The 230,686-nt window shown below is 56.6% G+C and carries 200 protein-coding genes, 7 tRNA genes and 1 pseudogene (2 of these 208 running past the window's edge); 48 read left to right on the plus strand and 160 right to left on the minus strand.

What is annotated here, in order from left to right; translation table 11 throughout:
- From ACMG4M_RS10920 to topA, 17 genes are all read right to left on the minus strand, one after another.
- Positions 1-1,069 carry the 5' portion of an alpha/beta hydrolase gene (locus ACMG4M_RS10920; protein ID WP_414429977.1) on the minus strand. 623 nt of this gene lie to the left of the window's left edge, so 1,069 of the gene's 1,692 nt are visible here — the first part of the coding sequence; it begins with the start codon at positions 1,067-1,069; the stop codon falls past the left edge of the window.
- A gap of 79 nt (positions 1,070-1,148) precedes the next feature.
- Positions 1,149-2,867: a potassium channel family protein gene (locus tag ACMG4M_RS10925; RefSeq protein ID WP_035247198.1), complete on the minus strand. Its 1,719-nt coding sequence runs from the start codon at positions 2,865-2,867 to the stop codon at positions 1,149-1,151.
- Positions 2,868-2,872: 5 nt separating this feature from the next.
- Positions 2,873-3,256, minus strand: coding sequence for a DUF6394 family protein (locus tag ACMG4M_RS10930; RefSeq protein WP_035247195.1), 384 nt, complete (start codon positions 3,254-3,256; stop codon positions 2,873-2,875).
- Between the two features lie 166 nt (positions 3,257-3,422).
- Entirely contained in the window at positions 3,423-4,613 is a 1,191-nt protein-coding gene (locus tag ACMG4M_RS10935; protein ID WP_414429978.1) for an NAD(P)/FAD-dependent oxidoreductase, read from the minus strand.
- Between the two features lie 123 nt (positions 4,614-4,736).
- Positions 4,737-5,000, minus strand: coding sequence for a hypothetical protein (locus ACMG4M_RS10940; RefSeq protein WP_414429979.1), 264 nt, complete (start codon positions 4,998-5,000; stop codon positions 4,737-4,739).
- A gap of 153 nt (positions 5,001-5,153) precedes the next feature.
- Positions 5,154-6,122 (minus strand): cysteine synthase A, encoded by a 969-nt coding sequence (gene cysK, locus ACMG4M_RS10945; protein WP_414429980.1) that lies wholly within the window; start codon positions 6,120-6,122, stop codon positions 5,154-5,156.
- 32 nt (positions 6,123-6,154) lie between these two features.
- Positions 6,155-7,180: a CNNM domain-containing protein gene (locus ACMG4M_RS10950; RefSeq protein ID WP_035247182.1), complete on the minus strand. Its 1,026-nt coding sequence runs from the start codon at positions 7,178-7,180 to the stop codon at positions 6,155-6,157.
- Between the two features lie 48 nt (positions 7,181-7,228).
- Complete coding sequence (locus tag ACMG4M_RS10955; protein ID WP_084573446.1) at positions 7,229-7,969, minus strand: S-methyl-5'-thioinosine phosphorylase; 741 nt, start codon at positions 7,967-7,969, stop codon at positions 7,229-7,231.
- Between the two features lie 2 nt (positions 7,970-7,971).
- Complete coding sequence (locus ACMG4M_RS10960; RefSeq protein WP_272963271.1) at positions 7,972-8,538, minus strand: hypoxanthine-guanine phosphoribosyltransferase; 567 nt, start codon at positions 8,536-8,538, stop codon at positions 7,972-7,974.
- Entirely contained in the window at positions 8,525-9,682 is a 1,158-nt protein-coding gene (locus ACMG4M_RS10965; protein ID WP_414429981.1) for a mechanosensitive ion channel family protein, read from the minus strand. The genes ACMG4M_RS10960 and ACMG4M_RS10965 overlap by 14 nt, the downstream gene beginning before the upstream one ends.
- An 8-nt stretch (positions 9,683-9,690) precedes the next feature.
- Entirely contained in the window at positions 9,691-10,704 is a 1,014-nt protein-coding gene (nagZ, locus tag ACMG4M_RS10970; protein ID WP_414429982.1) for a beta-N-acetylhexosaminidase, read from the minus strand.
- A gap of 11 nt (positions 10,705-10,715) precedes the next feature.
- Positions 10,716-11,186 carry a L,D-transpeptidase gene (locus ACMG4M_RS10975; protein WP_272975334.1) on the minus strand — a complete coding sequence of 157 codons (471 nt, stop codon included), beginning with the start codon at positions 11,184-11,186 and terminating at the stop codon, positions 10,716-10,718.
- A 127-nt stretch (positions 11,187-11,313) separates the two neighbouring features.
- A complete protein-coding gene (locus tag ACMG4M_RS10980) occupies positions 11,314-11,949 on the minus strand; it encodes a TetR/AcrR family transcriptional regulator (protein ID WP_035247170.1) in 636 nt (211 codons plus the stop codon).
- A 366-nt stretch (positions 11,950-12,315) separates the two neighbouring features.
- Positions 12,316-13,599, minus strand: a complete 1,284-nt coding sequence (locus tag ACMG4M_RS10985) for a hypothetical protein (RefSeq protein WP_414429983.1) — start codon at positions 13,597-13,599, stop codon at positions 12,316-12,318.
- Positions 13,600-13,601: 2 nt separating this feature from the next.
- Positions 13,602-14,390 carry an outer membrane lipoprotein-sorting protein gene (locus tag ACMG4M_RS10990; protein WP_272975332.1) on the minus strand — a complete coding sequence of 263 codons (789 nt, stop codon included), beginning with the start codon at positions 14,388-14,390 and terminating at the stop codon, positions 13,602-13,604.
- A 274-nt stretch (positions 14,391-14,664) separates the two neighbouring features.
- The gene (locus ACMG4M_RS10995) at positions 14,665-15,195 is read right to left on the minus strand and encodes a hypothetical protein (protein ID WP_035247165.1); all 531 of its coding nucleotides are present in this window, start codon (positions 15,193-15,195) and stop codon (positions 14,665-14,667) included.
- A 129-nt stretch (positions 15,196-15,324) separates the two neighbouring features.
- Complete coding sequence (gene topA, locus ACMG4M_RS11000; RefSeq protein ID WP_414429984.1) at positions 15,325-18,075, minus strand: type I DNA topoisomerase; 2,751 nt, start codon at positions 18,073-18,075, stop codon at positions 15,325-15,327.
- Between the two features lie 271 nt (positions 18,076-18,346).
- Here topA and ACMG4M_RS11005 point away from each other — a divergent pair, with 271 nt between their 5' ends.
- Entirely contained in the window at positions 18,347-18,793 is a 447-nt protein-coding gene (locus tag ACMG4M_RS11005) for a universal stress protein (RefSeq protein ID WP_035247160.1), read from the plus strand.
- 137 nt (positions 18,794-18,930) lie between these two features.
- On the opposite strand, the gene ACMG4M_RS11010 is transcribed toward ACMG4M_RS11005, so the two are convergent.
- Positions 18,931-19,581: a Crp/Fnr family transcriptional regulator gene (locus ACMG4M_RS11010; protein ID WP_272963481.1), complete on the minus strand. Its 651-nt coding sequence runs from the start codon at positions 19,579-19,581 to the stop codon at positions 18,931-18,933.
- 318 nt (positions 19,582-19,899) lie between these two features.
- On the opposite strand from ACMG4M_RS11010, the gene lexA reads away from it, so the two are divergent.
- Genes lexA through ACMG4M_RS11025 form a run of 3 tightly spaced genes read left to right on the plus strand, consistent with a single transcriptional unit; the run spans position 19,900 to position 21,731 of the window.
- Complete coding sequence (gene lexA / locus ACMG4M_RS11015) at positions 19,900-20,514, plus strand: transcriptional repressor LexA (RefSeq protein WP_035247154.1); 615 nt, start codon at positions 19,900-19,902, stop codon at positions 20,512-20,514.
- A gap of 31 nt (positions 20,515-20,545) precedes the next feature.
- Positions 20,546-20,962: a DUF1499 domain-containing protein gene (locus ACMG4M_RS11020; RefSeq protein WP_052042703.1), complete on the plus strand. Its 417-nt coding sequence runs from the start codon at positions 20,546-20,548 to the stop codon at positions 20,960-20,962.
- Positions 20,910-21,731 (plus strand): TatD family hydrolase, encoded by an 822-nt coding sequence (locus ACMG4M_RS11025; RefSeq protein WP_052042700.1) that lies wholly within the window; start codon positions 20,910-20,912, stop codon positions 21,729-21,731. Before ACMG4M_RS11020 ends, ACMG4M_RS11025 begins: the two co-directional genes overlap by 53 nt.
- 105 nt (positions 21,732-21,836) lie before the next feature.
- Here the strand turns inward: ACMG4M_RS11025 and ACMG4M_RS11030 are convergent, their stop codons facing one another.
- Genes ACMG4M_RS11030 through rlmKL form a run of 3 tightly spaced genes read right to left on the minus strand, consistent with a single transcriptional unit; the run spans position 21,837 to position 24,522 of the window.
- The gene (locus ACMG4M_RS11030; RefSeq protein ID WP_414429985.1) at positions 21,837-22,142 is read right to left on the minus strand and encodes a DUF6482 family protein; all 306 of its coding nucleotides are present in this window, start codon (positions 22,140-22,142) and stop codon (positions 21,837-21,839) included.
- Between the two features lie 44 nt (positions 22,143-22,186).
- Complete coding sequence (locus ACMG4M_RS11035; protein ID WP_035247149.1) at positions 22,187-22,411, minus strand: glutaredoxin family protein; 225 nt, start codon at positions 22,409-22,411, stop codon at positions 22,187-22,189.
- Complete coding sequence (gene rlmKL / locus ACMG4M_RS11040; RefSeq protein WP_035247147.1) at positions 22,411-24,522, minus strand: bifunctional 23S rRNA (guanine(2069)-N(7))-methyltransferase RlmK/23S rRNA (guanine(2445)-N(2))-methyltransferase RlmL; 2,112 nt, start codon at positions 24,520-24,522, stop codon at positions 22,411-22,413. Before rlmKL ends, ACMG4M_RS11035 begins: the two co-directional genes overlap by 1 nt.
- Positions 24,523-24,774: 252 nt before the next feature.
- On the opposite strand from rlmKL, the gene rmf reads away from it, so the two are divergent.
- The gene (rmf, locus tag ACMG4M_RS11045) at positions 24,775-24,981 is read left to right on the plus strand and encodes a ribosome modulation factor (protein ID WP_035247144.1); all 207 of its coding nucleotides are present in this window, start codon (positions 24,775-24,777) and stop codon (positions 24,979-24,981) included.
- 229 nt (positions 24,982-25,210) lie between these two features.
- On the opposite strand, the gene ACMG4M_RS11050 is transcribed toward rmf, so the two are convergent.
- The 15 genes from ACMG4M_RS11050 to ACMG4M_RS11120 all read right to left on the minus strand — a co-directional run bounded on the left by ACMG4M_RS11050 (position 25,211) and on the right by ACMG4M_RS11120 (position 45,155).
- Positions 25,211-26,221, minus strand: a complete 1,011-nt coding sequence (locus ACMG4M_RS11050) for a quinone-dependent dihydroorotate dehydrogenase (protein ID WP_272963484.1) — start codon at positions 26,219-26,221, stop codon at positions 25,211-25,213.
- A gap of 252 nt (positions 26,222-26,473) precedes the next feature.
- Positions 26,474-28,855, minus strand: coding sequence for an efflux RND transporter permease subunit (locus ACMG4M_RS11055; protein ID WP_052042698.1), 2,382 nt, complete (start codon positions 28,853-28,855; stop codon positions 26,474-26,476).
- 10 nt (positions 28,856-28,865) lie between these two features.
- Complete coding sequence (locus ACMG4M_RS11060; protein WP_035247140.1) at positions 28,866-29,957, minus strand: WD40/YVTN/BNR-like repeat-containing protein; 1,092 nt, start codon at positions 29,955-29,957, stop codon at positions 28,866-28,868.
- A 138-nt stretch (positions 29,958-30,095) separates the two neighbouring features.
- Complete coding sequence (locus ACMG4M_RS11065) at positions 30,096-31,502, minus strand: DUF1329 domain-containing protein (RefSeq protein WP_035247139.1); 1,407 nt, start codon at positions 31,500-31,502, stop codon at positions 30,096-30,098.
- A gap of 45 nt (positions 31,503-31,547) precedes the next feature.
- On the minus strand, positions 31,548-33,518 hold the full coding sequence (locus tag ACMG4M_RS11070; protein ID WP_414429986.1) for a DUF1302 domain-containing protein: 1,971 nt from the start codon (positions 33,516-33,518) through the stop codon (positions 31,548-31,550).
- Positions 33,519-33,834: 316 nt separating this feature from the next.
- The gene (pepN, locus tag ACMG4M_RS11075; protein ID WP_414429987.1) at positions 33,835-36,450 is read right to left on the minus strand and encodes an aminopeptidase N; all 2,616 of its coding nucleotides are present in this window, start codon (positions 36,448-36,450) and stop codon (positions 33,835-33,837) included.
- Between the two features lie 107 nt (positions 36,451-36,557).
- On the minus strand, positions 36,558-38,987 hold the full coding sequence (locus ACMG4M_RS11080) for a hypothetical protein (RefSeq protein WP_414429988.1): 2,430 nt from the start codon (positions 38,985-38,987) through the stop codon (positions 36,558-36,560).
- Between the two features lie 255 nt (positions 38,988-39,242).
- Positions 39,243-39,479: a YeaC family protein gene (locus ACMG4M_RS11085; protein WP_414431131.1), complete on the minus strand. Its 237-nt coding sequence runs from the start codon at positions 39,477-39,479 to the stop codon at positions 39,243-39,245.
- A gap of 179 nt (positions 39,480-39,658) precedes the next feature.
- Positions 39,659-40,561: an NAD(+) kinase gene (locus tag ACMG4M_RS11090; protein ID WP_035247441.1), complete on the minus strand. Its 903-nt coding sequence runs from the start codon at positions 40,559-40,561 to the stop codon at positions 39,659-39,661.
- Positions 40,562-40,665: 104 nt separating this feature from the next.
- On the minus strand, positions 40,666-41,739 hold the full coding sequence (locus ACMG4M_RS11095; RefSeq protein WP_414429989.1) for a cyclic nucleotide-binding domain-containing protein: 1,074 nt from the start codon (positions 41,737-41,739) through the stop codon (positions 40,666-40,668).
- A gap of 110 nt (positions 41,740-41,849) precedes the next feature.
- Positions 41,850-43,226, minus strand: a complete 1,377-nt coding sequence (locus ACMG4M_RS11100; RefSeq protein ID WP_414429990.1) for a hypothetical protein — start codon at positions 43,224-43,226, stop codon at positions 41,850-41,852.
- A gap of 643 nt (positions 43,227-43,869) precedes the next feature.
- A tRNA-Asp gene (locus tag ACMG4M_RS11105) sits at positions 43,870-43,946 on the minus strand.
- 34 nt (positions 43,947-43,980) lie between these two features.
- Positions 43,981-44,056 (minus strand) — tRNA-Val (locus tag ACMG4M_RS11110).
- Positions 44,057-44,373: 317 nt separating this feature from the next.
- Complete coding sequence (locus tag ACMG4M_RS11115) at positions 44,374-44,568, minus strand: hypothetical protein (RefSeq protein ID WP_035247126.1); 195 nt, start codon at positions 44,566-44,568, stop codon at positions 44,374-44,376.
- Positions 44,565-45,155 (minus strand): TetR/AcrR family transcriptional regulator, encoded by a 591-nt coding sequence (locus tag ACMG4M_RS11120; RefSeq protein ID WP_035247123.1) that lies wholly within the window; start codon positions 45,153-45,155, stop codon positions 44,565-44,567. The genes ACMG4M_RS11115 and ACMG4M_RS11120 overlap by 4 nt, the downstream gene beginning before the upstream one ends.
- A 344-nt stretch (positions 45,156-45,499) precedes the next feature.
- Between ACMG4M_RS11120 and ACMG4M_RS11125 the strand changes: the two genes are divergently transcribed.
- From ACMG4M_RS11125 to ACMG4M_RS11155, 7 genes are all read left to right on the plus strand, one after another.
- Positions 45,500-47,290: an acyclic terpene utilization AtuA family protein gene (locus tag ACMG4M_RS11125; RefSeq protein WP_414429991.1), complete on the plus strand. Its 1,791-nt coding sequence runs from the start codon at positions 45,500-45,502 to the stop codon at positions 47,288-47,290.
- A gap of 62 nt (positions 47,291-47,352) precedes the next feature.
- Positions 47,353-48,222 (plus strand): SDR family oxidoreductase, encoded by an 870-nt coding sequence (locus tag ACMG4M_RS11130; protein ID WP_272963498.1) that lies wholly within the window; start codon positions 47,353-47,355, stop codon positions 48,220-48,222.
- On the plus strand, positions 48,222-49,832 hold the full coding sequence (locus ACMG4M_RS11135) for an acyl-CoA carboxylase subunit beta (protein WP_035247115.1): 1,611 nt from the start codon (positions 48,222-48,224) through the stop codon (positions 49,830-49,832). The genes ACMG4M_RS11130 and ACMG4M_RS11135 overlap by 1 nt, the downstream gene beginning before the upstream one ends.
- A 180-nt stretch (positions 49,833-50,012) precedes the next feature.
- A complete protein-coding gene (locus tag ACMG4M_RS11140; RefSeq protein WP_035247112.1) occupies positions 50,013-51,170 on the plus strand; it encodes an acyl-CoA dehydrogenase family protein in 1,158 nt (385 codons plus the stop codon).
- A gap of 220 nt (positions 51,171-51,390) precedes the next feature.
- Positions 51,391-52,197, plus strand: a complete 807-nt coding sequence (locus tag ACMG4M_RS11145; protein ID WP_198030653.1) for an enoyl-CoA hydratase/isomerase family protein — start codon at positions 51,391-51,393, stop codon at positions 52,195-52,197.
- Between the two features lie 133 nt (positions 52,198-52,330).
- Entirely contained in the window at positions 52,331-54,286 is a 1,956-nt protein-coding gene (locus ACMG4M_RS11150; RefSeq protein WP_414429992.1) for an acetyl/propionyl/methylcrotonyl-CoA carboxylase subunit alpha, read from the plus strand.
- 296 nt (positions 54,287-54,582) lie between these two features.
- The gene (locus ACMG4M_RS11155) at positions 54,583-56,412 is read left to right on the plus strand and encodes a long-chain-acyl-CoA synthetase (RefSeq protein ID WP_414429993.1); all 1,830 of its coding nucleotides are present in this window, start codon (positions 54,583-54,585) and stop codon (positions 56,410-56,412) included.
- A 1,098-nt stretch (positions 56,413-57,510) separates the two neighbouring features.
- Here ACMG4M_RS11155 and ACMG4M_RS11160 read toward each other — a convergent pair.
- From ACMG4M_RS11160 to ACMG4M_RS11170, 3 genes are all read right to left on the minus strand, one after another.
- Positions 57,511-57,975 carry a phasin family protein gene (locus ACMG4M_RS11160; protein WP_035247100.1) on the minus strand — a complete coding sequence of 155 codons (465 nt, stop codon included), beginning with the start codon at positions 57,973-57,975 and terminating at the stop codon, positions 57,511-57,513.
- 165 nt (positions 57,976-58,140) lie between these two features.
- A complete protein-coding gene (locus ACMG4M_RS11165) occupies positions 58,141-58,458 on the minus strand; it encodes a hypothetical protein (protein WP_035247097.1) in 318 nt (105 codons plus the stop codon).
- Positions 58,458-59,678, minus strand: a complete 1,221-nt coding sequence (locus ACMG4M_RS11170) for a DUF445 domain-containing protein (protein WP_035247094.1) — start codon at positions 59,676-59,678, stop codon at positions 58,458-58,460. The genes ACMG4M_RS11165 and ACMG4M_RS11170 overlap by 1 nt, the downstream gene beginning before the upstream one ends.
- Before the next feature lie 264 nt (positions 59,679-59,942).
- Between ACMG4M_RS11170 and ACMG4M_RS11175 the strand changes: the two genes are divergently transcribed.
- Positions 59,943-60,698: a hypothetical protein gene (locus ACMG4M_RS11175; protein ID WP_272975756.1), complete on the plus strand. Its 756-nt coding sequence runs from the start codon at positions 59,943-59,945 to the stop codon at positions 60,696-60,698.
- Between the two features lie 307 nt (positions 60,699-61,005).
- On the opposite strand, the gene ACMG4M_RS11180 is transcribed toward ACMG4M_RS11175, so the two are convergent.
- Positions 61,006-61,329, minus strand: a complete 324-nt coding sequence (locus ACMG4M_RS11180; RefSeq protein WP_035247090.1) for a hypothetical protein — start codon at positions 61,327-61,329, stop codon at positions 61,006-61,008.
- 216 nt (positions 61,330-61,545) lie between these two features.
- Between ACMG4M_RS11180 and ACMG4M_RS11185 the strand changes: the two genes are divergently transcribed.
- Positions 61,546-62,238, plus strand: a complete 693-nt coding sequence (locus ACMG4M_RS11185) for a diguanylate cyclase (RefSeq protein ID WP_272962902.1) — start codon at positions 61,546-61,548, stop codon at positions 62,236-62,238.
- A gap of 101 nt (positions 62,239-62,339) precedes the next feature.
- Here the strand turns inward: ACMG4M_RS11185 and cmoB are convergent, their stop codons facing one another.
- From cmoB to ACMG4M_RS11200, 3 genes are all read right to left on the minus strand, one after another.
- Positions 62,340-63,308, minus strand: a complete 969-nt coding sequence (cmoB, locus tag ACMG4M_RS11190) for a tRNA 5-methoxyuridine(34)/uridine 5-oxyacetic acid(34) synthase CmoB (protein ID WP_035247085.1) — start codon at positions 63,306-63,308, stop codon at positions 62,340-62,342.
- Positions 63,308-64,039, minus strand: coding sequence for a carboxy-S-adenosyl-L-methionine synthase CmoA (cmoA, locus tag ACMG4M_RS11195; RefSeq protein WP_035247082.1), 732 nt, complete (start codon positions 64,037-64,039; stop codon positions 63,308-63,310). Before cmoA ends, cmoB begins: the two co-directional genes overlap by 1 nt.
- 139 nt (positions 64,040-64,178) lie before the next feature.
- Positions 64,179-64,625 carry a hypothetical protein gene (locus tag ACMG4M_RS11200; protein ID WP_035247079.1) on the minus strand — a complete coding sequence of 149 codons (447 nt, stop codon included), beginning with the start codon at positions 64,623-64,625 and terminating at the stop codon, positions 64,179-64,181.
- Positions 64,626-64,859: 234 nt separating this feature from the next.
- Here ACMG4M_RS11200 and ACMG4M_RS11205 point away from each other — a divergent pair, with 234 nt between their 5' ends.
- A complete protein-coding gene (locus ACMG4M_RS11205) occupies positions 64,860-65,153 on the plus strand; it encodes a hypothetical protein (RefSeq protein ID WP_035247076.1) in 294 nt (97 codons plus the stop codon).
- Here ACMG4M_RS11205 and ACMG4M_RS11210 read toward each other — a convergent pair.
- A complete protein-coding gene (locus tag ACMG4M_RS11210; RefSeq protein WP_272975750.1) occupies positions 65,143-67,701 on the minus strand; it encodes an ATP-binding protein in 2,559 nt (852 codons plus the stop codon). The two genes, ACMG4M_RS11205 and ACMG4M_RS11210, sit on opposite strands and share 11 nt — an antisense overlap.
- Before the next feature lie 108 nt (positions 67,702-67,809).
- Here ACMG4M_RS11210 and ACMG4M_RS11215 point away from each other — a divergent pair, with 108 nt between their 5' ends.
- The 4 genes from ACMG4M_RS11215 (at position 67,810) to ACMG4M_RS11230 (ending at position 71,411) form a co-directional block, all read left to right on the plus strand.
- Positions 67,810-68,463: a hypothetical protein gene (locus ACMG4M_RS11215; protein ID WP_414429994.1), complete on the plus strand. Its 654-nt coding sequence runs from the start codon at positions 67,810-67,812 to the stop codon at positions 68,461-68,463.
- A gap of 341 nt (positions 68,464-68,804) precedes the next feature.
- On the plus strand, positions 68,805-70,667 hold the full coding sequence (gene mnmC, locus ACMG4M_RS11220; protein WP_414429995.1) for a bifunctional tRNA (5-methylaminomethyl-2-thiouridine)(34)-methyltransferase MnmD/FAD-dependent 5-carboxymethylaminomethyl-2-thiouridine(34) oxidoreductase MnmC: 1,863 nt from the start codon (positions 68,805-68,807) through the stop codon (positions 70,665-70,667).
- Entirely contained in the window at positions 70,664-71,056 is a 393-nt protein-coding gene (locus ACMG4M_RS11225) for an MAPEG family protein (RefSeq protein ID WP_414429997.1), read from the plus strand. The genes mnmC and ACMG4M_RS11225 overlap by 4 nt, the downstream gene beginning before the upstream one ends.
- A gap of 118 nt (positions 71,057-71,174) precedes the next feature.
- Positions 71,175-71,411: a YheU family protein gene (locus ACMG4M_RS11230; RefSeq protein ID WP_035247064.1), complete on the plus strand. Its 237-nt coding sequence runs from the start codon at positions 71,175-71,177 to the stop codon at positions 71,409-71,411.
- A gap of 154 nt (positions 71,412-71,565) precedes the next feature.
- Here ACMG4M_RS11230 and ACMG4M_RS11235 read toward each other — a convergent pair whose 3' ends face one another.
- The 5 genes and pseudogenes from ACMG4M_RS11235 to smc all read right to left on the minus strand — a co-directional run bounded on the left by ACMG4M_RS11235 (position 71,566) and on the right by smc (position 79,921).
- Positions 71,566-71,994, minus strand: coding sequence for a hypothetical protein (locus tag ACMG4M_RS11235; RefSeq protein ID WP_035247061.1), 429 nt, complete (start codon positions 71,992-71,994; stop codon positions 71,566-71,568).
- A gap of 260 nt (positions 71,995-72,254) precedes the next feature.
- A complete protein-coding gene (locus ACMG4M_RS11240) occupies positions 72,255-72,836 on the minus strand; it encodes a membrane protein (protein WP_035247058.1) in 582 nt (193 codons plus the stop codon).
- On the minus strand, positions 72,833-75,169 hold the full coding sequence (gene ligA / locus ACMG4M_RS11245) for an NAD-dependent DNA ligase LigA (protein WP_339841895.1): 2,337 nt from the start codon (positions 75,167-75,169) through the stop codon (positions 72,833-72,835). The genes ACMG4M_RS11240 and ligA overlap by 4 nt, the downstream gene beginning before the upstream one ends.
- 273 nt (positions 75,170-75,442) lie before the next feature.
- Positions 75,443-76,366, minus strand: coding sequence for a cell division protein ZipA (gene zipA, locus ACMG4M_RS11250; protein ID WP_035247055.1), 924 nt, complete (start codon positions 76,364-76,366; stop codon positions 75,443-75,445).
- Positions 76,367-76,424: 58 nt separating this feature from the next.
- Positions 76,425-79,921, minus strand: a pseudogene (smc, locus tag ACMG4M_RS11255) (chromosome segregation protein SMC).
- Between the two features lie 491 nt (positions 79,922-80,412).
- Here smc and cysZ point away from each other — a divergent pair.
- Positions 80,413-81,198 (plus strand): sulfate transporter CysZ, encoded by a 786-nt coding sequence (gene cysZ, locus ACMG4M_RS11260; RefSeq protein ID WP_414429998.1) that lies wholly within the window; start codon positions 80,413-80,415, stop codon positions 81,196-81,198.
- A gap of 236 nt (positions 81,199-81,434) precedes the next feature.
- Here the strand turns inward: cysZ and uvrB are convergent, their stop codons facing one another.
- Positions 81,435-83,453, minus strand: coding sequence for an excinuclease ABC subunit UvrB (gene uvrB, locus ACMG4M_RS11265; protein WP_272975383.1), 2,019 nt, complete (start codon positions 83,451-83,453; stop codon positions 81,435-81,437).
- A 552-nt stretch (positions 83,454-84,005) separates the two neighbouring features.
- Between uvrB and ACMG4M_RS11270 the strand changes: the two genes are divergently transcribed.
- From ACMG4M_RS11270 to ACMG4M_RS11280, 3 genes are all read left to right on the plus strand, one after another.
- A complete protein-coding gene (locus ACMG4M_RS11270; protein ID WP_035247044.1) occupies positions 84,006-85,196 on the plus strand; it encodes a pyridoxal phosphate-dependent aminotransferase in 1,191 nt (396 codons plus the stop codon).
- A gap of 68 nt (positions 85,197-85,264) precedes the next feature.
- A tRNA-Asn gene (locus ACMG4M_RS11275) sits at positions 85,265-85,340 on the plus strand.
- Between the two features lie 460 nt (positions 85,341-85,800).
- Positions 85,801-86,679, plus strand: coding sequence for a glycosyltransferase family 2 protein (locus ACMG4M_RS11280; RefSeq protein WP_035247040.1), 879 nt, complete (start codon positions 85,801-85,803; stop codon positions 86,677-86,679).
- Positions 86,680-86,726: 47 nt separating this feature from the next.
- Here ACMG4M_RS11280 and ACMG4M_RS11285 read toward each other — a convergent pair whose 3' ends face one another.
- From ACMG4M_RS11285 to cysM, 66 genes are all read right to left on the minus strand, one after another.
- Positions 86,727-87,542: a sulfotransferase family protein gene (locus ACMG4M_RS11285; RefSeq protein WP_156964874.1), complete on the minus strand. Its 816-nt coding sequence runs from the start codon at positions 87,540-87,542 to the stop codon at positions 86,727-86,729.
- 108 nt (positions 87,543-87,650) lie between these two features.
- Positions 87,651-88,664 carry a UDP-glucose 4-epimerase GalE gene (gene galE, locus ACMG4M_RS11290; RefSeq protein ID WP_035247035.1) on the minus strand — a complete coding sequence of 338 codons (1,014 nt, stop codon included), beginning with the start codon at positions 88,662-88,664 and terminating at the stop codon, positions 87,651-87,653.
- Positions 88,665-88,837: 173 nt separating this feature from the next.
- Entirely contained in the window at positions 88,838-90,682 is a 1,845-nt protein-coding gene (locus tag ACMG4M_RS11295; protein WP_232222047.1) for a polysaccharide biosynthesis protein, read from the minus strand.
- 217 nt (positions 90,683-90,899) lie between these two features.
- Positions 90,900-91,457, minus strand: a complete 558-nt coding sequence (locus ACMG4M_RS11300; protein WP_332248863.1) for a sugar transferase — start codon at positions 91,455-91,457, stop codon at positions 90,900-90,902.
- Between the two features lies 1 nt (position 91,458).
- Positions 91,459-92,406: a UDP-glucose 4-epimerase family protein gene (locus ACMG4M_RS11305; RefSeq protein WP_414429999.1), complete on the minus strand. Its 948-nt coding sequence runs from the start codon at positions 92,404-92,406 to the stop codon at positions 91,459-91,461.
- Positions 92,403-93,578 carry a glycosyltransferase gene (locus tag ACMG4M_RS11310; RefSeq protein ID WP_035247028.1) on the minus strand — a complete coding sequence of 392 codons (1,176 nt, stop codon included), beginning with the start codon at positions 93,576-93,578 and terminating at the stop codon, positions 92,403-92,405. Before ACMG4M_RS11310 ends, ACMG4M_RS11305 begins: the two co-directional genes overlap by 4 nt.
- A 9-nt stretch (positions 93,579-93,587) precedes the next feature.
- A complete protein-coding gene (wecB, locus tag ACMG4M_RS11315; protein ID WP_198030646.1) occupies positions 93,588-94,733 on the minus strand; it encodes a non-hydrolyzing UDP-N-acetylglucosamine 2-epimerase in 1,146 nt (381 codons plus the stop codon).
- A 3-nt stretch (positions 94,734-94,736) separates the two neighbouring features.
- A complete protein-coding gene (locus ACMG4M_RS11320; protein WP_414430000.1) occupies positions 94,737-95,858 on the minus strand; it encodes an NAD-dependent epimerase/dehydratase family protein in 1,122 nt (373 codons plus the stop codon).
- Positions 95,859-95,934: 76 nt separating this feature from the next.
- Positions 95,935-97,107 carry a glycosyltransferase family 4 protein gene (locus ACMG4M_RS11325; protein ID WP_156964873.1) on the minus strand — a complete coding sequence of 391 codons (1,173 nt, stop codon included), beginning with the start codon at positions 97,105-97,107 and terminating at the stop codon, positions 95,935-95,937.
- Between the two features lie 13 nt (positions 97,108-97,120).
- Positions 97,121-98,134 (minus strand): SDR family NAD(P)-dependent oxidoreductase, encoded by a 1,014-nt coding sequence (locus tag ACMG4M_RS11330; RefSeq protein ID WP_035247016.1) that lies wholly within the window; start codon positions 98,132-98,134, stop codon positions 97,121-97,123.
- Positions 98,135-98,208: 74 nt separating this feature from the next.
- Positions 98,209-99,585 carry a phosphomannomutase/phosphoglucomutase gene (locus ACMG4M_RS11335; protein WP_414430001.1) on the minus strand — a complete coding sequence of 459 codons (1,377 nt, stop codon included), beginning with the start codon at positions 99,583-99,585 and terminating at the stop codon, positions 98,209-98,211.
- Positions 99,586-100,031: 446 nt separating this feature from the next.
- On the minus strand, positions 100,032-100,481 hold the full coding sequence (locus tag ACMG4M_RS11340; RefSeq protein ID WP_414430002.1) for an REP-associated tyrosine transposase: 450 nt from the start codon (positions 100,479-100,481) through the stop codon (positions 100,032-100,034).
- 331 nt (positions 100,482-100,812) lie between these two features.
- Positions 100,813-101,355: a dTDP-4-dehydrorhamnose 3,5-epimerase gene (rfbC, locus tag ACMG4M_RS11345; RefSeq protein WP_414430003.1), complete on the minus strand. Its 543-nt coding sequence runs from the start codon at positions 101,353-101,355 to the stop codon at positions 100,813-100,815.
- Positions 101,356-101,458: 103 nt separating this feature from the next.
- Positions 101,459-103,099, minus strand: coding sequence for a glucose-6-phosphate isomerase (gene pgi / locus ACMG4M_RS11350; RefSeq protein WP_414430004.1), 1,641 nt, complete (start codon positions 103,097-103,099; stop codon positions 101,459-101,461).
- A gap of 2 nt (positions 103,100-103,101) precedes the next feature.
- A complete protein-coding gene (locus ACMG4M_RS11355) occupies positions 103,102-104,379 on the minus strand; it encodes a UDP-glucose dehydrogenase family protein (protein WP_414430005.1) in 1,278 nt (425 codons plus the stop codon).
- A 118-nt stretch (positions 104,380-104,497) separates the two neighbouring features.
- Positions 104,498-104,791, minus strand: coding sequence for a four helix bundle protein (locus ACMG4M_RS11360; protein ID WP_414430006.1), 294 nt, complete (start codon positions 104,789-104,791; stop codon positions 104,498-104,500).
- Positions 104,792-104,961: 170 nt separating this feature from the next.
- On the minus strand, positions 104,962-105,840 hold the full coding sequence (gene galU, locus ACMG4M_RS11365; protein WP_414431132.1) for a UTP--glucose-1-phosphate uridylyltransferase GalU: 879 nt from the start codon (positions 105,838-105,840) through the stop codon (positions 104,962-104,964).
- On the minus strand, positions 105,833-106,171 hold the full coding sequence (locus ACMG4M_RS11370; RefSeq protein WP_414431133.1) for a VanZ family protein: 339 nt from the start codon (positions 106,169-106,171) through the stop codon (positions 105,833-105,835). Before ACMG4M_RS11370 ends, galU begins: the two co-directional genes overlap by 8 nt.
- Positions 106,172-106,219: 48 nt before the next feature.
- Entirely contained in the window at positions 106,220-107,386 is a 1,167-nt protein-coding gene (locus ACMG4M_RS11375) for a nucleotide sugar dehydrogenase (RefSeq protein ID WP_035247001.1), read from the minus strand.
- 263 nt (positions 107,387-107,649) lie between these two features.
- Entirely contained in the window at positions 107,650-108,267 is a 618-nt protein-coding gene (gene cysC, locus ACMG4M_RS11380) for an adenylyl-sulfate kinase (RefSeq protein WP_035246997.1), read from the minus strand.
- Positions 108,268-108,317: 50 nt separating this feature from the next.
- Positions 108,318-108,674: a four helix bundle protein gene (locus tag ACMG4M_RS11385; protein WP_035246994.1), complete on the minus strand. Its 357-nt coding sequence runs from the start codon at positions 108,672-108,674 to the stop codon at positions 108,318-108,320.
- Between the two features lie 134 nt (positions 108,675-108,808).
- Entirely contained in the window at positions 108,809-110,581 is a 1,773-nt protein-coding gene (locus ACMG4M_RS11390) for an SLC13 family permease (RefSeq protein WP_414430007.1), read from the minus strand.
- A gap of 275 nt (positions 110,582-110,856) precedes the next feature.
- Positions 110,857-111,843: a glycosyltransferase family 2 protein gene (locus tag ACMG4M_RS11395; RefSeq protein WP_414430008.1), complete on the minus strand. Its 987-nt coding sequence runs from the start codon at positions 111,841-111,843 to the stop codon at positions 110,857-110,859.
- Between the two features lie 150 nt (positions 111,844-111,993).
- Positions 111,994-113,436: a lipopolysaccharide biosynthesis protein gene (locus ACMG4M_RS11400; RefSeq protein WP_414430009.1), complete on the minus strand. Its 1,443-nt coding sequence runs from the start codon at positions 113,434-113,436 to the stop codon at positions 111,994-111,996.
- 12 nt (positions 113,437-113,448) lie between these two features.
- Positions 113,449-114,291 carry a sulfotransferase domain-containing protein gene (locus ACMG4M_RS11405; protein WP_232222054.1) on the minus strand — a complete coding sequence of 281 codons (843 nt, stop codon included), beginning with the start codon at positions 114,289-114,291 and terminating at the stop codon, positions 113,449-113,451.
- 36 nt (positions 114,292-114,327) lie between these two features.
- Positions 114,328-115,053, minus strand: a complete 726-nt coding sequence (locus ACMG4M_RS11410; protein WP_414430010.1) for a sulfotransferase — start codon at positions 115,051-115,053, stop codon at positions 114,328-114,330.
- Positions 115,037-115,984, minus strand: a complete 948-nt coding sequence (locus tag ACMG4M_RS11415) for a hypothetical protein (RefSeq protein WP_414430011.1) — start codon at positions 115,982-115,984, stop codon at positions 115,037-115,039. Before ACMG4M_RS11415 ends, ACMG4M_RS11410 begins: the two co-directional genes overlap by 17 nt.
- The gene (locus tag ACMG4M_RS11420; protein WP_414430012.1) at positions 115,981-116,937 is read right to left on the minus strand and encodes an NAD-dependent epimerase/dehydratase family protein; all 957 of its coding nucleotides are present in this window, start codon (positions 116,935-116,937) and stop codon (positions 115,981-115,983) included. The genes ACMG4M_RS11415 and ACMG4M_RS11420 overlap by 4 nt, the downstream gene beginning before the upstream one ends.
- A 29-nt stretch (positions 116,938-116,966) precedes the next feature.
- Positions 116,967-117,656 carry a WbqC family protein gene (locus ACMG4M_RS11425; RefSeq protein ID WP_035246978.1) on the minus strand — a complete coding sequence of 230 codons (690 nt, stop codon included), beginning with the start codon at positions 117,654-117,656 and terminating at the stop codon, positions 116,967-116,969.
- Positions 117,656-118,753, minus strand: coding sequence for a DegT/DnrJ/EryC1/StrS family aminotransferase (locus ACMG4M_RS11430; protein WP_414430013.1), 1,098 nt, complete (start codon positions 118,751-118,753; stop codon positions 117,656-117,658). The genes ACMG4M_RS11425 and ACMG4M_RS11430 overlap by 1 nt, the downstream gene beginning before the upstream one ends.
- Positions 118,750-119,622 carry a glucose-1-phosphate thymidylyltransferase RfbA gene (gene rfbA / locus ACMG4M_RS11435; RefSeq protein WP_035246972.1) on the minus strand — a complete coding sequence of 291 codons (873 nt, stop codon included), beginning with the start codon at positions 119,620-119,622 and terminating at the stop codon, positions 118,750-118,752. Before rfbA ends, ACMG4M_RS11430 begins: the two co-directional genes overlap by 4 nt.
- Entirely contained in the window at positions 119,619-120,689 is a 1,071-nt protein-coding gene (rfbB, locus tag ACMG4M_RS11440) for a dTDP-glucose 4,6-dehydratase (protein ID WP_414430014.1), read from the minus strand. Before rfbB ends, rfbA begins: the two co-directional genes overlap by 4 nt.
- Positions 120,690-121,016: 327 nt before the next feature.
- Complete coding sequence (locus ACMG4M_RS11445) at positions 121,017-122,450, minus strand: MBL fold metallo-hydrolase RNA specificity domain-containing protein (RefSeq protein WP_414430015.1); 1,434 nt, start codon at positions 122,448-122,450, stop codon at positions 121,017-121,019.
- Between the two features lie 450 nt (positions 122,451-122,900).
- Positions 122,901-124,250 (minus strand): oligosaccharide flippase family protein, encoded by a 1,350-nt coding sequence (locus ACMG4M_RS11450; RefSeq protein ID WP_414430016.1) that lies wholly within the window; start codon positions 124,248-124,250, stop codon positions 122,901-122,903.
- A gap of 213 nt (positions 124,251-124,463) precedes the next feature.
- A complete protein-coding gene (gene wecA / locus ACMG4M_RS11455) occupies positions 124,464-125,543 on the minus strand; it encodes a UDP-N-acetylglucosamine--undecaprenyl-phosphate N-acetylglucosaminephosphotransferase (RefSeq protein WP_414430017.1) in 1,080 nt (359 codons plus the stop codon).
- A gap of 954 nt (positions 125,544-126,497) precedes the next feature.
- Entirely contained in the window at positions 126,498-128,474 is a 1,977-nt protein-coding gene (locus tag ACMG4M_RS11460) for an acyltransferase family protein (RefSeq protein WP_414430018.1), read from the minus strand.
- A 12-nt stretch (positions 128,475-128,486) separates the two neighbouring features.
- Positions 128,487-129,593, minus strand: a complete 1,107-nt coding sequence (locus tag ACMG4M_RS11465) for a glycosyltransferase family 4 protein (protein WP_414430019.1) — start codon at positions 129,591-129,593, stop codon at positions 128,487-128,489.
- A gap of 1 nt (position 129,594) precedes the next feature.
- On the minus strand, positions 129,595-130,434 hold the full coding sequence (locus ACMG4M_RS11470; RefSeq protein WP_414430020.1) for a carbohydrate deacetylase: 840 nt from the start codon (positions 130,432-130,434) through the stop codon (positions 129,595-129,597).
- On the minus strand, positions 130,431-131,615 hold the full coding sequence (locus tag ACMG4M_RS11475; protein ID WP_414430021.1) for a hypothetical protein: 1,185 nt from the start codon (positions 131,613-131,615) through the stop codon (positions 130,431-130,433). Before ACMG4M_RS11475 ends, ACMG4M_RS11470 begins: the two co-directional genes overlap by 4 nt.
- Positions 131,612-132,664 (minus strand): EpsG family protein, encoded by a 1,053-nt coding sequence (locus ACMG4M_RS11480; RefSeq protein ID WP_414430022.1) that lies wholly within the window; start codon positions 132,662-132,664, stop codon positions 131,612-131,614. Before ACMG4M_RS11480 ends, ACMG4M_RS11475 begins: the two co-directional genes overlap by 4 nt.
- A 36-nt stretch (positions 132,665-132,700) precedes the next feature.
- Positions 132,701-133,414 carry a sulfotransferase family protein gene (locus ACMG4M_RS11485; protein ID WP_414430023.1) on the minus strand — a complete coding sequence of 238 codons (714 nt, stop codon included), beginning with the start codon at positions 133,412-133,414 and terminating at the stop codon, positions 132,701-132,703.
- On the minus strand, positions 133,411-134,127 hold the full coding sequence (locus ACMG4M_RS11490; protein WP_414430024.1) for a hypothetical protein: 717 nt from the start codon (positions 134,125-134,127) through the stop codon (positions 133,411-133,413). Before ACMG4M_RS11490 ends, ACMG4M_RS11485 begins: the two co-directional genes overlap by 4 nt.
- Before the next feature lie 43 nt (positions 134,128-134,170).
- Positions 134,171-134,839: a haloacid dehalogenase-like hydrolase gene (locus ACMG4M_RS11495; RefSeq protein WP_414430025.1), complete on the minus strand. Its 669-nt coding sequence runs from the start codon at positions 134,837-134,839 to the stop codon at positions 134,171-134,173.
- Positions 134,840-134,843: 4 nt separating this feature from the next.
- A complete protein-coding gene (locus ACMG4M_RS11500) occupies positions 134,844-136,064 on the minus strand; it encodes a glycosyltransferase family 4 protein (protein WP_414430026.1) in 1,221 nt (406 codons plus the stop codon).
- A complete protein-coding gene (locus ACMG4M_RS11505; RefSeq protein WP_414430027.1) occupies positions 136,061-137,206 on the minus strand; it encodes a glycosyltransferase in 1,146 nt (381 codons plus the stop codon). Before ACMG4M_RS11505 ends, ACMG4M_RS11500 begins: the two co-directional genes overlap by 4 nt.
- A 36-nt stretch (positions 137,207-137,242) precedes the next feature.
- Positions 137,243-138,316, minus strand: coding sequence for a glycosyltransferase family 4 protein (locus tag ACMG4M_RS11510; RefSeq protein ID WP_414430028.1), 1,074 nt, complete (start codon positions 138,314-138,316; stop codon positions 137,243-137,245).
- A complete protein-coding gene (locus tag ACMG4M_RS11515) occupies positions 138,316-139,194 on the minus strand; it encodes a polysaccharide pyruvyl transferase family protein (protein ID WP_414430029.1) in 879 nt (292 codons plus the stop codon). The genes ACMG4M_RS11510 and ACMG4M_RS11515 overlap by 1 nt, the downstream gene beginning before the upstream one ends.
- Before the next feature lie 3 nt (positions 139,195-139,197).
- The gene (locus ACMG4M_RS11520; RefSeq protein WP_414430031.1) at positions 139,198-140,193 is read right to left on the minus strand and encodes a hypothetical protein; all 996 of its coding nucleotides are present in this window, start codon (positions 140,191-140,193) and stop codon (positions 139,198-139,200) included.
- Positions 140,194-140,209: 16 nt separating this feature from the next.
- A complete protein-coding gene (locus tag ACMG4M_RS11525; RefSeq protein WP_414430032.1) occupies positions 140,210-141,487 on the minus strand; it encodes a flippase in 1,278 nt (425 codons plus the stop codon).
- Between the two features lie 66 nt (positions 141,488-141,553).
- The gene (locus ACMG4M_RS11530; protein WP_414430033.1) at positions 141,554-143,416 is read right to left on the minus strand and encodes an acyltransferase family protein; all 1,863 of its coding nucleotides are present in this window, start codon (positions 143,414-143,416) and stop codon (positions 141,554-141,556) included.
- 73 nt (positions 143,417-143,489) lie between these two features.
- On the minus strand, positions 143,490-144,515 hold the full coding sequence (locus ACMG4M_RS11535) for an NAD-dependent epimerase/dehydratase family protein (RefSeq protein ID WP_414430034.1): 1,026 nt from the start codon (positions 144,513-144,515) through the stop codon (positions 143,490-143,492).
- A gap of 293 nt (positions 144,516-144,808) precedes the next feature.
- A complete protein-coding gene (tviB, locus tag ACMG4M_RS11540; RefSeq protein WP_414430035.1) occupies positions 144,809-146,083 on the minus strand; it encodes a Vi polysaccharide biosynthesis UDP-N-acetylglucosamine C-6 dehydrogenase TviB in 1,275 nt (424 codons plus the stop codon).
- Between the two features lie 150 nt (positions 146,084-146,233).
- Positions 146,234-148,402: a polysaccharide biosynthesis tyrosine autokinase gene (locus ACMG4M_RS11545; protein WP_414430036.1), complete on the minus strand. Its 2,169-nt coding sequence runs from the start codon at positions 148,400-148,402 to the stop codon at positions 146,234-146,236.
- Between the two features lie 112 nt (positions 148,403-148,514).
- Positions 148,515-148,943, minus strand: a complete 429-nt coding sequence (locus ACMG4M_RS11550; RefSeq protein WP_414430037.1) for a low molecular weight protein-tyrosine-phosphatase — start codon at positions 148,941-148,943, stop codon at positions 148,515-148,517.
- 5 nt (positions 148,944-148,948) lie between these two features.
- The gene (locus ACMG4M_RS11555; RefSeq protein WP_414430038.1) at positions 148,949-150,088 is read right to left on the minus strand and encodes a polysaccharide export protein; all 1,140 of its coding nucleotides are present in this window, start codon (positions 150,086-150,088) and stop codon (positions 148,949-148,951) included.
- Between the two features lie 11 nt (positions 150,089-150,099).
- Complete coding sequence (locus tag ACMG4M_RS11560) at positions 150,100-151,620, minus strand: capsule assembly Wzi family protein (RefSeq protein WP_414430040.1); 1,521 nt, start codon at positions 151,618-151,620, stop codon at positions 150,100-150,102.
- A 518-nt stretch (positions 151,621-152,138) separates the two neighbouring features.
- Entirely contained in the window at positions 152,139-152,774 is a 636-nt protein-coding gene (locus ACMG4M_RS11565) for an SDR family oxidoreductase (RefSeq protein WP_414430041.1), read from the minus strand.
- 253 nt (positions 152,775-153,027) lie between these two features.
- Complete coding sequence (locus tag ACMG4M_RS11570; RefSeq protein ID WP_272997015.1) at positions 153,028-153,552, minus strand: lipocalin family protein; 525 nt, start codon at positions 153,550-153,552, stop codon at positions 153,028-153,030.
- 335 nt (positions 153,553-153,887) lie between these two features.
- Complete coding sequence (locus ACMG4M_RS11575) at positions 153,888-156,137, minus strand: molybdopterin-dependent oxidoreductase (protein WP_414430042.1); 2,250 nt, start codon at positions 156,135-156,137, stop codon at positions 153,888-153,890.
- Between the two features lie 278 nt (positions 156,138-156,415).
- Complete coding sequence (locus ACMG4M_RS11580) at positions 156,416-156,874, minus strand: REP-associated tyrosine transposase (RefSeq protein WP_414430043.1); 459 nt, start codon at positions 156,872-156,874, stop codon at positions 156,416-156,418.
- Between the two features lie 266 nt (positions 156,875-157,140).
- Positions 157,141-158,160 carry a porin gene (locus tag ACMG4M_RS11585; RefSeq protein ID WP_272997020.1) on the minus strand — a complete coding sequence of 340 codons (1,020 nt, stop codon included), beginning with the start codon at positions 158,158-158,160 and terminating at the stop codon, positions 157,141-157,143.
- A 280-nt stretch (positions 158,161-158,440) separates the two neighbouring features.
- Complete coding sequence (gene mazG, locus ACMG4M_RS11590; protein WP_414430044.1) at positions 158,441-159,223, minus strand: nucleoside triphosphate pyrophosphohydrolase; 783 nt, start codon at positions 159,221-159,223, stop codon at positions 158,441-158,443.
- A gap of 152 nt (positions 159,224-159,375) precedes the next feature.
- Entirely contained in the window at positions 159,376-161,613 is a 2,238-nt protein-coding gene (gene relA, locus ACMG4M_RS11595; RefSeq protein ID WP_414430045.1) for a GTP diphosphokinase, read from the minus strand.
- A gap of 93 nt (positions 161,614-161,706) precedes the next feature.
- Positions 161,707-163,047: a 23S rRNA (uracil(1939)-C(5))-methyltransferase RlmD gene (gene rlmD / locus ACMG4M_RS11600; protein ID WP_414430047.1), complete on the minus strand. Its 1,341-nt coding sequence runs from the start codon at positions 163,045-163,047 to the stop codon at positions 161,707-161,709.
- A gap of 111 nt (positions 163,048-163,158) precedes the next feature.
- Positions 163,159-163,929 (minus strand): 3'-5' exonuclease, encoded by a 771-nt coding sequence (locus ACMG4M_RS11605; protein ID WP_035246819.1) that lies wholly within the window; start codon positions 163,927-163,929, stop codon positions 163,159-163,161.
- Positions 163,930-163,979: 50 nt separating this feature from the next.
- On the minus strand, positions 163,980-164,876 hold the full coding sequence (cysM, locus tag ACMG4M_RS11610; protein ID WP_414430048.1) for a cysteine synthase CysM: 897 nt from the start codon (positions 164,874-164,876) through the stop codon (positions 163,980-163,982).
- A gap of 297 nt (positions 164,877-165,173) precedes the next feature.
- Between cysM and ACMG4M_RS11615 the strand changes: the two genes are divergently transcribed.
- On the plus strand, positions 165,174-167,882 hold the full coding sequence (locus ACMG4M_RS11615) for an ATP-binding protein (protein WP_414430049.1): 2,709 nt from the start codon (positions 165,174-165,176) through the stop codon (positions 167,880-167,882).
- Between the two features lie 468 nt (positions 167,883-168,350).
- On the opposite strand, the gene ACMG4M_RS11620 is transcribed toward ACMG4M_RS11615, so the two are convergent.
- A complete protein-coding gene (locus ACMG4M_RS11620; protein WP_414430050.1) occupies positions 168,351-169,895 on the minus strand; it encodes an adenylate/guanylate cyclase domain-containing protein in 1,545 nt (514 codons plus the stop codon).
- A gap of 298 nt (positions 169,896-170,193) precedes the next feature.
- On the opposite strand from ACMG4M_RS11620, the gene ACMG4M_RS11625 reads away from it, so the two are divergent.
- The 4 genes from ACMG4M_RS11625 (at position 170,194) to ACMG4M_RS11640 (ending at position 173,137) form a co-directional block, all read left to right on the plus strand.
- Entirely contained in the window at positions 170,194-170,751 is a 558-nt protein-coding gene (locus tag ACMG4M_RS11625; protein ID WP_035246814.1) for a nitroreductase, read from the plus strand.
- A complete protein-coding gene (locus tag ACMG4M_RS11630; RefSeq protein ID WP_414430051.1) occupies positions 170,748-171,191 on the plus strand; it encodes a YiiD C-terminal domain-containing protein in 444 nt (147 codons plus the stop codon). The genes ACMG4M_RS11625 and ACMG4M_RS11630 overlap by 4 nt, the downstream gene beginning before the upstream one ends.
- 128 nt (positions 171,192-171,319) lie before the next feature.
- Positions 171,320-171,407 (plus strand) — tRNA-Ser (locus ACMG4M_RS11635).
- 248 nt (positions 171,408-171,655) lie between these two features.
- Complete coding sequence (locus ACMG4M_RS11640) at positions 171,656-173,137, plus strand: AbgT family transporter (RefSeq protein WP_414430052.1); 1,482 nt, start codon at positions 171,656-171,658, stop codon at positions 173,135-173,137.
- Between the two features lie 156 nt (positions 173,138-173,293).
- On the opposite strand, the gene ACMG4M_RS11645 is transcribed toward ACMG4M_RS11640, so the two are convergent.
- The 7 genes from ACMG4M_RS11645 to ACMG4M_RS11675 all read right to left on the minus strand — a co-directional run bounded on the left by ACMG4M_RS11645 (position 173,294) and on the right by ACMG4M_RS11675 (position 177,405).
- Complete coding sequence (locus ACMG4M_RS11645; protein ID WP_414430053.1) at positions 173,294-173,662, minus strand: DUF4870 domain-containing protein; 369 nt, start codon at positions 173,660-173,662, stop codon at positions 173,294-173,296.
- 39 nt (positions 173,663-173,701) lie between these two features.
- On the minus strand, positions 173,702-174,541 hold the full coding sequence (gene queF, locus ACMG4M_RS11650) for an NADPH-dependent 7-cyano-7-deazaguanine reductase QueF (protein WP_272961904.1): 840 nt from the start codon (positions 174,539-174,541) through the stop codon (positions 173,702-173,704).
- 55 nt (positions 174,542-174,596) lie between these two features.
- The gene (locus ACMG4M_RS11655; RefSeq protein WP_035246803.1) at positions 174,597-175,370 is read right to left on the minus strand and encodes an ABC transporter permease; all 774 of its coding nucleotides are present in this window, start codon (positions 175,368-175,370) and stop codon (positions 174,597-174,599) included.
- Entirely contained in the window at positions 175,367-176,299 is a 933-nt protein-coding gene (locus tag ACMG4M_RS11660; RefSeq protein ID WP_035246801.1) for an ABC transporter ATP-binding protein, read from the minus strand. Before ACMG4M_RS11660 ends, ACMG4M_RS11655 begins: the two co-directional genes overlap by 4 nt.
- A gap of 44 nt (positions 176,300-176,343) precedes the next feature.
- Positions 176,344-177,015: a histidine phosphatase family protein gene (locus ACMG4M_RS11665; protein ID WP_272961906.1), complete on the minus strand. Its 672-nt coding sequence runs from the start codon at positions 177,013-177,015 to the stop codon at positions 176,344-176,346.
- Between the two features lie 204 nt (positions 177,016-177,219).
- A tRNA-Gly gene (locus tag ACMG4M_RS11670) sits at positions 177,220-177,295 on the minus strand.
- 34 nt (positions 177,296-177,329) lie between these two features.
- Positions 177,330-177,405: transfer RNA gene (locus ACMG4M_RS11675), tRNA-Glu, on the minus strand.
- 177 nt (positions 177,406-177,582) lie between these two features.
- On the opposite strand from ACMG4M_RS11675, the gene ACMG4M_RS11680 reads away from it, so the two are divergent.
- The gene (locus ACMG4M_RS11680; RefSeq protein WP_414430054.1) at positions 177,583-178,236 is read left to right on the plus strand and encodes a glutathione S-transferase family protein; all 654 of its coding nucleotides are present in this window, start codon (positions 177,583-177,585) and stop codon (positions 178,234-178,236) included.
- Between the two features lie 152 nt (positions 178,237-178,388).
- Here ACMG4M_RS11680 and ACMG4M_RS11685 read toward each other — a convergent pair whose 3' ends face one another.
- The 8 genes from ACMG4M_RS11685 to ccmA form a co-directional block, all read right to left on the minus strand.
- Positions 178,389-178,895: a GDYXXLXY domain-containing protein gene (locus ACMG4M_RS11685; protein WP_414430055.1), complete on the minus strand. Its 507-nt coding sequence runs from the start codon at positions 178,893-178,895 to the stop codon at positions 178,389-178,391.
- On the minus strand, positions 178,892-180,208 hold the full coding sequence (locus tag ACMG4M_RS11690) for a DUF2157 domain-containing protein (RefSeq protein WP_035246793.1): 1,317 nt from the start codon (positions 180,206-180,208) through the stop codon (positions 178,892-178,894). Before ACMG4M_RS11690 ends, ACMG4M_RS11685 begins: the two co-directional genes overlap by 4 nt.
- Before the next feature lie 237 nt (positions 180,209-180,445).
- Positions 180,446-181,933, minus strand: coding sequence for a RimK family protein (locus ACMG4M_RS11695; protein ID WP_035246790.1), 1,488 nt, complete (start codon positions 181,931-181,933; stop codon positions 180,446-180,448).
- Positions 181,934-182,165: 232 nt separating this feature from the next.
- Positions 182,166-182,624 carry a cytochrome c maturation protein CcmE gene (gene ccmE / locus ACMG4M_RS11700; RefSeq protein ID WP_035246787.1) on the minus strand — a complete coding sequence of 153 codons (459 nt, stop codon included), beginning with the start codon at positions 182,622-182,624 and terminating at the stop codon, positions 182,166-182,168.
- On the minus strand, positions 182,621-182,809 hold the full coding sequence (ccmD, locus tag ACMG4M_RS11705; protein WP_035246784.1) for a heme exporter protein CcmD: 189 nt from the start codon (positions 182,807-182,809) through the stop codon (positions 182,621-182,623). The genes ccmE and ccmD overlap by 4 nt, the downstream gene beginning before the upstream one ends.
- Positions 182,809-183,567 carry a heme ABC transporter permease CcmC gene (ccmC, locus tag ACMG4M_RS11710; protein ID WP_414430056.1) on the minus strand — a complete coding sequence of 253 codons (759 nt, stop codon included), beginning with the start codon at positions 183,565-183,567 and terminating at the stop codon, positions 182,809-182,811. The genes ccmD and ccmC overlap by 1 nt, the downstream gene beginning before the upstream one ends.
- Entirely contained in the window at positions 183,568-184,236 is a 669-nt protein-coding gene (ccmB, locus tag ACMG4M_RS11715) for a heme exporter protein CcmB (protein ID WP_035246779.1), read from the minus strand.
- Positions 184,233-184,883 carry a cytochrome c biogenesis heme-transporting ATPase CcmA gene (ccmA, locus tag ACMG4M_RS11720; protein WP_414430057.1) on the minus strand — a complete coding sequence of 217 codons (651 nt, stop codon included), beginning with the start codon at positions 184,881-184,883 and terminating at the stop codon, positions 184,233-184,235. Before ccmA ends, ccmB begins: the two co-directional genes overlap by 4 nt.
- Before the next feature lie 268 nt (positions 184,884-185,151).
- Between ccmA and ACMG4M_RS11725 the strand changes: the two genes are divergently transcribed.
- From ACMG4M_RS11725 to ACMG4M_RS11760, 8 genes are all read left to right on the plus strand, one after another.
- Positions 185,152-185,703 carry a lipocalin family protein gene (locus ACMG4M_RS11725; RefSeq protein ID WP_414430058.1) on the plus strand — a complete coding sequence of 184 codons (552 nt, stop codon included), beginning with the start codon at positions 185,152-185,154 and terminating at the stop codon, positions 185,701-185,703.
- Positions 185,704-185,706: 3 nt separating this feature from the next.
- The gene (locus tag ACMG4M_RS11730; RefSeq protein WP_414430059.1) at positions 185,707-186,120 is read left to right on the plus strand and encodes a DUF4279 domain-containing protein; all 414 of its coding nucleotides are present in this window, start codon (positions 185,707-185,709) and stop codon (positions 186,118-186,120) included.
- Entirely contained in the window at positions 186,104-186,577 is a 474-nt protein-coding gene (locus ACMG4M_RS11735) for a CYTH domain-containing protein (RefSeq protein WP_414430060.1), read from the plus strand. The genes ACMG4M_RS11730 and ACMG4M_RS11735 overlap by 17 nt, the downstream gene beginning before the upstream one ends.
- Positions 186,570-186,740, plus strand: coding sequence for a hypothetical protein (locus ACMG4M_RS11740; RefSeq protein WP_286826743.1), 171 nt, complete (start codon positions 186,570-186,572; stop codon positions 186,738-186,740). Before ACMG4M_RS11735 ends, ACMG4M_RS11740 begins: the two co-directional genes overlap by 8 nt.
- Before the next feature lie 75 nt (positions 186,741-186,815).
- On the plus strand, positions 186,816-187,661 hold the full coding sequence (locus tag ACMG4M_RS11745) for a CHAD domain-containing protein (RefSeq protein ID WP_414430061.1): 846 nt from the start codon (positions 186,816-186,818) through the stop codon (positions 187,659-187,661).
- Positions 187,662-187,776: 115 nt separating this feature from the next.
- A complete protein-coding gene (locus ACMG4M_RS11750) occupies positions 187,777-188,094 on the plus strand; it encodes a DMT family transporter (RefSeq protein ID WP_414430062.1) in 318 nt (105 codons plus the stop codon).
- A gap of 95 nt (positions 188,095-188,189) precedes the next feature.
- Positions 188,190-188,654: a DUF1456 family protein gene (locus ACMG4M_RS11755; protein WP_035246765.1), complete on the plus strand. Its 465-nt coding sequence runs from the start codon at positions 188,190-188,192 to the stop codon at positions 188,652-188,654.
- A 71-nt stretch (positions 188,655-188,725) separates the two neighbouring features.
- Complete coding sequence (locus ACMG4M_RS11760; protein ID WP_414430063.1) at positions 188,726-189,112, plus strand: DUF6713 family protein; 387 nt, start codon at positions 188,726-188,728, stop codon at positions 189,110-189,112.
- Between the two features lie 241 nt (positions 189,113-189,353).
- Here the strand turns inward: ACMG4M_RS11760 and ACMG4M_RS11765 are convergent, their stop codons facing one another.
- On the minus strand, positions 189,354-190,277 hold the full coding sequence (locus tag ACMG4M_RS11765; protein WP_414430064.1) for a LysR substrate-binding domain-containing protein: 924 nt from the start codon (positions 190,275-190,277) through the stop codon (positions 189,354-189,356).
- A gap of 135 nt (positions 190,278-190,412) precedes the next feature.
- Here ACMG4M_RS11765 and metE point away from each other — a divergent pair, with 135 nt between their 5' ends.
- Complete coding sequence (metE, locus tag ACMG4M_RS11770; RefSeq protein WP_414430065.1) at positions 190,413-192,704, plus strand: 5-methyltetrahydropteroyltriglutamate--homocysteine S-methyltransferase; 2,292 nt, start codon at positions 190,413-190,415, stop codon at positions 192,702-192,704.
- Between the two features lie 278 nt (positions 192,705-192,982).
- Here metE and ACMG4M_RS11775 read toward each other — a convergent pair whose 3' ends face one another.
- From ACMG4M_RS11775 to ACMG4M_RS11800, 6 genes are all read right to left on the minus strand, one after another.
- Positions 192,983-194,158: a CmpA/NrtA family ABC transporter substrate-binding protein gene (locus tag ACMG4M_RS11775; protein ID WP_414430066.1), complete on the minus strand. Its 1,176-nt coding sequence runs from the start codon at positions 194,156-194,158 to the stop codon at positions 192,983-192,985.
- A gap of 279 nt (positions 194,159-194,437) precedes the next feature.
- Positions 194,438-195,025, minus strand: coding sequence for an ANTAR domain-containing response regulator (locus tag ACMG4M_RS11780; protein ID WP_035246751.1), 588 nt, complete (start codon positions 195,023-195,025; stop codon positions 194,438-194,440).
- Positions 195,026-195,197: 172 nt separating this feature from the next.
- The gene (locus ACMG4M_RS11785) at positions 195,198-196,376 is read right to left on the minus strand and encodes an alginate export family protein (RefSeq protein ID WP_414430067.1); all 1,179 of its coding nucleotides are present in this window, start codon (positions 196,374-196,376) and stop codon (positions 195,198-195,200) included.
- Positions 196,377-196,503: 127 nt separating this feature from the next.
- Complete coding sequence (locus ACMG4M_RS11790; RefSeq protein ID WP_414430068.1) at positions 196,504-197,343, minus strand: ABC transporter ATP-binding protein; 840 nt, start codon at positions 197,341-197,343, stop codon at positions 196,504-196,506.
- A 20-nt stretch (positions 197,344-197,363) separates the two neighbouring features.
- Positions 197,364-198,365: an ABC transporter permease gene (locus ACMG4M_RS11795; RefSeq protein ID WP_414430069.1), complete on the minus strand. Its 1,002-nt coding sequence runs from the start codon at positions 198,363-198,365 to the stop codon at positions 197,364-197,366.
- A gap of 28 nt (positions 198,366-198,393) precedes the next feature.
- Positions 198,394-199,767 (minus strand): CmpA/NrtA family ABC transporter substrate-binding protein, encoded by a 1,374-nt coding sequence (locus tag ACMG4M_RS11800; RefSeq protein WP_414430070.1) that lies wholly within the window; start codon positions 199,765-199,767, stop codon positions 198,394-198,396.
- Positions 199,768-200,387: 620 nt separating this feature from the next.
- On the opposite strand from ACMG4M_RS11800, the gene ACMG4M_RS11805 reads away from it, so the two are divergent.
- On the plus strand, positions 200,388-201,539 hold the full coding sequence (locus tag ACMG4M_RS11805) for a YbfB/YjiJ family MFS transporter (protein ID WP_414430071.1): 1,152 nt from the start codon (positions 200,388-200,390) through the stop codon (positions 201,537-201,539).
- Here the strand turns inward: ACMG4M_RS11805 and ACMG4M_RS11810 are convergent.
- The 15 genes from ACMG4M_RS11810 to ACMG4M_RS11880 all read right to left on the minus strand — a co-directional run bounded on the left by ACMG4M_RS11810 (position 201,536) and on the right by ACMG4M_RS11880 (position 216,077).
- Entirely contained in the window at positions 201,536-201,934 is a 399-nt protein-coding gene (locus ACMG4M_RS11810; protein WP_414430072.1) for a hypothetical protein, read from the minus strand. The genes ACMG4M_RS11805 and ACMG4M_RS11810 overlap by 4 nt on opposite strands.
- Before the next feature lie 124 nt (positions 201,935-202,058).
- A complete protein-coding gene (locus ACMG4M_RS11815) occupies positions 202,059-202,337 on the minus strand; it encodes a hypothetical protein (protein WP_414430073.1) in 279 nt (92 codons plus the stop codon).
- 497 nt (positions 202,338-202,834) lie between these two features.
- Positions 202,835-203,833 (minus strand): DUF5924 family protein, encoded by a 999-nt coding sequence (locus ACMG4M_RS11820; protein WP_414430074.1) that lies wholly within the window; start codon positions 203,831-203,833, stop codon positions 202,835-202,837.
- A 273-nt stretch (positions 203,834-204,106) separates the two neighbouring features.
- Positions 204,107-205,405, minus strand: a complete 1,299-nt coding sequence (locus ACMG4M_RS11825; RefSeq protein ID WP_414430075.1) for a sodium ion-translocating decarboxylase subunit beta — start codon at positions 205,403-205,405, stop codon at positions 204,107-204,109.
- Entirely contained in the window at positions 205,398-207,194 is a 1,797-nt protein-coding gene (gene oadA, locus ACMG4M_RS11830) for a sodium-extruding oxaloacetate decarboxylase subunit alpha (RefSeq protein WP_297766617.1), read from the minus strand. The genes ACMG4M_RS11825 and oadA overlap by 8 nt, the downstream gene beginning before the upstream one ends.
- A gap of 13 nt (positions 207,195-207,207) precedes the next feature.
- Positions 207,208-207,450 carry an OadG family protein gene (locus tag ACMG4M_RS11835; protein WP_052042634.1) on the minus strand — a complete coding sequence of 81 codons (243 nt, stop codon included), beginning with the start codon at positions 207,448-207,450 and terminating at the stop codon, positions 207,208-207,210.
- Positions 207,451-207,767: 317 nt separating this feature from the next.
- Positions 207,768-207,844: transfer RNA gene (locus ACMG4M_RS11840), tRNA-Arg, on the minus strand.
- A 90-nt stretch (positions 207,845-207,934) separates the two neighbouring features.
- Positions 207,935-208,414 carry a bacterioferritin gene (bfr, locus tag ACMG4M_RS11845; RefSeq protein ID WP_297766611.1) on the minus strand — a complete coding sequence of 160 codons (480 nt, stop codon included), beginning with the start codon at positions 208,412-208,414 and terminating at the stop codon, positions 207,935-207,937.
- Between the two features lie 137 nt (positions 208,415-208,551).
- Positions 208,552-208,785 (minus strand): bacterioferritin-associated ferredoxin, encoded by a 234-nt coding sequence (locus ACMG4M_RS11850; RefSeq protein WP_297766609.1) that lies wholly within the window; start codon positions 208,783-208,785, stop codon positions 208,552-208,554.
- Positions 208,786-209,235: 450 nt separating this feature from the next.
- Positions 209,236-210,000, minus strand: coding sequence for a hypothetical protein (locus ACMG4M_RS11855; protein WP_035246720.1), 765 nt, complete (start codon positions 209,998-210,000; stop codon positions 209,236-209,238).
- Between the two features lie 1,156 nt (positions 210,001-211,156).
- Entirely contained in the window at positions 211,157-211,813 is a 657-nt protein-coding gene (gene adk / locus ACMG4M_RS11860; protein ID WP_035246717.1) for an adenylate kinase, read from the minus strand.
- 293 nt (positions 211,814-212,106) lie between these two features.
- The gene (locus tag ACMG4M_RS11865) at positions 212,107-213,132 is read right to left on the minus strand and encodes a tetratricopeptide repeat protein (protein ID WP_414430076.1); all 1,026 of its coding nucleotides are present in this window, start codon (positions 213,130-213,132) and stop codon (positions 212,107-212,109) included.
- The gene (locus ACMG4M_RS11870) at positions 213,132-213,578 is read right to left on the minus strand and encodes a cytochrome c-type biogenesis protein (protein ID WP_414430077.1); all 447 of its coding nucleotides are present in this window, start codon (positions 213,576-213,578) and stop codon (positions 213,132-213,134) included. The genes ACMG4M_RS11865 and ACMG4M_RS11870 overlap by 1 nt, the downstream gene beginning before the upstream one ends.
- Positions 213,575-214,117: a DsbE family thiol:disulfide interchange protein gene (locus ACMG4M_RS11875; protein ID WP_035246712.1), complete on the minus strand. Its 543-nt coding sequence runs from the start codon at positions 214,115-214,117 to the stop codon at positions 213,575-213,577. Before ACMG4M_RS11875 ends, ACMG4M_RS11870 begins: the two co-directional genes overlap by 4 nt.
- Positions 214,107-216,077, minus strand: a complete 1,971-nt coding sequence (locus ACMG4M_RS11880; RefSeq protein WP_035246709.1) for a heme lyase CcmF/NrfE family subunit — start codon at positions 216,075-216,077, stop codon at positions 214,107-214,109. Before ACMG4M_RS11880 ends, ACMG4M_RS11875 begins: the two co-directional genes overlap by 11 nt.
- Positions 216,078-216,466: 389 nt before the next feature.
- On the opposite strand from ACMG4M_RS11880, the gene fabA reads away from it, so the two are divergent.
- Positions 216,467-216,994, plus strand: a complete 528-nt coding sequence (fabA, locus tag ACMG4M_RS11885; RefSeq protein WP_035246707.1) for a 3-hydroxyacyl-[acyl-carrier-protein] dehydratase FabA — start codon at positions 216,467-216,469, stop codon at positions 216,992-216,994.
- A gap of 9 nt (positions 216,995-217,003) precedes the next feature.
- Positions 217,004-218,218 (plus strand): beta-ketoacyl-ACP synthase I, encoded by a 1,215-nt coding sequence (fabB, locus tag ACMG4M_RS11890; protein WP_272961457.1) that lies wholly within the window; start codon positions 217,004-217,006, stop codon positions 218,216-218,218.
- 300 nt (positions 218,219-218,518) lie between these two features.
- Here the strand turns inward: fabB and ACMG4M_RS11895 are convergent, their stop codons facing one another.
- The gene (locus tag ACMG4M_RS11895) at positions 218,519-220,306 is read right to left on the minus strand and encodes an acyl-CoA dehydrogenase (protein ID WP_414430078.1); all 1,788 of its coding nucleotides are present in this window, start codon (positions 220,304-220,306) and stop codon (positions 218,519-218,521) included.
- A gap of 108 nt (positions 220,307-220,414) precedes the next feature.
- Between ACMG4M_RS11895 and ACMG4M_RS11900 the strand changes: the two genes are divergently transcribed.
- The 3 genes from ACMG4M_RS11900 to ACMG4M_RS11910 all read left to right on the plus strand — a co-directional run bounded on the left by ACMG4M_RS11900 (position 220,415) and on the right by ACMG4M_RS11910 (position 223,151).
- Entirely contained in the window at positions 220,415-221,425 is a 1,011-nt protein-coding gene (locus tag ACMG4M_RS11900) for a GlxA family transcriptional regulator (RefSeq protein WP_414430079.1), read from the plus strand.
- Between the two features lie 93 nt (positions 221,426-221,518).
- Positions 221,519-222,217 (plus strand): response regulator transcription factor, encoded by a 699-nt coding sequence (locus ACMG4M_RS11905; RefSeq protein ID WP_414430080.1) that lies wholly within the window; start codon positions 221,519-221,521, stop codon positions 222,215-222,217.
- Positions 222,218-222,311: 94 nt separating this feature from the next.
- On the plus strand, positions 222,312-223,151 hold the full coding sequence (locus tag ACMG4M_RS11910) for a GAF domain-containing protein (protein ID WP_414430081.1): 840 nt from the start codon (positions 222,312-222,314) through the stop codon (positions 223,149-223,151).
- A gap of 3 nt (positions 223,152-223,154) precedes the next feature.
- Here the strand turns inward: ACMG4M_RS11910 and ACMG4M_RS11915 are convergent, their stop codons facing one another.
- From ACMG4M_RS11915 to ACMG4M_RS11930, 4 genes are read right to left on the minus strand one after another with little or no spacing between them, the layout of a single operon-like run.
- Entirely contained in the window at positions 223,155-224,417 is a 1,263-nt protein-coding gene (locus ACMG4M_RS11915) for a sensor histidine kinase (protein ID WP_272974455.1), read from the minus strand.
- An 18-nt stretch (positions 224,418-224,435) separates the two neighbouring features.
- Complete coding sequence (locus tag ACMG4M_RS11920) at positions 224,436-225,458, minus strand: SAM-dependent methyltransferase (RefSeq protein ID WP_272974456.1); 1,023 nt, start codon at positions 225,456-225,458, stop codon at positions 224,436-224,438.
- Entirely contained in the window at positions 225,455-226,228 is a 774-nt protein-coding gene (locus tag ACMG4M_RS11925) for a DUF1295 domain-containing protein (RefSeq protein WP_297766566.1), read from the minus strand. Before ACMG4M_RS11925 ends, ACMG4M_RS11920 begins: the two co-directional genes overlap by 4 nt.
- On the minus strand, positions 226,221-226,760 hold the full coding sequence (locus tag ACMG4M_RS11930) for a DUF2878 domain-containing protein (RefSeq protein ID WP_414430082.1): 540 nt from the start codon (positions 226,758-226,760) through the stop codon (positions 226,221-226,223). Before ACMG4M_RS11930 ends, ACMG4M_RS11925 begins: the two co-directional genes overlap by 8 nt.
- Before the next feature lie 83 nt (positions 226,761-226,843).
- On the opposite strand from ACMG4M_RS11930, the gene ACMG4M_RS11935 reads away from it, so the two are divergent.
- From ACMG4M_RS11935 to ACMG4M_RS11950, 4 genes are all read left to right on the plus strand, one after another.
- Positions 226,844-227,407: a nuclear transport factor 2 family protein gene (locus ACMG4M_RS11935; protein WP_414430083.1), complete on the plus strand. Its 564-nt coding sequence runs from the start codon at positions 226,844-226,846 to the stop codon at positions 227,405-227,407.
- Positions 227,389-227,901, plus strand: a complete 513-nt coding sequence (locus ACMG4M_RS11940; protein ID WP_414430084.1) for a chalcone isomerase family protein — start codon at positions 227,389-227,391, stop codon at positions 227,899-227,901. The genes ACMG4M_RS11935 and ACMG4M_RS11940 overlap by 19 nt, the downstream gene beginning before the upstream one ends.
- A 319-nt stretch (positions 227,902-228,220) precedes the next feature.
- On the plus strand, positions 228,221-228,778 hold the full coding sequence (locus tag ACMG4M_RS11945; protein WP_414430085.1) for a GGDEF domain-containing protein: 558 nt from the start codon (positions 228,221-228,223) through the stop codon (positions 228,776-228,778).
- A 192-nt stretch (positions 228,779-228,970) separates the two neighbouring features.
- Entirely contained in the window at positions 228,971-230,128 is a 1,158-nt protein-coding gene (locus tag ACMG4M_RS11950; RefSeq protein WP_277672760.1) for an OmpA family protein, read from the plus strand.
- Between the two features lie 166 nt (positions 230,129-230,294).
- Here ACMG4M_RS11950 and tadA read toward each other — a convergent pair whose 3' ends face one another.
- On the minus strand, positions 230,295-230,686 hold the 3' portion of the coding sequence (gene tadA, locus ACMG4M_RS11955; protein WP_414430086.1) for a tRNA adenosine(34) deaminase TadA. The gene runs 61 nt beyond the window's last position; the window shows 392 of its 453 coding nt (coding positions 62-453); the start codon falls outside the window, past its right edge; the stop codon is at positions 230,295-230,297.

Here is a 230,686-nt window from a genome sequence, read left to right on the forward strand (position 1 = left end):
GAATATCCGGGCCAAAATCCCGGAATTCCATACCCGCCTTGTAGGTGGAAATGCCGTAGCCGGGCCGCACGATCATGATCATGCGTAGCCCTTTTTCACGATACCAGCCATCAAAGTAGCCATGATCCGGCATGGCCGCACCCAGGTTGTCCAGGGTGAGTACCGGACGACCATTGGGGTCGCCATATTCGTACCAGCTAAGCACTCGACGATCTGGCAGACTCAGGGTGTATTCCTGTTCCTGCTGTATTTGTGGCAGTTTCGCAGCTTGCACCAGAGCATGGCCCATGGCGTGACTGACCAGCTGTACCTGGCTGTTGGCATTGAGTTTTGCCATGGTGGATTTAAGCTGGGTACGGGCGGTGTGAATGCTGACGTTCAGCAGTTTGGCGCTCTGGCTCAGGTTGCCGATTTTGCACAGCAGGTGCAGCAGCCGGGATTCCGCCTGGGAGATATTAAACAGGGAGCGAAGCATCTCCGGGGATGGCGTCACCACGCTATGGCCCGCCAGCACCCAGACGATAGTTCGCAGCTGGGAAATTGTCCCCGGCGCATCGGATTTCTGCAACGGCAGACATAACAGGGACACCCCGTCCTGGGGAGAACTGATCAAACGGGTTTCACGGCCCTCAGCCATCCGGTTGATGCGGTCCAGGGCCTGTTTCAATTCCCGATCGGCAAACAGCAGGCTGCCGTCTTCATGCAACTGCACCGGGCCATCCGCCAGCACCTGCCTGGCCACTGGATTGCATTCCAGTACCTGCATGCCATCATCCAGCATCAGCATGGGCCAGGGCATCTGGTTGTACATGGCATTGAGCACCTGGGTACGATCTTCCAGGGCATGCATGTAGGCACTGCTACGCACCGCCCGTTCCAGGTGGTCAATCAGTTGATCCACTTCGCTGGAAGTCTGTCGCGTTGCCAGAGAGCTGCCGGGATCGGCGGATGGCGGCCGGCTATCCGTCCAGCCGGCAATGGTATCCAGCAACTCGACCCAGTCGCCGGGGGACAGCGCTGTTTCGTAGATTTTACCGATCAGCGCATCGTTATTGTTGTCGTCTTCCACTCAGTCTCGCCCATAGTCTGCAGCAACGATCATAGGAAGTGCCGGGAACCACGGCAAGCAGGCAAGCAACTACCGGCGACTATTCCCGCACGTCCACCGGTGCTGCCCGGCGTTTGGCCAGCCAGCGCCAAACCAGGCCATCCGGTCGCTGATGGCCCGTCTGCACGTAACGCAAGGCGTTGAGGTGGCGCAGGCTCCATTGCATCAGATTATTGGCCTTGTCCGTGCCGCAAAACAGCAAGCGGTCACCAGGCTCCAGCTTTTCCGTTTCATCGGGCAGAAGAGTATTGCGGCCATTGCGGCGCAGCATCAGGGGAATGGCATCCAGACAAGTGAGCCGATGACGGGGACTACGACACAGATTGCCCAGGGTAACCGGCTCCCCAAGACGCAGAGCCAGGGTCACTGCGGGGGTCTCTTCATCGCCTATCTGCACGTGCCAGCTTTCCGGGGTGATCGTGGTCGTGATCCCGGCCATACGCTCCAGCAGTTGCTCATTCCACTCATTACCCTGTTTCTCTGCCTCCTGGAGAAACTCTTTCAACAGAGGCGCATTGAGCACAGACAGGAAACGACTGGCCACCAGAAAGCTGGTTTGCACGGGCAATTCAGGATTAACGGCCTGAAACAACAGGCGGTTATGCAGGCGGTTCTGCAAGGCCACCATGTAAATACTGCTGTTCAATTCGCGCGCCGTCATCATGACTGACAGGTTATCGGCATCATCCGGTGTCGCCACCACCAGGGCCACGGCCTTGTCGATACCCGCTTCACGCAGAGTCACTGCTTCCGTGCCCTTCCCTTCCACGCTGCCAGCAGGCACATCCGGCTGATTCGGGTGTGGCGTCACCACCACCAGATCAATACCCGCCTCCTTGCTGAGCGCCTCGTACACAGCGCGGCCAAAGGGGCCGAAACCACACAGTATCCAGCGACCCTGGGGAGGCATTGGCCGCTCCGGCAAGCCGGCACCGGGCAAGGAGGTGAGCCAATCATATACCCGGTGGGTATCCGGCTGGCGGATGCCCAACAACAGACGACGGGCAAAATCCTGATAGGGATTGACCACCAGATCAGTGCCGAAGGACAACATATTGTTGGCGTTTTCTTCGCTACCGGCGCGACAGAACACCTGGCTGTGTTTGTTCAGCAATTTCACCGTAGTGGCGATTTTCAAATTGGTGTGATTGTTGTCGGTCACCGCCAGTACGCCACGGCACAGCGGGTGCTTGAGGCCGGCCTTGACCAGGTTCCCGGGGATTTCCGCATCCACCGTAAAACCCGGCACATACAGCCCCTGATCCTTGATGCGCAGAGAATCAATGGCTTCCGGGTCCTTGTCCACGATGACCACCCGCATGCCTCGACTGAGCAAAGACCGGGTCAGTAGTTTGCCGGTATCACCGTAGCCGCAGATAACGTAGAAAGGTTCACGAAAGCGGCGCAGGCTGCGCTGCAATTGCACTCGGCTCAGTTCCTGCCGGAAATTCTTGTCCTGCAGCAGGGAAATAATGATGCCCACGGAATACAGCCAGGAGAACACGGTCAGATAAATACTGACCATGGTCCACATGCGCTGGCCACCGGAAAAATCGTAGGGCACCTCACCGAAGCCAATGGTGCTACCGGTGTAGCTGACCACGTAGAAGGCTTCGAAGAAACTCATCCGCCAGGGGTTACCCTGATCATCCACGCCGGGAATCAGAGTGAAACCCACGGTGGCGATGCTGTACGCCACAATCAGCACCACCAGTGGCACACGCATGCGCCGCAGGATCATGGGAACGACAGAGGGCATGGCAATTATCGCTGCAGGGTGATGGTTTCCACCGTCAACAGCACGGCGGATACCAGGTTGGCCAACAGGGCGCCACCTGACAGGGACACAATGGACGCCATTACCGCCGGCGTCAGCCCGACTTCAAGCACATGCACCGCGACCGCCCAGACAATGGCGGCCACGATTAACTGAAGATCTGCCACCAGGGAGGAAGCCAACAACACAGCGCCAATCTGCGTGCGTTCACCGAACTTGAGCACGGTGGCTATCAGGCTGACCACCAGGGCCGCAAACAACTCATAAACGTCATGGTGCTGCGGGTTATCAATCTCCCCGTAGAAGAACCCGAAGTTAAGCGTCAGCGCAAGCAGAATGAAAAAACCAAAAACCACCTTCTCGAGGTTCATCGTGCATCCTTGTTTTGCCCGAGGTGTTGGGGATCATTGTGTCAGGGAATGGACTGGTGGGCTACAGGCTTGCCCCAGGATGACTTACCTACAGAGCCGACCGCGAAATACGGTTTATCCGAAGCCTCCGGCGGTGAGGCCATGCCTCTCAGCGGGCTGGCAAACTCTACAACGCCAAGCCCGTGCACCAGCCGCTGGCCCAGGCCCACTGGAAGTTAAAGCCACCGAGCTGACCGGTGACATCGAGGACCTCACCAATGAAGTGCAGCCCCGGTACGGCATTCACTTCAAAGGTCTTGGAAGAGATGGCGTCGGTATCGACGCCGCCCAGGGTAACTTCTGCGGTGCGATAGCCTTCCGTGCCCGAGGGTTTGAATTGCCAGCCCTTGAGGGTAGCTGCCAAGCCACTGAGGCGTTCGTTGCTGAACTGCTGCAGGTTGCCCTGCCAGCCGAACCGCTCCACCAAAGCCCCGGCCAGACGTTGGGAGAAATACTGGCGCAGCCATCGCTCCATGCCACGGTTGGGGTGTTGGTTGCGCTCGGCGACCAGATCGGCGAAAGGGTCGGCAACAGCGGGTAACCAGTCCACAGTCACCGGCTGGCCCGGCGCCCAGAAGCTGGAGACCTGCAACATGGCCGGGCCGGAGAGGCCCCGATGGGTGATCAGCATGGGCTCGGCAAAGTGGGCGCCACCGGCCTCGGCCACCACCTCAGTACTGATACCGGACAAGGCAGACAGCCAGGCCTTGTCATCCGGCTGCAGCGTAAAAGGCACCAGTCCGGCACGGGTGAGCAGCACACTGAGCCCGAATTGCTCGGCAAGCTGATAACCGAAGCCAGTGGCCCCCATAGTGGGAATCGACAGGCCGCCGCAGGCCACCACTAGCTTGGCACAGCGAATGACGCCTGCCGAAGTGGAGAGCACAAAGCCCTGCCCTGCCCGCTCCACCCGGCGAACCTCGGTCTTCAGGGAAATTTCCGCCCCGGCCCAGTCACATTCGGTGAGCAGAATGCCAAGTATTTCCTTGGAGGATTCCGCACAGAACAGTTGCCCAGGCGCTTTTTCCACATGTTCGATGCCGTGGCGCTCCACCAACTCCACAAAGTGCCACGGGCTGTAACGCTTGAGGGCAGATTTACAGAAATGCGGGTTGGCGGAAACGAAATGTTCCGGGGTGGTGTTCAGGTTGGTGAAGTTGCAGCGGCCGCCGCCGGACATGAGGATCTTCTTGCCCGCCTTGTTGGCGTGGTCCAGCACCAGCACGCGATGGCCCTGATAGGCAGCCGTGGCAGCACACATCAGTCCAGCCGCGCCGGCGCCGATAACGACGATATCCACTTCTGTACTGACTGCCATGGGGCCCTCCGGTTACCGGCCGCAAGGATAGCGGGGATCAGAGGCTGAGGCCATCGCAGTTGGACGGTGAATGTCGCCGACGGCTAATTCGCCCAAAGGGCGTGGGGAATTCTGGTTTGGGTATTAGCGGATGACGGAGACTTCCGCAGTGGTGGTGAAATTTTCACTGCTGGAGGATACCGGCTGGGCGCCGTTGGCAACCTGTATCTCAGTGCGATAGCGGCCACTGGCCATCTGTTGATCGGCGGGTACCAGCCGGGCGGCTGGCTGTTGCTGGCCCAGTGGCGGGCGGTTTTCCACCTCACCGCTACGGCTCACATCACTACTATCTCCATAGCAACCGGTTAGTGAAACCAGACCGGCCAGCAACAACATTGGTGCTTTCATGCTTCCCCCAGACCGCCTTGCAAGCGGTTTTCTTAACTCAATAATTTGCATTTATACGGCACAGGGCCTGCGCTGTACAGCGCCGGCGGGCAAAGCACGCTAACGTTGCGGCTGGCAACCCTCGCAGAGTGAAGACCCCCAGCTAGTCGGGCCCTACTGATTCAGCTCCTGATCACTGAACGTATCCGCGAACAACGGGGAGGTAAGGTAGCGCTCGCCTGAGTCTGGCAGCACCACCACAATGGTCTTGCCCTCGTATTCCGGCAGCTGGCTGATACGGTCCGCCACGCACATGGCTGCGCCGCAGGAAATACCGGCGAGGATGCCCTCTTCCTGCATCAGTTTGTGGGCCCACTCCATGGCGTCCTCGTTGCTCACTTGCTCACAACGATCCACCACCGACAGATCCAGGTTCTTCGGCACAAAGCCGGCACCAATGCCCTGAATCTTGTGGGGGCCGTGGGTAGGTTCTTCGCCTTTCAGGGCTGCGCTGATCATGGTGGAGGAATCCGGCTCCACGGCAATGGAGGTAATGGCCTTGCCTTTCTGATTCTTGATGTAGCGCGATACCCCGGTGATCGTGCCACCGGTACCCACGCCACTGACCAGCACGTCGATATCGCCGCCGGTGGCGTCCCAGATTTCCGGGCCGGTGGTTTTCTCGTGGATATCCGGGTTGGCCGGGTTGTTGAACTGCTGCAGCATCAGGAACGTATCCGGATTGTCGTTAACCAGTTCCTCGGCTTTGGCGATAGCACCGGGCATGCCTTTGGCGCCGGGTGTCAGCACCAGCTTGGCGCCCAGGGCTTTGAGGATTTTCCGGCGCTCCAGGCTCATGGTATCGGGCATGGTCAGAGTCAGGTCATACCCCCGCGCCGCCGCCACGTAGGCCAGGGCGATACCGGTGTTGCCGCTGGTGGGTTCCACCAGGGTCATGCCGGGTTTCAATGTGCCGCTCTTTTCCGCGTCCCAGATCATGGAGCTGCCAATACGACATTTCACGCTACCCGCCGGGTTGCGTGATTCCAGCTTGGCGAGAATTTTTCCCTGGCTAATGCGGTTGATTTGCACCAGCGGGGTCTTGCCAATGGTTTCGCTGTTGTCCTTGTAGATCTCGGTCATGGTTGCTTCTCCTCAATCTGGCTTGTTACTTCCTATTGTGGCTTTTCCTGCTTTTTCAACCGCCGGCTCCAGCGCTGGCGGGCATAGAGTCGCAGGTCTGCCACGTGATCGGTTTCGTCCATGATCTCACGGCCGAGAATACTTTCCAGAATATCTTCCAACGTGATCAGCCCTACCCAGGTGCCGTGCTCGTCATAGACCACCGCCATGTGCTGGCGCTGGGCCAACATGGCGTGAAACAGCTTGTCGATCCCCATCCCGGTATGGACCAGAGGCACTTCGTGGGCCAGTACGCTCATGGTCTGCTCCGGGTTGCAGCCCAGCAGGTCGGATTTGTGGATATAGCCTTTGCCCTCGCCCTTCTCCGTCATCACCGGGAAGCGGGAAAAAGGCTGGTCTTTCTCTTTTTCCAGAAATTCGGCCACGGTCATCTCCGGGGTCACCGTGCGACAAACCGTGCGCGGGGTCATGATGGTGCCGACCTTGATGTCGTGCAGGCGCAGGACGTTCTGGATCACCTGGAATTCGTTGTCGTCCAGAGCATCCTGATCCTTGCCCATGTCAGCCAGGGCGCGGATTTCCGCCCGCACGTCCACATCGTGCTCGCCACCACCAATGCGGCTGGTAATCAGCTTGGACAGCCACACAAAGGGCATCAGAGCGATCATGATGAACTGCAGAACCGGCGGCAGCATGGGCGCCAGAGCGCGCCAGTATTTCGCCCCAATGGTCTTGGGGATAATTTCCGACAACACCAGAATGGCCAGGGTCATCACCGCGGAGGCCGCGCCGAGCCAGGCTTCGCCAAACACCACCGCCACCTGGGCGCCGACCCCGGTAGCCCCTACGGTATGGGCGACCGTATTGAGGGTGAGAATGGCGGACAGGGGTTTGTCGATATCGTCCTTGTAGGAACGGAGCGTCTCATAGAGCTTGGGCCGTGTTTCCCGCAGGCCGGCGATGAAACTCGGCGTAATCGACAGTAATGCCGCTTCCAGAATCGAGCAAAGAAAGGAAAAGCCGATGGAGACGGCGGCGAAGATGATCAGCAGGGTCACTGTGCGAAGCTCCTTCCAAAAGCCGCTGCTCGGCAGCGGCCGTGATAATCAGGCGGTGTAGCCACCGGCAAAATCCGTCAACACCCGGCACACATTGGCCATGCCATCGTGAATGACAGCTTCGATTTCCGCCATGGTGATCTCATGGCTGGATTTGCCCGCTGCCGGATTCACCACCAGCGACAGCATGGCATAGGGCAATGCCAACTCCCGGGCCAGCACCGCTTCGGGCATGCCGGTCATACCGACGATGTCGCAACCGTCACGCTCCAGGCGAATGATTTCTGCGGCGGTTTCCAGCCGTGGTCCCTGAGTAGCCGCATAGCAGCCGCCGTCGTTCCATTTCAGCTCCGACGCAGCCAGTTTTTCCTTCAGGCCATTGCGCAAAGCGCTATCGAACGGCCAGCTGAAGTCCACGTGCACCAGCGGCTCCGCCGGGTCGTCGAACAGGGTCATCTCTCGGCCCCAGGTGTAGTCGATAATCTGGTCGGGCAACACCAGGGCGCCGGTGGGGGCCTGGGCAGTGATGCCGCCTACCGCGTTCACCGCCACAATGGCGGTGGCACCCGCCTCTTTCAGGGCCGTCATATTGGCCCGATAGTTCACCTGATGAGGCAGCAGTACATGGGGGTCGCCATGGCGGGCCAGGAACAGCACGTTCTGGCCATCCAGCTCCCCTTCCACTACCGCAGCGGACGGATCGCCAAAGCGGGTGGAAATCGCCTGTCTGCGGATGATGCGCAGATTATCCATGCGCGTAAGACCGGTGCCGCCAATAAACGCCAACATACTCAGTGTTCCTTTACCGCGTAGATCCCCGGCGCATTACGCCAGAAACCCTTGTAGTCCATACCCATGCCGAAAAGATAATAATCCGCCGCGTCCAGGGCCGTGAAGTCGGCTTTCAGGCCCGGCTTTGCCTTGCGGTCATGCTGCTTGTCCACCAGCACACAGGTCTTCACCGAGGCAGCACCCTGAGCCTTGCAGGCGTCGATGATGGACAGCAAGGTGGTACCCACATCAAGAATGTCATCCACAATCAGCACATCCCGCCCGGCCAGGCTGGCATTGGGGGTGACAATCCACTCCACATCGCCGCCACTGGTTTCCCCCAGATAACGACTGGCGTGCAGGTAATCCATCTCCAGCGGAATATCCAGGCGCTTGACCAACTCGGCAGCGAAGATCATCCCCCCGTTCATGATGGTCAGCATCACCGGCACCTTGCCCGAGTAAGCTTCGGTGACCGCGAAGGCCAGCTTGGCGATGGCTTCCTGAACCTGATCGGCAGAATGCAGCTCGATGGCCTCGCGGCGTACCCGCATCAGTTCCTGTTGCAGCTCCTCAGCGATGGACATGCTGTGCGTCCTCAGTGTTGTCGTTTTCCAGACCCGTGGCGGGATGATCGTCGTTGTGGCTGACAAGATGCAGGGTGCGAGTGGGGAAGGCAAACTCCGCCCCGTGCTCGTTGACGATGGCCATGATCTTCATCAGCACATCCTGCTTGATCTCATGGTAACGCACCCACTGGGTGGTCTTGGTGAAGGTGTAGATAAAGAACTCCAGGTGCGACGCGCCATAGCTGTCGAAGTTGACGATCAGGGTACGGCTGTCGGTTTCCAGCTCTTCGTGGTCGATCAGCATCTGTTTCACTTCCGCCACAATGCCCGGCATTTTCTGCCAGTCGTCATAGCGGATACCGATCTTCTCGTTGATACGACGATTAAACATGCGTGACGGGTTTTCCAGCACCACCGTGGTGAACATGGCATTGGGGATATACAACGGACGCTGGTCAAAGGTGCGGATACAGGTCAGCCGCCAGCCGATATGCTCCACGGTACCTTCGATAGAACGGTCCGGTGACCGCACCCAGTCCCCGATCCGAAACGGCTTGTCCAGGTAGACCATCATGCCGCCGAAGAAGTTGGCGAGCAGATCCTTGGCGGCAAAGGCCACCGCCATGCCACCGATACCGCCGAAAGCCAGCACCCCCGACACGCTGTAGCCCATGGTCTGCAGGATGATCAGCAAGGAAGTGATGATCACCGACACCCGCAGCAATTTAGCTACCGCCGCGGCGGTGGACTTGTCCATGGGTTTACGCATGCGCGAGGCGTCGATCAGATTTTTCTCCGTGTAGGAGATAAACCGGTTAAGGAACATGGCAATGATGATGATGAAGGCGATCTGACGGACTTTGGGAGCCAGGTCGAACAGTTCATTGGCTTGCTCGGTCACTGTCTGCAGCAGCTCCACGGAGATCGACAAACCAATGACCCAGAACACCAGCCGCAGCGGAATCCGCGCTGCTTCCAGCAGAGCATCGTCCCACAGGGTTTCCGTCTTGTTGATCAACCGGTCAAGCACATCGATGACGCGCATCAGGATGAAGTTCACCGACACCGTACACAGTACGATGATGAACAATTGAGTCAGCCAGATATCCGTGGGGGTCTCCACGTTCGGCCATTGCAGCAGTTGGTTCCAGTCCCAGTTCATGTGAGTCCTTAGCGAGGTTCAGTCAATGCCGCCGCCAGCTCCGTGGCAGCGTGTCGTTTGGTGGTTTCCATGGGGCGACGCGAACGGGCGCGCAGGCCGCTGGCCGGCACCTGGCCGCCGAAGGGAGTGCCGGCAAGCAAATCCAGCACCTGTTCGGCCCCTGTGCGGTTGTTGCAGGCCAGCACCATATCGCAACCGGCTTCCAGCGCCGCCCGGGCCCGCTCCGCATAGCCGCCCACGCCGTGGGCACCGGCCATGGACAGATCATCGGAGAAGATCACGCCGCGAAAACCCATTTGCTCGCGCAAGCGGGTCTGCAGCCAGTAGCGGGAAAAACCGGCGGTCTGGTTTTCTACCGCGCTGTAGATCACGTGGGCAGGCATGATGCCGTCCAGCTTTTGTGCCAGCGCCACAAAAGGTCGCAAGTCAGCAGCTTCGATTTCGGCCAGCGGGCGTGGGTCCACCGGCAACTCCAGATGGGAATCCGCTACCACGTGGCCGTGGCCGGGGAAGTGCTTGCCAGTGGCTGCCATGCCGGCGGCACTCATGCCGTCGATAAAGGCACCGGCCAGGGCGATCATGGCATCCGCATCGCCATGGAAGCTGCGGTCTCCGATTACCGTGCTGGTGCCGTAGTCCAGGTCCAGCACCGGCGCAAAGCTGAGATCAATATCCAGCTCGGTCAGCTCAGAGGCCATCAGCTCACCGACCAGGGAGGCTTCCGCCATCGCTAACTGCGGGGTCTGGTCGTAACGACGCCCCAGGGCGGCCATGGGCGGCAGGCGCACGAACCCGTCACGGAAACGCTGTACGCGCCCCCCTTCCTGGTCTACGGCGATCAGTATCTCTGGCCGTACCGCGCGAATCTGGCGAACCAGCTCAGCAAGCTGCTGCCGGTCCTGGTAGTTACGGGTAAAGAGAATCAGCCCACCGGTACCCGGGTGGCTGAGCAAGTCTTTCTCCACATCGCTGACCTGGAGACCTTCCAGATCGAGCATCAGCAGGGGGGAAACGGATGGCATGGCAATCCTGGTTATTCGGTAATGGTGACAGCGGCGCCCACAGGCACTTGATCGAAGACGCGAATCATATCCGCATTGCGCATGCGTATGCAGCCATGGGAGGCAGGCGTCCCCATGGGCTCACTGTCGGGTGTGCCGTGAATATAAATAAAGCGTCGAAAACTATCCACGTCACCGCCCAGATTGTGGCCGGGTTCCATGCCCCCCAGCCAGAGGATGCGGGTGAGTACCCAATCCCGTTGCGGATGCTCACGGACCCTGGCCGCATCGCAGATCTCTCCAGAGAATTTGCGCCCGCTGAACACCGCACCTTCCGGTAGACCGTCGCCGAAACGGGCCCTTACCAGATGCTGACCCAGCGGCGTGGCTTCGCTGCCCATGGCCTGCCCTGCCCCGTTGCGGGCGGTGGACACGGGAAAACGCTCGGTGCGCTCACCGCGCAGTTCCAGCCATTGTTCAGAGAGGTTGATGATCAGTTCCATACCATCCTTTTGTAGGCGCTATGCTTGAAGGGCGAAAAACCGTTTGGCCGCAGGGATCAGCCAGCTAGAACATTACCTTCGCTACGCTCAGTTCGCCATGCAAGCATAGCTCCTACAGAAAAGCGGGTTATTCCGGTACATCGGCCTGGATGCCTCCGACCAGAAACGGCAGCAGCCGCCGGGTGATATCCGCGGTGCTCACATCCAGGTTGAAATCGGCCTTGCTGATAGCCTGCAGGGACTGCATGCCGGACAGGGTAAAGATCACGGCGCCCAGACTGAATTGAACGCGCCAGAACAATTCCATGGGCGGTACGCTCGGCACCGCTCGCTGCAAGTGCTCCTGCAGGCGTTTAAAGACGGCGCCGTAGTGTGTGTGCAGATAGTCACGCAAGTGCCCCTGAGGCTGACTGTAGGCCTGCCCGGAGAGACGAAAGAAGATGGCGGCGCGCTGCGGGTCTTCCGGGTGGGTGCCCAGGGCCAGACGAAACACGATGCCGAGCACGTTTTCCGGCGTGTCCGGGGTGCCGGTCGCTTCCATTTCATCCAGCTTGGCACCGAGTGCCGCACTGAACGGCGTCAGGAAGCGCTCGAATACCGCCTGTATCAGTGCTTCCTTGGAACCAAAATGGTAGTTCACCGCGGCCAGGTTCACTCCGGCCTTGCTGGTAATAGCACGCAGGCTGGTCTCCGCAAAGCCCTTCTGGGCAAACAATACCTCTGCGGTATCCAGAATCCGGTCTACCGTGCCCGCCTGTGCCATGCGCCCTGCCCTGTGTTCAAAACATACGTTTCAAACATACGTTTGGGTGTGAAGGCGGTCAAGGGGTGGTTTCGGAGACGCCGCCGTAGACGGAAAAGCGATTTCACCACAGAGGGCACAGAGTTCACTGAGAAAAAGACAGCGCTATGCCCAGCCTCAGCGCTGATGAGATAGGCATCGTTGAAAAAGCGCGGTACCCACCAGACCCGTAAAGCGAGATCGCCCGAGCCGCCAGGATTTCACACAGTGGCACAAAACCCACCGAGCAATCCTGTTTTCACTCAGTGACCTCTGTGCCCTCTGTGGTGAAACTGCTTTTGACCAAGCCCAGCAAATCGTGCCGCCAGCGACGCGAATACCGGGAACTCAGAAGTAATACACCACTTCCGCCTGGATGAAGTCCGAGCGGCTGACCGGGCTCAGGCCCGGATTTTCCGCCCTGCCCTGCAGGGCTGACAGGTACAGTTCCGAGGCGGAGAGAGGTTTCGCAGTATCAGTATAAAAGCGGGCCTCCAGGCTGGCCTTGAGGTTATTGCCGAAGCGGCGGCTGGATTCCAGGTTGATGGCCTTCTCGTCATTCTCCAGATCGTAGATCACACCGGCGAGAATCTCCGTAGACGCCACATCGTTGAAGGTGAATCGGGTCGCCAACAGGACATCATCCTGGAAAGGCGACGCCAGTAACTCATCCCGATCTTCCCACAGGTATTCGAGCAGCCAGCCCAAGTCCGCGGCACTGTCGAGGACGCCCACATGGGTATATTCGAAGCCGCCATCCAGCGCGGTAAAGCGATCCCCCTGCCCGGAGCGGGTAATGGCTTCCAGCTTCCACAGCCAGCCGTTGTTCAGGTATTGCAGCTCCAGGCCGGTCTGGTCAATCACGTTATACAGCGGTACCAGCTCCGGATCGCTGCCGGCGGGCAAGCTGCCGGTGAGCAGCAGGCTTTGCAACTGCTGGGGGCTGAGCGCTTCCGGAAGCAGTAATGGCTCGCGGCTGGTGCCGGAGAAATGGGAGAGGGCCAGCTCCAAGCCATTATTGAAATACTGCTGGTAGCGGAATGCCACATCCACGCGCTTGTCTTCGGCACCGGATTCGTAACGAGCATGGTCGGACACCGGCAACGGTGTACGCGGTCTGCCCTCTTCCCCGGCGTAGGTACGCTCACGAAAGCCCGGCAGCACGAACAGGTCGACGATACCCCAGTCACGTACCGTGGACAGGTTCAGCATGGGCTGGCCGAGCTTTTCCTCGCCATCCACTTGGTCCACCAGGTCGGTCTGGTTGATGATATCCACCAGGTGACGCCCTTCCGTGACGCCCCAGAACACCTTGCGAATCCCTACCCGGGATTCCCAGCCGCTACCCACGTGAATCCAGGACAGCTCGCGGATATCTGCATGGGTGCGCTCGCTATCGTTTTCGTCAACCCGCGCATAGGGAATAAAGATGAACTGGTCGTCCCGGTTGTTCCACTCGTGGAAGACCTCGCCTTTCAGATACAGGGAACTATTGGTTGAATAGTCCGCCGCCTCGTAAGGAGAAGCCTGGGTGAAATAACGTCCTTCCAGGCCGGTTTCGCCACGAAACTCCCAGCCAGCGGCCAGGCTAGGCAGCACCAGCAATGCCACCAGGGTTTGTCGCAACAGCACGATCAACGGGCCCGTTTCAGGCTGTTCTGGTTGAAGTCCGCTTCGCTCAGACCGGTGTCGTAGCGGTAGTTGCTCCAGAACAAGTCGGTGGCCTTGCCGGTCTGGTGATTGACCATGGCCATCTTGCCGGGCTGCCAGAACTTGTCCTGGTACCGGGCGAAGTCACTCATGGTGAGCGTTTTCAGGTGGCTTTCCTTGCGGTCGTAGTACTCCACTTTCCAGGTCCGATACTCCTTCTGGTCGATCCAGGCGATCTGCTTGGTATAGCCGGAATTCTCATCGGTGGGATACCGCTCCATGACAAAGCAGGTCAGCTCGCCGCAGGGCTCGTCGCGCAGGTATTTGTAGGTGTACTTCTCCACTTCCTGGCCACGCATGTCCTCAAAGCTGAATTCGCTGCCCATGAAAGGGCCGGACTTGTTGCGCGAGGCGATGGTCTTCACCCGGCGCAGGGCAGGAAGATACAGCCACTGATCATCATCACCGGTCTTGTAACTGTAGGTGAGCAAGGCGGTGCCACGCACATCGCGAGGGGTATCGAAGATGGTCAGGCTCTTGTCACCCTCCTCGCCCGTCCCTTCCAGGGTACTGACCCGCAGCTCCCGCTCCGAGGTATCGCCGCGCTGGGTGATCAGCACCATGCGCATGTCCGCCTGAAAGTCACCAAACCCTTCCCCGCGACGATCCGCTTCACGGGCAATTTCCAGGCCTTTCTCTTCCGGCGTCTGGGCGTGGAGAACAGGAACGGCACAGGCCAGAGCCAGGCCGGCCAGCAGCAGGCGAACTTTCATGGTGAACCTCGGTTTGGTTGTTGTGTTGATCACACCGCTATGGGTAACAGTGTGTTTACCATGATAGGGAGGATAACGGAAAGGGGGATGCTGAAGGGGCCAAAATTAGTTGGCAGTTGATAGTGGACAGTTGATAGCTCGCGTTCAGAGTAATGCTTTAATTTCCAGCGCATGAGGCCGCGCCTAGGGTATGGGCGCGGGCTCATGCGTTAAAGGCGCAGACCGCATTCAATCGCGTAGCTATCAACTGTCCACTATCAACTGACAACTGCCTTCACCACTCTTCCAGATACCCCACACAATGCTCCACCAGCTCGCTGACCCGCTGGATGGCGTTGCTCAGGCGCTCCATGTCGCCTTCTGCCAGGGGGGCATAGCGGTCTTCCGCCATCAGGTTGAGGGCGTTGGCGTCGCTGGGTGGGGTTGGGCGGCGGGCCAGGCCGGCAGCGCCCATGGCGTTCTGCATCTCACCGTCCAGCCAGGCGATCAGGTCTGCGCGGTCGGCCAGTGCCTGGCCGAGGATGGCCATTTCCGGTGCTTCCACTTCAGAGTCACGAAACGCCTGAACCAGGGCGGCCAGGCTGAACAAATGGTCGGCACCAGCTACCTGATAAGTGCTGGCAGACTGGCGAGCCAGACCGACCAGCGCCGAATAAAGATGAAATACCACGGCACCGCGCAGGGCCAGGCGTACCGCAGGCACCGCACCCGCCTGTTCACGGGTGAGCTGGCGCAGCAGGGCCTGAGCAAAGTAGATCCGCTCACGCAGACCACTGACGGCATTTTCTCGGACCATTCGGGACATGAGAAGACTCGCAGATACTATGGGTATAACGGATTAACCTGACCGTAGGAGCTATGCTCGCATGGCGAAAAAACATGGCCGTCGCGAGCCGGTTCGCCATGCAAGCATAGCTACTACAAATAACGGCGGTCAGGATTTCTTGGTGGCGGCCTTTTTCTTTGCCGGGGCCTTCTTTTTAGCTGCCGCTTTCTTCTTCGCGGCGGCTTTTTTCTTCGCCGGGGCCTTTTTGGTCTGTTCCTCGACCCATTTGCCGTCCCGATAGAAGGCCATCCAGCCAGTGGCTTTGCCGTCGATCTCGCTCATCACGTACTGCTCTTTGGCCTTGCGGCTGTAGCGCAGCACCCCGGAATTGCCGTCCGGGTCTTTCGCTGGCGCCTCGGCCAGGTACTTGTGCTTGGGATCGAGCTGCTCGGCAACACTCTGGATTTCCAGAATCAGCGGTGGCCGGGTTTCCCGGTTTTTCGGGAACTTGCTCGCCGCCATGAACAGGCCGGAAGCACCGTCGCGCAGCAGATAGTGGTCGTCATCGTATTTTTCGCACTTGAGGTGCGGCATGGGAATCGGGTCCGCCCGCGGCGGTGCCGGCTCGCCACTCTTGAGCAGTTTGCGCGTATTTCCGCACTCTTCGTTGGTGCACTTGAAGAACTTACCAAAACGGCCGGTGCGCAACTGCATCTCGTGACTACACTTTTCACACTCCAGCACCGGGCCATCGTAGCCCTTGATGCGGAACTCGCCCTTCTCGATCACGTAGCCGTCACAGTCCGGGTTATTACCGCAGATGTGCAGCTTGCGCTTTTCGTCGATCAGGTAGTTTTCCATGGCCGTGCCGCACTTCTGGCAACGCTTCTTGTTGCGCAGTTCCTTGGCTTCCGCTTCCTCGTCATCGGCATTGACCGACTCGGCTTCTTCGCCCGGCAGCAGATTCAGGGTGGCGGTGCAACGCTCCTTCGGCGGCAAGCTGTAGCCCGAGCAGCCCAGGAAGACCCCGGTGGAACCGGTGCGGATCTGCATGGGACGGCCGCACTTGGGGCAATCAATGTCAGTGTCGGTGGGCAGGTTGGCACGCATACCGCCGATGGCCTGCTTGCCACTACCCTCGCCCTGGGCGGCTTCCAGTTTGCCCACGAAATCACGATAGAAATCGTCGAGCACATCCTGCCAGTTGCGGCGGCCCTCGGCGATTTCATCCAGGGTTTCTTCCATCCGGGCGGTAAAGCTGTAATCCATCAGATTGGGGAAGCTTTCCGTCAACCGGTCAGTGACGATATCGCCCATCTTTTCCGCATAGAAACGGCGGTTATCCTGGCGCACATAACCACGATCCTGGATGGTGGAGATGATCGCTGCATAGGTTGATGGGCGCCCGATGCCGCGTTTCTCGAGCTCTTTCACCAGGCTGGCCTCAGTGAAGCGTGCCGGCGGTTTGGTGAAATGCTGATCGATGTCCACCTGATTGATGGTCAGTTTGTCGCCTTCTTTCACATCCGGCAGCAGGGTATCTTCCTGGCCCTTGCGCGAGGCCGGCGGCTGGATACGGGTCCAACCGTCGAATTTCATGATGCGACCCTTGGCCTTCAACTCGTAGTCATTGCCGGTGGCGGTGAGCGTGGAGCTCAGGTATTCCGCCGGCGGCATCTGACAGGCAATGAACTGACGGCGAATCAGCTCGTACAGACGCTGGGCATCACGCTCCATATCCTTGAGAGAATCGGAAGTGCGGCGCACATCAGAGGGGCGGATCGCTTCGTGAGCTTCCTGAGCGCCTTCCTTGCTGCTGTAGGACAGCGGCTTCTCGGGCAGGTATTTGTCACCCAGCTTCTCGCCAATCCATTCCCGGCAGGCGGCTACCGCATCACTGCTCAGGTTGGTGGAATCGGTACGCATATAGGTGATATGGCCGGCCTCATAAAGGCGCTGGGCCATCATCATGGTCTTCTTCACCCCGAAACCGAGGCGGGTGCTGGCTGCCTGCTGCAGGGTGGAGGTAATAAAGGGTGCAGAAGGCTTCGACCGGGTGGGTCGCTGCTCGCGCTGGCTGATGGTGAGGGTGCCGGCCTGCTGCAACGCCTGGCGGTGCTGCTCCGCGTCGTCACCATTGTCCGGGCGAAAGTTCACGCCCTTGTGTTTGGCCACTTCCAGACGCAGGGCTTCACCCTGCTCGCTGTGGGTATCGCTGTGCATTTCCCAGAATTCTTCCGGGATGAAGGCACGGATTTCCCGCTCACGCTCCACCACCAGTTCCACGGCGACGGACTGCACCCGGCCGGCGGACAGGCCACGGGCAATCTTTTCCCACAGTAACGGCGAGATCATGAAGCCCACCACCCGGTCCAGGAAGCGGCGAGCCTGCTGGGCTTCCACCCGGCTCAGGTCCAGCTTGCCGGGCTGCTCGAAGGCGGCCTGGATGGCTTTCTTGGTGATTTCGTTGAAGACGACCCGGTCAAAGCGGGTATCGTCACCACCGATCACTTCCCGCAGGTGCCAGGCAATCGCCTCCCCTTCGCGGTCCAAATCCGTTGCGAGATAGATGCGGTCGGCTTTCGCGGCAAGACGTTTGAGTTCATCAATCACCTTTTCCTTGCCGGGAAGAATCTCGTAATGGGCCTTCCAGCCATGTTCCGGGTCCACGCCCATACGGTTGATCAACTGGGCCTTGGCCTTCTTCTTTTTATAGGCTTCGCGCTCCTCCTTGGGCAGGGAGCGGGTGTAGGCCGCTTCCTTGGCGCGTTCCTGAGGGGTGCTCTTCTTGGAGCCACCACTGACCGGCAGATCGCGTACGTGGCCGACGCTGGACTTCACTACGAAGTCGTCGCCCAGGTAGCGGTTGATGGTCTTGGCCTTGGCAGGCGACTCCACAATAACAAGAGTTTTTCCCATTCTCAGGTTCTCAATGGCGGCGGTTTGTTGAACAGAGCGCACCGACTACAGTGCCCCGATATGGCGGTCACACAGGCGGCGCCAGTCTTCTTCGGGCGCTATTTAGACAGCGCCGGTATGGCCGGGTCAAGCTCTGCTGTCACCGACCGTCCTTTTTTAGTAGTAGACCAGAGAGAGGGTCTTGGGCAACCCTCCCAGTGAGAAACAGGTTCTGGCAAGCCGCCCAAAGAGCGTTATACTGCGGAAAAGACACCATTTCAGGGAGAGAACCGTGACAAGCCCCTATCGCCGAATTCTGGTCGCCATTGATTGCAGTGACGAGTCTGCCCAGGTGCTATCCCGGGCGGCCGGGGTGCTCTCCGGCAACGACGGAGAGTTGCATCTGATCCATGTGATCGAGCCACTGGCACTGGCCTATGGCGCCGATGTGCCCATGGATGTGACCGACCTGCAAAGCGGGCTAATGACACAGGCCCGGGAAACCGCCGACACCTATGCCGGCCGCTACCAGATACCCGCCGATAATGTCCATGTGGAGCTGGGTTCCATCGAGAAGACCATCCTCGATCAGGCCGACAAACTGGACGCCGACCTGATCGTGGTAGGCAGCCACACCCGCAGCGGCCTGGCCCTGCTACTGGGCTCAACTGCCCGCGGCCTGGTACCGGGGGCGCATTGTGATGTGCTGGCGGTTAAGGTCGATCAGAAAGGCAGTTAATAGCTAATAGCTAATAGCGCGCGTGCCGGCGCATCCCTGACTGAAACGTAAGAGGCCGCGTCCATCCCCTGGACGCGGCCTCTTACGTTCACAAAACAGAAAACCTGTTCCGCGAAACTGTTAACTATTCACTGCCTTCAAGTGAGCTGCAACGCCCCTGTCCCTTCCGGCCCTTCCTCGTTCCAGCGACATAGCAGCTCCGCCAGTCCCTGGGCCTGAACCTTGAGGGCGGCCAGTTCTTCCCGGGTGCCTTTTTCTCCATGAAACACCGGTAGCTTGCGCATGGACTGGACCAGCTCATGGTCCGGCGACTGCATACGTTTGACTTCCAGGGTCCAGCGGATGTGGTGAACGATCATGTGGAAGAACGCCAGCCGGGTACTCAATGAATAAGGGCTGTCATCCTCGTTGAATTCATTGAAATCCAGGCTCACCAATACCGCTTCGCGGGCCGTCTCTGACACCTTGATCGTGGCGCTGCGGGGAGTACCGAGCAACATGGAAAGAGTGCCAAAAACCTCCCCCGGCGATACGTAATAAAGCGGCGCGTCTCCAGTCGTATCAGATAGCACCTCAAGCTGCCCTCGCAGCAGGAAATACAGGGTGGAATCCACATCCCCGGCACGAATCACAGTGTCACCGGAACCGGCTACCCAAAGGCGGGTATTCTGCTCAAGCTGGGCAAATTCGCTTTGATCATCACGGGCAATTTCATTGAAAAACGGGACACCGGATAACAGCTGCCGGATCCGTTGTTGGCCGAAGTCATTATTATTGGCCTGCTCCATCTACTATCCCCAGGTCTGATGGAATTATTATCGAAGCTTCCGCCTGCCGGGCGAATCAACACAAAGACCCGCAACCATTCAGATGCTCCCTGCAATATGCTAGTGCCACCGCTACCACAGGGCAACGATATCCTCCCGAAACTGGTAAAATTCAGCCCGCCACAACTGTTCAAATAGCACTGTTCATATTATCAGTACCTATGCTAGCATCGGTTTTGTAGCACTGTTTGTCAGCCTTGGCTGACAGCCTGGTTAGCCAGAAGCGTCGATGACGCCCGGGTATGGAACCGAAATCCTGCGGGAAACATGGAGAAGGTTATGAGCAGCAAACTCACCGATCGCCAGCAACAGGTGCTGGACTGTATCCGCGAATGCATCGCCGATACCGGTATGGCACCCACTCGCGCGGAAATTGCCGACATCATGGGCTTTCAGTCCAAGAATGCCGCCTCTGACCATTTGCGAGCCCTGGAAAGAAAGGGCTTTATCAAACTCCACAGTGACCGCTCCCGTGGCATTCAATTGCTCGACAACGCCTACTGGTCGGAAGAAGAACTGCCGATAGTCGGCAAAGTGGCCGCCGGGGTTCCCATCGAGGCCATCGAAAATGTGGAACGTACCGTGCCGGTGCCCCAGGGGCTGTTCAAGCAACGCCCCACTTACCTCTTGAAGGTACAGGGCGACAGTATGATCGAGGCAGGCATCTTCGATGGCGACCTGATCGCCGTACGCAAATCCAACGTGGCCCGTTCCGGTGAGATCGTGGTTGCCCGCATTGACGAAGAAGTCACGGTAAAGACCCTAAAGTTAAACAAGTCCAGCGCCACCCTGTTACCGGCTAACGAGGCTTATGAGCCGATCAAGGTGCCGGCTGATCAACTGATCATCGAGGGTATTTTCGTGGGGTTGATCCGTGATCCGAATTCTTTCTAGTGCCATTCTGCTATTTATGAGTGTTGCCGCCATGTCCGATACGCATCTGCTCGCCCCCTGCCCGGATTCGCCCAACTGCGTCTCCAGCCTGGCCAAAGACGAAGATCGCCGGGTGGCGCCTCTGCAGGTAGCAGAAACTCGCCAGGCCAGCATGACTCGCCTACAGGCCCTGCTGCGGCAACTTGACCGCGTCGAGTTCGATGTGGTCGGCCAGTCCCGTATCCAGGCCCGCTTCTCCAGCCGACTGCTGCGTTTCGTGGATGATGTGACATTCTATATTCGTGAAGACGGCGTGGTAGAGGTACGCTCCGCATCACGGGTCGGCTACTGGGATTTAGGTGCCAACCGTCGTCGGGTAGAATCCCTGCGCGAACAACTGGCGGAGCAGGCCCCTGATGCAAGAACCTCACACTACTCACTTCAAGACCGACATTCCCCATTGGGCTGATATCGGCGTTAATCTGACCGACAAGCAGTTCCGCGATGATCAGGATGAGGTACTTGAGCGGGCCCGTTCTGCCGGGGTGAACTGGCAACTTCTCACCGGCACTAATGTGGACGAATCCCGCCAGGCCATGGAGCTGGCCAGCCAGCACGATGATCTGTTTTCCACCGCTGGCCTTCACCCTCATAGCGCCCGCTTCTATTCCCCGGCCCTGGAAAAGGAGATGCGGGAACTGTTAAGCCACCACAGCGTAAAAGCCGCCGGCGAAATGGGCCTGGATTTCAATCGTGACTTTTCCCCACGCCCGGATCAGGAACGTGCCTTCGAGGCCCAGCTGGCCCTGGCAGTGGAATACCAGCTTCCGGTGTTTCTCCACGAACGCGATGCCCACGAACGCTTCGCGCCCATTTTGAAAGCCTACCGGGATCACCTTGTCGGTGCGGTCGTGCACTGCTTTACCGGATCACGCCAGGCGCTTTTTGATTATCTGGATCTGGATTGCCACATTGGCATCACCGGCTGGGTGTGCGATGAGCGCCGCGGCAAGCCGCTGGCGGAATTGGTACACAACATCCCCGATAACCGGCTGCTGCTGGAAACCGACGCGCCCTATCTGCTACCCCGGGATCTGCCGGAAGCGCCCCCGAAAAAGCGGCGCAACGAGCCTTCATTGTTACCCTGGATAGGTAAGCGGGTGGCGAGTTTACGGGGACAAGATGTGGCCCGGGTGGCGGGTATGACGAGTGATAATGCGCGGGTGCTGTTCAGATAACCGAAACCCGAAACCGTTGGAGCTTTGCTCACAAAGCGAAATCTCTCTTGAGCAGGTAATGGCACCAGACTCAAGCCTTCCCCTTACGAGCAAGACTCCAACAGGTCAGACCTGGCTTCGCCAGTGAAAGCGCACACGAAGCGGAGGGATCACCTCCCCTTCCGGCTGACCGACCATTTCCGCATGGGCAGAATGATGGAGCAAATGTGCGGAGTCGGTAGACAGGGTCTGAAGCTGGTTATTGGCGTGCTCGGGGCCATTGAAGCGCATGATTTTACCGCTGTCGTCGGTCACCCAGTACCAGGTATCCGCGAAGCGGACTTTGACGGTGCACACGGACAGGCAGGCCGAGAAAATCTCGACTTCATCGGCCTTGCGCTTGTGCAGTTTTTTGGGGCTGATCGTTTCCATAACAGCAATGATGATCTTGCCGCTGTGAAGCCCGCATCAATCACTCAGCCTGCCAGAAACTGCTGCACATCCAGTAGACCGAATGGCCAACCCAGCTCCCGCCCCTCTTTCATCAGCACGGGAATGCGTTCGCCATAGCGGGCCAGCAGCTCATCGTCCTCGGCCACATCAACCAGTGTCAGCGTAAGGTCCGGTGACACCATGGCGACCAGTTCACAGGCCTGTTCACAGAGGTGACAGCCCACCGTGGTATAAAGCACTACGCTCATCAGTCCTCCACATGCCGAATGGCATAGCAGACATGAATCTTGTCATTGCGGCGAAAATCTTCCGGGATGCTCCAGCGGGAAATATCTTCTACCTGATACCATTTGCTGATACTCGGGTCGAGCTGGAAACGCCGGTAGTTGCAGGAAAAATACAGTACCCCGCCCGGCTCCAGCCGACGCATGATCTTGCGGATCAACTCCCCATGGTGCTCTTCCACCACGAAGTCACTGCGCGACTTATTGTTGGAAAAGGTCGGAGGATCACAGAACACCAGATCGAACTGTTCCTGGCATTCGTCCAGCCAGCGCATGGTATCGGCGCGCACCAGCTCATGCTGCTCGGTGGAGAAGCCGTTGGCGGCCAGATTGCAGGCTGCCCATTCCAGATAGCGCTTGGAAGCATCCACGGTAACAGTGCGCTTGGCGCCGCCAACAGCCGCATGCACGGTGGCCGAGCCGGTGTAGGCAAACAGGTTGAGGAAGCGCTTGCCGCTGGCTTCCTCGGCAATTTTCAGCCGCGTGGGACGGTGATCGAGGAACAGACCCGTGTCCAGATAGTCCTGCAGGTTGATGAGCAGCTGAGCCTGGCCTTCTCGCACCAACCGGTAACGCCCCTGGCCATCCAGCTTTTGGTACTGCTGATTGCCTTTCTGACGCTCCCGGGTTCGCAGGTGCACCTGTTCGCGATGTACACCCAGGGCCGCGCGAACAGCGGTCACTGCCAGATCCCGTCGCTGTTTGGCCTTCTCCGGGTCCACGGTTTTCGGCGCCTTGAATTCCTGCACCAGTACCTGATCGCCATAGATATCCACGGCCACATTGAACTCGGGCAGATCCCGATCGTAGAGGCGATAGCACTGGATATCTTCGCGTTCCAGCCAGCGGCGCAGGTGTTTGCCATTCTTGCGCAGGCGGTTCACCAGCGGCTGGGCCCCTTCCGGCACCTCGAAGGCGGATGACTCAGCAATCGTCACCACCTCCACTTGCGCTGGCTGGCGAGAGTGGTACAGACGAATGAAGTTATTGAACGGCCCGTTCTTCAGTCGCCACTGGCTCTGCAGATCCATACCGGAGCGATCCATCACTTCCGCGTCGGCGCCCAACAACACCGCTTGCCAGTTCGGCGCCAGTTTGGCCAGCAACCGGCCCAGGGCGAAATGCAGCCAGCCAGCTTGTTGCTGCTCATCCAGACGCTCGCCCCAGGGCGGGTTAGCTACTAACAGGCCCTGATCGGCAAAATCCCGGGAACGCAGGGCGCCCAGTTCCCGACGTTCAAAATGAATGGCCTGACGAACCCCCGCCCGCTCGGCATTCTGCTGGGCCAGCTGGATAGCCCGGCCGTCCACGTCGAATCCCTTCAGGGACATCTCAGGAAGCGGCTGGCGGGCGCTTTCGGCGGCCTCCTCCATGGCATCCTGCCAGAGCTGACGGCGACACGCCCGCCACTGCTGGAAACCATAATGCTGGCGCTGGGCACCCGCTGCCCAGCCGGCGGCGATCTGCGCGGCTTCTATCAACAGGGTGCCGGAGCCGCAAAACGGGTCCATTAACACTGCCGGATGATTGCCCTGGCGCCAGCCGGCGGCCCACAGCATGGCTGCGCCAAGAGTTTCGCGAAGCGGCGCCCGACCACCGGCCAACCGGTAACCACGCCGATGCAAGGGATCGCCGGCCAGATCCAGCCACAGATGGGCTTCATTGGGATCCAGCCGGGCACGGATACAGCAACTGCCACGGGCATCCCGGGATACCGTGAATTGTGGTGGCAGGGCCTGAATAAAGCGCTTGGTGCTGATGCGGTTATCACCACGAACACCCGGTCCGTGCTCAAGATGGATATGCAGCGGCGCATCATTGCCCACCAGAGACAGCCAGTCCTGGCTGGCAGCCAGCTTTTCCGGTGCGATATCCGGGGTGACCCCGAGGGTCGCCAGGGACAACAGCACCCGTTCCGCCAGCCGCGACCACAGGCAGACCCGAAGTGCATCCGCGGTACCGCCGGTAAATGCCACATGGGCACGACCGGTTTCTGTTACCGATATGCCCAGTGACGACAGTTCATCGGCCAGCAACTCGGCGATACCGGGCATGCTGGTGGCCACAAATTCCATTACTGATACCTCGTAAGTGACTGTTTTATGCGTAACGGTAAAATTAACTATTTAACTTTCAATGCGTTACACAAATCGTCGTCAAGCTGTCCTTTATACGTCATATGCTTAACAGGCACGAACCATATTGCTACATGATATTCGACACTACCCCAGCGCTTTCCCATACTGAATGAGTCGACCCCAATAACTGGCCTTGTTCTCTGCCAGGGGTCATTTTCACTACCGCTATCTGTGAAAGGGAAAGCGTCTATGAAGCGACAAAAAAGAAACAAAGACGACCGCGCCTACAGCCGGGGATACAACGCCGGCCTGGATGGAAAATCTCGTGAGGAATGCCCGTTTGGCGCCCTCAGTGCACGCACCAACTGGATGGGCGGCTGGCGCGAAGGTCGCACCGATTTCGCACATGGGATGCTGGGGGTCTCCAGCATTCAGAACCTGAAAAATATCGGCTAAAACCTTATACCCGTTCAACACCCCGCCGGCGCATCAAGCGCCGACTCACAGGGCCCCTCCCGGGCCCTTTTAAATTTCCAGCTTCTAGCTTTGATCGTCCTTCGGACGATGTCGTGCTTCGCACGGTTCGCCATGCAAGCATGGGCTCCTACAGCGGCTTCGTAAGAAATCACGACGGCCCAGAACTTTCCAAACCTTCCCTATCCAACCAGCGTAGCTCGTAGCTTAGTTAGATAGCTTTGGGCCAGGCGCGGGCGATATCGCCGATCAAGCCCGGTCCCTGATAGATCAAGCCGCTGTAAATCTGTACCAGGTCGGCGCCCAGCTGCTGCTTCTCCAGCGCGTCCGCGGCGCTATTGATACCCCCTACCCCGATTATCGGGATTCGCCCTTTCAGGGTCTGGCTCATGGTAGCCAGTGCCTGGTTGGCAATGGGTTTCAGGGGGGCACCGCTAAGGCCACCCTGCTCATCGAACTTGGGGAGCCCCTGTACCCCTTCGCGAGACAGGGTGGTGTTACCCACACAAACACCGTCGATGCCGTGCTGCACAAACGCTTCGCCCATGGCCTGCAGCTCTTCTTCGCTGTTGTCCGGAGCAATCTTGATTACCAACGGTACCCGACGACGATGCTGCGCATCCAGACGGGTCTGAGCTTCGCGCAAGGTGCCAAGCAATGCATTCAGCGCGTCGCCGTGCTGGAGGCTACGCAGGCCGGGAGTATTCGGTGAGGAAACATTCACCACCAGGTAGGACGCATAGGCGTGGACTTTCTGCTGACAGCTCAGGTAATCCTGAACCGCGTCTTCCACCGGGGTGTCCTTGTTCTTGCCGATATTGATACCCAGCACGCCCTTGTAGCGGCTCTGTTTAACCGCACCGACCAGATAGTCCACCCCCAGATTATTGAACCCCATGCGGTTGATCAGCGCCTGGGCGTTGGGCAGACGGAACAGGCGAGGCTGGACGTTACCCGGCTGCGGACGCGGGGTTACCGTGCCCACCTCGATAAAACCGAAACCCAGATCCGCCAGACCATCTATGCAGTCACCGTTCTTGTCCAGGCCCGCTGCCAGGCCCACCGGATTGGGGAATTCAATGCCCATCACTTCCCGCGGGGATGCCGGCACACTGCCTGGCCACAGTTTGCCCGCCCGCTTGCGCAGCATGGCCAGAGTCAGCTCATGGGCATGTTCTTCAGACAAGGAAAACAGCAGAGGGCGAGCAAGGGAGTACAGCATGGGACAACCCGGATTGTGATAATGGCCGGCATTATAGCCAAGCTACCCCGTCACTTCGATGTTTTGTGTCGGACAGCCTGGGGTAGTACGAGCTCGCGCCGCCTTAGAGAATCTGGCTGGGCGGGAATCTTCGCCTTGTGAAAAAGGCTCCAACTGAACCAGGGGGTTTGCCAGATAGCCCAGACTTTACCAATACAAAAAAAGCCCGGCAGAGCCGGGCTTGAAAATAACCAACAGAAACCAGCGCGTCAGTTAGCTGTTCTGACGAGCGCGGGCCGCATCAGGCTTGAGCAGGAAGCAGCCCAGAGCGGGCAGCAGCCACAGGGCACCGATCATGTTCCACAGGAACATGAAGGTCAGCAGGATGCCCATATCCGCCTGGAACTTGATGGAACTGAATGCCCAGAAGATCACGCCCACGGCCAGGGTGATGCCCGTAAAGGCCACCGCCTTGCCTGTAGTCTTGAGAGTTTCCCGGTAGGCGGATTCCAGATCCATACCCTGTTTCAGGTAATGAGCCAGTTTGCTGTAGATATAAATCCCGTAATCCACACCGATACCGACGCCCAGAGCAATCACCGGCAGGGTCGCCACTTTCACGCCAATGCCCAGATGCGCCATCAGCGCCTGGCAAAGGATGGAAGTCAGCCCCAGCGGCACGATGATACAGATCACCGCACGAATGGAGCGGAAGGCGATCAGCACCAGAATCGATACCACCGCGTACACCAGGGCAAGCATGGGATACTGATTGGCCTCGATGGTCTGGTTGGTGGCGGCTTCCACGCCAGCATTACCTGACGCCAGCTTGAACTCGATAACCTCTTCATTGTTCCGCTTCTCGGCGAAATCGGCCACCGCTGCGGTCACACGGTCCAGGGTTTCCGCCTTGTGGTCATCCAGGAACACGTACACCGGGGCCAGGGAACAGTCCAGATTGTAGAGGCTGTCCGGCATGAAGCTCATGACATTGTTGAGCGCATACTGGTCCCGGGAAATGGTAGCCCATTTCAGGGAGCCTTCATTCATGTTGGTGGAGATCAGTTTAGTTGCCGACGAGATGGTAACAACATCCTGCACTCCCTCCACATTGCGCAGGGTCCAGGACAAATCATCCACGGTCTGCATGGCGGGATAGGTGTTACAGGACTCCACCGGCGTCTTGCCCATCACTACCAGCACATCCGCACTGACAGAGTAGTTGGACACCAGGAAATTCACGTCGTGGTTATAGCGATAGCGGGGCTTGGGTTCATAACCGCGCGGGCAATCCATTTCTTCACACGGGTCCGGCCAGAGCTCTGGTGCACCTTTGTCCAGATCACCGATTTTCAGATCCTGGCTCATGTAGATGCCCACCCCGTAACCGGCCACTGCGATCACGATGGAGAGAGCCGCCAAAGGCTTACGGGTAAAGCGGGCAAACAGCCCGGCCAGCGGGTGCTCTTTCTTCTCTCCCGCCTGAATCTTACGCACTGATGCACCGCTGACACCCAGGTAGGAAAGCACCATCGGCACCACAATCAGGTTGGTGATGATAATCACCGCCACCCCGATACTGGCCGCCATGGCCAATTCCCGGATCACGCCCACATCGATGATATAGAGCGTCAGGAAGCCGATGGCATCTGACACCAGCGCCACCATGCCCGGTACATACAAGGACTGGAAGGTATTACGCGCCGCATCCAGTGGGGTCTGCCCTTCTGCAGCGTAGTTCGCCAGGGTGTTGACGATTTGCACACCATGGGAGACCGCAATGGCAAACACCAGGAACGGCACCAGCATCGAATAAGGATCAATGGTGAAGCCCAGCGTACTGACAATCCCCAATTGCCAGATAACCGCCACAAAAGAGCAAACGGTCACTGTCATTGCACTGCGCAAACAGCGGGTATCCAGCAGCAGCAGTACTGCAATCAGAGCCAGAGTGAAGAAGAAGAACATGGCCACTTCTTCTGCGGCGGCCATCACATCACCGGCTTTTTTGGCCAGGCCGACGATATGGATTCGAACGTTGGGATACTTGTCCTGATAGGTAGCACGAATCTCTTCAAGACGCGCTGCCAGCACGGGAATATCCACGCCGTTTTCACCCAGCGCATCCAGCAAATGGGCATGCACCACACTGGACTGGAAGTTATCCGCCACCAGACGGCCAACCTGGCCTGAGCGAAGCACATTGGTGCGCAGATCTTCGAGCGTCGCTTCGCTGCCATCGTAACCGGCGGGAATCACTTCACCACCCTGGAAGCCCTGCTCGGTTACCTCATTCCAGCGTACATTGCTGGTCCAGAGGGAACTGATTTTGCTGGGATCCACGCCATCCAGGGCAAACACCTCGTCGGTGATTTCCTTCAGGGCCGTCATATACTCAGGATTGAAGATATCCTCACTCTGGGTTTCTGCAACGATGACACGCACATCGTTACCCAGGCTCATATCATCCTTGTGCTCCAGGAAGTTCTGGATATAGGGATGACCCAGCGGGACCATTTTGCGGATATCGGTATTAAGCTGAATCTTGCTGGCCTGAAAGCCCAGGAAGACAGTCGCTGCAATAAACAGCAGCAGCACAACGGGACGAATGGAAAACAGCCCGCCGGCAATGGTTTTGGAAATACGACCTGACATGCTGTGCCCCTTATTTTACGTCTTCAATCACACGCACTCCGCCCTGGCCGGCGACAAGAACGCCGCCTGCCTTTCGGGGCAAAATTGCGGAGATGGATTCACGGTCCGGAAGGAACCGCAGGGAGAAGGTTTGACCACCATCGTGGCTGGTGAGAATGCCGCCGGCATTGGTAACCAGCACCACCGTGCCGTCTTCCAGTACCGTGCCGTCATTCACACCACGGGTCAGCTTGGTGGGCACCTTGGCCCAGCTACTGCCGCGATTGGCGGTTAACCACACATTGCCTTGCAGGCCGTAGATCAACACCTGGTAATCGGATATCGGGGTGGCCCCGAACAAGGTCCCGTCATAGGGACTGGTCAACGCTTCCCAGTTCTGGCCCTTGTCCGAAGAGCGAAAGATGACGCCCTTTTCACCAACCAGATAGCGATCGTTGCTAGCGGGAGCGGCCGCAAAGCCGTACAGATGCCAACCATCGTTATTACTCAGTGCAGCGGTGCGTTTGTTCCAGGTCTCACCGCCGTTGGAGGTTTCCAGATAATAACCATAACCACCCACTGCCACTGCCTTGTCACGGCTTTCACAGTGCACATCCAGTAGCGGCGCACCGGAGGTATCGACGGGTGCAGCGGCGGCTTCCTCGTAAGGATCATCGCTGTAGAGATCATCCCCGTAGGCATCGTCCTCATAGGGGTCGCCATAGATGTCGTCCATGGACAGATCATCCATGCTCTCATCAGCCGGCTCGCTATCATCACTGCCACCCAGCGGATCGCTGTACTGAAGCGTCCAGCTTTCTCCGCCATCACGGGTACCCAGTACCACTGCATCATGGCCCACGGCCCAGCCGTTGCGGGCATCCGCAAAACAAACCGCTGTCAGCAGCACCTCTTCAGGGGTTTTGGCCGCCTGCCAGTGATCCCCATCATCGTCGGAGTAAAGAATTTTGCCGCGGTCACCCACCGCCACAATCCGGCCATTGGCGTTAGCCAGATCCAGATAGTTGTTGGCTGTAACCAGCGGCGACTTGTTATCAATAAACTGTGCCTGCAAAGGGGCAGACAGCATGGCTGCAACAGCCAGCAAAAGTGTTTTTCTCATTGTCCCATCTCTTCCCGAAGGCTCCTTGACGGAGCCAATTGCAAAACGACCGGGGACTTGGAGCCCTAGATGATGGCCCGTCGGTTCCCGGTCGCGTTGCCAGTGCTGTGCCGTTAAACGGTCAGCTTTTTCTTGTCATTACCGTCCGCGGCGGCGCAATGCGGCCGGATGGAAGTAACGATCATCTGGTACCGGCTGGCTATAATCCAGAATGGACGGCTCTTCGTTATCCAGGAACTGTACGTGGTAACGCTGGGCACGCAGATCATGGAACACATCCAGCGCGGTCCACTGGGTTGGCACTTCATAGTAGTTCTTGATGTAGGCCAGGCTCACGCGCCACAGTTCGTCACGGCGGTCGTACTGGTCGATGGCGGCGATCTGCCAGGAATCTGCATCAATGTAGAAACGGCGCTTGGCGTAGATATGACGCTCACCTTCTTTCAGGTTAGCTTCCACGACCCATACACGGTGCAGTTCCCAGCGCTGATAGTCCGGGTTGACGTGGCCCTGTTGCAGCAGGGTTTCGTATTTCACGTCAGGGCTGTCCATCTTGTAGTTGTTATAGGGAATAAACATTTCCACCGGCTTTTCATGCACCAGTTTCCAGTTGTACTTGTCCGGGGCACCGTTATACATATCGGTGTCATCGGCGGTACGAAGACCATCAGCAGCAGCGATGGGGGTATCATAGGCCAGGTTCGGCGCCCGACGGACACGGCGCTGACCAGCGTTATAACCCCAGGCCTGACGCGGCATCTGTTTCTGGTCCAGCATTTCATGGACCAACACGGCCCCACCGGCCAAACGCGCTGGCGCCTTGGTGAAGGACAGGTAGTAGAAAATGATGTTGTCCAGGCTGTCGAAGTTGTACTTGGGATCGTAGTAGCGGAAATACACTTCCTGCTGGGAAGTAATCAGGGAGTAGGCACCGTTACGCTGCACCGCTACTTCGGAAGCACGACGCACCACATACAGGCCACGCCAGCGAAGAATGTGGTTCCAGATCGCCTGCTGTGCTTTGTCTTCATTGCTACCGCTCAGAATCGGGAAAGGAATCCCACCAAACGCCTTGTCAACGCCGGTTTCCGCCAGAGTGGCGCGAGTGGCGTTGCTCTTGGTGTTGTCGTAGACCCACTGCGGTGCAGAGGTAGAGCGGTGACTTGGGTAGACATTGAGTTTGAAGGTATCCGGGTAGGTTTTCAGCATACCCTGCACACCATCAGGCACCTTGTCGGCATATTTGGACAGGTTCTGGGCGGTGATGGTGAATACCACTTTGTCATTCTTGTAGGGGTCCGGATGGTGCTGGCCGGGCCGGGTATATTCCTTGGGGATATCCTTCTTCTGGATACCGCCGGTCCAATCAGGGATGCCAAGGCCAGTGGACACGGCTTTGCCGTTACCGCTGACGTTGGCCCCGAAGGGGGTCAGGGACTTGCCCAGCTTTGCCGCTTCCTGTGCGGACACGGCAGCCTGCACATTGGCCGCTACGCTCAGTGACAGCGCAAGCGCGCTGCCCATGGCGGTCAATTTCTTCAACATGATTGCTCTCCGAATAAACGGGCCGGAATCCCGACCCGGAAAAAATTAAAAAGAGTACTTAACAGAAACCGTAGCGTTGTTCCGGTCCGCCAGTTTGTTGGAATATTTGGCGCCCCAGAAGCTGGTGGCAGACATGCCCACTTCCAGGTTGTTCAGGTACACAAAATCCAGCCCCAGCGTGGCAGCTTTGCGATCTTCCATGAAATTGCCGCCGATCGGGGAGTTGCCACTCACATCGTGGGCAAGTCGGATGCTGGGCGCCATGGAAATACCGGCAAAAATATTGTTGTAGTTCGCTCTCAGAACCGCACGGTAACCCCAGGATGTATCATCCAGATTATATTTATTGGGGTCATCCGGGCTCAGGATCTGGGCTTCAGAGCCAAGAATGGCAGCGGTGGAGTTATATTCCAGCTCCGGATTCTCAAGGCCTTCGATGTGCTCAACGCCCAGTTCCAGCAGGGCCACCAAACCATCGGTACCCCAAGTAGGGCCGAAGTTGAAAATACTGACCAGGGAGCCGTTGTAGCTTTCCACTTCGTCGTAGAAGTAGTAGAGCTGGCCTTCCTGCACGGGAGAGTTGGAATTGAGACAGCTACCGCCAAGTTCAGCGCGCACACAATGCTGAGTCAGACTGCCGAGGGTTGGTGCAGGGTTTGCGGCTGCGCCAGCCAGTGACTGGATCAGGTTGTCGCCGATTTCATTGATAATCGCACGCTTGGGCCGGTAAGCCAGTTCCCCCGCCAGAGACATGGAGCCGACAACGGTGTTAAAGCTGGCACCGAACATGTCCTGGTCTTCCACATAAGCCATCTGGTATTCAGTGGTATCGATGGTTTCCGGAACACCAGCCAGGCCGGAGGTGTTGATCTTGTTGATGCGGGAACCCACTACAGGCGTACGTGCATGGGTGCGGGTATAGTAAAGGGCAAATTCCGTACCATTCAGAGCTTCGGCAAAGTAACGATAGGCCAAACCAAACTGGCCGCCATCCTTCGCATCCTCATCACGAATTCGGTCAACCGTTACCTGAGTAGCTTCGTACTCGTAACCCGGCCCGAATTGAGCGGTATAGGCAGCAAATGCATTTTCCAGACCCGGTGCGCCAGCGCCGAGGGCTACAACACGGCCATCAATAATCACGTTGTCAGCGCCTCTACCCGGGAATGCATCATGAGTAGAGAAGTAGGTTCCCGCTGGTGCGTCTTCGGAGTTCTCCCACTCGAATTGATAGAAGCCTTCCAGGGTCGCGTTAAAAGTCAGGCCGTAGGAAAAGTACAAGCTATCCAACGGCAACAGGGCTTCCTTGATTTCAGAACCTGGCAAGCGCAGTGCATTGAGATCGAAGTAGTTGGCAGTGTTAACACCACCCTGGATGAACAGCGCTTCACCCCAGTTAATTACCTGCTGGCCCAGACGCACATTCAGAGGCTTCTCGAACAGATCGAAACTGCCCCAGACATAAGCATCCAGCATGCGAGCCCGCTGGCCTGCATAACGCTCTGCATCACGGCTGAAATCATCTCCGATACCGTTATTGGCATAATCGGAATAGGTCGCATAACGGGTAAACCCGTTACCCGGCACGAAGGGGCCTGATTTCATCAGAGCGCCGCCATCATGGCCTCCGCCCATGATCTGCTGGTCGTGGAACGCCGTGGCACGGACGAACATGCCGTAACGCCCCTTCCAGCTCAAATCCATCTCCGGGGTGATCTTGTAAACCAAAGACGCCAGACCAGTATCAAAGTTGTTGTTGGCATCGTTCTTGTTGACCTGGGAGCCATAGCCTCTGAGGGTCATGTCAACCACATCACCGTTGGCAGCCAGCATCCGATCCTGCCCTTCTGTGCGGAACAACGCACCCACGGACAAGGCAGTATCCAGTCGACCGGTCCAGTCAGGATTATCGAATTGAAGCTGAATTGCAGAGGCAGGAAGTGACAAACTGGTAAGTGCTGCAGCACCAGCAACAGCCATCGCTAACCTGGTTTTGCGCAGGGGGTTATTATTCATGTAGCTCTCCGAATTGCCATGTATGGCTTTATTGTTCTTGCCCCGGTGGCGGCTTCTCCCTTGTGTACCGGTCCCATCATTCCATCCGATGCACACCGTCACCCAGACTAAGTCTTAATTCTTACATATCGGGACCAAAAAGAAATCCCCCTTCAGTGTACATTTAACGACCAGCTAGTCACTACTTTTGTGCGCACTGACCAATCCCGCTATCAGCCTGAAGGCATTAACGTGACCCGAGCCCCGTTGCCTGATTCACCCGTAGGAGCTTTGCAAGCAAAGCTTCGCGGCGCGACTTATGCCAGTGCCACTCGTATCAGGCCTCCAGTATCCGTCCCAACACCTCTCTCAGGTTATCTGAAGCCTGCTTTTTGACCGTCAACAAGGCTGAGGCTAGATGCTCACGGCGCACCGCTTCCAGCTTTGGCAGACGTGCGGCCGCATTAGCCAACCGGGCTGCAATCTGCGGGTTGATCCCGTCAAGACGAGTCAGTGCCGCAGCAAACAGACGGTACCCCTCCCCGTCCTGGGAATGGAAGGCCGAAGGGTTACCGTTAGCCAGGGTGCCCACCAACGCTCGCACCCGGTTCGGGACAGTCCAGTCAAAGGCTGGATGCGCCATCAGCGCCTCTATTCGTGACAAGCTTTGCTCCCCAGGCATGGAGGCCTGAACTGCAAACCACTGATCCATTACCAGTGCTTCCTCGGACCAGCGTTCAGCGAACTGGGCCAGCGCCTGGTTTGCCCCGGCCAGGTTGTAGTGCACCAGCACCCGCAGCGCAGCCAGTTCTTCGGTCATACACAGCGGTAACTCGAACAACTCCGCTGCCAGACGCTGTGCTTCCGGGTGACCGGACGCTGCCAGATAATCCAGCGCCAGATTGCGCAACTGGCGGCGCCCCATGGCCCGGCCATCCATTTCCAGCTCAGTAGCGATCAGATTCTCTGCCAGTGACAGCCAGTGGCCCTGCAACGCCTTGCCCAGGGCCTGCTTCATGGCATGGTGGGCAGCATGGACGACGCCAGGATCCAGGGGGGCATGCCTGTCGCCAAGGGCCACTTCACCAGGCAGTGACAGCAACAGAGCAGCCTGAGCCGGATCTTCATCGGCCCGACCGATCACTTGCTCCAATACGGGCACCAGCGCTTGCGCCTCAGCTGCGGCGGCCCCCTCCCCTTTCACCAGCCGATCCAGCGCGGAGAAGTAAAGCCGCTGGGCTGCACTCCAGCGGCAGTAGCCATCACTGTCATGGGCCAGCAGGCGAGATAGCTGGTCATGATCGAAGGCGTAGTCGAGCACCACCGGCGCAGAAAAGCCCCGCAGCAAGGAGGGGGTAACCGGCCCTGCGGCATCAACGCTGAAAGTCTGCTCCTCCCTGTCGAGAATAATGACCTTCTCGCGATTGCCCTGCACATCCAGCGGCAACGGCTCACCGGTTTCGTCCAGTAAGGCCAGACGCACCGGGATCATCAGCGGCTGTTTCTCCGCCTGTCCCGGTGTCGGGGGAGTGTGCTGGCGGAAGGTGAGCAGGTACCGGTCATTCTCAAGGCGATCTGTCACGGTCAGTACCGGCGTACCCGCCTGGCTGTACCAGCGCTTGAACTGGGTCAGATCCCGCCCGGAGATCTCCTCCATGCAGGCAACAAAGTCATCACAGGTGACCGCCTGGCCATCAAAACGATCGAAGTAAAGGTCAGTGGCGCGACGAAAATCTTCCGGCCCCAGCAGGTGATACTGCATACGGACAATTTCGGCGCCCTTTTCATAGATCGTCAGCGTGTAAAAATTATCAATTTTCTGGTATTCCGCCGGGCGCACAGGATGCGCCATGGGCCCCTGATCTTCCGGGAACTGGTGGTTAACCAGAAAGTCCACATTCTCCACCCGCTGCACCGCGGCGGAGTTCATATCAGCAGAGAACTGCTGGTCTCGAAATACGGTGAAGCCTTCCTTGAGACTGAGCTGAAACCAGTCCCGGCAGGTGACCCGGTTACCCGACCAGTTATGGAAATACTCATGGGCCACCACGGATTCCACCCGCTGAAAACCGGCATCGGTGGTAGTAGACGGGTGAGCCAACACACAGGACGTATTGAAGATATTGAGACCCTTGTTTTCCATGGCCCCCATATTGAAGTGGCTTACCGCCACGATCATATAGATATCCAGGTCGTACTCACGCCCGTAGGTGTCTTCATCCCAACGCATGGCATTCTTCAGCGACAGCATGGCGTGGTCCAGCTTGTCCAGATCGCGGTGCTCCGCATAAAGGCGCAGCGACACCTGGCGACCGGAACCGGTGGTATAGCTGTCCTCCAGACACGCCAGATCACCGGCCACCAGCGCAAACAGATAGCAGGGTTTCGGGAACGGATCTTCCCAGGTCACCCAGTGGCGATCGCCCTCTTCGCCCTGTTCTACCGGGTTACCATTGGATAGCAGCAGCGGGTAGCGCTTCTTGTCGGCCCGCACCGTGGTCGTGAACCGGGCCAATACATCCGGCCGATCAGGGAAAAAGGTAATCCGACGAAAACCTTCCGCTTCGCACTGGGTGCAGTACATGCCATTGGAACGATAGAGACCGTCGAGCGCAGTATTTTTTTCCGGTTCTATCCGCACTACAGACGTCAGCGAAAAAGTCTCAGGGACGCTTTCGATGGTCAACTTGTCCTTTTCATAGCGGTATCGATTTTCCGCAACAGGCTCACCATTGATTGCCAGCGACTCAAGCGCCAGGCACTCACCGTCCAGAATCAGATCACTACCACCTTCCCGTGTATTCTCAGGGTTTAGGCGAAACTGCATAGTGCTGGTCACCCGGGTCTGACCGTCCCGTAAGTCCACGTCCAGCTCCACATGGTCTACAAGAAAATCCGGTGGCGTATAATCAGCCAGGCGAGTGGTTTTCACATCAGCTTGCGGGCTATCCATGGAAGACTCCAAACAAAAGGGGCAGACAAAAACGACAACACCCCGCAGAGCGAGGTGTTGTGACTATGCCATTTCACGGGCTGAAGATCAGCCCGGTAATACAGCCATTATGGGGCTTCGATAAAGGCAGCCGCGGTATTGCTACCATTCGGTGCAGAACCAACAGCCGTGGATGCCGGCGCCAATACGAAGCTAGCTACTTGGGTCTGCAGTTCTGCAGTCGCCACATTCTCACCATTGGTGGGCATTTCACCACTTGCCTCATTGGGGCGCAGCAGTGAAGCGTGATGGCCGATGGTCAGATTTACCAGAGCGTTAGCAGCGGATACATCCACAGGCCCTGGGCCAACCTGCCCGGCACCCAGCAGGGCTGCCAGCGGGGTCGTACCTGCCAGTGGCGCACCAGCGGCGCTATTTGGCACTACCTTGTCGGCAGTATAGACCTTGGCATCAGCCAGGCCTGAGGCATCACCACCACCGACAATCTGCTGTACCAGCACCGGCACACCGAGGGATCCCAGGGTTTCAGCAAAGTTTACAGGATCACCGGAATCCACTGCGCTCTGGGCCACATACAGGAAGCGTTCGAAGTTTGTGGTGCCCTTCTGAACACCCTCTGCTGCCAGGCCTGCCTCAATCACCGGACCAAAGGTCTGCGAATTGTTCAGGATCTGGGTCAGCTGGCTACCGCCGGCGGAAACCACCAGCCCATCAAGAGGCTTCAGGTTACTGGTAAAGCCGGTGAGGCTTTCAGCACCAATCGCCTTCTGATTCACGGTGGCGTACACCGTACCGACAATACCGCCAAGAGAAACACCTACCGTTTTCACATTGGTGGTATCCAGAGTTCCCAGACCAGCATCATTCAATGAGGTGCTGATGCTGTCCAGGCTGGCATTGAGGTTCAACATATCCATAACGGACTGGCGCATGTTGTCGCGAGTGTTATTGAGCACTCCCAGATTGATGAACTGAGCACCGGAACCACCCGGGTCGCCAAAGTGACGCTCGACAGGGACGTCTGCCGGGTCATAAGCGGAGCTGACAGCATCAGCGCCAAGCAAGGCGGCCAGAGGGTTTCCACTCGTCACACCGTGAAGCGGCAAATCAATCGCCACTGTTGCAACACAGACGGATGCCAGAGTATGAGCCAAAGCCACCACGGACGCCCTGTCACTGGTAATACCGTGAATATAAATCACCACCGGGTAACCCGCAGGACGTGCCGTTTGACAGTCTGCGCCGCCAAAAGCGGGGTTCGCTGGAACATGATCCGGCTCAGGCAATGTGACCTGCAACGGCACCGACTCAACACTCTTCTGCGCCGCAAACGGGTAACGGTAGGTCACATTATAGGTCACGCCATCGGCATCCACAGGCGGCAATGCCGGTGCACCTGGTGGCAACTCTGCGCTTAACGCACCACCCAGCGTCTGATCGGCCACCCAGCTATCCTGGGTGTAACTCATCTTCATGGTGGTATCAGGCGTAGTCAGGTAGTACGGCAGCTTGATAAAGCCGGTATACAGAGAACCGACGCCAGCAGGCAACGTTCCACCCGTCAGAACATTGAGATCAACGGCAGTTGCTGCAGCAATGTCATTATCCCGAGCCTTGGGGGTGCTCAACAGCCCCAGGGCTTCCAGTCCTGTAGAGTTTGCAACGGCTGTGCCGCCAGCAATGCCTAGATCAACCTGCGCCTGAACCAGTGCTGCACGAGGTGCCGCCATGGCAACCAGTGGCGCCTGGGGGTCCGTGGTCGTAAAGGTGTAGGAAATGGCAATGCTGTCTTTTGCCTGTTCGGCACTGATAGCACCGCCGGAAAGCGTTTGCAGGACACCTGAAGCAATAGTTTCCCAGCCTGCGATAGCATCACGTACCGGCTGCAGATCGGGAGTTACCGCCGGAGTCGTTTCACCCAGCGTATTGTAGCTGCTGGACGGAGTAATCGGGTCACCAGCACTGTCCAGAACGCCATTGGTAACAAATACCAGATACTTGGTCTTGGCCTGCAAAGGCTCCTGAGGAATCACACGCAGCACATTGTTGGTGCCGCCATCCAGAGACACTACCTCAGCGCTGGCAGCGGGCCAGTTACCCGGAGCCTGAACGCCGACGATATTGGCGGGATCCAGTGCATCATTGCTACCAGTATCCAGCGGGATAAGGAAAACATTTGGTGAAGCGCACTGCGCCATCGCCTGAGCCAACGTCGTACAGAGGCTCGCTGGATCAATGCTACCGCCGGCAAATCCGATATCGAAATAAGCGCTGGTAGAAAAGCCGTCCAAGCCATTAGTTGCCGCTTCCACCGGATTGGTGGGAGCGCCCAAGTCTGCAGTACCATCACTGGTTGCTGCTGCCGCGAAGACAATATCAGTATTCAACGGCAGATCGGATGCAAGCGGGTCAAAGCGGGGAAAAGTCCCGATTTGGGTAGCACCCTCACTCTGATCAGGAACGGTATCACTGCCGCCACCACAGGCCGCCAGTGCCAGGGCCACTGCCGCAGGCAGTACTTTCTTGTAGATATGCATGGGTTCTCCCAAACCGTTTGTTATCTTTTTTATTTCTGTCTGCGCCGCAATCTCCCATAACGCAGCCAGAAAGACATCGTCCCTGTGCGCCGAATCTAGGCCGGCTAACCTACACAGCAGAGTTGTCACCTAGGAAGAATACAGTATGTTTGGAAGAGCACCAACGGTCTTTGACAGGAAAAACTTGACGTTGGTCCGACAGGCGGTATCCGGGCGACGACCCGCCAGTCACTGACCGTGGGGCGGGCAGTCTGGCTACTGCAAACGATCCGGGGCGCGCAGGGTTACCGGTTGCTCCTCCGGCTCGTCCTCACCACTCTTGCATTGCTGGGCCATATAGCCAGAGCGCTGCTCCTCGGGCAGGTTCTTTGCCTCCCAGGCAATAACGGCCTGGAGGCAGCTTTCACGCTGTTCCCGGCTCAGCGGGCGGCCATCCGCCCATTTGCCGGTTTCAATAGCGCGGCGCATGTTGTCACAGACTTCCTGCGTCATGGCAGCGATCAGGTCATCAAAGCTTTGGTAAGTCATGGCATTTACTCGCTAGAAGCCCCTGCCAGTTCGGCAGAGATGGGCTTTCGCCTATTTCCGCCCTGCGTAGCCTGGAACGGATACAGGGATACTTCTGTTTGTCTGTAGCTATTAACTATTCACTATTAACTGTTAACTGCTTTTTAATTGCTGTCGCCGGGGCGGGTACTCCAACCCAGCTTGGAACGACAGGCCTGGTAGAAATCATGGCCTGGCGGGTGAATCAAGTGCAAACGGTGGGGTTTCTTGCGAATGGCGATCACATCATCCACCTGCAGGCGAATCCCGGCGGTGCCGTCGCAGCTGACCAGTGGTCGGACCTTTTCGGTGGTGATATGGATCTTGATCTCGCTGTCACCGGCCACCACCAGCGGGCGGCTGGTGAGGGTATGCGGATTGAGCGGCACCATCACCATGGCATCCAGCTTGGGGTGCATGATGGGCCCGCCGCCGGACAGCGCATAGGCCGTAGAACCGGTAGGAGTGGAGATGATCAAGCCATCGGAGCGCTGACCATAGACAAAATGACCATCAATCACCAGCTCGAAATCGATCATGTGGACACTGTCACCGGATAGCAGAACGATATCATTCAGGGCACAGCCTTCGCCCACCACGGTCTTGCCCCGGCGCACTTCCAGATCCAGCAGAAACCGCTTTTCGGTGGTGTACTCACCGTCCAGCACCTGCCCCACCCGGCTTTCGATTTCGGAAGGGAGAATGTCGGTGAGAAACCCCAGGTGACCCCGGTTGACGCCCAGCACCGGCACATCAAAACGGGCCAGGGTACGGGCGGCACCCAGCAGGCTGCCATCGCCACCGACGACAATGACCAGATCACAGGCTTCCCCCATCTGCGTGGCAGAGGCAGCCTGCAGGCCCATTTCCGGCAGGCTGCCGGCGATATTCTTGTCGAGGATAACGGTACAGTCACGCCCATTGAGAAAGTGAATCAACTGGCGCAGTGAATACAGCGCCTGTTCACTTTCAGAACGGGCAATCAAGCCGATATTGCGGAATTTATTGCTAAAAGTTTCTTGCGCCACACAAATCCTGGGCAGCTGGGCTGCATCCGGTGAAGGGCTCGCCCTCCATGCGGTGAGCGACCACCCTGGCCTGAATCCGTGATTGCAGCGTGGCAGCCCCGGATTCAGGCCTGTGTCAGGTACTCGTTCAGGTTAGCAGCATTGGCATTCAGGCCGCCATCCAGAACGATTACGTCCAAGCCGGCGTTTTTTAACAGAAAAGCGGCCGTGGCGCTACGTCGACCGGTATCACAGTAAGCAATATAGGTCTTGCTGGGGTCTAAAAGACGGGATTTGAGCCGCAATACATTCAGCGGCATATTGGTGGCACCCACCAGGTGCTCTTGGTCAAATTCATCGCTGGTGCGCACATCCAGCCACCAGGCCCCCTTTTCTGCCGCGCCCAGTACATCCCCAGCGGGCATGGTGTTGATGATCGGCTCGCGCAGCAAGGCATCAAAATCCTGGCGCTCCAGTTTCATCAATACCCCATCGGTGGCCATGGTCACCGTGGCATTGCGGGGCTTGCCGGAAAGCAGCGCCTCTTCACCGAACCACTGCCCTTCTTCCAGCATGGCCACAGGTGTTGGCGCATTGTCACCCATGCTGATGGCCACCTCGCAGACGCCTTCCTTGAGGATGTAGCAACAGTCTGCTGCCTCACCCTGGCGGATAATCACATCCCCCTGCTTGTGGCGATGCGCCTTCAGCCGGCGGAAAATTTCCAGAATATTGCTCGGCGGCACCCGATGAAACAGCTTGGATTTAAGCAGTCGAATCATCCACTCACGATCATTCTGGTAAGCGGAGTTGGCGTTGATATCGAGAATCACGTAACCGGCAGACTGGTCCCAGGAAAGAATGGTGTCCAACCGAAAGCTATCAAAGCGAACCACACTGACCTCGGTCAGAGCCCTAGCCGTACTGCGGCGGGGCTGGGCATGCTCCAGCGGATGCCAGGATGCGGTATCTCCGGCACTGACGGTACGGGTTTTGCCCGCTTCATCGGTAAGCTCTACCTTGCCGCTGAGCAGATAGATGGTGGTGTTGTCCTTGTCGCCAAGCGAAAAAAGGGCATCTCCTGACGAATAACGGCACACCTCCTGCTGATCCAGGAGCCAGTCCAGCTGGTCTCCAGACAGCGCATTCACTGGCACAAAGGTCTGTAAAAGGCTTTTATCAATGGATTCGTGTGCCATAACTGCCGCTCCCGGTGTTCTTATTGTGACAACAACATCATGCTTTCAGCGTAGATAATGCAAAAAACCTACCATTTTTCAGTGAAGTGGCACTGAGTCACATCTGTTTATCAGCGAAAGCGCAGCACGTTATCGATCGCCGAGTCGTTGCGACAGTTTGGACAACGATTGGCATTGCAGTCGGAGACGCCGGGTTTGAACTGGTTAGGCACTTCCACCCGGATCACTCGCTTACCGCAGGGCTGTTGATCAGAGCCCACCGATACCTGGCACACGGGATTTTCATAATGGGCCAGCCAGGCCCGGTAGTGATCTTCAGTGACGAGACATTTACGCGCAGCGAAAGCCACTGGATTTTCCATGTAACTGCCGATCTGATCGGCCGAAATGGAAATATGTCCCGCACCAGGGTGGAAGGCGATAAAGCTGAGGCCGAGATTTTCCAGTTTTTCCAGCATCTTCTGGGCTCCAGTGCTGGCTTCCTTCACCCGATTTCGTTTTAGCTCGCCCAGTTCCTCCTTGAGCTGGTTAATCAGATCATCGCGGGTCAGCACATCCATTTCCTTGGCATGGATCTGCTCGGAAAGCTTCGCCCGTTCCTCCTCGATTCGCTGCTCCAGTGCCAGCTTGTACTGTTCGGTAAGCACTTCCAGTTCGCTGCCCTGAGTCTGGCTTTGGTGGCTCTGCTCCTCCAGGCTCTGGGTTAGCGATAACACCTGAGCCTTGAGAGAATCATTCTGTTCACGCAACGCCCCATTCTGGGACTTGAGCGTCTTGAACTGGCCCAGAACCTTTTCCAGCTGAGCATTGAGGATTTCCTCCTTTTGCTGAGCGGCGTAGCGGAGTTGGCCCACTTCTTCGGACTGGGAATTTTCCAGTGTCTGTACCCGCAGGCGCAGCTCCTTGATAATGCGAGCCAGTCGCACCCTTTCTTCATCGGCCTCTTTCTTGCTCTCGTCATCGTCCGGGGCAATGGTGGGCGCTGCCGTTTCGGCACCAATGACTGGCGGCGCAGCGGCAGGGGTCGAATCCAGCTCGTCATCGATTTCCAGCCCCAGTTTCGGACCGCGCTCACGAATGGTGTCGCGAATGGCGATAAAGTCGTTGGCTCCCGGCTTCATGCCCGGATCCCACATCTGATCCTGGTGCCAGGCCACCGGACACTGGCTGCGGCAGGCCAGACGAATCGGCCCGGCCCCCATATCCGGCCCCTGCCCCGCATGTTCTGCCAGATGGCGCAGCGGCACATTCCAAGTGGTGTCGGCCATGCCGTCTTCATCAAAATCGATCGTAAAAAGGACCAGCGAACGTACCCGTAACTGACCATTCACCAGGCAGTAGGCACCGCGAACTTCCTTATCTGCAAATTCCGGCACACCCACCATGCCATCGAGGATCGCCTCAAAATCCGCATACAGCATGCTTTTAGTAATGCCCCGATGATCAAAAAACAGAATCGCTTCGGACGTCACGGAGGATAGAGGCATGTGTCCTTCCTTCCCTTGAGAATTATTGTAGTTGGCCACTGACTCGCCACAACGTCACTCCCTGCAATATCCAGAAAATCCAGTAGTGACGGCAAAGTCAGGGTGCTGCCAATTATAGTCAGCCCCTCATAAAAGAGTGTGACCTGAATGGCAGTAAAAAAAAAGCATACGAAAACCCGCTCATCACTATGCCGCAAAGCAGCCAGCAAAGACCAATAACGACATCACGTTGCCAGAATAATATGTGTGGGGAGAGGGGGGAGGGAGGTGGTTAACGGATAGGAGTGGGGCTGGAAAATCGGAGAGGAATCAGAGTTCCTCTCCATCGTCTACCCAGCTGTCTTCTTCCTGCCACTCTTCTAGGCATTCCATCAGCTGCTTCTCTTCCAGTCGCTCTTCCAGATAGTCTTCCATTTGCTTGTCCTCCTTTATCTTTTTCAGTGTTGTGGGCCTGAAATTAGACAAGGTTTAGGTGACAAGTTCATTACATGAGACGCTGCACGCATCACGCAGCAGGCAACACGAACAAAAATAAGGAAGGCAAAACCGCAAGCAACGGAGGTACAACGTGCTGCGTAGAGCGTGGGCAGCACCCTTGAAACAAAAAAGGCCCCCATAAATGGGAGCCTTTAATGCTGAATAGTGGCGGAGCGGACGGGACTCGAACCCGCGACCCCCGGCGTGACAGGCCGGTATTCTAACCAACTGAACTACCGCTCCACTTTTCCTTTCGGAACTCTTTACTTTCAAAATATGGTGGGTGGTGACGGGATCGAACCGCCGACCCTCTGCTTGTAAGGCAGATGCTCTCCCAGCTGAGCTAACCACCCGCATCGCGCTGCGAAGTGGGCGCCATTTTAGGGATTGGGCCGGGGGTGTCAACGGCTTTTTGCAGAAAAAAGTCCGTTTGCCTAGAAAATGGGCGGAACGGGCAAAAGTTGCACAGAATGGCCACTGTAGGAGCCCATGCTTGCATGGCGAACCGAGCCGGCGGTGCCGTTGCTCCCGATCTCAAAGAAGAAGCTGTCGAAGCCAGACAGGCCTGATCGCCCTCCGGGCGATTTCCTCGCTAGCGCGAGGTTCTCATGTGCAGATCCCCCGTGGGGGCAAGCATGGGCTCCTACAAGCGGCTACGTAGCTTACCGCTTCAGCTCTCTTCCGACTCCAGCGCCTCAATCTTCGCCTTTGCCTGCTCCAGAGTGAATCGCCCCGGCACCGGCTGCCCGCTCGGTTTGGCAATCAGGTAGTGATGCACATCCAGCGCCCAGGTCTGCCGGTTCAGCTCGCCTTCCTCGATAATGGAGTACCCACTCTGCCCCCAGCTGATGGCATTACCGATCATGCTTCCCCCACCACACGGGCCAGAATAATGTCCGCTAGGTCATCCAGGGTCAGGGAACCGTCCCGGTCAAACCAGTTGGGCGCCCAGCCTGTCATGCCGGTGAGCAGGCGACGAATGATAAAGGGATCATCCCGGAACGCCCCCTGCGCATGCAGCGCATTGAGTGCATCCAGCCACAGTTGCTCATAAATGGCGCGCAACTCCAGCGCCTTGCGCTGTTTGTCCTCACTGAGACAGCGCCACTCTGTCACCAGCACGGTCATGGCTTCAGCAGTATCCCCGACAATGGACTGCAGCTCCGCACGGATCAGTGCCCGCAGCTGCCCTTTCGGTGAGCTCTCAGCCGCAATAGCCCGGCGCAGACGATCCGTATTGAACTGGATCACCTCTTCCATTACCGCAAAGAGGATATCCTCCTTACTCTTGAAATGATGAAAGATGGAGCCGCTCTGGATGCCCACGGAAGCCGCAATATCCCTGACTGTAGTGCGATCAAAGCCCTTGTCCCGAAACAGGTGAGCCGCCGCACTGAGCAAACGCCCGCGGGGAGAATCATCGATTCCATTAATTGCCAGTGACTCAGCCATTGGTATCCTCTTTTTTGTATCCCCGCATTATCCCGATTCCTGGCTGCAAGCTGCAAGCTGCAAACACAATCACCATGCGCCGGATTAAACAGTAGGAGCGCCGCTTGAGGCGCGAACCAGAGCCCAGCGAAGGATCGGTGCAGATGACAGATCAATTCCTCGCCCAAGGCTCGAATTCGCGCCTCAAGCGGCTGTATTCGCTTCGGGTCGCACTGAACTACGTGCGTTGCTCCGCTCCTACAGCGGCTTCGGATAAATGCTCAGCAAGACATCTCACACTTTACAAACCAAGCGCTTGCTTGGTAGCTTACGAGACCACGCTTTTACACGCAAATGGAGCCACCATGACCGAACCCGTTCGCATCGGCTGTGCCGCCGGATTCTGGGGCGATACCAACAGCGCCGCTTTCCAGTTGGTCAAGCAGGCCGAGATCGATTATCTGGTGTTCGACTATCTGGCCGAGGTGACCCTGTCCATCATGGCCGGGGCCCGCATGAAGGATCCCAGCGCCGGTTACGCCCACGACTTCGTTAATAATGTCATGGCGCCGCTGGCCAAGGACATCAAAGCAAAGAACATCAAGGTGGTCAGCAATGCCGGCGGGGTAAACCCTCGCGCTTGCCGTGAAGCCCTGGAGAAAGTGTTCGAGGCCGCCGGGGTAACCATGAAGATTGCCCTGGTGGAAGGCGATGACCTGAACCCGCGCCGCAACGACTTTGCCGATGTGACGGAAATGGACACCGGCGCTCCCCTGCCCACCATGACAGTCACAATGAATGCCTACCTGGGCGCCCTGCCCATCAAGGCAGCTCTGGATGCCGGCGCCGATATCGTGCTCACTGGCCGCATCGCTGATTCCGCCGTGGTACTGGGCCCCCTGATGCACGAATTCGGCTGGGCTGAAGACGACTACGACAAACTGGCCCAGGGCTCACTGGCCGGCCATGTGATCGAATGCGGCGCCCAGTGCACCGGCGGCAACTTCACCGACTGGCGCGATGTTCCTGACTTCCACAACATGGGCTTTCCCATTGCCGAGTGTTTTGCGGACGGTCACTTCGTCATTACCAAGCCGGACAACACCGGTGGCCTGGTCAACACCGCCACCGTAGGCGAACAGATCGTCTATGAAATTGGCGATCCTCGTGCCTATATGCTGCCCGACGTGGTCTGCGACTTTACCCAGGTACAACTGGAACAGGTGGGCGACAACCGGGTGAGTGTCAGCGGCGCCCGGGGCCTGCCGCCCACCGACAGTTATAAGGTCTCCGCCACCTACCCGGATGGTAACCGTATCACTGCCTCCTTCCTGATGGGCGGTATCGACGCCCCGCAAAAAGGCCAGGTGGTGGCCGACGCCATCCTGAAAAAGGTGGACGGCCTGTTCAAACAGCTGGGCATGGCGCCCATGCGCGAGACCAGCGTGGAAATCCTTGGCAGCGAAACCACCTATGGCGCTCAGGCCCGTCGTGGCGACACCCGCGAAGTAGTGGTCAAGATCGGCGCGTTGCACGATGACAAGAAAGCCCTGGGTCTGTTTGCCCGGGAAATTGCCCAGGCCGCCACCGGCATGGCACCGGGCCTGTCCGGCCTGGTTGGCGGACGCCCCAAGCCGTTCCCGCGCATTCGCCTGTTCTCCACCCTGGTCAGCAAGAAGTCGATTCCGGTGACTGTGGACCTGGACGGCAACACCATACCGGTGAACATTCCTGCCGGAAGCGCGTTTGATGCCAACATCCTGCCTGATGACAGCCGAGGCGACATCGCTACCGGCGAAGTGGCTGTGCCACTGATCAAACTGGCCTGGGCCCGCAGTGGCGACAAGGGCAACCACGCCAACATCGGCGTCATCGCCCGTCAGCCGGAGTACCTGCCCTATATCAATGCGGCCCTCACGGAAGACGCCGTGGCCGATTATATGCAGCACGTGCTCGACCCGGACACCGGCAGCGTCAGCCGCTGGTCACTGCCGGGCATGAATGCCTACAACTTCCTGCTGAAGAATGCCCTGGGCGGCGGCGGCATCGCCTCCCTGCGTATTGACCCGCAGGGCAAGGCGTTTGCCCAGCAGTTACTGGATATGCCCATCCCCGTCAGCCAGACCATCGCTGATGAAGTGGGCAAGCAATATTGATTTTAGCGTGCTGCGTGTCGCGTGAGGCATGCAAGCGCTATTAGGACTTCAAGGACTCAACAATGTCATACCGTTCCGTATTCAAACCCGACCTGTTTGCCGGCCAGAACATCATCGTCACCGGCGGTGGCTCCGGCATCGGTCGCTGCACCGCCCATGAACTGGCTTCCCTTGGGGCCCGCGTCGTATTGGTCGGTCGCAAGCAGGATAAACTGGATGCCGTAGCCGCGGAAATCGAGGAAGACGGCGGCCAGGCCATCGGCTTCGCCTGCGACATTCGAGACGAAGATGTGGTCAAAAGCACCGTCGCCGATATCTACAAGGCCGTCGAAGTCGTTCACGGCCTGGTCAACAACGCCGGCGGCCAATTCCCTTCACCACTGGCGCTGATCAGCCAGAAAGGCTGGGAAACCGTGGTGCGCACCAACCTCACCGGCGGCTTCCTGATGGCCCGGGAAGTCTTCACCCAGGGCATGAACCGCAACGGCGGTGCCATCGTCAACATCGTCGCCGACATGTGGGGCGGTATGCCCGGCATGGGCCACTCCGGCGCCGCCCGTGCCGGCATGGTCAACTTCACCCAGACCGCTTCCTACGAGTGGGGCAGCTGCGGCGTGCGCGTCAATGCCGTCGCCCCGGGCTGGATCATGTCCAGTGGCATGGATACCTACCCCGAGGGTTTCAAGCAGACACTGAAAACCCTGCGTGCGGCGGTGCCACTCAAGCGCATGGGTAACGAATCGGAAGTGTCCGGTGCCATCTGCTTCCTGCTCAGCGACGCCGCCGCCTTCATCAGCGGCGACACCCTGCGCATCGATGGCGCCGCCAGCCAGGGCAACGTGGCGATCTTCCCGCTGCCCGACCACGACAAGAGCAAGCCGTTTGACGGCTTCCACCGTGCCACCACCCCCGATGTCTTCAAGGACCTGTAATGTCAGTCATTGAATCCGCACTGGACCCGAACAGCGAGGAATACCGGCAGAACCGCGACGCCCTGCTGGCGGCAGTGGAAGAATTCCGCGCCATCGAGCAGGCCGTGGTGGATACCGCCGAAGGCAAGCGCGCCAAGTTCGAGAAACGTGGCCAGCTACTGCCCCATGAGCGTATCTCCCGCCTGCTGGACACCGGTTCGCCATTCCTGAGCCTGATGAACCTGGCCGGTTACAAGATGCACGATGACAAGGACGGTACCGAAGCCGGCGGCGGCACCATTGCCGGCATCGGCTATGTGTCCGGCGTTCGTTGCCTGGTTACTGCCTCCAATTCCGCCATCAAGGGCGGCACCATTTCGCCCTCTGGCCTGCATAAAACCCTGCGCCTGCAGCGCATCGCCATGGAAAACAAGCTGCCGGTGGTGAGCCTGGTGGAATCCGGCGGCGCCAATCTGAACTATGCGGCAGAAGTGTTCGTGGACGGCGCCCGCACTTTTGCCAACCAGGCACGGCTGTCCGCTGCCGGCATTCCGCAGATCACCGTGGTACACGGCAACGCCACCGCCGGTGGCGCCTATCAGCCAGGCCTGTCTGACTACGTGGTAGTGGTCCGCGAGCGCGCCAAGATGTTCCTGGCCGGCCCTCCGCTGCTGAAAGCCGCCACCGGCGAAATCGCCACCGATGAAGAACTGGGTGGCGCCGAAATGCACGCCGGCACCGCCGGCACCGCCGAATACCTGGCGGAAAACGATGCGGACGGCATTCGTCAGGCCCGGGATCTGGTCAAGCTGCTGGGCTGGCGCCGGGCAGCACCGGCTAGCGACGAGATCGAACCGCCCCGCTACGATGCCGAGGAATTGCTCGGTGTGGTACCCGCCGACGCCAAGAAACCCTACGACGTGCGCGAGATCATTGCCCGCATCGCCGACAGCTCCGATTTCCTGGATTTCAAGAACGACTGGGACAGCGCCACCGTGTGCGGCTGGAGCACCATCGAAGGCAAGCCCGTGGGCATCATCGGCAACAATGGCCCGATCACCCCGCGAGGCGCTGCCAAGGCCGCCCAGTTCATCCAGCTCTGCGACCAGACCCGTCGACCATTACTGTTCCTTCACAACACCACCGGCTTCATGGTGGGCACCGACGCGGAACAGAACGGCGTCATCAAGCACGGTTCGAAAATGCTGCAGGCCGTGGCCAACGCCCGGGTGCCGAAGATCTCCATCGTCGTCGGTGGCTCCTACGGCGCAGGCAACTACGCCATGTGCGGCCGCGGTCTCGATCCGCGCTTCATCTTTGCCTGGCCCAACTCCAAAGTTGCCGTCATGGGTGGCCAGCAGGCCGGCATGGTGCTGCGCATCGTGGCCGAAGCCAAACAGCGCGCCAACGGCATTGAGCCGGACGAGAAGGTGCTCGACATGCTCCAGCAGACCACCGCCCAGAAACTCGACAGCCAGTCCACCGCGCTCTACGGCACGGCCCGGCTATGGGACGACGGCATCATCGACCCCCGCGACACCCGCCGCGTGGTCGCCTATGCCCTGGACATCTGCGCCGACGCCCAACATCGCGAGCTACACCCGAATGCGTTCGGGGTGGCAAGACTTTAAAGGCAGTTGACAGTGGACAGTTGAAAGTTGACAGCGAAACAACGGACAGCACAGTGACTCCGAACTGGGGTTTAGCTGTCAACTGTCCACTATCAACTGTCAACTCAACTACCTAAATAACCGACAAATACAGACATATAAGCGCTCGACAAACCGAGCCAAACAAACAGGACGCTTCCCATGCTTTTCACTCAAGAACACGAAGAACTGCGCCGCACAGTACGCAACTTTGTCGAGAAAGAACTGAACCCCCACGTCAAGGAATGGGAAGAAGCCGGGCGCTTTCCCATTCATGAGGTGTTTAAGAAAATGGGCGATCTGGGTCTGCTCGGTGTGACCAAGCCGGTCGAGTTCGGTGGCATGGGGCTGGATTACTCCTATGGCATGGTGATGGCCGAAGAGATGGGCCGCACTCACTGTGGTGGTGTTCCGCTTTCCACCGGGGTACAGACCGACATGGCCACCCCGGCCCTGGCCCGTTTCGGTTCCGACGAACTGCGTCAGAATTATCTTGCACCGGCCATTGCCGGTGACATGGTGGCCTCCATCGCCGTGTCCGAACCGCATGCGGGTTCCGATGTGGCCGCTATCAAGACCACTGCCACCAAGGACGGCGACGACTACGTGATCAACGGCACCAAGATGTGGATCACCAACTCCCCCAGCGCTGATTGGTTCTGCCTGCTTGCGCAGACCTCAGACGGCAAGCCGCACATGAACAAGTCTTTGATCATCGTGCCGAAAGACGCCGCTGGCATCACCGTGGACAAACCCCTGCACAAGCTGGGCATGCGCTCCTCGGAAACCGCCCAGGTGTTCTTCGACAACGTGCGAGTGCCCCAGCGCAACCTGGTCGGCCAGGAAGGCATGGGCTTCATGATGCAGATGATGCAGTTCCAGGAAGAGCGTCTGTTCGCTGCCGCCAACAGCCTGATGGGCATGCAGCACGTGATTGACGAAACCATCGCCTACGCCAAGGACCGTCAGGTGTTCGGCATGCCGCTGATCGACAACCAGACCGTGCACTTCCGCCTGGCCGAACTGCAGACCGAAGTGGAATCCCTGCGCGCCCTCACCTACCGGGCCTGCGAGATGTACATCAACGGCAAGGACGTCTTGCAGCTGGCGTCTATGGCCAAACTGAAAGTCGGTCGTCTGAGCCGTGAAGTAGCCGATGGCTGCCTGCAGTACTGGGGCGGCAACGGCTTCATGTGGGAGAACCCCGCCGGCCAGCTTTACCGCGACGGCCGTCTGGGCTCCATCGGCGGCGGCGCCGACGAAATCATGCTGGGCATTATCTGCAAGACCATGGACATCCTGCCGGGGAAGAAGAAATAACAGGACACCCGGCCCCGGAATACTGCCCGCTGTAGGAGCGGCGCTTTAGCCGCGAAACCCCAGGAGCGAGAAGCGAGTTACGAGAAGCGAAATGCACAACCGAACCACCGTGTTTCAGGTTTTCGGACCTCGTAACTCGCGCCTCGCAACTCATATTCTGTTCGCGCCTCAAGCGGCGCTCCTACAGCGGCCCCTGTAGACATGTTGAGAGGAGCGCATGATGACGCTACCGAAAACAGACACTTTGCAGCTCAACCAGGATGGCCCGGTTCTGCATGTCACCCTGAACCGTCCCGACAGCCGTAACGCCATGAGCCTGACCATGGTCAACGAGCTGATGGCGGTGTTCGAGGCAATTAAGGATGACACCGACGTGCGTGCCATTGTGCTGCGTGGCGCAGGCGGTCACTTCTGTGCCGGCGGCGATATCAAGGATATGGCAGGCGCCCGCCAGCAGGCTGCCAGAGGCGACAGCGATGCTTTTCAGAAGCTGAATCGTCGCTTCGGAGAAATGATCACCGCCGCCAACCAGCAGCCCCAGGTCGTGATTACGGTGCTGGAAGGCGCGGTGCTAGGGGGCGGTTTTGGTCTGGCCTGCATCTCCGATGTGGCCATCGCCCACAACGGCGCCACCTTCGGCCTGCCGGAAACCGGCCTCGGGGTTATTCCCGCCCAGATCGCTCCTTTTGTGGTGGAGCGCATCGGCCTGACCCAGGCCCGCCGACTGGCCCTCACCGGTATCCGCTTCCAGGGCGAAGAAGCCCGGCGCCTGGGTATCGTCCACGAAGTGGCCGCCGACGCTGACGGTCTGGATGCCCTGCTGGAAGACACCCTAAAAGCGGTTCGCAAATGCGCGCCCCATGCCAACCGGGTGACCAAAGCGCTGGTACTGGACGTGGACCATGAGCCCATGGAGGCATTGCTGGACCAGGCAGCGAAGGATTTCGCCGCCGCCGTGAGCAGCGAAGAAGGCCAGGAGGGCACCATGGCGTTCGTACAAAAACGTTCGGCGTCCTGGAATCAATAAAAGAGTTGAATCGATACACCGTAGGAGGCTGCTTGCAGGCGAACCGATGTGGCACACCCATCACCAATGGTTCGCTTGCAAGCAAGCTCCTACAGGGGAGCATTTTCAACCGGTTAACCGGTAAGGAACCACAATGAGCTTTGAAAAAATCCTGATTGCCAACCGTGGCGAGATTGCCTGCCGGGTTATCGCCACTGCCCAGTCACTGGGCTACCGGACCGTGGCGGTCTATTCCGAGCCGGATGCGGGTGCCCGTCATGTGCAACTGGCTGACGAAGCCGTCTGTGTAGGCCCGGCCCTGGCCAGCGCCTCCTACCTGAATGTGGAAGCCCTGCTGGATGCCTGTCGCAAGACCGGCGCCGACGCGGTGCACCCAGGCTATGGTTTCCTCTCGGAAAATGCCGGTTTCTCCAAAGCCTGCAAGGACGCCAGCATCACCTTTATCGGCCCCGATGAAGATGCCATCCATCTGATGGGCTCCAAGCGCCTGTCCAAGATCGCCATGATCGAGGCTGGTGTGCCCTGCATTCCGGGTTACGAAGGTGAAGACCAGAGCGACGCCACCCTGCTGAAGGAAGCCGAACGCATCGGCCTGCCGCTGATGATCAAGGCCAGCGCCGGCGGCGGCGGCCGCGGCATGCGGGTGGTCACCGACGCCAACGACATTACCGCCCAGCTAAAGAGTGCCCGCCAGGAAGCAAACAGTGCCTTCGGCAGTGACGAGCTGATCCTGGAGCGTGCCGTAATGCAGCCACGGCATGTGGAAATCCAGGTGTTCGGTGACCGCCACGGCAATGTGATCCATCTCGGTGAGCGAGATTGTTCAGTACAGCGCCGCCACCAGAAAGTGGTGGAAGAGGCACCCTCCCCGGCCGTGGACGAGACCCTGCGTCAACAGATGGGCGAGGCGGCGGTCAATGCCGCCAAGGCCTGCAACTATGTGGGGGCCGGCACCGTAGAATTTCTGCTGGCGCCGGAAGGCGATTTCTTCTTCCTGGAAATGAACACCCGCCTGCAGGTGGAGCACCCGGTCACCGAACTGGTCACCGGTCTGGATCTGGTGGCCTGGCAAATCAAGGTCGCCCGGGGCGAACCGCTACCACTGAGCCAGGAGCAGGTCACCCTCACCGGCCATGCCATGGAAGTCCGCCTGTACGCGGAAGACCCGGCCCAAAACTACATGCCACAAACCGGCCCGGTACTGCGCTGGCAACCGGCCAGCGGCGACGGCGTGCGCATCGATCACGGCCTGACCGAAGGCTATGAGGTGGGCAGTCACTACGATCCCATGCTGGCCAAGATTATTGCCGTAGGCGACAGCCGCGAAGACGCCCGACGACGCCTGATACGCGCCGTGGAGGACACGGTACTGATGGGAGTCCGGGATAACCGGACCTTCCTGGCCGCCATTCTGCGTCACCCGGTGTTTGCCCGGGGCGAAGCCACCACGGCGTTTATCGGCCAGGACTTTGCCGACGACGCCAGCATGGCCGGCGACATCCCGCCAAGCCAATTGTGGGCCCTGGCCGCCCTGCTCCGCTGTGAATTGGAGACGCCAACAACCGAGCTACGCGGCTGGCACTCCAGCACCCTGGGGGCCCAACCGGTCCAGCTCCGCTGTGGCGAACACGAGCAGACCGTGTACATCCGCTATCAGGGCAACCATGCCGAACTGATCGTCGGCGAGGACAACCACCGCATCGAGCCACTGGGCCCAGGCCTGGCGAGCATGGATGGGATTCGCCAGAGCTACCGGATGTACCAGGATGGCAAACAAAGCTGGCTGCAATGCCAAGGCCACAGCGTCTGTTTCGAGGATGCTACCCACAGCGCAGCGGGCAGCAGTGATCAGGCCGGTTCCGGCCAGATTCGCGCGCCCATGGATGGGGCAGTGATTGAGGTATGCGCGAAGGCCGGTGATGTCGTAAAACGGGGTCAGGTGCTGGTGATCATGGAAGCCATGAAGATGGAACACAGCCTCAAGGCGGATTGTGATGGCACCGTGGAAACCGTGGATCTGACGGTTGGCGGTCAGGTGAAACGCCAGCAACTACTGGTCAATATCAAGGCGGACGACTCAGAGTCATAATCCGTCAGTGACATTTTGCAAACGGAGAGGGACACTCCACTGTGCTTCAATTTGCATCGGGCAGATAAGGCCAAAACGGACCGCTACAATCTGCTCCGGCACAGCTCCCGGGCAGGGCTCTTGCCCTGCCATGGTGCTACGGTTAAGGTAAGCGCCCGCTTGCCAATACTGGGTTCCCGGCTGAACAGCCTGCGGATAACCGTTTACATGCCGTGATCGAATGACTGGCCTGTATCGATTGATCCCGTGGTGTTTTGTGCCTGGGCCTTCCAAGAACACAGACTAATGGAGATCCTATGAGCAGCGCCGACATCATCACGTTGCCCAAGCTTCTGTCCAAGGTTCCCGAGGTGGTCAGCAATCTGCCAGGCCTGATCAAGGGCTCGCGGATGGCCAAGATCACTGACACGACCAAGCCTTTGGGGCTGGGCATGGCCATCGAGCGAGCCACCGGCATGAACCCCAACGGCGCCGCCCTGATCTACGAAGACACCGAGCTTACCTATAAGCAGTTCAATGCCTGGGCTAACCGATTGGCAGATTACCTGGCCTCCATCGGTCTGAAAAAAGGCGACACTATCGCCGTCAACATCGAAAACCGCCCGGAACTGCTAGTCACCGTAGCCGCCTGTGCCAAAATGGGCGTTTGCGCTGCGCTGATCAATACCTCCCAGCGTGGCAAAGTACTGGTCCATTCTTTCAATCTGGTGAAACCCAAGGCCGCCATTATTGGTGAGGAGCTGGTAGAAGCCGTGGAAGAGATTCGCGGCGACCTGGATCTTAAGGATAATTTCTTTTTCTTCGCCGACCAGGACACCCTGGAAAACCCGGGTGACGCTCCCGCCGGCTACAAGAACCTGGCCAGCGAAATCAAGGACTGCTCCAGCGAGAACCCGGCTTCCAGCAAGCAGACTTTCCTCCGTGATCCGCTGTTCTACATTTATACGTCCGGTACCACGGGCCTGCCCAAAGCCGTGGTGTTCAACCACGGTCGGTGGGAAAAGGCTTACGGTGGGTTTGGCTATTCGGCGGTACGCCTCAATGCTGACGATCGCCTTTACACCACCCTGCCCTTCTACCACGCCACTGGCATGGTCATCTGCTGGGCATCAGTGCTGGCCCCTGCAGGCACCCTGGTACTGGCGCGCAAGTTCTCCGCCAGCGGCTTCTGGGAAGATATCCGCCGTCACGGCTGTACTGCATTTGGTTATGTAGGCGAATTGTGTCGCTATCTGCACGAGCAACCGGAAAAGCCCAATGACCAGGACAATAAGGTTCACACCATTGTTGGCAACGGCCTGCGCCCGAGCATCTGGAAAGAGTTCAAGGATCGTTTCGGCATTGACCGCGTGGTAGAGCTGTATGCCTCCTCAGAAGGCAATGTAGCTTTTACCAATGTGTTCAACTTCGACAACACCGTGGGTTTCTCTCCTGTCAGCTATGCCATCGTCAAATACGACAAGGAACGGGACGAGCCGGTACGCGACAGCAGCGGTAACATGATCAAGGTGGGTAAGGGCGAATCCGGCCTGATGCTCGGCGAGATCACCGACAAGACCCCATTTGACGGCTACACCGACCCGGAGAAGACCGAAAAATCCATCTTCCGTGACGTTTTCAAGAAGGGCGACGCCTGGTTCAACACCGGCGACATGATGCGCGATATCGGCTTCCGCCATGCGCAGTTCGTGGATCGTCTGGGCGATACCTTCCGCTGGAAAGGCGAAAACGTGTCCACCACCGAAGTGGAACAGATTCTGGACGGTTTTGATGGCATTCAGGAATCTGTGGTTTACGGTGTGGAAATTCCCAACACCAATGGCCGGGCCGGCATGGCACAGGTTCGTCTGACCTGCCACCACAGTGAATTCGACTTCAAGGGGCTGTGCGCCTACCTGAAGCGTGAACTGCCACACTACGCCATTCCCGTGTTCCTGCGTATCAACGAGCAGGCCATGGAAACCACCGGTACCTTCAAGCACCAGAAGAACAAGCTGAAAGAACAGAAGTACGACCTTGGCCAGCAAGACAATGCAGTCTACGTATTGCTTCCCAAGGCTGATTGCTACCAGCAGCTGGACAAGAAAAGCCAGGAAAGCATCGACAACGGCGAGCACCGTTTCTGATCTTTCCGTTGCTGACCAAAAAAAGGGTGCCTTCGGGCACCCTTTTTTATTTGCCAATCATACCGATATATTCACAGCACACCCCTGAAGCCACAGCTCTGCTGACCCTGCTCCGGGCAAGCCCCTTTCTTTGCCCTGAGTACGGGAAAAGCCGACTTAATGAGGCCAAACACCCCCCAAATCAAACACCACACAAGCCACTTCAGGCTGCTTGCCCGATCAGCGCGCCACAGACATTATTCTTCCACACCCCAACAACTATCCCCATGGTCTGTGGACAACTCTGTGCAGGACCTCAGGAAAACACTCTACAGCCCCCGTATAGGATACCTTTCAGCTGTTTGCATGATTTTCCACCAGGACAGGGATTGACACTTTCCACAACTTGCAGGGCGCATCAGCACATTTAGCGGGGGGGTTACTCACAAAACCTGTGGATAGAATTGTGGGAAAGCTGAGAAGAACCGTCTGTAACCCCCGGCAAAAGGCCTTTCCCTCTCAATGATGGATAATTACACAGACAGCAAACCTTATTATTCTCAGCAACTTAGCGATGCTTTTTTGGCCACGCCAGATGACAACCGGATGACAGCCAATCGCATGAGCTCAATAGCAGCCTTGTGCAAAAACGCCACTTCCTTGTCATATACAGGCCGTTCAGGTAACCGATCTCTACCACGCATCGGTACAATCATACCCTCTAAATTCTTTTCCACAGAAGCTGTGGATAACCCTGTGCATAGCCGGTACACAACCGCTCTATCTCACCGGTTTTTCACGGCTATTGACGACATGCCTATTTTTTGACCAATCAATAAATTCATTATATTTCAATTGGTTGCGCTGTTTATTATGGACCATTCACGGGTTTGTCATATTTTATTGCAGAAAAAGCCCATTGACAGAAACCTGTGAACAAAATTGGGGCATGAAGACGTTACCAAGGGTGACAGCGTGGCACAGTCGTTCCGAGTAATCTGGCCTTACCCTCTGTGAGGGGCTTATTTCGAACATAAAAAAAACGGGTACCAAGGGGGTACCCGTCAAAAGACACCACTAAGGGGTTAGCGGTGTGCGCTACAACACTGTTTGGACGCCTCAGCTCTTCTTGCGGCTGCGGCGTTTTGGAGTCTCGGATTCAGAGGAAGTATGTACATCTTCCTCGGCTTTACTCAGAGCACTGGTAAGCTCATGAACCCGTTTCTCCAGCTCTTCGACTTCCCGCTTGTTGGGGAGCCCCAACCGGGACAGCGCCTTGTTCAGGCGATCGTCGAAGGCCTTCTCCATCTTGTCCATGGTCTCGCCGGTATGATGGCGAACCCGTTCCTTGATCTCTTCCACCCGGGACTCGGTTTTGTCCTTGGTGTGACGTTCCACTTCTCGGCCAGCTTCGACCAGGGCATCAAAAAAGCCACTACCCTCTTCCTCGGCCCGTGCGAACGCTCCCAGACCGGCAAGCCAGATCTGGTGGGTATACTTGCGAATGTCTCGTGAAGCCCCGCTAAGGGCCTTCAGCGGGCTAGGATTCCGCTCTTCTTTTTCATTCTGCTTATCGTCGGACATGATCCAGACTCCGAAGGTAATTCCACGAGCAGATGCAGCGCAGCAACAAGCAACGGCATCGACGCGATGGGGTAAATTATAGGGGGGTAGCAGAGCAGGTTTGCACGAGTTTGTCTGACAATTGCTCAATGATCGTTTATGTGATCAATTTCTCATCAGATCAGGCTATTGCCCATCCAGATCATCATTATCATCCGGCCGCCGATTGCCAATCAGGCCCATGCCCCGAGCCAGATCCCGGGCGCTGTTGCGGATCACTTCCCGAGAGCGGCCGGTAAGCAAATCGACAATCCGCTTCCTCAGGCGCTCTTCCAGCTGATTGGCGCCCTCTTCAAGACGGCGATCCACCTTGCGTTCAATTTTGGGCCCCAGATAAAAATGACCAATTAACCCCATCAGGGTCAGGGTCAGCAGAGAAGACGCTCCCGCCGCTGCAAACAGCAGCCACCCCAGAGTGGCTATATCTATCTGCAGCGTTTCCATCAGGCCGCTCCGAACATGAACAGCAGTTGCCCGACCCCGGCCATGGCCCCCAGGAAGCCGCCTACCACGATCAGAATCCACTCATCTTCCTGGAAGGCCGGTCGCAGCAAGTCCTGGAATTCTTCCGAGCTGAGCGCCTGCATCCGTTCAGCCATGAGCTTCTCGACAATCAGGCCCCGCTCTTTGTTGAAGCCCTGATCTTCAAAAGGCTCCACGGCAAGATCGACTGCTTTGTCTTCCACCGCCTTCTTGAGATCCGCATAACCCTCCGGGCCCACCGTCAACTGGGCAGCCGTACGCACCACGCCACCATTGAGCAGTGGTTTGAGATGGCGTTTGATCAGGGCCTTGGTGCGATCTCCACGGGGACCGTTAACCACCTGGTACATGATGTTGCGCAAGGTGATCACCTCATCCGTAGCAAGGCGAGCAAAGGATTCAGCCACATCCTTCTGCCGCTTCAGGAACAGTCCCTGAATGCGGAAAGGGCCGATTTTAACGGGATTGAGCGGTCGAAAAATCAGGTTCAGAGCCAGCCAGTTGGTGGCAATACCGACGATAAAGCCAAAGAACGGTAACACCCAGTTTTCAGGCACAAAGATGAATACCGGCACCTGGATCAGGCCGAACAGGAAACCGAAGTAGAAACCGGAATTGGTAATGAAACGAAATTCAGGATCACCCACTTCCTGGAACATCTGCACCATGAGCGCCTTGTCTTCGCTCATCTGGGTGATGACCATGTGCTTCATGTCCACCAAGCTGTCCAGATTGCGGCTGATGTCATCAACCACATTGTCCATGACCGCTGGAATTGCCCGGCGTGCGCGGGCGTAGACACGCTTGCGCACCAACAGAGGCAAATTCTCCCAGAGCACGGCATTGCGCTCGGTCATCACCTCATCGGTGTACTCTTCAATACGTAGCTGGATGGTGCGGGTGAGGTGGGCGGATATCTTTTCCGGCTCCATCTCGCGAAAAAACTCGTCCAGACTGCCCAGTTTGGAAAGGGCCTTGTCCACGACTATACCTGCCATCTTCTCGACCTTGGAGGGAATGATCCCCTGCCAGCCGAAGATTGGCCGAATACCAATGAATTCCAGTGGATAGAACGTCATTTTGACGGCCATCCAGTTGGTTATCCACCCTACGGCACCGGCGATGAAAGGTATACTGACGTACTTCCAGAAGTCCGGGTACGAAAGCAATGATTCCAGCATTGAAAAACAACTCCCCTCCAAGGGCTTGTGCACTGTAACGCGACAGTGCCAAGACAAACATATCCCGCTTTCGCCAATCCCGGTCTAAAAAGCCAATGTCGTTTTAAGGCAGCAACCTATCATGGGAGGTGCCCTTTATTATAAAAGTGCCTAGTATAGGTAGCTGGCACTCTAAATATAAGCAAGATAACGTAATTTTTGGCAACAAATCGGGATCCGAAGCGACAACGAGATCCCATTTCAGGACAGGATTTTCCCTCACTTATGCCTCAGACCGGTAGTTTCCCCCAGCTGATTGTGCTTGGTGGTTTGGAGAGCGCACTCAATCAGGCGCTCACCGGCAACCAGCCCGGCCGCGACAGATTAGCCGCCCTGCACGGCACTGTCGTGCGGATTCGTACTGAGCGCCCGCTCTGGGTGCTCTATGTGCTGATCTATGAAGATGGCGTGGAACTGCTAACCGACTACGAAGGCAACGTGGATATCCGTGTCCGGGGTCCTCTGGGAGCCATGGTCCACTGGTTGTTTGCCAGCGAGCCACTGACCGATCACGAATCCCTGCGCGTCACCGGCAGCGACAGGCAAATTGCCCAACTAGCCAACCTGATCGAGAATTTCAGCCTGTGGCCACTGGTTCGCAACTGGCTCGACGACCATGTCCGGCTCAAGGAGCTGCTCGACCTGCTGCGCCGTGAAGACCCGGTTTGGCTGGAGAAGCTGGCCACCCTGCCTCAGCAGGTCGGAGAACTGGCAGAACAGGTAGCTCGTCAGCAATTGATTCAGGAAGACATCCTCGAGGAACTGCGTCACCTGCGCGGAGAATTGCGACGAGCCCGCAAGCTGGACCAGTTCTTCAGCCTCACCGGCACCCTGCTGATTCTGCTGTCGCTACTCAAGGCGTCCTCCCTGTGGGAAACCACCTTGCATGCATTGCAGCAGGATGTGTTGTCCCTGGCCATGCTCAGCCTTGGCATTGCCTTCCTGCTGGCTCGACTACTCCCCGCCAGGGGCAGGCTGTAGCCGCCGAGCGATAAGCTGCGACGCAGGTTAGGCCAAAACGACCAGCCAGCAAGTTTCGAGCGCGCCAGCAACGCTCCCCGTAGGAGCTATGCTTGCCCACCCAGGGGATCTGCGACATGCGAACCGAGCGCAGCGAGGAGACAAAGGCCAAGGCCTATCGTTCTTTCTGAAACCTGTGGAGCGCTGAGATTCCTGATCGCCCTGCGGGCGATATCCTTGCTGCGCAAGGTTCGCGGTTCAAGCGCCGCTCCTACAGCAGCTTCGTAGATATCTCGGAACTTGCCCTATGCAATCAGACTAGCTCGTATTATCGATTCTTCTTCGGCGCGCCAAAAATTTGCCCCAGGCGTTCGCCGACCAGCTCCGCGCTGGAGCGGGCCAGGCTGCGACTGGCCCCTTCCAGCACATCCCGGGTGTCCAAATTGCGGACGCCATCCACCAGGCCGCGGCGCACCCCCTCTTCCACCCGCGAAGACAGCACCTGAGCAGCGTTTTCCACCTGCTCATCCAGCTCTTTCTGCATGCTGTCACGCAACCGCGGCTGAAAGTAGAAATGCCCCCACAGCGCTACCACTGCCAGTGTCATTGCCGAGCTCAACACCGCCGTGGCGATTACCCAGATTATCGACATGCCCTCACTCCTTTTCTCTATCCGCTCTAATTGGCTGATAAACAACCGGTTTTGGTAACAGAGCAAGACAATGTTGTTAAATAAAGTATGCGCGCAATGCCTGCCCAAAGGGAATTCATTAGAGTGAAAACCAAGGGAAAGGATACCCACTGTTAAGAGCCTGTACACGCTCCCACGAAAGGAACGTCATCTTAATGTGTGGCCCCGAGGTACCCAATGACTGCCGTGACAACCAGCAGCCGCGAAAGCAGCCATATCCAGCAGATGATTCACCAGGCGATGTCTCTCTGTCGGCGACATCAGCAGCCCCTCAGCATCCTCGCTATCCGATTTCAGGAGCTGGCATCCATCAAGGCGGATATCGGCGCCGAGCGAATTCAGCGCTTGCTTGCGAAGGTCCTGCACCAAATGCATACCACTAAACGTTGTGAGGACGGGCTGGTGAGCAGTCAGTCAGGGCAATCCCTGTTCGTGGTCTTGCCGGCCACCGCCGTGGACGGTGCCGTGGCAATGGCGCAGCGACTACAACAATGGTTCAGTAGCCAGGAATTCGAGCTGGATGAGTTCTGTATTTCCCTGCCAACACGCATCAGCGTTCACTGTGCCAGCCAGGAGGAAGAGGAAGGTGTGGTGCAATTGCTTAATCGGGCATTCAATACCCTGGAAAAGACGTCGGACACAGATCACATTGCATTGAGTGAGTCAGCAGGCAAACAACTGGACGCCCTGCAATCCGCACCGGAGGCAACTGACCAACTGTCTAGGCAACTGCTTGAGCTGGCCAATGGCGCCGACCAGGCCTCGCTCATGAAAGTGCTATCTCCTGCCCTATCCGTTCTGGATGAAGGTCTGAGACTACAGCTGGTAGATCAGTTACTGGAGGCTTCCACCCAAGCGAAGGCGATATAAGCAAAGGAGGCAATGGTTCCGCTGCGTTCAGCGCCCCCCTGCAAAGACCGCCACCTGCCCCAGTCATTCCTCAAAGAGTGCTCCTACGAGCCTGCCCCACCTCAGGGTTTGCGGGCAATAAACACAGCCCGGCGCGGCGCGGGATACCCTTCCCGGGTCAGAGCTGGGTCGTCCGCGTCCAGAAAATCCGGTAACGACTGGAACCGCATCCAGTCAGTGGCCCGCTGCTCCTCAACGGTAGTATTGCTCTCATCCACACAGCGGATATCCACAAAACCACAGCGTTGTAGCCAGCGTTCGAGCATGGCCACGGAAGGCAGGAAAAACACATTACGCATCGCCGCGTAACGGTCCTCGGGCATCAGCACGGTCTGTGCATCGCCTTCCACCACCAGGGTCTCCAGTACCAGCTCCCCCCCTTCGCTCAACACTGCTTTCAGTTCCAGCAAGTGGTCCAGCGGGGAACGGCGATGGTAGAGCACGCCCATGGAAAACACCGTATCGAAATTCTCCGTCTGCGTCGGCAGCTCTTCCATACGCAACGGCAGAAACCAGACCGGAGAGGAAGGCGCAAAGCGGCGCACCGCCAGGTACTGCACCAGAAACAGGATGGTCGGGTCGATTCCCACCACCTGCTCTGCTCCGGCCGCCGCCATTCGCCAGCAGTGGTAGCCGCTGCCACAGCCCACATCCAGCACCCGCCGTCCGGTCAGGGGTGACAAATGCGGCGCCACCCGCTGCCACTTCCAGTCAGAATGCCACTCGGTGTCGATCTGCACACCGAAGAAATCAAAGGGCCCCTTGCGCCAGGGAATCAGCCCCTCCAGAGCTGCCTTCACGTCCCCCGGATCAACGTCACCGGGCTTGCCGATGCGCAGGGCATCCGCCGCAAAATCACAGCCCGCCGGCCCCTCAGGCAGCGCGTTCAGCGCCGCCAGCCAACGGGGCAAATCACCATGGGGTTTGTCCAGCAGGCGCTCCCGACACAGGCCCATCAGCGTGTCCCGCTGGGGCTGGGCATAGAGTTCCCGAAGCGCGGTGTCGCACTGCTGCAGATAATCTTTCAGCATCAACGCACCGCCAGCAGAGAGATAAAATTGAAGCAGCGGAACCACACATGGATCTCCCGGTAACCGGCCTGACGCAGGCGTGCTTCGTGATCAGCCAGGGTTTCGGGTATCAGCACGTTCTCCAGCGCGGTGCGCTTCTGGCTGATCTCCAGATCTGAATAGCCATTGTTACGCTTGAAGGCATGGTGCAACTCGGTCTGCAGGGCGTTCTCCGCATCGTCCGCAAAGCGGATCTTCTCCGACAGCACCAGAATCCCGCCAGGCAAGGTGGCGTCGGCAAGACGTTGAATCAGGGCGTCGCGCTTGTCCGGGGCGATGAACTGCAAGGTGAAATTGAGCACCGCCATGGAACACGGTTCGAAATCCATGCTGGCTACATCTCCCTCCAGCAGACTGACCCGTTCGCTTTGCCCGGTTTCCGCAATCAGTGTGCCGGCCTGACGAATCATGGCCGCAGAATTATCCACGGCGATCAGCCGGTTGCCCTGATCTGCGGTCAATGTTGCCATGGCCGTGGTCGCGGCCCCCAGGGAGCAGCCTAGATCATAGAGACAGGTATCCGGCTGGGCGTAACGGGCGGCAAGAACCCCGATCATATCAATGATGGTGGGATAGCCGGGCACCGAACGGCGAATCATGTCCGGGAAGACACGCACCACGGTGTCATCGAACGAAAAACGGGTCACCTGCTGGTGCGCTGTGGCGTAAATACGGTCCTGCTGATCAGACATAGGGGTTCCGGTATCACAATGCGGGGCGAATTATAGCGGGTGATACCGGTAGGTAGGAATGCCTGACGCTAATCAGCGAAAGGCATGGCGTTCACGTCATCCGTTTCTCTTGTCCGACGCCGAACATTCAGCGTTTCGCTTAGTTCAGGCTGACCCGCAGGTTGGGGTTGAAGTCTTCGTCAGACAAGTCGCTCAGATAACTTTGCACAAAATCCTGCACGTCGCTGTCACCCTGCTCGCCAAGGCGCTGAAGGGCCTCTTTCAGGGGCAAGGTCTGCCCATGGAGCGCTACCCGGGAGGCGGTCAGATTCAGGCCCAGGTCAATCACTGCGTATTCCAGGTTCTCTGCCTGGCGGGCCAGCACCATCTTTTCCAGCACGCTGCTGCCATCCTGGCAGGATAAAGAGAGCACTTGCTCACCAGAGGTCAGCGCCAGCTCATCGCTTTCAATCAGATCATCGACCAAGGCGCCGAAAGCGCTCTCCTGGCTCGCCGCCAGACACAGCCGCTCGCTCATGCCGCTACTGATTTGTGCATGGGCCGGCAGGGCCAACACAGCAAACAGGACAAAAGACAAATAACGCATGTAGGAACCCTCTATCCCAAAACCCGAAAGACACAATCGTCGGAGCGGATTATACGAATTAAACACTACATAAGTTAACCACTCTCACACATAAAGATGGCAAAAAAGTGACGAAATGCAATGTTCCGGCTTCATACGGCAGTCATTAATCCTTCCTAGAGTCCCTAATCGAAACAGGCCTAAATATTGCTTAGGCTTCCATACAAGACCATTCACTCCACGGGAGACACCGGTATGCCCACTTTTCGCAAGCATGACTCCGCCAATGTCCTGACCTGCGGAGCACTGCTCCTGATGTTCTGTGGGGCGATGCTGGCTTTACAGGATGTGCAGTGGCTGCTGGTGAGCATGGCCAGTTTTCATGCCGGGGTGGTTTTGACAGCCGTAGCCCTGTGCTTGCATGGATGGCGGCGTCATCGGGCCTGGCGCCTGGAGTTCCTCATACTGGTGATACTGGGATTACTGGTGACACTGGCACCCTTGATGCCACTCCCCTTTCAGGATTTTCTCGAATACCTCACGCCTTGATCTCCAGATAGCGGGAAATGGCATCGCGCATAGCGGTCAGAGAAAGCGGTTTGATCAACTGGCCGTTCATCCCTGATCGCTGTACCCGACCTCCCAGCTCGGATACAGCATGGGCGCTCAGGGCCAGGATCTGACAAGGGGGCCAGTGTTCGCGTTCTTCACAATCGCGCATACGCCCGGCACTGGTGAAGCCGTCCATCACCGGCATGTCCAGGTCCATCAGTACCAGATCATAAGCACCAGCGGCTTCCTGGAACTTGTCCAGCGCACGGGCGCCATCCTCGGCAATATGAATCAGGCTGATACCCAGCCGCTCCAGATACCCCTTTGTCACCATCTGGTTCACCGGGTTGTCCTCCACCACCAGCACCCGCAGTGCGGCAACGGCTTCTTCCCCTTCCACCTGTGAAATAATCGGAATACTACTGGGCATCTGCCGACCCAGTAACTGTTTGAGTTCATTGACCGTGAGCACCGAACGTCGGAGCAATTGCACCTGTGGGGGCAGCCAGTCCGGAGCCTGAGAGCGCATCCCGGTAAGCAGCAGAATCTGCAGAGACACCTGACTGAGACGCACCAGCTGCAGGGTTTCCTCCAGCAGATCCCGGTCAGGCATACCGTTGATCAAAAGAACCCGAGCCCCTTCCAGTGACCCCAGCTCCGCCAGTTGCGAGCTGTTACTGACCCGGTGCACCGCCTTAAACCGCCGGTCCTCCAGCATCCAGTCAGCCAGGTTACCCTGCACATCCCACAACCAGGCCGGTGGCGCCTCCTGCTCCATCGTCGGCACGTCCCCTTTGTCCGCCGGCATCTGAACGCTGAAACTGAAACGGGCCCCCTTACCGGGAGCACTTTCCACATGAATGTCTCCGCCCATCAGCGCCACCAGTTCGCGGCTGATGGACAATCCCAACCCAGTGCCACCAAAGCGTTTCGCCGTATCCGCAGAGGCCTGGGCAAAATTCTGAAACAGCCGGGCCTGCTCTTCCTGACTGAGGCCAATGCCGGTATCGGTCACTGCAAAGCTGAACAAGGGTTGTTCCTGGCTCACCTGGCGATAGGCCAGAGACAATACCACTCTGCCGTTACGGGTAAATTTGACGGCATTGCCCAGCAGGTTGATCAACACCTGACGCAGCCGGGTCGGATCACCCACCACCCGGGAAGGGGTGCTGCTGTCGATATCGAGCAACACCAGGGAGCCGTTATCACTGGCGGGCAGATTGAACATCTGGGCGCACTCGGCCATCAGCAAAGGCAGGTCAAACTCTTCTTCCACCAGCTGCAATTTGCCGGCCTCTATCTTGGCGAAATCGAGCACATCGTTGATCAGCGCGGTGAGGGTGCGCCCGGCACTGTCGATCAGACTGATATATTCCTGCTGCCGGGGCGTGGGGTCGGTTTCACGTAACAACTCTGCAAGGCCGATCACCCCATTGAGGGGAGTCCGAATTTCGTGGCTCATGCGGGCAAGGAACTGCCCCTTGGCCAGACTTTCCGCACGAGCACTGATGGCCCGGGAATTGGAGCGGTAAACCAGCAGAGCCAACCCCAACACCAGGGCATACAGCAACAGCACCGCCAGCATCAGAAAAATGCTGCTTCGCAATTTCTCCTGACGAGTGTGCTCTACCAGCTGTACTGACAGCTCTACCAGACTGTCAGACAAGCCATCCAGGGACTGCATGGCGTGGCGGCTGCGATCGTAGGCCTGTTCCCAGCTTACCTGGACCCGGGGCGCCAGAATCAGCTCTTGTTCAGACCACAATAGAAACCGTTGCAGTTCGTCCTTCACCAGTCGCCACTGCTGATGCAGCTCCATGACGCCAGTCCTGGCGGACAGCGCCTTGATCTCGCTGTCGATAATCGAAAGCTGCTGCTGCAGTCGCTGCCAGGCATTTTCCAGACGACGGGCGTCGTTATCCCCCAGGTACCCACCGCGCTGGCTGACATAAAGCGCCAGGGCACGAATCAACCCGATGTCATTCTGCGCCTGACGAAACGAGCCCAGCGTCAGGGACAACACTTCATTGGGCTCCAACCCCTCCCCCACTGACATATCCGAAGCGATCAGTACTGAGGAAAGGGCATTGCCCAGACGCTGGGCAATGCGATTGACGTTATCGTAGGGGCCCGCCACGTCTTCCAGGGGAATCCCGGTTTTCACCGTCAGGCCAGACCAGGTTTCGCTGAGCAGGCCTGCCTGATCATTCAGGCCGGGTATATCCCGTTCACGCACCTGCTGCAGAAAGGCCTGTAGGCGGCTGTCCGCTCTCGCCGCGCTCAGTTCGAAGCGTGACACGATCTCCTGATGCTGGGTATGGATCATCACCGGAGCCAGGTCACGCATGTCGTCAAGGGGCGAAAAGGCAGCCAGGCCACTTTCGAACAGCCTGAGATCGCCTTGCATAGTCTTGTAACCCGACAGCAGATCCAGGCGGTGTTGAACCATCAGGAAAGACGCAATCGCAAAGGGGACTGTGATAATGGCAAACAGCAATGCCATTGCAACGCCAGTGCGCATACCGTTATGTGATGGTTTTTCCATCCGTCTTTCCCTGTAAAGGGTATCCTCATCGGGTATCTTGTATTGTGCCACCAGAAAATCGCCGCCACATCAGGGAAACCCGGAACACCTTGCCCCATGATGACAAAAATGAATGTAAAAGTTTGCTATCTGTTGCCGCTTATCCTCCTGCTGGGCCTGGTTTCCTGCGGCACACAGCCCGACCTTGAGCAGCCACCTACTGTCTTGAAGCTGCCAACACTCAGCACCGAATCCAGCGAAGAGCAACGCAGGCCGGTGACACCAACCGCCCAGGCCGTGGACCTGTCGCACTTTCAGGTTCCCCAGCACCTGGCCGGTCTGAAACTGGACGGGGAAATCAGAACCCAACGGGGCCGCACGCTGCATTATCGAAGCGAAGATAAAAAAGAGCAGTTATCGCTGACCCTTAGCGGGCTACCGACGGGCTGGGATAACATGCCGTCAGAGCGTGCTGTCGCCAGTCACTACAGCGAGGCACGACAAAGACGGGTGAACGAAGCCCTGCAAGACAGCGCTAATGCCCTGACGATCCTCAGCGAAACCTTGCTGGATCTGGAAGGCCAGCCCTCCGCCCAGGCACAAATGCGCTGGGTTGAAAGGGGAAAGCCAATCCAGAACCAGTCCCTACTGGTAACCCTGATCGATGGTTTTTACATCCGCATCAACAATGCCAGCTACCAGCAAAGTTCCCGGTGGCTGCTGCAGCAGGGCAAACGGGCGCTGGCCGAGTTCAAAGCAGCACAGAAAACAGTGGGCAGTTGACAGTTCGCGAGCCGGGTTTATCCATCACCGAAAGGCAAGAGGCCGCGACCGGAGCTTTGGGCGCGACCTCTTGCCTTTCAGAACCTGACGAGCCATACCGCAACACTGTTACCCCCTACCTTTAACCCAGCACTTATATCTCTGCATTTTCGGGTCTTATCACGATCGCGTTGAACGTCGCCAGCGAAACACCGGATAGCACAGCGGCTCCGGATCGGGTTTCGCTGCCAACTATCAACTGTCAACTGTCAACTACCTTTAGTGCCATCTGTTAATGGTGATTTCCGCAAGGTATCCTGCCATCCCTTCAGGCGCCAACGGCAGATCCGTCTCAGGTCGTGATGACAATCCCAACCTTCTCCCCCATCCAGCCGGCCACCGTTGACTGGCAAGAAACCACCCCGGTGGCGGTGGACTTTGACGACCCATATTTCTCCCGTCAGGACGGCATGGCAGAGAGTGATCATGTGTTTCTGCAGGGCAACCGGCTGCCGGAGCGCTTCCGGGCAATGGCCGCCGGCAGTATTTTCGTTATCGGTGAAACCGGCTTCGGTACCGGCCTGAATTGCCTGCTGGCCGCCCGGGATTTTCTGGAACACGCCCCGGACAGCGCCCGGCTACACCTGGTCTCCGTGGAAAAACACCCGCTACGCAAGGCAGATCTGGCCAGAGCCCTGGCCCACTGGCCTGCCCTGTGCTCGCTGGCGGAGAGGTTGCTGGCAGAGTATCCGGCACCAGCACCGGGCTTTCACCGTCTCCAGCTGCACCCGCGTGTGCAGCTGACGCTGCTCCATGGCGATGCCCTGGCTTTGTGGCCACAGTTCCACCACCCGGTGGATGCCTGGTTCCTGGATGGCTTTGCCCCGGCCCGCAACCCGGACATGTGGCAACCGGAACTGTTCGCCCAGCTGGCCAGACTGAGCCGCCCCGGCACCACCCTGGCCACCTTTACGGCCGCCGGTGTTGTCCGCCGTGGACTGGCCGAGGTCGGCTTTGCCATGCACAAGCGTGATGGTTTCGGCCACAAACGGCATATGCTGGTTGGCAAGATCGAAGGCCAGGAGGCCCACCCCGTATCGGCAACGGGCCACATCCTGGTGGTCGGTGCTGGCCTCGCCGGGGCCACCACCGCCCGAGCCCTGGCCGAGCGGGGCTGCCAGGTAACGGTGCTGGACCCGGATGGCATCGCCAACCATGCGTCCGGCAACCTGGCCGGGGTGGTCTACAGCACCCCCAGTGCCCACCTCACCCCGCAGAATCGCTTCTACCAGCAAAGCTACGGCCACGCCCTGCGCTGGTTACAACGACACAGATATCCAGCACACCCGGAAGACGGCAACCTGAACGGGGTGATCCAGCACTACGTGGATGAGCGCCAGCAAGACAAGCTGGAGCAGGCCATGACAACCGGGGCCTGGCCAAAGGAGCTGCTTCAGCCCCACGGCGATAATGCCGTGCAACTGCTCGGCGGTGGCTATCTGAGGCCGGCCCGCTGGTGCCAGCATCTGCTCAACCACCCTGCCATCAGCCAGGTGTCAGCCCGGGTGGTATCCCTGCAAGAAGGCGCTCCGGCCCGGGTAACCCTGGAGAACGGGGAAACACTCAGCGCCGATGCCGTGGTCCTGTGTACCGCCGGCCAAAGCCAGTCCCTGCCCGGCCTGGGCTGGCTACCACTCAAACACATTCGCGGCCAGGTGAGCTACTGTCAGGCCACCGATGCATCCCGACGCTGGCAACAGGCCCAATGCCATGGTGGTTACCTGACCCCGGTCCTGAAGGAGCTGCACTGTGTCGGCGCCACCTTCAAGCTCCACGAAGATCACACCCATGCCACCGACAGCGACGATGAGGAAAACCTGGCCCAGCTGAAGCACTACCTACCCGCCCTTTGGCAGGAGCTGGGGGGCGAGCACATCCAGATCGTTGACCGGCGTGTCGCATTCCGTTGTCAGAGCATCGATTTCCTGCCCCTGTGCGGCCCGTTGCCCGTAGCCACGGACAATCCCCATCGCCCGGCACAAGGGCTCTACCTGAATGTGGCCCACGGCAGCCGCGGCATTACCGGCACCCCCTTGTGTGCGGAGCTGATCGCCGAGATGATCTGTGGCCAGCCGCTGCCAACGGATCAGGAAATGATTGACGCCCTGGCCCCGGCCCGGTTTATCCTCCGCAAACGCAAAAAACAACCCGAGTGGATGCCATGACCCTAGTCAGCTTGCCGATTACCGCCCTTTACGCAGCCCTCAGCGGCTTCCTGATCATTGCCCTGGCCGCCAATGTGGTGCGCATGCGCCTGGGCAAGAAAGTCTCCCTGGGCGACGGTGGCCACAAGGATGTCAGCCGGGCCATCCGGGCTCACGGCAACACCATCGAATACATCCCCCTGGCACTGATCCTGATAGCCCTGCTGGAAATCAACGGCGGCGGCAGCACGGCTCTGCACATCTACGGCTCCCTGCTGGTAGGCGGTCGTATTCTCTACAGCTACGGCATGCTGATCCCCCGCAGCAGCGCCAACCTGGCCCGCCAGCTGGGCGTAGTCACCTCCTGGCTGGTAATCCTGGGTGCCGGGATTCAGCTGCTGGTGATTTAAAGACCTTTCCCGTAGGAGCGGCGCTTGAGCCGCGAAGGCGTTGGGGTAAGATTCCCAACGCCTTCGCGGCTCAAGCGCCGCTCCTACAGAGTAAACGCCTCAGCCACATTGGAGTCTTATGCCCATCATCGTCCCCTGGAAAGACCTGCCCGCAGACACCCTCACCAACCTGATCGAAGAGTTCGTCACCCGAGACGGCACCGATTACGGCGACCAGGAGATCCCCACTGCCACCAAGGTGGAACAGGTCCGCAATCAGCTAAAGAAACAGGAAGCGTTTGTGGTATTCGATGAGGTCACGGAGAGCGTGTCGGTGATGGGAAAGGAACAAACAAGAGACGTAATTGATAATTGAGAATGGATAATTGATAACTGCGCGATGCAGGCTAGCGAGTAACTGAAAGGCAAGAGGCCGCGCTCAAGTGATGGGCGCGGCCTCTTGCCTTTCAGTTTAAACCCCACGTTTTCCGCGACGTTATCAATTATCCATTCTCAATTATCAACTGCCCTCAAGCAATCGCCCCTTCCCGCGCCCACTCACAGCGCACTCTCAGGGGCGCCTCGGAAGGTTCGTGGCACACCTCCGCGCTGTCCCAGACGAAGGTGTGGAAGCCGGACAGCTCGGTTTCCAGGTGTACCACCGCATTCACCCAGTACATGTTCTTGAGCAGGGATTCGAACTTGGCGATCCAGTGCTCCCATTCGTACTCCACCGCCCGGTAAGACATGCCGAAATGGATCACCTGGGTCTGGAAGGTGCCGCCCATCAGGTCATCACCGGGCACAGAGAACATTTCCCGGCACAGGAATGGCCATTCATCGGCCTGAGGAAGTTGCCGGACAGCCCTACGGTTATGAAAACAGTGCGCCTTGCGCTCCTGGATGGAGCCAAACGGCAGATGTTTGATACACCCGTAAACGATGGATTCGTTATCCAAGCTGCCCCCTACTGCATGATTGCTAGCGGCACTTTAGCAAAACCCCGCCATTTTGTGCGCAACAGGACACCAAAACCTGCACCAGGTCCCACGTATACCGTTGGAGCTTTGCTCGCAAAGCGAAGAGGCGAACCTCCGTATACCTGACGCTTTCGCTTTGCGAGCAAAGCTCCAACGGTGGCCACCGCCTGAAATGAAAAACCATGCCACCCCGCAGGAAACGTAGGGTGGATTAGCCGCAGGCGTAATCCACATTTTCCCTACCGCCCGCAGCCGTTCATCTGCTGTTGATAGCGGTTGGCTGTATTGGCGGTGCGCTGTGCCGCGCCCTTCATCCATTTATTGTTTTTCCAGGTACCACGGGCATAGCCGCCGTGGCCGGCATAATAGTTGAGATACAGATTATAGGTGTCGTTGCGGGCGACGCCGTTTTTTCTATGGCTCTGGTAGTGGTACCAGCCCACAAAACGCACCGCGTCCTTGAACTTGTTGCGTTTGGCCCCGTGACGGCCAGTGTCATCCTGGTACCACTGCCAGGTGGAATCCAGGGCCTGAGGGTAACCATAGGCGGAGGACGGTCGCTTCCAGGGGATAAACCCCAGCAGCTTGGTGCGGGGCGGCTTGGCCCGGGCCTGAAACCCGGACTCCTTGTAGATTGTCGCCATCAACACAGGAACCGGCACGCCGTATTCCTTTTCCGTGTTTTTGGCGTACTTGTACCAGTTGTTGAACCAGCCACCCCGCTGGTCAAACACCGCGCAGACATTGTCTGTCTGGGTGGGTGTGCCAGCACAGCCACCCAGAAGCAGTGTCGCCAGCAGCAGGGTCAGGCCAATTCTCATAAAGCTCCCGGATCAATGCCGTGTTGTTCGAATACGGACAGTAGCGCGGCCTCATCACAGACCTCAACCCCCAGGGACTCCGCCTTGGCAAGCTTGGAGCCAGCGGCAGCGCCGGCCACTACCATGGATGTATTCTTCGACACCGAACCGGACACTTTGGCTCCCAACTGCTGCAAGCCCTGCTTTGCCTGGTCACGGGTGAATTGTTCCAGCGTGCCGGTAAGCACCCAGGTCTGCCCTTCCAGGGGGCGACTTTCCGCCTGGGCCGGTGCACGGGCGGCAAGCTCGGCCACCATGGCTTCGGCGTCCTGCAACCGGGCCAGCCAGCCGTTATCCGCCAATGCCTTGGCCAGCTGCGTCATCACACCGGAGCGCACGCCTTTAGGTTCTGCACCGGCCCCTTCCGCGGCCCCCGCACTCAGCTCTGCAACGCTGCGATAATGGTTGCCCAGAGTTTCCAGTGACTTGTCACCGATGCCCTCAAGGTTCATGCCCAGCCGCTTGGCGGATTTCAGTAACTGCGCCAATGTCAGGCTGTTCACAAAAGCCGCTGACGGTTCACCACTGGACTGCGGGTTCACCCCGGCGGCCAGCAGCCCATCAATCACCGCCTCGTTATCTGCTTCGGCAAAGAAGGCACCAATGGCCTTGGCCACTTCCATGCCCACATCCGGCACCGCCAGCAGCAATAACAGCGGGGCTCGACGAATCGTGTCCAGGTCGCCAAAACAATCCGCCAGGCTTTTCGCCGTTTCCTCACCAATCTGCAAAATGCCCAGGGCAAACAGGAAACGCCCAAGTGCCACCGACTTGGAATCCTCCAGCGCGGCGATCAGGTTATCGGCGGACTTTTCCCCCATGCGCTCAAGACCCGCCACCTGCTCCGACTGTAACCGGTACAGATCGGCCACGGTGGAAATGAGTTCCTGATCCACCAGGGCATCCACCAGCTTGTCGCCCAGGCCATCGATATCCATGGCCCGGCGCGAGGCAAAATGCTTGATCGCCTCACGTTGCTGGGCACCGCAGATCAGGCCGCCGGTACAACGGGCCACCACCTGGTCATCGCCGCGCAGGATCTCGCTGCCACAGACCGGGCAAGAGGGAGGCAGGGAAATATCCTTGGCATCCGCCGGACGCCGTTCCGGCAGCGCCCGCACCACCTTGGGAATCACATCCCCGGCCCGGTACACCACCACGGTGTCGCCGATGCGGATGTCCAGCCGCTGGATTTCGTCGATGTTGTGCAGGGTGGCGTTACTCACAGTGACCCCGCCCACCTGTACCGGTTCCAGCCTCGCCACCGGGGTCAGGGCACCGGTTCGCCCCACCTGCCAGTCCACGCCGTTGAGTACAGTAAGCTCTTCCTGGGCAGGAAACTTGTGGGCGATGGCCCAGCGCGGCGCCCGGCTGACAAAGCCCAGGTCCCGCTGCCAGTCGAACCGATTGACCTTGTAGACCACCCCATCGATGTCGTAACCGAGGCGGTCACGCTTTTCCAGAATACCGTGGTAGAAATCCAGCAATGCCTCGACCCCTGCACACACACGCACTTCCGGATTGACCCGCAGGTTCCAGCTGCGCAGGGCATCGAGCATGTCTGAATGGGTAGCCGGTTCGGGCACGCCTTCCAGTTGCGCCATGGAATAGGCGTAGAACTCCAGCGGCCGGCTGGCAGTGATCCGCGAATCCAGTTGTCGCAGGCTGCCGGCAGCGGCATTGCGGGGGTTGGCGAAGACCTTCTGCTCCGCTTCCTCCTGACGGGCATTCAACGCCGCAAAGCCCTCATGGGGCATCACGACTTCGCCCCGTACCTCAAGCCGCGACGGCACCTTGTCACCCCGTAGGGTCAAAGGCACAGAACGGATGGTGCGGGCATTAACGGTGATATTCTCGCCGGTCTGGCCATCGCCACGAGTTGCCGCCCGAACCAGTTCGCCGTCCAGGTACAACAGGGAAATCGCCAGCCCGTCCAGCTTGGGCTCGGCCACATAATCCACGGCGTCCGACACATCCAGTCGCTCACGCACTCGCTTGTCGAAGGCACGCAACTCGTCATCATCAAAGGCATTGTCCAGGCTGAGCATGGGCACTTCGTGCTGCACCTGATCGAACGCCTCCAACGGCACATCCCCCACCCGCTGGGTGGGGGAATCCGCAGACACCAACGACGGATGCGCCGCCTCCAGGGCCTGCAATTCGCGGTATATACGATCGTACTCCGCATCCGGCACGGCCGGATCATCGAGCACGTAATAGCGATAGGACCAGTCGTTAAGCTGATCGCGGAGGTGTTGGGTTTTCTGAATGATGTCTTGGGAAGGCTGGCTCACGGGACGGGGATTTCCTGTGTCTTAATCTTCTTTAGGGGGCTGCTTGAGACGCGAACCGGCGCTGTATCGGTGTTGTCTTCTTTCCACCGGTTCGCGCCTCAAGCGGCGCTCCTACGGTGCCGAAATAGATGTAGGGTGCACTGAGCCTAGGCGAAATGCACCAATCAAAGGCCGGAACGGTGCAGTTCGCTTAGGCTCAGTGCACCCTACGTTCCAGCCCGCAACGGTGCGGCTTTTCCTGGCAGCTAGCAGCTCGAAGCTAGTCGCTGCTTTTTACGCGCTCGGCACTCGCTGACGACGTTCGAATTCCTGCACCCGCTGGCGTAAATGCTCCATGGTCTGCGGGGTCAGCACACTGTGCTGTTCGTCTTTCAGGTCACCATCCAGCTCACTGGCCAGGCGGCGGCAGATGGACAGCATCTTGTCCAGCGCACCCAGAGCGTCCGTGGCACCCGGCAGTTTCAGGAAGAAGGTCACACCGGCAAAGGTCTTTTCTTCCATGGTGTCTAGGTCGAAGGTGCCCGGCTCTACCGCATTGGCCATGGAAAACTGCAGCTCATCGCGCCCATCCAGAGCCACATGCCGATGGAAGATGTTCATCTGCCCGTAACGCAGGCCGGATTCCAGCAGCAATCGCAGCAGATGGTTACCGGCAAAGGGCGCTCCACGCTGGGCGATCAGGTGCACCACGATCACTTCCAGCACCGGCTGGGGTTCACGGTGGCGTTCCGTCTTTCTTTCCGGCTGTCGCTCAGCCGGTTTCTTCTCGGCAGCCCGTTGCTCCACTACCGGTTTCGGCGGCTCGCGGGGCGGTTCCGGTTGTTTCGGCGGTTCCCGGTATGCTGTGGGCTCGTCCACCGGCTCGGGCTCCCTGTCACCGTCGAACAGGTTCTGCTGTTCGGCAGTGGGGATCTCCTCGGTAACGGCTTCGTCCGGCTCCATCATGGTGGGCGGCGCGTCAGCCCGCTCCTGCGAGTCCATTTCCATGGCCCGACGTACCACACGGGCGGTACCGATCAACTCCGGGTTGTAATCGCTTTTCTCGGGTTCGTCTTCCTGAGCATCCCGGTAACGCGGGTCGATACGCATACGCAGCCGACCCTGCCGTTCCTTGATCATGCGACGGACACCGTCCGCCAGGATCAGCAGGATCAGAATAACCAGAATGCCAATCAATGTTTCCAGATTCAGGCCCATTGCCTCATCTTCCTTGCTTGCGCTGAAGTGCCACCATTACGGACAGCACCGGATTGCCTTACATAGCCGCCATTTCGGCAGCTTCTTCCACATCGACCGATACCAGACGGGACACACCAGGCTCATGCATGGTGACCCCCATCAGGGTAGCAGCCATCTCCATCGCAATCTTGTTATGAGTAATGTAGATGAATTGTACTTTTGCGGACATTTCCGACACCAGGTTACAGAAACGCCCCACGTTCGCATCGTCCAGCGGCGCATCTACCTCATCGAGCAGACAGAACGGCGCCGGGTTGAGCTGGAAGATACTGAATACCAGGGACAGAGCGGTCAGAGCCTTCTCCCCCCTGACAACAGGTGAATGGTGCTGTTCCGCTTGCCCGGGGGCCGCGCCATGATCGTCACACCGGTATCCAGCAGGTCGTCGCCGGTAAGCTCCAGATAGGCATGACCGCCGCCGAACACCTTGGGAAACAGTTCCTGCAGGCCACGGTTGATGCGGTCGAAGTATTCCTTGAAGCGCGCCCGGGTTTCCCGGTCGATCTTGCGGATGGCGTTTTCCAGGGTGTTGAGCGCGTCTTCCAAGTCCGCGTTCTGGCTGTCCAGGTAGTTCTTGCGCTCGGACTGCTGCTGGTATTCGTCGATGGCCGCCAGGTTGATCTGGCCCAGCCGTGAAATACGCTGGCCGATCATGTCCATTTCCCGCGCCCACTCCTGCTCGTTGGCTTCCTCGGGCAGGTTTTCCAGCACGGTGTCCAAATCGAAGTTGTGCTCACCCAGCTGCTCGGCCACGGTCTGACGGCGGGTGGTCAGGTCCTGCCACTGCATCCGCTTCTGATCCATGGTGCTGCGGATTTCCTGGGCCTGGCGCTCGAACTGGCCGCGTTGGCCTTCCAGGTTGCGCATCTCGTGGTCCACCGCGTCCAGTTCACGGCGGGCCTCGGTGAGCTTGTGTTCCGCTTCCAGGCGCACTTCCAGTTTTTCTTCCAGCTGCATCTGCAGCTCGGTGCCCGGTTCGTCGCCCTCGTTGGTCTGCTCTTCCAGCAGCGCCTTGCGCTCGGCCAGGGCCTGCACCTGGGATTCCAGACGGCTCAGGTTCTGGCGCAGGGAATCCGCCTGGGTGCGGGCACCCTGCACTTCCATGGCCAGATGATGGGACTGGTCACGGGCATGGCGGGCTTTCTGGCGCGCCTCATCCAGACGCAGGCGCAGCTCATCACGGCGGGACAGCAAGGCTTCCCGCTGGCCGCTGTCGGCCTCCATGGCGTCCAGCGCTTCTGCCAGCACACCCCGGGCCTCTTTCATCTGTTCCTGTTCCTGGGCGTGCTGCTCATTGGCTTCTTCCAGCTCGCGGCCCAGACGCTCACGGCGCATGGTGATCTGCTCCAGGCGCACCTGGCGGGCGCTGACCTGGGCATTGATCTCACCCAGCTCCCGGTTGATGCGGCTGGCCTGGCGCTGCACGTCTTCGCGCTCTTCTTCCAGTTCGCCGATCTGTTCCCGGGTGCTGTCCAGTTGTTCTTTCAGGTCGTCCACGGTGGCCTGAAGGGTCTCAATCTCGCCCTCCAGTTGCTCCAGCTCCCGACGGCGCTCGAGAATACCGGCTTCCTGATCTTCCTCTTTGGCCACTTTCAGCCAGTCCGGGCCGAGACAGATACCGTCACGGGTGACCACAGATTCGTAGGCGTCCAGTTGGCCGCGCAGGGCCAGAGCGGCATTCAGATCATCGGCCACATAGACGCCGGCCAGCAGACCTTCCGGCACCTGGCCCTGAACATGATCTCGGAGCAGTTTGCCCTTGCTACCTGAGCCCTTCACCGAGGCCGGGCTGAACAGGGCCAGGCGGCCATGGGACAGATCGCCCAGCCAGTCGCTGACCTGATCCAGGCCGCTGATGGCCACCGCCTGGATGCTGTCACCCAGCACTGCTTCCAGGGCCTTTTCCCAGCCTTCGTCCACCTGTACCTGATCGGCCAGGCGCGGCTCTGCATCCAGCTCGTGACGGTTGAGCCAGTCACTCACCGCCCCGTCATCGCCCATGGCGGCTTTCTGCAAGGCTTCCAGAGAGGTGCGACGGCCCTTCAGGGTCTGCAGCTTCTCGCGGGCCTCGTCCAGCTGACGACCCCGGTCGCCGTTTTCCCGGCGCATGCGGTTGATGTCTTCCTGCAGGGATTCGCTGCGCAGTTCGTTTTCTTCCGACTGGCCGCGATACTGCTCCACCTGCTCTTCCAGCTGGCGCATTTCCTGGGCCAGCGGGCCGGAATCCAGGGATTCCTGTTCTTTCTTGAGGCGCTCAATCCGCTCTTTCAGGCGATCCTGGGATTTTTCCAGATGCTGAATGCGGGACTGCTCGACCTCGGCCTGGCGGCGGGATTCACCCGACTGACCGTTGAATTCCTCCCACTCCTGCTGCCAGTTCTGCATGGTTTCTTCGGCCAGGGCCAACGCCTCGGCGGAGGCTTCCTGCTGCTCGCTGATCAGCTCCAGCTCCGGCTCACGCTCGGCCAGAATGGCATCCAGCTCCGCCACTTTCTCGCTGTCCACCCGCAGGTGTTCATCGGATTCCTGCCAGCTCGCCTTGATCTGGTCCAGCTCTTCATAAAGCTGCTGCTTGCGCTCACGCTGGTGTTGGATGCTCTGTTCCAGCCGGGCCACTTCCGCGCCCAGGGCATAGAAGTGCTGCTGCACCTGGTTGAAGTGTTCCTGCACCTCGTGGTGCTTGTCGCGCAGGCGCTCTACCTCCGCATCCACATGGCGTTGCTCGGCGATCTTGGCTTCCATGGACACATCCAGCTCGCCGATCACGTGATCGAGCTGCTTGACCTGGCCATCCAGCCCCTTCCAGCGCAGGGCCTTGAGCTGTGCACCCTTGAGGCGCTCCTCTTCCTTGTACTGCTTGTACTTTTCCGCCGCGCTGGCCTGACGACTGAGGCGCTCCAGCTGACGTTCCAGTTCGTCACGGATATCAGTGAGTCGCTCCAGGTTTTCCCGGGTGCGGCGGATGCGGTTTTCGGTCTCGCGGCGGCGCGCCTTGTACTTGGAAATCCCCGCCGCTTCTTCGATGTAAACCCGCAGCTCTTCCGGCTTCGCCTCGATCAGCCGGGAAATCATCCCCTGCTCGATAATCGCGTAGCTGCGCGGGCCCAGGCCGGTGCCCAGGAAGATGTCGGAAATGTCCTTGCGCCGGCACTTGGTGCCGTTGAGGAAATAGTTGGACTGGCCGTCGCGGGTGACCTGGCGCTTTACCGAGATCTCGTTGAACTTGCCGTATTCGCCAGTGACAGTGGCATCGGAGTTATCAAAGATCAGCTCAATGGAGGCCTGAGCCACGGGCTTGCGGGCATTGGAGCCATTGAAGATCACGTCCGCCATGGACTCACCACGCAGGTGCTTGGCGGAGGATTCCCCCATCACCCAGCGGACCGCATCAATGATATTGGACTTCCCACACCCGTTGGGCCCCACCACGGCGGTGAGATTCTCCGGGAAATTGGTGGTGGTAGGGTCCACAAAGGATTTGAACCCGGCCAGTTTTATGGATTTCAGTCGCATAGTGTCTGCTTAACTCGGGCCAACAGGCCAAAAATTGGGCGAAAACAAGGATTTTCGCCGCCCCCTGAAGCGATTTCGGTGCACCGTGGGCATTAAAGTGGGTAAGTCTAGCGGCAACCCGAGCTGAATTCATCAGCCGCAACGCCCTGTTTACAATATGGCCAAGAATGCCGGGCCCCTCCGGGCGCCAGAGTGCACGGCAATATTCCCATCGGCGGGCGATTCGCCATGCAAGCATGGGCTCCTACAGGGGCGAGCGCGAATTGAAAACAACTGCAAAAGCCCGCATCAAGTCACACAGGCTGCCAGCCCTTTCCACCAAGCCACCGTTGGAGCCTTGCTGACTAGGCGGACGCCTTGATTCGGAACCCTTCGCCTTGCGAGCAAGGCTCCAACGGTCAAGGGGCGGGGTGGGCTTGCCAACGGGGGGCTTTCCCTTTTTGCTGTCTGCTTGTAGCTTGTAGCTGCTTTCTCACAGCCAAGGATTTGCCGTGTCTCAAGTTGCCGATGCCATCAGCTACCTCAAACGCAGTGTCACCCTGGCAAAAAGCCGGGAGCTGCGGACCTATGTGATCATTCCTCTGATCTTCAACATCCTGGTCTTCGGCGGCCTGTACTGGCTCAGCGGCAGCTGGATCGCCGGCTGGATCGCTGCGGCCACGGCCGATTGGGCACTGACCGGCTCATTGAGCTTCCTCAACGGGGCCCTGCACTTCCTGGTCGACGCCGCCATTCTGCTGGTCTGGGTCCTGCTGCTGGCGCTGTTTGCCAGCGTCTTCTCCATCGGCGTGCAGTTGATCGCCGCTCCCTTCATGGGCTTTCTGGCGGAAAAGGTAGACATCCAGGCCACCGGCCACCCCATGCCGGACGAATCCATCCCGGCCATGATCCTGCGTACTTTCAAGCGCGAACTGCGCAAGACCTGGTACTGGCTGTGGCGGGCAGTGTTGATTCTGTTTGTGGTGCTGGTGGTCTACTTCATCCCGGTAGTGAACGTGTTCGCCTCGGCAATCTGGTTTCTGTGGTCCGGCTGGCTGCTGGCCATGCAGTACATCGACTTCGGCGCCGATAACCGCCAGGTGCCCTTCGAGGTGATGCTGGAGCGCCTGAAAACCAAACGCTGGCTGGTACTCACCTTCGGCGCCGTAGTCATGGGCCTGACCATGCTGCCGCTGGTGAACCTGTTCATCATGCCGGTGGCGGTGATCGCGGGGACGCTGATCTGGGTGGAGGAATTGGCACCGCAGACCTCGGAAACCTCCACGAAGCCACTGTAGGAACGTAGCGGAGCGGAGTAACGCACGCAGGGCGGCCCCGAAGGGGTGAGCGAAGCGAATAACGCCGCTTGAGGCGCGAATCCGAGCCTTGGCGAGGAAACGACGCGACCAACAGGGCCTGATCTCTCGAGATGGATCTGCAGAGCGCCGATATCCCTGGTCGCCCTCCGGGCGATTTCCTCGCTTCGCGAGGTTCGCGCCTCAAGCGGCGCTCCTACAGCGGCCTTGTAGAAACGTTAGCGCATAAAGCCCAGCTCGCGGAGCTGGTGAATCCGGTCCCGTGTGGCCGCAGCGTCTTCGAACTCCAGGTTCTTGGCGTGCTCCATCATCTTGTTTTCCAGGGCTTTGATTTCACGGGCCACTTCCGCCGGGGACATGGCTTCGTATTTGGACGGTGACTCAGCCACCTTCTTGCCCTTCTCACCCTTGTATTTGCGGTCGAAACGGCTGCCGCCACTGTCATCCATGATGTCGCGAACCTTCTTGTTGAGCTTCTGCGGCGTGATGCCGTGCTCCTTGTTGAAGGCTTCCTGCTTCTCGCGGCGACGGTTGGTCTCATCAATGGCCCGCTCCATGGAACCGGTCATCTTGTCGGCATAGAGAATGGCACGGCCATCCACGTTTCGCGCCGCCCGGCCAATGGTCTGAATAAGCGAGCGGTCCGAGCGCAGAAAGCCCTCCTTGTCCGCATCGAGAATGGCCACCAGTGCCACCTCGGGCATATCCAGGCCCTCGCGCAGCAGGTTGATGCCAACCAGCACGTCGAATTTGCCCAGCCGCAGGTCGCGGATAATCTCTACCCGCTCCACCGTATCGATGTCCGAGTGCAGATAACGCACCTTGATGCCGTGCTCGTTCAGGTACTCGGTCAGATCCTCGGCCATACGCTTGGTGAGCGTGGTAACCAGCACCCGCTGTTCCTTGGCGATGGCCTCCTTGGCCTCGCCCAGCAAGTCGTCCACCTGGGTAATCGCCGGGCGGATTTCGATCTGCGGGTCCACCAGCCCGGTGGGCCGCACCACCTGCTCCACCACCTGGCCCGCGTATTTCGCCTCGTAGGGGCCCGGCGTGGCCGACACGAACACCATCTGCGGCGCCAACCGCTCCCACTCCTCGAACTTGAGGGGGCGGTTATCCATGGCCGAAGGCAACCGGAACCCGAAGCTCACCAGGGTTTCCTTGCGCGAACGGTCGCCCTTGTACATGGCACCCAGCTGGGGAATGGTCACGTGGGACTCATCCGCGATCAGCAAGGCATTTTCCGGCAGGTAATCAAACAGGGTGGGCGGCGCATCCCCCGGTGCCCGGCCGGAGAACAGCCGGGAATAGTTTTCCACCCCGTTGCAGTAACCCAGCTCCTGCAGCATCTCGATGTCGAAACGAGTCCGCTGCTCCAGCCGCTGGGCTTCCACCAGCTTGTTCTGTTCCTTGAGCTCGGCCAGCCGTTCGGTGAGCTCTTCCTTGATCATCTCGATGGCCTTCAGCACGGTCGCCCGGGGCGTCACGTAATGGCTCTTGGGGTAAACGGTGATACGCCCTACCCGCTTCAGCACCTCGCCGGTGAGCGGATCGAAGATGCTGATGGTTTCCACCTCGTCATCGAACAGCTCGATGCGAACCGCCTCTTTTTCCTCTTCCGCCGGAAAAATATCGATCACATCACCCCGCACCCGGTAGGTGGCACGGCGGAAATCCATCTCGTTGCGGGTGTACTGCAGCTCCGCCAGTCGGCGCAGCAGCTCGCGTTGGTCGATACGATCACCACGCACCAGGTGCAACACCATGGCGTGGTAGCTGGCCGGGTCACCCAGGCCGTAAATGGCGGACACCGTGGCCACGATGATGGTGTCCGGCCGCTCCAAAATGGCCTTGGTGGCAGACAGACGCATCTGCTCGATCTGCTCATTCACCGAGGCATCCTTCTCGATGAAGGTGTCGGAGCTCGGCACATAGGCTTCCGGCTGGTAGTAGTCGTAGTAGGAAACGAAGTACTCCACGGCGTTCTCCGGGAAGAACTCCTTGAACTCCCCGTACAACTGGGCCGCCAGCGTCTTGTTGGGCGCCATGATGATGGTGGGCCGCCCGGTCTGCTCGATCACGTTGGCCATGGTGAAGGTCTTGCCGGACCCGGTTACCCCCAGCAGGGTCTGGTGGCCCAGGCCATCGTCGATCCCTTCGATCAACTGGGCGATGGCCTTTGGCTGGTCACCGGCGGGCTGGTAATCGGAATGAAGCTTGAAAAGGCTTTCGGACATGGAGATATCCTGGTGGCTACCCTCCCGAGCCAGGAAGGCAGCAAAATCATGGTTTTAAAATCGGAAATAGTGTAGCAGAGCCGGCGTGAATGCGCGGTGGAATAACAACGCCAGAAACACCGGATTTCCCCGTGGGAGATTCAGCTTGCTGAACGAATCGGTGCCGAGACCTTGTAGGAACGGAGCGTAGCGGAGTAACGCACGTAGTTCCGTGCGGCCCCAAGGGTGAGCGTAGCGAATAATTCCTCTCGAGGGACGAACCGCGCGCAGCGCGAAACACCCATAGGGCGAAGGTGGCGGATGATGGCAGAGTGTTGGGGCAGTATTGACCCGACCTTTCCTCGCTAAAGCTCGGATTCGTCCCCTGGAAGGGAATTCCTACAGCGGCTCGTTAGAGAGCTCGTGCCAAGCTAGGCGCGCTTTGGTTGAGCGCCCCACCCCTGCTGCCTCACAAGGAAATACGGGACATTCCCGTCCATATCCGCTAAAATTCCGGGCCCTTTCTGCGCCAAAAGCGCAGCCAATACGACTCTTTAGACGAATGAGGAGTGCATGTCCGATATCAGCCTTTCCGACCGCGTACAACGCATCAAGCCGTCTCCTACCCTGGCCATCACCGCGAAAGCCGGTGAACTTCGTGCACAGGGAAAAGACATTATTGGGCTGGGTGCTGGTGAGCCGGATTTCGATACCCCGGATCATATCAAACAAGCCGCCATTGAAGCGATCAACGCCGGCAAGACCAAATATACCCCGGTAGACGGCACTCCCGGCCTGAAAAAGGCCATCATCGACAAGTTCAAGCGCGACAACAGCCTGGACTATGAGCCGAATCAGATCCTGGTATCCAGCGGCGGCAAGCAGTCCTTCTTCAACATGGCCCTGGCCCTGCTGAACGACGGCGACGAAGCCATCATCCCCGCCCCCTACTGGGTCAGCTACCCGGATATGGTGCTGGTTGCCGGCGGCGTTCCCAAGGTCCTCGAAACCGACGTGAACAGCCGCTTCAAGATCACCCCGGAACAGCTGGAAGCGGCGATCACGCCGAAAACCCGCCTGTTCGTGATCAACAGCCCATCCAACCCCTCCGGCATGGCGTATTCCGTGGAAGAGCTGGCGGCCCTGGGTGAAGTGCTGAAAAAGCACCCGGACATCATCATCGCCACCGATGACATGTACGAGCACATCCTGTGGACCGGCAAGCCGTTCGTGAACATCGTCAACGCCTGCCCGGAGCTGTACGACCGCACCGTGGTAATGAACGGCGTCTCCAAGGCCTACTCCATGACCGGCTGGCGCATCGGCTATGCCGGCGGCCCGCAGAAGCTGATCGCTGCCATGAAGAAGGTCCAGTCCCAGTCCACTTCCAACCCGGCCTCCATCAGCCAGGCCGCGGCAGAAGCCGCGCTGGCCGGCGACCAGGGTTGCGTGGACGAGATGGTCAAAGCGTTCAAAGAACGCCACGACTACCTGACCGCGGCACTGGATGCCCTGCCCGGCGTGAAATGCGCCCAGGGTGACGGCACCTTCTATGCCTTCCCTGACTTCTCCGAAGCAATTGCCAACCTGGACGGCGTGGAATCCGACACCGACCTGGCCGCCCTGCTGCTGGAAACCGCGGAAGTGGCGCTGGTACCGGGTTCTGCCTTCGGCGCGCCCGGCTGCATGCGCCTGTCCTTCGCCGTTGGTATGGACACGCTGAAAGAAGCCATGCGTCGCATTGAGCAAGCATTGGCTAAATAAGCAACAAACGCGCCTCCGGGGTGTTGACGACCCCGGAAGGCGTCACTAATATACGCGCCTCAAGACATTCCGCCTTAGCTCAGTTGGTAGAGCAAATGACTGTTAATCATTGGGTCGCTGGTTCGAGCCCAGCAGGCGGAGCCAAATAGAAAGGGCCTACCCATCGGGTAGGCCCTTTTTCTTTGCCCAATGATTGGTCGCCCTGCGGTCGACAGTTAATCATTGGCAAATTCAGTTGAATCCGCCTAGTTCGAGCCCAGCAGGCGGAGCCAAACAAGAGAAGCTCGGTATCGCAAGATTCCGGGCTTTTTCTTTGTTCAATGATTGGTTGCCCTGCGGTCAACAGTTAATCATTGGCAAATTCAATTGAATTCGCCTAGTTCGAGCCCAGCAGGCGGCCTTACCAAAGTGCCTCGCCACCAGCCGCCTTGTCACCTGAATCCATGTTAGGTCGTCTCCGACTTCAAAGGAGAGGAGGATTTATCCCTGAAGAACAGGTGAAGGCCAATTTCGCCCCTGCTAAACTATCCTGACTTCTCCTGGCTGCCGACGACTCAATACTGAACCGTCTCACCAGCCCCACATGCTGGACAAGAAAACCTGTATGGATGCAACCACTCCGAAAATCTCCGTCATCATTCCAATCTTTCAGCATTGGGAACTGACAGAGGGGCTCTTCAAGGCACTGGACCAGCAGACCCAATCCAAGAGCCACTGGGAGTGCTTTATCGTCGATAACGGTTCTGACGTCGTGCCTTCAGAGGACAGTCTGCCGAGCTTCATAACTCTGCTTGAATGCGATACGCCGGGCTCCTATGCCGCCAGGAACAAGGCGCTTAAACATGCCAAAGGCGAATTACTGGTCTTCACAGACGCAGACTGCCAACCTGATCCGCAATGGCTGGAACGGATCTGGAGTACCTACCAACGCCAATCATCGCCTGCCCTGATTGCTGGCGGCGTTACCGTTAAAAAATTCTTGCCTGGAAAACTAAATCCCGTAGAAGTCTACGACATCGCCATGGGGCTGCCACAGGATCGCTATACACAGCGTGGATTTGCCGTCACAGCGAATCTGTCAATTCCCAGATTGGCCTTTGATCGCGTGGGCAACTTTGATGAAAAACGTTATTCCGGGGGTGACATGGATTTCTGCTTGAGAAGCAAAAAAGCAGGCATTCCGCTGGTCTACATCCCTGAGGCAAACGTCAATCATCCTGCCAGGGACAGCTGGGACGCTCTGACGTGCAAGATGAAACGGGTAAAGGGAGGGCAACTGCTTTGCGGCACAGGAAAGCAGAAAAGGTCTTACATCATCAAAACGCTTGTCCCGCCAATTTCTCGTGCCTGGTATGCAGCAACGACCCATAAAACCAACCTGCCACAGAAGTGGACAACACTGTGGATGCTCGGTGCACTATGGCTGCTGGAAATAAAGATCACTTTTAAAATTCTAGCAACCGGAGAGAAAGAACGACGCTAGTGAGCGAACAAAAAAGAGAACAGGTCTAGGCAAGCAGCCTCTTGATATTAAACTCCTAGCAATTCTTCTGACTCATAGCCAAGCTGTTCGGGAAGCGTTCCCAATCGCTGCAAAATTTTTCGAGCCTCCTCCCGGCTGAAAACCTTTTTCCAGCCTCCATCATTGGGCCTAATCGGCTGAGCCACCTGCTCCTGCCTGACCTTCATATTTTCTGGCTGTCGTACGTGGTCATAGATAGAACCTCTGCCCTCAAGCATGCCATCACTGTATTCAATACCCAGAAAACCGGAGACCTCGCGCAGAACCTCGGCAGGTGTGCGCGTTAATTCCTCATAGCGGACCAGCATGACATTTTCGTGCGCATTGATTCGCAAGGCCTCTTCGTTGTCCATCATCCAGCGGGTGACCGCGTAATCAAGGTCGTTAAACCGCTTGTGCAGGGAAGCTATATTGTCCAGGGGGTTCCTTAACATGACCACAAAACGGTTATTGGGCACCACTTTTTGAACTGCGTCATAGCTGTGAATATGCTTGGGGGTCTTTTCCAGGACACACTGGCAGCCCAGTGACTCTGCAAAATACTGCCATTCATTGGCCACGGCACTCATCCCGAACAGGGAATACTTCCCCGGGAGCATGACCCCGGTTTCGCGTCCAAGCCCCATCACATCCGGATGATTGCCCAGCTTTGCCGCCATCAACGTGGTACCACTATGACCACAACCGACGACAAAGAAAAATGACACCTCATTAACAACCGGCGTGTAAAACAAGGACGGAATAGCGTTATAAAACCGCACTATGGAGTGCACGCAAAAATAGGCGAAACTGACCTTATGATACAGGCGACCCTTGATAATCACTTTGCACCCCAAAAATTAATTCCCGATGCCCCCCGGGCAAAAAATGTAGGACGGTTTTTTAACAACTGAAGGTCTCGCAACACGGTCCCAGCCAACAATAAGAGGCCATCACACATAACCTTCAGGGTTCTGTTCCTGCCAGCGCCAATGATCTTCACACATCTCTTCAATGCCTCGACGGGCTTGCCATCCTATTAATTGAAGGGCATGTGAGGGGTCAGCATAACAACTTGCCACATCACCGGGACGTCGCTCGACCACCTCATAGTGCACCTCACGACCGGAAACCGAAGCGAATGCCTTCACCATTTCCAAAACGCTGTAGCCCCGGCCCGTACCCAGATTGGTGGTCATCAAGCCCCCCTTAGCCGCCAGATGCTCCAGCGCTTTCAGGTGCCCCTCTGCCAAATCCATCACGTGAATATAGTCCCGTACCCCGGTGCCGTCTGGCGTCGGATAATCACCGCCGAAGATACTGAGTTTGTCGCGCTTGCCTACGGCCACTTGGGCGATAAAGGGCATCAGGTTGCTGGGCATGCCGCTGGGGTCTTCGCCAATTCGCCCGCTGCCATGGGCACCAACCGGGTTGAAATAGCGCAGGATAGCCAGGTTCCAACTCTCATCGGACCGGTGAAGATCACGCAGCATATCCTCGATGTGCAGCTTGGTGGCACCGTAGGGGTTGGTCGCAGATAGGGGAAAATCCTCACGGATCGGCACCGAGGCCGGATCTCCGTACACCGTAGCCGAAGAACTGAACACCAGAGTCTTCACCCCGGCGCGGTCCATTGCCTCCAGCAAACAAAGGCTGCCCGACACATTACAGTCGTAATACCGCAACGGCTGCGCCACTGACTCGCCCACCGCTTTCAGGCCGGCAAAGTGGATCACCGCGTTCACCGGATACTCGGCAAATAACCGATCCAGCAAAGCGGCATCGCGAATATCCCCTTCAATCAACGTGACGCTGCGACCGGTGAGCGCCTCGACACGACGCAGCGATTCGCGGCTGCTGTTACTGAAGTTATCGAGGACCAACACCTCATAGCCCGCTTCCAGGAGCAACAAGGTGGTATGGGAACCGATATAGCCGGCACCGCCCGTGACAAGAATATGTTTCAAAACCCTCGTCCTCTCTTTGCAGGTGTGAAATTGACGAACCACAGCTTCATGTGAGCCTGGCCAGCATTATCGCGTATTCGCTACTGATCTGCATGAAGACAGCAGCACCCAGGTAGCAAGACGCGCTAGAGAAGCCGATTACGCAAAACATGGAATAACATTATTGATGGCAACTAGCTCTTCTCCATACCGGGTAACACCCGGGTCTGCAGAGTTTCCGGTGCCTTGTCACCACTAGTGCCTGGCTGGAACCCCGAGACATACAGGCACAGCAGCTCCTGAATCAGATCCCCGTCCCAGGCATCCAACGCCTCTCGGAAACGGGTCAGCGCCTGCTGGAGTTCGTCCCAATCCAGGGATTCCTCAGACGCCTGCATGATCATCTCGTGTTCCGTATGGACACTGCACTCGCCAATCAGCAGCTCTTCATAGAGCTTTTCGCCGGGGCGCAGTCCGGTAAAGGCAATGGCAATATCCCCATCGGGATTGCCGTCATCCTGCACGGTGAGTCCCATCAGATGGATCATGGTGGTGGCCAGATCAAGAATTCGCACCGGCTCTCCCATGTCCAGCACGAACACTTCACCGCCTTTGCCCATGGCGCCGGCCTGGATCACCAGCTGGGAGGCTTCGGGAATTGTCATGAAATAGCGGATCACATCCGGGTGGGTCACCGTCACCGGCCCACCCTTTAGGATCTGCTCACGGAACAGCGGCACCACGGAACCGGAAGAGCCCAGCACATTGCCGAATCGCACCATGGTGAAGATGGTCTTTTCGCTTTTCTCCGCCATGCCTTGGAGCACCAATTCGGCGAAGCGCTTGGTCGCTCCCATGATATTAGTGGGGCGAACTGCCTTGTCTGTGGAGACCAGAATAAAATGCTGCACCCCGGCGGCCTCAGCCCCCTGGGCCGTTGCCAGCGTCCCCAGGATATTGTTCCTGACCCCTGCCACCGGATTTTCTTCCACAATGGGCACATGCTTGTAGGCAGCAGCGTGATACACCGTATCGATGCCATAGTGACGACAAAGACGCTCAATGTGATCGCGATTGACGACCGAGCCCAGCTCCGCCACCACCTGGACCGGGAGCTCTTCGGTCTCTGCAGCATCCTTCAACTCCCGCTCAATCGCGTAGAGGCTGAATTCGCTCTGCTCGAACAACACCAGCCGGGTGGGCTCCAGCGCCATAATCTGGCGACACAGCTCACTGCCGATGGAACCGCCAGCACCCGTTACCAGCACCTGTTTGCCACTGATACAACGATGCAAAATATCCTGCTGTGGCGGGACTGGATCCCGACCCAGCAGGTCCTCTATGGCAACATCCCGCAACTCCTCCAGCCGCGCCCGGCCACTGGCCATGTCGTTGAAGGTGGGCACGGTCTGCACTCGAACGTTGAGGGTTTCCAGCCAGCGGACAATTTCCATCTTGCGCGCCCGACTCACGGAAGGAACCGCCAGCAACACCGCCGAGACACGCTCCCGTCGCGCCGCCTTCTCCAGGCCCGCCCGGTCCACCACCGGCACCCCGGCAATCAGTGCACCCTGCTTGCTGGGAGAGTCGTCTACCACCAGCGCAGGGAAAAATTCCGCACTGGAACGCAGCCCGGCAACCAGCTGGGCCCCGGCATCACCGGCGCCGAAAATCGCCACAGGCTGGCGATCATAGGCACTGCCCAGCACGCTTAGCAGGAAACGGCGCACCAGGAAACGACTGCCGGCCAGATACAGCAGCGCCAACGCGCCCCAAATCACAAATACCGACCGCGGCACCTCGATGGCCTGAGCCATGTAGGAGGTGGCTGCCAAGGCCAACATGCTGGCACCAATGGCATAGAGCACCGACCAGGCCACTTCCGCCCCTAAATAACGGACAACGGACTTGTAGAATCCGGAGACAAACAGAATTGGAATGGTAATGGCAGGCGCCGCCAGCAGAATCCATGGATCCTTGATCGGCGGTGCAAAGTCGCTATACCTCAGGGCATAGGCCCCCCATACCAGCACTGGCATGGCCAGGATGTCCATCCCGATCATTATGCAACGTTTAGCAAAACGAGAGAGAGTGACAAGCCTGTGAGCAGAGGGATAAAGCAGCTTTCTCGACATCAGTGTCCTGTTTTCAGTGTTGTCCTGAGCCGGTCACCGCCAAAGACGTCGACCCACCCAACCTGCCGGGGTTATAGCGCATCCGCCACATTGCCAGCCTGCATAATCCCCGAACGATGCCTTAGGATTTCTTGGCCGCGTCACCGCTGCCCGACCCAGTCACGGTCATGACAATGTACTTGAAATAAGCCACCACCGTCAGGCTATCCAGCATCTTCCGGTCAGTTTCGGCCAGCAATTTCGGGGTGGACATATCAATACCAGTCACCTGGGCCAGCCCGGTAATCCCCGGCCTGGCCGCATAGACATTCAGGCGGCTTCGCTCCGCTGTCAGCTCTTCCTGATTGAACAGCCCGGGCCGGGGCCCCACCAGACTCATCTCGCCCTTGAGCACATTCCACAGCTGGGGCAACTCATCCAGCTTGGTCTTGCGCATGAAATGGCCCAACGAGGTAATGGCCGACGCATCCGCCAGATGAGAGGCCACCGATGCGGTATCCGGGCGCATGGTACGGAACTTCACCAGGGTAAACGGCTTCTGATGACGGCCCACCCGTTCCTGACGAAACAGCGGGGAACCGGTATCGAAATACCCCAACACCAGCAGGACCAGAAACACCGGAAACCCCAGCACCAGCCCGACCAGCGAAAACACGAGATCCAGAAGTCTGATCACCACGCTACTCCCCTCTCTTCGTGGGCGCACAGCAACGCTGCAGCCCCTCATCCACGGTAATGGGCGGCTGCCAGCCGAGTCTTTCACAGGTCGGCACCAGCGCCACCTGCAACGACCCAAGTAGCCGGTCGGCCACCGCCTTCTTGCCCAACAGGGTCGCCCCCAGGCGCAACAACCCGATGGGCACCGGCAACAGGCGGGCCGGTTTGTCCAGGGCCTGCCCGGCCCGGCGCAACAGATCCGCCGTGGACAGGTCCTCACCATCACTGACCAGAAAGACCTGCCCGGTGGCGGCGGGATGATCCAGGCACACCCTGATCAAGTCCACCAGATTATCCAGACCCACCAGGGAACGGCGGTTATCCACCCGCCCCAGAGGCAGCGGCAAGCCCTTGCTTACCACCTTGAGCATGCCGGCAAAATTGCCCTTCACGCCGGGACCATAGACCAGAGGAGGACGGATGATCACCAATTCCATGCCCGTATCGGAGGCCAGTTGGGTGAGCCCCTGCTCAGCCTCCAGCTTGGAGATCCCGTAGGCATCTTCCGGGGCCGGTTTCGCATCGTGACGGAATGGCTGGCCCAGCGGCGTGGCTTCACCGTTCACCTTGATGGAACTGATAAAGACAAAGCGACGCACACCCTGCGCCGCCGCCCGGCGGGCAATCGCCAGGGAGCCATCCACATTCACTGCCCGGTAGGCCGCCAGCGGAGCTGCGGCGTCCTCGTCCATGACGTGGGCACGAGCCGCGGCATGGACCAACACATCGCACTCCGCCAGCAGCGGCTCCAGGCACGGGTCATCCAGTCCGGACACCACACACTGCGCAAACGGTGCATCAAGCTCCCGCCGCACAACGCCGGTGACCTGGCATCCCTCTGCCATCAAACGGGAAGCCAGGGCCTGGCCCACAAACCCGCTGGCACCGGTAATTGCCACACGCAATGTCATGACACCACCCGGCTCAGCACCCTTTCGTTCAGGTGCTCCACAAAAACATTAAAACCCAACGCGGCTTTCAACGCCGTGCGGTCCATATCAAACCCGGCGGCATCTACCTCCGCGTTCTCCACGCGGCGGAAGAACTCAGCCAGCGCAGCCGCATCTGGCGCTACCACACAACCCAGCCGATAATCCTGCACCCACTGGGCCACGCTGGTGGCCTCGCCACAAACGGCGAGAATCAGGGCACCGGAAAACACATAGGACGACGTCTTGCTGGGAAAAGCAAAACGGGTCACCTCATCTTCAATGGGCAGCAAGGCCCACTGATAGTCCGCATTCAACTGGGCCGCCGCCGCCGGGGACACCAGACCGTGATAGGTCACCTGATCCGGGAAGCGCGCAGCTAACCCCTCCAGATCAGGACTGAACACTCCCCCGCCGGCAAAGGTAAAAGGCAAGGTCCCTCCTCCCTGCAAATACTGTTCGATCGAAGCGATCACCAGCGGGATACGCTGAAGCCGGCCCGCATTGCCGCAGAAGGAAAAGCCCGGCGTTTTCGTATGGGAGGTGTTCACATCATCAAAAGACACCGCCGGATTACTCAGTAGATGAATCGGAGCCCGGGTCCCCGAACGGGACTGAATTTCCGCTTTCATCTCCTCGGTCAGCGTTAGCAATTGCGCGGCCCGACGCATAACCGCGCCATCCATCCAGCGCAAAATACGGAACAACACCCGATTCACCGGCATCACCACATTGGTGGCCTCGGGGTGAATATCCTGTAGGTGATAGGTATAGGACGCCCCGAACAAACGCGCATAAAGCATGACGATGAAGGGCACCAGCACCGGGGGGTCCGTAGACACATACACATGCCGAGGCCGGGTTTTCAGCAAACACAGCCCCACCCACACCATGAAGAACACCGCATCCAGAATCCGCGCGAGAATACTGCTGCCTGAAGAGGACCAGGCCTTGCCGGGATGAAACTCTACTCCCTGGCCGCGGTCATGCTCCTTCAACTTGGCACAAATGTCGGCATGATCCTGCATGATCACACAGACCCGGCACTGTCTTGCGGCACCTTCCGCAAAGCGCAACAGCGCCTCACCGATCACCGGATAAATCGGCCAGAAACTGCGGTTGATAATGGCGATATCCGCCCTGCCCTTGCCCATCAACACGCCTTACCAGTCATAGCGACTGAATTCGTCCATATTGCGCCAGCGGTTAGCCAGTCTGGCGGTGCCGGTAATCAGGCGGACCACCCGCTCCGAGGTATTGCGCACCATGTAGGCTTCGGGGATCTCACGCTCCGTGCCGGAAAACACATCACGACTGGCGGTGGCAATTCTCACTCCTTCCACCAGGCTTTCCTTGTCCAGTCCCGTGAGCGCGATGGCACCGGTATCCAGCGCTTCCGGCCGTTCGATGGATCGACGCAGCGTCACCGCCGGGAAATCCAGCACTGAGGATTCCTCACTGATGGTGCCGCTGTCACTCACCGCGCAGAAAGCCGTCATCTGCAGGCGGTTGTAGTCAAAGAACCCGAACGGCTTGAGGAAGCGGATATCCCCGCTGGCCTCGGCCAGCCCAAGCTTCTCCAGACGGTTGCGGGTACGCGGGTGCGTGGACACCACCACCGGATAACCAAAGGTGTCATGTAGCGCCTGAAGGGCCTCGACCACCTTGCGCAGGTTATCCTTGCTGTCCACGTTTTCTTCCCGGTGAACGCTGACAATAAAGAACTTGCCTGCTTCCAGCTCCAGACGCTCCAGCACATCGGACTGCTCAATGCTGGGCAGGCAATGCTCCAGCACCTCGCGCATGGGGGAACCGGTCAGGTAAATATAGCGGTGGGACAGGCCTTCGCTGAGCAAATGCCGGCGGGCATGCTCGGTGTAAACCAGATTGAAGTCCGCCAAGTGATCCACCATCTTGCGGTTGATCTCTTCCGGCACATTGGCATCGAAGCTGCGATTCCCCGCTTCCATGTGATACGTGGGGATCTTCATGCGCTTGGCCATCACCGTGGCGATGGCACTGTTGGTATCACCCAGCACCAGCACCGCGTCAGGCTTTTCCTGAAGCAGCACCTCTTCGGTCTTGATCAGGATCTCACCCAAGCTCCGGCCCAGGGTCGAGGTATCCACATTGAGAAAATGATCCGGCTTGCGTACTCCCAGCTCGTCAAAGAACACATCGTTGAGCTCGTAATCATAGTTCTGCCCGGTATGCACCAGCTTGTGGTCCACCACCTGGTCCAGCGCCGCCATCACACGGGACAGTCGAATAATCTCCGGGCGCGTGCCCAGTACCGTCATCACTTTCATCAATCAGTTCTCCTGGTCCGGCAGCACTGGCAGAAAATAGGTATCCGGTGCCTCGGGATCAAAAATCTCGTGGCTCCAGAACAGGGTCATCAGCTCATCGTCACCCACATTGGTAATGCTATGGGTATGCAGCGGCGGCATGTCGACGTACACCGGTTTGTCGCCGGATACCCGGAATTCCTTCACTTCATCATCAAACAGGCGACGCAGGCGAATATCCGCCTCTCCGCGAATCACCAGGAAACGTTCCACCTTGGCAAAATGGAAATGATTGCCCCGGGTAATCCCTGGTTTGGTGGTGGACAGGAACGCCTGACCGCCGTTGTCGGTTTTCACCGCCTCGAACAGCGAGCCCCGGTTATCAGTATGCAGGGTCAGTTCTGTGGGATAGGCATCCGGATACATGAAAGAGCGCAGAGTATTGAAAAGCTGCAGCTCGAAACGGTCACGCAGGTCCGGAATCACATTGCCGGTGTAGCTGTCGTACATGGCAATCAGCTTTCCCGCCACCTCCGCCACCGGAATGGGGCGGCCCTTGAGACGCAACTCGCCGGTTTCCCCTTTCGCCACCGCCTCCACAATGCGAGCACAGATATCCTGGGTATGCAGCAGTTCCAGCTTGCCGCTGCCATTAATACTCAGCGGCTCGCCCTGGACAATCTGGTGGCAGAAGGTGAAGACCGCAGAATTATAAAACGGTCGGCCGCATTCCCCGAACACATGGGGTAACACCAGCTCGGTATAACGCGCCGCTGCTCGATCGGCCCAGCTGCGAAAAACCGCATCTGCACCCGCCTTGCCCCGACCATAGGCATTATCCATAGCCTTGTGGGTGCTGTTGGAATAGACCAGGTGCGGCGTGGCGCCGCTGGCATCCAGTGCACTGGCCAGCCGTTCCGCCAGGGCAATGTTGCCCGTTTCCTGTTCCTTTTCCTCGGCCCGGTTAATACCCGCGCAGTGCACTACTACATCAGCACCGTCCAGCGCTTTCTGCAGACGGGTGTCATCATTGAAAGCTTCACGATCCAGGGCCACGACACCGCCTTTCCACGCCTCAAGCGCGCTGAGATGGCAACGCAAATGCCAACCCAGCAGTCCTGCTGCCCCGGTAATCACCGTTTTCATAACCGACCTCTTTTCTGTTCGACACAGCCGCTACCGGTTCACCGGCAGCCTGCTGACTGCAACCTGTTCAAGCGCCTCAGGCTTCCCTGATGGCCTCCATGAACAGGCGACGATTGTCCTCAAGCACCGCATCATCCTTGGCCACCTGACGAGCGTGGTCACGGGCAGCGGCGCAAACCTGGTCACGCTTTCCCCCGGACCATAACGCAACCAGCTCAATGGTTTCAGCGAACGCCGCCGGGTTCGCCAGCGGCAACGACCAGCCCACGCCTCTGGCTTGCACGTCATTCCAGGGGGTCTGATCACTGAGCAGCACCGGCAGCCCGGCAGCCAACGCTTCATAGATGACATGGCCGTAGTTCTCGCCCCGGGTGGGAAAGAAAAACAGGTCATGCCCGACCAGATGGGCATTCACATCCACCGGATTGAGCTCGCCGCCCCAGACCACCTGAACATGTGAAGGCAGCTCGGCAATGAGGGCCTCGCAGGCCTGCCAGTATTCCGGCTCCGAGCGTGGTCCATAGACCGTGAACACCACCGGTGCTGTCACGGAGCGGAGCACTCGCAGGGCATAGTCGAGATTCTTCTTGGGGGAAATGCGAGAGATGAAGCACACGCGCAATGGCTCGCCGGGCGCTCGATGATGGGAGGCGGCGTCAGCCGTGGGAGCTGCCGGCGCCAGGTTCAGAGCCACCTGAATCCGTGCTGCCTGATTACCGAGAAACGCCTTGCGGATATCCTGCACCTCCAGATCACTGGACGCCTGCCAGGTAATGTTGCGGTACAACCCGATCAGGCGGACCACCCACAGGTAAATTTTCTTCTTGGTACTCTTCAGACCCAGCGCTCCCTCGGAGAACTCGCCCCGTGGCGCCAGAATCACAGGCGTTTGGGGAAACTGGCGGAACAGCCGTGCCCAGAGCACTTTCTGGGTAAACACCGGATCAAAAAAACTGTTCAGGTAAATGGCGTCCGGTTTTACCTCACGTACCACCCGGGCAATATTGGCCAGGGTAAATGCCTCCGGAGCCAGATAACGCACACGGGCCTTGCCCACAGTCATCCAGTCTTCCAGGTCCACGTTGTCATAGGGCGTGATTTCACCCAGGTCCCGGTCTTGGGTGAGCACCCGGAAATCAAAGTCGTCGCCCAGCCGGTCCACCATGTTAACGATGGTCCTGACCGGCCCGCCCGCCTTGAATCCCGGAAAATAGAAGGGGTTGAATACCAGAACAACCGGTTTAGTCACCGCCACCGTCCCTTTACGCTTTCAGCGCCGCGTGCACTTCAGGCAGGGAAAGCAGCAGCGTCTTCAACTCATCACTGGAAAGCTGATGGGTATTGTGGGAGTGGTAGTCTTCCGTGCTCGCCTCTTCCACATCTCCTTCCGTAAAGAACTTGGCGTAGTTGAGATCCCGGTTGTCATAGCTCACCCGGAAATAATCGCCCATGTCTTCGGAGCGCAGCAGTTCTTCGGCGCTGGCCAGGGTCTCGTACAACTTCTCGCCATGACGCCAGCCGATCACCTTGATCTCGTTATCCGCCTCGAAAATATCCAGCAATGCCCGGGCCAACTGATGCACCGTGCAGGCCGGTGCCTTGCGAATAAAGATGTCACCCTGGTGCGCATTTTCGAACGCGAAGTTCACCAGCTCGATGGCATCCTGCAGGGACAACATGAAGCGGGTCATGGTGGGTTCGGTAATGGTCAGCGGTTTGCCTTCCTGAATCTGCTTGATAAACAGCGGAATCACCGACCCGCGAGAACACATCACATTGCCGTAACGCACACAGGAGATCACGGTTTCCTTCTCACCCAGCTGACGGCTGGAAGCCTGGGCCACCTTCTCCATCATGGCCTTGGACATCCCCATGGCATTCACCGGCATTACTGCCTTGTCGGTGCTCAGGCACACCAGGCTTTTCGCCCCGGCAGCCACCGCACTGTCGATCACGTTCTGGCTGCCAATGATGTTGGTCTTTACGGCTTCCATAGGGAAGAATTCGCAGGAAGGCACCTGCTTCAGCGCCGCCGCGTGAAAGACCAGATCCACCCCGCGCATAGCCTTGTCCACCGCGGCGCGATCGCGCACGTCGCCAATGTAGAACTTCAGTTCCTCACGGCTGTAGGCAATGCGCATGTCTTCCTGCTTGGCTTCATCACGGCTGATGATGCGAATTTCCCTGCAACCGTCCGCCAGCAGCTTGTTGACCATGGTCTTGCCAAAGGACCCTGTGCCCCCGGTTACCAACACCACCAAATTCTTGATATTCATAGTCTCTCTCGACAGTCAGTCCCGGCGAGCATTGCCGCCAGGGCCTCGCCAGCAAGCTGGCGCCTACACGATTGTTATTTCACTGCCGCCATGGCTTTTTCCACATTCGCCTCAAACAGAGAGCGAATGCGATCCAGGGCAACGTCATTATCGGCTTCATAGCGCAGCACCAGCTTGGGTGAGGTGTTGGACGCCCGGCACAGGCCCCAGCCATCCGCATAGTCCATGCGGATCCCGTCAATCACACGGCGCTCACCCTCGCCAAAATCCGCCTGGTTCTGCAGGTAATCCACAATGGCGAACTTGTTCTCTTCGGTCACCTCGATATTGATTTCCGGCGTGGTGCACAGGGACGGAAAACGACCAAACAGGGCATCGGCGTCGCCGTCGGAGCGGCTAATGATGCCGAGAATCCGCGCCGCTGCCACCAGCGCATCATCAAAGCCGTACCAGTCCTCAGCAAAGAAGATATGGCCGCTCATTTCCCCGGCCAACAACGCTCCGGTTTCTTTCATGCGCGCCTTGATCAGGGAATGGCCGGTCTGCCACATTTCCGGCTCGCCGCCAGCCTGGCGGATCACATCAAACAGAGTCCCGGTGCACTTCACATCGAAGATCACCTTGGCACCCGGATTGCGGCTCACCATGTCCTCAGCCAGAGCCATGAGCAGAATATCAGGATAGACCACCTCCCCCTCCGGCGTGACTATGCCCACCCGGTCTCCATCGCCATCGAACGCCAGGCCCAGGTCGGCCTTTTCTCCCTTCACTGTGGCAATCAGGTCTTGCATATTCTTGAGATCACCCGGATCCGGATGATGGTTTGGGAAAGTCCCGTCCACCTCGGTGAACAGGGGCAACACCTCGCAGCCCAGCGCTGCCAGGACCTGGGGCGCCTGAACCCCGGTGATGCCATTACCGCAGTCCACGACCACCTTCATGGGGCGGGCTAGGGAGTGAGTCTTCAGAAATGCCGCCTGATACGCTTCCAGCACGTCGCATTCCTGGTAATCCCCGGTGTCCGCAGAGACCAGGTTGTCTTCCACAATGCGCCGATACAGGGCCAGGATGCGATCCCCTGACAGGGTGGTGCCATCCACCACAATTTTGAAACCGTTGTAATTACCCGGGTTATGGCTGCCGGTGAGCATTACCCCGGAATTCAGGCCGTCCAAGTAGTAAGTGGCAAAGTACAGTGCCGGAGTCGGCACCATGCCCACATCCACCACATCGCAGCCGGTGGCGCGTATACCATCGCTCAATGCCTTCACCAGCGCCGGGCCGGAAAGCCGGCCATCCCGGGCCACTGCAATGCGGTTCTGCCCGTGAGCCAGGATTTCAGAGCCAATACTGCGGCCGATCTGATAGGCCCATTCATCCGTCAGGGTTTCCTGATAAATACCGCGGATATCGTAGGCTCGGAAAATCGAGGCAGGAATCGGGTTACTCACTGGGGGCTCATCCTGTTAGTCAGCCAAATGCTCAAGGGGGCAATCATACGTGAAATGCGGCGAAATCGCAGGTGCAGGGCCGGACAAGATCGCGGTGGAACCGCCGCTCCCACAGAGGGCGACTGTGCCATTCCAGGAGTAGCAGCACTCTTCCTCCCTCTGTAGGACCGGAGTGCAACGGAGGGACGCCCGAAGTGCGCCCCAAACGCCCCACCCAGCGTAGGAGCGGCGGTTCCGCCGCGATAGGTTTCTGCTACCCCCACCGCCAGAATCGCAGTCGAACGATAGCTCCCACACAGAGCGCCAGTGCCATTTCAGTAGTAACAACCCCTCCCACACCCTGTGGGAGCGACGGTTCCGCCGCGAAAAGACCGTGCCATCTCCTGACAATCTTTCGCGGTGGAACCACCGCGCCTACAGAAAAGAGAGGGCCGGGGCTATCCTGGCTACAGCCAGGCGGCATACCAGAAGGGGTAATAGCGAACACTGCGAACCAATCCAGCTCGTAGCGGATTGGCCACAATGTAACGCGCAGCCGGCAGCACATCTGCCTCCCGCCGGATGGCCCGATCATGAAAGCCGGGCTGCCAGATCGAGCGCCCCAGCGCCCTGCCACTGTAACTCTTTGCCATGCGCACCACGGCGGACAGATCCTGCTGATCGCCCAGCGCAAATAGCCAGTGCAGATGATCCGGCATAGCCACAAAACTGAGATTGGTCACCCGCTCCAGCGCCTCCAGGCGATGAAGTGACCGGCAAAGCGCACAGCCCGCCTCAAAATCATCAAAACACCGCTCCCGTTTATGGGTAGTGGTAGTCACCAGATAGATCTGACCGGGAATGGACAGGCGGCCCTTTCTGAGCCGGGCGGATGCAGGGGACTTATTCGTTTTCATTGTCCCGATAATGGGTGACATCCAGGACAACAGGGATCAGCTATCCCGGGCAGATTGTGTCAGCCCCCGACGATCGTGGTCGAACGACCACTCCCACAAATGGTGTGGGAGTGATGCCACAGCACGGTAGGAACAGAGCCACTTCAAAGCGCCAGGCCACCCCCCAACCCACTGTGGGACCGGAGTGCAACGGAGGAACGCCCTGAGGGCGGCCCCGAAGGGGTGAGCGTAGCGAATACGCCGGTTCCGACGCGACGGGTTTCTGCTATCCCCACCGCCAAAATCGCAGTCGAACGACAGGTCCCACAGAGAATGCCAGCGCCCTTGCGGGTTACTCGATGGGGGGCGCATCCGCCAGAGCCAGCCCTTCGGCATCCTTTTCTGACAGCAGCGGCTCCCCTACCAACGGCCAGTCGATGGCCAGTGACGGGTCCGCCCAGTGAATACATTGTTCCGAGGTCGGCGAATAGTATTCGGTGCATTTGTACTGCACCTCGGCTTCATCGCTGAGCACGAGAAAGCCATGGGCGAACCCAGGCGGAATCCATAGCTGCAATTTGTTATCGCTGGAAAGGGTCTCACCCGCCCATTGTCTGTAGGTTGACGACTCTGGCCGCAAATCAACCGCCACATCAAACACCGAGCCCGCAGTGCAACGCACCAGCTTGCCCTGCGGTTTATCCAGCTGATAGTGAAGTCCCCGCAGCGTCCCCATTATGGAAAGGCTGTGATTATCTTGAACAAAGGTGGTGGCAATCCCGGCCTCGGCCATGGCCCGTGCATTCCAGCTCTCCATGAAGAAACCGCGGGAGTCTTCAAAGATCCGGGGATGGATCAGTTTAACATCAGTGATACGGGTGGTTGTGACTTGCATGGTAGCACCTGGCTATTTGGTATCACCCATTAAACCGCTTCAAGTCGCGCGCTGACACCCTGTGGTGCCCAGCGGTTCTGGCGCGATGCCAAGTCGTTCGCAGTTACTTCTGCCGCTTGGCAATGTGGCGTGCCAGAGCCAGAGACGACGCGTCCAGACCCGACGCGGATTCCGGATCCGCCAGTACTTCCAGCATGCCCGTTGCGATTACCTTCCCCATCTCCACGCCCCACTGATCGAAAGGATTGATACCCCAAATCACCGCCTGGACAAACACCTTGTGCTCATACATGGCCAGCAACGCGCCCAGCACCCGCGGGGAGAGCTCCTCCAGAACCAGCGTAGTGCTAGGCTGGTTACCGTGGTAACGCTTATAGGACGGCAGAGCCACTTCCGGGTCCAGCGCCCGCTCTCCCAGGGCCAGCAACCGGGATTGCGCCAGGCAATTGGCATTGGACAGCGAATGCTGGGCTTCCAGCTCGCAAACTGCGTCGAAATGCTGCGCTTCGGTGTAACGACGCGCTGTCATCAGGAACTCACAAGCTATCGGCTGGGTGCCCTGATGCAGCAACTGGAAGAACGCATGCTGGGCATTGGGCCCTACCTCCCCCCAGATCACCGGGCAGGTACCATACTCCACCGGCTCACCGGAGCGGGACACGCTCTTGCCGTTGGACTCCATTTCCAGTTGTTCCAGATAGGCGGGCAAGTGCTTGAGCCGCCCGTCGTAAGGCAATACCGCCCGGGCATTGATGCCCAGAAAGTTGATATTCCAGACATCCACCAGGGCCAGCATCACCGGGATATTATTCTCCCAGGGCCGGGTCCGGCAGTGATGATCCATCTCATGGGCGCCGGCCAGCATGTCACGAAAGCCGTCCATACCCACCGTCAACGCGATCGGCATGCCAATTGCTGACCACAGGGAATAGCGTCCGCCTACCCAATCCCAGAACAACAGCTGGTTATCCGGCATGATGCCCCACTCTGACATCCGTTCCGGATTCGCCGAGATACCAATAAAGTGACAACGCAGCAAAGACGAATCGTCACAATCCAGCCCCAGCCCACGGCCCAGCCACTGCCGGGCCGTAGTCGCATTGTGCAGCGTATCTACCGTAGTGAAAGACTTGGAAGACACCAGGAACAGGGTGGTTCGCGGGTTCAGCTCCTGCAGTACCTGAGACACCTGGCTGCCATCCATGGAAGAGGCAAAATGCAATCGTGGTCGGGACAGTCCCTGAGGAGGAAGGCAGGATTGCAGTGCAAAAGCCGCCATCAAGGGCCCCAGATCAGAGCCCCCAACCCCCACATTGACCACATCGGTGATGGCATCCCCCATCACCCCACGCCAGTGGCCCTTCAGGATACGATTGACCATGGCTTCCATGGCATCCAGCTGTTCATGCACCATGGGCGCCCTGTCGGCAGGCTCTCGCAAGCACCAGTGCTTGGCAGGTCGCCCCTCGGTACAATTCACCTCGGCACCACCGAACAACGCCTCCGTCCAGTGTCGCAACTGACGCTCATCCGCCAACTTGACCAGCAGATCCCGGCTCTCATCCGACATACGCTGCTTGCTGAAATCCGCCAGCAAGCCGGCATCCTCAAGACTGAATCGGGCAAAACGATCCGGGTCCGACGCAAACCAATCCGCCAGATGCAGCGTTTTTTCCTGCTCGGCACGACGTGCCAGTTGAGACCAAATCGTACTGATAGTAAGAACGTCCTGTTCAGGTACCATGGTTAGCGCCCTATTCCTCTATACACCAGCCCCTGCTCTCTGACAAAGTCAGGCTCATAAATGTTGCGACCATCCAGAATCAGTGGCTCACGCATGGCGCGCTTCAAGCGCTGCCAATCCGGGCTCCAATAAGGCTTCCACTCGGTAATCAACATCAGGGCGTCAGCCCCCTCGGCGGCCTCATAGGGGTCGTCACACAAAATCAGTTCACCACGCCCCTCGGCCCAGGACTCAATATCCGCTAATGCCTTGGGGTCATGGACAGAGACCTCTACGCCCTGCGCCCAAAGAGCCTCAATGACTTTCAGGGCAGGGGCGTTATCCACCCGATGGGTGCCCGGCTTGAAGGCCACGCCCCACAGCGCCACCTTTTTGCCTGCCACATTGCCATGATTAAACTGCCAGAATTTGCGGAAAAGCACTTCCTTCTGGCGCTCATTGGTCTGCAGAACCTGCTCAAGCAGCCCCGGCTCCGAGGCCTTGGCGTTGAGTGCATCCACCAGTGCCAACACGTTGCGACTCAGCCCCGGCCCACCAAAACCGCATCCTGGGTAGAGATAGGACTCGCCGATCCGAGGGTCTGCGCCCATAGCCACCCGAACCATATCAATATCAACGCCTAGCGACTCCGACAGACTGGCCATGTCATTCATGTAACTGATTCGCGTCGCCAGAATGCCGCTGATAGCCAGCTTGGAGAACTCGGCCTCACGAAGGCTCATTACCTGTATCACATCCTTGCGGCGATTAAAGGGGCGCAGCAATTCCCGGACCAGGGCCTCCCCCTCGCCATCCTCACAGCCGAGCAAAATACTGTCCGGGCGCGTAAAGGTCCGGAACCCATTGCCCTCTTGGATCAAATCCGGCAGTGACACAAGCGCAGAACGGGGATTGGCCTGCTTGATAATAGTACGCAACTGTTCTGCAGCCCCCACCGGGCCCACGGTCTGATTCACAATCAGTCCGCACCCGGTTGACGACGCCAGCATGTTGACCAACCGTTCGGCCACCCCTTCCTCACCCGGTTGCAGGGACAGAAAAACCGCATCAGGGATACCCGATGGGACATCTTCCCAGAACCCTGTGGTCAGTCGTCCACTCTCCAGCTGCTCACGGCAGAGACGATCCAGCCCCTGTTCCTGGAACAGAGGCCGGCCTTCAGCCAACCGTTCTCGAGACAACGGTTCAACCACACACCAGTGCACCTGATGCCCCGTCTGGGCCATGGCCGTCGCTGTCACCTGGGCGCACAAAGTGTCGCCATAAACCGTTATCTGCATAGAACCTCAGCTGTTAGCCATGAGCTATGAGCTGTCAGAAAAACAACCAGACCTGCGGCCTGGAAACATAAAATCACTTTAACTTTCGCATGATGGCGAAGAGCATTCTGGAAAGCTGCTACACTTCCTCGCCCCACTTATTGCTCATACCTTCAGGTATGTAGCCGATTCTGTAACCAATGATCAGCTGGGTTTTCAGCTCCCCAGCCGATCCCCTCGCATAGTTCAGAAACAAAGCCTTTTCCTTCTCGGAGGCCCGCCCAAAACCTTCTGCGATATTGGAAGGCAGTGAGAGCGATGATCGGGTTATCTGATCCCTGAAGCCAAAATCACGATGGCTCGCAAAGTGCCGGTAAATCTCAACACTTAGATCAACAGACCTTTTCCAGATATCCAAATTTTCCAATCGCATCCTTGCTCCTTAATTAAAAGTCACCATCCATGGGAACTATTTGGGGTTTTCCTATCAAACCGCTCACAGCTCACAGCTCACAGCTCACAGCTCACAGCTCACAGCTCACAGCTCACAGCTCACAGCTCACAGCTCACAGCTCACAGCTCACAGCTGATAGCTGATAGCTGTCAGCCCAACTCCGCCGCCATCATCTCACGTACCTGCTCGCCCAGCTCCGGGTGACGGGCAGCGAAATGAAAGATCGCCTGCAGATACCCGGCCTTGTTGCCACAATCGAATGTGCGGCCACGCATGGCATAGGCCTCAACCGGCGCGCGCTCCATCAGTGAGGCAATCGCATCGGTGAGCTGAATCTCATTACCTGCCCCCGGCGGCGTTTCAGCCAGAATGCCCATGATCTCACCCGGCAACACATATCGCCCTACCACAGACAACTGAGACGGCGCCTCTCCCACGGCCGGTTTTTCAACCACTGCTGTCATCGGGGTAGATTCACCGGGTACAGGAATGCCCCCTTTCAGCGCCACAATCCCATACTGATCCACACGCTCGGCAGGCACTTCTTCAACCATAATCTGCGCGGCGCCACTGGCCTGGTATCTTTCCACCATGATGCCCAGATCTTCATCCAGACCGTCGCAATCCACCAACACATCAGGCAAAAGGACCGCAAACGGTGCGTCGCCCACTACCGGCGCGGCACAAGCCACCGCATGACCAAGCCCCAGAGCCCGGTGCTGACGAACGCTGATGACGCTCACATCGTGCGGCAAAATATCACGCACTTGCGCCAGCAGCGTGTTCTTTCCCTTGGCTTCCAGCTGCTCTTCCAGCTCAAACTGGGTATCAAAGTAATCTTCAATGGCCGTCTTCGCGGAGTGGGTAACCAGGATGATTTCCTTGATCCCTGCCCTTACCGCCTCCTTCACCACATATTCAATGGCAGGCCGGTCCACAATAGGCAACATTTCCTTGGGAATGGACTTGGAGGCCGGGAGCATCCGCGAGCCAAACCCCGCTACAGGCAGTACAGCTTTTCTAACCATTTTCATCCTTTTTCCTGCACCTACAAAATGGCCAGGCAAGGAGCATGCCGACACCCAGCCCCAGCCCATTGTCCACAATATCCGACCAAGAAGGCGAACGACCGGGCAACCAGACTTGGGCTACCTCAATGAAGGCTCCCAACCCCATTATAAGCAACACCACCAACCACCATCGAAACCCTGACAGAATGGCAAAGAACCCCGCGACAGCACAAAATCCCACGTGAGCATACGAATCCAGATTACCCGCCGACAATGACTGCCTGATGGCCTCTTTGGCGCCCCCCGGCAGCAACCCACCAATCAGGAATAACATCACCGTTACCCCCATTAACGCAGATAGCGCTCTCCGCTTTTGCCTTGTCAGTGCGTGTCGCAATCAATCACTCCCGAACAAGTCTCGCGTATAGACTTTCTCGGCATAGGGAGCGAGCTCCTCAACCATGCGGTTGGAGACAATCACGTCACAGGATTCCACAAACTCATTGAAATCCCGCATCACCACGGAATTGAAAAAGGTGTCATCAAGCAACGCCGGCTCATACACCACCACCTCAACGCCCTTGGCCTTGAGGCGCTTCATCACCCCCTGAATAGAGGAAGCTCGGAAATTATCCGATCCAGCCTTCATCACCAGCCGGTAGACGCCCACCCGCTTCGGGCTACGACGAAGGATATCCTCAGCCACAAAGTCCTTGCGGGTACGGTTGGCATCCACAATGGCCCGAATCATGTTATTGGGGACATCCCGGTAATTGGCCAGCAGCTGCTTGGTATCCTTTGGCAGGCAATAACCTCCATAGCCAAAAGAGGGGTTGTTATAATGAGCCCCAATACGCGGATCCAGGCATACTCCGTCGATGATCTGCCGGGTATCCAGCCCATGAGAGGCAGCATAGCTGTCGAGTTCGTTGAAGTATGCTACCCGCATGGCCAGATAGGTATTGGCAAACAGCTTGATAGCTTCGGCTTCCGTGGAGTCAGTGAACAGCACCGGCACATCCTCACGGATGGCCCCCTCGGCCAGTAGCCCCGCGAAAGTACGGGCTGCGTCAGAGTGGCCGCCCACCACAATCCGGGACGGGTACAGGTTGTCATGCAGCGCCCTCCCCTCCCGCAGGAATTCCGGCGAGAACAGGATATTGTCCGCTCCGTATTGTTCCTGCAAAGCAGCCGTGTATCCCACCGGCACAGTGGACTTGATAATGATGGTGGCAGAAGGATTGATCGCCAGCACATCGCTGATCACCCCCTCCACAGAGCGGGTATTAAAGTAATTGGTGTCCGGGTCGTAATCCGTGGGCGTAGCCACCACGACAAAGTCCGCGCTCTCGAAGGCCTTCGACTTGTCGGTGGTAGCCTGCAAGTCCAGCGGCTTCTCGGCCAAGTAGGACTCAATCATCTCGTCTTCAATCGGCGATATCCGGTTCTGGATTTTCTCTACCTTCTCCGCATCAATATCCAGCGCTACTACCTTATTGTGCTGGGCAAGCAACACGGCGTTGGAAAGCCCTACATAGCCGGTTCCGGCAACCGCAATTTTCATTTTCGTCCTCAACAGCAACGCAGCAATCCGGCCATCCGGGCCAGACAAGGGAAGTGTCTCAGTATACCTTCGCATGGCCCCGACAAACACCGGCACAGACCCCGCCCCAAACCCGCACCAGGATACATAACCTTTTGATTTTATTAAAAACCATAAAAAAGGCCGCACCCGAACCTCGGCGCGGCCCTATATACTGTACTGCGGGAGCCCTGCCTGCCAGCAGCGGTGTTCAATGTGGCGCTTTTCGCTTGCAGGCAGAGCGATTACACAATGGCGGCAATCAGCTGCTTCACGCAGCCTTCGATATCATTCTCGGCAGTGTTCACCACCACCTCAGGCTTCTCCGGTGCCTCGTAGGGGCTGTCAATGCCGGTAAATTCTTTGATGATGCCCTGGCGAGCCTTCTGGTATAGCCCCTTGGGATCACGCTTTTCGCATTCTTCAAGCGGCGCATCCACAAACACTTCCACAAACTCGCCGTCCTCAAACAGCTCACGGGCCGCATCACGGTCCGCACGAAACGGACTGATAAATGCCGTCACCACAATCAGCCCCGCATCCACCATCAGCTTGGCCACCTCAGACACTCGACGGATATTCTCGGTACGGTCCTCATCACTCATGCCCAGATTCTTGTTCAGACCATGACGCACATTATCCCCATCCAGCAGATAGGTATGCTTGCCCTGCTCAGTCAGCGCCACTTCCAGCGCATTGGCCAGCGTAGATTTACCTGAACCGGACAGACCGGTCAGCCAGATGCACTTCGGCTTCTGATCCTTCACCTTGGCCCGATCCGCCTTGGAAATGTTGGATTCATGCCACACCACGTGGGCTTTGGATTCGTTAGCTTTTTCCTGGTACGGAGACTTGTCAGACATGCGTAATTCCTTAGTTTCAAGTTGCAAGTTTCAAGTTGCAAAAACAACCATCAACCCTTTGTATAGTCGTGCCTCACACCACGAATCATGGCATGCAGCATCCTTGATAGTTCCTCTGACTCCTTCAGCCACCTCGATGCGACATCAGATTCCAGATAACCAATCTGTTGGCCAATATGAATCTGGGTTCGTAATTCACCCACAGAACCCTTGGCATAATTCCAAAACCTTGCTCTTTCCTTGCTCGAATCTCGCTCAAACCCCTCTGCGATATTGCTAGGGACAGACAGGGCTGAGCGAGTGATTTGATCCCGGAAGCCAAAGTCTCTCAACTCGCTTAAATAGCGATACAGTTCCACACACAGTGCGGACGATCGCTGCCAAATGCTCAACTCTTCAAAGCGCATCCTTCGCTCCTTTCAAAGTGACTCGTCCCTGAGTCACGCATTGTTCCACTTGCAACTTTCAACTTGAAACTTGCGTCTTTGCCTTCCCTTTCAACTTTGAACTTTAAACTCAAAGCCGACCGGGAAGGCGGCGGCTAAAACCCCCACACCATCGGAATAACGGTAAGGCTGATCACCGCCACCACCACACTCATTGGCAAACCGATACGAACATAATCCCGGAACGTATACCCTCCCGGGCCCATAACCATCAGGTTGGTTTGATAACCCAGCGGCGTCATGAAGCTCGCGGATGCGGCGAACATCACGGCGACAATAAAGGGCATGGGGCTGACGCCAAGCTGTTCGGCTATACCAAGAGCGATGGGAAACACCAGCACGGCAGCCGCGTTATTGGTGATCATCTCGGTAAACGCCGTGGTCAGCAGGTAAACGATTACCAGCGCCATAAACGGCGACAAGCCACTCTCTGGAAACGCCTCCTGCACAATCCAGGCCGCCGCGCCGCTGGATTCCATGGCCTTTCCCAATGCAAAAGACGCACCGATCACCACCAGCACTGGCAAGTTCACACTCACGTTCATCCGCGAGCGGTTAACTGTGACACAGCGCAACGCCAGCATCATGCCGGCAGCCACCATGGCTGCTTCAAGGGTGGAGGCAATCCCCGCCACATTGGCCACCACCATGGCCACCAGGATACCCACTGCGACAGGGGCTCGACGAAAATCCGGCGGTGTTGAATCCTGCATCGGGCTCACCAGCATAAAATCACGCCGAAAGCGGTACTGTTCAACAAACTGCTCACTGGTCTCGAGCAGCAATGTGTCACCCACCCGCAGCACCTGCTCACCAACCTTGCCGGCCATGCGCTGGCCATTGCGGCTGATGCTGAGAATTGCCGCCTGGTAACGGGTGCGGAATCCGGTCTCTTTCACCGACTTGCCGATACCCGGGAATTCCGGACTCAGCACCACCTCGACCAGATGGCGCTGGTGATTGTTCAATCCAAGCTTGTGCACCTCGCCATGGGCGGACTGCAGACCATTGATACGCTGCAACTCACGGGCGCACTCCGGCACCCCCACAAACGCAAGCAAATCCCCTTCCTGAAGGGTCATCTCAGGGCCAACCGCAGTGAACAGCTTCTCTCCACGCTGGATTTCGGTGAGGTAGCCATAGGTCAAATTTCGCAGCCCGGCATCCTGAATAGTGCGCCCAGCCAGGTTACTGCCCTTGGCGACCACCATCTCCACATGATATTCGCGGGCATGCTCCCATTGTTCCGCCATCCCTTCACGTTCAGGGAGCAGGTAACGGCTCACCAGCAACATAAATAGCCCGCCCCCTAACAACACAGGAATCCCCACCCAAGCCACATCGAAAATTCCAAAGGCAGGTAGTCCTTTCTCCTGAACCAAACCATCCACAACCAGGTTGGTGCTGGTGCCAATCAGGGTACAGGTCCCCCCCAAAATGGCGGAATAGCTGAGGGGCAACAGTAACTTGGAGGCCGACAGCTTGAGACGCTGGGCCCACTCCTGCACCGCGGGGATCATCATCGCCACGACCGTGGTGTTATTCAGGAAGGCACTGAGCATAGAGGCGGGAGCAAGAAGCCGGAACTGGCTGGATAACACGGATTTGGGTTGCCCGAGCAGCCGGTGCGCTACCCAGTAGATCGCCCCGGTATCACGCAAAGCCGCCGCCACCACATACAAGGCAGCAATAGTCATCAGCCCTGGGTTGGCAAAGCCTGATAACGCCTGAGCCGGGGTAATAATGCCGGCCACCAGCACCAGCACCATCGCAGCCATCATCGTCAGATCCGCCGGGACACGGTTGGTCGCCAGCGCCCCTAACACAGAGGCCACGATCAGCAGCGTTATCAGAATATCCAGGCTCACTCAGCAAATCCTTAGGGAGAACAGTTCAGGTCACAAGAGACGCATTCTACAGCGATAAAAATATATAGAAAGCGCACATTAATTCGAAATGGTTATATGCAAGTGACGTGGCATGCACTAAAGGCTGCATGACTGAAGAAAGCGAACACCAACAATCACGTTGAAGCGCAAGGTCATGGGCAGAGGTTCGATATTGATCTTTTTAGTGATTCCGATGGATAAACAATATACTAGCCAATACCGCCACAGCACTGCTTTTCAGGAGCTCAGCCTCACTAATCTCTATTCCGCAATCTCAATATTAAAGCGTTTAACCATGCAACCCTCTTACGGAGCAGTTGGCGTACCAGCTTGTAATTAAAAGCGACCAACTGCGCAAAAGTCATCCCATCAAGCGCCTCAAGGGATATTAGCGAAAGCTTCTGAGAGAAGTAGACACTCAATTCATGATTGCCCTTGCGCATATAATATTGGGACATCCAATAAGCAGTATTAATACTTGTCGCATCTTTTTGTCTTTGATCCATCGAAGACCAGATGCCGCCAGGGTGGGCTCGGTAAGCACCAGGCGTCAGGTCATCAAGGTATTTGTAGCCACCGACCCGACCAAGGCGGCTAAAGAAAAAAGTGTCGCCATTTACAACCTTTCCATGCTCGTCCGGGTACCAGTCATAATTTCGTCGAAACATGGCCGTGAATGTCAGGATAAACCAGCCTCGAGATAGTCTTTGGGGTGACGCATCAGCCTTGTTAACGGCATGTAGTTTTGAAAGCTGAATAACTCTCCCGGACTCAACAACAAAAGCATCATGCCCGCACACGGAAAAAGATGGGTTATTGCGCAGGAAGTCAGCCTGTTTCTGCAACTTACTATCATCGAGCCAGTAATCATCCGCATCACAAGGAGCAAAATACTCGCCCTGTGCAGCCTTCGTGGTAAAAAAAGAAGGAGTCAGACCCTTACTAAACTGATTTTCCTTCTGAAGTATCGGCCTGATAATAGAGGGATATTTTTCTGCATACTGCCGAATCACATCGGCCGAATTATCCGTAGAGGCATCGTCATGAATGATGACCTCCCATGGAAAATCCGTTTTCTGCATCAAAAAACCCTTTAGGGAATCTTCCAGATATTCACCATGGTTGTAACAGTGGCATAGTATAGAAACCAGAGGCTTTCGATATTCATCGCTCCAGAATCTGGTAATTTCAGATTCAGGGACTACATCAGAAGGTTTCGGGGCAGCGGCACCAATTTTCATTTCGTTCACTCTGCTAAACCACGATCATAGCCGGCAAGCATTATACCACCAGCTTCACCGAGGCAAATATAATATGTGCCAACGGCTTCAGCATAAAAGTTCAATACCATACCCCTCACAAGCCACTACACGAAAAAAACGACTTAAACACTAGCCTCTCCGCAGGCTGCCAAGCCGTTTCAAAATCAAAACGGCTCCCTCAGCACGAATTGCTATCGATATAAGCAAATAAGCCACACAGGCCAATACACCACCAACAATCTGTTTGAGAATCAGAAAATCCGCATCAACCTGCATAAACAGCAAAAATACAATCACAGCGAAAAAGGCCGAGACCACAGGTTTTGCAATATCAAAAAACTGCCTACGGGCGGTGTAACCGATTATACGACTAGTATAGAAAGTATTTGGCAAAAGAGATAAAACTGAAGTGACAACCTGGCCAGCAACAATTCCAATAACGCCATAAGGAATAGACAGCAACAGAACAACGATCTGAATAGCTTTCTTGATAAGATTAAGGCGTAGATTCAAATCTGTACGGCCCTTAACCATAAGGATATTCACATTAAGTGCATGCGCAGGATAAAGCAGCCCGGAAAGACACAGAATTTGCAGAAATATAACAGAGTCAGCCCATTTATCGCTGAGAAGAGCTGAAAACAGTGGTTGCGCAAAGACTCCCAATCCCAGCATCACAAAAGCCATAACAAAAACTGTAAGCTTCATGATCTGACTATATTTTTCCCTCAACAACTTATTATCACCCTGAAAAGTTGACAGCACGGGAAATGAAACACGCTGTACAACATTTGTCATTTGCTGAGAGAGAAGCTTGGTGATCTTGTTGGCCATATAATAAAGGCCTGTTGCTTCAGGGCTAAAAAGCTTGGCGATCACCAGAGCATAAGAGTTCTTAAAAAGGATGTTGAAAATATTGGCAACAACAAGATACTTGCCAAAATCAAACAGCTTCTTAAACGTCTCTCTCTGGAATACGAAATTCGGCAACCAGCCACTCATAATCCAGAGGCATGCTGTCGCAACGGCCTGGCTTATCAACATTTGGGCAACGAGACTCCACACCCCGGCCCCATGGTAAGCCAGAATCAAGGCAACCACTCCCGAGACAATAGTTCCCGTCGTAGCAGAGACCATTTGGGATTTAAAATTCATATCACGGCTAAGGATGGCGGTCTGAACCACCCTAAAAGCGTTAATAATTACTGCCACACCCATCACTTGAACCATAGGCTCAATGACTGGTTCCTCATAAAAAATAGCAAGATGACCGGAGAAGATGAAAACAACAATATAAAGCACTATGGAGATACCAAGATTACTCCAAAATGCAGTACTCAGCTCGTTATCGCTGATACTTTTTGCCCTAATAAGAGCCTGGGTAAAACCCGCGTTCACCATCGCATTCGACAATTCAAAGACAACAGCAACAATGGCTATTAGCCCGAAGGCTTCGGGTGCAAGAATCGAGGCAAGAAGGAGGGTAAAAAGCGTCTGTGCGCCTTTGGAAAGCAGGACTTCGAGGAAAGTCCAGAAAACCCCTATACCAAACTTTTTATTTAAGGCAGACACAAGTCGTCTCGATCACCAGTCAATATCATAGCCGAGCCACTCTTTAAGCTCAGAATTTGGTCGCGCATAGAAATCTTCAAGAATCTGGATATCTCTATCATTGATGCTGGAAGTATAAGGCTTTTTGTTCTGAATTTTTCTTGTCTGACCACTTCCCAAAGAAGTATAAGGGACGCCAAGAAAGTCATGGCATTTCTTAACAACGGCCTCAGAGTCAACCTTGAGCTCATTAAAACCAATGACAAGCATATTCTCTCGACCAAAGATCCTGGCATAGCGCTCAAGCTGAGGTTTATAAATACCTCTTCGCAGAACACTTGGCTCCTCGTCACCATCACCTTGTTTAATCAAGTCCAGCTCATAATCAATATAGTCGGAAAATGACGGGCATCCATTTTTAAAAAAAACCGAGTAAACCGGGCTTTCCGAGCGTCCTATATGATCTTTTCGAGTAGAGGCAGGTATTTTTCCCTCCTCACTCAAATAGCGGTACATGTTCCACGCAGAATAAGCGCGACTTATTGGCTCGCGTAACAAGACAATGATTTTGATATCAGATTTATACGAGGCGATTCTTTGTGGGACGCACTCTCTGGCAAGGTATGAAGGTGACGCTTCAAAAAACAACCCTTTCTTGCCTGGCATTCTAAGGAAATGGGATTCATACCAGACGTCTCCCTTTTTAAAATTATCCTCCCTGTCAAAATAATGGAGCTCTTTTATGGTTGAGCCAATCATTTCAGGAGACTTGTTCAAATAATTAAACAGTGAAGAAGTGCCACTTTTTTGCGCCCCAACAATTATGAAGTCTGGCCTGCCTCCACCAAAGAAAAATTCAAGCAAGCGCCGAATCATTTTTTTCAACACATTCTTCAAAGTCAAACTCACGCATCAGGTTTTATTTTCCCAGGGAAACTCCCGGGCAGTGGATTTTATACCAAGAAAATTTGCAAACCTCTGATAAGCACCAGGTTCTGCCACATTAATGATCAGAAGATCATCCGGCCTGTCACGAAAGTACTCTATAATAGTCAGGTTATGCCTGTTGTAAAAATCCTTAAGGACTCCCTCATTATAAGGATCATCTTCCGGGGAACCAAACAGAGCACGATTGACATCCCAAGGACGCCCCTTATAGGAATTTACAGCGGTCTGCAGTTGCTCCCTGGTCGGAGGGCAACCATCACCACTCCCCCAAAGCCTGGAGTGAAATTTTGTTATTGAGTTATACCACTGCTGGTCATCGGCCCTAACGGTAAGAATAAACTTACTTCCCGGAAAAGCCTGATCAAGAGCGATAAAAGTGTATGGGAAAGAAAAAGGTGAATCCTGAAAGGCCTCGGCAAACCTGCAAAACCTTACAATTGGTTTAAAATCTCTCTTCACCCAGTCGTGAAAAAGAGGCTTGGCTTCACTTTCACTTGCAACCATATAGCCCATTTCGCCAAGCGCTCTCTTCATTGTGGTCGTGCCAGTCTTGTTAAAACCGACCACAAAAACCTTGGGCTTTCTTCGCAATCCAACCTTGGCTCTGATCCAGAGCCGGCGCAGAAAAGCGTACACAAATCTAACTGCCTTCAAGGTCAAAAAATCTGACTTTTCAACTGCACTCGTCATAACGATAGCTCCCAAACTCTAATGCTTTTTTTAGCTTTTTATTGAGCTCGCCAGACGGGTATTTATGAGTTGACCAAGAACCAAATCGATAATGCAGTATTTTTTTTATTCCCGAGAATTTATAGACAGCTCTTACTGCAGAAAAAACGACACCCTTACTAGCCAACAAATTGTAGAAATATAACTCTATTCCTTTGAAATCCCGAACCACTTCCACCTCTTTTCCCGTTTTTCTCTTAGCATTAACTTTCTCCTTGTTTAATGCATCGAAAAAATCAGCATCACTCATCCCTAGCAATCTGGACCAATTTAAATGAAATAAAGACGCAGGATTTTTAATCTGCTCGTACTCAACAATAGTCACTGGGAATAGTGCGTCGAGCTTGGGCAGCCATTTTTTATAATGAAATGACTCAAAAAGAACATCACCTGGAAATTCAAGCAACAAGCCAGCAAACTTATCAACGCTATTCAACGCCTTTTTTTTACTGAAAAAATCAGGATAAAGCTGAACGTACAGTGAATAAAGATAATCCACCGGTTCACGCAGAGTCACAACCACCTCAACACTATAGCCAGAAAAAAGTGCCTCAAGATTTTTAAATTTCTCGAAAAGAGAGAGATTATCCCTGCCAGGATAAGCAATCATAATGCCCTCATCGCTGAACACATTAAGCCTGCTCTGGTCCAAATTTTTTTCCAGCATGGAACGGCCTTCCGCAATAGTCATTTTCCCTTCGGCAACATCGCGAATAAACTTTCCCCGGTAATTTTTGGTTGTCACCATCCCAGTTTTGTAGTCGTAATCAAGAAACTTCCCGAGAAAATTGATCTTTCCATTATCATGCAGTGAGGCAAAAACATTATGCTGAATAGAGGTAGTTGCCGTTTTAGGCAAACCCAAATGAATAAGCAGCCTGGCAGCACTCATAACTTAAGCGCCTTGCCACCTAAAGTTGCCAGAATGTCGGCAAACATACTCCGGACATCCCACTCAGGTTCAAAACCAAAAACTTCATATGTCTTTGACATATCAAAAGTAAAATTCGGCTGAGAGGGCATCTCCGGTCTATAGATTTTTTTCACCTCCTTTGATGGGGAGAATACGTCTATCAAAATATCAATCCACTCTTCAAGACTAACAGGGTCCCCCGTTCCTGCATTGAATACACCCTGAGCCGTTTCATGTGCAACAGCCAAACCCACCAATCTGGAAAAGTCTTTAATATAAGGCATATCCTTAGCATTTCGCGGATCACCCCACAGCTCAACACTTCCTTTGGAAACGATAGACCTGATGATTTGTATATAGCCCTTAACTCTCTCTCGACCATCCACATAAAAATTGAAGTTTTTATCGTCACAATAAACCGTCGGGATTCGAAGAACGATACTTTGCAAACCCCACTCTTGATGGTAATGCTCCAGCAAATCACACGCAGCGACTTTGCTAATCGCATATACAGCGTGATCCCCGGAAAACGTAAGCCCTCTCTGTTCATCACTCTTTATTGGCTCACCGGTATAAAACTTATGAGAGACATCTGAAAAGGTCATAACATAAACAACCTTTTTAATATCGCACTTTCTACAATACTCGAGAACGTTAAGCATGCCCGTTATATTGGTATCAATATAACGTTGTGGGTAATAACCAGACATTGTTGCCGGCATCGCACCTGCAATCATCACAATGGAGTCATAGTCTCTATCTAGATTCGCAATACTTAAGGCATTAGTTATATCAACTTGCCTAACATCAACACCCTCTTCCTCGAAAGGATGATTAGCATAAGTTGCTGTAACCTGGTTTTTCTCTTTCAGATAACGAACAACGCCTCGACCGAGACTACCAGAAGCTCCAAGCACTAATACTTTCTTCATCTCATATCCAAAATTTAGTCACTTTCAGATTATGCAAGGCGGTAGCTTCTAAGCAATTCATGGACCTTGCTGACCGAACAGTTCATCAATAAATCAATAATTGAAAGATTCGGCACAAACTCATCACCGCCTTGAAAATATACAACATCAACGGGTTCGATAAACTTCAGGCTTATACCTCGTTCTGAAAAATCAGATCTTGAATATAGGGCCCGCCCCCCAGGAACGTTGATATAACTATCAGCTGAAAAAGTGCGACAAAATGAAATCAACTTATCTCTAGCACTAACACTGCGATCGTAATCAATGTCGCTGGTTTTTATCATTTCTTTTCCGATGCCAAGATAGTCAAAAATCAATTGATAGCTATATATACACAAATCGGCAATTGACCTTTCTCTATACTCAAGAATGCTACAGATCAGAGGAAAGACCTGGTCGAAATATGGCGCCTTAGAATAACTTTGCCGAACCATTTCCTTGATTTTTCTCACATCTCTCGAGAAATCAAGATCGCATATCATTTTATTCGATGACGCCCCAGGCACAGGCACCGTAAAGCGTTTAACACCTTTTTCGGTGAGGATAGTATTTCTGTTTATATAGCCCTGCTTGATAAAAGACACATCGTCATAAACAAGAAAGATATCTGCTGCAAAAATAAGCTGAAAATACCCAATATAAGGAAAGAGATAGGGCTGCATAACTGCCAGAACCATTACCCAACCTCATTTTCAATTATTTTGACTATTCGCTTCTGAGTCTCGGCATCAAGGTCACAATACAGCGGCAGACACAGGATACGACCAGCCACGTCCGTTGACACCGGTAATCGCTCTCCCGCCCCCAGAAAATCAAAAGACTCAAGAGAAGGGTAAAAATAACGTCTAGCACCAATACCTGAGGCTTCCAACTCACGCTTGATACTCTCAACCTGACTCTCAGTCTCCAGCAATACGGGAGCGTAAGACTCATTGCTGCTGGATTCATTATTGCTTGCCTGAAACGAAACCAAATTGCTCAAATGCCTTCTATAAAAATTGCTTACCCGACTTCTTCCTTCAATATTTTCCTGCATCTCATCCAGCACACATAGCCCTACTGCTGCCTGCAATTCATTCATCTTCGCGTTAATCCCAAGCTCCTGGATACTTTCCGGGCCAGTGATTCCGAAGTTGATCATCGCTTTCGCTCGCTCCAGATCTTCCTTGCGGCGGAACACAATGGCCCCACCCTCAACAGTATGAAACAACTTGGTAGCATGAAAACTGAGAGTGGAGGCATCACCGTAACCCAAGAGACTTTCTCCCTTGTAATTCACACCGAAGGCATGAGATGCATCATAGATAACCTTCAGATTATGGTGTCTGGCAACATCACCAATGAAGTCCACATCACAGGGGTTGCCGAAAACGTGAACCGGCACAATAGCCCGAGTGTTGGCCGTAATGGCGCTGACAATATTTTTCGGATCCAGACACCAGCTATCTGCATCAATATCTACAAAAACGGGTTTTACGCCGTCCCAAGCCAAAGAGCTGGCAGTGGCGATAAAGGTAAATGGTGTTGTAATCGCTTCAGGCTTTTCGGCATATTGATGGCCGCTTACTCCCAATGTCCGATAAGCAACCTGCAGCGCCAGGGTACCGTTAGCTACCAGCAGCAGATTTTCCACGCCCAGGTACTCTTCAAGCCGGGCTGTCAGCTCCTTAACGAGAGGACCATTATTGGTAAGCCAGCCTCTCTCATAGATACCATCAATGTATTGCTCTAATTTCTGCCGGTCAGGCAGATAAGGCTTGGTAACCGGAATCACTGAGGCCCCCTGATGATATCCAGGAGGTATTGCCCGTAACCATTTTTCGCCAGGGCATTCCCCGTCGCTTCGACCTGTTCTGTAGTGAGCCAGCCATTGCGCCAGGCGATCTCTTCCAGGCAGGCAATTTTGTAGCCTTGCCGGCTCTCAATGGTTTCCACGAATTGGGCAGCTTCCAGAAGGCTTTCATGGGTACCGGTATCCAGCCAGGCGAAGCCCCTGCCGAGCAATTCGACAGTCAGATCACCACGATCCAGATAGGCCTGATTAACACAGGTAATTTCCAGCTCACCGCGACCCGATGGCTCCACGGACTTGGCTATATCGATGACGTCGTTGTCATAAAAGTAAAGCCCCGTCACAGCATAGTTGGATTTCGGCCTGGCAGGTTTCTCCTCAAGAGATATCGCCCGCTTGTTCTCATCAAACTCTACAACACCGAATCTTTCCGGGTCTTTCACCTGATAACCAAAAACAGTCGCACCACCAGCCTTTGCTGCAGCCGTCTTCAGTTTGGGACTAAAATTCTGGCCATAAAAAATATTGTCGCCCAGCACAAGGCAGACACTATCGTTACCAATGAATTCCTCCCCAAGAATAAAGGCTTGCGCCAGACCATCAGGGCTTGGCTGCACCTTGTAACTAAGGGAGATGCCAAATTGCTGGCCATCGCCGAGCAGACGATAAAAGCCATCCAGGTCTTCCGGCGTGGTAATGATGAGTATTTCCCGAATGCCTGCCAGCATCAGTACAGACAAGGGGTAGTAAATCATCGGCTTGTCATAAATCGGCAGCAGCTGCTTGGAAACCCCCATCGTGATGGGATAAAGCCGGGTTCCAGACCCTCCGGCCAGAACAATGCCTTTCATATTGACTCCCCTGTTCCCAACCGTTCGCGCCGGTAACTACCGTCCTGCACCCGTTGACACCATTCACTGTTTTCCAGATACCACTGCACTGTCTTGCGAATACCGGTTTCAAAGGTTTCTTCCGGGGTCCAGCCCAGATCGCGCTGAATCTTGCTGGCGTCAATGGCGTAGCGCAGGTCGTGGCCGGGGCGATCTTGTACATGGACAACCAGCTCCCGATACCGGTTAATGCCCTCGGGCTTCTCAGGCACCAATTCATCAAGTAAATCGCACAACGCGTGCACCACCTCGATATTCTGCTTCTCGTTATGCCCACCAATATTGTAGGTTTCACCAACTTTGCCTTCAGTGACTATCTTGTAGAGGGCGCGAGCGTGATCTTCCACATAAAGCCAGTCTCGCACCTGGGTACCCTCCCCGTACACTGGCAAGGGCTTACCTTCCAGAGCGTTAAGAATCATCAACGGGATGAGCTTTTCCGGAAAGTGATAAGGCCCGTAATTGTTGGAACAGTTGGAGATAAGCGTCGGAAAATCATAGGTTCGCAGCCATGCACGCACCAGATGGTCCGAACTGGCCTTACTGGCAGAGTATGGTGAACTGGGCGCATAGGGCGAGGATTCCGTAAACAAGTCTTCCGGCCCCTCCAGATCACCATACACTTCATCAGTGGAGACATGGTGGAAGCGGAAAACCTGCCTGCCATTCGCGTCCAGTGTATTCCAGTATTGGCGTGCTGCTTCCAGCAGCGTATAGGTCCCGATGATGTTGGTTTCCATGAAGGCGGCCGGGCCATCAATGGAGCGGTCCACATGGCTCTCTGCAGCAAGATGCATAATGACATCGGGCTGGTGCCGTTCCAGCACCTCATCCAGGATCACACGATCACAAATATCCACCTTTTCAAAGGTATAGCGCGAGTCATCGCTGACACTTGCCAGGCTTTCCAGGTTGCCGGCATAGGTGAGTTTATCCACATTGACGACGCTGTCGCCGGTGTTATGGATGATGTGACGAATCACGGCGGAACCAATAAAACCCGCGCCACCGGTAACCAGAATCTTCATTAATTGCTCGTTTTTCAGTCGGCTTGGAACGAAACACCAGAGTCCAAAGGACAAGAGAGCAAGAATACCAGCTCACCAGCCGTACCGAAATCCACCACCCTTCGCCCCACAGTCAGCCAGTTGGCCAGCTCTCATCCGGAACACGGCCCTATCGCCAATACCGTCACTCCCCTCTTTCCAGCCAACAAGAACGATTGGGTTCGGCCCGGCAGTCCCAGAGCAGACAAGACCTTCACCGCAATAGCGAGCCTGCAAGTGATAACCAAACTACAACCAAACTCCGTGTTTACACGTCTCTTCTCGTCTGCAGACCCGTGACAACAGGTTTTACCCTCCGGGACATAACACTCTTACCGGCAACGCCCACCGGTCGTAACGCACTTCCAGAGCCGCCTTCAGCTCCTCCTTGGCGTCGGGATCGCCATGCACCACGCGCACTTCATCCGGCTTCTCCTGCATCCTGGCCACAAAATCCAGTAAATCCTGCTGATCCCCGTGGGCGGAATAACCACTGATAGACGTCACCGGCAGGGAAATCGAATAACGCTCGCCATCCAGCACCACCTCACCGCCTTGCCCTTCCTGCTGAATCGTTCTCCCTGGCGTCCCCAGGGCCTGATACCCCACAAACAGCAAGTTATGCCGAGCATCGCCCAGCATGGCCTTCAGGTAATTCATAATTCGCCCACCCGCACACATGCCGCTGGCCGCAATCACCACCGCCGGCCGTGCGCTCTCTGCCAGGTAGCGCACCATCCGCATGTGGGCATCGTGATCATCCACCGTCAGCAGCTGCTCAAACCCTAACGGCTTGCGCCCCTGGTCAAGCCGTTCACGGGCCTCCGCATCCCAGAAATCATCCAGTTCCCGGTACACCCGGGTAAACCGGCTTGCCAGAGGCGAATCGAGCACTATCGGCAGCGCCTCCCAGTCCAACCCGTCATTCACAGGCGAACTGCGGTGTCGATGAATCAGGCCTTCCAGCTCATACAACAGCTCCTGGCTGCGACCAATACTGAAAGCCGGGATCAATAGCGTTCCATTGTCTTCCATGGCCCTGACCAGCGCATGCTCCAGCCGGGCAGAACGCGTGGCCCTGCCCTCGTGCATACGGTCCCCATAAGTGCTTTCGATCACCAGACAATCAGCGCGGTACGGCGACTGCGCCGGGCGGAGAATCGGCGCCAGGCGGGCCCCCAGATCCCCGGAAAACACCGTCACATGCCCCTTTGAGTTCCGACAAGACACCGACGACGAGCCCAGAATATGGCCCGCCGGCAACAACTGAATAAATGCCGACGCCCCCACCAGAGGCAACGCCGTCCATTGTTCATACGGCACCGGCACCAGCCGCTGCCCCAGCAGCGTCAGAAATGCCTCTACCTGATCCGGCTGCCGGCTAATCCCCAGCTTGAAGGCATCCTCCAGCACAATTGGCAACAACCGGGCCGAAGGCTCACTGCAAAACACGGGCCCTTCATAGCCTGCTGCAAACAACCAGGGTAACCGGCCCACATGATCAATATGCACATGGGTCAGCACCACCGCCTGTATCCGGGAAATATCAAAATCAATGGAAAGGTCCGACGCCGACGCGCCAGCCGGGCCGGTATCACGGCCCTGAAACAAGCCACAGTCGATCAGCACCGACGCCGACTCACTCACCACCCACTCATGGGCCGAGCCTGTCACACCCTGCACCGCACCATGGTGCACCACATATGGAAACACGCCATCCTGGCGGTCATCACGACAATCCATATTCAATCCTTTGAAAAGCAGCGTTGAGCTGTGAGCTGTCAGCTTTGAGGAAGATCAAAAAAAACAGCAGCTAGCTACATGGAAAATCAAAGGCAGAGTGAGCCCCGCTTTTTATCTTGGCTTTTGACCTTAATTTCCCTCATAGCTCAAAGCTCAAAGCTATTTTGCTCCCCGCAGGAGTGGTGGTTCCACCACGAAAAAGCGCTCCACGCCTGTGCCTTTGATCTTCCTTGCAGCTTGAGGCTTGTAGCTTGCCCCTGCTACGGCATCCCCCGCTACGCGGTTCGTCCCCTGGAAGGGAACATCCTACAGAAACCCTCACGGGGTTCGCCATGCAAGCATAGCTCCCACATTACAGCGGCATACCGGCGTCCCCATGTGGGAGCTATGCTTGCATCGCGAAGCTCTTGGCCTTTAATTTTCCTCGAAGCTGGCAGCTCAAAGCTGCTTTTAATCCTTCGCCAGCGTCCGCATCCCCAGCATCGCCAGCACATTGGGGCAAGGCAACGTCCAGATGCCCAGCATGCGCCAGACAAACACCAGTGCCACCAGGTTCTGACACACCAGCACAAACGCCAGCGCCAGCGCCGCCCCCATGGGGCCGAAGGGAGGAATCAATACCCAGAAGCCCAGCAGGCCCAGGGCATTACAGATTAGCGCGATATTGCGCATCAGCTTTTCATGGCCGGTCATGTTGAGCAGAAAACCCACCGATCCGCTGGCCACATTCACCAGCTGGGCCAGGGCAATCACCCGTAGCAGAGCGGCCGCCTGGGTGAAATCCTCACCGAACCAATGCAGCACCCAGCCCGGAAAAATCAGACAAATCAGCAGCAGCGGCATCGCAATGATGATGCCCAGCAGCGCCCCCTGCCGAGCGAGGCGATTTAGTTCTGAGTGCTTACCTTGATGATAGAGGGCGGCAAACCGTGGCGGAAATATCGCGTTAATGACAACCAGCACAAACGCGATCAGCATCCCGATCTGCTGAGCAGACTTGAATAAGCCCAGCCCCGCATCCGTCAGCAACCAGCCGGCAATCATCACTGCCAACACAGACTGCATAAAGTTGGCGAACGTCGATGCAAAAAAGGCCCGTGAGGTTATATGAAACTGCCCACGTGACACCGCCGGACCTTCCGCCACGCCATTAATTAGCCTGGGCCGCAGCCACAAGCCAAGCTGAAGGGCCCCCTGCCCGGCCACCAGGGTGGCTGCCACGAAATACGCCCAGCCAATGGCCGCATAATCCAGCTCTCCGGCCAGACTAAACCAGATCAATAGAAAGACCGCCGTAAACAGAGAGACCGAGCCATTTTCCATCATGCTGGCCGTAGCCGGCATGCGAACCCCCTTGAAAAATCCCGCCAGCAGAAAGGCAAACACTGATGCAGGCACCGCCAACGCGAAGCCCAACAGCATATCCGCCAACCCAGCAGACGCAAACAGCCCTTCCACCCAGCCACGCAGCCCCACCAGCAAGGCCGCTACTACCAAGCCGATCGCCAGCCCCTGCAGCATCGCCCAGCGCAAATACAGAAACACATGCATGGAGCCATGATCCTGCCCCACGAAGCGCATCAAGGCGTTATCCATGCCACCGCGCGCCATCAGCGAGGCGCCCATCAACACCGCCTGGGCCAACGCCATCGCACCCACGCCTTCCGGCCCGTGAAAACGCCCGACCACCAACAACAGCGCCACAGCGCCCAAAGCCGCAACCCCACGGGCCACAAAAGTGCGCAGGAACGATAAACCGATGTCGCTTTGCAGGCGTCGAAAGAGAGAGGAACCGGACACAAGAGGCCTAATAATCAGGGGGCAGAGCCAGGATGGTATTCCTTGAATGCAACAACCGAATAGACGAGAGAGTGCAAGTAAACAGTCGCCATGGCAAGCCCCTCACTACAGGAGCCATGCTTGCATGGCGAATAGGGCGAAGACACTGGGCAGAAGCCCGTTTTGTGAAACTTGACCCTGATCTTCGCCTTCGCTTGTAACAGGCAGCGGCTTCTATCTGGCCAGATGCGTCTTGCCTGCCTTTTTGCGACGAAACAACGCAAGCAAGCGCCACACATTGCTCAGCGCGTAATCATAAAGGGCGAATACCACCGCAAAGGCCGCAAACATCACCCACTCGGGAATCTGCAGAAACTCTCCCAGCAGCCCGAAACCGGCAAACAGCATGGCGACAAAAGTAATCAGCGCCAGCGTCTCACGATCGCTGAAACCAGCACGTATAAAGATATGATGTAGATGCTCCCGATCCGGACGCATTACCGACTGCCCCTTGCGGGCACGCCGGAACATGATGGCCACCATATCGATCAGCGGAATGGCAATAATCCAGAGCGCCGTGACAGGCCGGAAAGCAGCACCTTCAAGTGGCGCACCCTGCATCATCAACCAGACAATGGCAAACCCGATAAACATGGAGCCCGCGTCCCCCATGAAGATACGACGTTTGAAAGGAGGAATACGCAGGTTGGCCATCAGGTAGGGCATTAAGGCGCAAGACAAGCCCAACGCCAATGCGAGACCAGCATCATGCCCTGGCGCACTCGCAAAAAGCAGCGCCAGTGACAACAGTGCCGTAAGGGAGAGGCTACCCGCCAGCCCATCAATACCATCAATCATGTTAAAGGCGTTAGTTGCGCCAATCACTGCAGCAATAGATACCAATGGCCCAAGCACACCCAGTTCAATCACACCCAGGCCAAACAGATTCCCAAGTGACTCCAAAGAATCACCGGAGCCGTAAACCAACACTGCCCCCAGCAAAACCTGTGCGGACAATCGCAATTTCGCGGGCAAATCGCGGGCATCATCAATGGCGCCTAAAAGGACCAGGAGCGAAGCACAAATAAGAAAAATTACGTAGCCAGAAGACAGGGGCATACCCAATAGCCAGCCGAGGCAAACGCCGAAAAAAGCACTTAGCCCCCCCACCAAAGGAACAGCCCCTTTATGGAGCTTGCGCTGATCCGGTTGATCAACCAGCCGCATTTTGACTGCGAATGGCATAAGCATCCGCATGGAAAGAAGAGCGAAGATAGCTGATAAAATGGAAGTGCCTGCAGCGTCCATGTCCATGCCTATTCAGAAGAGCTGGCACTTGTTGAGAGGAGAAATCCATCCCCCACCCCAAATTCCAGGCGCCAAAAACGAAAATGATTATACGCGGTAAGTCAGTGAACCACTACTCAATGACGAAAAAATTACAGTAACTTTATAGCCACACTGCTTTTAAAGAACCCCCTAAATAGGGTAGAGATCTACAAAGCCGAAAAAACAAGAAAATATTCGTAACCACACCTAAGCTGAAATAATTAAACCCTCGGGACACTCAGCTCACCCTATCGCAAGGTTAAACCGCACTCTCAAGCCTTCAAAAGCTAGCATTCAGCTGTTGGCCGCCGCTCTTTGACCCCTCAAGACAAGACCCTCCACTCTCTATTCGGCCTCGCGCTAAGAAAGAGTGTCAATATGTCCAAGCTAGGGCCTAATGCTGGAGAATGGGCCACGGGTCTACTACTAATCGCCGATTAGCGACGGAAGACAGTGCCAGCTTTGACTTCACTAAACGGGCAAACATATTTAATGAATAAGCAAGAAAAGTGCCAGACAGATGACCATGAGAATTTTTCTATAGAGGAGCAAAGAATTAAGAGTCAGTAAAAGTGGAATATTTTGCGCCATTTCCACCCTGCAACAAGCTGGATATAGCTATTCTCAGCATTCCTACCGCGCTCAAGAGCAAGCAGGGCCCGATATGGAATTACGCCCCACTAACGATTGCTTCATTATTGAGTAACTAATGCCTCAAAACGGGTCACTCATATGACCGGCCAATACTGCTGAAGTAAACGCCTCAACAACAGGAACTGGATATGACCCTTAACGACTCAGCAGAAAAATTGAGAGTCACAGAAAAACCAGATAGCAATCAAAATTTGTTTAAGCAGACCAGACTCAGTAACGGAAAAGAATCCCAACGAAGATAAAATATCAGATCACTGCAACGTGAATTTTAAATGGTACAAAGAATCACTCAAAGGGGTTCCCTAAACGATCGAGATACAACTCTCCAATCAATTCAGAACCCTTGTAGTTAAGGTGGCCTGAGTCCTTGTACAGGGGAACACCAGAAAGTTCAGAATAGCAGAAGTGCTCGTCGCACATTACCAAGGAAGGATCAATTACAATAATCTCATCAAAAGTCGTCATTAGGTCATTCAGAATGTCATTCCAATCACTGGATTTCATGTCAAAACCCTGTCTCGGCATCTCACAAGACTCAGTATTGCCAAAGCGAGCATTATTGAGTGTGCACCTGGAAATATCATGGCCGAAGACAGGGCTCCCCTTTATGATGACAGGAATAGAGCCATGGCTGATTATTTTTTTGACAGTCTCGGATAGCGCGCTTACAAAAACATCTCGGCCTCGCTCGTGTGAGATAACTGAATCACGGCCAAAAATGCCTCTTAGATGTGCCACGTAATTGCCACCAAGCACTACATAGGGATACTGGCGTGGCAGAAGCTCATTCTCAATGTAGTCATTACGGCTTCGAAAATTAGCATGCTTAACGACTTCATCACCACGGGTAAAATAACGATCAACCCCTACCAAGAAAACCGTATTGCTTCGAGTAACATCATAACCACGTAAACCCGCATCCTTTGCCAGAACATCGACCATACCGCTAAAATGGTTGGCATGTGAATCACCCACTAGCAAGATAGACACCTCGCTATCATTATTACCAAGAACACATTTTTCAGTAGAAAGAGGAGCCATAACAGGACCCTCGTTACAGCGCCCCCTGACTTGATCTGCGTGAGTCATTACCGCTTCTGCTTTTACATTTAAAGCGTCATCAAAGCGAGAAGGAAACCCATTTTTTGTCATGACAAAAAAAGAAAATGCAGAAAACAGCAATGCAGGAAAAAGAAAACCCCCAGCGATCACCCAGCTGTTCTTATATTTACGATACTCCCTTGCGGGAAGCTCCACTAATCGGTAGGTAAGAATTGACAGAAGAAATGTAAGGGACACTACTAAAAGCGCTACGAGGAAAGAAATATCTACTAGATAGATATTCAGAAAGGTGATCATTGGCCAATGCCACAAATAAGCGGGATACGAAACTTTACCGATTGCTACAGATAGTCGATTAGTGAGTAGTGAGCTGGTCACCGGAGTATCGGAGTCACTAAACAGAATCACCAAGGCAGTACCAAGACAAGGAATTAGGGCATTCATTCCCGGAAACAATATATCGTCACTAAAAGCAACCGCACTGTAGATAATCAACCCTATTCCTAAAATAGAGAAACCCACAGAAACAAGGCGAGGTAACAAAGATATCCTTGCTGAAGGAAGAAAAACAAGCACCGCACCCAGCAACAACTCGAATGCTCGAGTAGGCATCAAATAATAAGCTGCTGCACGATAATGCAAAGCGCCATACTCAGAAAGAAACAACATCAGCACGAAGGCGGAAAGCATCGCACCCAGCATAAACTTTCGGGAAGTAATAAATTTATTAAAAAACAGCAAGGCTAGAGGCCACAATAAATAGAACTGCTCCTCAACCGCTAGAGACCATAAGTGAAGCAACGGAGTGGTTTCAGCCCCAGTGCCAAAATACCCTCCAACCACGTCCCACATAAAAAAATTAGCTGCAAAAAACGTTGAATACACAACGCTTTTAGCATAATGAACAAGTTCAGAAGGCAGCATTACAATGCTAGCGACAGTGCTGGTAACCAGAAGGACCAGAAAATAAGCGGGGGCGAGCCGAATCACACGGCGCTGATAGAAACGACCAAAACTGAAGGAACCACCGTTAGCCTCATTCAATATCACACAAGTAATGAGGTAACCGGAGATAACAAAAAAAACATCAACGCCAACAAATCCACCGCCGAAACCTGGAATGCCTAAATGATGTAAAATGACAAGCATTACAGCTATAAAGCGAAGCCCATCGACTTCAGGCCGATATGAAATAGTCACGCGTAATAATTCCTAGTTATCTTCTACTACAAGACATTCAAGGTAGGCCCGAACCACTCGAAGCTCACTAAAAGAAGTCTCCATGCGCTGGCGAGCAGCATCACCGGAACGCTGAAGAGAATCCAGTTTAGTGGCAGCCACTGTGAGCATCTGCGAAGCCAGTGAATCCGAGTTCCTGGGCTCACAAAGCCACCCTGTTTTATCAACGTCGATCGCGTGCCGGCAGCCGGGAACATCGGTTACGATGGCTGGGCGCCCCATGGCAGCAGCTTCCAAGACGGTGCGAGGCATCCCCTCACGGTATGACGGTAAAACCAGCACATGAGACTCCGCGATCAGGGGTCGCACATCATCAGTCTGGCCTCTGTAATCCAAAATCCCTTCCTCATGCCACCTCGCTACCTCATCTTCACTGATGGCACTGTGGTTACTTACGCCCAGAGGACCAACCAACAAGCAGCGAACAGAAGCCTGGCGCTGCTTCAAAAAACGGCATGCTGCGGCATATTCTCTTACACCCTTGTCTCCCAAGAGCCGAGCTATCATAACAAATGTCACAACCCCCTTAGGGAGAGGCTGAAAAGCGAAATAATCAAGATCAACCCCGGATCCAGGTAAAAGCGTGAAAGACGTATCACCAAGAAGTCCTGAATCTCGAAATACAGCTAAATCTTCATCATTTTGAAAGAACAGGTGGCGAGCATGACGATTAACCCAACCATACAACTGTCTAACACGACGAAAGAGCCATGAGTCGTGGATAAAAGCAGTACCAAGCCCAGAAATATTATTAGCGAATGGAATTCTTTGTGATATACAGGCCAAGCCACAATATAGATTCAATTTAATAGTAAAATTAAAAACAAACGACGGGCGATAACGACGAAGCGTCTTCCATATAAAGAAAACACTGACAAGTTCAACAAACAGACCTGTACTTTTTCCATCCATAGGCAATGCTATGTGCAGAGCCCCCAGCTCACTCTCAAGTCGATGACTAAATTCATCGAGTGGTGACAGACAGATCACCTCATGACCCTCGTCAAGCAATGCACGGATTGTGCTCTTGCGAAAATTATACAAATACCAGGATGTATTCGAGGAGAGCAAGACTCTCATTTTAAATATCCCTATAAGTGATTAACTCGAAATCAAGCTCTTTCACTATAGTTAAAATTTTACGCTGCCGTAGATAGGCCCACTCAGATTCAGATATTTCACCAATTCCTGTGAAACCATCCATAGCTGAAGAGCTTGTAACAGGATGGACCATCAACTCAAAAACCCCACCCTCGAAATGAGAAAGAATATAGCGATAATGATCATCCCTGATCGGCAGGCCCAAAGATGAAACATCAAATACACTTCCCAGTTGATTATTCCATATCAACTTTTTATTCCATGATCGCGTTGACCTGTACAGGAGCCACCTAAGAACGAGCCTACGTAGTCGACGGGCCAAGGACGCACTAGGCTCAGATGACACCCAGGGCACACGGATCGGTATCGACAATTTTCGGCAACTATTAGCCACTAATGAAAAAACCGGGTTAAACGCATGCACATGCTGATGACTATCAATATGAGAGGGCTCAAGACCTAACTGCCGAAATCGATCTAATTGTGCCTCAAGCTCAGCCTTAATCTCCTTAACTGGAACCTGTCTCAAGAGTAATTTCTTTGCCAGAACGTCTCGACTATGAAAAACGCCGTCCTGGGAAACCAAAGAAGGCACTTTTTCAGCTTTTGATACCGGCCTCCCCCAAGTTAGATTGAAGTGCAAGCCCACACCCAATCCAGGATTGGAAATAGCAAAATCGGCAGCCCGAGCTAAACCGGGAGAATTAACCATCATGGTAGTGCTGGTTACTGTTCCATTCAGATAACACTCAGCTATAGCATCCGTAGCTGCGTCATTTAAACCAAAATCATCCGCATTGATAATTAGTCGCTTTTTCAAAACCGCCCCCAAAGTTTCTTCAAATACCCAAGAGGCTCAAAAAGAGCAGGCCTGGGATCATCAAAAGAAAAAACAGGCCAAGAAGATTTAACCGAACCATTGGAGGGCGGAATTTCACCGGGAGGAAGAACAAAATTTGAGGGCGGACGCATATAGAAGAACCGAGAGTAGGCATCTTTTAAGGCATAACGCCACTTAACTGATTCATTTTGAGAGACCTCCTCGGGGCAATCCCTATCAAGCAAATCTGCAATCATGGCACTAACAATTTTCTTTCCTGCATCATATGAAATCTGAAACCAGAGAGTTGGACGAGGGTTGATTTCAATGATTTTCAACTTTTTATCACGGCTGTCGAGTTTGAATTCAGCACCGCAAATACCTTGAAAGCCAATACTCTTTAAAAAGTCGATTGACTTGCGCTCAGTTTCTTTGCATCGCTGACTTGAAACAAGTGATGCGGAGCCAAAACCCGGAGGATATTGCCGCAATTTTCGAGCCGAAAAAAACTGACGTGGGATGCCACTAGAATCCATATAAGCACCAAATAAGGTTATTTCGGATTCCGGACCAGGAATAATTTCCTGGACTAACCAGCCGCCCAGTCCATCAGGCATATTTTCTACTAACTCGATATATTCATCACTGGATCGGGCGATCAGAACTTTCTCGCCCCTCAAGTATTCACGAGCACGATGTATTAAGGTTGGTTTAAGCAAGCAAGGGAAAGGAATTTCTTTTAACAAGGAAAGCAAGGACTGTTTATCAGGAGCGGACCAGACACCGGGAGTATCAACATTGAATTCGGCGCATAGATCGTGAAATTGTTTTTTATCAAGCAACTTATCGGCTAAACCACTGTAAGACTGAGCAACGTTAAATCTGCTAGAAAGTAACCTGAATTTTTTTATAATAAACTCAATAAAAACATCGCTGGTTGGAACCAGCAATGGCTTTTTATCCACATCCTCAGGAAAGGATAATAGCCAAGCCTCAATGCTCTCTAGATCAGCTTCAAATCTATCATCAGAAGCAATAAATTTGGAATGAAACGCGCATCCGGGATTGATATCGGCTATCGCCACCCGACAACCGAATCGAGCAGACTCACGAACGACATAAAGGCCTGTTGGAGAGGCCCCCAGAACGACAACGTCGACTTTATTTAACGCAGGAATCATAGTAACCAGCTCTGGTAAGGGACATAACATGAAGAAGCTTTCGAAGAGAAAGAAAACCACACAAGAATATATGCACCGTACATTATAAAAGGAAATGATAATGGGAAGAGACGATAGCGTGATATATAGGCCAAGGTGTCTGTGACACACAAAAGCGTAATAATACTAATCGGCATAACGTAAAAAACAAGCCGGTGTAAGGCAACACTGGAAAGAAAACCAACGGGTGCCAGAAAAAACGTGATCAACATGAAGAGACGAAGCAGCTCAATATGACGAGGAAAGCGCTCCTCAACTTGTCGATACCATATTGCAAGCATAATGAACGGCAGCAAAACCAGCGCATAGCGGAACCATGCGCCTGAGGCAGAATTCTCGCCATGGATCTGCTCAATATACCGGTCACTGTAGACCCCGATACGATCTTGTATTAAAAAAATCACAATTGGGCCCATAACAATAAGGCCCGCAAGAATTCTTTTTAGAGAAAGGTGCTTGCCTGCAAGAAAAGCCATGGGGAGAAAAACGATGGCTGACGTATGAAACTGTGCAGCAACTATTACCCAAATAGCAGTCATCACTTTCTTTTCATTGGTAAAACTGACAAAAGAAAGCATCAAAAACCCGAGAGCCATCGCTTGCCGCATGCCAGACATGCCAAGCTGAATCATTAATACGGGCAACGCCAGCACAAGGAACTTCAAGGGAGACAGAGCCAATGAAGAGAAACGCAGCATACAAAAAACGTATATGCTGGACATAACAAGGATAAAACCACCATAGTCAATGCCGGAATTTTTCACAGCAGACATCAGGCCATTAAAGCCAGGCTCTTCTCTCGCGAACAACTCAGCCCAACTCCAAAAAGAGTCGATTCTCTCAAAACGAAGCAAGTAACCAACATAATCACAGCCAACGTAATAGCGCGTGCCTGCAAAAAAAACAAGAAAAATGCCAAACATCAACGCCAGCAGCCAATTTAATTGGCGGCCGGGTAAAGCTACTGAAAAAAAAGCAGCCACAAAGAAAATACCTAAATATACAATCATTTAATATGCCGGTCCTGGATATTCCAATATCATGAATTAATCAAACGAGTACCCAAATAGTTCAATGTCTTTTTGATAGACATCTTCAACGATAGCAGCCAGTCGTGGGGAATACTGGTGCTTATAATTCACATCATTGGATGACGCCCTGATCTTTTTTAACTCTAGAACGTCAATACCAGCTTTTTGGCAGATATACGAAAAATCGCTGTTAAGAGTTTCGAATCGACCAACAAAATCAACCATCATCTTGCCATCAACGCATACCCAGTCCGCCTGATCGCGAAAATGGTCGTATTTTTTTATATGGCTACGATAGGTCTTTTGATTGAGGCCCAGAACAAAAGATTCGAAATCAGGTTTACCCGTAAGCATTTTTGTGGCCCATCGATGATCCCGGTGTGCAGTTTGACCAACGACTGCGTTAAAATAACGATAGGCAGACCAAAGTCGATCCCAGGGATTGCGAACGAAAGAGAAACTAAAGTAATTTCGTGTCTTGATGGGGTCGTGTGCGTAAAATCGGCTTATCGGTTTATGACCAGTATTACCACCAAACAAGGCAGAAGAAACGCTGGACCCAGCTGCTTTCGGCACATGAATGAAAATCAATGATTTATCATCGAAAGCCGGGATGAATGGATTCGTACTCTTGGCGAGCCATGGCGTTTTAGCAAGCAGTAAGTGGTAATTAAAAGAAAATTCGAGATTCTTAAGAGTTATCTGAATCCGGTCTTTTGGGGTAATCATGAAAGCTTTCCCCTGTTTTTCTCGATAAGAAACCGGAAAGCCTGGAACAGAAGGAAGTAAAGCCAGATAAGGCCAGGCAGATAACTCGACGACATCGCTGATAACAAGATAAATACGGGCATTAAAATCAATTGATACTGAAGCCCATATGTGGCCGTCTTTCGCTCCGGTATGCTGAGCCTACCCTTGGAATCAAGATAAGTAATAAATCTGGGATAAACAAAATGGAAAATTCCGATTAGTAATAAATATGGAGTTAAATCACTACGAATCAGGGGCAGCACTGGAATCACAAAACGTAACGTCGACATCTGTATAAAGCTGGCTGCTTTCAATGCAGAAGAAGAGATTGTGTTGTGTATGCATATAACAATAATTAAAGCCAAGATAGCAACTTGCCACGCAACACTCTCGTATATTGATAAATACCAAGCGATAGCAGATGCCGTTACTATACGAACAACAATAAAGAATGCGATTTCAGCTGCGGATGGTCTAAATGCCAAGCGATGGCGAGGGGTCTCATCATAACGAGTCCCCAATGTATCGTTCACCAAATAGCCAACCTCGTAAATCGACACAAACACCAGGTAGGAAGCCAGGTAATAAATAACAGAAAGTGGTAGTGGATAATCCCCCCAAGCCATGACGATAAAAATACCAGGCAACCAGGCTGTAGCCGCGTTTGACACCAACCCCTTCATTGTATTCATTCGAGTGGTAGCCAGATACAAAAAGGGTATCTGGATTAGCAGCCTATTTTGCGGAAACATACTTCACCTTTGGTGGCAACAATTTGGCTCGAAGTCCGTTACTTTTGGCGGTGCAAATAGCGTATCCCTCATCCGCTTTCTGAAGGAGAGAAAAATCGGACACATTATCTGTATAGACCACTAGCCATTTTTTTTCGGGGCCAGCAATATAATCACTAACTACCGTAAACTTTCTGCCAGACAGGTCTTTTCCTATTGAGCCGGCACAAATACCTTCTGAGAAAAGCAGTTCTGAAGAAAATGGAATAGCGTCAATTTTTTTGGCCAGCGCTGTTATCACTACAGACAAACTTGCTGATGCAAGAAGGATTAATGACCCTCTTTTCTTCTCATTTTCCAACAAGCTCCACACAGTATCAATTTTCAGATTATCCAGGGCTGAATTCACATACTGTACTGCAACAGACTCTAACTCATGCTTTGTTGCACCTCGGAGCTGGCGCACCAATATCTTTTTTGGGTAGTCAGGAGATCCCAGACGATACAAGATAGCCAGGAGTATGCGTAATGGTGAAAACCGGTATCTAATAGCCTTCAAAACACATTTTTTTCTCCAACCACATCTCTGAGTAATATAAAAAGAAACAAACCCAGCCGTGGTGTTTTCATTAATCAGAGTATTACAAACATCGAAAACGACGATTCGCTTCATAGCGCTAACCGCAAATATTTTGATAAATTTCGTGATAGGTATTGATCGCACTCTTTAGATCCAGCTGCTCCATTGAGCGGGAACGGATGGTATTACGATCTATTTTCAATAAATTTTCTATTTCACTAAACCGAGTAATAGTTGCATCAGCCAAATCCCCATCAAGCACCAGGCCTGATGAACTTCGTTCAACAATTTCAGTGACATCGCCAACGCCAGAGTTGCATATAACCGGCAACCCACAGGCCAAATATTCACCCAATTTAGTAGGGGAAACACCAAGGCTAGAGTAGCCCGGCTTGATGAAACAGTAACCGACGTCAGCTGCATTTAGTAAAGCAGGGACTTCTTCTCTCGGTACCTTGACGCTTCGAATAGTATTTTTTTCAAATGATATACCGATTTCATTTGCTCTATTTAAAAAGTCTTCAGCTCTTTGCCCCACAAGTAAAAAAATAGCAGCGGGCAACCTTTTTTTAATCTCGTAAAAGGAGCGGATCATATCATCGAGCAAATAGACTGAGCCCAGTGAACCAAGGTACAAAAACACATACGCATCAGCGGGTATATCAAGAGAAGATCGTATTTCCTTTCGGTTTGATTCAGGCAATATGCGAAATTGATTCAAATCTACAGAACATGGAACAACAGAAATAGGTGCCCCGTTATAACTTGGCCATTTATTTATCTCAGAACGTGCGGCCTCTGTTAGCGTCACAATGGCATCGGATTCTTTGATGAAACGTGCCTCTTTCTTTTTCCACAAGATAAAAAGCAACTTATAGAGCCATTTATGCTGTGGCCAGCGCCCTCCTTCAGCCCTTTGATCTGGCCAAAAACCTCGCATATCAAATAAAAAGCGAGCCCCTGTTAGCCGTTTGGCCAATAAGGCAGAGTCGGCAGGGACATAACTGCGACAATGAATCAGGTCAAAAGCACCATACTTCCTAATGGCACTCTTTACTGCACTCTGTAATGAACGAGAATCTGCTATTTTTGCCAAGGGGCCAGTCATGGATGAATAATGCTGTGGAAGCCAGTGAATTTCTGATTCAGCAGTCTCACTTTTAGCTATTTCAATTGCACTCTCATCGGCGCCGCCGTCTTCATAGCTTATAAGATATATATCGTGACCTTTCTCAGCCAAGTTTTTCAAATACGGGAAAACCTGGGCCCGACCGATATGGGAAGTCATTCCATTGTAGGTAATATATAAAACTTTCACTTTTTTTCACTCGTATAGCCAGCCGATATTGATCTTTCAGGAAAGCATAAATCAAGATAGCGATTTGAAATCTTGAAAATAGAAAAATCGTTGGCTCTAGATCTAAGTAAAGAACGTTGTGGCTTTTCAGCAACTTTCTCGACCATCGCCTTCGCGAGTGAAACCGCGTTATCCGGTTCAACAAGCGTCCCGTAGCGACCGTTATCAAGAATTTCACGTGGCCCTACTGGACAATCAGTACTCACGACCGGCAAACCATACTCGAGCGCTTCAACGATAACGTTTCCAAAACCCTCGTAACTTGATGAAAGAACAAACAAATCAGAATTTGCGTACCAAGGGCCTGTGTCTCCCTGAAAGCCTGGCATAAAAACTTTGTTTACCAGACCCAGCTTATTTACGAGTGATATCAGAGATTCCTTTAATGCCCCATCACCCAAGATCACAAGTGACGCATTCAGCTCTTTCGGTACAAGGGCAAATGCCTCGATCAATAAATCATGTTTTTTGACTTCTTTAAGCGTTCCTACAGTTAAAAAAACCGGGCCATCGAGTGTTCGCAGCAATTCTGGTGGAGGCAACTCAGGGCGAACATTACCCAGTGCAGCAGGGTTGTTTACCACATCAAACTGACCGCGTTTCATCATGGATAGGGTCGCAATATCTGTGGCAACTCCTTCTGATACCGCAATTCTTTTATCGGCTAAAGGATAAAAAAAGCCCATTGTGGCTTTTAGAAGAAGCCTATGTCTGATTCCTTTATGCGCGTAAGCTATTGAAAGTGGGGAATGTTCGCTTACCAGCACTCTGCCTTTGAAGTTTGCTATTTTTGCAGCAATGGGGGCGATTACAGTTAGTGGCCACATTGCGGCTATCAAGACATCAGGTGGACTATTTTTAAGATATTTAACAAGAGGAACCAGAACATCACGAACCCTTGGCGACTTAAAATCTATAATATCACTACTCACCGGTATCGAGTTCAGCAAAGAACCATTCGCATTTCTCAGTAAAAATACGGTTTCAACTCCTTGAGAATCCCAAGCGTGAGCCAAGTCAACATGTAGCTTCTCCGCACCGCCCGGCCTAAGGTCAGGCAAGAAAACAGCTATCTTTGGCACAATTGAAGAATCAAATTCCATTGTGATAGCACCTTAAGGGCAGCTTAAGTAATACATTCATGTAAAAATATCAGCCACTGTCTTTTCAAACTGCTCAATTGATATTTTTTTAAGGTGGCTATCAAGACCGATATCAGGGGTTTTATTAGCATCGCCCAATAGCCAATCGCTCCACATACTGACATCAAAACAGGAAAATATTTTTCCATATTCACCCACTGCTTCAGGAAGGCCACCCTTATCTGAAACGGCAACTTGGCAACCCTGAGACATTGCCTCTACTGCAACTAGCCCAAACGGCTCACACCACAGGGATGGCATCAGCCAGATTCGTGCACTCCTGAACATCTTGATCCTGTCTGAAGCCCAGCCGACAAAAACTACGTTCTCCGGTAACTCAACTGTATTGGGTATTTCATGACCATAAATTAAAAAGGTTTTTTGTGGCGTCGCTTTAGCCAACAAAAGTATGAAAGCAAGGTTTTTCCCTGCTCTATTGACAAAACCAACTGACCTGGAGGCTTCTTCTGTAAATTGATAGTCAAAATTCGGCTCAAGCGTCATAGGAGGATAGAGAAGGAAGGGCCTTGCAGTTACGCCCAAATCAGAGCCCAGGCTGGAAGCTATAAAATTGCTATTAGCAACCAAATAATCTGCTGACATCAAACCGCGCTTAAAAATCTGCCCCGTAAAAATCAGTTTTCTTAAAGAACGAATCTTCTCTAAAAAACCTGAGCCGGGCTTCTTGATTCCATAATCTTCATATGCCTGAACTATTGAAAAAACCGTAAACCCTTTTCTTCTTGCATCAGGGATAACAGCATTTGTTGAGGTCGTTGCTATCAGTGTAACGCCTTCCGTTTTTTCTGGAAGGGCCGAGAGCAGAAAACCGCGCCAATAAAATGCTCTATGGCCTTTAAACTTTCCTTTCGGTTCTTTTATATGCGTTAACGTAACGTTAGCCGGCAAGGCCCCATCAGTAACGTTTACTGCCATTATTTCCACCCTTCCAATCTTTGAAAGCGCAGAAACGAGCATATAATTGTATAAAGTTCCTCCTGTCGAGCCTTGGGTACCTGGCGGCTTCCAATGCTCAATAAGATAAATGAACTTTCTTGCCTCTGAACGCATCACTCTCTCGATTCAGGCCAAAATGGACAGGCGTTTAACAAACGATCTGATAGCAAAGAGAGCTTTTCTCTCGAAACAGCCGGGATCGATTTTCCAATCAGTTTCTTTAAATCAGAGGCTGAATTAATGACAACTGGGTCACCCACATCTTTATCAATTGATGAATAAAAATCATGATATTTGAAGCCGTCACCTACAGGCCTATCTGACATCTTGATCCACTGCGAAGGTATTCCATATGCCTCGGCACAAATCAAGCCATGCAGCGAAGATGAAATGATTTCATCGCAGGCAAATATTTGGTCAATAACATCAAACACCCCCCCCGTAATATCAATAACAAGCCAATCATCAGGAATATTTTTTTCCTGAACAGCTGGCATATCCAGCTCAAAACAATGGGGAATTATTCCTACTTTATATCGTTTGCCAATTTCACGGGGCTGGTAATACCTTGGAAGTAATAACGCGGGGTCACCAACCACATCCGGGCATTCAAAACCCAAAGAGCGTAACTTGGCCACCGATTTATAGCCGCGAACCGCATGGACGGCTTTTGGAGCAACATTGATACCCTGATCTTCGCTGATAAATCCGACTCCCCAGACAACAGACTGGGTTTTTTGTGCATGCTCCAGTGAACTTCCAATCACATAATGTGCAGGCCGACTTTCATCAGGAAATACATCAAATGCATGAACCACATTCTTACCAGATATCATCCTTGCAAGGACCGGGTTGAGTTTATCACCCCAGTTAATTCCGACGACACCCATTCTGGCCCAATGCAGCACCAGGTAATCATCAGACTTGGATACAGCATAGGTCCGAGACATTTTCACAGGTAAATTCTTTAATCGCTTCAGCATCTGGCTCATGACTCACCTATTTTCAATAAGACTGATAAATTCAGGGTTTCTTTCTGCGAACTTCTGATTAGAAGCTTTATAAAACTCTCTTATCCTTTCTATATCGTGAGCATCTGGCTCAAAATCTTTTGGACCATATTCTATTTTTGAAAGCCACAGACCAAGAAATCGTCCAATGCCTAGGTTCACGTTAGGCAAGAAAATTTTCTTTATTCGATCAAGAAAATATCGAGCGTTCTTTCTTCTCATCTTTAATGACGTTTTGGTTTTGACTGCGCGCCGGACATTCTCCGGAGATGCGGCGCCAATCCTTTCAAGGATAACGCTGTAGTCTGTACCAAGAAATTCGCCAAGTACCTTTGAGAATTTCTCAGGGTCTTTCTTTAACCAGTCAAAACCAAGGAATACATAGTTCTGTTCGCCTAAAAGCTCTATCAAGACATTCTCCAGGTCCTGATAATTTACAACCGACGAATCGACACACTGGTTATGTATCAACAAATCGTCGGTGAATTTCTCGAAAGTGGAAATTTTGGGTATACGGCTATACCTATCCATATAACCTTCAGCAAAGAAAGAGCTCAACAAGTCACCCTGCTCTCTTAGAGTCACAATAACCTTCACATCATCAAACCCTGATAATTCGGCAAACTTTATTGCATGCTCCAATGCTTCTTTAGCTGTAGGCGCTATCGTTATTTTCCCACCAAACTTGAGGTTTGCCGTCGGCACAAGGCACTGAGCTAGAACCCCTTCCAGAGAAATCATTACGTCACAATCATGACTTTGATTCCTGAGAATGTCGGCACCATTTTTAGTTATTTCGGGATTCTCTCGATAAGCAACAAGTCGAGTGGCTGACATGATTGTTGACTCATCGCTGGATCGACCTTTGTCATAATAAGTGCGCCCAACATATTTTATATCAGGCAGATCCGGGAACACCCATTTTTGGAGTGTAGTTGTTGCTGTTTTGGGATATCCCACATGTAAATATAATGTACTCATTACCCTTCCAAGAATCTCAAAAAGCCAAAGTTCGAATATTAAGCTGCCTTTTAACGAATACTGCCAATGTAATATTCCATACAATTATCCCTGCCGAACAAGCTAATGCGGCACCTATAGCATGATATTTTGGAATCAAAATAACCGCCAGAACAACATTAGTCACCAAACCTAAAATCATCCCGACTAAACTAAACCGCTCATTACCGGTCATATTCAGCACATTGCCAACAGAACCAAAAAAAACATTTACAAATTGGCCAACGGCTATAATCATCAAAAGAATCCAAACACTCCCTTCGTATTCACTACCAAAAGCCAACTTGATGAGAGCCTCTCCAAAAAAGTAATAAATAATTATTACCGGGCTAGCAATAGCGAGCGCCAACCTTACAGAGTGCCTAGCTGTTTTTTCAATTCCACAATAGTTTTTCATCTTTGCAAATTTAGCAATTTGAGGGCCGGAAATTATATTTGCTACCGTCAGGGCCAAAACAATAATCTGCCCCATCCTGTCTGCAATCCTGAAAAACCCCACCTCACTTGGTTCTGACAGCCAACCCAGAAACAAAATAGCAGCCTGATTATTTATGGTATAAATTGCCGCAATTGCAGTAAAAGGCATTAAAGACTTTAACCAAACCAGGGTTTCATATTTTTTCAAAGCAACAGTAGGAACTGATTCCATCTGCGTTTTCAAAACCAGGCTCCCGAATATAAATGCAGTAAGAGTTGCAAAAATCAGACTGGTCAATGCCCAAGTGACCGTCATCAGCCCGGTAAACGCCAAAAATGAAAGAACTGAAAGATGGGCAAAGGGCTTAATTATTTGGTCAGGCACCTGGGAGTAAAAAATTTTATTAAACCCCCTAAGCATTGCTGATCGTGTACCATTTAATGCCATCAAGGGAGCAAGGGGAAAAGCCACTAACAAAAGATAGTCAGCGCTTTTAGTGCCAAACTCTGCATCAACTATAAAAAAAGAAATAAGCAGAATAAAAATTATGCTCGATCCTAAAATTATTGCTTGGGACACTCTCTTTTTTAAGCCATGCAGCAAAGCCCAGTTTTTTTCTATGCGGATCTTGACTATTTCTCTTACCAAAAGTGCAGGCATGCCGCCGTACAAGGGTAACGCCATTACCGACATCACTGAGGTCAAGAACACATAATGGCCATAATTTTCAGGCCCAAGCCATCTCGCCACAACCATAGACGTTAAAAAGCCCAAGCCTAATGAAATCAGCTTTAATGAGCCTACGCTTGCAAATACTTTGTTTAAGCTGCTTTTCACTGACGTCTCAAACCTCATCACAATGGATGAAAATTATAACCCTTAACATTCATTTCAGTTACAAAATCAAAACTTGAATCTTACTAATGGTTGAACTGAAAAAACGAAATCACCTATCGCCACAGCGCCTTCTTTTGTCAAATGACGCCCATCATATGATATTGGACTGCCGTCTTCCGCGAATAACGGACACCCCCCCGCACAATAACCGGAAATAATGTCGACAAAACCATAGCCATCTAACTCTTCTTTGAGAATGTTATTTATTTCAATTTCTTTTTCATCAACAAGCCTTTTTTTGTCGGGGCCATACTCTCTAAAATGAGCCAATAGTTTGGCCCTGCTCTTTTCAAATTGCTTGGACCCCACAATGATTACATTATCACTAGTAGTAAGGCCCATTGATTCCATAGTTTGCCCCATCAATGAAGCCGACCATGCCTCCCACCTTAAAGCAAAAACAATAACGTCTGCTTTTTTAAAATTTTCAACGTCCTCTTTGCTTAATATTCTCTTTTTACACATCTCTCTGTCTGATTCATTGATGTTACTCGCGACTTCTGAAAATGGGATACCATAAAAAATCTGGCATCGCGCAGGAACGTAATGTGTTGAGATTTCGTAACCTGAAAAAACCTTACTTTCTCTCACTATGTTATAAAAATCCTGGCTGAAGCTATCGCCAACTATTATAAGTGCGCGATCATCTTCACTGATCTCTTTGCCGGTAAGCTTGTTGTACTCCGCCTCGACGTAATTTCCATATTCGACAATCGTTTTTCCTACTATTTTCCTTTCCGGTTCTGAATATAGTCCCAGCAGCCCCTTTGATCCCAAAATTCCGGCACCCAATAGAACAAACAGCACAGAACCGATAAAAGAAGCACCAAACACCCAATTTCTATTGTATTTTTTCTTATTCCTGAATGGCTGCTCCACATACTTCCAAGTAAGAAACGCTAGCATTAGTGACAAAAAGGCCAGCGCGATCATGGTACTCAGGCCAGGCTCATCACCAGGCTCTATAATACGAGCAAATGCGAATAAAGGTTGATGCCAAAGATATGCCGAATAACTAATGAGACCGATTAATACAAGAGGCCTTGTTGATAGCAACTTCCCTGTCAAGGTGTCAGGTGTGGCTGCATAAATAATTGCCGCAGATCCAAGTACAGGCAAAAGAGCGTAAAATGACGGGAATGGAGTCTGGCTATCATATAAAAAAATGCTTATTGCTATTGAGAACAACCCGGCAAGCGAAATGGTTTCAGCCGTTTTCTTGCCTGGTTGGTTTCCCTTTATCAATACAATACTCAAGAGCCCGCCCACCAAAAGCTCCCAAACCCTCGTCGGCAATAAATAAAAGTTTGCATTAGGCATATTTGACGATGCCCACTCAGAAAGAAGAAGAGAAGCAACCCCTGCAATGACGAGGAATGTAATTACCCACTGCCTCTTCATCCACCAGATCAACATTAGGCCCAAGGGAAAAAACAGATAGTATTGCTCTTCAACACCGAGACTCCATGTATGCAGTAATGGGTTCATCTCAGCTTCAGTGGCGAAATAACCTGATTGCTTCCATAAAACAATATTAGAAATAAATAGAACAGTCCCCACTAAAGCCTGACCATAGGTCACAAGCTTGTATGGAAGCATGGTAAAAATTGCCACTACCGTACTAACTATTAATACAAGAAAAAGAGCAGGCAAAATCCGGCGAGCACGGCGCTCATAAAATTTTAATATCGAAAATCTCTTCTCTGATAACTCGCTGTAAATAATAGTCGTGATGAGAAACCCGGAAATCACAAAGAAAATATCAACGCCCACATACCCACCGGAAAGCCAGTCAACTCCGGCATGAAAAAAAATGACTGGCAGAACTGCCAATGCTCTGAGGCCATCAATTTCAGGACGATACTGCATATTTCTTATTTCCATTTTCCCAGCAAACGCTAAGACGATGACTATTTAAATTCGAATCAATTGATGGAAAACCCTATGTCAGATCTTTTTTATACCAAGGCATAGCCTTGCCAATACCATCGTATATACGGAATTCCGGGCAATAACCCAGCAGCTCAGTCGCCTTGCTAATATCTGCCTGTGAATGGCGTACATCGCCGGCACGAAAATCACGGTAGCTGGGCGACTTGTCGTAGGTGACGTCGGATTCTGCCAGGGCGGTTTTCAAGGCATCAAACAGGGTATTCAGTGTCGTTCTATCACCAAGGGCAACGTTGTAGACCTGATTTTTTGATTCTGCATCAGCAGTCGCCGACAGCAGGTTTATCTGGACCACATTTTCGATGAAACAAAAGTCTCGGCTGGTTTCACCATCGCCATTGATGAACACTTCATCGCCGTTAATCATTGCGGCGGTCCACTTTGGAATCACGGCGGCGTAAGCGCCGTTGGGATCCTGCCGTTTGCCGAAGACGTTGAAGTAGCGCAGGCCGATGGTGTTGAAATCGTAGGTGCGGGCGAATACGTCCGCGTAGAGTTCGTTAACGTATTTGGTGACAGCATAAGGAGACAGCGGCTTGCCAATGCGGTCTTCAATTTTGGGCAGGCCCGGGTGGTCGCCGTAGGTAGAGCTGGAGGCCGCGTAGGTGAAGCTTTGTACGCCTTCATCTTTTGATGCCACAAGCATGTTCAGGAAGCCGTCGATATTGGCCTGGTTGGTGGTGATCGGGTCGTTGATGGAGCGCGGCACGGAGCCCAGGGCGGCCTGGTGGAGCACGTAATCGACGCCGGTGACGGCTTTTTTGCAGTCGTCCAGGTTGCGGATGTCGCCTTCAAGGAAGCTGAAGTTGGCCCATTGCTCTGCGGTGACGGTGTGCTGAACTTCGTCCAGGTTGTGCTGGTGGCCGGTGGCGAAGTTGTCCAGGCCGATGACAGTCTGGTTGAGGCCCAGCAGGGTTTCCAGCAGGTTGGAGCCGATGAAGCCGGCCACGCCGGTGATCAGCCAGGTTTTGGGATTGGCCGTTAAGTCTTGCTGGATCTGTTGGTAGCGGATTGTCATGGTGATTCCGTTGTCCGTGTGTTCGTAATTAAGCTGTGAGCTGTGAGCCATGAGCTTTCAGGAAAATCAAAAGCTGGGCTTCGCCCTTGCCTTGATTTTCCATTTGTAGGAGTTCCGCTTGAGGGACGAAGGGTTTGGTCTGCCCGCTTCTGCGGGTGAGGACATGGCCCTTCGGGCCCCGCCTGCGGCGGTTCGCGTCTCAAGCGACGCTCCTACGGTTTTTTTTCTTACGCCGTAGGACCTGCAGGCGATTCATTTCTTTGACCATTCGCCAATCGCTTGCAGGCAAGCTCCTACAGCCTGAGGTCCACCTCTTCCTTGGGGAGGGTGTATTTCAGGTCGTAGAGGATGTGTTCGGGTTTACCGTAGCCGCGGATATCCTGTGCGCCCATGGCTTTGAACTGGTTGTGCCCGACGGCCAGGAGGATGGCGTCGTAGGCCCCCTGCTCTGGTTTAGCTACCGGGGTGATGCCGTATTCGTGTTCTGATTCTGCCGGGTTGATCCAGGGGTCGTGGACATCCACTTTAATGTTGTATTCCTGCAGTTCTGTCACCACATCCACCACACGGGTGTTACGCAGGTCCGGGCAGTTTTCCTTGAAGGTGAGGCCCATGACCAGCACGCGGGCCCCATTCACCTGGATGCAGCGGTTGAGCATGGCCTTGACCAGCTCGCTGGCCACGTGGCGGCCCATGGCATCGTTGATGCGGCGACCGGAGAGGATGATTTCCGGGTGATAGCCGATGGCCTGGGCCTTGTGGGTAAGGTAATAGGGGTCTACGCCGATGCAGTGCCCACCCACCAGGCCAGGGCGGAATGGCAGGAAGTTCCATTTGGTGCCGGCAGCTTGCAAGACTTCTTCGGTGTCGATGCCCATGCGGCTGAAGATCATGGACAGTTCGTTGATCAGGGCAATATTCAGATCTCGCTGAGTATTTTCGATCACCTTGGCAGCCTCGGCTACACGGATGCAGGAGGCTTTGTGGGTGCCGGCGGTGATAATGGAACCATAGAGCTGATCAATCAGCTCGGCAATTTCCGGGGTTGAGCCAGCGGTAACCTTGGTGATGGTGGTGACTCGGTGCTCCTTGTCACCCGGGTTAATGCGCTCCGGGCTGTAACCCGCGAAGAAGTCCTCGTTGAAAGTGAGGCCGGACACAGCTTCCAGAACCGGTACGCAATCTTCTTCGGTGGCACCTGGATACACGGTGGATTCGTAAATGACGATATCGCCCTGTTTAAGGGTTTTCCCGATGGTTTCGGAAGCCTTGATCAGCGGAGTCAGGTCCGGGCGCTTGTGTTCATCTATGGGCGTCGGCACGGTGACGATATAGACATTACAATCGTCCAGGCTTTCAGTGCCTGCACTGAAGGTTAATTGCTGTGCGCTGGCCAATTCAGCATCGTCTACTTCCAGAGTAGAGTCATGGCCATTGTTAAGGGCATCAATGCGAGACTGATTGATGTCGAACCCAACGACAGAACGGTGTTTGCCGAATTCCACGGCCAACGGAAGACCTACATAGCCCAGGCCAATGACAGCCAACTTTATATTTCCCAGTTCCATTTGGTCTCTCTACCCAACTGATATCGCGTTACAAAAGCAGCCTATTCACTGTTTTATTTCCGTAGAATCAGCGGCCGCATTGCTGACACCCTCGGAGATTTTCATCTTCGTGATCGAACCATAACTCCTACGGAGTAACGGAATGGATGATTAATCCCCGTTCTTACCGTATTCGTAAGCGTAATAGCCATATTCATTTGTTGCGCGACGCTCCATGCAGTTGAGGATCGCCCCTTTTATATCAACATTGTTTTGTGCGAAACGTGTCAGGGCAGTGTCTACTTCCTTCACGGAGTTCATGCCGAAACGGGTAACCAGCAAACTGGTCCCAGCTAGCTGGCCGACAATCGCAGCGTCAGTCACAGCCAGAATAGGCGGCGTATCCACGAGGATCAGATCATATTCGCCACTGAGGGATTCGATCAGTGTTTTTAAACGTTGATGCATAAGCAATTCAGAAGGATTCGGTGGTGTTTTCCCACGAGCGACAAAGTCAAGATTATCGTTGCCAGATGACTGTATGATTTCCTCTTTTGTGTTCTGGCCAGATAAATACGCTGACAAACCTGGCTGGCTGTCACGCTGAAAATATCGATGCAAGTGCCCCTTGCGCATGTCTGCATCAATAACCAGAACACGTTGACCCGTTTGAGCCAGCACCGCCCCCAGATTGGCTGAGATAAAGGATTTACCCACGCCAGGACTAGGCCCTGTAATCATCACAACCTTGTTTTCGGCATCCATCATGGCGAAGTGAAGACTGGTTCGCAGGCTACGAAGAGCCTCGATGGCCAGGTCGGTTGGGTCATCAGTGGCGAGCAAAGGTATTGGCACCTGCCCAAGGTTTTTCTTGTCACGGCGCTGCCGAACACGATTTACCTTGTTCACCTTTAGCTGTTTTCCAGACAGTGGTACTGTTGCATAGACAGCGACGCCCTGCTCTTCGAGCTTGTCGGGAGTTTCAATCCCCTTATTCAGCATTGAACGGAGCAGTACGATAGCCGCTGCGCCAAAAGCACCCAGAAAGGCTGCAACCAAGGCTATCACTTTCTTTTTGGGTTTAATGGGGGATGGTTGCACCAGGGCTTTATCGATGATGCGCACACTTCCAACCGTGCCAGCTTTAAGAATGCGTAGTTCCTGTACCTTGTTAAGGAGACCGACATAGATCTGCTGGGTGACTTCCACATCACGCATCAGACGCAGAATCTCCTGTTGCGTCTCTGGCAATTCCTTAATCTGTTCTTCCAGTTCCTTCTTCTGCTTGATTAAAGATCCTTTCTGACGTATCAGGCTTTGATAGGCAGGATGCTCACGGGTAAACCGGGTAGCTATTTCGCCTTCCTTCCCTTTCAGTTCGTTGATTTTAGACTCAATGTCTACACTCTGCTGAAGCACGGACTGGGTTTCCATGTTCAGATCAACAGACTCGCTTTCAAGACGGTAAGCGTTGAGTTTCTCTTCAGCCTCAGTAAGTTTTGCTTTGATCTGTGGTAACTGCTTATCAAGGAACTCCAGGCTATTTTCTGCTTCAGCGGATTTTCTCTCTACATTCTGCAGAAGATAGGCTTCGCTTATGGCATCCAGAGTTGCCTTGATGCGCGCTTTATCCGGCCCCGTCATCACCAAGCTAAGCATACCGGTTTTGCCGATTTCACGGATACTCATGGAATTTCTGAGGCGGTTTATCGCCACTACCTCGGTAAGCTTTATCAACTTCAGAGGCTCATTACCGTAATCCCACTCTTTCAAGACCAGACGGATTTCGCCGTTCTCACTCTCTAATGGACGATTTGCCGGCCCAGCAGCGACAAGATCTTCTGCAAGGTAGAGTGCCGGATTCCCATTCAGCGCTTTTAATGTAAAGGCACGACCACGTAGTGCCTCTGGCACAGTAAAATCGTTAATGTTGACCAAGGTCTTGCTGTCACGGTAGCCGGCGAAAAGAGGCTTGGAAATGTGCGCGGGGCTTGAGGGCGGGGCAGTGAGCTTTCCTATATAGGGCATGCGATCAGGCGCAACCAGAATATCCATACCAAGCTGCTTGATGACGTCTGCCAGAACCAGGCGTGAACGAAGAATTTCGATTTCCGCAGCAGCAGATGACTCTTGCTCAAACGCCTGATTGAGCTCCGAAAGCCCCGGCACACCACTACTTTTTTTCTCGATTTGCAGGAGTGTGTCACCCTTGTAAATTGGCGTGGCAAACATGCCATAGGCAAGACCCAGGGTGAAGGCCAAAGCGGCGGCACTGGCAATCAGCCATTTGTTGTCCAGTAGTAGACCAAACAGGTAGTGGAAATCGAAATCATCGACCATGGCGGTGGTCGGTGAGTGCTGCGTGGTTCTAGAACTGTTTGACATTGAACGTTGCTCGTCTTGTTATCGCCGTTTGATGTTGCACACCTGATCTGGTGCTCTTTGTATTAGCCTAGAGTTTTTCAGACCAGGCTCGTGTGGCCACTTCCATCATTGGATAGATTCTTTCAAATGCCTCGTGCCCACGCCTGTAAGGATCGGGAATGTCATGTTTCCCATTCCACTGAGTAAGCAGAAACACTTTTCCGCTTGCTTCAGGATAACGCTGACTCAACCGATCTTTCTGGTGGCTTTCCATGACAAGGATAAGATCGTTATCGCGACATAGTTCACCGGTCAGCTTTCTTGCCGTGTGCAGCTCACATTGCAACCCATGTTGCTGTGCCACTTTTCTGGCGGTGGGCTCCATGTCATGCCCTTCCAGCCCTAACAAACCGGCGGAAGAGACTTTCAAGCCTGGCTTTTCCCGCTTCAGCATTGCCTCTACGGTGGGGCTGCGACAGATATTGCCGTCGCAAACCACAAGTACACGTTCGAACATGGGCATTATTCGCTCAATGATTCCTCGGCTCTGACGCCGAGAAGCAAGGTCGTCATGGAAGGTAGCAGCAAGCGAAGTACCCTGTTCCATTTAACGAGTGGCGCGGCGGTAACATAGACAATGTCCCGCTCCTGGAGCTCAAAGCTGTCTGCCAACACCAATGCCGCTGCATCTTTCGCATTTAGCTGGTAAACATCAATGCCATGATCCAACTCTGGGAGAGCCTTGCGGAAGACAAAGACTCCTGAGGCATTGGACTCCTGCTGGTTTAAACCACCGTTTTCGGCCAGTGCTTCGGCAAGGGTCAAGCCATTTCGCCCCATTTGCAGGCTGGAAGCTTGTCCTACCTCACCCAGTACAAACACTTTGGCGTCCGTAACCGGGTTTACATTGATCACGTCGTTAGGCTGCAGTAAGACATTCTGGGCGGTATTGCCAAATTGGTAGATATCTCTGAGGGAGAGACGATAGTCCTTGCCACCCCGAGTAAGCACAACACTGCTCCAGTCGGCTTGAGAGGTCAGCCCGCCGGCTTCACCCATGGCATCAATGAGCCGGGTTGGAACGTTGGTAACGGGATAAAGGCCTGGCTCTTCAACCTCTCCGGTGATGTATATTTTTTTATGCCTGAAGGCGGCAACCGACACGTCCACTTGCGGGTCTTCGATATACTTGGAAAGGCGGTCAGTGACCATATCCCTGATTTCAGTAACCTTTAGGCCTGCAACCTTTATAATTCCTACATAGGGGTAAAAAATAGTCCCGTCGTTATGAACCCAGTTACCGGATTCTGCAGAACTGCGTTCGGCCCCTGCGGGTATTGTCAGTTCCGGGTGATCCCAGACGATGATCTGCAACACATCCCCCGGCCCCACGGTGTAATCGTATTCTTTATCGGAAAGGTTCAGCTCCTGTGGAACCGGTTTTTCCTGGGGAGGTACCGCTTTTTGATCCAGAATAGCCGTTCCAATAGCATGTACCTTTACTACATCCGGTAGCGGCTTTCCTTGAGGCGTTTCTGTTTCGTCAATAAACCAGCCAGGGGTCGGCGAGTGATATGAGCCGGGTACTACGGTACATCCGGCTAATAGGACAACAGTGAAAAGGGCTAAATGTTGGCCCAAAGAAATCATTTTTGCCTTCATAGTTTATCCAATTACCACTCGAATTTTCTTGTCCATTTAAGACCAACAGTCCATTTATCCTGCTTCTCAAGGGTGGTTACAAGTGCCTTGTCAGAGGCCGAAAACAGCCAATCCAGCTCTCCACCTACAAAAGGGTGTTGAAGGCGCATTTCAGCGAGAGAGATATCCTGCTCCTGGATAGACTGCAAGGTTGCAGCGCCATCCTCGGCTACCACTGCACGTATCATGCCGCTCTGATTCAGCGTCGCGCGGGACACATTCAGCGCAACGGTGACACCGTTGCGGAAAAACTGTTGTAGGCCTAATGTCGCGACACGGGCATCGCCCTCCCAGGTGGAGGTCATCGTGCGTCCGTAGTGACGGAAGCCGGATCGGTAAGTGCTATGCTCCAGTGCAGTATTGAACCGACGCTCACTGAGCCAGCTACCCGCCACCGTTTCCGTAGCTTCCAGGAAAAAACGCTGGGAGCCATTCCCAAAGGCGGTAACCATATCCAGCCCTGCCAGTGAGGAAAATTTGGAGGGCAACCCCCCTGCTTCATCTTCACCCATGAACTGACCATAAAATCCGGTAGGCACATCACCAGGGGTGAGAGAAAGCCGGAAGTCAAAACCGGCAATCTGATTGCTGGGATCCTCGCCTTTCTTAAGGCCTGACGTCTGGCCATTATCACGGCCAATCACCGCATTTGTTAAAGCATCCAGATCTTGCGGACGCCCTTCCCCCCCCCACTGGGCAAGCCGGGTCAGACCAATCTGCAGGGAATCCATCGGGCTGAAGACGAAACGAGCGCCGAGCAAGCGAGCTTCCGGCACAACGCGGTCATTTTCCAGTTGTCCGGCAATGACCTGCAGGTCCCAAGGCCCGATCCAGCTTAGCCAAGGGCTTTCCGGTGCCAAGGGCACCTGCCGTGAAACCCATAACCCGGGAACCGGGCGGGCGTTGTTGGACAGGGCCAGGGAGCTCTGCCAGCCCGGGCCCCACCAGCGGTCGATGGCGCCGACGCCAAGCTGCCAGTTGCCGACGATACCGGCCAAGTAGGTGTCGTCGAAACGCAGATGGGTGTCATCACGCTCGCCATCCACGTAGCCCACCGCCAGGTTTGCCGCCCAGTGCTCGCCCATGCTGTAGAGGGCGATCTGGCTGGTAGCTTCATCTTCTACCTGGGAGGAGAAACTGGTGTAGAGCGGCTCTTGAGTTGCGCCGCCAATGGTCAATTGCGCGCCGCTAGAAGCCTGGCGGGTCTGCTCCAGGGCTTGCTGCAGATAGGCGGAGTGCTGGTTTTTGCAAGCGCTGACCTGGTCGGGGGTTTGTCCCGCCAAGGCCAGGCGATAGCCTTTCATGAGCGCGGCCCAGCTGATTGGCCAGGTCAGGGTGACGCCCTTGAGGCACCCCTGGCTTTGCAGGGCTTCAATATGATGGCGCGCCGTCAGATCACCAGCCTGCACCCAAGGAGCAGCCGCCTGGGAGGATGCGCTGAAGCCGATACACAGGGCTCCGATCCATCGAGTAAGGGAGGGAGATAACCGCACTAGGACGTCCTATCCTTCTGGTGGTGTACAACAAGTGGCGCATTATGCGTGCTTAGTCTTGTCAGCTATATGACAAAAGGCCGCATTTTACAGTTTGTTTACCGTAATGCTAAGGGATTACTACGCTAGCTCAAGAAATTCGAGTCTGGCAGCTAATCCCAGGCGGCAAATAGTAGCTTAGTGTCTGATCTGGGGCAGGAGCATTGTCTGACAAAACAGGGGGGGGTTGTGGCAAACGACTCGGCAGGTTTACCAAACCGTTGGAGCTTTACTGACAAAGGCGAAGAACTATGCCCCCGTACCGCAGGACATTCGCTTTGTGAGCAACGTTATTCGCTGCTCTTAACCACCGCGCCGCCTTTCAGGCGTTACTGCGCTTAGCTTGCTCCAACGGGGGCTTGGTCGTTAGGCAGGGGCGGGATATGGAACCGTAGGAGCTATGCTTGCATGGCGAAAGGGTTAGAAACAGTTCGCCATGCGAGCATAGCTCCTACGATTGGGGCCGATGGAATTTTAGCTTAGAGCCCATCAAGGGCGTCGCGGGTTGGGGTTGGACCGGAAATGACGTCAAATTCTTTGTTGCGCAACGCACGGCGGGCGGTTTCCGAGAGAACTTTAGCGACATCTTCCCGAGATATATCACCAAAATCCTTCAACTTCTCAGCAACTTTCACTTTTTCCAGGGGCGGCTCTTCGGTAAGCCGGCCGGGGCGGACGATAGTGTAATCGAGCCCACTGGCGCGCAGGTGGTCGTCAGCCTTGCCCTTGGCCGCGAAGTAATGGCGCATTTTTTCCGGGCCGGACTCCGGGTCGTCGGCACGCATGGAGCTGACCATGATAAAGCGCCCTACTCCTTGCGCTTTGGCCTGGTCGATCAGGCTGATGGCGCCGTTCTGGTCCACGTCGATGGTTTTTTCAGGACCAGTGTGGGGGCCCGAACCGGCGGTGAAGATGACCGCATCCTGGCCTTCCAGGGCCTGGCTGCAATCCCCTTCCAGGTCTGCTTTCACCACTTCATGGGCGCCCAGTATCTCCAGGTCGGCCTTCTGGCTCAGGTCACGGACCATAGCGCGCACCTGAATATTGTCGGCTACCAGGTGGGGAATCAGGCGGCGACCGATTTTGCCATTGGCGCCGGCGATCAGGACTTTCATGGGGGCTCCTTCCTTGTCATGACTGGTAGTTCAGTGATGGAGGGGAAGCACTGAATTTCAAGGGGGAGAGGATAACGGAGCCGTTGGAACAAGCGGTTCCCAGTAAAGCCTGAAAGCCAGCCCGAAGGGCAAGCTTTGGGCTCCGTTACCCGCCAATTCGCTTTGCGAGCAAAGCTCCAACGGGTGAGGGAGGGGTCAGTACTGGCGTTGGAGCCTGGCCTGAAAGGCGAAGGGGGCAAATCACCTCGGCAGGTTATTCATCCCACTGCTGGGGTACCTCTTGCAGGTCGTCCAGGTTGTAGCCCCGGTCGCGGGCGATGTTCTTGAGTTTGCTGTAGGTCGCTTCGCTGAGATGCGGCTGGCGGGCCATGATCCAGAGATAGTCCCGTTTTTCCCGACCGATGATGGTGGTCTGGTAGTCCTCGTCCACATAGAGCACCCGGAAGTCTGCCTTGAAGGGCCAGATGAAACGCATGCCCCAGATGGCCGGGTCCACATCGCTGACAAAACCGGTGGGGGTCATGCGCTTGAACTCCCCGTCGAAACCACCTTTACGGAAGGTGAAAGTGGTGGCGATCTTGTTGGGCCCGATGCGTTTGTAGTTCTCCATGGCATTGTAGGCGCCCTTTTCAGGCAAGGTTGGGATGTTGGCGATCACATACCAGTCGCCCATGAAACGATCCAGGTTCAGATTGTCTGCGATCTGGATGGGGTCTTGCGGGTGGGTTTGGCAGGCTTGCAGCATGATCAGACTCACAATGATGAGGATGCGGCGCATTGGGATTCTCCTTTACGCGTAGATTGCCGCAAGGTGGGACAAGGCGAGGTGAATGCGTTTTTGAGGGGGCTGCTTAACGGGGTGAGCCGGGGGCTGGGGTCATTCGCTTTGCGAGCAACGCTATTCGCTACGCTCACCCTTCGGGCCGCCTTTCAGGCGTTACTGCGCTTCGCTTGTTCCAACCGATGACCGGTCTAGCGGACCCTGGCCGCTGGAGCTTTGCTCGCAAGGCGAAGGGCAAGAAGCTGGCACCATGCCAAAACCAAACCCCTTCGCTTTGCAAGCAAAGCTCCAACGGCCAGGGGGAACTATGCTTCCATGGCGAAACGTTTTAACTACCCCGCCTTCTTCCGGCTTTTGGCACCTTTTGCGGGTTCCACGGTTACCGGAATGCCGTTGAGCTGGGCCATGGCGGTGACAGCTTCCACCCGGCTGCTGCCGATGATGTCGTTGACGCTCTGCCCTGCCACCTTGCGGGCGACACCCAGTTGCACGCCTTCGCGATCATGGCCCCAGCCGTGGGGGACGCTGATGACGCCGGGCATAATGTCGTCGCAAAGCCAGGCTGGCAGGGTGATGGTGCCGGACGGGGTGCTGACGACCACATCATCACCCTCTGCCACGGCCAGCCGTTTGGCATCGTCCGGGTGAATCATGGCGTTACAGCGGCCCTTCCCTTTTACCAGCCGCTGGCTGTTGTGCATCCAGGAGTTGTTGCTGCGGATGTGGCGACGGCCAATCATCAGCATCTGCTCTGGCGCCACCGGTTTGGGCGCCGGCAGCCCTTGCAGGGCGCGGAAATAGAGGGCCGGCACCAGGTTGATGCGCTGATCCCGGGTGAACAGGCGCTCGGGGAGCATGGGTTCCAGCGGGCCCAGGTCTATGCCATGGGGTTCTGCCAACAGCTTTTTCAGGGTCAGCCCCTTACGTTCCCCTCTGAGGACCTTCCAGGCCACTTTGGGCAGCGAGTGCAATCCGTTGCGGCGCAGGTCGTCCAGCACCTTGCCGCCGGTGCCGTAGGGCCCCAGACGCAGACCCAGATCCACTAGCCCGCGGTCACCCAGTTTGCGGACAAAACGGTCGGTGGCGGTAATTTGCAGGCGGGTTTTGCGGTCCCGGGCGCGCAGGCGATTCAGCCGGGTGGTCAGGCCGTTGAGAATCTCCCAATCGTGTAGCGCGCCTTCAGGCTTGGCGACCAGGGCCGGGGTGAATTTCACCACGTTGCGCACGGCCACCGCCTGGAAGATGGGATCGAACTGGGCGTGCTCCAGTTGCCCGGTGGGCGGCAGGATGATGTCCGCGTGGCGGGTGGTTTCGTTGATGTAGAAATCGATGCTGACCATGAAATCCAGGTTGTTCAGGGCCTGGTCCAACTTCTGGCCATCCGGGCAGGACAACACCGGGTTGCCGGCATGGGAGACAAAAGCTTTCACCTGGCCCTTGCCCGGGGTGAGCATTTCGTCGGCCAGGGTGGTCACCGGGAATTCGCCGCCGAATTCCGGGTAGCCGTGCACCCGGCTGCGGTAGCGGTCGAAGCTGCCGGTGTCGCCGCTGAGGGCGCCGAGGGCCACGATATCGAAGGCGGGCTTGGTGAACATGACGCCGCCTTCCCGGTCCAGGTTGCCGGTGAGGATGTTGATCACATACACCAGCCAGGCGCTGAGGGTGCTGTGGGCGCTGGTGGTGACACCCACGCGGGAGTAGATGGCAGCGCGCGGGGCTGCGGCGATGTCGCGGGCCAGCTTGCGGATGGCATCGGCGGGCAGGCCCACGGTATCGGCCACTTTCTCCGGTTTCCAGTTGGCGACCAGGCGGGCCATGTCCTTCTTGCCATCGAGGATATCGTCCAGCCGGCCCGGCGCCACCAGTAGCTCTTCGAACAATACCTGGGCGATGGCCAGCAACAGGTAAACGTCAGTGCCGGGGCGCACGAAGTGATGCTCGTCGGCCATCTTGGCGGTTTCGGTACGGCGCGGGTCGATGACCACCACCTTGCCGCCGCGTTTCTGGATGGCTTTCAGGCGCCCTTTCACATCCGGCACGGTCATGATGGAGCCGTTGGACGCGAGCGGATTGCCGCCGATGATCAGGAAGTAGTCGGTGCGGTCCACATCCGGGATGGGAAACAGGGCCTGGTGGCCGAACAGCTGCCAGGCAGCCAGCATATGGGGAAGCTGATCTGCAGACGTGGCGCTGTAGCGCTGACGGCTGCGCAGGGCTTTGACGAAGGGCAACAGGGTAAAGAGCGCCCCGTGGTTGTGGGCAGTAGGGTTGCCGAAATAGAGGGCGACCGAGTCTTTGCCGTGGACTTCCTGAATGTTATGCAGGCGCCGGGCGGTCTCGTCCAAGGCTTCGTCCCAGCTGATCGGCACCCAGCCGTCAGCGGTACGCTTCACCGGGTGGCGCAGGCGGTCCGGGTCGTGGTGCAGGTCCTGCAGGGCCACGGCCTTGGGGCAGATATGGCCTTTGCTGAACGGGTCGTCCTTGTCGCCACGGATGGCCAGAATCTCGTCACCGCGGTGCTCGATCTCGATACCGCACATGGCTTCGCAGAGATTGCAGGTGTGGTAATGCGTCTGTTTCATCCGTGACCTCGTCCTGGCGCTATGGCTTGGAATGTTCTTGATAGCAGAGCTGCAGGGAGGATGCCATGACTTGTCGGGAAAAAAGGGTCGTGCCATTGAGGAGTGGCTCAACCGGCCTTTTTGGTTGCCGCCCTATGCACATGTCAGAAGCGTAAGAGGCGGTTCGCCATGCAAGCATAGCTCCTACAACCGATCCTGCTGACCCAGCTCTCCCCGTAGGAGCTATGCTTGCATGGCGAACCGCCTCCATCTCGGACCATTAAGAGCCCGCTGATTTCTTAAAGCCAGGCCGCATCCCAATAGGGGTAATCCCCTACCCGCTTCACCAACCCCGCCCGGAGCGGGTTGGCGATAATGTATCTCGCAGTGGGCAAGAGGTCCTTGTCTGCGCGCAGTGCATGATCATGAAAACCTCTCTGCCAGAGTGACATACCGGTAAGCCTTGAGGTGCGGCTTTTGATCATTCTGACAGTTTGCGACAGCGCATAGGTATTCTGTAGGGAGAACAGCCAATGCATGTGGTCCGGCATAACCACGTAACACCAGGTATGGCTGGCCGCTATCTGATCAGAATATTGAATAGCCCTGCAAAGATGACGGGCTATTTGATGATTCTGGAAAAAGGGTGATCTGGCTGCAGCCACACAGGTGACTAGATAGGTTTGTCCGATTTGGCTGCACCGACCTTTGCGCAGATTTTCACCCTGAAAGATTGTCGTCATGCCGCCAGTTTTCATGGCGTAGCGGGAAAGCGGTATCGGTAATATCTTATTTTTCTGTAGGAATCAGGCTTTACGGCCTGGGGATATCTGAAAGATTCGTGGAATAAATCGCCGGTATCGTGTGCTGAACCGGATTGGGGTGGTTCGCCATGCAAGCATAGCTCCTACAAAAAAACGCCTGGGCCTTAGACAAAAAAAGCCCGCCATAAGGCGGGCAGCTGTCACTTGCGTCGAGGAAAAGCTTGGCTGGGGGAGCAAGCTCCCGCCAGCCTTATTGTTATTTAGAACTTGTGTTCCATGCCCAGGCCGAAGATGGTTTCTTCTTCGTCAGCCAGGTCGAAGTCGAGCTGGGTACCGTAGACATAGACTTTGCTGGCTTTGGCCAGTTTGTAGTCTGCGCCCAGGCTCACTTGGGTAGCTTCTTCTTTGGACACGTCACCTTCGGTCATGCCGTACTGGGCTTTCAGCTTCACACGGTCAATCTTGAACGCACCGCTCAGGACGTAGGACGTTTCTTCACCCTTGTCCATACCCGCGACAGATTCAACCTCTTCAGCCACCTGGAACAAAGCGCCCAGTTCAAAGTTACCCGGCTTCAGGCCTACCGCAACACGAGTGATGTCGATGGTCGGGCTGTTACCGGTTTCATCGGTGATCAGCTCGTCGGACATGTCCATATCTTGAGAAATGGCACCGTAAAACATGTCTTTTTCAGCAACCAGAGACACGGAGATGGTGTCAGCCAGGCCGGTTTCCGGATCGCCGTCGCCGTCCAGATCGTTGTTTTCTGCAGGAATGAACGCAGCGTTCAGGGTTACGAGGTCAGCCAACGCAGGAGTGCTGTACTGGATGATGTTGGAAACCCGGTTTTCGCCAGACAGTACGTTCTTGATATCACCGCCGATATCGTTGAACTGGTCGATTTTGCCCTGGGCTTTTTTGGTCGGGGTATCGAATTTACCGGCCTTCAGTGTACCGAAGCCACCTTGCAGACCACCGAAGATGTTGCGCTGGGAGAAGGTCTGACCGCCCTTGTCGCCATCATCCACGCTGATCTCGAACTCAGCCTGGTAGATGGCTTTCAGGCCAGCTACGTCCAGGTCGAAATCACCTTTAACACCCAGGCGGGAAGCGTTGCTGTTCAGTTCCCAAGCGTCTTCACTGGGGTTTACGCCATCATCAAACTCAGCGTTTTCCAGGGAAATGTTTACTTTACCGTAGACAGTCGGACCGTCAGCCAGAGCCAGGCCCGGAAATGCAACGGCAGCCCCCACAGCGATCGCAAGCAAATTCTTTTTCATTCCAACACTCCTTCAATCAGGCAATATTTTGTATGCAAAGCAACAGCGTGAATGAGACCTCTTGGTTAAGAGGTATCGTTTACTGCTTGGTGGCGCAGTATGGGGAGTTAGAGTGACGGAAAAGTTGCTCAAATGTGAAGTTTTTGTTTCAGGGGGAACTTTCTTCAGTTGACAGCTACGCGTGAACCCTGAGTGTTTATCTGAAACGCAAGAGGCCGCGCCCATCACTAGGACGCGGCCTCTTGCGTTTCAAAAGCTGACCCGTCATTTCGCGACGCTGTCAACTGTCCACTGATTTCGCTTTCTGCCAGGCGGCTTCGAGGGCGTCGTCGTCCAGGGTATTCAGCGGTTCGGGCTGGTCCTCCTCCATTTGCCGGAAGCGGCGTTCGAATTTGGCGGTGGCCTTGCGCAGGGCCTGTTCCGGGTCCAGCTTCAGGTGGCGGGACAGGTTCACCAGGGTGAACAGCACATCGCCGAATTCATCCTCAATGTCAGCACGGTCGCCACTGGCCAGGGCTTCATCCAGTTCTGCCATTTCGTGGTCTACTTGGCGGCGCACCGGTGGTGTTTCCGGCCAGTCGAAGCCGACCTTGGCGGCTTTCTTCTGCACTTTGCTGGCCCGTTGCAGGGCCGGCAGACCAGCGGGGACGCCATCCAGGGCGCTGTCATGGGCCCTGCCCTTGGCGGCCCGCTCCTGTTGCTTGATCGCCTCCCAGTTGACCTTCACGGCCTGCTCGTCGGCGGCATCCGACTCGCCGAACACATGGGGATGACGGCGCACCATCTTGTCGCACAGCACCTGAACCACGTCGTTGAAATCGAACAGTCCCTGCTCCCGGGCGATTTGGGAATGGAACACCACCTGCAACAACAGATCTCCCAACTCTTCCTTCAACTCCGGATAATCCCGCTGGGCAATAGCCTCGGCCACCTCGAAAGCTTCTTCGATGGTATAGGGCGCAATGGAGTCGAAGTCCTGCTTCACATCCCAGGGACAGCCGCTGTCCGGATCGCGCAGTTGGGCCATGATGGACAGCAATAGATCTATGGAGTGGTTTGGCATGCCTTCCCCTGATTTGGTAGCGGCCCTACTTGTGATCAACGTTGGGGGATTAAGTTGACAGTTGATAGTGGACAGTTGACAGCTAAACCTCGAAACCCCATCCCATGGCCGCTGGTTTTAGCTGTCAATTTTCAACTGCCCACTGTCAACTATCATTTCTTGTACCGCCGCACCTCAAGCACACCCTTGAGCTGGTCCATCTTGGCCAGCACCTTGCCCAGGTTGCCGAGGGTGGCGATTTCCAGGGTGAGGAGCATGGTGGCGGTGTTGTCGTCCTGGTGGGACTGGGTGTGGACAGCAGTGACGTTGACCTTTTCGTTGGCCAGTACCGCGATCACATCCTTGAGCAGGCCCTGGCGATCCCAGGCACGAAGGAAGACATCCACCGGGTAGGTAATGCGGTCAGCTTCGCCCCAGGTGACTTCGATAACCCGGTTGGGGTCATCGCCCTGCATGGCCAGCAGCTTTTCACAGTCGGCCCGGTGTACGGTGACGCCGCGCCCATGGGTGATAAAGCCCATAACCGGGTCGCCGGGGACCGGCTGGCAGCAGCCGGCCATGTGGGTGAGCAGATTGCCCACGCCCTGGATGGTCACATCGCCGGTTTTCGAGGCTTTGGGCTTGGACAACACCAGATCCAGTTCCCGCTGGCTGTCATCCGGCTGCAGGGACTGCACCTGATTGACCACATGCCCGGGGCGCAGGTCGCCGGCGCCCAGGGCCGCCAGCACGTCGTCGCCGGTTTTCAGGTTCAGATGCGGGGCCAGGGCATCCAGGTCCACCTTGTCCAGTGCCAGGCGAGACATCTCTCTCTCGAGAATGGCCTTGCCCTGAATGATGTGTACGTCGCGATCCTGGCGCTTGAACCACTGGTGAATGCGCGCCCGCGCCGAGGACGTGGCCACGTAGCCCAGCGACGGGGTCAGCCAGTCGCGGCTGGGGCCGCCCTCCTTGGCGGTGAGGATGGTGACCTGCTCGCCGGTGTTGAGGGTGTAGTTGAGCGGCACGATGTGGCCATTGATCTTGGCACCCCGGCAGCGGTGCCCCACTTCGGTGTGGATGTGATAGGCGAAGTCCACCGGAGTGGCACCAGCTTCCAGGTCCACCACGTGGCCCTCGGGGGTGAACACATAGACCCGGTCGCTGACCAGGCCGTGGCGCAGCTCGTCCACCATGGTGTCCGGGCTGTCTTCGCCCAGTTCTTCGTGCCATTCGAGTACTTGGCGCAACCAGGCAATACGCTGCTCGTAGTCGCTGACGCCGCTCTTGCCCTTCTTGGCGCCTTCCTTGTAGCGCCAGTGAGCGCACACCCCCAGCTCCGCCTCTTCATGCATGGTGAAGGTACGGATCTGGACTTCCAGCATCTTGCGTTCCGGGCCCACCACGGCGGTGTGCAGGCTCTGGTACCCGTTGGCCTTGGGGCTGGCGATGTAGTCGTCGAATTCCTTGGGCACGTGCTGCCACAGGGAATGGACGATGCCCAGGGCGCCGTAGCAGTCACGCAGTTCCGGTACCAGCACCCGCACGGCGCGCACGTCATAGACTTCGCCGAATTCCAGGTGCTTTTTCTGCATCTTCCGCCAGATGCTGTAGATATGCTTGGCCCGGCCATGGACCTCGGCGCCGTGGATGCCGTTTTTCTCCAGGTAGCCACGCAGCTGCTCCAGCACATTATCGATGTACTGTTCCCGGGCCAGGCGCTTTTCGTCCAGCAACTTGGCGATCTTCTTGTAGGCGCCGGGCTGCAGATAGCGGAAGGACAGATCCTCCAGCTCCCACTTGAGCTGCCCGACCCCCAGACGATGGGCCAGGGGCGCGTAGATATCGAAGATTTCCTGGGCCACCTTGCGCTGGCGCTCGGGCTCGGATTCCTTGACGGCACGGATGATCACGGTGCGCTCGGCCAGCTTTACCAGGGCCACGCGCACGTCGTCGACCATGGCCACCAGCATCTTGCGCATGTTGTCGAGCTGGCCATCCTGCTGGCCGAGCACCGCCTTGCGGGTGGGGTTCAGGTTGGTGCTGATGGCGGCCATGCGCAGCACGCCTTCGATCAGGCGAGCCACGTCCGGGCCGAATTCCTTTTCCACTTCCGGCAGAGACATCTGCCCTTCGCGCACGGAGCGGTAGAGGATGGCAGCAGGTAGTACGTCCGTATCAGCGCCCAGGTCCACCAGCACTTCGGCCATTTCCAGGCCGATATCCAGGCAGCCCTTGCCGTAGGGCCAGTGGCGACCGGCGGCTTCCCCCGCCATCTGACACTGCTCCGCCCGCTCACAGGCCTGCTCCAGTGCCTCGCCGTTGCGTACCGGGGCCTGGGTATCCAGCTGCGCCAGCCAGTCACGCCAGTGACCGGTAGCGCCTTCTGTGGGGCGGCGTACTGTTACCATGATCCTCTCCGAAGCGCCGGACACCTGCCGCGAGACGCTAAACGCAGAAGGCATCTCCGCGTATGGCGTCCGCCGTCTGGCGTCCAGCGCATTTTATTTCTTCTCAAACACCGCAATGGATTCCACGTGGGTGGTGTGAGGAAACATATCGATCACACCCGCCGCTTTCAGACGGTACCCCAGTGCGGTGAGTTCCCCGGCATCGCGCGCCAATGTGGCCGGATTGCAGGATACATAGACGATCCGTTTCGCACCAAAGCGGGGCATCAGTTTCATCATTTCCAGCGCCCCGGTGCGCGGTGGGTCAATCAGGATACGATCATACTTGCGGTTGGCCCAGCTTTGCCCGGCCACATCCTGACTCAGATCCCAGGCGTGGAATTCCAGGTTTTCCAGGTCATTGCGGCGGGCATTCTCGTAGCCACGCTCGACCATGGCCCTGCTGACTTCCACGCCCACCACCTTGCTGGCCCGCTTGGCCGCCGGGATGGTGAAGTTACCCAGGCCACAGAACAGGTCCAGCACGGTGTCTTCCGGGGAGATGTCCAGCAAGTCCAATGCCAACGGCACCATCTTGCGGTTGATCTCTGCGTTCACCTGGGTGAAATCTGTGGGGTGGAAGGCCAGTTCCACATCGGCGGAGGGGTGGCGATAGTGGAGCCGCGCCTCGTTATCTGCCCCTGTCAGCGCCGGCCAGATACGGTGGACGGTACTTTCGTTGCCAGGCTGCAGGTACAGATGCCAACCCAGAGGCTGGCAGAAATCCAGAAACGCCTGTTGATCTTCATCAGGCAGCGGGTCTAGGTGGCGGATGATCAACGCCACCTCGTCGTCGCCGGCGGCCAGTTCGATCTGCGGAATCCGGCTGCGGCTCTTGAGGCCATGCATCAGGGTACGCAGGTCAGAGAGGCGATGGCCCACGGATGGAATCAGCACTTCGCACTGCTGCAGCTGGGCGATGAAGCTGTTGCGCTTTTCCCGGAAGCCCACCAGGGTTTCGCCTTTGGCTTCCACGTATTTGACGCCCATGCGGGCCTTGCTGCGGTAGCCGGTGACCGGGCCGGTGAGCGGTGCCAGCCACTCTTTCGGTTCCAGCCCACCGAAGTGCTGCAGCTGCTCGCGCAGGACGGCTTCCTTGCGGGCTAGCTGCACATCCGGGTTCATGTGCTGCAGACTGCAACCACCGCACAGGGTGCTGTGCTGGCACGGGGGCTCGACCCGATCCGGCGAGGCCTGAACAATTTCTACTGCCTTACCCTCGTCGAATTTGCTGCGCATGTAGGTGAACTTGAACATCACCTCTTCGCCGGGCAGGGCGTTGTCGATAAAGGTGGTCTTGCCATCACGGCGGGCAATGCCGCGGCCGTCGTGGCTGAGTGATTCAATGCTGGCGGGTTCCGGGGTTTCCGGTAGCTGCTTGCGTTTTCGGGCCATGAAGATCTCTTGTCATCGATTATGCTGTTGGAACCTTGCTTGCAAGGCGAAGGGGTATACCGGGCCCTTCGCCTTGCAAGCAAGGCTCCAACGAATTCTTGGGAGGGCTGGTTAACCCTGCCAGGCTTCCAGGAAGCCGAGGAAGTGCGGGTGGCCTTCGGCTTTCAGGTAATCCTTCAGCAGGGTCAGTTCCTGCTCGTAGCCGGTGGGGTCCAGTTCGCCGCGCATCAGCTGGAAGCGCAGGTAGACCAGCCAGGTGTTGAGCACGTCGGTTTCACAGTAGTCGCGAATGCCCTTGAGGTTACCTTCCTGGAAGGCATCGAATACCTTGCCGCCGCTCATGCCCATCTTGCCGGGAAAGCCCAGCAGGGTGGCGATCTGGTCCAACGGGGCGTTGGCCCGGGCGTTGAACAGGGCCAGCTGATCCATCAGGTCCAGGTGGCGCTGGTGGTAACGGCTGAGGTAGTTGTTCCATTTGAAGCTGGAGTCTTCATTACCGGTTTCCCAGTAACGACGGGCCTGCACGCCATGCTTGAGCGCCCGGTAGTGCAGCACCGGCAGATCAAACCCGCCCCCGTTCCAGCTCACCAGGTTCGGCGTGAAGCGGTCGATGCCGTCGTAGAAGCGCTCAATCAGCTCCTTCTCGGTGCTGTCTTCGTCTCCCAGGGACCAGACTTTGACGCCCTGGGTGGAGCGCAACACCACGGAAATGGCGACGATACGGTGCAGATGCAGGCGCAGGAATTCGGTGCCATTTTCCTGGCGGCGCAGGTTCAACAGGGCACTGGCTGTGTCCTTGTCGTTCAGACCGTCCAGGTCATAGATGCGTCGTCCACCGTCCAGGTCGGGGATGGTCTCGATATCGAATACCAGTACGTTCATTCAGCTCTCCAAAATGGCAAGGGCCCGCTTCAGGTAGCGGGCATCCAGCGTCAGGCTTCTTGCTGGAACACCCCCGTGGACAGGTAACGGTCGCCGCGGTCACAGATGATGGCCACGATGACAGCGTTTTCAAGCTCTTCACTCAGGCGCAGGGCCCCGGCAACGGCACCGCCGGACGAGACGCCACAGCTAATGCCCTCTTCCCTGGCCAGCCGGCGCATGGTGTGTTCGGCCAGGGCCTGATCCATATCCATTACCCGATCTACCCGGGAGTCATCGTAGATGGACGGCAGGTATTCCTTCGGCCAGCGACGGATGCCGGGGATGGACGAGCCTTCAGTGGGCTGCAGGCCGACAATCTGGATCGCCGGATTCTGCTCTTTCAGGTACATGCTGCAGCCCATGATGGTACCGGTGGTGCCCATGGAGCTGACAAAGTGGGTAACGCCACCGTCGGTATCACGCCAGATCTCCGGGCCGGTGCTTTCATAATGGGCCATGGGATTGTCCGCGTTGGCGAACTGGTCCAGCACCCTGCCCTCGCCCCGGGCCTGCATGGCCTGGGCCAGATCACGAGCGCCTTCCATGCCCTCTTCCTTGCTCACGGAAATCAGCTCGGCGCCGTAAGCTGCCATGGCGTCACGGCGTTCCTGGCTCTGGTTGGCGGGCATGATCAGTTTCATGCGGTAGCCACGCATGGCGGCGGCCATGGCCAGGGCAATACCGGTGTTACCGCTGGTGGCTTCGATGAGGGTATCGCCGGGTTTGATCTCGCCCCGCGCTTCGGCCTTCATGATCATGTTCAGGGCCGGACGATCTTTCACCGAGCCTGCAGGATTGTTGCCTTCCAGCTTCACCAGAATGGTATTGGTGGTGTCGCCCGGCATCCGCTGCAGGCGAACCAGGGGCGTATTGCCCACGGTCTGTTCGATGGTTTTATGGTTCATGGCGCGCATTGTACCTAAAGCGACAACACGCAACACGCTTCATGTACCCAACGGCATACTGGACATTGGCGGGGAAACACCCGTTGGAACGTAGCGCAGCGGAGTAACGCCCGGCAGGGCGGCGAAGCGAATAACCTTGCTCGCAAAGCGAAGGCCACAATCTGCTGCCGTGCCTGCTGGCAACCCTTCGCCTTGCGAGCAAGGCTTCAACGGCTGCTAAAACGAAATGGCAGGGTCCGTGGCAGCTGCCCCTATCTCAGGCATAATGGGCGAAAACAACAGCAAGAACGGGGATTCATGGTCAACCAAAGCCTGCGCTCACGCCTGATGTTCATGGCCATTTTACCCGCTCTGATGGCGGCGCTGGTGGTGGGTGGCTATTCCCTGGTGAATCGGCTGGTGGATGTGCGCGATACCAATGCCCAGCGCCAGCAGCTGGTGACCGACAGCTTTGCCGCCCGCCTGGAAAGCACCCCCATCACTGACACTGCTCGCCAGCAACAGTTGTTGCGCCAGTTGCTGGAAGCCGAAGACGTGCGTGCTGCCACTCTGAACTTCAGTGGTGATAATCCTACTCTCCATGCCGGGCCAAGACTGCGTCCGGTCACCAGCATTAATCAGAAAGACAGTCGGCAACGGCTGGTTACCGATACCAGCTGGCAACTGACCCGCAATATCAACCCCGGGGAACCGGCCATCTTAACTGTGGAATTTACCCGCCAGGGGGAATACGTCTCGACCCTTGAAGGGCTGATCACCGTGATTCTGGTGATGGTGGGCCTGATGCTGTTGGCCATGGTGCCCGCTCTGCGCTTTTCCCACCAGCTGACAAACCCGATCGGGGAAATGGTGGCAGCCGTGCGGCGCATTCGCGACGGTGACCTGAGCATGGCCATTCATACTCAGGCCAAGGGGGAGCTGGCAGAGCTGGAGACTGCCCTGCGCCAGATGGTGTCGGCACTGGCCGATGCCCAGACCGAGCTGCAACAGAACGTGGACCAGGCTACCCAGGATCTTCGCGAAACCCTGGAAACCATCGAGATCCAGAATATCGAGCTGGACATGGCCCGCAAGGAAGCGCTCAAGGCCAGCCAGATCAAGTCGGAATTCCTGGCCAACATGAGCCACGAAATCCGCACCCCGCTCAATGGCATCATCGGCTTTACCAAGCTGCTGGAAAAATCCTCCATGAGCCCCCGGCAGCAGGATTACCTGGGCACCATTCACAAGAGCGCCGATTCGCTGCTGGCGATCATCAACGACATTCTGGATTTCTCCAAGATCGAGGCAGGCAAGCTGTCGCTTGAGCATACCCCGCTCAACCTGCACGATCTGATCGAGGATGTGCAGACCCTGCTGGCCCCCATGGCCCAGGACCGGGGCCTGGAACAGGCTGCCATCATCTACTCCGATGTGCCGGTGAACCTGCTCGGTGACCCGCTGCGTATCCGCCAGGTGCTCACCAATCTGCTCAGCAATGCCATCAAGTTCACCGAGCAAGGCTCGGTGGTGGTACGCGCCATGCTGGAGGAAGACCGGGGTGCAGAGGCGATTATCAAGCTGACGGTGACCGATACCGGCAACGGCCTGAGCCAGGAGACGCAGAAAAATTTATTCAGCGCCTTTACCCAGGCAGACCAGAGTGCCCGCCGCCAGGAAGGTGGCACTGGCCTGGGGCTGGCCATCAGTAAACGCCTGGTGGAAGGCATGGGCGGCGAGATCGGCATCGACAGCAGTGAGGGCCAGGGGTCCACCTTCTGGTTCACCCTGCGTGCTGAGCGGGACCCGAAACAGCGCCCGTCTCCCCATCTGGAACACTTCCGGGGCCGCACAGTGACGCTGGTGGAAACCGACGAATATGGCCGACTCGGTCTGTATCACATGCTCAGCCACTGGCAGATGCGCATCAACGAATTCCACAGTCTGGATGACCTGATGGCCGCGCTGGACCGGGGGGAACTGGTCAACAGTGATTTTCTCATCGTGGGCCTACCCGCCCACCCGCAAAAACAGAGCATGCAGCCAGTTCTGGATAATCTGGCCGCCCTGGGCCAGCCCATGCTTGCCCTGAGCAATAACCCGGAAACCGTGTGCCGCTGGCTGGAGCACTATCCCCATTGCCAGGTGCAGGGCAAACCGGCCACCCGCCAACGTCTGTTCAACGCCCTGCTGGCCTTGAGTGGCGAACTGGATAGCAGTGAGCTGGATGCCCACACCGACAACCGGCTAGATTACCCGGTATCGGTCATGGTGGTGGACGATCACCCTGGTAACCTGAAGCTGGCCAGGGTCTTTCTGGAAGAGTTGGGCGCCATCGTCACGCCCTGTAACAGCGGCCAACAGGCTCTGGATGCATTTCGCGACCAGGAGTTCGATCTGGTGTTCATGGACATCCAGATGCCGGGCATGGATGGCAAGGCCACGACGGCCAGAATACGCGAACTGGAAACCCCCGGTTGCCACACCCCCATCGTTGCCCTGACCGCTCACGCCCTGGAAAGCGAACGCCGGGATCTGCTCGACAGTGGTCTGGATGACTATCTGAGTAAACCGATTACCGAAGGGCAGCTTCGCCACACTCTGGAACAGTGGGTAATGGAAAAGCCTCACCAGCCCCTGCCCGATTCAGGGGAAGATAGTGAACCGGACAACGACAAGGTATTCGATGAGGACCTGGCCCGCCGCCGTGCCGGTGGCCGGCAATCGCTGGCCGATGAAATGCTGAAAATGCTGTTGGACAGTCTGTCAGAAGACCGGCCGGCCATTTCTTCTGCCTTCGACAGTGGCGACCAGGAAACCCTGCTGGAACGCGTTCATAAACTCCACGGCGCCACCCGTTACTGTGGCACCCCACGCCTGGAGACAGCAGCGAAGACCCTGGAAGAAGCCCTGAAAACCGGCACCGGCCGGGAGTCCCTGGCACCAATGGTCTCGGCACTCTGTGACGAGATCTGCGCGCTGGAGCATCTATGGCAGGATCAGGGGGAGGAAGTGTCTAGCTACTAGCTTCTAGCTTCGACGCGGGCTCCGCCGTGCAGGCTCAAGGTGCGTTGCCGCGCCTGTAGGAGCGTCGCTCGCGGCCCGATTCGGGCATTGGCGAAGGTTGATGATGTAGGAGCACCTCTTGAGGTGCGAACCGAGCGTAGCGAGGCAACAGAGGCCAACGTCTATCCGCCGTTCTTTCTGGAACCTGTCGAGCGCTGAAAGTCCTGATCGCCCTGCGGGCGATATCCGCGCAAGCGCGGTTCGCGGCTCAAGCGGTATTATTCGCTTCGCTCACCCTTCGGGCCGCACGGAACTACGTGCGTTACTCCGCTGCGCTACGTTCCTACAGCGGCTTCGTAGAAATGCCCACGTCCGGGAACCTTCTAACCTTTCCCCATCCAACCAGCGTAGCTTGTAGCTTGTAGCTTGTAGCTTGTAGCTTGTAGCTTGTAGCTTGTAGCTTGTAGCTTGTAGCTTGTAGCGACTCCCTCAAACCCGCACTTCGGTCTGCACCTTTTTCGCGGCGCGGCCCATCATCTCGATGATCTTTTCCCGTTCGCGTTTTTTCAGTTCGGCGCTTTTGACATGCAGGCTGAAACCTTCGGCTTCGAAGTCCACCTCTACCGGCTTTTCTTGTTTCAGATCCGTGGCGGACCGGGCCAGGGTCTTGAGGATGGAGTTCTTGTCAAAATTGCGAATACGCTCCAGATCCAGATGGATGCCGAAGCCCTGGGTCTCCGCAGAAACATAACGATTTCGGGCCCCGGCATCCTTCTTGGCACCCATGGCTTCAAATACGGGAATCGGTCGATTGAACCCCTTGACCTGAATGTCGCCGATATTGCGGCACTGGATGCGATCTTTTACCAAGTCCTGGGTAGCTTCGGAAATCAGCACGCCGCCAGGGCGGCAGGCGGATTCCAGACGGCTGGCCAGGTTCACATCGGTGCCGAGAATGGTGTAGTCCATCCGGGAGTCGGTACCGAAGTTGCCCACCGTCACGTAGCCGGTGTTAATGCCGATGCGAATTTCCAGCTTGTGGTCGATGCCCTCACGCTTCCAGCGCTGACGCAGCAGTTTCATCTGCTCCTGCATTTCGATGGCCATCATTACGCAATGGAACGCATCCTCCTGGGCGCCGGCACTTTTCGGGTCACCGAAAAACACCATCACCGCATCACCGATAAACTTGTCGATGGTGCCTCCATGGCGGAGGGCAATGCGGGTCATCTCGCTAAGGTAGGCATTGAGCATGCTGGTCAGGGTTTCCAGCGGCAGCTCTTCAGAAATGGCGCTGAAACCCTTGATATCGGAAAAGAATACCGTCAGCCGCTTGCGGCGGGTTTCCAGCTTGGCATCACGCTTGCCGGAAAAGATCGAGCCCCATACCTGCGGTGGCAGATACTTGGCCAGCTTGCGAGACATGTCCACCGCCTGTTTCTGCTGACGACGCACTGCATCCTGGGCCTGTTTCAGGTAACGGGCCTGCAGGTGCGCAAAGGCGGAGGACGCGCCCACATAAATGCCCAGCCCGAGCAGTGAGATGACTGTCAGCAGCACTGGCGACTGTTCCACCGGCAAGGCGGGGAAACCCAGGATCCAGCCCATCAGCAGGGCGCCAATGGCTGTCATCAGCAGGTTCAGCAACCAGGGTTTCAGACCACCGCTGCTGACCGCATTGGCGTGGACAATGATCAGCAATACCAGCGAAGGCACCAGGGCAAAATGCAGCAGAGCGCACACCACCCCGATGATCATCGCATCAGCCTGCATCAACAGTTGATGCACCGGCTTTTGCGGTCGATCCTGTCTCTCCGCCAGGAACAGCAGCCCCTGGGCTATCAACGGATAGACGAGCAGGCCCGCCACACCAAGCATATACAGCTGGGGATACAGTTCCAGCTTCAGACCCGCCATGAGAATCGTGGCGGCCACAAGGAAAGCCAGTAAACGGATGTAGTTAGCCTGACGGCGTGCCCGCTCCATTGGACCGATCTGGGATCGGCGGGCTTTCTTTTTGGTTGAACTTGTCATGTGAACCGATTCACGTCATTTGCGAGAAGCTTATCTCTTTCCCATCTAAGAAAAAAGACTGGCATGATCAAAGGTGGCTTGTAGCCTACCTAATGCCTTTACACCGCTGAGCCGGGTTGCTCGCCATGCAGAGCCGTGAACCTTGAACGTGGCCCAGCAGGCCTTACGGCCCACGCCGTACCTGGAGATATTTTCAGCGACAACTCAGTGATGTAGAGGCATTAGGTAGGCTCCCCCCTTTGACTGGGAGTTATTTTCAAATCGGGCTACCATGGCGCCCCTGTACAAGGAGCCCTGAATGGACACCATCACCGCCCTCACTACCCGTGTTTCCAGCCCGCGACTGGACCAGCCCGGTCCCAGCGACGAGCAGCTCGACCTGTTGCTGCGTGCTGCCATCCGTGCACCGGATCATGGTCTGTTACGTCCCTGGCGCTTCATTGTGCTGGAAGGCGAACAACGGGAACGGCTGGGCGACATCATGGAAGCGCAGCTGCTGGAAGATCAGCCCGAGGCCGACTCGCGCAGCCGGGCCAATGCCCGCAACAAGGCCCTGCGCGCGCCCACCATTCTCGTGGCGGTGGCTGAAGTCACTGAGAACCACAAAATTCCGGTGTGGGAGCAGGTGCTGGCCGTGGGGGCTGCTGTGCAGAACATGATGGTAGCCGCCTACGAACTGAACCTGGGCGCCATGTGGCGTACCGGCGCTCTGGCCAACTCCGATCTGGCCAAACGCATGCTGGGCTTTGCCCCCAAGGATCAGGTGGTAGCCTATCTGTACCTGGGCACCCCAGTGGGCAACCTGAAGAACCTGCCCGACGATTCCCCCGCCGACTTCATTCGTACCCTGCCATGATGGATCTGGATGCGTTCGCAGAACGGGTCCGCGACGCCATACCACTGACGCGGCATCTGGACTTCACCTTCGCCGGATTCGACGGCCTCAGTCTGGTCGTCACCGCCCCCCTGGGGCCCAACCACAACGACAAGGGCACCTTCTTCGCCGGCAGCCAGTCCGCACTGCTGACGCTGGCCGGCTGGGGCCTGACAACCCTGCTTGCCCAACAGAGCGGCCACCCGGCCGATGTGGTGGCTGTGGAAACCTCGCTGGAATACAAATTACCTCTGGACGGTGATCTACAGATTACTGCGTCCATCAGCGAAGAGGATCGGGAGCGTTTCGCTCAGCGCCTGAGCCGCCGGGGCAAGGCCACACTACGCATTCACGCCAAAGGCACCGACGTCGACGGCAAGGTGGTTTGCCTTTATCAGGGCCTGTACCTGGCAAGAACCTGAGCCCCTGACGCAGAAATGCTCAAACCCTGACCAACCAGGCGGCCGGGCGCTTGCCTCAAGCCCCACCCTCCGGTACTCTACGCGCCCTCAAGAGTTGGCCAGAAGGCTCTTGAGCACAATCAGTTTAAGGTGGGGTGTCCGAGTGGCCGAAGGAGCACGCCTGGAAAGTGTGTATACGGAAACGTATCGAGGGTTCGAATCCCTCCCCCACCGCCAAATAAAGAAAGCCCCGCAATGCGGGGCTTTTTTGTGGGCGCATAACCCTATGACGGTTTCTCCCTGCAAAACCGCTACTGATGAAAAGTCTTCCGCCATCCGTTGGAGCTATGCTTGCATGGCGAACCTTCTCCACCCCTTCGCCATGCAAGCATAGCTCCAACGAAACACTCCATCCCCCTCGAACGCCCTTGTTCCCGCTACCTCCTCCTCGCTAAAGTAATCCGATTACAACAGGGGATCGCATCATGACCAACACCACCGGCTGGCTGGGCCGACTGGAAACGCTGGGCAATAAACTGCCCCACCCTACCCTGCTGTTTGTCTGGCTGTGCCTGTTGTTACTTCCCCTCACCGCCGTACTCGGAGCGCTGGAGCTTTCCACTCAGCATCCGCTCAGCGAGGAGACAGTGACAGCGCGCTCGCTGGTGGACGGAGACGGCATCCGCTATCTGTTCACCTCACTGGTGGGAAACTTCACCGGCTTTGCGCCCCTGGGTATTGTGCTGGTGGCCATGCTGGGGCTGGGCGTCGCCGAGCAATCCGGGTTGCTGTCAGTGAGCCTGGCCAGCCTGGTACGCCGGGCCTCCGGCCGCACCCTGGTGATCACGGTAGCCTTTGCCGGAGTCCTCTCCAGCCTTACCGTGGACGCCGGCTATGTGGTTCTGATTCCGTTGGCCGGGCTGGTGTTCCAACTCGCTGGCCGCTCCCCCATTGCCGGTATTGCCACCGCCTTTGCGGCAGTATCCGGCGGTTTTAGCGCCAACCTGCTGGTGGGTCCGGTGGATGCCACCCTGGCCGGCCTGTCCACAGAAGCCGCCCGTATTGTGGACCCGACTCGCACCGTGGATGCCACCGGCAATTACTGGTTCATTATCGTCTCCACCTTTCTGGTTACAGCGTTGGTGACTCTGGTCACCCAGCGCATCACCGAACCCCGGCTGGCCAGCCAGCCAACGGCAGAGACCTCCGCCCCCCAGGTGCCAACCAGCCACCCCAGTGCCATGAAATGGACTCTGGCAGCACTACTGATCCTGCTGGTAGGCATCGCGTTACTGGTGCTCCCGCCAGAGGCTCCCTTGCGCCACCAGGACACAGGTGGCGTGCTCGGCTCGCCGTTCATTCATGGACTGGTGGTGATAGTGGCGCTCATCGCTGGGGTGTGTGGCGGGGTGTATGGACGTGTCAGCGGCCAGTTTCGCAATGCCGGCGATATCATTACCGCCATGGAAACCACCATGGCCTCCATGGCCGGTTACCTGGTGCTGATGTTCTTTGCCGCCCAGTTCGTGGCCTGGTTCAACTATAGCCAGCTGGGCTTGCTATTGGCCATCGAGGGCGCCTCCTGGCTAGGCAGCCTGACACTGCCCAACGTGGTGGTGCTACTGCTGTTCCTGCTACTCACCACCCTGATCAATCTGTTGATCGGCAGCGCCTCGGCCAAGTGGTCCATCCTGGCCCCCATCTTCGTGCCTATGCTGATGCTGCTGGGTATTTCGCCGGAAGCCACCCAGGCGGCCTACCGGGTGGGCGATTCCAGCACCAACATCATCACCCCGCTGATGCCCTATTTCGTGCTGGTACTGGGCTTCGCCCGCCGCTACCAGCCAGACACCGGCATCGGCACCCTGATCGCACTGATGCTGCCCTATAGCCTGACGCTGTTGTTGGGGTGGTCGGTATTGCTGGGGGTATGGATCGGGTTTGGCTGGCCGTTGGGGCCAGGATGAGTGGCAAATTTAAAGTTGAAAGTTACAACGCGAATTGACTCTTTTCATATCCAGAAAGCAAAGAGGCCGCGCCCAAATCCCGGGCGCGGCCTCTACCATTCAAACTGCACGTAATGTTAGCTCGCGTTGCAACTTGAAACTTTCAACTTGTAACTGCTACTTGATCAACCGAATGGTCAACGGATAACGATAGCGTTCCCCGCCATTGGCTTTCACTGCGGCAATGATGGTCATTACCAGCCAGAAGATGCCGATGATCGGTAGCAGAAGACCGCCAATGACCACGAACATCAGCAGGAAGGCGATAAAGCCGGCAATGGAGATGGTGATGTTGAAGTTCAGTGCTTCCTTGCCCTGATCATCGACAAAAGCGCTGTCATCTTTCTTTACCAGCCACATGATCAGTGGCCCCAGTATATTGCCGAATGGCACCACCAGACCCGCCAGTGCCAGCAAGTGGCAGGCAAGGCCCAGGCTGCGCTCTTCCTGTTTGGGTTCACCCTGGGTCTGTTCCAGATCGGACATTGTTCGCTCCTTGATAACGATGTTGGCTTGGTGATGTTGTTACTGACGGATGGTGCGTCGGTTCGGCAACGGCTGCTCGCTGTTGGAGCGGAACGGATTGATATCGATGCCACCACGGCGGGTAAAGCGACCATAGACGGTCAGGTGACGCGGGGAGCACTGGCGCATCAGGTCCACGAACATCTGCTCGATGATCTGTTCATGGAAGCCCTGATGATTACGCAGCGACACCACGTAACGCAGAAAACTGGCCGGGCTGATGGCACGGCCGGTATAGCGCACCACTACTGTGGCCCAGTCCGGCTGGTTGGTCACCGGACAATGGCTACGCAGCAGGTGGGAATAGAGTTGTCCGGTTTGTTCGGCACCCTGGTCACACAGCAGCAGGTCGGGCCGGTATTCATAGTGCTCGAAACCGATATCGATGTTATCCACGCACTGACCGCGATCTTCCCACACCGGAAAGCCGGCGGATTCTTCCAGGGAATGCAGCAACACTTCCATATTGCCACCGACCGTTTGCGCCACATCCTTTTCAATCGCGGCGCGCACCTGATCCCGGTTTTCAAAACGGGTGTTGGCAAAGGAATTCAGATACAGCTTCAGCGATTTGGATTCCACAATGTTGGGGGTGGTGCAGGGAATGCGCAGCTCGCACAGGGCCACCACCGGCTTGCCCTTTTCATTGAGCCAGGACAGCTCGTAGGCATTCCAGATATCCGTGCCGTGGAACGGCAGGCTGGTATCTTCATCGCCCAGCGCTTCCAACTCCAGGGATTCCCGCGCATCCCAGCGCGGCACCGGGCACAGTAGCGAGGGCGTGTACTCATCTACATAATCGCTGGATCGCCCCAGCGGTGTTTCCTTCAAGTAGCTCATGGCAACCTCTTGGTACTTCCGTCCTTGGCTTGGATCTTCATCATAATCCGAATGTTCAATGGCGAATACCCGTACCACGCTGCAATAACCAGAGCGCCAACAGATAGAACGCCACCACAAATGCCATGATCGCTGCCAGCGAGGCATAGACGTTCACATCACTGACACCCAGCACGCCGTACCGGAAGGCGTTAACCATATAAACGATGGGATTGGCCAGGCTCACCATTCGCCAGAACTCCGGTAACAAGTCGATGGAATAGAACACCCCACCCAGGTAGGTCAGCGGCGTCAGAATGAAGGTGGGAACAATGGAAATATCATCGAACTTGTTGGCGAAGATGGCATTGATAAATCCTCCCAGGGCAAACAGGGCTGCCGTCAGTATCACCACGGTGATGGTGATCAGCAGGTGCTGCATGGATAGCTGGGTAAAAAACAGACTGAGCAGGCTGACGATCAACCCCACCAGCATGCCGCGCACCATACCGCCAACAATAAAGCCGTTAAGGATCACATGCGCCGGCATGGGCGACACCAGCATCTCTTCAATGGAATGCTGGAACTTGGTGGAGAAGAACGAGCTGACCACATTGCCGTAGCTGTTCTGAATCACACTCATCATGATCAGCCCGGGCACGATGTACTGCATGTAGTTGAAACCGCCCATCTCACCAATGCGACTACCGATGAGATTACCGAAGATCACGAAGTACAGGGTCATGGTGATCGCCGGTGGCAGCAAGGTCTGCGGCCAGATGCGGGTAAAACGTCGAATTTCCTTGGTAACGATGGTGAGAAAGGCCACCCACTGTTCGCGTGCACTCATGATGCCTGCTCCCCGGGCAGATTCTGCTCTACCAGTCGCACAAACAACTCCTCCAGCCGGTTGGCCTTGTTACGCATGCTCATCACTTCAAAGTGCTGTTCCTGCAGTGCCACGAACAAGGTATTGAGGCTTTGTGATTTCGGCACAGCCACTTCCAGCGTACGAGAATCTCTCAGCCACACCTCGAACCCTTCCAGTACCGGCACCTCGGTGACCGGCCGCGCCAGATCCAGAATGAAGGTTTCCACCTGCAATTTTTCCAGCAGGGATTTCATGTCGGTATTTTCCACAATGATGCCGTGATCAATGATAGCAATGTGGCGACACAGGGATTCCGCTTCTTCCAGATAGTGCGTGGTAAGAATGATCGTCTTCCCCTCGCCGTTGATACGGGTGAGGAAATCCCACATGGAACGGCGCAGCTCGATATCCACCCCGGCGGTGGGCTCATCGAGAATCAACAGCTCGGGTTCATGCACCAGCGCCCGGGCAATCATCAGCCGGCGTTTCATGCCACCGGACAGAGTGCGCGACTGCTTGTCGCGCTTTTCCCACAGGCCCAGTTGGCGCAGGTATTTCTCCGCACGCTCCCGGGCCAGAGGCACTGGGATGCCATAGAAACCCGCCTGGGTGACGACAATATCGAACACCTTTTCAAACTGGTTGAAGTTGAATTCCTGGGGAACCACACCAATTTTCATCTTGGCCAGGGCACGCTGGGTATCCAGGGAATGGCCAAAGATGCTCACATCCCCTGCGGTCTTGTTCACCAGGGAACTGATCACACCAATGGTGGTGGACTTGCCTGCCCCGTTGGGGCCCAGCAGGGCAAAAAAATCGCCCTTCTCCACCTGCAGGTCGATGCCCTTGAGCGCGTGCACGCCATTGGCATAGGTCTTGGTCAGATTACGAATCGTCAGAGCAGACAAGGATCACCTCGCCAAAATGGTCGAATGGATGATGAAGAGAGGGATCAGTGATCCAGAACCCGGTGGCCATGTTCACCACGCCAGACCCAGTGCATCTGCCCGCCGCTGAACCATACCCAGAGCCCTTCCATCATCCAGGGCCAGTCTTCTTCGCTGATTCGGCGCCGGCCATGCAGCTCGGCCACCAGCACCGCCAGGATAGTGTCATGGGTCACGTGAACATTGAGATGGCCACTGGCAGGTTCTCTGGCCTTGAGATAAGCCGCCAGCTTGGAGCGGCCTTCCGCCGGTGACAGCATTCCCTCAAACGGCTCTTGAAGGTGGTGATTGAGGAACTTGAAGGCGCCCATTTTCAGGAAGGTGGGGCCTACCTGATTGAGGTCTTCCACATAGCAGCCGGGCTCCACCAGCGTGGTATCTGTGGTCACCTCGGGGATCTCCGCGATCAGCCCGGCCTTGCGGGCACCTTCCGCCATGGCGATGGCGGTATTCACGCAGCGCCCAACCGGGCTGGAATAGAACGCCTCCACCGGCCGCGCCAGCTGGGTGCCCCATTCGCGGGCCATGTCGATACCCTCCGGAGTCAACGGCAGCCGATAGTCGGCGAAGCCGTTCTTGGCCAGCTCACGCACGGAATGACGCGTCAGCAGATGGACAGGCTTGTCCTTCGGCAACAGGTTAAGGGCTTCCAGCAATCGCGGGTGTAGGCGCGCCATAGTCTCTTCACTTAGGGTCAGGCCTTAGTGTACGGAGCGCTATAGCGAAAGCAAACCATGAGGGGAGATTCATCGTACTACTGGTGAGCACAACACCCACCGTAGACCGGATTAGCCAAGCCTGTGCGTGTTGCCTGTTGCGTGAACCATGTTGCATCCGCAGAGCGGCATAAAAAAAGGGACCCGAAAGGGTCCCTTCTAATTTGGAGCGGGAAACGAGATTCGAACTCGCGACCCCGACCTTGGCAAGGTCGTGCTCTACCAGCTGAGCTATTCCCGCTTAACTACTTGCCAGCTAATCGCTAGCGAATTAGTGGCGTCCCCTAGGGGAGTCGAACCCCTGTTACCGCCGTGAAAGGGCGGTGTCCTGGGCCACTAGACGAAGGGGACCCGGGCTTGACGTGGCACGTCAAAGCGGCGCGTAGAATAGGTATCTGATCGCCCAGCGTCAAGGAAAAATTTTGTCCCAGTCCGTCATTGACCCGAAAAACCTGTGCTGCTCTGATAATGCCTTTACTGATTTCAGAAAATTGGCGAAAAAACACACACTTATCGGGAGAGTAACGCATGACCATCAAGCTGTACGGAGCCGCCCTGTCGCCATTCGTCCGCAAGACCCGGGTTGCCCTGGCACTGAAAGGCATTGAGTTTGAATCTGTCCATGTGGACCCCACCAGCCCCCCTGAGGGCTATGAAAAAATCAGCCCCATGAAACGGATTCCCGCACTGGAAGTGGACGGCCAGTACCTTGCCGACTCTGCAGCGATCTGTGCCTGGATGGAAAAAACCCAGCCGGAAACGGCGCTCTACCCCAGCGATGCCATGGAAATGGGCCAGGCTATCTGGTTTGAACGTTTCGTGGATTACGACCTGGCCATGCGCTGCACGTTTGCGGTCTTCCGCAACCGGGTGGTCATGCGCCTGATCGGCAAGGAATGCGATGAAGAGAAAGTCCAGCACGCCCTCACCACCACGATTCCACCGCTGTTCGCCTATCTGGACAAGGCGTTGGACGGCCGCGAATTTCTGGTCGGCGACAGCATCACCATTGCTGATATTGCCCTGGCCAGCCAGATGGTGAACTTCAAACACGGCGGCGAAAGCATCGACCCGGCCAAATACCCCAACCTGGCCGCCCACACCGAGCGCATGCACGCCCTGGCGCCCTTTGCCAAGACCATCGAGAAGGAGTCCGGGTTTATTCAGAAAATAATGGGGTGAGTGAGGCAGTGAATAGTTAACAGTGAACAGTTAATAGCGACGCGCTCAAGCCTGTCGCCATTAACAATCAATGAGGCCGCGCCCATACCATGGACGCGGCCTCTCACATTCCAGCTCACACCCACCCAGCCACGCGCGCTGTTAACTGTTCACTATTCACTGTTAACTGCCTCCGTCTCCACCGTCACCAACGTCGCACGACCATTCGCTGCCACCTTCACCACCGCCACAGCGCCATCGCGTAATTCCCGCTCCAGTTGCAGCGCCTTTTCCTTCGGGGCGAACAAGGCTTCGATACCGAACGTCACCCGGCTGGTGCCGCCCCAGGGTGAGCCGGTGACTCTGCCGCGCAGGTAGAGGCCCTGCTCCGGGGGCTGGTGAGCGGGAGCCTGGCCGCGCCACACCTGGCCGTCCTGTTGCAGCGGCAGGTAGATCACATCGCCGGGGCGAAAGCCCGCCGTGGGCAGTGTGCTGAAGTCATAGCCCAGGCGGGCATAGTTGCCGCGGAACAAATCCCGCGGGTCAACCGGGCGGGTTTCCAGGCGAATTTCCTTGCCCAGCCATAGCGGGTAGAAACCATTGACGAATACCCCGGCGAGAATCGCCACCTGCAGGGTAAGCGCGGCCAGCAAGGCCAGACCTAGAGTGCGCTGCTTCATGCCTGCCCCTCCCCGGATTCCTGCTCCGCAAGGCGTTGCTGGCGACGCCAATAGCGCGCCGCGCCGTAGAGCACCGCGGCCGCCACCAGGAACATGGCCGCCGCGCCCAGGTAATCGCCAAAAAGGTCGAGATAGCGCATCACCGCCAGCGCCAGTACCAGGGCAATGCCGCTGTAGAAGAACTGGCTGAGGCCTCGCCGCAAGCCCTCCTGAATCAGCACAATGGCCGACAGCAACGCCAGCAGGTTGACCGCCACCGCAAACAAAGCGGCGTCATCGCGGCTCAACAGGCCATGAATGCCCAGCATGGCAAACGGCAACAGCATTACCAGCAACCGCCCACCAGTCTGCCCCAGCCGCCGGAACACCAACAGTGATGACGCCAGCAAGGCGGCCAGCAGCCCCAGCCACAACCCCGGGTCCGCCAAACCGGCCTGTTCATGGAGGTAGCCTTCGGCGAATTCGCTGAAGGTGAACGGCAGTAACAGCAGCAGATAGCCACGCAAGGTCCACAGGCCGATCAGGCTGCCAGCCCGTTGCCAGTGCAATGCACTACGACTGCCCAGCCAGCACACCAGCGCATAGAGCAACGCCAACAGGCCCAGATTCAGGGTCAGATGACCGGCCTCGAAATCCGGGCCGCGGGGATAGCCATAGGCCCAGCCCAGCAACAGGTTCAGCCAGCTCACCCCCACCGCCGCCAGCACCAGCATCAGGCCAGCGGAGCGGGCCTGCACCGCCACGGTCAGCCCCACCGCCATAAACAGGGCCATGGCCCAGGGCGGTGAAAACTGCCCTTCGGCGAACAGCCAGAGCATGGCCACCGCCAGCATCAGCAGGGTGACCACCCGGCTGCGCACCAACCAGGCCATGGGTGCCACGCCCAGCGCCCAGTAGAACAGGCCGTCAGGGAAATGTTCACCCAGGTGGTAGATCTGCGCGATCAGCATGATGGAGGCGCCATAACTGATGCCGCCGAGAAACAGCCAGCCGATACCCTCACGGCGCTGCAGGTATTGATAGATCCCCACCCCGTTCAACGCCACGGTGGTGGCAATCAATCCCAGCATCCGCACTGCACGGGGAATCGTCTCCCAGTTGGCCGACACCAGCAGCAGGATGGCCATGCCGACGAATAACAAGGCCACGGTCACCAGCACCTTGTAGGCCAGCGAGCTGTCCGAATCGTCGTCCAGGCGGGTGCCGTAGCGGGCCAGAATCCGGTTGCCCTGGTCTTCGCTGATATCGCCGTCATCCACCCACTGGCGACATTCGCTGCGCAGCTCGCGACGCAGTAAACCGAGAAGTTGCATGCAGAGTCCCTTGTGCTTTTCTCTGATCAGACCTGACGAGGTAGCGAAAGGCAACGCCAGGGTGTTGCGAGAAATGAGCCAAGCCGTTCAATAAAGCCCCCTGTAGGAGCGGCGCTCGAGCCGCGAACCCGAGCCCTGGCGAGGAACACCAGAGGAAGGAAATGCCGCGCGACGCGCGGTTCGTCCCTCAAGCGGAACTCCTACAGCACCCGGCGGTGTTTATCGCTTGCCCCCCAATCACACCGGCAGGCCGATGCGCTTGGCTTCCATGCGACGCAGGAATTCCAGCATTACCTGGCGGTAGAGATCTTCACCCAGCCAGGCATCTTCCACCCCGGCATCGATGTTCGGGTTGTCGTTCACCTCGATCACCACCACCTGATCGCCGGACTGTTTCAAGTCCACGCCATAGAGGCCATTGCCCATCAGCCGCGCGGCCTTGAGTGCGGCCTTCAACACCTTGGGCGGCACTTCCTGTACCGGCAAGGTACGGCTGTTGCCGGATTCGGTCTTGCCACCGCTCTGGTGGTGATAGATCTGCCAGTGTCCCTTGCTCATGAAGTACTGGCAGGCAAACAGGGGCCGGTTGTTGAGCACGCCGATGCGCCAGTCGTAATCCGTGTACATGAAGGCCTGGGCCAGTACCACCGAAGACTGCTTGAGGTAATCACGCAGGCTGGCGGCCAGCTCTTCGCGGGTCTTCACCTTGCTGATGCCACGGGAAAAGCTGCCGTCGGGGATCTTCAGCACCATGGGCAGTTTGAGTTCCTCGATCAGCTGATCAATCTGCTCATCGTCATCGCTGAACACAAAGGCGGTAGGCGGCACCGGCACGCCGTTGGCCTGCATCAGCTCCGCCAGATAGATCTTGTTGGTGCAGCGCAGGATCGAGCCCGGGTCATCCATCACGACCATGCCCTCCTGCTCCGCCTTGCGGGCGAACTGATAGGTATGGTGATCCAGCGCCGTGGTCTCGCGAATAAACAGGCCGTCGTATTCCCCCAGGCGGGTATAGGCATCGCGACCAATCTGGTCCACGCGAATCCCCAACTGGCGGCCGGCACGGATAAACCGTTTCAGCGCCGCCTTGTCACTGGGCGGCAACGCCTCTTCCTCATTGACCAGCATGGCCAGCTCGTAGCGATCGCTGCGGCGACGGCGGGGGTTGCGCCAGACACGGGCATTGAACTGCTCCAGAGACTGGGCAAAGGCATCTTCTTCCGCGCCTTTCAGCTGCTTCAGGGCCAGCGGCTTCAACGCTTCGATGGTCCACTGCTCGCGGCGACGAAAATCCACCTTCAGCAACGGGCAAGGCAACTGATCGAAAATCTGTCGACCCAGATCGGCCAGGCCTTCCTGGGTGGTATGGCCGAAGTACAGCATCAGAGAGAAGTGATCACTGCCACTGCCCTTGCGCTTCATGGCCTTGTCCAGCGCCGCCTCGAACTGACCGAAATGCAGGCCGTAGAGCGCCTTGCGGCTCAGATCGTTTACCGTCCGCACGGACGGCAATACCCGCTGCCCACGAGCTTCCGCCAGCAGGGAGCAGTAGTAGCCGGGGCTCAGATATTTATAGCTGCGGCACAGGTTGATCACCTGCACTTTCTTGTCGGTACAGACCGATTGCTGCGCCTGCAGATACTCCCGGGCAGAGAGCAGATGGCGGGCGGGATAGTAGGCGGCCCAGTCTGCGGGGTCGTCGACCAGAATGATAACCTGACTCATGAAAAGCCCTGAAAAACGGGGGCACCAGAAGCGGCACCGATAACCGCGAATGTAGGGCCAGAGAGGGAGGCGTAGCAAGCGGTTTTATTCAGTTAACAATGAATAGTGAACAGTTAACAGCGGCGCGGTCCAGCGCCGGTTCAACTACAAGCAAAGAGGCCGCGCCCATGCCATGGACGCGGCCTCCAATCTTTCAAAGCAAGACAACGCTCACTCGCGAGCTGTTAACTATTCACTGTTCACTATTAACTTTCTTCGCCCCCGGATGCCCCGCCTTTTCCAGCGCGTCCTGCACTTCCGGTGGCATGTAGGTTTCATCGTGCTTGGCCAGCACTTCCTCGGCTTCAAAGCGGTTGGTGCTGATCAGGGTGCCATTGGCGACGATGCCCTGCCCTTCGCGGAACAGGTCCGGCAGGATGCCCTGATAGTGCACGGTAAAGCTGCCCTTGCCGTCGGTGAGCACGAACTGTACGTCCAAGGTCTGCTGGTCGCGTACCACACTGCCCTCTTCCACCAGACCACCCACGCGCATCTGGGTATCCAGAGGGGCTTCCCCAGCCATTACCTGCTGGGGAGTAAAGAACAGGTTGATGTTCTGGCGCAGAGCGTAAAACATCAACCCACAGGCGATGGCCAGGCCCACCAGAATCGAAACCACCAGGATCAGTCGCTGCTTGCGTACCGCGTTCATTGTTCAGAATCTCCCAGAGTGTCACGGCGCTGTTGCCGTGCCAGACGTTGACGCACCTGTCCCTGAGCGCGTATCGCCAACGCCATGTTGGCGATAATCAGAAGCGCACTGACTCCATAGGCGCTCCAGACATAAAACCCGTGTTTTCCCATGGCCAGGAAATCGGCAAAGCTTTCAAAAGCCATCAACGATCGCGCTCCTTCACCAGTTTGTTCACCCACTTGCTGCGTCGTTCCCGCCACATGACTTCGGTGCGCGCGCGCAGCAGCACATTGACCGCATACAGCAGCCACAGCCCCAGCATGCTCAACAGCAGCGGATACTTCATGGCCGGGTCGATGGTGGATTCCCCGAACATCTTCAGGGTGGAACCCTGATGCAGGGTCTGCACCCATTCCACCGAATACTTCACGATCACCACATTGATCACCCCCACCATGGCCAGCAGGCCAGCGGCACGAGCAGCCTGGCGAGGATCACGGATAACCGCCTGCAGGGCAATCACCCCCACATACATGAACAGCAGGATCAGCATGGAGGTCATGCGCGCATCCCACTGCCAGTAGGTGCCCCAGGTGGGCTTGCCCCACAGAGCACCGGTTACCAGGGAAATGGCCGCCAGCCCTGCACCGAAAGGCGCAATGGCCTTGAGCATCACTTCCGCCATCTTCATGCGCCAGACCACTGCCACCAGGCCAGACACACCCAGGGCCATATAGCCCATCAGTGCACCGCTGGACGCGGGCACATGGATAAAGATGATCCGGTAACTGTTGCCCTGCTGATAATCACTGGGGGCGAAGGCCAGCCCCCAAACCAGGCCGGCAGCCAGCGTCAGCACGGCAATGGGAGTCAGCCAGGGCAGCACCCGGGAGCTGAAGGTGTAGAAATAGCGTGGTGAACCCAGCATGTGGTACCACCGCTTCAACGTTTGCCAGACCATTTAATTCCCTGAACTGATTTTGAGACCGGCGCTCACCGCCAGCGGTCCCAGACTGATCGTTAATGCCAGCAAGGCACCCAGAATCGCCAAAATGCCATCCACATTGGCGCCACCGGCCGCCGCACTCACCGCCCCGGCGCCAAAAATCAGCACCGGGATATATAGCGGCAACACCAACACTGCGAGCAGGATACCACCTCGATTGAGTCCCACCGTGAGGGCCGCGCCGATGGCGCCGACAATGGTCAGCGCCGGGGTGCCCAGCAGCAAGCTCAGCATCACCGTCCCCAGGGCCGCGTCCGGCAGTTGCAGCATATGGCCCAGCAGCGGCGAAATCAGCACCAGCGGCAGACCGGTCAGCAACCAGTGGGCCAGCAATTTGGCCAGCACCGGCACCACCGGCATCACCGGGGCTGTGAGCAGCATGTCCAGCACACCGCTTTCCTGGTCCCGACGGAACAGGCCGTCCAGGGACAACATCACCGCCAACAGGGCCGCCACCCAGAGCACCCCCGGCGCCACCGTGGCGAGCAATTCCGGTTTCGGAGAGATTGCCAGCGGAAACAGGCTGATCACCATGACGAAGAAAAACAGCGGATTGATAATCTCCGCCGGGCTACGCCACAGCACCAGTAATTCCCGACCCAGCGCGGCACGGAAGGCATTCATGACAACACCTCGGCACGGCCATTCTCCAGATGCAGACGCTGCACGCCGTCGCCCACCCGGTGGTGGGAGGTATAGATCACCAGGGAGCCGGCCTCCGCGGCCTGCTGCATCTGCGCGTCCAGTTGCGCCACGCCGTCCTGGTCGATGGCGGTGTAGGGCTCGTCGAGTACCCACACCGCTTTGCGCTCCAGCCACAACCGCGCCAAAGCAACGCGCCGTTTCTGCCCCGCGGACAGATGCGCCGCCGGCACATCCTCAAAGCCACGCAACCCTACCGCCGCCAGGGCTGCCATGGGGTCGCCGACCTGATGATTAAGGGCGCAGGCATAGCGCAGGTTTTCCAGCGGATTGAGCTCTTCGCGAACACCGGGCTGATGCCCCAGATACAGCAGGTCCTGCTGCCATTGGGGCTGCCACCAGCGTCGCTCACCCTCAAAGAAGCCATGCAACCCCACCAGAATCCGCAACAGGGTGGTCTTGCCGGCGCCATTGGCACCGGTAATCTGCCAGATTTCCCCGGCGCGGGCGGTCAGGCTCAGGCCACTGAACAGCATGCGATCGTCGCGCTCGCAGCCCAGTTGCACAAGCTCCAGTCTGGTGGATGAATCGGACAAAATTGCCTCCCTACGAACCTGTTCAGGCGCCATACGCAGCCGCGTTGCCCCTGAAAATGGCGCCAGGCAATACCTGCAACCCAAGGGCCGGGCCACTTTTTCCGCCAGCCCGCGATTGCTCTTATTTATGTAGAGTCACTACACCGCATAATCGCAATCACGAGCTGGCGAAAAAATTGACTCCGGCGCGGCCGCGTATAGCCCCTGAACAGGTTCTGACAGCGCGGCAGTATAGCATGCCCATTCATATCAGGCTTGATTCAGGCTAGCCTGTCACTCTACCCAAGAAGAGGAAGTCTCCATGCGCCTGATACCGGGATTTTTCACTCTGCTGCTTGCCGGCCTGCTCAGCGCCTGCGGCGCAGACAAGCCACTGGCCACCGTCGACCAGGTAGACCTGGAACGCTACAGCGGCACCTGGTATGAAATCGCCCGCCTGCCCCAATGGTTCCAGCGCGGTTGCTACAATTCCACCGCCACCTACTCCCTCAATGAGGACGGCACCGTGCGCGTGGTCAACCGTTGCCAGCGAGAGGACAAGGAACCCAGCGAAGCGCAAGGCACCGCCCGGGTAGTCCCCGGCTCCGACAATGCCAAACTCAAGGTGCGTTTCGACAGCTGGATCTCCAAGCTGTTGCCCACCATCACCGAGGGCAATTACTGGATCATCGCCCTGGATAAAAACTACCAGACCGTGGTGATTGGCGAGCCGAGCCGGGAATACCTGTGGATTCTGGCACGCACCCCGCAACTGCCAGATGATCAATATCAAGCTTTGCTGCAGCTGGCCGAGAGCAAGGGCTTTCCGGTGGACGAATTGCAACGCAACCGCGACCTGCAACCGGAACAGTGATCCATGGAACACCACGTCTATTTTGCGGTTTTCGGCTTTGACCATGATCCCCGCCAACTGGATCTGCTGCTGGGACAAAGCGCCGACGACTACTGGCATGAAGGCGAACCCTTCAGCGAGGCCTTTCCCGACGCCCGCCGCCGGGAAAATCGCTGGATCCTGTCCAGCCAGCTGGATCACACCGCCAGCCACCGGGACCATTTCGAGAAACTACTCTACAAACTCAAGCGCCTGGCCCCACAGCTACAGACACTGGAGCCGGACTACCGTTTCGGTATCGGCGTGTCACACTACTTCGTGATGGACGACCCTGCTTTCTACCTGCCCGCCGAGATTCTCGACGGCTACGATACGCTGGGCTTTGCCATCACCTTCGATCAACTGGGACTGGACGGCAGCCATGGCACAGGAAATTGAGCGCAAGTTTCTCATCAGGGACCCAGGCATTGTGGATTCGCTGGCCGGCGAACGTCTGACGCAGGGTTACCTGAGTCACGACAAGAACGCCACCGTACGGGTTCGCATTGCCGGCAACAGCGGCTGGCTGACCATCAAGGGCAAAACCGTGGGCGCCACCCGCAGTGAATTCGAATACCCGGTGCCTGAGGAAGATGCCCGGCAAATGCTGGATGAGCTGTGCAACGCCGGCGTCATCGACAAGACCCGTTACCGCCTGCCCCAGGGCGAGCTGTGCTGGGAGATCGATGTTTTCCACGGCGATAACGATGGCCTGATCGTCGCTGAAATCGAACTGCCCAGTGAAGACACCCCCTTCGACAGACCCGCCTGGCTGGGCGAAGAGGTCACCGGCGATGCCCGCTATTACAACAGCGCCTTGAGCAGTACGCCCTTCAACCAGTGGGCCGATGACTGAGCAGCGCTTTACTCTCTGGCGCCAGGACGATAACGGCATCAAGGCCAGAGTGGCTGACTACCCGACCCGCCAGGCAGCGGAACAGGCCCGGGCGGATTACGAATCCCTGGGTCACAAACAACTCTACTGGGTGGAAAAAAACCGTCAGCGCGACACTGAGTGAATTCACAGATTGCCGCAGGTCATCACGACGGGGTCATAATCAGCCGGGACACTCAGGCTGAGGAGGGAGGGCATCATGGACGACCACTCGCTGATTGAACGGCTCTGCCAACAGGCCATCCGCATTAATGAGCAAGCACTCACGGATTTGCAGCGTCAGCCCCTGACCGCCAACGCCGTGCATGACTGCCGGGTGGCGGTGAAACGGTTGCGTGCCCAGTGGCAGCTGCTGCGGCCCTGGCTGAGCCGAGACGATCACCGCACCTGCGACCACACCATCCGTAACGCTGCACAGGCTCTGGCCGGTGCCCGTGACACTCATGTGATGGCCGCCACCCTGCAAACACTGGCCAGCAAGGCCGACAAGCCCAGGCGTCACTCCCTGAGTCGGGTAGCCAACACGTTGTTCAGCGACCCGCAACCAAAGCCGGAAACCAGCCATCACCAGGACGCCATCATCGCCTTCACCCGGGATCAGCAGCACTGGCAGTCGCTGGCCCTGGGCATCAGTGACCATGAACTGCTGGTCAGCGGTCTGGCGCGTACCTACAAGCAGTGCCGCAATCGCACCATCAAGGCCCAGGGCGGGACCGAGCCAGAACCCTGGCATGACCTGCGCAAATGGGTGAAATATCTGCTCTATCAGCAGCAGAGCCTGGCGGATCAGCACATCCACACACCCTGCCACGATCAGGCCCTCACGCGCCTGGGCAAGACTCTCGGCAAACTCCACGACCTCCACATGCTTCGCGAATATGTGCTGGCACAAAGCCACACCATCGAGAGGCAGAAGGATCTGGCTCATACCCTGGACGCCATCCACGGGCGGGAAAAGCGTCTGCTGAAGAAATGCCAGAGCGACAGCCAGCGCCTGTTCCAGACGCCCACCAAAAAATGGATCGCCAAGGTGTCTACTACCTGACCGCAAGCAGAAACCTGCTTGCCCGCCCCGACCGGCTTGCTACAATATCCGGCGCGCCCGAGGACGACCTCGATCCTGGCACCCACTCGGGGACGACCCCATGCAGGAGTTTCTCATGGCATGGGCACTGGTCATTCTCGCCGGCATACTCGAATCCGGATGGGCACTGGGGCTGAAAGCCAGCCACGGCTTCACCCGCCCGCTTCCTTCCCTGTTAACCTTCATCGGCATGGCCGCCAGCTTCTGGCTATTGGCCAAAGCCATGCAGACCCTGCCCGTGGGCACCACCTACGCGGTGTGGACCGGCATGGGCACCATCGGCACCGTGCTGCTGGGGATTGTGCTGTTCCAGGATGCCGTCAACGCCCCTCGCCTGCTGTGCCTGGGGCTGATTCTGGCCGGCATTATCGGGCTGAAAGTTTTCAGCCCGTAGGCCCGACCCTCTGAAGCGATACAATAGGGGCGTGTCCCGGTTACCGGTTCCCTGTAACATGGCGGCCACGTCCCTCCCGCTGATACAGGTTTTTCATGCTCAATAATGACGTTCTGCGCCGCGCTCGCTATATCTTCGACTTTGACGATAACCGCATGATCGGTGTCTTCGCCGAAGCCGGCGAAACCGTGACCCGGGAACAGATCAGCGACTGGCTGAAAAAGGATGACGATCCGGCCTTCCAGAAGTGCAACGACCGCACCCTGGCGATTTTCCTCAATGGCCTGATCAATGCCCTGCGCGGCAAAAAGCCGGGCCCGCAACCGGAGCCCGAATCCCGCCTGACCAACAACATGATTTTCATGAAGCTGAAAATCGCGTTGAACCTGCAGGCCGAGGATGTGCTGGCCGTGCTGGAGCTGGCCAACTTCCGCATGAGCAAACACGAACTGAGCGCCTTCTTCCGCAAACCCGGCCACAAGCATTACCGGGAATGCAAAGACCAGATCCTGCGCAATTTCCTGGCGGGCTTGCAGGTACAGTTTCGCGACGGGGAATAACCGCTTACCTGAGAGGTAATGGCGTTACCCTGCCATAACGGGTTTCATGGCAGTAACACTGGAGACCTGCCATGAAACCCGACCTGCCCCAGACCCTTTTCCTGCTCAACAGCACCGCCCTGCTCACCCATCAGATCGATGCCGCCTACTGGCACGAGTGGAATCTTTTCCATCTACCCGGTGGTAATCAGCTCAACCTGATATTGAATCTGCCCATCATCGCCCTGGTATTACTCGCCTTCCTGCAAGTCGCCACCCACAGTCCACGGCAACGCCTTTGCCACCAGTTCCTGGCTGGCCTGGGGCTATTGACGGTGGCAATTCACAGCGGCTTTTTCCTGGCCGGGCATTCGGAATTTCTGCAACCCATGTCACTGCTACTGCTGGCCGCCACGTTGATCTTGTCTCTTACTCAATGGGTGACATTGCCACCTGCAAACCACAGCAACCAAACCTGAGGAAAATTGGGCCGCCAGCGACGTTATTCACTTCGCGAACCACTCCGGGCCGAACGTTTCTAATGTAGGCCTGCCAGCATCTTCAGGTTTTATGTTTTCGCTATTAACTATTCACTATTCACTATTCACTGTTCACTATTAACCAACCCGGCCTATAGAAACAGTTGTAGGAGCTATGCTTGCATGGCGAACCTCCTTTACGCCGTGTTCGCCATGCAAGCATAGCTCCTACAGGAACAGATCAACTGCCTTTAACCGCCCGCACCCCACTCAAAGTCTTGAAACACAATTCCTTGGCGGTTTCCCAGAATTCCTGCATGTAAGGGGTGTGATCGTCCTCCACCCGCACGGCCGCATACAGCGTGCGCCACACTCCCTTCTCACCCAGCCGCACGGTTTTCAGCAGGTCGTGCTCGGTGTATTCGGTGAGTGCCCAGTTGGGTAACGCCGCCACGCCACGGCCCGCCGCCACCAGTTGTGCGGTCATGGGGGTGAGCTCGGCGGTGCGGATGGCGGCGGGTTCGGCGTTGGCCGGGTTGAGGAAGGCGGTGAACACATCCAGTCGTTCCCGCTCCACCGGGTAGGTAATCAGGGTCTGGTCGGTAATATCTTCCGGTTCAATCCACTTGCTTGCCGCCAGCGGCGACTGCCGCGACACCGCCAGCACCAGCTCGTAGCGGAAAAGGGGCAGGTATTTCACCGCCTCGTTCTCCACCGGGTCGGAGGTGATCACCATATCCAGGTCACCACGCACCAGCGCCGGCAAGGGCGCAAAGCTGAACGCCGCAGACAGATCCATCTCCACCTCCGGCCAGTGTTCGCGGAACGCATCCAGGGCCGGCATCAGCCACTGGAAGCAGGAATGACACTCAATGGCGATGTGCAGGCGCCCGGTCTGGCCTGCCGCCAGCCGTTTCAGCTCCCTTTCGGTTTGCTGCACTCTCGGCAACACCTCCCGTGCCAGGGCCAATACCCGCAAACCGGCAGTCGTGAATCGCACCGGACGCGTGCGCCGGACCAACAAGGCCGCACCCAGCCTCCCCTCCAGATCCTTGAGCTGGTGAGACAGCGCAGACTGGGTCACATGAAGGCGTTCCGCAGCTTCCATCAGAGAACCGGCCTCTTCGATGGCCAGCAGGGTGGTCAGGTGTCGCACTTCCAGCATGAGAAAATCTCATATTCATAATTAGATATTTGATTTTGCCTCAACTTCACCTGTCTCCACAATAGCCATCAATCGCACTGGCCCCCGAATGCAGGCAGGCCAGTGCCCACCCTGTCAGAATGAAAGGACGACACCATGACCACCCTCCACAACCTCGGCTTTCCCCGCATTGGTGCCCGCCGTGAGTTGAAGCAAGCCGTGGAAGCCTACTGGGCCGGCGACCTGCAACAGACCGAACTGGAGCACGTGGGCAAGAGCCTGCGCGAACGACACTGGGCGCTGCAGACCGATGCCGGCCTGGACCTGGTACCGGTGGGCGATTTCGCCTGGTACGACCAGATTCTGGAATTTTCCTGCCTGCTGGGCGTGGTACCCAATCGCTTCCAGCAAGACAACGAGCAACCGGTAAACCTGGATACCCTGTTCCGCATGGCCCGGGGCCGTGCCCCCAGCGGTACGCCGGCGGCAGCCTGCGAAATGACCAAGTGGTTTGATACCAACTACCACTACATCGTGCCGGAACTGGCGGCAGACCAGACCTTCCGCATTGCCCGGGAAAGCCTGTTCGAGCAGGTGGAGGAAGCCAAAGCCCAGGGCCACGCCCCCAAGCCGGTGATCCCCGGCCCGCTCACCTATCTGTACCTGAGCAAGGGCGACAGCTTTGACGGTGCCGACGACAGCAGCAAGCTGGCCCTGCTGGACAGCCTGATCCCTGTGTACCGCCAGATCCTGCAGCGGTTCGCCGATCAGGGCGTGGAATGGGTACAGATCGATGAACCGATCCTGGTGCTGGACCTGCCCGACAGCTGGCAGCGCAGCTACCTGCGAGTCTACGACCAGCTCGCCGCCGCCAGCACCTGCAAGCTGCTGCTGGCCACCTACTTCGGCGGCCTGGAAAACAATCTTTTCACCGCCCTGGAACTGCCCGTGGATGGCCTGCACCTGGACCGGGTGCGCGGCAACGATGATCTCGGTCAGGTGGTGCCACGGCTGGGCGACAAGGTGCTGTCGCTGGGCTACATCAATGGCCGCAATATCTGGCGCACCGATCTGGATGCGGCCCTGGATGCGCTGATCTCCCTGCGTAACGAACTGGGCGATCGCCTGTGGCTGGCGCCCTCCTGCTCCCTGCTGCACAGCCCGGTGGATCTGGATCAGGAAGACAAGCTGGATAGCGAACTGAAAAGCTGGCTCAGCTTTGCCAAACAAAAACTGCAGGAATTGGCCCTGCTGGGCGGCGCGCTCGATGGCGACAGCAGCGTCAATGCCGGCTTGCAGCGTCAGCGCGAAGCCCTGCAGGCCCGCAGCTTGTCCAACCGCATTCATAACCCGGTAGTCGCCAAACGGCTGGCCGCCGCCGCCGAGATATCCCGCGACCGCCACAGCCCCTTTGCCGAGCGCATTGCCAAACAACAGCAGTCGCTGCAATTGCCAGCCTTCCCCACCACCACCATCGGCTCCTTCCCGCAGACCCGGGAAATCCGTACCGCCCGCCGCGACTGGAAAACCGGTCGCCTGGACGACGCCTCCTATACCGAACAGATGAAGCAGGAAATCGCCCGCTGCATTCGTTACCAGGAAGAGGTGGAACTGGATGTGCTGGTGCACGGCGAAGCCGAACGCAACGACATGGTGGAATACTTCGGTGAACTGCTGGATGGTTTTGTCTTCACCCGCTTCGGCTGGGTGCAGAGCTATGGCTCGCGCTGTGTGAAACCCCCCGTGATCTTCGGTGACGTGCAGCGCCCCGAGGCGATGACCGTGGCGTGGGCGCAATACGCCCAGTCACTCACCGACAAGCCCGTCAAAGGCATGCTCACCGGGCCGGTGACCATTTTGCAGTGGTCTTTCGTGCGCGATGACCAGCCTCGCGCCGATACCTGTCGCCAGATCGCCCTGGCCCTGCGCGATGAAGTGCAGGACCTGGAAGCCGCCGGCATCAAGGTGATCCAGATCGACGAACCCGCCCTGCGCGAAGGCCTGCCGCTGCGCAAGGCAGACTGGGGCCAGTACCTGGACTGGGCCGTGGACTGTTTCCGCCTGGCCACCGTGGGCGTAGCCGACGACACCCAGATCCACACCCATATGTGCTACTCGGAGTTCAACGACATCATCGAGGCCATCGCCGCCCTGGATTCGGACGTGATCACCATCGAAACGTCCCGCTCCAACATGGAACTGCTGGATGCCTTCCGGGATTTCCAGTACCCCAACGACATTGGTCCGGGCGTGTACGACATCCACTCCCCCAATGAACCGGACGTAAGCTGGATGGTGCAACTGATGGAAAAAGCCGCCGAGCGACTGCCCAGGGAACGGCTGTGGGTGAACCCGGACTGCGGCCTGAAAACCCGCAAATGGGAAGAAACCCAGGGCGCGTTGGCCAACATGGTGGATGCCGCCAAGCAGCTGCGCGAGGCGGGTTAAACATTCCGTAGGAGCTTGCCTGCAAGCGATTCACACTGTCCCGGTGACGATATCGCCAGCAGGCTGGCTCCTACGATTCCGTTCGAGGTTCTGCCCGGCGGTTGGTTATAGCGATCTTTTTGTGGGAACGAAGCGCAGCGTAGTAACGCCCGCAGGGCGGCCCCGAAGGGGTGAGCGGAGCGAATAAACCATGCTTGCATCACGAAGGGGGTTTGCCATGAGCTACCGCCGTATTCGTCATGCGAGCATGACTTCCCACAAAAAACCAACGCGCTGTTCTATTCGTCCAACGCCCCCTCCTCCGCTTCAATCACCTTCAACAACCGATCCGGCCCCAGCTCTACCGGCTTTGGCTCACCGGGTAATTGCCAATGGCCCGCGTGTCGCTCGTCCGGTTTGCTGTCCATCAATGGCAGGCTGGTGAGGTCCGCCAGGGCGTCGCGGAACAGGTCGGTGCGGTAGCATTGGGCAGCAAAGGTCTGGGTTTCTTCCAGGCTGCATTGACGCCAGCGCTGCATTTCCTCCAACAGAAAACGGGCATCGGAGCGCCAGGGGAAGTTGGCGTGGAAACCGGCGAATACGTGGAAGTGATGGGCCGGAAACGGTTGTCCGGTCAAGCCACCGGGCAGGCGCTGGCTGAACGGTGCGCGAATGATTTCCGCCGGTACATCCAGCCAGGCCGGATGCGCCAGTAGCGACAGGCTCTCCAGCAGATGCTCGTCGGCGTGGCGAGCGGCCTTATAGAGCGCCCGCAACATGGCGCGATGAGGCCCGGGATTACGGGCCACCCAGTCCCGCGACACCGCCAGCACTTTTTCCGGTGCGTTTTCCCAGATCTGGTAACCGGAAAGAATGCAGTGCCCGGCGCCGGTTAACGCCGCCAGACTGTTCCAGGGTTCGCCCACACAGAAGCCATCGATATGCCCCATGCGCAGGTGATCCACCATCTGCGACGGCGGCAACACCACCAGCTTCACGTCGTGATCCGGGTCCAGCCCGGCGACGCTCAGCCAGTGACGTAATTGATAGGCATGACAGGAAAACGGAAACACCACCGCCAGCACCAGCGGCGACTCGCCACTACTGGCACGGGCCGCCACCAGCTTGTTCATGGCACTGGCCATGTCGTTGGGCGTGGGCCCTTCGGACAGGGCACACAGCCCCTGGAACAACATGGGTGACACGGTAATACCGTTGCCGTTCAGCCCCATGGAGAATGCCGTGGCCAGGGGTTTCTTGATACACCCCAGCCCCAGCGACGTGGCCATCATCATGGGCGCCAGCATGGGGGCCGCATCGAGCTGCCCCACCAACAGGCGATCGCGCAGGCTGGCCCAGCTCCACTCCGGCTGCAGCTCCACATCCAACCCTTCCGCCGCGAAGTAGCCCGCTTCCTGGGCCACAACTAACGGCAAGCTGTCGGTGAGCGGCATATAGCCGATACGGATTTTCATGGGGTTGGCTCCGCAAGGGGCTGACGGCGAACGCTGGATGCCTGACGCTTGACCACCTGCACACCTTCAGCCGGTGTAGCACGCCATACCTTTTTGCTGGGTGCCTCGATCAGGCTGCGTGATTTTTTCAATGGGCTCACTCTTCTCATGCTCGCTCCAGTTTTGTGGGGCCGGTCGTTTGCTATGCCCTGCGGGTACAACCGCGAATTTCACCTGACTCAAAGGCAAACACATTCGCGATGGAACCATCGCTCCCACAGGGAAAGCTGGCCAATTCCATCACCCCTGCGCTTTCAGCATCTCGGCATAATCCAGCACTGACCTGGCCACCTGGATTAATGGCTGACCGGTATTCATGGCCTGGCGCCGCAGGGTGCTGTAGGCATCCTGCTCATTGAGGCGGCGGCGTTGCATCAGCAGGCCCTTGGCCCGCTCGATGATCTTGCGTTCTGCCAGCGCTTCGCGGGTCTGTTCCAGCTCCTCGCGCAGCGCCTGGTATTCCCGGAAACGGGCGGTGGCCACGCGCATCACGCCGCGCACCCGGGCCAGATCGGTTTCCCCGGCCACATAGGCACTGACGCCAGCACGCAGGGCCGCCACGATCAGATCCTCGTCGTCCTGGTTGCAGAACATGACCATGGGCCGCGGCATATCCCGCTGCACCAGTGCCATGCTCTCCAGGGTGTCCCGGTCCGGCGCGTCCATATCCACGATCACCACATCCGGATTACTGGAATGCACCTTCTCCGCCAGCCCGGCAGCACTGGTCAGACGACAGAGGATCTCGTGCCCTTCGTCGATCAGGGCACGCTCCAGAATCGCAGCGCGCGGTGGCTGGTCATCCACCAGCATGATTTTCAGGGCCATAGTGTCGGTAGCATCCAGGGATTGAGTGTTACTTGATTGGTTTGCAACGGTTGTGCCAGTCATGGGGTTATTAACTCACTGTTTTTCTTTGCGATTCCTTATTCACCACAACAGACCTCGCGGAGCGCACCATAGCGGTGCACTCCGCGGCGCCAAAACGGCGCTGTTTTGCTCAGAGTTTCAGTTCTGCCCAGGCCCACAGTTTTTGTGTGTCGGCGCCGAAATCATCAGCGCTGTAGTCGGCGTATTTCAGGCCCACCACGTAGTGCTTGCCGATGGGCCGGGCCACCAGCAGGTTGGTTTCCGTGCCGTAGTCACTGCTGCCCTCTTCGGCCTGAAAGTCGTGATACACCGCCGCCAGTTTGAAGCCGGCCAGCTTGGTGCCGACGCTGACAAAGCTGTCTTTCAGGCCATCCGCCGGGGTTACCAGGAACAGGTCCGCCCAGCCATTGAAGGCATGCTTGGTGGCCAGCGGGGTCTGGAAAGCAATCTTGCCGTCATCAGAGCCCAGCACTTCCTGCGCCACCTTGACGGTGACCCCGGCCATTTCTGCGCCCACTTCGGCGAAGTAGTACTCGGTATCGCCGGCTTCCACCTCTTGCTGGGCGCCTTCCAGGGTGAGAAGCAGCTTTACGGCATCCAGATCGAAGGCACCGGCATACCGCAGGCCATAGGTGTCGTTATCGGAATCGGGCACGTTATCGGTTTCCAGCAGGTAGCCATAGGCGGTGAGTGATCCCCCCGGCGCCCCGGCCCAGCTGGCGTTGAACAGGTAATTGGAGACATTGGCATCGAACTTTGGCGTGAAGCCGTTTACCTGGGTGAGATAGGACGTGGAGAAAGAAAAATCACCGGTGCCGTAATCCAGCTTGGCGCCATCGAAAGTCTGCTCATCCTGGCGCCAGCCTACGTTACCGACGAAGCGGGCATTGTCGTAAATGATGCGCTGACGACCATAGGTGGCCACCAGGCCATCGAGGGCGTCGCTACCGGTATAACGGACTGCAGCGCGGTTCAGCTCGGTCACTTCCGGATCAGCAATCACCGGGTAACCGGCCATGTGCGGCGCAAAGTTATCCACGTTGCCGACAATGCGGGTGTCTTCAAACTCCCCCAACACATCAAAGCCGTGCAGCGTGCCGCTCTGGTAGCCCAGTCGGGTGCGCAGGGTGAGTGCCTGGGCATCTTCCGCGGCACCGTCGCTATCCACTTCCTCATGGCGCAGGCGCAGGTTCAGCAGCGGCTTGCCTTCTTTCAACGCAGTGATAAAGGCATCGTCTTCGGCGTGAGCCGTCCCCGAAAAACCGAGCGTGGACAGGATGACGCCGGCAGCAATGGCAGAATATTTCATGGTCTTTTCCTCGATGTAACGTCCCAAAATTAAAAACAGTGATGTGCTGAAATCAGACACACCTTCCCCCTGCCCGCTTTTCCGTGTGCGAAAAAAGCAGGCGAATCAAATCAGTCATAAACGGTTATCAGGCCCGTTTTCGAGCCGCGCCAGTCTCAGCGTCAGCACGCTTGGGCAGCGGCTCCACCTTGCGCTGTTTCTCGTACAGGAACTGCAGCACCTGCTGACGACAGCGAACAAAGGTGGGATCGTCGGCCAGGGCCAGGCGATCGCGAGGACGCGGCACATTGACGTCAAGAATCTCGCCGATGGTGGCGGAGGGCCCATTGGTCATCATCACAATGCGATCGGACAGCAGCACCGCCTCGTCCACATCGTGGGTAATCATGATCACCGTGGTACCCAACTGGGCATGAATATCCATCAGGGAATCCTGCAACTGGGCACGGGTCAGGGCATCCAGCGCCCCGAAGGGTTCATCCATCAGCAACACCTGCGGTTGCATGGCCAGGGCACGGGCAATACCCACGCGCTGTTTCATGCCACCGGAGATTTCATCCGGCTTCTTGTGCATGGCATGGGCCATGTGCACCAGCTCCAGGTTGTGTTCGACCCAGTCGCGAATTTCCGCCCGGCTCTTGGTCTTCTTGAAGACCTGCTTCACCGCAAGCTCCACGTTTTCAAACGACGTGAGCCAGGGCAGCAGTGAATGGTTCTGGAACACCACGGCCCGCTCCGGGCCGGGTTCGGTGACTTCCTGCTTATCCAGAATCACCCCGCCGTCGGTGGCCTGTAGCAGGCCGGCGACGATATTGAGCACCGTGGATTTCCCGCAACCGGAGTGACCGATCAGCGAGACGAATTCGCCGGAATCAATTTTCAGATTCACATCCTTCAGCGCTTCGAACGTGCCTTTCGGCGTGTCGAACTTCATGCCCACGTTGGACAGTTCCAGTAAGGCTTTCATGTTGATTCTCCTTTCAGCTGCTAGCGTTGTGCTGAAGCTTTGTCCCACACCAGCGCGCGCTGCAGCATCAGCATCAGGCGGTCCAGCAGGAAGCCGATCAGGCCGATGACGATCACCGCCACCATGATCCGGCCCAGGGACTGGGAACTGCCGTTCTGGAATTCATCCCAGACGAACTTCCCCAGGCCCGGGTTCTGCGCCAGCATTTCTGCGGCGATCAACACCATCCAGGCGATCCCCAGGCTCAGGCGCAGGCCGGTGAACATCATCGGCAATGCCGACGGCAGTACGATCTTGCGCACATGGCTGAGGGCATTAAGCCGCAGCACACGGGAGACATTGGTGAGATCCTGGCTGACCGAGGTGACCCCCACCGCCGTATTCATCAACGTGGGCCACAGGCAGCACAGGGTTACCGTGAACATGGAAGTGAGAAAGGATTTGGACACCATGGGGTCGTCGCTCACATACACCGCACTCACCACCATGGTGACCAGCGGCAACCAGGCCAGCGGCGACACCGGCTTGAACAGCTGCACCAGCGGATTCACCGCCGCATGCACGGTGCTGCTCAGGCCGATGACGATGCCCAGCGGAATGGCGATCATCGACGCCAGCAGAAACCCACTCATCACCGTGATCAGGCTGGTACCGATCTGATCAAAGAAGGTAGGCGCACCGGTGTAATCCCGGGTGACCGGCTCCCAGTCCGGCTGCTGTTCCAGCCGGGCGGTGATGTACTTCTCCTGCCGCTCATAAAACGCCACTTCCCGCTCGCGGGACTGCTGATGCTCGTTGACCAGATTGCCCGCCTGCTCCCAGACCTGGGCCGGGCCGGGAAACTGACCCAGCGAGGTATCAATACGCTGGGCCGCGAACTGCCACAGGAGCAGGAACAGGCCTATCCCCAGCACCGGCCACAGCAGCTGGCGCATCAGTGCTTGCCACTGGTCACGGGACACCTTGCCCGTGGCCAGTGCGCGGTAGGGTTCCATCCAGGTCGGGAATGTCAGGGTCACCATGATTGTCTCCTTCCTCTCGCGTACCCGGTTACAGGGTGTCGCCATCTTTCAGGCCGATGGGGAACTTGCTCAGGTACTCGTTGGGCTTGCGGCCGTCGTAGGTGACGTTGTCGATGAACTCGCTCTGCGGCGGCTTGAAGCCGTCTTCGCTGGCGAAGTCCGGGAATTCATCGGCGCTGATCTTGCCTTCGGCAATCAGAGACTTGGCCGCCTGGGTGTAGATGTCCGGGCGATAGACTTTCTTGGCGATATCCATGTACCAGCTATCCGGCTTGCTCTCGCTGATCTGCCCCCAGCGACGCATTTGCGTCAGGTACCAGATGGCGTCGGAGTAGTAGGGATAGGTGGCGTTGTGACGGAAGAAGACGTTGAAGTCCGGAATCTCCCGCTTGTCGCCTTTCTCGTATTCGAAGGTGCCGGTCATGGAGTTGGCGATCACGTCATAGTCGGCGCCCACATAGTTGGGCTGGGACAGGATCTTCACCGCTTCCGGTCGGTTGGCGTTGTTGTTCTCGTCCAGCCACTTGGCCGCACGAATCATCGCCTTGACCACACGAATATGGGTATTGGGATATTCTTCCGCCCAGCCCTTGCTGACCCCGAACACTTTTTCCGGATTGTTTTTCCAGATTTCGTAATCGGTAATCACCGGCACACCGATGCCCTTGAACACGGCCTGCTGGTTCCAGGGCTCACCCACGCAGTAGCCATGAATAGTGCCGGCTTCCAGGGTGGCGGGCATTTGCGGGGGCGGTGTGACAGAGAGCAGTACGTCCGCCTGCAACTGGCCGCTGGTGTCGCCCCGGTGCGGCGCGTAGTAGCCCGGGTTCAGCCCACCGGCAGCAAGCCAGTAACGCAGCTCGTAGTTATGGGTGGATACCGGGAACACCATGCCCATCTTGAAAGACTTGCCGGCGGCCTTGTATTGCTCCACCACCGGTTTGAGCGTGTCGGCCTTGATGGGATGCACCGGTTTGCCATCCTTGCTGGGAATATGTTTTTTCATTTCTTCCCAGACGGAATTGGAAACGGTGATGCCGTTGCCGTTCAGGTCCATGCTGAAGGCGGTAATAATATGGGCCTCGGTGCCATAGCCGATGGTCGCCCCCAGTGGCTGCCCCGCCAGCATATGAGCGCCATCCAGCTGACCGTCGATCACCCGGTCCAGCAGCACTTTCCAGTTGGCCTGGGCTTCCAGGGTCACGAACAGGCCTTCTTCCTCGAAGTAGCCTTTCTCGTAAGCAATGGCCAGTGGAGCCATATCAGTCAGCTTGATAAAGCCGAACTTCAGGTCGGCCTTTTCCGGCCAGCCCACAGCATCCTCCGCCAGGGACGGCGCCGACAGGCCCAGTGTCATAGCGGCCAGCACACCACGAAATGTTTTCTTGAAACCTTTCATCATCCTTCCCTCTTCTGCCCGGTTTTTTTCGGGCATAAAAAAAGCGCTCAAAGCGTCCCGCCACCATTGGCAGGAATCTTTGAGCGCCTTTGCTCGCATCGGAGTGCAGTCGCCATTGACCACACAGATGGTTATCTCGCGCACAACACAGTGGTTGTGCTTACCGTGTATTAAGGCAAATGCTGTGCCAGTTTTGAAAAGTCTTATTTTTCATGACGTTATCGATAACAGGCACAAGCCGGGCCGGCTTCAGCGCCCGGTTTTCGCTCAGCCGGCACTGTTGTGAGTCAGTCCCGCCTCACCAAAATGCATCACGCTTTTGCTGCAACCCGGTTTCTTGCCGAAAACCCCGCGTTTTGCCCCGCCATGGTGAAAAAACCATGCCCAGCTTGCGAGCCTTTGCGACCAAGGCCGCATTTATCACTGCGGTGAATGATGAACATCATTCGAAGAAGGAAGCCGAAAACGCCATGGCCTGTTAGGCTGCGCGCTGGATTACGGCAGTGGCCACACCCACAATTGCTCAAGACACTGTAGGAGCGTGCTGGCACGCGAACCACTTCCAGGCCTAGTGCCATTCGCGTGCAAGCACGCTCCCACAGAAAGACAAAGCGGAACCATTGATGACCACCGAAAGAGATCACCTACTCACTGCTATCGCCGGCGCCTTCAGTCTGGTGATTGCCCTGGGCATTGGCCGCTTCCTGTTCACCCCGGCCCTGCCCGACATGATTGCGGAGAGCACCCTCACCGCCATCAGCGGCGGCTACCTGGCGGCCATCAACTATGGTGGCTACCTGACCGGGGCCATGCTCGCCATGGCAGTGCCCGCCCACCGGGCGCGCACGGCGTTCTGGCTGGCCCTGTGGGTGAGTGTGATCACCAGCCTCCTCATGGGCCTGAGCACCACCTTCACCCCCTGGGCCATCAACCGGTTCCTGGCCGGGGTGGCCAGCGCCATCATCATGGTCAACGGTTCCGCGCTGGTGCTGGGCGCCATGCCCAATCACCTCCGTGCCCGGCTGGGCAATATCCACTATGCCGGCATCGGCCTGGGCATCAGCATCGCCGCCCTTACCGTGGCCTTTATAGAAACCCTGCACGGCAGCTACGCCACCATGTGGCTGGCTTGCGGGGCGCTGGCGTTGATCCTGCTGCCATTGCTGCGTCGCATCCCCGCCCTGCCCCACGCCAAACACAGCCAGCACGAACGGGCGCCGGTGAACCGCTCCGCCCTGGGCTTTCTGATCGGCAGCTACACCCTGGCCGGCTTCGGCTACATCACCAGCACCACCTACCTGCCGGTGATCGCCAAAGCCCAACTACCGGGCCTGGACAGTGCCGCCTTCTACACCTGGCTGGCCGTAGGGCTGGCCGCCGTCCCCGCCAACCTGCTGTGGGGCAAACTCGCCAGCCACACCAGCGAACGCAACGCGCTTATGACCGCACTGGTGGTTCAGGCCCTGGGCGTCAGCGCCCCCGCCTGGCTACCCGGCCTCACCGGGCTGGTCATCAGTGGCCTGCTAGTGGGCGGCACCTTTACCGCCGTGGTCGCCCTGAGCATGTACTGCGGTCGACAACTGGCCCCCCACGCCGCCAGCGCCGCCCTGGGCGCACTGACGGCCTGCTATGGCGTCGGACAGATCTTGGGGCCGGTGGTAACGGCGCGACTGCTGGAAAGTAGCGGAAGTTTTGCGCCCGGGTTGCTGGGTGCCGCGGCGGCGTTGATTGGGGCGGCGGTGTTGTTGGTTCCGTTGGGGAAGGTGCGGTTTTAGGGACTGTTCACAGCCTGCTGGCGTACTAACAACGGCATGGCCGCAAACAGCAGCAAAGAAAAGAGATAGGCAATGCCGGATACCGGGTCGCGTCCGGCCAGATAGTCACCCAGTCCCTGCCCTTGCACCAGTGTCACCGCCAACTCCGCGCTCAGCATCATCAACAGGGCCGGCAGGCCAGTGCCAATACACGGCACCACCGTCACCAGCCCAAATCTCCTCACCAACCAGCGGGCCACCAGAAAACTGGCCAGCACCATGAAAGGCAATTCAACCAGCTCAGCCCAGCGCTCCCCAAGTCGAGGCACCAGGAAGGGAATGCGGATCATGGCCAGGGCGAAGCCGGTGGCAAAGATCAGGATGAAGTAGATGAGAGCGGGCTTTATCAGTCGCATTTAGAAAACCGGCTACGGATTATGCTTTGCTTTAACGTTGCGCACAACGGCGCCCTTGTAATGGAGGCGCAGCCGTAATGTAAAGGGCGTCCGGCGGCCGCAGGCCGCGAATTGATGCGCCTTGTTATAAGCCTTGCACCTTATTCGTGAGTTCAATTGTTTGTTTGCTGTCCTTTGTGACCACTAACCAATCAAATAGGACTTCGCTGTATTGGCCCGTGACGGCATAGAACTTTGAAACATGGGCTTCTTCGCCAAAGAACTCTTCCTTTTTTGCAGAACTCACAGCTTGAATTATGCTCTCCGCAAATTCGAGCAGCTCTTGCTCAGTCCCGATGAGGAAAGCTTCTTCCCAGCCGGTTTGAGCGGTAATTACAGGACCTGGATTTCGTGTTTTGCTCATTATTCACCCGAAGCCGCTAAAGGCTTATAACAGCGTATTCAGTCGAACGATTCGACCTATCTTTTTTCGACATAACTCTTTTATGAATTTCGGGAGAAACACAGAAATTCGCAAGACCGTCAGGCTCTTATAGTAAAAACAATAACCCATCTCGTTTGACAAAACTCGACTAAGCGCCCCATTTTCTTAAATGCCCCCGATATTCCCCCGTTCCGAAACCACTCTATATCAACCGTTTAGCATTTTCTGTAAGCCATATCCTACAAAGATATGGCTCGTTCTGTTGAGCACGGCATATTCGGGATGACCGTTTGTAGGGGGGGGCGACCCAAAGGGTCTGAATAAACCACTGGGCCTGGTTTGCGAAGACGCAGAGGGTTTCGAAGGCACGGCAGTGACGTCAGCCTCTTCGCCTTGCTAGCAAGGCTCCAACGAGGGTTGGGGGGGGTTGAGGCGCTGAAGGGCTTGGGGTAAGGAGCGGCTGGGGGCCGCAAGCCTCAGGGCGTGATGGTGAAGCGCATGACGCCGATGATCTGGTTGTCTGCGGTGCGCACTTCCACTCGCCAGCGGCCTTCTGAGGGCACCGGGATATGGCGTTTGTGGGACCAGGTGCGAAAGCCGGATTCGCGACCGCCGTAGAGTTTGAGGGAAATCCGGTCTACCTGCTCGCCGTTCTGGAACCAGTAATGATAAATCTCCTGCCCCAGGCCCAACGGCGCCTTGATGGCGGTGTAGGCATAAAGGCCGGCGGTCACTTCATCGCTGGAGAAGCTGTGCCCGGTCACCAGGGGCTGGCGTTGCTCGCGGTTGAAGGACAGGGCCATGGCCCGCTCTTCCAGGGACAGGGTAAGAGGCGGCACCAGCGGTGCCAGCCAGCGTGGGGCGAAGGCGATCACGCAGGACACTGCCAATAAACCCAGCCAGCGAAACCATTTGCGCGGCCCGCCGACCCGCCAGAAGCTGGGCAGCGCAAACAAGGCGGTGAGCCAGCCGGCCCAGGTGAGTGCTGAATCCGTGCTCCAGTGGAAGATCAGCGGCAGCAGTACCAGCAGGGCCACGAATAACGCCCAGGCGTGGAAGCCGAAGTACAACGCCCGGTGCCGGGCCAGCCAGAAGTACAGCGGGTCGATGATGCTGACGAGGGCGGCACTGATTACCAAGGTGGTGAAGAAGATGTATTCGGCGCCGCCGGACCATTGCAGCAGCACGAACGGCAGGCTGAAGAAGAAGGCTTCCTGATGGACTGCCTGCAGCAGCAGTTTGAGCATGCCCTGGGACATGCCTTCCATGGCCGTGCCGGCCAGGCGCCGTTGCCAGAGCCCTTCGGTGAGCAGGAGCAGCCAGCTTAGTACCAGAAAGCCGGTGAGTACCGCGGCTAGCCAGGGTTGGCGCTCCACCAGAAAGTAACTGGACAGACCCAGTGCAAAGCTGATCACCGCCCACAGGTGGCGGATCCGGTAGAGCTTGTTGGAGAGGGTTTGCAGGGTGGGTGGCAAGGGTGAGGCTCCGTGGGGGTTTGGCTGTTCGACGTACTATAGGCGTTGGGGTTCCCGGTGGCTGTAGATCAGCGGGCCGTTGGTCGCCTCTTGAGGTGCGAAGCACGTTTTTGTTTATGAAGAAGGTAGTGGAGGGATCGGGTGTGCCTGATCGCCCTGCGGGCGATTTCCGCGCTGCGCGCGGTTCGCGGCTCAAGCGCCGCTCCTACAGGGTGGGTGTAGAAGGGTTGGGGGTAGAAGGGTTGGGGAGGCGCGGCCTGGGCCGCGCCGGGGTTAGCCTGCGAAGTTGAGGAGGACGCCGGCGGCGACGGCGGAGCCGATGACGCCGGCTACGTTGGGGCCCATGGCGTGCATGAGCAGGAAGTTGTGGGGGTTGGCTTCCAGGCCCACCTTGTTGGCCACGCGGGCGGCCATGGGTACGGCGGAGACGCCGGCGGCGCCGATGATGGGGTTCACCGGGTGGTGGCTGAGGCGGTTGAGCAGCTTGGCCATGAGGACGCCGGTGGCGGTGCCGATCATGAAGGCCACCAGGCCCAGTACCAGGATGCCCAGGGTTTCCATGACCAGGAACTCTTCCGCGCTGAGTTTCGCGCCCACTGCCAGGCCCAGCATGATGGTGACCACGTTGATCAACGCGTTGCTGGTGGTGTCCACCAGACGGCTGACCACACCGGATTCCTTCATCAGGTTACCCAGGCAGAACATGCCCAGCAGCGGCGCCGCATCGGGCAATACCAACGCCACCAGCACCAGCAGCAGAATCGGAAAAAGGATCTTTTCCGTCTGGCTCACCGGGCGCAGTTGCTCCATCTTGATGGTGCGTTCCTTGGCGGTGGTCAGGGCGCGAATGATGGGGGGCTGAATGATCGGCACCAGGGCCATGTAGGAATAGGCTGCCACGGCGATGGCGCCGAGCAGTTCCGGGGCCAGCTTGGTGGTCACGTAAATAGAGGTGGGGCCATCCGCGCCGCCGATGATGCCGATGGCCGCTGCATCCGCCAGGGAGAATTCCATGCCCAGGAAGTTCAGTGCCAGGGCGCCCAGCAACGCCGCGAAGATGCCGAACTGGGCCGCGGCGCCCAGCAACAGGGTGCGCGGGTTGGCCAGCAGCGGGCCGAAGTCGGTCATGGCGCCCACGCCCATGAAGATCAGCAGCGGGAAGATGCCGGTCATCAGGCCCACGGTGTAGATCAGGTAGAGGATGCCATCGCCGTAGTTGGCTTTTTGCGCCAGGTGGTGAAGTTGGTCCTGTACTGCCGGCCCGGCGCCTTCAGCGGCTTTATAGAGCGCTTCTCGCCCGGCATCCGCATCCATGCCGAGCACCTGGGCCATGCTGGCGAGCAGATCCTGGCTGCCGAAGTGCATGGCCTGGCTGATGGCGGATTCCGCCAGCCCGGCCACGGGGATGTTGGCCAGCAGACCGCCGAAGCCTATGGGCAATAATAATAGCGGTTCGAATTTCTTGTTGATGGCCAGCCACAGCAGACCGAGGCAGACCAGCAGCATGATCAGCTGGCCACCGGACAGATGAAACAGGCCGGTGCTGTGCCAAAGCGTCTCCAATTTATCCATGGGCCGGCTCCAGGCTGAGCAGGGTCTGGCCGACGGTGACCGCATCGCCCTCTTTCACCGCCATCTCGGTGACGATGCCCGCTTCCGGGCTGGACACGTCGGTTTCCATTTTCATGGCTTCCAGCACCATGATCTTCTGCCCTTCGGTAACCCGGTCGCCGGGTTTCACCAGCACCTTGAAGATGTTGCCCGCCAGGGGCGCCGGGATTGGTGTGCTCTGGGACGGGTTGTGCACCACCGGCGGGTTGGACTGGCCGGCCCCGGCGCTTTCGCCCAGGGCCTTGATGCCTGTCACGTCGCCACCGTCGCTGACTTTGACGGTGTACTCCCGGCCATCCACGTCCACGGTATAAACGCCGTCGCTATTGCCGGCAACAGGCAACGCCTTGCCGTCGGGGACCGGCTCGAACGCGGAGGGGTCGCCGCGATGCTCCAGGAACCGCAGGCCGATTTGCGTAAACAGCGCATAGGTCAGCACATCATCGATACGGCGCTTGCCGTCCGCCAGTTGCAGCCCTTTTTCGCTGGCCAGGGTTTCTACTTCCCGGGTCAGGCTGTCCATTTCGTCATCGATCAGGTCGGCGGGGCGACAGGTGACAGGCTCGTCGCCGTCCAGGGCACGGGCCTGCAATTCGCTGTTGAAGGCCGCTGGCGCCGCGCCGTATTCGCCGCGCAGTACGCCACGGGTTTCCTTGCTCAGTGCCTTGTAGCGTTCGCCGGAGAGCACATTGAGCACCGCCTGGGTGCCGACGATCTGGGAGGTGGGCGTGACCAGGGGAATAAAGCCCAGGTCTTCGCGCACAGCGGGAATTTCCTGCAGCACTTCGTCGAACCGGTCGGTGGCGCCCTGCTCTTTCAGCTGGCTTTCCATGTTGGTGAGCATGCCGCCGGGCACCTGGGCGACCAGGATGCGCGCATCCACACCGCGCAGGCTGCCTTCAAACTGGGCGTACTTCTTGCGCACTTCACGGAAGTAGCCGGCAATACGATTGAGTTTTTTCAGATCCAGGCCGGTATCCCGGTCGGTGCCTTCCAGCATGGCCACCACGGACTCGGTGGGGCTGTGGCCGTAGGTCATGGACATGGACGAGATGGCGGTGTCCACATTATCAATGCCGGCCTCGGCGGCTTTCAGTGCGGTTGCCGTGGAAAGACCGGTGGTGGCGTGGCACTGCATGTGCACCGGAATGGAGAGCGTCTGCTTGAGGCGGCTGACCAGCTCAAAGGCCACATTGGGGCGCAGCAGGCCGGCCATGTCCTTGATGGCCACGGAGTGGGCGCCCATCTGCTCGATCACTTTACCCTGCTCTACCCACATATCCAGGGTATGCACCGGGCTGACGGTGTAGGCGATGGTGCCCTGGGCGTGTTTGCCCTGTTTGATGACGGCGGCGATAGCGCGCTCGATGTTGCGCATGTCGTTCATGGCATCGAACACCCGGAACACATCCACGCCACTTTCCGCAGCGCGCTCCACAAAGGCATCCACCACATCGTCGGCGTAGTGCCGATAGCCGAGCAGGTTCTGGCCGCGCAGCAACATCTGCTGAGGCGTATTGGGCATGGCCTTTTTCAGCTCGCGGATACGCTCCCAGGGGTCTTCGCCCAGATAACGGATGCAGGCATCAAAGGTGGCGCCGCCCCAGGATTCCAGGGACCAGAAACCGATGTCGTCCAGTTCTGCGGCAATGGGCAACATGTCGTCCAGACGCATGCGCGTGGCAAACAGGGACTGATGGGCGTCGCGCAGCACCACATCGGTGATGCCCAGAGGCTTGTGATCACTCATGGAAAAATTCCGGTTATTGCTGGGACTGCCGGTGCTGACGCACCGCCTTTTCAATGGCCTTGATAACCGCAGGGGACGGCATGTCTCCGGCGGGTGCTGCGGTCGTTGTCGCGGCGCTCACGGCTGGCGCCTGCCCGAAGCGTTTCACCAGCAACGACATTAACGTCGTTACGGCCACGAGAATAATCAGAAAGGAAAAGACCACACCCATGCCGATCAGCATGAGCTCCAGGCCCTGAGCCATCAGTGTGTTCATGGAACACTCCTTTACGGTTCCGGTGGCGGTTTGAGTAACCGCAGGCGAGAGGCGGCGGCCTGCCGTGTCAGCGGGCGTCACGGGAACACTGCCAGGGTTATTGGGAAGCGCTCCAGGTCTCTCTCGTCGATTTCTGGGAATGTAGAGGGATTGTCGACAACCTGCAATGAGGCCAGTGTACAGGGGGAGTGATTGATTTGATCAATTGGCGTGGCCCAGACGGTGCCGGACCACTGCGAAAGGGAGATGGTGCGGTTTATGTTGTGCCAGCCCGAAACGAAAAAGGGCCCGCTAATTAGCGGGCCCTTTTAGGGATATGGCGCACCGGGGAGGATTCGAACCCCCGACCTACTGGTTCGTAGCCAGTTGCTCTATCCAACTGAGCTACCGGTGCATGTCTCGTTGCTGTATCGCCCCGAGAGGCTGCGCATTATTCCCAAAGCCCCGCCGGGAGTCAAGCGCCGGTCGCTCAAAACTTCAGCAATCAGTCTTCTGCGGTTTCCATTTGTTTTTGCAGGTAATTTTCAATGCCCACCAGCTTGATCAGGCTAAGCTGGGTTTCCAGCCAATCGATGTGCTCTTCCTCGGATTCGAGAATGTTCTTGAGCAGGTTACGGCTGATGTAATCCTGAATGGATTCGCAGTAGGCAATCCCTTCACGCAGATCCGGTACCGCCATTTTTTCCAGCTTGAGATCGCACTCAAGCATCTCTTTGGTGTTTTCACCAATCATCAGCTTGCCCAGATCCTGCAGATTGGGAATACCTTCAAGAAACAGGATGCGCTCTACCAGCCAGTCCGCGTGCTTCATCTCGTCGATGGACTCGTGGTACTCCTTCTCATAAAGCGCCTGGAGACCCCAGTCCTTGTACATTTTGGCATGCAGGAAGTACTGGTTGATGGCTACGAGTTCGTTGCCGAGTGCCCGGTTCAGGTACTCAATCGCCTTGGCGTCGCCTTTCATGGGGGTTGTCTCCGTCCGATGAACTTGGGTCTAAACTTGGGTTAATCCCCATTGTTCAGCAAGCGGATGACAGAGACAAGGCAGGAATGCAAAAAAGCGCTTGCAATACAAGCGCTTATGCAAATGAGAACGATTAGTTATGCGGTTTGCGGCCAGTAGACCACCACACCGTCAGGGGAAGGGTGCGAGAATGAGGGGGCCTCGTTGGCGCTACGGGCTTCACGCATCACTTGGCGGGCATGACGGGCACATTTACCACACTGACTTCCAACCCCAAGTTCCCGACGAAGATCACGCAGGCTGTCGCAGCCGTTGCCGACCGCTTCCCGTATATGGTTGTCAGTAATGCCCTTACAAATGCATACATACATAAGAATGCCATCCCTCAATCTCTAGTGGGCATGCTAACCCTAACGCGAATCATTATCAACTGCTTTCAAGAAAGAAAGCATTGGCCTGGCGGCATTGCGTCATGGTCAAGCCAGTCACTAGTCACATTGTTGCTTACACCCTCTCCTGCCCTGCCCCACCAACGCGCACACAGATATAGCGCAGAGGGAGCAACTAGTCAGTGAGCGTTGCTTTGCCTGGGACAGGAATCAGGGAGTTTTGCGGTGATTCAGGGCAAGGCTCCTGACCGCCGCCGGTTGCGTAGGGTGCACTGAGCCTAAGGCGAACTGCACCATCAACCGCCCGATCGGTGCAGTTCGCCTTAGGCTCAGTGCACCCTACATTTTGGAAAGACGCGGGGTTTTGCGTTTGCCATCATAAAAAAAGCCCCGCGATTGCGGGGCTTTTTTAAATCAGTCCGGATCGTGGGATCAGGACGACTTCTTGGCGGCTGGACGCTTGGTAGCCGCTTTTTTCTTGGCTGGCGTCTTGCGAGCGGCAGCTTTTTTGGCGGCTGGCTTGCGCTTGGCTGCGGTTTTCTTGGCAGGAGCCTTGCGGGTTGCCGCTTTTTTGGCTGGCGCTTTGCGAGTGGCCGCTTTTTTACGGGTCGTTTTTTTCTTTACGGCGCGTTTGGCTTTCGCTGCGGCCTTCTTGGCAGCGGCTTTGGCTTTCTGCTCCGCTTTTTTCTGCTCGGCCTTGGCTTTTTTCGCCAGCTTGCGCTCGTGTTCACGCAGCTTGGTCTTCAGGTTACGCTCGGCGGTGCGGAATTTTTTCACCTCGCGAGTGGCGACTTTCTTGGCCGCCTGGATTTCCGCACGAATCAGCTTGGCTTCACCACGCAGATCCTGCAGTTTCAAACGAACGGTATTCATGCGACCGCGTGCCGTATCCACTGCGCGCTTGGCGGCGGCGGTGGAAGAGGCCTTGGCTTTGTCACGTTTGGCGGCAACATCAGCACGCATTTTGGACAGCTTGCCATTCTCGGTATCGATCTTGGCGCGGTGCTTGTCCAGTTTCGCCTGAGTCTGTTCGGCTTTTTTCTGCGCCTGCTCCACGGCTTTCTGCTGCAGTTTCACCTTGGATTCAGCGTTAGTAACGGACTTTGGCAGAGCCGGTGCTTTTGCAGCGGTAGCTTTCTTTGCTGCGGGCTTACGCGCTGCCGTTTTTTTTGCGGCGGCTTTTTTTGCTCGAGCCATGATTGATCTCCTAAGCTATGGCGTTGTCATCAGTACTGCGACAATTCGAAAAATAGCATAAAAAAAAATCAGTTGGTACATTATTTGACCAATTCGTTTTTGTTTTTTTCATTTATCGTCGTCCAGTTTTATCTGTGCCCCTTTTCTGATTCCTTTTCTGTTTCTGAAAAAACATTTTCTGCAGGCCTTCTGACAGGCCGGATGTGCCTGCTTAAAAACCGCAAAGGAATATTTTTCCTGCTGATTTACGCACTTTTGTTAAATAAATCCCAGCCGGCCATGGCATAGAAAAACCGGAAGTGGTGCATTGGCCTGTCATAGAAAACCCTGCAGCAATTGCATTGGAATGCGCCCCGGAATAGAAAGGATATTAGCTCGTACCAGCGCAGCAGCAACGTCGCCACAAGCCGCTACTACCACCACATGCCCTGCTTTCCTGAGTAGAAAAGTGACATCTTCGGGCCTTTTTCAAGAAAAACCGCTCTGGAGAAACGCTGCACTACAATGGAAAACTCGGCATGAGCACTTACCATACACACCGATAACAGACTGGCGCACACATGCCGGGAAATCGGCAAGCAGGGTCCAGCGGAGATACAGGATCGTGCGTGTCGCGATCATTGAGAGGAACCCGTTAAATTTTTGGCGCCCTGCTTTGCCCTTTAGCCAATCAACCAGTGGTGGCAAGGTCTTGCGCATGACAGTCATTTAACAGGATACGAAAAGAGGCAACGCGAGGCCGCAGAGAGAAACCCAACAAGGAAGTCAGCTTCATGGTTTGCAGGGAAGCCCTGGGTCACCGGGTGGCTGCTATTCTATTGGCAAAGCGTCGGACCTATGCAATTTATAGACACAGGCGATACCTGAGTACACAGAGCCGGCGCATTCTCCCAGGAAAAGGGAAACGTCGTCTTACTTCCCTTATACCGTGAAAAGCGCTGTGGGTATTGCGAAGGCGCGGTAAAGCAGCCCTGTTGGCGATACCAACATCGAACCCGGAAGTGTTCAGTGTCTTTTCAGACGCTCACTGACGGTGCTGCCAGAGGCCCTGACGTGTGGAGACGCGCATTGGCGCCCCCGCCAGCAAGAAAGGTACGCACAAAAAAGGGAAGCCGCCGGGCTTCCCTTTTTCAATCTATCTCTGCTGTGCTGCTTCTCAGCCTTGCAAAGCATCCAGCACGCGACTGCGGATATCATCCACCGAACCAACACCGGCCACACGTACATAGCGGGGCGCCTTGGCATCGTCCTTTTTCGCCAGGTCCTGATAGAAATCTACCAGCGGGCGGGTCTGGGACTGATATACCTCGAGACGTTTGCGAACGGTCTCTTCCTTGTCGTCATCACGCTGAACCAGCTCTTCACCAGTTTCATCGTCCTTGTCGGCTTCTTTCGGCGGATTGTATTTCACGTGGTAAACCCGGCCGGAAGACGGATGCACACGACGACCGCTCAGGCGCTCGATAATCTCTTCATCGTCCACATCGATTTCGACCACGAAGTCGATATCCACACCCTGCTCCACCAGCGCTTGCGCCTGGGGAATGGTGCGGGGGAAGCCGTCGAACAGAAAACCGTTGGCGCAGTCGTCTTCGCTGATACGCTCTTTGACCAGGCCCAGAATGATGTCATCGGATACCAGACCGCCAGCATCCATCACTTTCTTGGCTTCCAAACCCAGGGGAGTGCCTGCTTTAACAGCAGCGCGCAGCATGTCACCGGTGGAAATCTGAGGAATATTGAACTGTTCCTTGATGAACTGCGCCTGGGTGCCCTTGCCCGCACCGGGGGCACCAAGCAGGATGACACGCATAGGATTCTCCATCTTTCTGTGGTCGAAAAGGCATCAGAAGGCCAAGTGAAATGCTCTGCCACAAAGGGAGCCGGCCAGAGCGCTCACATCAAGGCAATAAAGCGCTGAATCAGAGACCTGATTCAGGCGTTTCCATGCAGAGCTGGGCACTTTGACGACGCGAATATTGTTGCAGAACCTTCCGTTTGGGCCACTCAGGGGCCTCCGAAGGGGTGCAACTTTACCCTGAGGCCCGGTTCTTCACAAGTAATAGGAGGGTGCTACCTTGGTAGCACCCTGGGGAGTTGGCGGGATCAGGGGCGTTCGAGAACCAGCATGGCGGGGTCGCCCTGCGGCAGTTCCAGGGGTTTGACCGGGGCCATGATGGCAGCCTGGTCCACTGCGCCGCCGGGCGCCGGGGTGTAGCGGGCACCAATGACAAGCGCCGCACTGTCATCCGGGTAGCGTTGCAGCCAGTCCTGGGCGGACAACGACACGGTGGCGGGAAAATGGGGCACCACCTGGCGACGGGCAGCGAGAGGCTGGCCGCTACTGCCGGCCTCGCGGAGATAGACAAAGACAGTGCCTCCCGCGGGCAGCTCCTCCGCCGTGACGACGGCCTGGATACCGGCAAATTTTTCCTGGCGGGCCTTTTGTTCACGGGCATTTTCCAGGCCACGACGCAGCAGGTCGCCGGTTTCACCCTGACTGTGCCGGGATAACAGCGCTTGCCAGCCCTGCTCGGCCAGGTCATAGCGCCCGGCCCGGTCCGCAGACATGGCCAGCATCATCCAGGCGCCATCGTGTGTCGGCTCCCTATCCAGTACCCAGCGCAGTTCGGCCAGGGCCGGGTCGGTTAATTTGCCACCGGCTTTCTGGATCAGCGCCCGGGCCAGCAACAGATGCATGGCCGGTTCCTGCGGGCTCTTCGCCACCGCCTTGCGGGCCGCCTCTTCGCTCTGCTCAGGCGCGCCGAGCTGATCGTACAGCGAACCCAGTGCATACCAACCCATGGCTGACGGGTTCTTCACCAGCTCCGCCTGCAATACACGCACCAGGGCGCCGACAGGAACCTCTGACGCCGCCCGCTCCGGCGACTCGCCAGCGATAATGGCTCGGGCTACCGACCGATATTCCTGCTGGTCGTTGAGCCAGTCACTGGTATGTTCATTGTAGCCAACCAGACCATACCCGGCGGCGGCTAGCACCAGCATGATCAGGGGAATGCCAATGGCACCCCGCATCACCTTGCCCGCCTTGCGGGCTTCGCGCTGCCACAACAGCCATAACAAGACACCCAGGGCCAGTAGCAGAACCAGCGCAATCACAATCCACATCATTACCGGTCTCCCCCCTGGTTAACGTCGCTCTCATCAGCGGCATCATTGTCATCCACTCTGGCACTGGCACGGCGCAGCAGAAGCACGATGACCACAGCACCACTGCCCAGCAATAACAATGGCGCCAGCCAGAGAATGGAAGTGGTGGGCGTTACTGGCGGACGGTAACTGACAAAGTCGCCATAGCGGGAGACAAAATAATCGACAATTTCTTCATCGCTTTTGCCTTCCTTGATCATGCTCTCTACCCGAACGCGCATATCCTGGGCAATACCGGCATCGGAATCGGCCAGGCTCTGGTTCTGGCATTTGGGGCAACGCAGCTCATCCAGCAATACCCGAAAGCGCTGTTCCTGTACCGGAGTCTCAAACTGATAGAGGTCGGTAGCGGCCATCGCCGACAGAGAGAGGCAAAGCAGAAAGACAGTACGCAGAATCATGGTCATGCTCCGCCCTCCTGTGAGCCCTGCTCAAGCAAGGGAGCAAACTTTTCCTGCCAGACGCGCGCATTCAGGTCGCCGGCATGGCGCAGCACGATCTCGCCGTCCGGGTTGATCAGGAAGGTTTCCGGGGCGCCGTAGACGCCAAGGTCCAGACCCAGTTGACCATCGGCATCCACAATCACATGGGTAAAGGGGTTGCCCTGTTCGGCCAGATACTGGCGAGCTGGTGCACTGTCATCCTTGTAGTTGAGGCCGGCAATGGCAACGCCGCGGGCGGCCAGTTCCAGCAGAAAGGGATGCTCCACATAACAGGTGGGGCACCAGGTGGCCCAGACGTTAAGTAACTGCCAGCGGCCTTTCAAAGAATCCTGGGTAAGGGTTTCGTCGGTCATCAGCGATGGCAGGCTGAAGGTCGGCACCGGTTTGCCCACCAGTGCCGATGGCAATTCCTGGGGATCGCGCCCCAGACCGCTGCCCAACAGCACCGCCAGCAACACGAAGCCGACCAGCGGCAGGAATACCCAGGGAGAATTAGCTTTCATGGGAAACTCCTTCTTCGCTGGTCGCAAATCGCTGACGACGGTAACGCTTGTCAGACAGCGCTAGCGCTCCACCCAACGCCATCATCAGGGCGCCCAGCCAGATCCAGCGGATACCCGGTTTGAAATAGATACGCACGGCCCAGGCATTGCCGTCTTCCAGCGGCTCGCCCATGGCCACATAAAGGTCGCGCCAGAACCCGGCATCGATGGCGGCTTCCGTCATGATCTGACCACTGGCGTGATAGGTACGTTTTTCCGGATGCATGATGGCTTCCGGCTCGCCCTGATAGGTCACATGGAAGTGGCCACGGGTAGAGTCGAAGTTGGGACCGACATAACTGTCCAGGCTGTCAAACACAAACGCATATTCACCGATGGATGCCTGATCCCCGGGCGCCATACGAATATCCCTTTCCACTTCGTGGAAGCTCACCAGGGTAATGCCTGCCACCATCACCGCCAGGCCACAGTGGGCCATGACCATGCCCCAGTAACCGCGCCCCAGTTTCCCCAAGCCGGTAAAGAATCCCTGGCCATAAGCTCTGGCCCGGCGCACCACGTCATCCACATGGGCAAACACCAGGAACAGAGCCAGCATGATCGCCAGCACGCCCTGCCAGGGGGATGGCTCGGGGAGCCGCGCAGCAAACCAGCCGGCAATGATCGCCGCCGGTGCCAGCAGTGCCATGCGCTTGAGCAGGCCGTTGCCATCCTGACGTTTCCAGTTACTGAAAACGCCCGGCACCATCAACAGGATCAGTACCAGCGTCAGTGGCACAAAGAACCCGTTGAAGTACGGGCTGCGGATGGAAATTTTCAGATCCATGGCCTCGAAGAACAGCGGGGCCACGGTGCCCACCAGCACCACAAAGGTGGCGGTGAGAAGAATCAGATTGTTGCCCAGCAAGAAGGCTTCCCGGGACACCGGCTTGAAGCCCTTGTTGTTGGTCAGGGCGGAAGAACGAAACGCAAACAGGGTCAGTGCGCCGCCAGCAACCACACTCAGGAACGCCAGAATAAAGGTGCCCCGCTCCGGATCATTGGCGAAGGCATGGACCGAGGTCAGCACTCCGGAACGCACCAGGAAGGTACCCAGCAGGCTCAGTGAGAAAGCGATGATGGCCAGCAACACGGTCCAGGCCCGGAACATGTTGCGTTTTTCCGTTACCGCCAGGGAATGGATCAGGGCAGTGCCCGCCAGCCAGGGCAACAACGAGGCATTTTCCACCGGATCCCAGAACCACCAGCCGCCCCAGCCCAGCTCGTAGTAGGCCCACCAGGAGCCCAGAGCGATGCCCACGGTGAGAAAACTCCAGGCCACGGTGGTCCAGGGCCGGGCCCAACGCGCCCAGGCCGGATCCATATTGCCTGCCAGCAGCCCGGCCACGGCAAAGGCAAAGGCCACGGAAAAGCCCACATAGCCCATATACAGCATGGGCGGGTGAATAATCAGGCCCGGGTCCTGCAGCAGCGGATTCAGATCCGCCCCGTCCAGCGGGAACCAGGGCAAGACCCGATCAAAGGGATTGGATGTCAGCAGCATGAACAGCAGGAAGCCCACCGAGATCATGCCCATCACGGACAACACCCGGGCGACCATGTGCAGGGGAACGCTGCGACTCAGCACCCCGACCATGGCCGCCCAGCCGCCCAGCATCCAGCCCCACAGCAGCAGCGAGCCTTCATGACCACCCCATATGGCGGATAGCCGATAGGCCAGCGGCAACGCGGAATTGCTGTGGTTGGCCACATAGGCCACGGAGAAGTCGTTAATGTAGAAGCTATAGCCCAGGCAGACCATGGAAAGGGTCAGTGCCAGCCACTGAACCCAGGCCAGCGGGCGGGCATACCATTGCAGGGCAAGAATGTTACGATGCACCCCGATCAACGGGAATACTGATAAACACAGGGCTGCAGCCAGTGCCAACCACAGGGATAGATGCCCGATTTCTGCCGCCACGAGAGCTCCTCAATCCGCTTTTTACTGTCCGATGCCTGTCAAACCGCCGTTACGCGCGGTCCGGCGCGCATAGCATCGGTACATGGTCCGGCAATTGCAAGTCCGTGGCGTGGAGGGAGTCGCTGAATAACCTATAATGAATTTCAGCCGTTCCCGAGCCGCAATTGATCCTCAGGAAGCATAGACCAGCGTCTTTATTGTCCGTTCATCGGTCATTTTCGGTAAAGCCATCCTTTCGACATATTTTGAGACGCTTGCTATTCGTATGCTTTCACTTGGCTTTGCTAGTATGCGTTCGATCATGACACCGTGTCATAGCGGTGCCGATAAAACGTCATAAATCATCCATATACTCGGAATGTGCCATCAGGCCTTCACGGAGTAAGACTTTGAGCACTACAACAGAACAGAAATCCTCCTACGATCGCGAGGACTTGCTTGCCTGCGCCCACGGCGAGCTTTTCGGGCCCGGCAACGCGCGCCTGCCACTACCCAACATGCTGATGATGGACCGTATTGCCCATATCAGCGATCAGGGTGGCAAGTACGGTAAAGGCGAAATTATCGCCGAGCTGGATATTCGCCCGGACCTGTGGTTTTTCGAATGCCACTTCGAAAGTGATCCGGTGATGCCCGGCTGCCTTGGCCTGGATGCCACCTGGCAGCTGCTGGGCTTTTTGCTGGGTTGGTTGGGTCACCCGGGCCGCGGCCGCGCTCTGGGCGTGGGGAGTGTGAAATTCTCCGGGCAGATTCTGCCAACGGCCAAGAAGGTAACCTACAAACTGGACGTGAAACGGGTGATTTCCCGCAAGCTGATTCTGGGCATCGCCGATGCCACCGTCAGCGTTGACGGCAAGGAGATCTACCTTGCCGAAGACCTGCGCGTAGGCCTGTTCACTTCCACCGACGGATTTTAGGAGCCAAACATGCGCCGCGTAGTCATCACAGGAATGGGCATTGTCTCCTGCCTGGGCAACGATACCGATAGCGTCACCCGGTCCTTGCGCGAGGGCCGTTCCGGCATTCGCTTCAAGGAAGACTACAAAGAGCTGGGCATGCGCAGCCACGTTGCCGGCACCCCGGAAATCGCACTGGAAGACTTCATCGACCGCAAGCCCCGTCGTTTCATGGGTGATGCGGCCGCCTATGCCTACATCGCCATGCAACAGGCGATCACCGATGCGGGCCTGGAAGAAGACCAAGTCAGTAACGAGCGAACCGGTCTGGTCGCCGGCTCCGGTGGCCACTCCTCCTTTAATCAGGTGGAAGCCGCAGATATCGCCCGCAACCGTGGCGTTAAACGCGTTGGCCCCTACATGGTGCCCCGGGTAATGGCCTCCACCGTCTCCGCTTGCCTGGCCACGCCTTTCAAGATCAAGGGTATCAACTACTCCATTGCTTCCGCCTGCGCCACCAGCGCCCACTGTATTGGTAACGCGGTGGAACAGATTCAACTGGGCAAACAGGACGTGGTGTTTGCCGGCGGTGGTGAAGAAGAACACTGGACCCTGAGCTGTCTGTTCGACGGCATGGGCGCCCTGTCCAGCAAGTACAACGACACGCCGCAAACGGCCTCCCGGGCTTACGATGCCAACCGCGATGGCTTTGTGATCGCGGGCGGTGGCGGCATGGTCGTTGTCGAAGAGCTGGAACATGCCAAAGCGCGTGGCGCAAAAATCTACGCAGAAGTGATCGGCTATGGCGCCACCAGTGACGGCCATGACATGGTCGCGCCCAACGGCGAGGGCGCTGCGCGCTGCATGCGCCAGGCACTGGCCACCATGGACGGCAAGGTCGATTACATTAATGCCCACGGCACCAGCACCCCGGTGGGGGATGTGGCTGAGCTGAAAGCCATTCGAGAAGTGTTTGGCGACAATTGCCCGGACATCGGCTCCACCAAGAGCCTTTCCGGTCACAGCCTGGGCGCCGCCGGGGTTCACGAAGCCATCTACAGCCTGCTGATGATGCAGCATGACTTCACCGCCCTGAGCGCCAATATCGAAACCCTGGATGAAAAGGCGGAAGGACTGCCGATTCTGGTGCAGGGGAAGGATAGCGGCCCGGCCACCGTGCTGAGCAACAGCTTTGGCTTTGGTGGCACCAATGCCAGCCTGGTACTGCGCAAGTGGGAAGGGTGAGGAAAAAGCAGTTAACAGTGAATAGTTAACAGCGAAAAAGAGCTCGGCATTGCCGGGCTTTTTTTGTTTGGGGTATTTGTTTTTGCAAGGCCGCCCTGCATCGCTTCGAGTCCACGAAAACCTTCCTTTATTTGTAGGGTGCACTGAGCCTAAGCGAACTGCACCCTACATTTTGGAAATCGGCCGGTGTTTGCAACCCAAAAAAAAGCCTCCGGAGAGGAGGCTTAAAAATACCGTCATAGCTATTCCTGCCTTGGCAGGTCCCGAGCCTGATGACGATAGGCACACAATGTTCTGCAATCAGAACCAGCAGTTGTCCATGGTGATAAAGGTGTCGTCGGCATCGATCAATCGTTGCGCGTCCAGTTCCACCCGGGGCAATTCCCAGTGGAAAAAATACTGCGCCGCCTGCAATTTACCCTGAGCAAAATCCTTGTCTTCGGGGGCATCCAGTGCCGCTGCCGCATTGGCCTGCCGCAACCACATCCAGGCTGCCACGGTATGCCCCATCAGTTGCAGGTAGGCATTGGCGTTGGACAGCGCAATGCGCGGCCCCTGCTCTGCCATCAACTTGCCTGCGGCTGCTGTGGCCGCTTCAACGCTTGGCAACATGGCTTTCAGCGCCTGGGCAAAAGGCTGGCATCGGTCATCCGAGGTGTTATCGACATCGGCGAGGATACGCTGGGCCAGCAGTTGCAGCCCCTTGCCGTTGGCCATCCACACCTTGCGGCCCAGCAGGTCCATGCCCTGCACACCGGTGGTGCCTTCGTGAATGGGATTAAGGCGGTTGTCACGCCATACCTGTTCCACCGGATATTCGCGGGTGTAACCGGCGCCACCAAACACCTGAATGGCCATGTCGTTGGCTTTGACACCAAATTCTGAAGGCCAGCTTTTCAGTACAGGCGTGAGCAGATCCAGCAGCAGGTGGGCATCCTTCGCTGCCGCCTCATCACCGGTCTCGATGTCATCCACCAGACGATAGCCATACAGGCTCATGGCGATGGCCGCTTCCGCGTAGGCCTTCTGGGTCAGCAACAGACGTTTTACATCCGCGTGTTCAATGATGGGAACCTGCGGTTTGCTGAAATCCGCATCATCCGGATGCCGGCCCTGCAGGCGATCGCGGGCGTAATCCAGTGCATAGCGATACCCCCGGTAACCCAGCACCGCCGCACCAAAGCCCACGCCCACCCGCGCTTCATTCATCATCTGGAACATATAGCGCAGGCCCTGATGAGCTTCGCCCACCAGGTAGCCATGGCAATCATCATTATCGCCAAAGGTCAGCGCAGTACTGGTGGTGCCCCGGTAACCAAGCTTGTGGATCAGGCCGGCAAGTACCACATCGTTGCGCTCCCCCGGGTTTCCCTGGGCATCCAAACGATATTTGGGTACCACAAACAGGGAGATCCCCTTCACCCCTTCCGGGCCACCGGGAATCTTGGCCAGCACCAGGTGAACAATATTATCCGCCAGCTCATTATCGCCGCCGGAAATGTAGATCTTGTTGCCCTTGAGGCGATAGCTACCGTCTTCCTGAGGCACCGCGCGGGTGCGAATGTCGGCCAGGGAGGAACCGGCGTGGGGCTCGGTCAGCGCCATGGTGCCGGTAAAACGCCCTGCCATCATCGGTTCGAGAAATTGTGATTTCAGCGTGTCACTGGCGAAATTGCGGATCACATTGGCCGCCGCTGCGGTCAAAAAGGCATACGCGGTAGAGCTGGGATTCACGCAGGTGAACATGCCCTTGCAGGCAGCCGCCGCGATTTCCGGCAACTGCATACCGCCCTCTTCAAAACTGGCACGTGACGAGAGAAAACCGGCATTGATATAGGCATCGAAGGCGGTTTTCACTTCCCCGAGCATGGCCACTTTGCCGTCCACAAAGGTCGGCTCGTCCTTGTCCGCCAGGCTGTTGTGATTGGCGAACTTTTCCCGGGCCAGTTTCTCTGCCGTATCCAGTGCTGCCTCGATGGTCTCCCGGCTGTGCTCCGCAAAACGGGGGCGCTGGAACAGGGCGTCGGTGTCCAGTACTTCGAACAGCTGAAAACTGAGATCACGACGATCGAGAATCACATCACTCACGGTTTGGCTCCGGTTGGTTTGAACCTGAATTCCTGGCTGCCCATGGATTCAGGTTGAACAGCTTGCCATCCCCCCTTCCGGTCTGGCATTGTCGCCTATGACTTATTCATGGTGGAATACGACACGATGTACCGAGTAGCCGTATTAGCCTTCGATGGCGTTTTTGCTTCTGCCCTTACCGGGGTGGTGGATTTGTTCAACCTGACCGGTGTGACCTGGAACCGCATCCACGACCAGCCGCTGGACCGGCAGTTCGAAGTGCGCGTTGTCTCCCGGGGCGGCAACCCGGTGCGCTGTACCAACGGCATTCGCATGGCCGTGGACTGCTCCCTGGAACAACTGGATCAGGCAGACCTGGTGATCGTGCCAACCATCGGCGGCAAGCTGGAAACCGTACTGGCCGAGGAACAGGACGTTCTGCCCTGGCTGCGCTTTCTGCATCAAGGGGGAGCGGACCTGGCCAGCAACTGCACCGGCGCCTTCCTGCTGGCCGAAGCCGGTCTGCTGGACGGCAAGACCGCCACCACCCACTGGGGCTTCAGCCAGCAGTTTCGTCATCACTATCCGCAGGTAAAACTCAACGAACGCGAACTGATTACCCGCGATGGCAATATCTTCTGCGCCGGCGGCGGCACCGCCTGGCGGGACCTGACCATCCTGCTGGTAGAGCGTTACTGCGGCGCCGACCTGGCCCGGGAACTGGCCAGGGCCTTTGTCATTGATGTGCGCAACGACCTGCAAAGTATTTATGCCGGCCTGCCCGCCCACAGCTATCACCAGGACGACCAGGTACAGACCATCCAGGCGTGGATTCATGAGCACTACAAGGAAAGCACCAGCCTTGGCCAACTGGCGGAAATGGTTCACCTGAGCCCACGCCAACTGCAGCGACGCTTTACCACCACCCTGGGCGAACCACCGTTGCAATACCTGCAGCGGGTACGCATTGAAGCAGCGCGCAAGATGCTGGAGCGAGGCACCAACAACCTGGCACGGCTCTCAGAACAGGTGGGCTACCAGGACGTGAGCAGTTTTTCGCGCCTGTTCAAACGCCATACCGGGCTGTCGCCAAGCCACTACCGGCAGCGCTTTGCCCGCACCGGAACGCTCACTGACTGACAAAACCACTGCGGCGACGAACGTGAAGAACCTTGACGGGTTATTGACGACTCGGGCCTGATGATAGCCATAATCAAAAAAAGGAGAGCGCCCGTGGAAAACCTGTCCATCATACTCGTGGAAGACCATCGCCAACTGGCCCAGACCGTGGTGGAATTTCTGGAACAGGAAGGTGCCACGGTGGACTATGCCGGCAACACCAGCCTGGCTCGGGAACTGGTTCAGGAGCATCATTACGACCTGATGCTGCTGGATGTGATGCTGCCCGGCGAAGACGGCTACAGCTTCTGCCAGTACCTGCGCAAGGATCTGGCCCTGGACCTGCCGGTAATCTTCATGACTGCCCGTGACCAGTTGGAAGACAAGCTGGAAGGTTTCGACCGCGGTGGTGACGATTACATCGTCAAACCCTTTGCCCTGCCGGAACTGGCAGCCCGTGTCTCCGCCCTGATTCGCCGCCAGCGCAAGGAAGTCACCGCCAACACCTTGCAGGTGGCAGATCTCGAACTGGACCCGGCCCGTCAGGAAGTGCGCCGCGACGGCCAGCTACTGAAGCTTTCTCCCACCGCCTTCCGTATTCTGCGCATCCTGATGCGCGAATCTCCCCGGGTTGTCAGCCGCGAACAGCTTGAGCATGAGTTGTGGGGTGATCTGGTACCGGACTCCGATGCCCTGCGCAGTCACCTGTACAATCTGCGCAAGGCGGTGGACAAGCCCTTCGAAAATGCGTTGCTCAATACCCTGCCCGGTGTCGGCTTCAGCATTCAAGCGGACCGCCCTACTGCTGTATAGTTGGCTTCTGGAAAAAGCCCTGTGTCCCGCAGGGCTTGCACTGTGTGCCTCAAGGGCCTGACAATGTGCAAAAATAACAATATGCCTAGCCTTTATGCCAGCCGACGTGATTCCTCTACCGACCTATACCACCTGCCAATCCCTGCTTGATGCACATCTGGCGGAGCTGCAAAACCGCTTCGGCATGGCCACCTGGATGATTACCCGCCTGAGCGGTGAAGATTTGATCCTGTTACGAGTGCGCGATGGCCATTACGGTCTGCAGCGAGGCGAACGACTGCAATGGCAGAACAGCTACTGTGTTCGTATGGTGGAAGTGGGTGAACCCCGTATCACCACGGATGTGAGCACGGACCCGGACGACCAGTTCGCCTCACTGAACCACTCTCTGGATATCGGTGCCTACATCGGTTTGCCGCTGGTAGACAGTGACAACCGCCTGTTTGGCACACTGTGCGCCATGGACCCGCAGGCCCAGCCGGCCGATCTTGCCAACGCCCTTCCCTCTCTGACCCACGAAGCCGCCCTGATCAGTTTCCTGCTCAACAATGCGGTGCGCGAAGCCAGGGAAAAACGGCTGACTACCTTTGTGGAACACCCGGACCGCTGTGACGATACCGGGCTGCCGGGCCGTAAGGGCTGGGAGGATATTTGTCGACAGGAGGCCAGCAATTGCCGGGATTTTGGTCTGCAGGCATCGCTTCTTTATCTACAGGCACCGGAAGACGGCAACAGCCTGACCATTGCCGACTCCCTGGCCGCACTGCTTCGCGAACAGGACAGCATAGCCCACCTGGGAAATAACCGTTTCGGTATTCTTCTTGCCGACACCGACGAGGAAAAATCCCGCCGCGTGGCAGATCGGATCCGTGATGCGCTGAATGCCAAGCAATTGTTGGTGCGTATCGATCAGGAAATGCTGGTTAGCGGCTGATCCTTAGGAAAAACGGATCGCCACTTCGGTACCGCGACCAGGGGCACTGGTTACCATCAGGTGCCAGTGATAGCGCTCACACAGCCGTTGCACGATGGCCAGCCCCAGGCCATGGCCCGCTTCCTGGCTTTGCCCACGTTCGAAGGGTTTCAGAATGCGCGCCAACTCATCCGCATCCATACCGGCCCCGTAATCCACCACGTGCACCATCTTTTCCGCCACCAGGATGGTGACGTCGCCAGAGCCGCTGTAGTTGATGGCATTGCGCACCAGATTGGTTAGCACAATGGTCAGCGCCACTTCCGGGCTATGGACCGTCAACAGGGCCGTCTGCCGTACTTGCAGGCGAATCTGCTTGCGGTCTGCCAGCGGGCTGAGACGCTCCATCAGGTTGACCGCCAGGTCGTTGACGATCACGTCCTCGCTATCGGGCTGACGCTGCTCCGTACGCGCCAGCATCAGCAACGTTTCCAGCGTCGCTTCCATGTCCTCCACGGTATCTTCCATGCGGCGGATCAACGGGCGATCACCGATCTGGCTGACCAGCAATTCCAGGTTGGCACGGAACACGGCCAGTGGCGTGCGCAGCTCGTGACTGGCATCACGGGTAAACTGTCGTTCGCGCTCCACAAAGCTCACCAGCCTGTCCGCATAGGCATCCAGTGCCGACACCAGCACCGCCACCTCACTGTCGGTATCCGCATCAATACCACTGAGATCCGGCCGTGCAATACTGGGGTCTTCCACCGGTGTGTGCCGTAGCCGGTCAGCCAACTGCACTAATGGTGACAACAGATCGCGGGATTTTTTCCAGCCCAGAAACGAGGTGATATAGATCACCAGCAACACCCCGGTGAGCGGCAAAATGCCAAACAGAAAGGCCAGTACCGACACCCGCTTTTCATCGAAAATCAGATACAGCCGGGCATCTCCTTTGCGCTCCAGATAAACGATCGGACGCTCGCCGGCCAGGTCCGCCCGCTGGTAACCGTCGGGTAAGGACTGCAGCACCTGCGGGATGTCATCGTTGACCTTTTCGCTGGTCAACAATCCCAGCAGGTGACGCGTGTTGGGGCGAGGTTGCGTCGGGTTGTCATCCAGCAGGGTCCAGTAGTGCTCGGCTTCCTTGATCAGTGCCTGCTTCACCAGAACCTGTTCGATAATGTTGGCCGTGGCCCACACGCCCAGCACCGTAGCCAGACTGATCAGCAACAACTGAAGCAGGTAGACGCGGGTAATACGATGCTGGACGCCGGTTTTCTTCATGCAAGATGCTCAACGGTTTCAGCCGGCAGTATTCGCCGGACGGGAAAACAGATAATGGGCCACGAACCATTCTTCCCCGTCACGATAATCAAACAACTCCGCGCAGGCCATGAAAAACATGCGCCAGCGTTGCAGCCATACCTTGCCGTTGCCCTTGCCATAGACTTCATCCAGCAACGGGATCAGCCGGGATTGCTTCTGGTCCGCCAGTTCCAGCCAGCCTTCCAGCGTCCGCGCGTAATGGGTTCCATTAACGGCCCAGCGCTGTTCTTCCTCCAGTTTGCCCGCACAGTGAGGCAACCAGTCATAGGAGGGCATCATGCCGCCGGTAAAGAAATACCGTGCCATCCAGTCGCTGCTGCCCTCGTCTTCAAACAGGTAGGTCAGATTGAGATGGCAAAACACATGAATGAACAGCTTCCCGCCCGGTTTCAACCAATCATGAATCCGTGCCATCAGGGCACTGTGGTTGCGCATATGCTCGAACATCTCAACTGACACGACCCGGTCAAAGGGCTGATCCGGCTGAAACAATGATGCATCTGCAGTGATCACTCGCACATTGGTGAGGCCCTTTTCCTTGGCCCGCCCCATGATGAAGGCTTTCTGGGATGCCGAGTTGGAAATGGCGGTAATACGGCTGCCCGGGTAGTGTTCTGCCATCCACAGGGTCAGTGACCCCCAGCCACACCCCATTTCCAGGATATCCTGGCCGTTTTCCAGTTCGGCACGCTCACAGGTCATCGCCAACATGGCGCGCTCGGCCTCCGCCAGGTCGTTAACCCCGTCCGGCCAGTAGGCGCTGGAATACTTCAGATAAGGGCCGAGGACCTGTTCATAAAAACGCGAATCCACCTCGTAATGCTGCTCGTTGGCTTCATTCTGGCCCACTGCCACCGGGCCCTGCTTCAGCGCGCTTTCCAGGTCATCGCGATTGTGCTTCTGTCGCTCCTGTTCAAGCCGCTTTCCCAGCAAACGCCGGATACCGAAACGTACCAGGGCATCCGGCAGCAGGCCGGACTCCGCCATTTGAATCATCATGATTTGGGTCTCCAGGGAAAGAACGCACTGGTAGTGCGCTGATAGTCTCGATAATCGTCGCCACGGGATTTCAGTGCCTGCTTTTCCGTATAAGGAATGCCGGTGACGAACCAGAGGAAAACGAACATGGCCAGCGGCAGACACCACAGCCAGGCCCCCTGACTGGCGCCAATGGCAATCAGCGGGTAGCTGCACCAGTGCAACCATTCAAAGAAATAATTGGGATGGCGGGAATAGCGCCACAACCCCTCACGGCAAGTGCGCCCGGCACTGTCAGGCTTGTGCTTGAAGCGCGACAACTGCCTGTCGGCCAGGCTCTCGCCGGCAATTGCCAGTACGCCAAGACAGGCGCCCAAGACGACCGTAATGCCGTAACTGTGTTGCTGGCTGCCAATCACCCAGAATGTGAGGGCAAAGCCCCATGCCAGCAGAGCCTGGCCCCAGTAGAAGAGCAGAAATACCGGCTGCGTTTTTTCCTGCAGGGCTTCGCGCATGGCCGCGTAGCGACCGTCTTCGTGGGACTCACTGGCCACCCGCCGAAAAATATGGCTGCCCAGGCGCACGGACCAGAGCAACAGCAATGCACCGGCCACCCAGCGCGGCAGGGAGTCGCCACTGCCCATCACCAGAAAAATCAGCCCGACCACACCCACTGACCAGGACCAGAACACATCCACCCAGCCCGCATTACGAGTCTGCAACTGCTGCAACCACAACACCGAGGCCACAATCAGCAGGGCGATGAGTAGCAAATAGTGAATCTCAGGCATGATGATGTTCCCTTTCACCGGTGAGTTGTGCTCCGTAGGCCAGCAGCGGCACCGCCAACGCCCAGACCACACCATAGGTCACTGCGATCGGCAGCCAGTCGAGCGGCGCGCTGGCCGCCCCCAGTCTGATGCCCATGGTGACGGAAAAGATACCACCTACCGCGCCAAAGGCGGCACCCAGCCAGGGCCTGCCACATAACCAGCGCAGGCTGTAGTGAAAGCTCACGGCAAATCCCAACCACAATGCCCAGATCCATCCCGGTGCCAGCCAGGGATGATCCCAGCTGGTATAAGCCAATAAACCGCTACTCAGCCAGATCGGCTCAAGCAAAAGACACAGCACAAGGCCCCATAGCAGCATGGAGGTATTCTTGATCCAGCGGGGATCAAACCACCACTGCCCTGCCAGCATCACTCCCAGCACAGCCCAGGACGGCCAGGACATGTCTCTGGCACCGCCAAACACAGCCGCCGCCCACAACAGCTGGAAGCCGACAAAATTGATAATCAAAGGGGCGGGTAATCGTTTCATTTGCGAACAGTGCGCCACCACTCGTCAATGGCCTGTGAAATTCCTTCACAGGCGAATCACCTGCCCGCGCTCAAAGTTGCCTCATGAAGAAAATACGACTGACATGCATTCTTTTCGTGCCGCTGCTGCTAATAGGCTGCAGTACGACACCACTTGGCCCCTATGGCTACACAGACCATTACCTCGAGCGCAGCAGTGATGCTACCCAGGATGCCGTACTACCTGATGACGAGACCCTGTCCCGCTTTATCCGTTTCTACAATCCCCTAGACCGGGATCAGATTGCCGACAGCGTGGATAAGATCTACGCCGAGGACCTGTACTTCAATGACACCCTGGTCACTCTCCTCGAGCGTAATGCGCTTCAGGAGCATCTGCTGGCTACCGCCGACCGGTTGAGTCAGATGTCACTGCAACCGGTGAATGTGATCCGCGACGATAACCAGATTTATCTGGTCTGGGTGATGGAAGCACGCTTCTCCTTGCTGGGCAGAGAGCGCCTGTCGCGGACCATCGGCATCAGCCAGCTACGGTTCAACCGTAACGGACAGGTTTTCTTCCACCAGGATTTCTGGGACAGCAGCCAGGGCCTGGACCAACATCTGCCACTATTAGGACCGATGACACGATGGCTACGCGATCACTGACACGCCCTCTTCTGCTTTCACTGGCCTGCCTGCTGGGTAACACAGCCCACGCGAGCGACTGGCAGCTATGCCACCGCAGTGATGTAAAGGCATTGCGCTTTATCACCGTGGGAGAGGCACGCCTGCTTCGCCAAGACTGCAATGTCGATGACCTGCTGGCAGCGCCAATGAGGCTGGAATTCAGTTACTACCGTGAAGTTCCCGGCGATGCCTTTGCCAAGGCGGCCATGAACTTTCTGGAAAAAAACCTCAACGACAGGGATTTCGCGCAACTAAAACCCCGTTTTGAGGGTTTTAACAGTCATTATCAGGATATTGGCGATGGCGACACCTATGCCATGGTCTATCAGGATGAGCAGCTTTTGCTGATGCTCAATAACGATCCGCTCACCAATGAACAGGGAGATCGTTTCGCCAAGGCCTACTTGCGAATCTGGTTCGGGGAAACCCCCTACTCAAACAACCTCAAAGAGGCCCTGTTAGGTAACCCCTGACGCCCCGCCGCTATTGCGCCTGGGCAGGCCAATCGGGATACTGATTACATAAAAATCAATATCTTTTGGGGATATAGCAGCATGTCCAAGCTGTTCCATGTGTTGGCCTCTTCTGCCCGGCAGATCAGCCCGCACGACCGTGCCACTGCGCTGAAAGGCACTCTGCTGATTACCATCAGTGCCGTATTCCTTTCCCTGGTGCTCACCAGCATCGCCATTCTGGTCGTTGGCGAAAGAGACTGGCTGTCCGCCTTGGTGCTGGCCACCTTGCTCCCGCTGCTACTGCTGCCCCCCCCTCTATCTGGTGGGCAGCCGACTGATGTCTCTGGACCGACAGAACCATCAGTTGCAACAGCTCGCCCGGGAAGATCACCTCACCGGCCTGTTCAACCGCCCTCACCTGCTCAGCATGCTGGAAAGAGAACTGGCGCTGAGCCAGCGTCATAATTACACCGTGTCCATCCTGCTGCTGGAGATCAACGACTTCACCCAGCTGCTGGATGAGTTTGGACGTCACACTGGCGAAAAGGCTCTACGCCTGTTTGCCGACTGTATTCGTGAAAAAATTCGCGAAAGCGATCTTTTCGGGCGCTTCGACGGTGCCCAGTTCCTGCTGGTACTCCCTCACACCAGCTATGACGATGCCGCCCGCATGGGCGAAGGTCTGCGCGCTCTCACCGCCGGCATCAGGCTGACTTGTCAGCAACCCGGGGACATGCAACAGGAAAATGTCAAAATCAGCGCAAAAATCGGCGTTGCCAGTACAGAAAACAGTGGCCGCAGTATCAACCCGCTACTTAACGAGGCCGACTACGCGCTTTATCAAAATCGAAACGAAGGACGCGACCGTTCTGACCCACCAAGAAGCAACCTTTAAAGCTTATCTAAAAAATAAAAAGTAATGCTTTTACACTAGATAATTACAAAAAAAGACCTCCTGCTACCAAACAATTTCCATATTTGTAAATTTTTTTATTAATCTGTCATGTGAGGATTTACATGGGAGACAGGCTGCACAACACTGATCTCGTGTTTGTACTGCCTATTGGACAAAACAAGGAAGGAGCTTATGAACGCTAAACATTTTTTGGCGGCGAGTATTGCTTGCGCATCTGTCACTGCGACCACTGCGGTCAATGCTGACGACATCCCCGAGCGTTATTTCTACTTCGGTGGCCACATCAGTGAAAACTTTTTAGATCTGGGTGATCACATTAACGGTGACACCAGTGACAACTCTGTCACTTTGCCGGGTGCCCAGATGGGTTACCGCTTCAACCGTGACTGGTCTGTTCAGGGTTGGTGGGAGCGTAACAACTCCAACACTGCACTGCTCGGCGATGCAGACATCAACATTGCTCACGGCACGCTGCGTAAGCACTTTGCCGGCAGTTCCGCGTTCGAACCCTATGTGGGTATCGGCGCCGGTGAGTTCCGTACCGAGCCGACCAGCGACAGTTCCAACGATTTCAAGGAAACCATCGGTACCCTGGAAACCGGTTTCCAGACCATGCTGCACCCGCACTTCATGCTGGACGTGGGTGCTCGCCCCTACTACAGCTTCCGTACCGAACGTTGGGACGCAGAAGTCTATGCTGGCCTGAACTTCATTATCGGTGCGTCCGAGAAAGAAGAAGAGCCCGCACCAGTGGTTGAGAACGTGGTAACCGACAGTGACGGCGATGGCGTACCTGATGACCGTGATCAGTGTGCCAACACCCCTGCAGGTGCCCAGGTCGATGCCACCGGTTGTGAACTGGACGACGACGGTGATGGCGTAGTCAACAGTGCCGACGAATGCCCGGATACCCCGGCTGGCGCACTGGTAGACGACAAGGGCTGTCAGCAGTACCTGGAAAAAGACGTGAAGGAAACCCTGTACGTTGAGTTCGGCCTGGACAAGGCTGAGGTCCGTCAGACTTCCTACCCTGAGCTGGAGCGTCTGGCTGAAGAGATGCGCAAGTATCCCTCTGCCGACCTGGTACTGGAAGGTCACACCGACAGCACTGGCGCAGCGAGCTACAACAAGTCGCTCTCCAAGAAGCGTGCTGATGCAGTGAAGAAAGTTCTGGTGGAAGAGTTCAACATCAGCACTGACCGCATCACCACTGAAGGCTACGGTGAAGAGAAGCCGATCGCCGACAACGGCACCAGTGAAGGCCGCGCGGAAAACCGTCGCGTAGAAGCCATCATGAAGGCCACTACCCAGGAAGCTCAGTACCAATAAGAGCTTTTTCTGAACGAAAAAGGGCCGGCATTGCCGGCCTTTTTTTATGGTCACAAAGTCTCAAGCATGTTCGAAACCGTAGGGTGCACTGAGCCTAAGCGAACTGCACCACCCCGGCGTTTGAATGGTGCAGTTCGCCTTAGGCTCAGTGCACCCTACCCACACCTCACCCCTTTCGGCGAGCCGCGAAAAACGCCTTCAGCATGGCCGCACTCTCCGCCTCCATCAGACCCCCTTCTACCAGCAATTTGTGGTTGTAGAAATCCACCTGCGGTAACTGCAGCTGACTAACGCAAACGCCAGCACGGGGCTCACTGGCCGCATAAACCAGCCGAGCCACACGGGCATGAACCAGGGCACCGAAACACATGGTGCAGGGCTCCAGGGTCACGTACAGCGTGCTTCCCGGTAACCGGTAATTCTGCTCGGTCTCCGCCGCCGCACGTAGGGCCACCACTTCGGCGTGAGCTGTCGGATCATGGGCGATGATGGGTTGATTGAAGCCTTCACCCAGCACCTGATCATCACGAACCAGCACCGCGCCCACTGGCACTTCAC

It is taken from the genome of Alcanivorax sp. IL3 (genome assembly GCF_047495465.1).
Classification (GTDB): Bacteria; Pseudomonadota; Gammaproteobacteria; order Pseudomonadales; family Alcanivoracaceae; genus Alcanivorax; species Alcanivorax jadensis.

Excerpts from the sequence above, each read along its gene's own strand:
- ACMG4M_RS11490 (WP_414430024.1), bottom strand. The coding sequence starts at position 134,127 with ATGAATACAATGAAGGGGTTGGTGTCAAACGCGGCTACAGCCTGGTTG.
- rlmD (WP_414430047.1), bottom strand. The coding sequence starts at position 163,047 with ATGGCCCGAAAACGCAAGCAGCTACCGGAAACCCCGGAACCCGCCAGC.
- ACMG4M_RS11760 (WP_414430063.1), top strand. The coding sequence starts at position 188,726 with ATGAAACCCGACCTGCCCCAGACCCTTTTCCTGCTCAACAGCACCGCC.
- ACMG4M_RS11755 (WP_035246765.1), top strand. The coding sequence starts at position 188,190 with ATGCTCAATAATGACGTTCTGCGCCGCGCTCGCTATATCTTCGACTTT.
- ACMG4M_RS11740 (WP_286826743.1), top strand. The coding sequence starts at position 186,570 with ATGACTGAGCAGCGCTTTACTCTCTGGCGCCAGGACGATAACGGCATC.
- ACMG4M_RS11565 (WP_414430041.1), bottom strand. The coding sequence starts at position 152,774 with ATGAAAGTCCTGATCGCCGGCGCCAATGGCAAAATCGGTCGCCGCCTG.
- ACMG4M_RS11580 (WP_414430043.1), bottom strand. The coding sequence starts at position 156,874 with ATGAAAACTGGCGGCATGACGACAATCTTTCAGGGTGAAAATCTGCGC.
- ACMG4M_RS11940 (WP_414430084.1), top strand. The coding sequence starts at position 227,389 with ATGGCTACGCGATCACTGACACGCCCTCTTCTGCTTTCACTGGCCTGC.
- ACMG4M_RS11550 (WP_414430037.1), bottom strand. The coding sequence starts at position 148,943 with ATGTTCGAACGTGTACTTGTGGTTTGCGACGGCAATATCTGTCGCAGC.
- ACMG4M_RS11030 (WP_414429985.1), bottom strand. The coding sequence starts at position 22,142 with ATGGAAACGATCAGCCCCAAAAAACTGCACAAGCGCAAGGCCGATGAA.
- ACMG4M_RS11640 (WP_414430052.1), top strand. The coding sequence starts at position 171,656 with ATGACCAACACCACCGGCTGGCTGGGCCGACTGGAAACGCTGGGCAAT.
- galU (WP_414431132.1), bottom strand. The coding sequence starts at position 105,840 with ATGGTTAGAAAAGCTGTACTGCCTGTAGCGGGGTTTGGCTCGCGGATG.
- ACMG4M_RS11855 (WP_035246720.1), bottom strand. The coding sequence starts at position 210,000 with ATGGCTCGAGCAAAAAAAGCCGCCGCAAAAAAAACGGCAGCGCGTAAG.
- rfbB (WP_414430014.1), bottom strand. The coding sequence starts at position 120,689 with ATGAAGATTCTGGTTACCGGTGGCGCGGGTTTTATTGGTTCCGCCGTG.
- pepN (WP_414429987.1), bottom strand. The coding sequence starts at position 36,450 with ATGGATAGCCCGCAAGCTGATGTGAAAACCACTCGCCTGGCTGATTAT.
- ACMG4M_RS11055 (WP_052042698.1), bottom strand. The coding sequence starts at position 28,855 with ATGTCAGGTCGTATTTCCAAAACCATTGCCGGCGGGCTGTTTTCCATT.
- bfr (WP_297766611.1), bottom strand. The coding sequence starts at position 208,414 with ATGAAAGGCGACGCCAAGGCGATTGAGTACCTGAACCGGGCACTCGGC.
- ccmD (WP_035246784.1), bottom strand. The coding sequence starts at position 182,809 with ATGGCTTTTGAAAGCTTTGCCGATTTCCTGGCCATGGGAAAACACGGG.
- ACMG4M_RS11280 (WP_035247040.1), top strand. The coding sequence starts at position 85,801 with ATGGATGCAACCACTCCGAAAATCTCCGTCATCATTCCAATCTTTCAG.
- ACMG4M_RS11395 (WP_414430008.1), bottom strand. The coding sequence starts at position 111,843 with ATGAAAATTGGTGCCGCTGCCCCGAAACCTTCTGATGTAGTCCCTGAA.
- ACMG4M_RS11505 (WP_414430027.1), bottom strand. The coding sequence starts at position 137,206 with ATGGAATTTGATTCTTCAATTGTGCCAAAGATAGCTGTTTTCTTGCCT.
- cmoA (WP_035247082.1), bottom strand. The coding sequence starts at position 64,039 with ATGTCTGATCAGCAGGACCGTATTTACGCCACAGCGCACCAGCAGGTG.
- rmf (WP_035247144.1), top strand. The coding sequence starts at position 24,775 with ATGAAGCGACAAAAAAGAAACAAAGACGACCGCGCCTACAGCCGGGGA.
- ACMG4M_RS11805 (WP_414430071.1), top strand. The coding sequence starts at position 200,388 with ATGACCACCGAAAGAGATCACCTACTCACTGCTATCGCCGGCGCCTTC.
- ACMG4M_RS11510 (WP_414430028.1), bottom strand. The coding sequence starts at position 138,316 with ATGCGTTCAGAGGCAAGAAAGTTCATTTATCTTATTGAGCATTGGAAG.
- ACMG4M_RS11295 (WP_232222047.1), bottom strand. The coding sequence starts at position 90,682 with ATGCCAGTGCTGGTATGGGGGGCCTATGCCCTGAGGTATAGCGACTTT.
- ccmE (WP_035246787.1), bottom strand. The coding sequence starts at position 182,624 with ATGAACGCGGTACGCAAGCAGCGACTGATCCTGGTGGTTTCGATTCTG.
- cmoB (WP_035247085.1), bottom strand. The coding sequence starts at position 63,308 with ATGCTGAAAGATTATCTGCAGCAGTGCGACACCGCGCTTCGGGAACTC.
- ccmC (WP_414430056.1), bottom strand. The coding sequence starts at position 183,567 with ATGGTCTGGCAAACGTTGAAGCGGTGGTACCACATGCTGGGTTCACCA.
- uvrB (WP_272975383.1), bottom strand. The coding sequence starts at position 83,453 with ATGTCCGAAAGCCTTTTCAAGCTTCATTCCGATTACCAGCCCGCCGGT.
- ACMG4M_RS11385 (WP_035246994.1), bottom strand. The coding sequence starts at position 108,674 with ATGCGCTTTGAAGAGTTGAGCATTTGGCAGCGATCGTCCGCACTGTGT.
- ACMG4M_RS11135 (WP_035247115.1), top strand. The coding sequence starts at position 48,222 with ATGTCAGTCATTGAATCCGCACTGGACCCGAACAGCGAGGAATACCGG.
- ACMG4M_RS11150 (WP_414429992.1), top strand. The coding sequence starts at position 52,331 with ATGAGCTTTGAAAAAATCCTGATTGCCAACCGTGGCGAGATTGCCTGC.
- ACMG4M_RS11950 (WP_277672760.1), top strand. The coding sequence starts at position 228,971 with ATGAACGCTAAACATTTTTTGGCGGCGAGTATTGCTTGCGCATCTGTC.
- ACMG4M_RS10980 (WP_035247170.1), bottom strand. The coding sequence starts at position 11,949 with ATGGCACAGGCGGGCACGGTAGACCGGATTCTGGATACCGCAGAGGTA.
- topA (WP_414429984.1), bottom strand. The coding sequence starts at position 18,075 with ATGGGAAAAACTCTTGTTATTGTGGAGTCGCCTGCCAAGGCCAAGACC.
- ACMG4M_RS11375 (WP_035247001.1), bottom strand. The coding sequence starts at position 107,386 with ATGAAAATTGCGGTTGCCGGAACCGGCTATGTAGGGCTTTCCAACGCC.
- ACMG4M_RS11320 (WP_414430000.1), bottom strand. The coding sequence starts at position 95,858 with ATGAAAACGGTGATTACCGGGGCAGCAGGACTGCTGGGTTGGCATTTG.
- ACMG4M_RS11605 (WP_035246819.1), bottom strand. The coding sequence starts at position 163,929 with ATGAACGTACTGGTATTCGATATCGAGACCATCCCCGACCTGGACGGT.
- ACMG4M_RS11485 (WP_414430023.1), bottom strand. The coding sequence starts at position 133,414 with ATGATTACCCCAAAAGACCGGATTCAGATAACTCTTAAGAATCTCGAA.
- tviB (WP_414430035.1), bottom strand. The coding sequence starts at position 146,083 with ATGGAACTGGGAAATATAAAGTTGGCTGTCATTGGCCTGGGCTATGTA.
- ACMG4M_RS11205 (WP_035247076.1), top strand. The coding sequence starts at position 64,860 with ATGCCCACTTTTCGCAAGCATGACTCCGCCAATGTCCTGACCTGCGGA.
- ACMG4M_RS11695 (WP_035246790.1), bottom strand. The coding sequence starts at position 181,933 with ATGAGTCAGGTTATCATTCTGGTCGACGACCCCGCAGACTGGGCCGCC.
- ACMG4M_RS11175 (WP_272975756.1), top strand. The coding sequence starts at position 59,943 with ATGCCTCAGACCGGTAGTTTCCCCCAGCTGATTGTGCTTGGTGGTTTG.
- pgi (WP_414430004.1), bottom strand. The coding sequence starts at position 103,099 with ATGGTACCTGAACAGGACGTTCTTACTATCAGTACGATTTGGTCTCAA.
- ACMG4M_RS11725 (WP_414430058.1), top strand. The coding sequence starts at position 185,152 with ATGCGCCTGATACCGGGATTTTTCACTCTGCTGCTTGCCGGCCTGCTC.
- ACMG4M_RS11765 (WP_414430064.1), bottom strand. The coding sequence starts at position 190,277 with ATGCTGGAAGTGCGACACCTGACCACCCTGCTGGCCATCGAAGAGGCC.
- ACMG4M_RS11615 (WP_414430049.1), top strand. The coding sequence starts at position 165,174 with ATGGTCAACCAAAGCCTGCGCTCACGCCTGATGTTCATGGCCATTTTA.
- ACMG4M_RS11240 (WP_035247058.1), bottom strand. The coding sequence starts at position 72,836 with ATGAGAATTGGCCTGACCCTGCTGCTGGCGACACTGCTTCTGGGTGGC.
- ACMG4M_RS11410 (WP_414430010.1), bottom strand. The coding sequence starts at position 115,053 with ATGACGAGTGCAGTTGAAAAGTCAGATTTTTTGACCTTGAAGGCAGTT.
- ACMG4M_RS11865 (WP_414430076.1), bottom strand. The coding sequence starts at position 213,132 with ATGATGTGGATTGTGATTGCGCTGGTTCTGCTACTGGCCCTGGGTGTC.
- ACMG4M_RS11790 (WP_414430068.1), bottom strand. The coding sequence starts at position 197,343 with ATGAAAGCCTTACTGGAACTGTCCAACGTGGGCATGAAGTTCGACACG.
- ACMG4M_RS11025 (WP_052042700.1), top strand. The coding sequence starts at position 20,910 with ATGCAAGAACCTCACACTACTCACTTCAAGACCGACATTCCCCATTGG.
- ACMG4M_RS11585 (WP_272997020.1), bottom strand. The coding sequence starts at position 158,160 with ATGAAAAAGAATTTGCTTGCGATCGCTGTGGGGGCTGCCGTTGCATTT.
- ACMG4M_RS10955 (WP_084573446.1), bottom strand. The coding sequence starts at position 7,969 with ATGTTGGCGTTTATTGGCGGCACCGGTCTTACGCGCATGGATAATCTG.
- ACMG4M_RS11665 (WP_272961906.1), bottom strand. The coding sequence starts at position 177,015 with ATGGCGCGCCTACACCCGCGATTGCTGGAAGCCCTTAACCTGTTGCCG.
- ACMG4M_RS11445 (WP_414430015.1), bottom strand. The coding sequence starts at position 122,450 with ATGGATTGTCGTGATGACCGCCAGGATGGCGTGTTTCCATATGTGGTG.
- ACMG4M_RS11095 (WP_414429989.1), bottom strand. The coding sequence starts at position 41,739 with ATGGCACACGAATCCATTGATAAAAGCCTTTTACAGACCTTTGTGCCA.
- ACMG4M_RS11415 (WP_414430011.1), bottom strand. The coding sequence starts at position 115,984 with ATGAGTGCTGCCAGGCTGCTTATTCATTTGGGTTTGCCTAAAACGGCA.
- ACMG4M_RS11425 (WP_035246978.1), bottom strand. The coding sequence starts at position 117,656 with ATGGTTCTGGCAGTTATGCAGCCCTATCTCTTTCCTTATATTGGGTAT.
- ACMG4M_RS11035 (WP_035247149.1), bottom strand. The coding sequence starts at position 22,411 with ATGAGCGTAGTGCTTTATACCACGGTGGGCTGTCACCTCTGTGAACAG.
- ACMG4M_RS11215 (WP_414429994.1), top strand. The coding sequence starts at position 67,810 with ATGAATGTAAAAGTTTGCTATCTGTTGCCGCTTATCCTCCTGCTGGGC.
- rlmKL (WP_035247147.1), bottom strand. The coding sequence starts at position 24,522 with ATGGAATTTGTGGCCACCAGCATGCCCGGTATCGCCGAGTTGCTGGCC.
- ACMG4M_RS11625 (WP_035246814.1), top strand. The coding sequence starts at position 170,194 with ATGGACACCATCACCGCCCTCACTACCCGTGTTTCCAGCCCGCGACTG.
- ACMG4M_RS11520 (WP_414430031.1), bottom strand. The coding sequence starts at position 140,193 with ATGAGTACATTATATTTACATGTGGGATATCCCAAAACAGCAACAACT.
- ACMG4M_RS11920 (WP_272974456.1), bottom strand. The coding sequence starts at position 225,458 with ATGATGATTCAAATGGCGGAGTCCGGCCTGCTGCCGGATGCCCTGGTA.
- ACMG4M_RS10960 (WP_272963271.1), bottom strand. The coding sequence starts at position 8,538 with ATGTCCATCGCTGAGGAGCTGCAACAGGAACTGATGCGGGTACGCCGC.
- ACMG4M_RS11170 (WP_035247094.1), bottom strand. The coding sequence starts at position 59,678 with ATGCTGGAATCATTGCTTTCGTACCCGGACTTCTGGAAGTACGTCAGT.
- mazG (WP_414430044.1), bottom strand. The coding sequence starts at position 159,223 with ATGCCAAACCACTCCATAGATCTATTGCTGTCCATCATGGCCCAACTG.
- cysM (WP_414430048.1), bottom strand. The coding sequence starts at position 164,876 with ATGAACCATAAAACCATCGAACAGACCGTGGGCAATACGCCCCTGGTT.
- ACMG4M_RS11405 (WP_232222054.1), bottom strand. The coding sequence starts at position 114,291 with ATGATTCGGCGCTTGCTTGAATTTTTCTTTGGTGGAGGCAGGCCAGAC.
- ccmB (WP_035246779.1), bottom strand. The coding sequence starts at position 184,236 with ATGAATGCCTTCCGTGCCGCGCTGGGTCGGGAATTACTGGTGCTGTGG.
- ACMG4M_RS11825 (WP_414430075.1), bottom strand. The coding sequence starts at position 205,405 with ATGGATAAATTGGAGACGCTTTGGCACAGCACCGGCCTGTTTCATCTG.
- ACMG4M_RS11210 (WP_272975750.1), bottom strand. The coding sequence starts at position 67,701 with ATGGAAAAACCATCACATAACGGTATGCGCACTGGCGTTGCAATGGCA.
- ACMG4M_RS11730 (WP_414430059.1), top strand. The coding sequence starts at position 185,707 with ATGGAACACCACGTCTATTTTGCGGTTTTCGGCTTTGACCATGATCCC.
- ACMG4M_RS11165 (WP_035247097.1), bottom strand. The coding sequence starts at position 58,458 with ATGGAAACGCTGCAGATAGATATAGCCACTCTGGGGTGGCTGCTGTTT.
- ACMG4M_RS11850 (WP_297766609.1), bottom strand. The coding sequence starts at position 208,785 with ATGTATGTATGCATTTGTAAGGGCATTACTGACAACCATATACGGGAA.
- ACMG4M_RS11935 (WP_414430083.1), top strand. The coding sequence starts at position 226,844 with ATGAAGAAAATACGACTGACATGCATTCTTTTCGTGCCGCTGCTGCTA.
- ACMG4M_RS11155 (WP_414429993.1), top strand. The coding sequence starts at position 54,583 with ATGAGCAGCGCCGACATCATCACGTTGCCCAAGCTTCTGTCCAAGGTT.
- ACMG4M_RS11690 (WP_035246793.1), bottom strand. The coding sequence starts at position 180,208 with ATGCAACTTCTCGGTTTACTGCGTCGCGAGCTGCGCAGCGAATGTCGC.
- ACMG4M_RS11570 (WP_272997015.1), bottom strand. The coding sequence starts at position 153,552 with ATGCGCCGCATCCTCATCATTGTGAGTCTGATCATGCTGCAAGCCTGC.
- ACMG4M_RS11020 (WP_052042703.1), top strand. The coding sequence starts at position 20,546 with ATGTCCGATACGCATCTGCTCGCCCCCTGCCCGGATTCGCCCAACTGC.
- fabB (WP_272961457.1), top strand. The coding sequence starts at position 217,004 with ATGCGCCGCGTAGTCATCACAGGAATGGGCATTGTCTCCTGCCTGGGC.
- ACMG4M_RS11370 (WP_414431133.1), bottom strand. The coding sequence starts at position 106,171 with ATGGGGGTAACGGTGATGTTATTCCTGATTGGTGGGTTGCTGCCGGGG.
- ACMG4M_RS11785 (WP_414430067.1), bottom strand. The coding sequence starts at position 196,376 with ATGAAATATTCTGCCATTGCTGCCGGCGTCATCCTGTCCACGCTCGGT.
- zipA (WP_035247055.1), bottom strand. The coding sequence starts at position 76,366 with ATGGGCCTGAATCTGGAAACATTGATTGGCATTCTGGTTATTCTGATC.
- lexA (WP_035247154.1), top strand. The coding sequence starts at position 19,900 with ATGAGCAGCAAACTCACCGATCGCCAGCAACAGGTGCTGGACTGTATC.
- ACMG4M_RS11775 (WP_414430066.1), bottom strand. The coding sequence starts at position 194,158 with ATGAAAATCCGTATCGGCTATATGCCGCTCACCGACAGCTTGCCGTTA.
- ACMG4M_RS10940 (WP_414429979.1), bottom strand. The coding sequence starts at position 5,000 with ATGAAAGCACCAATGTTGTTGCTGGCCGGTCTGGTTTCACTAACCGGT.
- ACMG4M_RS11630 (WP_414430051.1), top strand. The coding sequence starts at position 170,748 with ATGATGGATCTGGATGCGTTCGCAGAACGGGTCCGCGACGCCATACCA.
- ACMG4M_RS11140 (WP_035247112.1), top strand. The coding sequence starts at position 50,013 with ATGCTTTTCACTCAAGAACACGAAGAACTGCGCCGCACAGTACGCAAC.
- adk (WP_035246717.1), bottom strand. The coding sequence starts at position 211,813 with ATGCGTGTCATCCTGCTTGGTGCCCCCGGTGCGGGCAAGGGCACCCAG.
- ACMG4M_RS11780 (WP_035246751.1), bottom strand. The coding sequence starts at position 195,025 with ATGGCCCTGAAAATCATGCTGGTGGATGACCAGCCACCGCGCGCTGCG.
- oadA (WP_297766617.1), bottom strand. The coding sequence starts at position 207,194 with ATGAGTGATCACAAGCCTCTGGGCATCACCGATGTGGTGCTGCGCGAC.
- ACMG4M_RS11180 (WP_035247090.1), bottom strand. The coding sequence starts at position 61,329 with ATGTCGATAATCTGGGTAATCGCCACGGCGGTGTTGAGCTCGGCAATG.
- ACMG4M_RS11530 (WP_414430033.1), bottom strand. The coding sequence starts at position 143,416 with ATGCAGTATCGTCCTGAAATTGATGGCCTCAGAGCATTGGCAGTTCTG.
- ACMG4M_RS11870 (WP_414430077.1), bottom strand. The coding sequence starts at position 213,578 with ATGACCATGATTCTGCGTACTGTCTTTCTGCTTTGCCTCTCTCTGTCG.
- ACMG4M_RS11125 (WP_414429991.1), top strand. The coding sequence starts at position 45,500 with ATGACCGAACCCGTTCGCATCGGCTGTGCCGCCGGATTCTGGGGCGAT.
- ACMG4M_RS11070 (WP_414429986.1), bottom strand. The coding sequence starts at position 33,518 with ATGAATAATAACCCCCTGCGCAAAACCAGGTTAGCGATGGCTGTTGCT.
- ACMG4M_RS10995 (WP_035247165.1), bottom strand. The coding sequence starts at position 15,195 with ATGTCCCGAATGGTCCGAGAAAATGCCGTCAGTGGTCTGCGTGAGCGG.
- ACMG4M_RS11930 (WP_414430082.1), bottom strand. The coding sequence starts at position 226,760 with ATGAAACGATTACCCGCCCCTTTGATTATCAATTTTGTCGGCTTCCAG.
- ACMG4M_RS11515 (WP_414430029.1), bottom strand. The coding sequence starts at position 139,194 with ATGAGCCAGATGCTGAAGCGATTAAAGAATTTACCTGTGAAAATGTCT.
- ACMG4M_RS11115 (WP_035247126.1), bottom strand. The coding sequence starts at position 44,568 with ATGATCGGTAATGCCATCAGCTGGGGGCAGAGTGGGTACTCCATTATC.
- ACMG4M_RS11925 (WP_297766566.1), bottom strand. The coding sequence starts at position 226,228 with ATGCCTGAGATTCACTATTTGCTACTCATCGCCCTGCTGATTGTGGCC.
- ACMG4M_RS11735 (WP_414430060.1), top strand. The coding sequence starts at position 186,104 with ATGGCACAGGAAATTGAGCGCAAGTTTCTCATCAGGGACCCAGGCATT.
- ACMG4M_RS11185 (WP_272962902.1), top strand. The coding sequence starts at position 61,546 with ATGACTGCCGTGACAACCAGCAGCCGCGAAAGCAGCCATATCCAGCAG.
- mnmC (WP_414429995.1), top strand. The coding sequence starts at position 68,805 with ATGACAATCCCAACCTTCTCCCCCATCCAGCCGGCCACCGTTGACTGG.
- cysK (WP_414429980.1), bottom strand. The coding sequence starts at position 6,122 with ATGACCGAGATCTACAAGGACAACAGCGAAACCATTGGCAAGACCCCG.
- ACMG4M_RS10975 (WP_272975334.1), bottom strand. The coding sequence starts at position 11,186 with ATGGAACTGATCATCAACCTCTCTGAACAATGGCTGGAACTGCGCGGT.
- ACMG4M_RS11915 (WP_272974455.1), bottom strand. The coding sequence starts at position 224,417 with ATGAAGAAAACCGGCGTCCAGCATCGTATTACCCGCGTCTACCTGCTT.
- ACMG4M_RS11945 (WP_414430085.1), top strand. The coding sequence starts at position 228,221 with ATGTCTCTGGACCGACAGAACCATCAGTTGCAACAGCTCGCCCGGGAA.
- ACMG4M_RS11130 (WP_272963498.1), top strand. The coding sequence starts at position 47,353 with ATGTCATACCGTTCCGTATTCAAACCCGACCTGTTTGCCGGCCAGAAC.
- ACMG4M_RS11065 (WP_035247139.1), bottom strand. The coding sequence starts at position 31,502 with ATGTTGAAGAAATTGACCGCCATGGGCAGCGCGCTTGCGCTGTCACTG.
- ACMG4M_RS11475 (WP_414430021.1), bottom strand. The coding sequence starts at position 131,615 with ATGATTCCTGCGTTAAATAAAGTCGACGTTGTCGTTCTGGGGGCCTCT.
- ACMG4M_RS11200 (WP_035247079.1), bottom strand. The coding sequence starts at position 64,625 with ATGCGTTATTTGTCTTTTGTCCTGTTTGCTGTGTTGGCCCTGCCGGCC.
- ACMG4M_RS11080 (WP_414429988.1), bottom strand. The coding sequence starts at position 38,987 with ATGCATATCTACAAGAAAGTACTGCCTGCGGCAGTGGCCCTGGCACTG.
- ACMG4M_RS11120 (WP_035247123.1), bottom strand. The coding sequence starts at position 45,155 with ATGGCTGAGTCACTGGCAATTAATGGAATCGATGATTCTCCCCGCGGG.
- ACMG4M_RS11745 (WP_414430061.1), top strand. The coding sequence starts at position 186,816 with ATGGACGACCACTCGCTGATTGAACGGCTCTGCCAACAGGCCATCCGC.
- ACMG4M_RS11685 (WP_414430055.1), bottom strand. The coding sequence starts at position 178,895 with ATGAAGCAGCGCACTCTAGGTCTGGCCTTGCTGGCCGCGCTTACCCTG.
- ACMG4M_RS11680 (WP_414430054.1), top strand. The coding sequence starts at position 177,583 with ATGACCATCAAGCTGTACGGAGCCGCCCTGTCGCCATTCGTCCGCAAG.
- ACMG4M_RS11545 (WP_414430036.1), bottom strand. The coding sequence starts at position 148,402 with ATGGTCGATGATTTCGATTTCCACTACCTGTTTGGTCTACTACTGGAC.
- cysC (WP_035246997.1), bottom strand. The coding sequence starts at position 108,267 with ATGTCTGACAAGTCTCCGTACCAGGAAAAAGCTAACGAATCCAAAGCC.
- ACMG4M_RS11270 (WP_035247044.1), top strand. The coding sequence starts at position 84,006 with ATGTCCGATATCAGCCTTTCCGACCGCGTACAACGCATCAAGCCGTCT.
- ACMG4M_RS11750 (WP_414430062.1), top strand. The coding sequence starts at position 187,777 with ATGGCATGGGCACTGGTCATTCTCGCCGGCATACTCGAATCCGGATGG.
- ACMG4M_RS10935 (WP_414429978.1), bottom strand. The coding sequence starts at position 4,613 with ATGGCAGTCAGTACAGAAGTGGATATCGTCGTTATCGGCGCCGGCGCG.
- ACMG4M_RS11085 (WP_414431131.1), bottom strand. The coding sequence starts at position 39,479 with ATGACGCAGGAAGTCTGTGACAACATGCGCCGCGCTATTGAAACCGGC.
- ACMG4M_RS11900 (WP_414430079.1), top strand. The coding sequence starts at position 220,415 with ATGGTGGAATACGACACGATGTACCGAGTAGCCGTATTAGCCTTCGAT.
- rfbA (WP_035246972.1), bottom strand. The coding sequence starts at position 119,622 with ATGAAAGGCATTGTTCTGGCCGGAGGGTCTGGAACCCGGCTTTATCCC.
- ACMG4M_RS11800 (WP_414430070.1), bottom strand. The coding sequence starts at position 199,767 with ATGATGAAAGGTTTCAAGAAAACATTTCGTGGTGTGCTGGCCGCTATG.
- wecA (WP_414430017.1), bottom strand. The coding sequence starts at position 125,543 with ATGGACATGGACGCTGCAGGCACTTCCATTTTATCAGCTATCTTCGCT.
- ACMG4M_RS11810 (WP_414430072.1), bottom strand. The coding sequence starts at position 201,934 with ATGCGACTGATAAAGCCCGCTCTCATCTACTTCATCCTGATCTTTGCC.
- ACMG4M_RS11495 (WP_414430025.1), bottom strand. The coding sequence starts at position 134,839 with ATGAAGCGAATCGTCGTTTTCGATGTTTGTAATACTCTGATTAATGAA.
- ACMG4M_RS11655 (WP_035246803.1), bottom strand. The coding sequence starts at position 175,370 with ATGAGTGCACGCGAACAGTGGGTGGCCTTTCTCACCATCGTTACCAAG.
- ACMG4M_RS11330 (WP_035247016.1), bottom strand. The coding sequence starts at position 98,134 with ATGAATATCAAGAATTTGGTGGTGTTGGTAACCGGGGGCACAGGGTCC.
- ACMG4M_RS11835 (WP_052042634.1), bottom strand. The coding sequence starts at position 207,450 with ATGAACACACTGATGGCTCAGGGCCTGGAGCTCATGCTGATCGGCATG.
- ACMG4M_RS10965 (WP_414429981.1), bottom strand. The coding sequence starts at position 9,682 with ATGAACTGGGACTGGAACCAACTGCTGCAATGGCCGAACGTGGAGACC.
- ACMG4M_RS11910 (WP_414430081.1), top strand. The coding sequence starts at position 222,312 with ATGCCAGCCGACGTGATTCCTCTACCGACCTATACCACCTGCCAATCC.
- ACMG4M_RS11535 (WP_414430034.1), bottom strand. The coding sequence starts at position 144,515 with ATGACAATCCGCTACCAACAGATCCAGCAAGACTTAACGGCCAATCCC.
- ACMG4M_RS11010 (WP_272963481.1), bottom strand. The coding sequence starts at position 19,581 with ATGGAGCAGGCCAATAATAATGACTTCGGCCAACAACGGATCCGGCAG.
- relA (WP_414430045.1), bottom strand. The coding sequence starts at position 161,613 with ATGGTAACAGTACGCCGCCCCACAGAAGGCGCTACCGGTCACTGGCGT.
- ACMG4M_RS11465 (WP_414430019.1), bottom strand. The coding sequence starts at position 129,593 with ATGAGAGTCTTGCTCTCCTCGAATACATCCTGGTATTTGTATAATTTT.
- ACMG4M_RS11555 (WP_414430038.1), bottom strand. The coding sequence starts at position 150,088 with ATGAAGGCAAAAATGATTTCTTTGGGCCAACATTTAGCCCTTTTCACT.
- ACMG4M_RS11160 (WP_035247100.1), bottom strand. The coding sequence starts at position 57,975 with ATGTCCGACGATAAGCAGAATGAAAAAGAAGAGCGGAATCCTAGCCCG.
- ACMG4M_RS11480 (WP_414430022.1), bottom strand. The coding sequence starts at position 132,664 with ATGATTGTATATTTAGGTATTTTCTTTGTGGCTGCTTTTTTTTCAGTA.
- ACMG4M_RS11815 (WP_414430073.1), bottom strand. The coding sequence starts at position 202,337 with ATGAGCAAAACACGAAATCCAGGTCCTGTAATTACCGCTCAAACCGGC.
- wecB (WP_198030646.1), bottom strand. The coding sequence starts at position 94,733 with ATGAAAGTGATGACGGTACTGGGCACGCGCCCGGAGATTATTCGACTG.
- ACMG4M_RS11310 (WP_035247028.1), bottom strand. The coding sequence starts at position 93,578 with ATGGGCAAGGGCAGGGCGGATATCGCCATTATCAACCGCAGTTTCTGG.
- ccmA (WP_414430057.1), bottom strand. The coding sequence starts at position 184,883 with ATGGCGCCTGAACAGGTTCGTAGGGAGGCAATTTTGTCCGATTCATCC.
- ACMG4M_RS11420 (WP_414430012.1), bottom strand. The coding sequence starts at position 116,937 with ATGAAGAAAGTATTAGTGCTTGGAGCTTCTGGTAGTCTCGGTCGAGGC.
- ACMG4M_RS11620 (WP_414430050.1), bottom strand. The coding sequence starts at position 169,895 with ATGACAAGTTCAACCAAAAAGAAAGCCCGCCGATCCCAGATCGGTCCA.
- ACMG4M_RS11360 (WP_414430006.1), bottom strand. The coding sequence starts at position 104,791 with ATGCGATTGGAAAATTTGGATATCTGGAAAAGGTCTGTTGATCTAAGT.
- queF (WP_272961904.1), bottom strand. The coding sequence starts at position 174,541 with ATGAGCTACTTGAAGGAAACACCGCTGGGGCGATCCAGCGATTATGTA.
- ACMG4M_RS11795 (WP_414430069.1), bottom strand. The coding sequence starts at position 198,365 with ATGGTGACCCTGACATTCCCGACCTGGATGGAACCCTACCGCGCACTG.
- ACMG4M_RS11645 (WP_414430053.1), bottom strand. The coding sequence starts at position 173,662 with ATGTCCGATCTGGAACAGACCCAGGGTGAACCCAAACAGGAAGAGCGC.
- metE (WP_414430065.1), top strand. The coding sequence starts at position 190,413 with ATGACCACCCTCCACAACCTCGGCTTTCCCCGCATTGGTGCCCGCCGT.
- ACMG4M_RS11100 (WP_414429990.1), bottom strand. The coding sequence starts at position 43,226 with ATGCCTCTATCCTCCGTGACGTCCGAAGCGATTCTGTTTTTTGATCAT.
- ACMG4M_RS10990 (WP_272975332.1), bottom strand. The coding sequence starts at position 14,390 with ATGAAAGTTCGCCTGCTGCTGGCCGGCCTGGCTCTGGCCTGTGCCGTT.
- nagZ (WP_414429982.1), bottom strand. The coding sequence starts at position 10,704 with ATGCCATCCGTTTCCCCCCTGCTGATGCTCGATCTGGAAGGTCTCCAG.
- ACMG4M_RS11145 (WP_198030653.1), top strand. The coding sequence starts at position 51,391 with ATGACGCTACCGAAAACAGACACTTTGCAGCTCAACCAGGATGGCCCG.
- ACMG4M_RS10930 (WP_035247195.1), bottom strand. The coding sequence starts at position 3,256 with ATGAACCTCGAGAAGGTGGTTTTTGGTTTTTTCATTCTGCTTGCGCTG.
- ACMG4M_RS11230 (WP_035247064.1), top strand. The coding sequence starts at position 71,175 with ATGCCCATCATCGTCCCCTGGAAAGACCTGCCCGCAGACACCCTCACC.
- ACMG4M_RS11340 (WP_414430002.1), bottom strand. The coding sequence starts at position 100,481 with ATGAAAACGAATAAGTCCCCTGCATCCGCCCGGCTCAGAAAGGGCCGC.
- ACMG4M_RS11050 (WP_272963484.1), bottom strand. The coding sequence starts at position 26,221 with ATGCTGTACTCCCTTGCTCGCCCTCTGCTGTTTTCCTTGTCTGAAGAA.
- ACMG4M_RS11875 (WP_035246712.1), bottom strand. The coding sequence starts at position 214,117 with ATGAAAGCTAATTCTCCCTGGGTATTCCTGCCGCTGGTCGGCTTCGTG.
- ACMG4M_RS11355 (WP_414430005.1), bottom strand. The coding sequence starts at position 104,379 with ATGCAGATAACGGTTTATGGCGACACTTTGTGCGCCCAGGTGACAGCG.
- ACMG4M_RS11060 (WP_035247140.1), bottom strand. The coding sequence starts at position 29,957 with ATGAGAAAAACACTTTTGCTGGCTGTTGCAGCCATGCTGTCTGCCCCT.
- ACMG4M_RS11575 (WP_414430042.1), bottom strand. The coding sequence starts at position 156,137 with ATGAAACAGACGCATTACCACACCTGCAATCTCTGCGAAGCCATGTGC.
- ACMG4M_RS11225 (WP_414429997.1), top strand. The coding sequence starts at position 70,664 with ATGACCCTAGTCAGCTTGCCGATTACCGCCCTTTACGCAGCCCTCAGC.
- ACMG4M_RS11305 (WP_414429999.1), bottom strand. The coding sequence starts at position 92,406 with ATGACATTGCGTGTGGCAATTACCGGTGCCAGCGGGTTTGTGGGCCAG.
- ACMG4M_RS10925 (WP_035247198.1), bottom strand. The coding sequence starts at position 2,867 with ATGCCCTCTGTCGTTCCCATGATCCTGCGGCGCATGCGTGTGCCACTG.
- rfbC (WP_414430003.1), bottom strand. The coding sequence starts at position 101,355 with ATGCAAGTCACAACCACCCGTATCACTGATGTTAAACTGATCCATCCC.